Source organism: Streptomyces sp. TSRI0281, assembly GCF_001905125.1.
Lineage (GTDB): Bacteria > Actinomycetota > Actinomycetes > Streptomycetales > Streptomycetaceae > Streptomyces.
Genome location: NZ_LWLE01000036.1, coordinates 289,891 through 480,808 on the forward strand (window position 1 = coordinate 289,891; position 190,918 = coordinate 480,808).

At 70.4% G+C, this 190,918-nt stretch carries 157 protein-coding genes, 1 tRNA gene and 5 pseudogenes (1 of these 163 cut by a window edge); 76 read left to right on the forward strand and 87 right to left on the reverse strand.

The window, feature by feature from the left end:
* The 4 genes from A6A29_RS38165 to A6A29_RS38180 all read left to right on the forward strand — a co-directional run.
* A protein-coding gene (locus A6A29_RS38165; RefSeq protein WP_241838795.1) for a hypothetical protein crosses the window boundary here: on the forward strand, nt 1-268 show its end. The gene continues 983 nt to the left of window position 1, outside the view; only the last 268 of its 1,251 coding nucleotides appear in the window; the start codon falls outside the window, past its left edge; the stop codon is at nt 266-268.
* A 177-nt stretch (nt 269-445) separates the two neighbouring features.
* A complete protein-coding gene (locus A6A29_RS38170; RefSeq protein WP_107468397.1) occupies nt 446-1,837 on the forward strand; it encodes a DUF2252 domain-containing protein in 1,392 nt (463 codons plus the stop codon).
* Nucleotides 1,838-1,895: 58 nt separating this feature from the next.
* Entirely contained in the window at nt 1,896-2,861 is a 966-nt protein-coding gene (locus A6A29_RS38175; RefSeq protein ID WP_073727816.1) for a hypothetical protein, read from the forward strand.
* Between the two features lie 46 nt (nt 2,862-2,907).
* On the forward strand, nt 2,908-3,252 hold the full coding sequence (locus A6A29_RS38180) for a rhodanese-like domain-containing protein (protein ID WP_073727818.1): 345 nt from the start codon (nt 2,908-2,910) through the stop codon (nt 3,250-3,252).
* A gap of 10 nt (nt 3,253-3,262) precedes the next feature.
* Here A6A29_RS38180 and A6A29_RS38185 read toward each other — a convergent pair whose 3' ends face one another.
* The 6 genes from A6A29_RS38185 to paaA all read right to left on the reverse strand — a co-directional run bounded on the left by A6A29_RS38185 (nt 3,263) and on the right by paaA (nt 8,276).
* Entirely contained in the window at nt 3,263-4,456 is a 1,194-nt protein-coding gene (locus A6A29_RS38185) for an acyl-CoA dehydrogenase family protein (RefSeq protein ID WP_073727820.1), read from the reverse strand.
* Between the two features lie 220 nt (nt 4,457-4,676).
* Complete coding sequence (locus A6A29_RS38190; protein ID WP_073727822.1) at nt 4,677-5,735, reverse strand: 2Fe-2S iron-sulfur cluster-binding protein; 1,059 nt, start codon at nt 5,733-5,735, stop codon at nt 4,677-4,679.
* Nucleotides 5,736-6,233: a 1,2-phenylacetyl-CoA epoxidase subunit PaaD gene (paaD, locus tag A6A29_RS38195; protein WP_073727824.1), complete on the reverse strand. Its 498-nt coding sequence runs from the start codon at nt 6,231-6,233 to the stop codon at nt 5,736-5,738.
* Nucleotides 6,227-6,928 carry a 1,2-phenylacetyl-CoA epoxidase subunit PaaC gene (paaC, locus tag A6A29_RS38200; RefSeq protein WP_073727826.1) on the reverse strand — a complete coding sequence of 234 codons (702 nt, stop codon included), beginning with the start codon at nt 6,926-6,928 and terminating at the stop codon, nt 6,227-6,229. The genes paaD and paaC overlap by 7 nt, the downstream gene beginning before the upstream one ends.
* Complete coding sequence (gene paaB / locus A6A29_RS38205; RefSeq protein ID WP_073727828.1) at nt 6,925-7,215, reverse strand: 1,2-phenylacetyl-CoA epoxidase subunit PaaB; 291 nt, start codon at nt 7,213-7,215, stop codon at nt 6,925-6,927. The genes paaC and paaB overlap by 4 nt, the downstream gene beginning before the upstream one ends.
* Nucleotides 7,212-8,276 (reverse strand): 1,2-phenylacetyl-CoA epoxidase subunit PaaA, encoded by a 1,065-nt coding sequence (gene paaA / locus A6A29_RS38210; protein WP_073727830.1) that lies wholly within the window; start codon nt 8,274-8,276, stop codon nt 7,212-7,214. Before paaA ends, paaB begins: the two co-directional genes overlap by 4 nt.
* Nucleotides 8,277-8,391: 115 nt before the next feature.
* On the opposite strand from paaA, the gene A6A29_RS38215 reads away from it, so the two are divergent.
* From A6A29_RS38215 to A6A29_RS38225, 3 genes are read left to right on the forward strand one after another with little or no spacing between them, the layout of a single operon-like run.
* Nucleotides 8,392-9,357, forward strand: a complete 966-nt coding sequence (locus tag A6A29_RS38215; RefSeq protein WP_073728130.1) for a DUF5819 family protein — start codon at nt 8,392-8,394, stop codon at nt 9,355-9,357.
* Nucleotides 9,354-10,781: an HTTM domain-containing protein gene (locus tag A6A29_RS38220; protein ID WP_385731823.1), complete on the forward strand. Its 1,428-nt coding sequence runs from the start codon at nt 9,354-9,356 to the stop codon at nt 10,779-10,781. Before A6A29_RS38215 ends, A6A29_RS38220 begins: the two co-directional genes overlap by 4 nt.
* Nucleotides 10,778-11,491 carry a TrmH family RNA methyltransferase gene (locus A6A29_RS38225; protein WP_073727832.1) on the forward strand — a complete coding sequence of 238 codons (714 nt, stop codon included), beginning with the start codon at nt 10,778-10,780 and terminating at the stop codon, nt 11,489-11,491. The genes A6A29_RS38220 and A6A29_RS38225 overlap by 4 nt, the downstream gene beginning before the upstream one ends.
* A 21-nt stretch (nt 11,492-11,512) precedes the next feature.
* Here the strand turns inward: A6A29_RS38225 and paaN are convergent, their stop codons facing one another.
* Nucleotides 11,513-13,213, reverse strand: a complete 1,701-nt coding sequence (paaN, locus tag A6A29_RS38230; RefSeq protein ID WP_073727834.1) for a phenylacetic acid degradation protein PaaN — start codon at nt 13,211-13,213, stop codon at nt 11,513-11,515.
* Between the two features lie 123 nt (nt 13,214-13,336).
* On the opposite strand from paaN, the gene A6A29_RS38235 reads away from it, so the two are divergent.
* Complete coding sequence (locus A6A29_RS38235; RefSeq protein ID WP_073727836.1) at nt 13,337-13,927, forward strand: TetR/AcrR family transcriptional regulator; 591 nt, start codon at nt 13,337-13,339, stop codon at nt 13,925-13,927.
* A 195-nt stretch (nt 13,928-14,122) separates the two neighbouring features.
* Here the strand turns inward: A6A29_RS38235 and A6A29_RS38240 are convergent, their stop codons facing one another.
* Complete coding sequence (locus tag A6A29_RS38240) at nt 14,123-14,644, reverse strand: Lrp/AsnC family transcriptional regulator (protein WP_073727838.1); 522 nt, start codon at nt 14,642-14,644, stop codon at nt 14,123-14,125.
* Nucleotides 14,645-14,854: 210 nt separating this feature from the next.
* Here A6A29_RS38240 and pdhA (A6A29_RS38245) point away from each other — a divergent pair, with 210 nt between their 5' ends.
* The 7 genes from pdhA (A6A29_RS38245) to A6A29_RS38275 all read left to right on the forward strand — a co-directional run bounded on the left by pdhA (A6A29_RS38245) (nt 14,855) and on the right by A6A29_RS38275 (nt 23,515).
* Complete coding sequence (pdhA, locus tag A6A29_RS38245; RefSeq protein WP_073727840.1) at nt 14,855-16,018, forward strand: pyruvate dehydrogenase (acetyl-transferring) E1 component subunit alpha; 1,164 nt, start codon at nt 14,855-14,857, stop codon at nt 16,016-16,018.
* Complete coding sequence (locus A6A29_RS38250; protein WP_073727843.1) at nt 16,015-17,046, forward strand: alpha-ketoacid dehydrogenase subunit beta; 1,032 nt, start codon at nt 16,015-16,017, stop codon at nt 17,044-17,046. The genes pdhA (A6A29_RS38245) and A6A29_RS38250 overlap by 4 nt, the downstream gene beginning before the upstream one ends.
* Nucleotides 17,046-18,551, forward strand: a complete 1,506-nt coding sequence (locus A6A29_RS38255) for a dihydrolipoamide acetyltransferase family protein (protein WP_073727845.1) — start codon at nt 17,046-17,048, stop codon at nt 18,549-18,551. Before A6A29_RS38250 ends, A6A29_RS38255 begins: the two co-directional genes overlap by 1 nt.
* Nucleotides 18,552-18,791: 240 nt before the next feature.
* Complete coding sequence (locus A6A29_RS38260) at nt 18,792-19,667, forward strand: NTP transferase domain-containing protein (protein WP_073727847.1); 876 nt, start codon at nt 18,792-18,794, stop codon at nt 19,665-19,667.
* Nucleotides 19,664-21,142 carry a molybdopterin molybdotransferase MoeA gene (locus A6A29_RS38265; RefSeq protein WP_073727849.1) on the forward strand — a complete coding sequence of 493 codons (1,479 nt, stop codon included), beginning with the start codon at nt 19,664-19,666 and terminating at the stop codon, nt 21,140-21,142. Before A6A29_RS38260 ends, A6A29_RS38265 begins: the two co-directional genes overlap by 4 nt.
* Entirely contained in the window at nt 21,100-22,242 is a 1,143-nt protein-coding gene (locus A6A29_RS38270) for a potassium channel family protein (RefSeq protein ID WP_073727851.1), read from the forward strand. Before A6A29_RS38265 ends, A6A29_RS38270 begins: the two co-directional genes overlap by 43 nt.
* Before the next feature lie 283 nt (nt 22,243-22,525).
* Nucleotides 22,526-23,515, forward strand: coding sequence for an NAD(P)H-quinone oxidoreductase (locus A6A29_RS38275; RefSeq protein WP_073727853.1), 990 nt, complete (start codon nt 22,526-22,528; stop codon nt 23,513-23,515).
* Between the two features lie 187 nt (nt 23,516-23,702).
* Here the strand turns inward: A6A29_RS38275 and A6A29_RS38280 are convergent, their stop codons facing one another.
* The 6 genes from A6A29_RS38280 to A6A29_RS38305 all read right to left on the reverse strand — a co-directional run bounded on the left by A6A29_RS38280 (nt 23,703) and on the right by A6A29_RS38305 (nt 31,707).
* On the reverse strand, nt 23,703-24,251 hold the full coding sequence (locus A6A29_RS38280) for a bacterial proteasome activator family protein (RefSeq protein WP_073727855.1): 549 nt from the start codon (nt 24,249-24,251) through the stop codon (nt 23,703-23,705).
* Nucleotides 24,252-24,489: 238 nt separating this feature from the next.
* Nucleotides 24,490-27,336 (reverse strand): FtsX-like permease family protein, encoded by a 2,847-nt coding sequence (locus A6A29_RS38285; protein WP_073727857.1) that lies wholly within the window; start codon nt 27,334-27,336, stop codon nt 24,490-24,492.
* Nucleotides 27,333-28,097, reverse strand: coding sequence for an ABC transporter ATP-binding protein (locus A6A29_RS38290; protein WP_073727859.1), 765 nt, complete (start codon nt 28,095-28,097; stop codon nt 27,333-27,335). The genes A6A29_RS38285 and A6A29_RS38290 overlap by 4 nt, the downstream gene beginning before the upstream one ends.
* Nucleotides 28,098-28,368: 271 nt before the next feature.
* Nucleotides 28,369-28,992 carry a PadR family transcriptional regulator gene (locus tag A6A29_RS38295; protein ID WP_073727861.1) on the reverse strand — a complete coding sequence of 208 codons (624 nt, stop codon included), beginning with the start codon at nt 28,990-28,992 and terminating at the stop codon, nt 28,369-28,371.
* A gap of 94 nt (nt 28,993-29,086) precedes the next feature.
* A complete protein-coding gene (locus A6A29_RS38300) occupies nt 29,087-29,818 on the reverse strand; it encodes a hypothetical protein (RefSeq protein WP_073727863.1) in 732 nt (243 codons plus the stop codon).
* Between the two features lie 254 nt (nt 29,819-30,072).
* Nucleotides 30,073-31,707 (reverse strand): protein kinase domain-containing protein, encoded by a 1,635-nt coding sequence (locus tag A6A29_RS38305; RefSeq protein WP_073727865.1) that lies wholly within the window; start codon nt 31,705-31,707, stop codon nt 30,073-30,075.
* Between the two features lie 294 nt (nt 31,708-32,001).
* Here A6A29_RS38305 and A6A29_RS38310 point away from each other — a divergent pair, with 294 nt between their 5' ends.
* Nucleotides 32,002-33,579, forward strand: a complete 1,578-nt coding sequence (locus A6A29_RS38310) for a protein kinase domain-containing protein (RefSeq protein WP_073727867.1) — start codon at nt 32,002-32,004, stop codon at nt 33,577-33,579.
* A 48-nt stretch (nt 33,580-33,627) separates the two neighbouring features.
* Here the strand turns inward: A6A29_RS38310 and A6A29_RS38315 are convergent, their stop codons facing one another.
* From A6A29_RS38315 to A6A29_RS38325, 3 genes are all read right to left on the reverse strand, one after another.
* Complete coding sequence (locus tag A6A29_RS38315; protein WP_073727869.1) at nt 33,628-34,671, reverse strand: phosphotransferase enzyme family protein; 1,044 nt, start codon at nt 34,669-34,671, stop codon at nt 33,628-33,630.
* A 63-nt stretch (nt 34,672-34,734) separates the two neighbouring features.
* Entirely contained in the window at nt 34,735-35,163 is a 429-nt protein-coding gene (locus tag A6A29_RS38320) for a pyridoxamine 5'-phosphate oxidase family protein (RefSeq protein ID WP_073727871.1), read from the reverse strand.
* Nucleotides 35,164-35,376: 213 nt separating this feature from the next.
* Entirely contained in the window at nt 35,377-36,036 is a 660-nt protein-coding gene (locus A6A29_RS38325) for a response regulator (protein WP_073727873.1), read from the reverse strand.
* A 378-nt stretch (nt 36,037-36,414) separates the two neighbouring features.
* Here A6A29_RS38325 and pdhA (A6A29_RS38330) point away from each other — a divergent pair, with 378 nt between their 5' ends.
* The 3 genes from pdhA (A6A29_RS38330) to A6A29_RS38340 are packed head-to-tail and all read left to right on the forward strand — an operon-like array spanning nt 36,415 to nt 40,009.
* Complete coding sequence (pdhA, locus tag A6A29_RS38330; RefSeq protein ID WP_073727875.1) at nt 36,415-37,572, forward strand: pyruvate dehydrogenase (acetyl-transferring) E1 component subunit alpha; 1,158 nt, start codon at nt 36,415-36,417, stop codon at nt 37,570-37,572.
* Between the two features lie 2 nt (nt 37,573-37,574).
* Nucleotides 37,575-38,555: an alpha-ketoacid dehydrogenase subunit beta gene (locus A6A29_RS38335; RefSeq protein ID WP_073727877.1), complete on the forward strand. Its 981-nt coding sequence runs from the start codon at nt 37,575-37,577 to the stop codon at nt 38,553-38,555.
* An 11-nt stretch (nt 38,556-38,566) separates the two neighbouring features.
* Nucleotides 38,567-40,009 carry a dihydrolipoamide acetyltransferase family protein gene (locus A6A29_RS38340; RefSeq protein WP_073727879.1) on the forward strand — a complete coding sequence of 481 codons (1,443 nt, stop codon included), beginning with the start codon at nt 38,567-38,569 and terminating at the stop codon, nt 40,007-40,009.
* A 206-nt stretch (nt 40,010-40,215) separates the two neighbouring features.
* Here the strand turns inward: A6A29_RS38340 and A6A29_RS38345 are convergent, their stop codons facing one another.
* Nucleotides 40,216-41,115 carry a D-alanyl-D-alanine carboxypeptidase family protein gene (locus A6A29_RS38345; protein WP_073727881.1) on the reverse strand — a complete coding sequence of 300 codons (900 nt, stop codon included), beginning with the start codon at nt 41,113-41,115 and terminating at the stop codon, nt 40,216-40,218.
* Between the two features lie 217 nt (nt 41,116-41,332).
* On the opposite strand from A6A29_RS38345, the gene A6A29_RS38350 reads away from it, so the two are divergent.
* Both A6A29_RS38350 and A6A29_RS38355 read left to right on the forward strand, forming a co-directional pair.
* Nucleotides 41,333-42,016: a GntR family transcriptional regulator gene (locus A6A29_RS38350; protein WP_073728134.1), complete on the forward strand. Its 684-nt coding sequence runs from the start codon at nt 41,333-41,335 to the stop codon at nt 42,014-42,016.
* The gene (locus tag A6A29_RS38355; RefSeq protein ID WP_073727883.1) at nt 42,013-43,323 is read left to right on the forward strand and encodes an MFS transporter; all 1,311 of its coding nucleotides are present in this window, start codon (nt 42,013-42,015) and stop codon (nt 43,321-43,323) included. The genes A6A29_RS38350 and A6A29_RS38355 overlap by 4 nt, the downstream gene beginning before the upstream one ends.
* A gap of 53 nt (nt 43,324-43,376) precedes the next feature.
* On the opposite strand, the gene A6A29_RS38360 is transcribed toward A6A29_RS38355, so the two are convergent.
* Nucleotides 43,377-44,201 (reverse strand): maleylpyruvate isomerase family mycothiol-dependent enzyme, encoded by an 825-nt coding sequence (locus A6A29_RS38360; protein WP_073727885.1) that lies wholly within the window; start codon nt 44,199-44,201, stop codon nt 43,377-43,379.
* Between the two features lie 199 nt (nt 44,202-44,400).
* Between A6A29_RS38360 and A6A29_RS38365 the strand changes: the two genes are divergently transcribed.
* Nucleotides 44,401-45,192 carry a carbon-nitrogen family hydrolase gene (locus tag A6A29_RS38365; protein WP_073727887.1) on the forward strand — a complete coding sequence of 264 codons (792 nt, stop codon included), beginning with the start codon at nt 44,401-44,403 and terminating at the stop codon, nt 45,190-45,192.
* A 136-nt stretch (nt 45,193-45,328) separates the two neighbouring features.
* Here A6A29_RS38365 and A6A29_RS38370 read toward each other — a convergent pair whose 3' ends face one another.
* Nucleotides 45,329-45,820 (reverse strand): LURP-one-related/scramblase family protein, encoded by a 492-nt coding sequence (locus A6A29_RS38370; RefSeq protein ID WP_073727889.1) that lies wholly within the window; start codon nt 45,818-45,820, stop codon nt 45,329-45,331.
* A 64-nt stretch (nt 45,821-45,884) separates the two neighbouring features.
* Between A6A29_RS38370 and A6A29_RS38375 the strand changes: the two genes are divergently transcribed.
* The gene (locus A6A29_RS38375; RefSeq protein WP_073727891.1) at nt 45,885-47,702 is read left to right on the forward strand and encodes an NHL domain-containing thioredoxin family protein; all 1,818 of its coding nucleotides are present in this window, start codon (nt 45,885-45,887) and stop codon (nt 47,700-47,702) included.
* Between the two features lie 139 nt (nt 47,703-47,841).
* On the opposite strand, the gene A6A29_RS38380 is transcribed toward A6A29_RS38375, so the two are convergent.
* The 6 genes from A6A29_RS38380 to A6A29_RS38405 form a co-directional block, all read right to left on the reverse strand.
* Nucleotides 47,842-50,748: an AfsR/SARP family transcriptional regulator gene (locus A6A29_RS38380; protein WP_073727893.1), complete on the reverse strand. Its 2,907-nt coding sequence runs from the start codon at nt 50,746-50,748 to the stop codon at nt 47,842-47,844.
* A gap of 128 nt (nt 50,749-50,876) precedes the next feature.
* Entirely contained in the window at nt 50,877-51,098 is a 222-nt protein-coding gene (locus A6A29_RS38385) for a DUF6458 family protein (protein ID WP_073727895.1), read from the reverse strand.
* Between the two features lie 149 nt (nt 51,099-51,247).
* A complete protein-coding gene (locus tag A6A29_RS38390; RefSeq protein WP_073727897.1) occupies nt 51,248-52,546 on the reverse strand; it encodes a M18 family aminopeptidase in 1,299 nt (432 codons plus the stop codon).
* A gap of 105 nt (nt 52,547-52,651) precedes the next feature.
* Nucleotides 52,652-53,311 carry a hypothetical protein gene (locus tag A6A29_RS38395; protein ID WP_073727899.1) on the reverse strand — a complete coding sequence of 220 codons (660 nt, stop codon included), beginning with the start codon at nt 53,309-53,311 and terminating at the stop codon, nt 52,652-52,654.
* 52 nt (nt 53,312-53,363) lie between these two features.
* Nucleotides 53,364-54,032, reverse strand: a complete 669-nt coding sequence (locus tag A6A29_RS38400; RefSeq protein WP_143197144.1) for a hypothetical protein — start codon at nt 54,030-54,032, stop codon at nt 53,364-53,366.
* 213 nt (nt 54,033-54,245) lie between these two features.
* A complete protein-coding gene (locus A6A29_RS38405) occupies nt 54,246-56,072 on the reverse strand; it encodes an acyl-CoA dehydrogenase (RefSeq protein ID WP_073727903.1) in 1,827 nt (608 codons plus the stop codon).
* 167 nt (nt 56,073-56,239) lie between these two features.
* Here A6A29_RS38405 and A6A29_RS38410 point away from each other — a divergent pair, with 167 nt between their 5' ends.
* From A6A29_RS38410 to A6A29_RS38420, 3 genes are all read left to right on the forward strand, one after another.
* On the forward strand, nt 56,240-56,680 hold the full coding sequence (locus A6A29_RS38410) for an SseB family protein (RefSeq protein WP_073727905.1): 441 nt from the start codon (nt 56,240-56,242) through the stop codon (nt 56,678-56,680).
* 254 nt (nt 56,681-56,934) lie between these two features.
* A complete protein-coding gene (locus A6A29_RS38415; protein WP_073727907.1) occupies nt 56,935-57,891 on the forward strand; it encodes a pirin family protein in 957 nt (318 codons plus the stop codon).
* A gap of 64 nt (nt 57,892-57,955) precedes the next feature.
* Nucleotides 57,956-59,059 carry an AI-2E family transporter gene (locus A6A29_RS38420; RefSeq protein ID WP_073727909.1) on the forward strand — a complete coding sequence of 368 codons (1,104 nt, stop codon included), beginning with the start codon at nt 57,956-57,958 and terminating at the stop codon, nt 59,057-59,059.
* 124 nt (nt 59,060-59,183) lie between these two features.
* Here the strand turns inward: A6A29_RS38420 and A6A29_RS38425 are convergent, their stop codons facing one another.
* Nucleotides 59,184-61,379 carry an ATP-binding SpoIIE family protein phosphatase gene (locus tag A6A29_RS38425; protein ID WP_079183193.1) on the reverse strand — a complete coding sequence of 732 codons (2,196 nt, stop codon included), beginning with the start codon at nt 61,377-61,379 and terminating at the stop codon, nt 59,184-59,186.
* A gap of 245 nt (nt 61,380-61,624) precedes the next feature.
* On the opposite strand from A6A29_RS38425, the gene aspS reads away from it, so the two are divergent.
* Together aspS and A6A29_RS38435 are read left to right on the forward strand one after the other, a co-directional pair.
* Nucleotides 61,625-63,409, forward strand: coding sequence for an aspartate--tRNA ligase (aspS, locus tag A6A29_RS38430; RefSeq protein ID WP_073727911.1), 1,785 nt, complete (start codon nt 61,625-61,627; stop codon nt 63,407-63,409).
* A gap of 401 nt (nt 63,410-63,810) precedes the next feature.
* A complete protein-coding gene (locus A6A29_RS38435; RefSeq protein WP_073727913.1) occupies nt 63,811-64,596 on the forward strand; it encodes a L,D-transpeptidase family protein in 786 nt (261 codons plus the stop codon).
* Between the two features lie 151 nt (nt 64,597-64,747).
* Here A6A29_RS38435 and metG read toward each other — a convergent pair whose 3' ends face one another.
* The gene (gene metG / locus A6A29_RS38440) at nt 64,748-66,364 is read right to left on the reverse strand and encodes a methionine--tRNA ligase (RefSeq protein WP_073727915.1); all 1,617 of its coding nucleotides are present in this window, start codon (nt 66,362-66,364) and stop codon (nt 64,748-64,750) included.
* A gap of 225 nt (nt 66,365-66,589) precedes the next feature.
* Between metG and A6A29_RS38445 the strand changes: the two genes are divergently transcribed.
* Nucleotides 66,590-67,243 (forward strand): response regulator transcription factor, encoded by a 654-nt coding sequence (locus A6A29_RS38445; protein WP_198953557.1) that lies wholly within the window; start codon nt 66,590-66,592, stop codon nt 67,241-67,243.
* Nucleotides 67,240-68,526: a sensor histidine kinase gene (locus tag A6A29_RS38450; protein WP_073727919.1), complete on the forward strand. Its 1,287-nt coding sequence runs from the start codon at nt 67,240-67,242 to the stop codon at nt 68,524-68,526. Before A6A29_RS38445 ends, A6A29_RS38450 begins: the two co-directional genes overlap by 4 nt.
* Here the strand turns inward: A6A29_RS38450 and A6A29_RS38455 are convergent.
* Nucleotides 68,460-70,085 carry a VWA domain-containing protein gene (locus tag A6A29_RS38455; protein ID WP_073727921.1) on the reverse strand — a complete coding sequence of 542 codons (1,626 nt, stop codon included), beginning with the start codon at nt 70,083-70,085 and terminating at the stop codon, nt 68,460-68,462. The genes A6A29_RS38450 and A6A29_RS38455 overlap by 67 nt on opposite strands.
* A gap of 281 nt (nt 70,086-70,366) precedes the next feature.
* Here A6A29_RS38455 and A6A29_RS38460 point away from each other — a divergent pair, with 281 nt between their 5' ends.
* The 3 genes from A6A29_RS38460 to A6A29_RS38470 all read left to right on the forward strand — a co-directional run bounded on the left by A6A29_RS38460 (nt 70,367) and on the right by A6A29_RS38470 (nt 74,927).
* Nucleotides 70,367-72,436, forward strand: a complete 2,070-nt coding sequence (locus A6A29_RS38460) for a PhoX family protein (RefSeq protein ID WP_073727923.1) — start codon at nt 70,367-70,369, stop codon at nt 72,434-72,436.
* Nucleotides 72,437-72,674: 238 nt separating this feature from the next.
* Nucleotides 72,675-74,354: a hypothetical protein gene (locus A6A29_RS47280; RefSeq protein WP_143197145.1), complete on the forward strand. Its 1,680-nt coding sequence runs from the start codon at nt 72,675-72,677 to the stop codon at nt 74,352-74,354.
* Nucleotides 74,355-74,507: 153 nt separating this feature from the next.
* On the forward strand, nt 74,508-74,927 hold the full coding sequence (locus A6A29_RS38470) for an RNA-binding S4 domain-containing protein (RefSeq protein WP_073727927.1): 420 nt from the start codon (nt 74,508-74,510) through the stop codon (nt 74,925-74,927).
* A gap of 139 nt (nt 74,928-75,066) precedes the next feature.
* On the opposite strand, the gene A6A29_RS38475 is transcribed toward A6A29_RS38470, so the two are convergent.
* From A6A29_RS38475 to A6A29_RS38485, 3 genes are all read right to left on the reverse strand, one after another.
* Entirely contained in the window at nt 75,067-76,932 is a 1,866-nt protein-coding gene (locus A6A29_RS38475) for an FUSC family protein (RefSeq protein WP_079183213.1), read from the reverse strand.
* Nucleotides 76,933-77,074: 142 nt separating this feature from the next.
* Nucleotides 77,075-77,320 (reverse strand): DUF2630 family protein, encoded by a 246-nt coding sequence (locus tag A6A29_RS38480; RefSeq protein ID WP_073727930.1) that lies wholly within the window; start codon nt 77,318-77,320, stop codon nt 77,075-77,077.
* 208 nt (nt 77,321-77,528) lie between these two features.
* On the reverse strand, nt 77,529-78,419 hold the full coding sequence (locus A6A29_RS38485) for a hypothetical protein (protein WP_073727932.1): 891 nt from the start codon (nt 78,417-78,419) through the stop codon (nt 77,529-77,531).
* A gap of 131 nt (nt 78,420-78,550) precedes the next feature.
* Between A6A29_RS38485 and A6A29_RS38490 the strand changes: the two genes are divergently transcribed.
* From A6A29_RS38490 to A6A29_RS38510, 5 genes are all read left to right on the forward strand, one after another.
* Entirely contained in the window at nt 78,551-78,958 is a 408-nt protein-coding gene (locus tag A6A29_RS38490; protein WP_073727934.1) for a hypothetical protein, read from the forward strand.
* Between the two features lie 141 nt (nt 78,959-79,099).
* Nucleotides 79,100-79,669: an NADPH-dependent FMN reductase gene (locus A6A29_RS38495; protein ID WP_073727936.1), complete on the forward strand. Its 570-nt coding sequence runs from the start codon at nt 79,100-79,102 to the stop codon at nt 79,667-79,669.
* Nucleotides 79,670-79,794: 125 nt separating this feature from the next.
* A complete protein-coding gene (locus tag A6A29_RS38500; protein ID WP_073727938.1) occupies nt 79,795-80,766 on the forward strand; it encodes an ATP-binding cassette domain-containing protein in 972 nt (323 codons plus the stop codon).
* Entirely contained in the window at nt 80,763-81,620 is an 858-nt protein-coding gene (locus A6A29_RS38505; protein WP_073727940.1) for an ABC transporter permease, read from the forward strand. The genes A6A29_RS38500 and A6A29_RS38505 overlap by 4 nt, the downstream gene beginning before the upstream one ends.
* Before the next feature lie 250 nt (nt 81,621-81,870).
* Nucleotides 81,871-83,106, forward strand: a complete 1,236-nt coding sequence (locus A6A29_RS38510; RefSeq protein ID WP_073728160.1) for a protein phosphatase 2C domain-containing protein — start codon at nt 81,871-81,873, stop codon at nt 83,104-83,106.
* A 143-nt stretch (nt 83,107-83,249) separates the two neighbouring features.
* Here A6A29_RS38510 and A6A29_RS38515 read toward each other — a convergent pair whose 3' ends face one another.
* From A6A29_RS38515 to A6A29_RS38530, 4 genes are all read right to left on the reverse strand, one after another.
* A complete protein-coding gene (locus tag A6A29_RS38515; RefSeq protein ID WP_073727942.1) occupies nt 83,250-86,954 on the reverse strand; it encodes an ATP-binding protein in 3,705 nt (1,234 codons plus the stop codon).
* Nucleotides 86,955-87,091: 137 nt separating this feature from the next.
* On the reverse strand, nt 87,092-87,514 hold the full coding sequence (locus A6A29_RS38520) for a universal stress protein (RefSeq protein ID WP_073727944.1): 423 nt from the start codon (nt 87,512-87,514) through the stop codon (nt 87,092-87,094).
* 174 nt (nt 87,515-87,688) lie between these two features.
* On the reverse strand, nt 87,689-88,357 hold the full coding sequence (locus tag A6A29_RS38525) for an FMN reductase (protein WP_073727946.1): 669 nt from the start codon (nt 88,355-88,357) through the stop codon (nt 87,689-87,691).
* A gap of 4 nt (nt 88,358-88,361) precedes the next feature.
* Complete coding sequence (locus A6A29_RS38530) at nt 88,362-89,507, reverse strand: LLM class flavin-dependent oxidoreductase (protein ID WP_073728162.1); 1,146 nt, start codon at nt 89,505-89,507, stop codon at nt 88,362-88,364.
* A 347-nt stretch (nt 89,508-89,854) separates the two neighbouring features.
* Here A6A29_RS38530 and A6A29_RS47285 point away from each other — a divergent pair, with 347 nt between their 5' ends.
* From A6A29_RS47285 to trpS, 3 genes are all read left to right on the forward strand, one after another.
* Nucleotides 89,855-89,983 (forward strand): DUF6126 family protein, encoded by a 129-nt coding sequence (locus tag A6A29_RS47285; protein WP_241838796.1) that lies wholly within the window; start codon nt 89,855-89,857, stop codon nt 89,981-89,983.
* A 173-nt stretch (nt 89,984-90,156) separates the two neighbouring features.
* Complete coding sequence (locus A6A29_RS38540; RefSeq protein WP_073727950.1) at nt 90,157-91,317, forward strand: GH25 family lysozyme; 1,161 nt, start codon at nt 90,157-90,159, stop codon at nt 91,315-91,317.
* Between the two features lie 322 nt (nt 91,318-91,639).
* Nucleotides 91,640-92,785 (forward strand): tryptophan--tRNA ligase, encoded by a 1,146-nt coding sequence (gene trpS, locus A6A29_RS38545; RefSeq protein ID WP_079183195.1) that lies wholly within the window; start codon nt 91,640-91,642, stop codon nt 92,783-92,785.
* A gap of 125 nt (nt 92,786-92,910) precedes the next feature.
* Here the strand turns inward: trpS and A6A29_RS38550 are convergent, their stop codons facing one another.
* Complete coding sequence (locus A6A29_RS38550) at nt 92,911-94,935, reverse strand: NAD-binding protein (protein WP_073727952.1); 2,025 nt, start codon at nt 94,933-94,935, stop codon at nt 92,911-92,913.
* Nucleotides 94,936-95,383: 448 nt separating this feature from the next.
* On the opposite strand from A6A29_RS38550, the gene A6A29_RS38555 reads away from it, so the two are divergent.
* Together A6A29_RS38555 and A6A29_RS38560 are read left to right on the forward strand one after the other, a co-directional pair.
* Nucleotides 95,384-96,457, forward strand: a complete 1,074-nt coding sequence (locus tag A6A29_RS38555) for a PucR family transcriptional regulator (RefSeq protein WP_073727954.1) — start codon at nt 95,384-95,386, stop codon at nt 96,455-96,457.
* A gap of 495 nt (nt 96,458-96,952) precedes the next feature.
* Nucleotides 96,953-98,374, forward strand: coding sequence for an MFS transporter (locus A6A29_RS38560; RefSeq protein ID WP_385728999.1), 1,422 nt, complete (start codon nt 96,953-96,955; stop codon nt 98,372-98,374).
* A gap of 112 nt (nt 98,375-98,486) precedes the next feature.
* Here A6A29_RS38560 and lysA read toward each other — a convergent pair whose 3' ends face one another.
* The 3 genes from lysA to A6A29_RS38575 form a co-directional block, all read right to left on the reverse strand.
* Nucleotides 98,487-99,929 (reverse strand): diaminopimelate decarboxylase, encoded by a 1,443-nt coding sequence (gene lysA, locus A6A29_RS38565; RefSeq protein ID WP_079183197.1) that lies wholly within the window; start codon nt 99,927-99,929, stop codon nt 98,487-98,489.
* A 12-nt stretch (nt 99,930-99,941) separates the two neighbouring features.
* Nucleotides 99,942-100,298 carry an SAV_915 family protein gene (locus A6A29_RS38570; RefSeq protein WP_073727958.1) on the reverse strand — a complete coding sequence of 119 codons (357 nt, stop codon included), beginning with the start codon at nt 100,296-100,298 and terminating at the stop codon, nt 99,942-99,944.
* 342 nt (nt 100,299-100,640) lie between these two features.
* A complete protein-coding gene (locus tag A6A29_RS38575) occupies nt 100,641-101,096 on the reverse strand; it encodes a tellurite resistance TerB family protein (protein WP_073727960.1) in 456 nt (151 codons plus the stop codon).
* Between the two features lie 185 nt (nt 101,097-101,281).
* Between A6A29_RS38575 and A6A29_RS38580 the strand changes: the two genes are divergently transcribed.
* Nucleotides 101,282-101,833 (forward strand): MarR family winged helix-turn-helix transcriptional regulator, encoded by a 552-nt coding sequence (locus A6A29_RS38580; protein ID WP_079183198.1) that lies wholly within the window; start codon nt 101,282-101,284, stop codon nt 101,831-101,833.
* Between the two features lie 99 nt (nt 101,834-101,932).
* Here A6A29_RS38580 and A6A29_RS38585 read toward each other — a convergent pair whose 3' ends face one another.
* From A6A29_RS38585 to A6A29_RS38605, 5 genes are all read right to left on the reverse strand, one after another.
* Nucleotides 101,933-103,246, reverse strand: a complete 1,314-nt coding sequence (locus tag A6A29_RS38585; protein WP_073727964.1) for a cation:proton antiporter — start codon at nt 103,244-103,246, stop codon at nt 101,933-101,935.
* Nucleotides 103,247-103,248: 2 nt separating this feature from the next.
* Nucleotides 103,249-103,719 carry a cation:proton antiporter regulatory subunit gene (locus A6A29_RS38590; protein WP_073727966.1) on the reverse strand — a complete coding sequence of 157 codons (471 nt, stop codon included), beginning with the start codon at nt 103,717-103,719 and terminating at the stop codon, nt 103,249-103,251.
* Between the two features lie 310 nt (nt 103,720-104,029).
* Nucleotides 104,030-105,496 carry a flotillin family protein gene (locus tag A6A29_RS38595; protein ID WP_073727968.1) on the reverse strand — a complete coding sequence of 489 codons (1,467 nt, stop codon included), beginning with the start codon at nt 105,494-105,496 and terminating at the stop codon, nt 104,030-104,032.
* Nucleotides 105,497-105,715: 219 nt separating this feature from the next.
* Nucleotides 105,716-106,225 (reverse strand): hypothetical protein, encoded by a 510-nt coding sequence (locus A6A29_RS38600; protein WP_073727970.1) that lies wholly within the window; start codon nt 106,223-106,225, stop codon nt 105,716-105,718.
* Between the two features lie 104 nt (nt 106,226-106,329).
* Nucleotides 106,330-106,815, reverse strand: a complete 486-nt coding sequence (locus tag A6A29_RS38605; protein ID WP_073727973.1) for a peroxiredoxin — start codon at nt 106,813-106,815, stop codon at nt 106,330-106,332.
* A gap of 156 nt (nt 106,816-106,971) precedes the next feature.
* Between A6A29_RS38605 and A6A29_RS47290 the strand changes: the two genes are divergently transcribed.
* The 3 genes from A6A29_RS47290 (at nt 106,972) to A6A29_RS38620 (ending at nt 110,236) form a co-directional block, all read left to right on the forward strand.
* On the forward strand, nt 106,972-107,892 hold the full coding sequence (locus A6A29_RS47290; RefSeq protein ID WP_241838797.1) for an alpha/beta fold hydrolase: 921 nt from the start codon (nt 106,972-106,974) through the stop codon (nt 107,890-107,892).
* Nucleotides 107,893-107,994: 102 nt separating this feature from the next.
* Nucleotides 107,995-109,719 carry a SpoIIE family protein phosphatase gene (locus tag A6A29_RS38615; RefSeq protein WP_073727975.1) on the forward strand — a complete coding sequence of 575 codons (1,725 nt, stop codon included), beginning with the start codon at nt 107,995-107,997 and terminating at the stop codon, nt 109,717-109,719.
* 37 nt (nt 109,720-109,756) lie between these two features.
* A complete protein-coding gene (locus tag A6A29_RS38620; RefSeq protein ID WP_241838798.1) occupies nt 109,757-110,236 on the forward strand; it encodes a YunG family protein in 480 nt (159 codons plus the stop codon).
* Between the two features lie 53 nt (nt 110,237-110,289).
* On the opposite strand, the gene A6A29_RS38625 is transcribed toward A6A29_RS38620, so the two are convergent.
* The 5 genes from A6A29_RS38625 to A6A29_RS38645 form a co-directional block, all read right to left on the reverse strand.
* Entirely contained in the window at nt 110,290-111,138 is an 849-nt protein-coding gene (locus tag A6A29_RS38625) for a GNAT family N-acetyltransferase (protein ID WP_073727978.1), read from the reverse strand.
* A 109-nt stretch (nt 111,139-111,247) separates the two neighbouring features.
* Nucleotides 111,248-111,766, reverse strand: a complete 519-nt coding sequence (locus tag A6A29_RS38630) for a hypothetical protein (RefSeq protein WP_241838810.1) — start codon at nt 111,764-111,766, stop codon at nt 111,248-111,250.
* A gap of 194 nt (nt 111,767-111,960) precedes the next feature.
* A complete protein-coding gene (locus A6A29_RS38635; RefSeq protein ID WP_073727982.1) occupies nt 111,961-113,274 on the reverse strand; it encodes an MAB_1171c family putative transporter in 1,314 nt (437 codons plus the stop codon).
* A gap of 41 nt (nt 113,275-113,315) precedes the next feature.
* Complete coding sequence (locus A6A29_RS38640; protein ID WP_073727984.1) at nt 113,316-113,897, reverse strand: toxin; 582 nt, start codon at nt 113,895-113,897, stop codon at nt 113,316-113,318.
* A gap of 14 nt (nt 113,898-113,911) precedes the next feature.
* On the reverse strand, nt 113,912-114,415 hold the full coding sequence (locus tag A6A29_RS38645; RefSeq protein ID WP_073728172.1) for a hypothetical protein: 504 nt from the start codon (nt 114,413-114,415) through the stop codon (nt 113,912-113,914).
* 702 nt (nt 114,416-115,117) lie between these two features.
* On the opposite strand from A6A29_RS38645, the gene A6A29_RS38650 reads away from it, so the two are divergent.
* From A6A29_RS38650 to A6A29_RS38670, 5 genes are all read left to right on the forward strand, one after another.
* Complete coding sequence (locus A6A29_RS38650) at nt 115,118-115,444, forward strand: MerR family transcriptional regulator (RefSeq protein ID WP_073727986.1); 327 nt, start codon at nt 115,118-115,120, stop codon at nt 115,442-115,444.
* Between the two features lie 284 nt (nt 115,445-115,728).
* A complete protein-coding gene (locus A6A29_RS38655; protein ID WP_073727988.1) occupies nt 115,729-115,932 on the forward strand; it encodes a cold-shock protein in 204 nt (67 codons plus the stop codon).
* A 247-nt stretch (nt 115,933-116,179) separates the two neighbouring features.
* Complete coding sequence (locus tag A6A29_RS38660) at nt 116,180-117,754, forward strand: DEAD/DEAH box helicase (protein WP_073727990.1); 1,575 nt, start codon at nt 116,180-116,182, stop codon at nt 117,752-117,754.
* 268 nt (nt 117,755-118,022) lie between these two features.
* Nucleotides 118,023-118,388 carry an SCO5918 family protein gene (locus tag A6A29_RS38665; protein WP_073727992.1) on the forward strand — a complete coding sequence of 122 codons (366 nt, stop codon included), beginning with the start codon at nt 118,023-118,025 and terminating at the stop codon, nt 118,386-118,388.
* A gap of 268 nt (nt 118,389-118,656) precedes the next feature.
* Nucleotides 118,657-118,860 carry a hypothetical protein gene (locus A6A29_RS38670; protein ID WP_073727994.1) on the forward strand — a complete coding sequence of 68 codons (204 nt, stop codon included), beginning with the start codon at nt 118,657-118,659 and terminating at the stop codon, nt 118,858-118,860.
* A 75-nt stretch (nt 118,861-118,935) separates the two neighbouring features.
* Here A6A29_RS38670 and A6A29_RS38675 read toward each other — a convergent pair whose 3' ends face one another.
* Together A6A29_RS38675 and A6A29_RS38680 are read right to left on the reverse strand one after the other, a co-directional pair.
* Entirely contained in the window at nt 118,936-120,060 is a 1,125-nt protein-coding gene (locus A6A29_RS38675) for an acyltransferase family protein (RefSeq protein ID WP_241838799.1), read from the reverse strand.
* Nucleotides 120,061-120,069: 9 nt separating this feature from the next.
* A complete protein-coding gene (locus tag A6A29_RS38680) occupies nt 120,070-122,349 on the reverse strand; it encodes an MMPL family transporter (protein ID WP_073727996.1) in 2,280 nt (759 codons plus the stop codon).
* A gap of 432 nt (nt 122,350-122,781) precedes the next feature.
* Here A6A29_RS38680 and A6A29_RS38685 point away from each other — a divergent pair, with 432 nt between their 5' ends.
* From A6A29_RS38685 to A6A29_RS38695, 3 genes are all read left to right on the forward strand, one after another.
* Complete coding sequence (locus A6A29_RS38685) at nt 122,782-124,311, forward strand: alpha/beta hydrolase (protein ID WP_079183199.1); 1,530 nt, start codon at nt 122,782-122,784, stop codon at nt 124,309-124,311.
* Nucleotides 124,312-124,482: 171 nt separating this feature from the next.
* Nucleotides 124,483-124,806, forward strand: coding sequence for a hypothetical protein (locus A6A29_RS38690; protein WP_073728000.1), 324 nt, complete (start codon nt 124,483-124,485; stop codon nt 124,804-124,806).
* Nucleotides 124,807-124,949: 143 nt separating this feature from the next.
* A complete protein-coding gene (locus tag A6A29_RS38695; RefSeq protein ID WP_073728002.1) occupies nt 124,950-125,720 on the forward strand; it encodes a peptidoglycan recognition protein family protein in 771 nt (256 codons plus the stop codon).
* Nucleotides 125,721-125,825: 105 nt separating this feature from the next.
* Here the strand turns inward: A6A29_RS38695 and A6A29_RS38700 are convergent, their stop codons facing one another.
* Nucleotides 125,826-126,191, reverse strand: a complete 366-nt coding sequence (locus A6A29_RS38700) for a PH domain-containing protein (protein WP_073728004.1) — start codon at nt 126,189-126,191, stop codon at nt 125,826-125,828.
* Between the two features lie 141 nt (nt 126,192-126,332).
* On the opposite strand from A6A29_RS38700, the gene A6A29_RS38705 reads away from it, so the two are divergent.
* A complete protein-coding gene (locus A6A29_RS38705) occupies nt 126,333-126,611 on the forward strand; it encodes a hypothetical protein (RefSeq protein ID WP_073728005.1) in 279 nt (92 codons plus the stop codon).
* Between the two features lie 63 nt (nt 126,612-126,674).
* On the opposite strand, the gene A6A29_RS38710 is transcribed toward A6A29_RS38705, so the two are convergent.
* The gene (locus A6A29_RS38710; RefSeq protein ID WP_073728006.1) at nt 126,675-127,472 is read right to left on the reverse strand and encodes a VOC family protein; all 798 of its coding nucleotides are present in this window, start codon (nt 127,470-127,472) and stop codon (nt 126,675-126,677) included.
* A 153-nt stretch (nt 127,473-127,625) separates the two neighbouring features.
* Between A6A29_RS38710 and A6A29_RS38715 the strand changes: the two are divergent.
* A pseudogene (locus tag A6A29_RS38715) lies at nt 127,626-128,216 on the forward strand (GNAT family N-acetyltransferase); the annotation flags it as partial.
* Between the two features lie 20 nt (nt 128,217-128,236).
* Here the strand turns inward: A6A29_RS38715 and A6A29_RS38720 are convergent.
* The 13 genes from A6A29_RS38720 to A6A29_RS38785 form a co-directional block, all read right to left on the reverse strand.
* Nucleotides 128,237-129,556, reverse strand: a complete 1,320-nt coding sequence (locus tag A6A29_RS38720; protein ID WP_073728008.1) for an FAD-dependent oxidoreductase — start codon at nt 129,554-129,556, stop codon at nt 128,237-128,239.
* A 407-nt stretch (nt 129,557-129,963) separates the two neighbouring features.
* Nucleotides 129,964-130,899, reverse strand: coding sequence for a TerC family protein (locus A6A29_RS38730; RefSeq protein ID WP_073728012.1), 936 nt, complete (start codon nt 130,897-130,899; stop codon nt 129,964-129,966).
* Between the two features lie 121 nt (nt 130,900-131,020).
* Complete coding sequence (locus A6A29_RS38735; protein WP_073728014.1) at nt 131,021-132,424, reverse strand: phosphoribosyltransferase family protein; 1,404 nt, start codon at nt 132,422-132,424, stop codon at nt 131,021-131,023.
* Nucleotides 132,425-132,525: 101 nt separating this feature from the next.
* Entirely contained in the window at nt 132,526-133,365 is an 840-nt protein-coding gene (locus tag A6A29_RS38740; RefSeq protein ID WP_073728016.1) for an enoyl-CoA hydratase/isomerase family protein, read from the reverse strand.
* Complete coding sequence (locus tag A6A29_RS38745; protein ID WP_073728176.1) at nt 133,362-134,492, reverse strand: cytochrome P450; 1,131 nt, start codon at nt 134,490-134,492, stop codon at nt 133,362-133,364. Before A6A29_RS38745 ends, A6A29_RS38740 begins: the two co-directional genes overlap by 4 nt.
* A 444-nt stretch (nt 134,493-134,936) precedes the next feature.
* Nucleotides 134,937-136,340 carry a cytochrome P450 gene (locus A6A29_RS38750; protein ID WP_079183201.1) on the reverse strand — a complete coding sequence of 468 codons (1,404 nt, stop codon included), beginning with the start codon at nt 136,338-136,340 and terminating at the stop codon, nt 134,937-134,939.
* Between the two features lie 61 nt (nt 136,341-136,401).
* Nucleotides 136,402-136,992, reverse strand: coding sequence for a GTP-binding protein (locus A6A29_RS38755; protein ID WP_073728020.1), 591 nt, complete (start codon nt 136,990-136,992; stop codon nt 136,402-136,404).
* On the reverse strand, nt 136,967-137,341 hold the full coding sequence (locus A6A29_RS38760; RefSeq protein ID WP_073728022.1) for a DUF742 domain-containing protein: 375 nt from the start codon (nt 137,339-137,341) through the stop codon (nt 136,967-136,969). The genes A6A29_RS38755 and A6A29_RS38760 overlap by 26 nt, the downstream gene beginning before the upstream one ends.
* On the reverse strand, nt 137,338-137,742 hold the full coding sequence (locus A6A29_RS38765; protein ID WP_073728024.1) for a roadblock/LC7 domain-containing protein: 405 nt from the start codon (nt 137,740-137,742) through the stop codon (nt 137,338-137,340). The genes A6A29_RS38760 and A6A29_RS38765 overlap by 4 nt, the downstream gene beginning before the upstream one ends.
* Nucleotides 137,739-138,965, reverse strand: a complete 1,227-nt coding sequence (locus A6A29_RS38770) for an ATP-binding protein (RefSeq protein WP_073728026.1) — start codon at nt 138,963-138,965, stop codon at nt 137,739-137,741. Before A6A29_RS38770 ends, A6A29_RS38765 begins: the two co-directional genes overlap by 4 nt.
* A 302-nt stretch (nt 138,966-139,267) precedes the next feature.
* Nucleotides 139,268-144,148, reverse strand: a complete 4,881-nt coding sequence (locus A6A29_RS38775) for a DNA repair ATPase (protein ID WP_073728028.1) — start codon at nt 144,146-144,148, stop codon at nt 139,268-139,270.
* Nucleotides 144,149-144,437: 289 nt separating this feature from the next.
* A complete protein-coding gene (locus tag A6A29_RS38780; RefSeq protein WP_073728030.1) occupies nt 144,438-146,534 on the reverse strand; it encodes a hypothetical protein in 2,097 nt (698 codons plus the stop codon).
* An 80-nt stretch (nt 146,535-146,614) separates the two neighbouring features.
* The gene (locus A6A29_RS38785) at nt 146,615-147,238 is read right to left on the reverse strand and encodes a hypothetical protein (protein WP_073728032.1); all 624 of its coding nucleotides are present in this window, start codon (nt 147,236-147,238) and stop codon (nt 146,615-146,617) included.
* Nucleotides 147,239-147,851: 613 nt separating this feature from the next.
* Between A6A29_RS38785 and A6A29_RS38790 the strand changes: the two genes are divergently transcribed.
* The 6 genes from A6A29_RS38790 (at nt 147,852) to A6A29_RS38815 (ending at nt 154,558) form a co-directional block, all read left to right on the forward strand.
* A complete protein-coding gene (locus A6A29_RS38790) occupies nt 147,852-148,751 on the forward strand; it encodes an endonuclease/exonuclease/phosphatase family protein (RefSeq protein WP_073728178.1) in 900 nt (299 codons plus the stop codon).
* 125 nt (nt 148,752-148,876) lie between these two features.
* Nucleotides 148,877-149,674, forward strand: coding sequence for a two-component system response regulator CseB (gene cseB, locus A6A29_RS38795; RefSeq protein ID WP_073728034.1), 798 nt, complete (start codon nt 148,877-148,879; stop codon nt 149,672-149,674).
* Nucleotides 149,675-149,679: 5 nt separating this feature from the next.
* Nucleotides 149,680-150,930: a sensor histidine kinase gene (locus A6A29_RS38800; protein WP_073728037.1), complete on the forward strand. Its 1,251-nt coding sequence runs from the start codon at nt 149,680-149,682 to the stop codon at nt 150,928-150,930.
* A gap of 115 nt (nt 150,931-151,045) precedes the next feature.
* A complete protein-coding gene (locus A6A29_RS38805; protein WP_073728039.1) occupies nt 151,046-152,044 on the forward strand; it encodes a D-alanyl-D-alanine carboxypeptidase family protein in 999 nt (332 codons plus the stop codon).
* A gap of 341 nt (nt 152,045-152,385) precedes the next feature.
* Nucleotides 152,386-154,029, forward strand: coding sequence for a hypothetical protein (locus A6A29_RS38810; protein WP_143197147.1), 1,644 nt, complete (start codon nt 152,386-152,388; stop codon nt 154,027-154,029).
* 127 nt (nt 154,030-154,156) lie between these two features.
* Nucleotides 154,157-154,558, forward strand: a complete 402-nt coding sequence (locus tag A6A29_RS38815) for a thiol-disulfide oxidoreductase DCC family protein (protein WP_073728043.1) — start codon at nt 154,157-154,159, stop codon at nt 154,556-154,558.
* A 166-nt stretch (nt 154,559-154,724) separates the two neighbouring features.
* On the opposite strand, the gene A6A29_RS38820 is transcribed toward A6A29_RS38815, so the two are convergent.
* Nucleotides 154,725-155,090: a type II toxin-antitoxin system CcdA family antitoxin gene (locus A6A29_RS38820; RefSeq protein ID WP_241838801.1), complete on the reverse strand. Its 366-nt coding sequence runs from the start codon at nt 155,088-155,090 to the stop codon at nt 154,725-154,727.
* A 470-nt stretch (nt 155,091-155,560) separates the two neighbouring features.
* Here A6A29_RS38820 and A6A29_RS38825 point away from each other — a divergent pair, with 470 nt between their 5' ends.
* Entirely contained in the window at nt 155,561-156,160 is a 600-nt protein-coding gene (locus tag A6A29_RS38825) for a hypothetical protein (protein WP_073728045.1), read from the forward strand.
* Between the two features lie 295 nt (nt 156,161-156,455).
* On the forward strand, nt 156,456-157,235 hold the full coding sequence (locus A6A29_RS38830; RefSeq protein WP_073728047.1) for a polysaccharide deacetylase family protein: 780 nt from the start codon (nt 156,456-156,458) through the stop codon (nt 157,233-157,235).
* A gap of 85 nt (nt 157,236-157,320) precedes the next feature.
* Here A6A29_RS38830 and A6A29_RS38835 read toward each other — a convergent pair whose 3' ends face one another.
* Nucleotides 157,321-158,937, reverse strand: a complete 1,617-nt coding sequence (locus tag A6A29_RS38835; protein WP_073728049.1) for an MFS transporter — start codon at nt 158,935-158,937, stop codon at nt 157,321-157,323.
* Nucleotides 158,938-159,534: 597 nt separating this feature from the next.
* On the opposite strand from A6A29_RS38835, the gene A6A29_RS38840 reads away from it, so the two are divergent.
* Nucleotides 159,535-160,953 (forward strand): DUF2252 domain-containing protein, encoded by a 1,419-nt coding sequence (locus A6A29_RS38840; protein ID WP_073728051.1) that lies wholly within the window; start codon nt 159,535-159,537, stop codon nt 160,951-160,953.
* Between the two features lie 113 nt (nt 160,954-161,066).
* Here the strand turns inward: A6A29_RS38840 and A6A29_RS38845 are convergent.
* A pseudogene (locus tag A6A29_RS38845) lies at nt 161,067-162,291 on the reverse strand (serine hydrolase domain-containing protein).
* A gap of 296 nt (nt 162,292-162,587) precedes the next feature.
* On the opposite strand from A6A29_RS38845, the gene A6A29_RS38850 reads away from it, so the two are divergent.
* The 3 genes and pseudogenes from A6A29_RS38850 to A6A29_RS47310 all read left to right on the forward strand — a co-directional run bounded on the left by A6A29_RS38850 (nt 162,588) and on the right by A6A29_RS47310 (nt 166,478).
* Entirely contained in the window at nt 162,588-164,252 is a 1,665-nt protein-coding gene (locus A6A29_RS38850; RefSeq protein WP_073728053.1) for a serine/threonine-protein kinase, read from the forward strand.
* Nucleotides 164,253-164,375: 123 nt separating this feature from the next.
* Nucleotides 164,376-165,558 (forward strand): annotated as a pseudogene (locus A6A29_RS38855) (IS30 family transposase).
* Between the two features lie 629 nt (nt 165,559-166,187).
* Nucleotides 166,188-166,478, forward strand: a complete 291-nt coding sequence (locus A6A29_RS47310; protein ID WP_241838684.1) for a hypothetical protein — start codon at nt 166,188-166,190, stop codon at nt 166,476-166,478.
* Here the strand turns inward: A6A29_RS47310 and A6A29_RS38865 are convergent.
* The 7 genes and pseudogenes from A6A29_RS38865 to A6A29_RS46065 form a co-directional block, all read right to left on the reverse strand.
* Complete coding sequence (locus A6A29_RS38865) at nt 166,444-167,226, reverse strand: IS5 family transposase (protein WP_107468398.1); 783 nt, start codon at nt 167,224-167,226, stop codon at nt 166,444-166,446. The genes A6A29_RS47310 and A6A29_RS38865 overlap by 35 nt on opposite strands.
* A 1,163-nt stretch (nt 167,227-168,389) precedes the next feature.
* Nucleotides 168,390-168,536 carry a hypothetical protein gene (locus tag A6A29_RS46060; RefSeq protein ID WP_198953549.1) on the reverse strand — a complete coding sequence of 49 codons (147 nt, stop codon included), beginning with the start codon at nt 168,534-168,536 and terminating at the stop codon, nt 168,390-168,392.
* 359 nt (nt 168,537-168,895) lie between these two features.
* Nucleotides 168,896-169,417: a transposase gene (locus A6A29_RS47315; RefSeq protein ID WP_241838811.1), complete on the reverse strand. Its 522-nt coding sequence runs from the start codon at nt 169,415-169,417 to the stop codon at nt 168,896-168,898.
* Entirely contained in the window at nt 169,318-170,142 is an 825-nt protein-coding gene (locus A6A29_RS47320; protein WP_241838812.1) for a hypothetical protein, read from the reverse strand. Before A6A29_RS47320 ends, A6A29_RS47315 begins: the two co-directional genes overlap by 100 nt.
* Before the next feature lie 148 nt (nt 170,143-170,290).
* Nucleotides 170,291-170,506, reverse strand: a pseudogene (locus A6A29_RS47325) (transposase); the annotation flags it as partial.
* A gap of 771 nt (nt 170,507-171,277) precedes the next feature.
* Nucleotides 171,278-172,132 (reverse strand): hypothetical protein, encoded by an 855-nt coding sequence (locus A6A29_RS45090; protein WP_073728057.1) that lies wholly within the window; start codon nt 172,130-172,132, stop codon nt 171,278-171,280.
* Nucleotides 172,133-174,506: 2,374 nt separating this feature from the next.
* Nucleotides 174,507-175,868, reverse strand: coding sequence for a YDG/SRA domain-containing protein (locus A6A29_RS46065; RefSeq protein WP_198953550.1), 1,362 nt, complete (start codon nt 175,866-175,868; stop codon nt 174,507-174,509).
* Nucleotides 175,869-175,983: 115 nt separating this feature from the next.
* On the opposite strand from A6A29_RS46065, the pseudogene A6A29_RS38895 reads away from it, so the two are divergent.
* Nucleotides 175,984-176,400: pseudogene (locus A6A29_RS38895) on the forward strand (transposase); the annotation flags it as partial.
* Between the two features lie 49 nt (nt 176,401-176,449).
* Nucleotides 176,450-177,258, forward strand: a protein-coding gene (locus A6A29_RS44600) for an IS5 family transposase (RefSeq protein WP_385732678.1) whose coding sequence is annotated in 2 segments (ribosomal slippage) — nt 176,450-176,798 and nt 176,798-177,258 — 810 coding nt in all. Because the reading frame shifts where the segments join, the coding sequence is not laid out codon by codon here.
* Between the two features lie 131 nt (nt 177,259-177,389).
* Here A6A29_RS44600 and A6A29_RS45605 read toward each other — a convergent pair.
* A tRNA-OTHER gene (locus A6A29_RS45605) sits at nt 177,390-177,466 on the reverse strand.
* A 230-nt stretch (nt 177,467-177,696) separates the two neighbouring features.
* On the reverse strand, nt 177,697-178,275 hold the full coding sequence (locus A6A29_RS38910; protein WP_073728067.1) for a TetR/AcrR family transcriptional regulator: 579 nt from the start codon (nt 178,273-178,275) through the stop codon (nt 177,697-177,699).
* Between the two features lie 163 nt (nt 178,276-178,438).
* Here A6A29_RS38910 and A6A29_RS38915 point away from each other — a divergent pair, with 163 nt between their 5' ends.
* From A6A29_RS38915 to A6A29_RS38925, 3 genes are all read left to right on the forward strand, one after another.
* Nucleotides 178,439-179,953: an MFS transporter gene (locus tag A6A29_RS38915; RefSeq protein WP_073728069.1), complete on the forward strand. Its 1,515-nt coding sequence runs from the start codon at nt 178,439-178,441 to the stop codon at nt 179,951-179,953.
* 106 nt (nt 179,954-180,059) lie between these two features.
* Nucleotides 180,060-180,953 carry an SDR family oxidoreductase gene (locus tag A6A29_RS38920; RefSeq protein ID WP_073728071.1) on the forward strand — a complete coding sequence of 298 codons (894 nt, stop codon included), beginning with the start codon at nt 180,060-180,062 and terminating at the stop codon, nt 180,951-180,953.
* Nucleotides 180,954-181,051: 98 nt separating this feature from the next.
* Nucleotides 181,052-181,717 carry an O-methyltransferase gene (locus A6A29_RS38925; RefSeq protein WP_241838802.1) on the forward strand — a complete coding sequence of 222 codons (666 nt, stop codon included), beginning with the start codon at nt 181,052-181,054 and terminating at the stop codon, nt 181,715-181,717.
* Nucleotides 181,718-181,840: 123 nt separating this feature from the next.
* Here A6A29_RS38925 and A6A29_RS38930 read toward each other — a convergent pair whose 3' ends face one another.
* The 5 genes from A6A29_RS38930 to A6A29_RS38950 form a co-directional block, all read right to left on the reverse strand.
* Nucleotides 181,841-182,674 (reverse strand): PIG-L family deacetylase, encoded by an 834-nt coding sequence (locus A6A29_RS38930; protein WP_073728073.1) that lies wholly within the window; start codon nt 182,672-182,674, stop codon nt 181,841-181,843.
* Nucleotides 182,675-183,420: 746 nt separating this feature from the next.
* Nucleotides 183,421-185,049, reverse strand: a complete 1,629-nt coding sequence (dacB, locus tag A6A29_RS38935) for a D-alanyl-D-alanine carboxypeptidase/D-alanyl-D-alanine endopeptidase (RefSeq protein WP_385732688.1) — start codon at nt 185,047-185,049, stop codon at nt 183,421-183,423.
* Between the two features lie 665 nt (nt 185,050-185,714).
* Nucleotides 185,715-186,380: a response regulator transcription factor gene (locus A6A29_RS38940; RefSeq protein ID WP_073728077.1), complete on the reverse strand. Its 666-nt coding sequence runs from the start codon at nt 186,378-186,380 to the stop codon at nt 185,715-185,717.
* On the reverse strand, nt 186,377-187,483 hold the full coding sequence (locus A6A29_RS38945; protein WP_073728079.1) for a sensor histidine kinase: 1,107 nt from the start codon (nt 187,481-187,483) through the stop codon (nt 186,377-186,379). The genes A6A29_RS38940 and A6A29_RS38945 overlap by 4 nt, the downstream gene beginning before the upstream one ends.
* Nucleotides 187,484-187,608: 125 nt before the next feature.
* A complete protein-coding gene (locus A6A29_RS38950) occupies nt 187,609-188,154 on the reverse strand; it encodes a hypothetical protein (RefSeq protein ID WP_073728081.1) in 546 nt (181 codons plus the stop codon).
* 227 nt (nt 188,155-188,381) lie between these two features.
* Between A6A29_RS38950 and A6A29_RS45610 the strand changes: the two genes are divergently transcribed.
* Together A6A29_RS45610 and A6A29_RS38960 are read left to right on the forward strand one after the other, a co-directional pair.
* Nucleotides 188,382-188,534 carry a hypothetical protein gene (locus A6A29_RS45610; protein ID WP_158074503.1) on the forward strand — a complete coding sequence of 51 codons (153 nt, stop codon included), beginning with the start codon at nt 188,382-188,384 and terminating at the stop codon, nt 188,532-188,534.
* A 75-nt stretch (nt 188,535-188,609) separates the two neighbouring features.
* Nucleotides 188,610-189,338, forward strand: coding sequence for a hypothetical protein (locus A6A29_RS38960; RefSeq protein WP_198953551.1), 729 nt, complete (start codon nt 188,610-188,612; stop codon nt 189,336-189,338).
* A gap of 277 nt (nt 189,339-189,615) precedes the next feature.
* Here the strand turns inward: A6A29_RS38960 and A6A29_RS38965 are convergent, their stop codons facing one another.
* From A6A29_RS38965 to A6A29_RS38975, 3 genes are read right to left on the reverse strand one after another with little or no spacing between them, the layout of a single operon-like run.
* Nucleotides 189,616-189,939, reverse strand: a complete 324-nt coding sequence (locus A6A29_RS38965) for a hypothetical protein (RefSeq protein WP_073728083.1) — start codon at nt 189,937-189,939, stop codon at nt 189,616-189,618.
* Complete coding sequence (locus tag A6A29_RS38970; protein ID WP_073728084.1) at nt 189,936-190,301, reverse strand: hypothetical protein; 366 nt, start codon at nt 190,299-190,301, stop codon at nt 189,936-189,938. The genes A6A29_RS38965 and A6A29_RS38970 overlap by 4 nt, the downstream gene beginning before the upstream one ends.
* A 29-nt stretch (nt 190,302-190,330) precedes the next feature.
* The gene (locus A6A29_RS38975; RefSeq protein WP_073728184.1) at nt 190,331-190,525 is read right to left on the reverse strand and encodes a type II toxin-antitoxin system Phd/YefM family antitoxin; all 195 of its coding nucleotides are present in this window, start codon (nt 190,523-190,525) and stop codon (nt 190,331-190,333) included.
* Nucleotides 190,526-190,918: the final 393 nt, after the last annotated feature.

A 190,918-nucleotide genomic window follows, 5' to 3' on the forward strand; every position in this document is an offset into this window, starting at 1 on the left:
GGCAGCTGCTCAGGCGGAGTCAGGGGTGGGTGCAGGTACGGGGACGCCTACGGGGACGGGGGCGGGGGCGACTACGGAGACGGGGACGGGGACGAGTTCGGGGACGCGGGCGGACGCCGGGCCTGCGGAGTCCGGTTCCGAGTCCGTCTCCGAGTCCGGTTCCAGGAAAGGTTCCGGGAGTGATTCCGGGAGCGTGGCCGGGGTGTCCCGCACGGGGGAGCAGCGCGAGGAGCTGGAGGAAGAGCTGGAGGAGGCGGTCGGCGTCTGACCTGGACAGTGAGTTGTCCACAGGCCGAGTCGCGGGTTGTCCACAGGGGCGGACGGGTTTCGGGGAACGGCGGTACCGTCGTGGTCGATTGATGGTGGGACGACAGCCGGACAAGGGTGGGGGAGGCGGCGCGCCATGGGCGAGGTCGATGCGACAAGGTCGGCACAGCGGGCTGTGATGGCGGACCTGCGTATTCCGGAGGTCCCCGGGTTCGCCCGGCGCTCGGCGCCGAACCCGCCGAAGGCCGCCGGTAAGGCGTTGCGGGACCGGGTGCCGCGCTCCTCGCACGATGCGCTGGTCCTTCCGCCGGGGCGGCCGGACGCGGTGCGGGCGGTCGAGGAGTCGAACCTGGGGCGGGTGCCACACCTGACGCCGATCCGGGTGGGGCGGATGGCGGCCACGCCGTTCGCGTTTCTGCGGGGTTCCGCCGGGCTCATGGCCCACGACCTGATGGGCACGCCGGTCACCGGTGTGGGTGCCCAGCTCTGCGGCGACGCGCATGCCGCCAACTTCGGTCTTTACGGCGATGCCCGGGGCAGCCTGGTCATCGATCTCAACGATTTCGACGAGACCGTCTTCGGCCCCTGGGAATGGGACCTCAAGCGGCTCGCCACCTCTCTGGTGCTCGCGGGCCGTGCGGCGGGGGCCGATGAGGACGTCTGCCGGCAGGGTGCGTACGACACCGTGGGCGCGTACCGCCGGACGATGCGGCTGCTGGCCGGACTTCCCGCCCTGGACGCCTGGAACGCCATCGCGGACGAGGAGCTCGTCTCCCACACGGACGCGCGGGACCTGCTCGGGACGCTGGAGCGGGTCTCGCAGAAGGCCCGCAACAACACGAGCGCCCGGTTCGCCGCCAAGTCCACGGAGGACACCGGGGACGGCGGACGCCGCTTCGTCGAAGCCCTGCCCGTGCTGAGCCGGGTGCCGGACGCGGAGGCGGCGGCGGTCGCGGCGGGGCTCGGCGGCTATCTGGACACGGTTTCCGAGGACCGGGTGCCGCTGCTGGCCCGGTACGCGATCCACGACGTGGCGTTCCGGGTGGTCGGCACCGGCAGTGTGGGAACGCGGTCGTATGTGGTGCTGCTGCTGGACCACCGCGGCGAGCCGCTGGTTCTGCAGGTGAAGGAGGCCCGCCCCTCCGCGCTGGCGCCCTTTCTGCCCGCGGTCGGGTTCGATGTGCCGGAGGCGGCGCACGAGGGACGCAGAGTGGTGCTCGGGCAGAAGCGGATGCAGGTCGTCAGCGACATACTGCTCGGCTGGGCGGAGGTCGACGGCAGACCGTTCCAGGTGAGGCAGTTCCGGAACCGCAAGGGGAGCGTGGATCCGGCGGCGCTGGCGGCCGATCAGGTCGACGACTACGGGCGGATGACCGGTGCCCTGCTGGCGCGGGCCCACGCGCACAGCGCCGACCCCCGGCTGCTCGCGGGCTACTGCGGCAAGAGCGCCGAGCTGGACGAGGCGGTGGCCTCCTTCGCGGTCACGTACGCGGACCGTACGGAGGCGGACCATGCCGAGCTGGTGCGGGCCGTCAAGGCGGGGAGGATAGCCGCCGAGCTCGGTATATGACGTGCCCTGCGGCGACCGCGCGTCCTTGGGGCGCCGGCCGTGGCCATACGCTGGACGGGTGACCGACGAAGCCGCCGGGGTGCCGACCACCCGGAACGACGATGACCGGCAGGACAACGACCGGCAGGACGAGCCGCAGTACGCGCAGGACGCGGCGCAGGACGCGGGGCCGAGCCCGGTGCGGGATTCGGAGGGCGATGTGGGCCAGGACTCGGCGCGGGATTCGGCGCGGGAGGAGCGGCAGGTTCCGCCGCGGCCCGAGGCGCGGCTCGCCAAGGCCGTCCAGGTCGCCGAGCAGGCGCTGATCGAGTTCGAGATCGCGGTGGAGACCTTCCGGGTCGAGGTCGAGAACTTCTCCCGGCTGCACCACCAGAAGCTCGGCCCGATGTACACCCGTCTCGACGAGCTGGACGCGTTGATCGCCGAGGCGCGGGCCGCCAGGACCGGCGACCCCGAAGATGTGCGCAAGGCGCAGGAGGCACGGGCGGTCGTCATGCCGATGCCGGGGGTCGATGAGCTGTTCCACGACTGGATGGACTCCGACGGGCTGTCCCCCGAGGCCGCGTCCATGCTCACCGAGCAGCCGGTCCGGCCGCCGAAGCGGGTCAGGCCGAGCGAGGAGGCACGCAAGCTCTACCGCGAGCTGGCCCGCAAGGCGCATCCGGATCTGGCCCAGGACGAGCGGGAGCGTGAGCGCCGGGACGAGTTCATCACCCGGGTCAATGCCGCCTACGGACGTGGGGACGAGGCGCTGCTGAGGGAACTGGTCGAGGAGTGGGCGGCGGGACCGGTCGCACCGGAGACCCTGCTCAGCGAGAGCGAGGAGCTCTACGCCCGGCTGGAGTGGCTCAGCCGTCGCAAGGAACTGCTCACCGTGCTCGCCAGGGAGCTGGAGGAGGGTGCGATCGGCTCGATGCTGCGGATGGCCCCGGACGACCCGGACAAGCTGCTGGAGGACATCGGCGAGCAGCTCCTGGGCGAAGTGTCCCGGCGTGAGGCCGAGCTCGCGGGGATGGTGCAGTAGCGTTTCCGTTGACGTTGCCGCGTATGTACGAGAGAAGGCATGACCCATGAATTTCGCCCCGCTGCCCTCGGTGGACGTCGCGGCGGTGCCGTCGGACGGCTTCGTCCTGGACGTCCGGGAGAACGACGAATGGGCGGCCGGGCATGTCGAGGGTGCCCTGCACATTCCGATGAGCGACTTCGTGGGCCGATTCGGTGAGCTGACCGAGGCCGCCGAGGACGGTCGCCGCGTGCATGTGATGTGCCGGGTCGGCGGCCGGTCCGCCCAGGTCACCCAGTACCTGGTTCAGCAGGGTCTCGACGCGGTGAACATCGACGGCGGGATGCTCGCCTGGGACGGCGCCGGGCGCCCGATGGTCGCGGACAACGGGAACCCGGCCTTCGTCCTCTGACACCCCCACGTCAGCCGAGGGGGTGTGCGGCCAGCAGGTCGCCCAGTGCCTCCTCGTGGGCCGCCGCCGGGCCCAGGGACAGCTCGATCTGCTTCGCCCAGGCGTGGTAGCGGTGCAGCGGGTAGTCGGTGTCCGCGCCGAAGCCGCCGTGCAGGTGCTGCGCGGTCTGTACGACGCGCCGGACGCCGTCCGAGGCCCAGATCTTCGCCACGGCGATGTCTCCCTCGGCGGGCAGCGCGCCACCGGCCTCGGTGGAGATACGCCAGGCCGCCTGCCAGAGGGTCACCTCCATGGCCCGCAGATCGATGTACCGGTCGGCGGCCTGCACGGCGACCGCCTGGAACGTGGCGACCGGGAAGCCGAACTGCTCGCGCTTGCCGGTGTATTCGCTGGTCATCGAGAGCACCCGCTCGCCCAGGCCCAGCGCCAGCGCACAGGTCCCGGTGGTGAGCAGCGACCGCAGCCAGTCCCAGGCGCCGGGTGCGTCGATCAGCTCGCGGTCATCGATGCGCACGGCGTCGAGCGTCACCTCGGCGAAGCGCTCGCCGCTGGTGGAAACCTGCTCGGCGAGCGTCACTCCGTCGTGGGTGCGGCGCACCAGAGCCAGGACGGACCGGCCCTCGCCCGTGTGGGCGGGGACCGCGATCCAGTCGGCTACCTGGGCCCAGGGCACCCCTGACTGCACCCCGTCGAGCACCCACCCGGATACGTTCCCCGCTCCGGGCCCGGAGTCTTCGCTGCCGGTGCCCTCGCTGCCGGGGTGGGCGGCGACGCGGTGGGCGGTGACGGCCAGTTCGGCCGGGTCGTGTCCGGTGCGCCCGTTGGCCCCGACGGTCAGGATCAGCTCGCCCCGGCCGAACCCGGGCAGCAGCTCCGCCGCCAGCGCGCGGTCGCCGTGGCGCTGGAGGGCCATCGCGACCGCACAGCTCTCCAGCAACGGGACCCTGGCCAGCACCTTGGCCGCTTCGCGCAGTACCAGGCAGAGCGCGACCGGGTCGAGTCCGGCGCCGCCGTATTCCGGTGACAGCGTGAGGCTCAGCAGATCCGTATCGGCGAGCCCGGCCCACAGCGTCCGGTCGATGTCCTCGGCGACGGCACCCGGGGTCAGCGCGGGGCTGGGTACGTGGTCGGGTGCGACGGACGAGAAGACCGCCCTGGCCGCCTCGACGGCTGCCTGCTGTTCCTCGGTGAAGGTGAAGTCCACTGTTCCGGCCTCCCGCGAACCGTAGCGTCCCTGAACCGTGCGGCCCACAAAAGGACCTGACGGATCGTCAAGATAGAACAGGTTCTACAAGATGGGAACACCGCGCACCCGTGCCCCTTCGCACCGGGAGCCTGTCGTGCCGGTGCCCCTTCGCGCCCGAAGCCCGCCGGAACAGTTGCCACCGGCCACCCGCCACCGGTACCGAGCCGGCGGTCACCCGTCACCGGTCGAAGTCGAGCTCCACCTCCGGCGTGAGCGGGTGCGACTGGCAGGCCAGCACGAAGCCCGCCCCGGTCTCCTCCGGTTCCAGCGCGAAGTTGCGGTCCATCCGCACCTCGCCCGAGACGAGGAAGGCCCGGCAGGTCCCGCACACTCCGCCCTTGCAGGCGTACGGCGCGTCCGACCGGCTGCGCAGCACCGTCTCCAGCAGCGATTCGGCGTTCTCCACCGGCCAGCTGCCCGAACGGCCGTGAAGAGTCGCCGTGAGGGTGCTGTCGGCGGGCGAGGCGACCCGGGCCGTGGCGGGCGCCGCAGGCCCGTCGTCGACGTGGAAGATCTCCTGGTGGATCCGGGTCCGGTCGACGCCGAGCGCGCGCAGTGCGCTCTCCGCCCCCCGGACCAGACCGAACGGGCCGCACAGGAACCAGCCGTCCACGTCCGCCACCGGCAGCAGTGCGGGCAACAGCCCGGTGAGCCGCTCACGGTCCAGTCGGCCGGATGGCAGCCCGGCCGACTGTTCTTCCCTGGACAGCGCGGTCACCAGCTGGAAGCGGTCCGGATACCGGTCCTTGAGGTCGGCGACCTCTTCGAGGAACATCGTCGAGGCGGCTGTCCGGTCGCTGCGGATCAGGCAGAACCGGGCCAGGGGTTCCCGTGCCAGCAGCGTCGCCGCTATCGACAGCACCGGAGTGATGCCGCTCCCGCCGACGACCGCCGCGAACAGGCCGGGGCGCGGCTTCAGCACGAAGCGGCCCATCGGAGCCATGGCCTGCACTTCGTCCCCGACGGCCAGTTCCTTCAGGGCGTACGTGGAGAACGCGCCGCCGTCGACCATGCGGATGCCCACCCGCAGGACCGGTTCGGCCGGTGCCTCGGCGGCTGGTGCGCAGATCGAGTACGAGCGCCGGATCTCCTCGCCGTCGACGGTGTAGCGCACATTGAGATGCTGGCCCGGGGTGTGACGGAAGGTCTCGCGCAGCTCGGCCGGCACGGCGAAGGTGACGGCCACCGCATCGTCAGTGATCCGTTCGATCGCGCAGACCCGGAGCGGATGGAACATCTACAACTCCTTGAAGTGGTCGAACGGTTCGCGGCAGGCGACACAGCGGTGAAGCGCTTTGCACGCCGTGGAGGAGAACCGGCTCAGCAGCTCCGTATCGGTGGAGCCGCAGTGCGGGCAGCGCACCGAGAGCGTCAGCGGCACGGGGCCGCCGTCCGCGCCGTGGGAGCGGGGTGGTGCGATGCCGAACTCGGCGAGCTTGCGCCGCCCCTCGGCGCTGATGTCGTCCGTCGACCAGGCGGGTGCGAGCACGGTGACCACGGAGACCTCCGGCACGCCGTGGTCGTGCAGCACCCGTTCGATGTCGGCGCACATGGCCTCGATCGCCGGGCAGCCGGTGTATGTCGGGGTCAGCCGCACGGTCACCCGGCCCGGCCCGTCCACCTGGACGCCCCGCATGACGCCGAGCTCCTCCAGCGTCAGGACCGGCAGCTCCGGGTCGGGTACGGCGCCGGCCAGCTGCCGCAGTTCCTCCTCCAGCCGGGTTCCGGTCACCATGACGCCCCCGGATGGCTGCGGTGCAGATGCTGCATCTCGGCGATCATCCGGCCGAACGGCTCGGTGTGCAGCCCCTGACGGCCTGCCCCCGCCGCCCAGGCGCCGGACTGCGGGCCGGCCGGGACGGTCAGTGTGGCTCGCTCGACCACCTCGGTGATGGCGTCCAGCCAACTGGTCCGCAGCGCCTGCCAGTCGATGTCCACTCCCTCGACGGGCTGGAACATCTCGCCGGTGAACCGCCACAGCGCGTCCAGACCGGTCTGGAGCCGCTCATGGCTCTCGGCCGTGCCGTCCCCGAGGCGCAGGGCCCAGTGCTCGGCGTGGTCGCGGTGGTAGGCGACTTCCTTGACCGCCTTCGCCGCAAGGTCCGCGAACGGGCTCCGGCCCGCCGCCAACTCGCCGTACAGCAGGTGCTGGTAGACGGAGAAGTAGAGCTGGCGGGCGATGGTGTGGGCGAAGTCGCCGTTCGGCTGCTCGACCAGCTGGAGATTGCGGAAGGCCCGCTCCTCGCGGAGGTAGGCGAGCTCGTCCTCGTCGCCGACGAGCGAGAGCAGCACTCTGGCCTGCCCCAGAAGGTCCAGGGCGATGTTGGCGAGGGCCACTTCCTCCTCCAGCACGGGAGCATGGCCGGCCCACTCCCCCAGCCGGTGCGAGAGCACCAGCGCGTCGTCGCCCAGGGCGAGGGCCGCGGTCACAGGTGCTTCACCCCTTCCGGGATCTCGTAGAACGTCGGGTGCCGGTAGGGCTTGTCCCCCGCCGGTTCGAAGAAGGAGTCCTTCTCGTCGGGGGAGGACGCGGTGATCTCGGTGGACGGAACCACCCAGATCGAGATGCCCTCCGATCGACGGGTGTACAGGTCCCGTGCGTTGCGCAGGGCCATCTCGGCGTCCGGCGCGTGCAGGCTGCCGGCGTGGGTGTGGGACAGTCCGCGCCGGGAGCGCACGAACACCTCCCACAGCGGCCAGTCGGTCGAGCTGCTCATGCCGTCTCCTCCTCGGGCTGCGCGCCCTGTGCGGTCTGTGGGCTCGGTGCGGTCTGCGTGGTCTGCCCGGGGTGTGCGGGACGTGCGGGGTGTTTGGCCGCGTACGCCGCTGCCGCGACCCGGACCCAGGCACCCTCCTCATGGGCCGTGCGCCGCTGGGTGAGGCGCTGCTCGTTGCACGGGCCGTTGCCCTTGAGGACTTCCTGGAACTCGGTCCAGTCGATCGCGCCGAAGTCGTGCTGTCCGCGCTCCTCGTTCCACCGGATGTCGGGGTCCGGGAGGGCGAGCCCCAGGGCCTCGGCCTGCGGTACGCAGATGTCCACGAAGCGCTGGCGCAGTTCGTCGTTGGAGTGGCGCTTGATCTTCCAGGCCATCGACTGCGCGGAGTGGGCCGACGCGTCGTCGGGCGGGCCGAACATCATCAGGGACGGCCACCACCAGCGGTTCACCGCGTCCTGCGCCATCTCGTGCTGGTCCCGGGTGCCTCGGCTCAGGGCGAGCAGCAGCTCGTAACCCTGTCGCTGGTGGAAGGACTCCTCCTTGCAGATCCGGACCATCGCCCGTGCGTACGGGCCGTACGAGCAGCGGCAGAGCGGCACCTGGTTGGTGATCGCCGCGCCGTCCACCAGCCAGCCGATCGCTCCGACGTCCGCCCAGGTCAGCGTCGGGTAGTTGAAGATCGATGAATAGCGCTGACGTCCGGCGTGGAGCTTGTCGAGCAGCTCCTCGCGGCTGGTGCCCAACGTCTCGGCGGCACTGTAGAGATACAGCCCGTGCCCGGCCTCGTCCTGCACCTTGGCCATCAGGATCGCCTTGCGCCGCAGGGAGGGCGCGCGGGTGATCCAGTTGGCCTCGGGCTGCATGCCGATGATTTCCGAGTGGGCGTGCTGGGCCATCTGACGCACGAGCGAGGCCCGGTACGCCTCCGGCATCCAGTCGCGCGGCTCGATCCGGTCGTCGGCGGCCACCGCCGCGTCGAACGCCGCAGTGCGGGCCGCGTCCGCCGTATCCACCGCGTCTGCCGTCCTCTGCGTCTTCTGGTCCGCAGTCACTGCCGCCATCCCGGACTCCCTACCGACCGATCGTTCGGTTCAATGACTTCAATGGTGAGTCGGCGGCCCGTAGGGTGTCAACCCTGTGGATAACTCGGTGGTGATCGACGGTGAGCGGGGCGGGATGGATTCGGACCACGGTGGGCGCTCCGACAGCGAGGAAAAGGACGCCTGGCCGCAGGTGGTGAGCCACTCGGAGCCCGAGCCGCACACCTCTGCGCCCGCCTCGCCCCCGGCCTCTGCGGACGCCTCGCCCCCGGCCTCTGCGTATGCCGGGCAGCACCCTTCCGCACACGCGGAGCAGCGCTCTTCGACGGCCGGCCGGCCGCACATAGCCTCGGGCACGTCGACGGACGCCCAGCCGCACGCCGGGCCGGGCGCGGCGGGCGGCGCTGCCGGCTCCGGTGACCGCGCCACCGGCGGGGGCATAGCCGCGCTCTCGTTCGGGTACCAGGCCGTCGCCGCCGTCGCGCTGTCCGTCATCGGGATGATCGCCTGCGCCCAGGTGGCCATGGTCTTCCTGCACGTCGCTCCGTCCAACACGCTCACCAAGCAGCATGGTGAGGCGGTCGACAACTGGGTCTACCCGGAGTTCGAACAGAACTGGAAGCTGTTCGCCCCCAATCCGCTCCAGCAGAACATCGCCGTCCATGTGCGGGCCGAAGTGGTCGGCGCCGACGGCCGCCGCACCACCCCCTGGATGAGCCTCTCCGGCGAGGACGGCAAGGAGATACGCGGCAATCTCTTCCCCAGCCATGTGCATCAGAACGAGCTCCGCCGGGGCTGGGACTTCTTCGTCAACTCCCACGACAGCGAGAACCGCCCCAACGGTCTGCGCGGTGATCTCTCCGAGCGTTACATCCGGCGCATCGTGATGCTGCGCCTCGGCGCCCACGACTACGGCGGCACCGTCGAGCGCATCCAGGTGCGTTCCGAGACCCGCTCCGTCACGCCGCCCCCGTGGAGCGAGGAGAAGATCAGCACCCGGCCGAACTACCGGGTGCTCCCGTGGTGGACCGTGGCCCCGGAAGATCTCCCCGAAAATGCCGGAGCGCCGCAGGCGTCGCGCGGCGAGGAGGCGGACAAGTGACGACAACCTCCCCGGCCGGTGTTCCCGGCCCGGTGCCCGGCTCCCTCCCCGACGGCACCCCCGGCCCGAACGCCGGGCCCGTTGCCCGCCCGAAGCCTCGCCGGAACCCCGGAAGCGGTCTCGCCCGAGGTATCCAGCGCATCACCGCCTCGGCCCTCGGCCCGTACCAGAGCGCTGTCATCCGGATCGGGTTCTCCGCCACGTATCTGTTCTTCCTGCTGCGTGAACTGCCGCACCGCCAGGAGCTCTACGGGCCCGACAGCCCGTGGCGCTGGGACATGGCCCGCCGGCTCATAGCGAACAACGACGCCTTCTCCGTACTCATGTGGTCGGACAGCGCCGTCTGGTTCGAGGCCGTGTACGCCCTCACTCTGCTGTCGGCCGCGGCACTGCTGCTCGGGTGGCGCACCCGGACCATGTCCGTCCTGTTCATGGTCGGCGTGCTCTCCGTGCAGAACCGCAGCATCTTCATGGGCGACGGCGGTGACAACGTCATCCACCTGATGGCGATCTATCTCGTCCTGACGCGCTGCGCCCAGGTCTGGTCGCTGGATGCCAGGCGCGCCGAGCGGAACGCCGCACGCGCCGCACGGGGCCTCGCACCGGCACGGGACGTGGTGGGTCCGGTTCTGTGGACGGTGCTCGGGCCGGTCCTGCTGATCGCCACGCTGATGGACGGTCTCGGCGGGACCTGGTGGCTGCCGACCCTCCTGTGGGTGCTGTGGCTGGGGAGCGCCGCGTGGTGGGCCGCCCATCGCTACGCGCCGCACGGTGAGCAGCGCACCCTGCTCGACGTCCTGGCCAATCTCGCGCACAACGCCACCCTCGCCGTGATCATGGCCGAGGTCTGTCTGATCTACGCGACCGCCGGCTGGTACAAGATCCAGGGGTCGCGCTGGCAGGACGGCACCGCGCTCTACTACCCCCTCAAGCTCGACTACTTCACGCCCTGGCCCGCCCTGTCGGACATCCTGGCTTCCAGCGGTGTGATGGTGATGGTGCTGACGTACGGCACGGTCATCGTCCAGGTCGCCTTCCCGTTCACGCTGTTCAACCGGCGCGTCAAGAACATCCTGCTGGTCGCGATGATCGGCGAGCACGCGGGAATCGCCCTGCTGCTCGGGCTGCCGTTCTTCTCGATGGCGATGATCGCCGCGGACGCCGTCTTCCTGCCGACGGTCTTCCTGGTGTGGCTGGGCGGCCGAGTGACGCTCGGCCGCGAGCGGCTGTTCTCGCGCTTCCCCCGTGTCCCGGGCAACTCGGGCGCGACGGGTTCGCCCCGTGCTTCGGGCGAACCGGGCGATCCGGGTGCTCACGGTGTTCCGGGCAAGGGGCGGGTGCCCGGTCAGCAGGGGTCCGGCCGCGACGGTACGGAGGAGTCCCCGCAGCAGGGCGCCGGTGGGGGCCATACGCTCGTCGGGTGAGCAGTGAGACCGGCAGAACAGAAGAGCCCCCCGCAGCGGCGGCACCCGATCCGTCCGCGGAACCGGAACCGATTCAGTACGACGACGGGTACGGGACGGAGATCGGCGTCGGGCCGCATCCGCTGCCCTGGCCCGAGGGCGAGCGATACGACCCCGAGCTGCTCGCCCACGGTGACCGGCGCAATGTCGGTGATGAGTACCGGTACTGGACGCGGGAGGCGATCGTCGCCGATCTGGACCTGCGGCGGCACGACTTTCACGTGGCCGTGGAGAACTGGGGTCACGACTTCAACATCGGATCGGTCGTACGGACCGCGAACGCCTTCCTCGCCAAGGAGATCCACATCGTGGGGCGGCGCCGCTGGAACCGGCGCGGGGCCATGGTCACCGACCGCTACCAGCATGTGCGACATCACCCCGACACGGCGGATCTGACCGCGTGGGCGGCCTCCGAGGGGCTGCCGATCATCGGGATCGACAACCTCCCCGGGGCCGTACCGCTGGAGCGGACCGAGCTGCCGCGGCGCTGCGTGCTGCTGTTCGGCCAGGAGGGGCCGGGGCTCACCCAGGAGGCGCGGGACCACGCGACGATGGTGTGCTCGATCGCGCAGTTCGGCTCCACCCGGTCGATCAACGCGGGGGCCGCCGCGGCCATCGCGATGCATGCGTGGGTACAGCGGTACGCGGACGTTCCGGATCCACGCGGCTGAGAGGTCCCGGCCCCCGACGGGTCACGCCTGGCGGCGGACCTCCAGGACACGGAAGCGGTTGGACACGAACGCCCCGTCGCACAGGGCGGCGTTCGCCGCCGGGTTGCCGCCCGAGCCGTGGAAGTCGGAGAAGGCCGCGGTCTGGTTGACGTACACCCCGCCGGTCAGGTTCAGCGAGAGCTGGGCCGACTCGTCGAAGCAGACGTCCTCCACCGCACGCTCCACCTCCGGGGACGTGGTGTAGGCGCCGACCGTCATGGCCCCCTTCTCGCGGACGGTGCGGCGCAGCAGGTCCAGGGCGTCCGCCGTCGAGGCGACCGCCACGGCGAAGGACACCGGGCCGAAGCACTCCGACAGATAGGCCGCGTCGTCGTCGGGCTTGCTTCCGTCGAGCTTGACGATGACCGGCGTACGGACGGTCGCGTCGGGGAAGTCGGGGTTGGCGAGGTTCCGGGAGGACAGGGCCACCTCGCCCAGGTCCGAGGCAGCCTCGACGCGGGCTTTGACGTCCGGGTTGACCAGGGCGCCGAGGAGCGCGTTGGCGCGGGCGTCGTCGCCGAGGAGTCCGTCGACAGCGGCCGCGACATCGGCGACGACGTCGTCGTACGACTTGGCTCCGGCGTCCGTCGTGATGCCGTCACGGGGGATCAGCAGATTCTGCGGGGTGGTGCACATCTGGCCGCTGTACAGGGAGAGCGAGAAGGCCAGGTTGGAGAGCATGCCGCTGTAGTCGTCGGTGGAGTCGACGACGATCGTGTTGACCCCGGCCTTCTCCGTGTAGACCTGGGCCTGCCGGGCGTTGGCCTCCAGCCAGTCGCCGAAGGCGGTGGACCCGGTGTAGTCGATGATCTTGATCTCCGGGCGGACCGCCAGGCTCTTGGCGATGCCCTCGCCGGGTCGCTCGGCGGCCAGCGCGACCAGATTGGGGTCGAAGCCCGCCTCGGTCAGCACCTCGCGAGCCAGCCGCACCGTGAGGGCCAGCGGGAGCACCGCACGTGGGTGCGGTTTGACCAGGACCGGGTTGCCCGTGGCGAGGGAGGCGAAGAGGCCCGGATAGCCGTTCCACGTGGGGAAGGTGTTGCAGCCGATCAGCAGCGCGATGCCGCGCCCCGCCGCGGTGAACGACTTGTGCAGCCGGAGCGGGTCGCGCTTGCCCTGCGGCTTGGCCCAGTCAGCTGTCCGCGGGGTGCGGATCTGCTCCTCGTAGGCATACGCCACCGCTTCCAGCCCGCGGTCCTGGGCGTGCGGGCCGCCCGCCTGGAACGCCATCATGAACGCCTGCCCGCTCGTGTGCATCACGGCGTGGGCCAGCTCATGGGTGCGGGCGCTGATCCGGGACAGGATCTCCAGACAGACCAGGGCCCTGGTCTCCGGCCCCGCCGCCCGCCAGGCGCCCATGCCCGCCTTCATCGCCGGGAGCAGGACGTCCGGGTCGGCGTGCGGATACTCGACGCCCAGCTCCGGCCCGTACGGCGAGACCTCCCCGCCGGTCCAGCCGTCGGTGCCCGGCTGGCCGAGATCGAGCCGGGTGTGCAGCAGTGCGTCGAACGCGGCCTTGCCCTCCGCCGCTCCCAGACTGCCGGGGGCGCCGCCCTCGCCGTACGCCTTGGGGTGCTCGGGGTGCGGGGACCAGTAGGCGCGGGTACGGATCGCGTCGAGGGCCTGGTCGAGCGTGGGCCGGTGGGTCTCGGACAGCTGCTGGGGGGTGAGCTCGGCGGCCATGACGGACCAACTCCTCATCGAGCCGGGCAGGGACGTACGGACGGAGTTAGAGTAACCGAACGATCGGTCGGGACAAGGGGCCCCGGCGAACCTGTGGACAACTCATGGGGGAGGATCGCGTTCATGACCACGGCCAAGCGGGACACGTACACCCCGGAGACTCTGCTCACCGTCGCCGTCCGTGTCTTCAACGAGCGCGGCTACGACGGCACGTCCATGGAGCACCTCTCCAAGGCGGCGGGCATCTCCAAATCGTCCATCTACCACCATGTGGCGGGCAAGGAGGAGCTGCTGCGGCGCGCCGTCAGCCGGGCGCTCGACGGGCTCTTCGGGATTCTCGACGAGCCCGGAGCCACCCGGGGGCGCGCGATCGAACGGGTCGAGTACGTCACGCGCCGCACCATCGGGGTGCTGATGGCCGAGCTCCCCTACGTCACGCTGCTGCTGCGCGTGCGGGGCAACACCAGGACGGAGCGCTGGGCCCTGGAACGGCGGCGTGAGTTCGACCAGCGGGTGGCCGAGCTGCTCAAGGCGGCGGTGGCCGACGGTGATCTGCGCGCCGACGTCGACATACGGCTGGCGACCAGGCTGCTGTTCGGCATGGTGAACTCCCTGGTCGAGTGGTACCGGCCGCAACCGGGCGGCTTCCCCGGGGAGGACCAGCTCGCGGACACGGTCGTCCAGCTGGCCTTCGAGGGGATGCGGGCGGCCTGAGAGCCGGTCGCCGAGAGCCGGGGCGGGCCGTTCGGGCGGCCGGCCGGCCTCCGAGGCTGGGGTCGACCGCTCCGGGAGGCCGCCTTGCCGGATCAGGGCAGTTCCGCCGGGCGCCGGATCATGACAGTTCCGCGGGGCGTCGGATTCAGGACAGGTTCCGCCGGGTGCCTGGGTGCCTGGTGCCTGGGTGCCGGGTCAGGACAGTTCTGCGGGGCAGTCCGGGTGCGGGCCCAGATCCGTCTCCTCGAACACCAGTAGCGTGCGGGTGGAGAGCACTTCGGGGATGGCCTGGATCCGGGTGAGGACCAGTTCGCGCAGGGCGCGGTTGTCCGGGGTGTGCACCAGGAGAAGTACGTCGAAGTCGCCGCTGACCAGAGCGATGTGGGTGGCGCCGGGCAGCGCCTGGAGCTGTTCACGGACCGTGCGCCAGGAGTTCTGGACGATCTTGAGCGTGATGTAGGCGGACGCGCCCTGCCCCGCCCGTTCGTGGTCGATCCGTGCGCCGAAACCGCGGATCACGCCGTCCTCGATCAACCGGTTGATCCGCGTGTACGCGTTGGCGCGCGAGACATGCACGCGTTCGGCCACCGAGCGTATCGAGGCACGGCCGTCCGTCCGTAGGATGCGGAGGATGTCCCGGTCGATGGCGTCCAGCGGTCGCGCGGGCGGAACCTGGCCGGGATCGTCGCCCCTGTCGGCCATTTGTTCAGCTGCCATCTGCCCGCGCCTCCCTGTTGTGGACGACCTGTCCCTATCCCAGGCTGTGGAGAACCGTTTGTCCACAGGCTGGCGGTGCCTGTAGCCAAAATGCCCTCACGACCGAACAATCGGTAGGTGAGACACACCACACCCGTGCCTCGCCACCCTTCGACATCTCGACACATTTCGACACCCCTCGATCTCCCTCGATGCCAGGAGGTGCTTCTCATGACGGTCCAAGAGCTGCCCGGCGCAGCCGCCTACCGGCCCACGCCGCCCCCGGCCTGGAAGCCGCTCACCGACCCCGCGCCGCTGCTCCCGGACCCCGAGCCGTACCGGGTGCTGGGTACGGACGCCGCAGCCGACGCGGACCCCGAGCTGCTGCTGCGGCTCTACGCCGAGCTGGTCCGAGGCCGCCGGTACAACGTGCAGGCCACGGCCCTGACCAAGCAGGGCCGGCTCGCCGTCTACCCGTCCAGCACGGGGCAGGAGGCATGCGAGATCGCGGCCGCGCTGGTGCTGGAGGAGCGGGACTGGCTCTTCCCCAGCTACCGCGACACCCTCGCGGCCGTGGCGCGCGGCCTCGACCCCGTCGAGGCGCTGACCCTGCTGCGCGGCGACCGGCACACCGGTTACGACCCGCGTGAGCACCGCATCGCCCCGCTCTGCACCCCGCTCGCCACCCAATTGCCGCACGCCGTGGGTCTGGCTCACGCGGCGCGGCTCAAGGGGGACGATGTGGTCGCGCTCGCCATGGTGGGTGACGGCGGCACCAGTGAGGGCGATTTCCATGAGGCGTTGAACTTCGCGGCCGTCTGGCGGGCCCCGGTCGTCTTCCTCGTGCAGAACAACGGCTTCGCCATCTCCGTCCCGCTGGCCAAGCAGACCGCGGCCCCCTCCCTCGCCCACAAGGCCGTCGGGTACGGGATGCCGGGCCGGCTCGTCGACGGCAACGACGCGGTCGCCGTGCACCAGGTGCTCGGCGAGGCGGTCGCGCGGGCCAGGCGCGGCGAGGGGCCGACGCTGGTCGAGGCTGTCACCTATCGCATGGACGCCCATACGAACGCCGACGACGCCACCCGCTACCGGGTCGACAGCGAGGTCGAGACCTGGCGGGCGCACGACCCGGTCAAGCTCCTGGAGCGGGAGCTGACCGGGCGCGGGCTGCTCGGCGAGGACGGCATCGAGGAAGCGCGTGAGACGGCGGAGCGGATGGCGGCCGCGCTGCGGGAGCGGATGAACGCCGACCCGGTGCTCGACCCGATGGACCTGTTCTCCCATGTCTACACGGAGCAGACCGGCCAACTGCGGGAGCAGGCCGCCCGGTTGCGGGCCGAGCTGGAGGCCGAGAGGGACCGGCACGACGATCACGGTGCGGAGGCGGGACGATGACCACCGCGGCGACGACGACCGGTGCGCGGACGGCGAAGACCAAGCCGGCCACCATGGCGCAGGCCCTCGGACGGGCGCTGCGCGACTCGATGGCCGAGGACCCGGCCGTGCACGTCCTCGGTGAGGACGTCGGCACACTCGGCGGGGTCTTCCGGATCACCGACGGCCTGGCCAAGGAGTTCGGCGACGACCGTTGTACGGACACTCCGCTGGCCGAGGCGGGCATCCTCGGGGCTGCCGTGGGCATGGCGATGTACGGGCTGCGGCCCGTAGTGGAGATGCAGTTCGACGCGTTCGCCTACCCGGCCTTCGAGCAGTTGATCAGCCATGTCGCCAAGATGCGTAACCGCACCGGGGGCGCCATGCCGCTGCCCATCACCGTGCGCGTTCCGTACGGCGGCGGGATCGGCGGGGTCGAGCACCACAGCGACTCCTCGGAGGCGTACTACATGGCGACGCCCGGCCTCCATGTCGTCACACCGGCCACGGTCGACGACGCTTACGGGCTGCTGCGCGCCTCGATCGCCTCCGACGATCCAGTGGTCTTCCTGGAGCCGAAGCGGCTCTACTGGTCCAAGGCGGACTGGTCGCCCGATGCTCCGGCCGACGTCGAACCGATCGGCCGGGCCGTGGTCCGCCGCCCCGGGCGCAGCGCGACGCTGATCACCTACGGGCCTTCCCTGCCGGTCTGTCTGGAGGCCGCGGAAGCGGCTGTGGCCGAGGGCTGGGACCTCGAAGTCGTCGACCTGCGCTCACTGGTGCCGTTCGACGACGAGACGGTGGCCGCCTCGGTGCGGCGGACCGGACGAGCGGTGGTCGTCCACGAGTCCACCGGATTCGGTGGTCCCGGCGGGGAGATCGCGGCCCGCATCACCGAGCGCTGCTTCCACCATCTGGAAGCTCCGGTACTGAGGGTGGCCGGGTTCGACATTCCGTATCCGCCACCGATGCTGGAACGGCATCACCTGCCGGGCGTGGACCGGGTGCTCGACGCGGTGGCCCGGTTGCAGTGGGAGGCGGAGGGCTGATGCCTCAGGTACTCGAATTCAAGCTGCCGGACCTCGGCGAGGGCCTGACCGAGGCGGAGATCGTGCGCTGGCTGGTGGAGGTCGGCGATGTCGTCGCCATCGATCAGCCGGTCGTCGAGGTCGAGACGGCCAAGGCGATGGTGGAGGTGCCGTGTCCCTACGGGGGTGTGGTGACGGCGCGGTTCGGCGAGGAGGGTACGGAACTTCCGGTCGGGGCTCCACTGCTGACCGTCGCGGTCGGATCGGCGGGGACGGAGACGGCGGGGGCTGCCGGGGCGCCGTCGTCGGTGCGGTCGGCGGAGTCCGCCGGGTCCGCTGCGCGGCAGGGGAGCGTGGCCGGGGCGGGTTCCGGGCAGGGTTCCGGTTCCGGTGCGGTGGAGTCGTCCGGCAATGTGCTGGTGGGGTACGGGACGGGTGCTCCGGCGGCGCGGCGTCGCCGGATCCGGCCCGAGCGGCTGTCGGTCACGGCGTCCGAAGCCGCGCCGGTCGCTGTCGCCGCTGTTCCGGTTGCTGTGTCCCCTGCCGGTCCCGCACCGGTCGCGGCCGCTGCGCGGGGCCCGGTGGCGGTGGTATCGCCCCTGGTACGGAAGCTGGCGCGGCAGCATGATCTCGATCTCCGGGAGCTGACGGGGTCGGGTCCGGACGGGCTGATCCTGCGTGCCGATGTCGAATCCGCGATCAGGACGGCGGAGACGGCCACTGCCACGGCCGGGATTGCGACGGCCGGGGTTGCGACGGCCGGGGTTGCGGAGGCGGTGCCGTCCGAGGCTGTGGGGTCCCGAGCACGGGTCGCGGCGGACCGGGCCGGTGAACGGATTCCGTTGCGCGGGGTCCGGGGTGCGGTCGCCGACAAGCTGTCGCGCAGCCGGAGCGAGATTCCCGACGCCACGTGCTGGGTGGACGCGGATGCCACTGAGCTGATGGCCGCCAGAGCCGCGATGAACGCCGCGGGGGGTCCCTCCGCCGGGCCCAAGGTGTCGGTCCTCGCCCTGCTGGCCCGGATCTGTACGGCTGCTCTGGCCCGGTTCCCCGAGCTCAACTCCACGGTGGACCTGGCGGCGCGGGAGATCGTGCGGCTGCCCGGCGTGCACCTCGGCTTCGCGGCCCAGACGGAGCGCGGCCTCGTCGTCCCGGTCGTCCGGGACGCGCACGCGCGGAACGTGGAGTCGATCGGCGGCGAGATCGCCCGGCTGACCGAGGCGGCCCGGACCGGGGCGCTCACCCCGGCTCAGCTCACCGGCGGCACGTTCACGCTGAACAACTACGGCGTGTTCGGGGTCGACGGGTCGACGCCGATCATCAACCACCCGGAGGCGGCGATGCTCGGCGTCGGCCGGATCATGGCCAAACCGTGGGTGCACAACGGTGAACTGGCCGTGCGCCAGGTCGTCCAGCTCTCGCTCACCTTCGACCACCGGGTCTGTGACGGAGGCACGGCGGGCGGGTTCCTGCGGTACGTGGCCGACTGCGTGGAACAACCGGCGGTGCTGTTGCGCACGCTGTAGCTGGGGCCGTAGCGGTAGCCGGGGCCGGGGCCGGGGCCGGGGCCGACGTGTCACGTCGACGCCGGAGCCGGGGCCGGCCTGCCGGGCCTGCCGCGCCTGCCGGGGTGTCACGTCGACGCCCGGGCCGGGCTGGGCCGGGGCGGGTCGGGTCTGGGTCGGGGCCGGGGCCGAACCGGGTTCGGCCGGTCACGGTCCGCCCCGGCGGGATCAGGGGTGGTGGGCGGCGCCCATACTCGACGCATGACCGCGTATGACGTGATCGTTCTTGCCGGAGGAGCCGCCAAGCGGCTCGGCGGCGCCGACAAGCCAGGGGTCCGGGTCGGTGGCCGCGCGCTGCTCGACCGGGTTCTCGCGGCCTGCGCCGGGGCCGCCACCACCGTTGTGGTGGGCAGCCGCAGGCCCACCGGGAGGCCCGTGACCTGGGCGCGCGAAGTCCCGGCGGGCGGTGGCCCCTTGGCGGCGCTCGGGGCCGGGGTGCGTCACACGTCGGCGGAGCGTGTTCTCGTACTCTCCGCCGACCTGCCGTTTCTGGGAGCGGGCACCGTCGAAGCCCTGCTGGCAGCCGCGGGGGAGGACGGCAGGGAAGGCGCCCTGTGCACCGACCCGGACGGGCGTGACCAGCCCCTGGTGGCCGCCTATCGCGGCGAGCCGCTGCGCCGCGAGCTGGCGCTCCTGGCCACCGAGTACGGCAGCCTCGCCGGGCTTCCGCTGCGGTTGCTGACGGCCGAGCTGGATCTTGCCCGGGTCGACGCAGGACCTCTCGCCTCGTTCGACTGCGACACTTGGGAAGACGTCGCGGAAGCCAGGGGCCGTATCAGGGAGCATGGGACTGTGCTGGACGAATGGATCACCGCAGTCAAGAACGAACTGGGCATCGACCTCGACGTCGACACCGACGTCCTGCTCGACCTCGCCCGTGACGCCGCACACGGTGTCGCCCGGCCCGCCGCACCGCTCACGACCTTCCTGGTCGGGTACGCGGCAGCGAAGGCGAGCGAGGGAGCGGGTCCGCAAGGCGCTCCCGAGGCGGTGGCGGAGGCAGCCCGCAGGGCCGCCGCGCTGGCGCTGCGGTGGGAGGACGAGACGGCAGGCGGCGACGGGGCCGGGTCCCCATGACCGCACGTGGCCCCGGGACCGGTGGCGCCTCCCCCGACGCGCCTTCGGAGGACGAGGAGCGCGCCGTCGAGCAGGCCCTGGCGCTGGTCGCTCACCTGCCCCATGACGCGCACCGCCCGCCGGACCCTGTCCCCGAAAGGGCCGGGGGCACCACACGCAGCGCCCCGCCCCCCTCCACCACACCTTTCTCCCCCTCCACATCCCCCACGGTCGCACCCGGCCGCCGCGTCCACGCGCACCGCACCCGCGCCATGCCCTGGGACCGTGCCCGCGACCTTGCCTCTCGTGCGGGGCGGGCCTCGCCCGTCGCCGCCCTCCGGCTCCCCCTCGACCGGGCCCTGGGCCACGTCCTCGCCGAGCCGCTCGGCGCACTCACCGATCTGCCGTCCTTCGACACCTCGGCCATGGACGGCTGGGCCGTCGCAGGCCCGGGGCCGTGGGCCTACGAGGCGGGCGAGGGGATTCTGGCCGGACGCCGTGCGCCCGATCCGCTACCCGACGGCGGGGCGGTACGGATCGCGACCGGCGCCCGTGTCCCGGCGGACGCCACGGCCGTCATCCGCAGCGAGCACGCCCATGCCGACGAGGCCAAGGGGCTGCTGTACGCACAGCGCGAGGTCGTTCCCGGGCAGGACATCAGGCCCCGGGGCCAGGAGTGCCGCTCCGGCGATCAACTGCTGCCCGTGGGAACACTGGTGACCCCCGCCGTGCTCGGCCTGGCCGCCGCGGCCGGGTACGACGCGTTGGCCGCCGTGGGCCGGCCTGTTGTCGAGGTCTTCGTACTCGGCGACGAGCTGCTCACCTCAGGACTTCCGCACGACGGGCTGATCCGCGACGCACTCGGCCCCATGCTCGGCCCCTGGCTCCGGGCGATGGGAGCCGAGGTGTCCGGGCCCCGCCGGCTGGGGGACGACGCGGAGGCGCTGCGCCACGCCCTCACCACCTCACGGGCCGACCTGATCATCACGACCGGCGGGACCGCGGCGGGGCCGGTCGACCACGTTCACCCGGTTCTCGCCGAGGTCGGCGCAGAGCTGCTGGTCGACGGGGTCGCCGTGCGGCCCGGCCATCCGATGCTGCTGGCCGAACTGCCTTCGGACGGGCCCTATCTGGTCGGCCTTCCCGGCAATCCGCTCGCTGCCGTGTCGGGCCTGCTCACGCTCGCGGAACCGCTGCTCGGCGGGATCGCGGGACGCCCTTCCCAGGAGCCGTACCAGGCACTCGTCCATGCCGAGGTGCACGGGCACCCGCACGACACCCGGCTCGTCCCCGTGATCCACCGGGCAGGCCGTGCGGGCGGCCGGGACCACGTCGCACCCCTGCATTACAACGGTCCGGCGATGCTGCGCGGGGTTGCCGCGGCGGACGGGCTGGCCGTTGTGCCGCCGGGCGGGGTACGGTCCGGCACCGAGGTGGAGATCCTCGATCTACCGTGGGCCCCGGCGACGCCGTGGACGGAAGGGTGTTTCACGTGAAACTTCCCGGCCATGACGCGATGGCCAGGCGCGCGGAGGAGCATGTCGTCACCACTCGGGTGATGCTGCCGCGCAGAGTCGTCGACGGACCGGCGCGGCAGGTCGCCAAGCGGCTGATGATGGCGCTGATGGTGCTGGCCGCCACCGTTCTCATCGTCTGGGTCGACCGTGGCGGCTACAACGACAACGCCGACGGCAAGGTCGATCTGCTGGACGCGGTGTACTACGCGACGGTCACCCTCTCCACCACCGGCTACGGCGACATCACCCCGTACGGAGACGGCGCCCGGCTGACCAACGTGGTGCTCGTGACACCGCTGCGCGTGCTCTTCCTCATCATCCTGGTCGGCACCACTCTTGAGGTCCTTACGGAACGGACCCGGGAGGACTTCCGGCTGAAGCGTTGGAGATCCAACTTGCGTGACCACACCGTCGTCGTCGGCTTCGGCACGAAGGGCCGATCGGCGATCCAGACCCTCTGTACCACCGGCCTGAAGAAGGAGCAGATCGTCATCGTCGACCCGGCGTCGAAGGTGATCGAGGCGGCCAACGCCGAGGGCTTCACGGGGGTGCTCGGGGACGCGACCCGGAGCGATGTGCTGCTGCGGGCCGAGCTCCAGAAGGCCCGTCAGATCATCATCGCCACACAGCGGGACGACACGGCGGTACTGGTCGCGCTGACCGCGCGCCAGCTCAACCGCGGAGCGAAGATCGTGGCTGCGGTGCGCGAGGAGGAGAACGCGCCGTTGCTGCGGCAGTCCGGCGCCGATGCCGTGATCACCAGTGCCAGCGCGGCCGGCCGACTGCTCGGCCTCTCCGTACTCAGCCCGAGCGCGGGCACCGTGATGGAGGACCTGATCCAGCAGGGCAGCGGTCTCGATCTCGTCGAGCGGCCGGTGATAAAGGCCGAGGTGGGCAAGAGCGTCCGGGAGACGGAGGACCTGGTGGTCAGCGTGCTGCGCGGGCACCGGCTGCTCGGTTACGACGATCCGGCGGCCAGTCCCCTGCAGCTGACGGACCGGCTGATCACGATCGTGCGGGCGAGTCCGTCCCACACTTCGCCGACGAACAATCTGCCTCAGGCGCCGCAGCGCCCGTGACCCGGAGCTGACGGGGCCGGCCTCGCCGCCCGCACCGGCCCCACCGGCTCCACCGCACGCAACGCACGCACCGACCGCATCGGGCAGACCGACAGCGCCGGACACGTACCCGGCCCCACCGCGCGCACCTGCCCCATCGCGCGCATCCGGACGGGTGCGCGGACAGGACGGGTGCGCGGACAGGACGGGCGCGCGGACAGGACGGGCGCGCGGACCGGACGGGTGCGCCCGGTTCCGCCTGCCGTCGCGGGTCTCGTGGGCCGCACGGAGTAGCCTCGCGGCCATGTATGCGATCACGATCCCCGAACCCGGTGGCCCCGAGGCGCTCGTGTGGGCCGAGGTGTCCGATCCCGTACCCGGCGAGGGCGAGGTGCTCGTCGAGGTCGTGTCCAGCGCGGTCAACCGCGCCGATGTACTGCAACGGCAGGGCTTCTACAACCCGCCGCCCGGCGCCTCCCCCTACCCCGGTCTGGAGTGCGCGGGGCGCGTCGCGGCGCTCGGCCCGGGGGTGACCGGATGGTCGGTGGGCGACGAGGTGTGCGGGCTGCTGGCGGGCGGCGGGTACGCGGAGAAGGTCGCCGTACCGGCCGGTCAGCTGCTGCCCGTACCGGACGGCGTGGACCTGGCGATGGCCGCGGCGCTGCCCGAGGTGACCGCGACGGTGTGGTCCAACGTCTTCATGGTGGCCCACCTGCGCCCCGGCGAGACACTGCTCGTCCACGGCGGATCCAGCGGCATCGGCACGATGGCCATCCAGCTCGCCAAGGCGGTCGGCGCGCGGGTCGCGGTGACCGCGGGCGGACCGGAGAAGCTGGCGCGCTGCGCGGAGCTGGGAGCGGACATCCTCATCGACTACCGCGAACAGGACTTCGTCGATGAGCTCCGCAAGGCGACCGACGGCGCGGGCGCGGACGTCATCCTGGACATCGTCGGTGCGAAGTATCTGGACCGGAACGTGCAGGCGCTCGCCGTGAACGGCCGGCTCGCGATCATCGGCCTCCAAGGCGGCGTCAAGGGTGAGCTGAACCTGAGCGCCCTGCTGAGCAAGCGGGCCGCCATCACCGCCACGTCCTTGCGGGGCCGCCCGCTCGCCGAGAAGGCCTCGATCGTCGCGGCCGTGCGCGAACATGTGTGGCCGCTGATCGGCGGGGGCGTCGTCCGGCCGGTCGTGGACCGCACGGTGCCGATGGAGGACGCCGCTCAGGCGCACCGGGTGCTGGAATCCAGTGCGCACATCGGCAAGGTGCTCCTGCTCGCGCCCGCTTCCGCGTGAGGCCTACCTCCCGCCTCCGTCCGAGGCGTACGGGAGGCGTACCTCCCGCTTCCGCGTGAGGCGTACCCGATGGACGCCCGCCTGATCCGTACGCGACGGGCGTACGCGGCGCCGTTGACGCGGTCGGGCCCGGCACACACCTCGCTGTGTGCCGGGCCCGTTCGGTCCGTCAGTGCTGTTCGGCGGGTTACAGGTAGGGGCCGGAGCGGATCGCTCCGTGCGGGTCACCGCCGCCGTCCTCGTCCTCGTGGCCCGTGCCGGGCGGCAGGGCGCGACGCATCTGTTCCAGCTGGGCGCGGGCCGCCATCTGCTGGGCGAACAGAGCGGTCTGGATGCCGTGGAAAAGGCCCTCCAGCCAGCCCACCAGCTGGGCCTGCGCGATCCTCAGTTCCGCTTCCGAGGGGATGGACTCCTCGGTGAACGGCAGCGAGAGCCGCTCCAGCTCCTCCACCAGCTCCGGGGCCAGCCCGTCCTCCAGTTCCTTCACGGAACTGGCGTGGATCTCCTTGAGCCTGACCCGGCTCGCCTCGTCGAGGGGAGCCGCTCTGACCTCCTCCAGGAGTTGCTTGATCATGCTGCCGATGCGCATGACCTTTGCGGGCTGTTCGACCATTTCCGTCACCGGGACCTCGCGCGACTCGTCGTCACTGGTACCGCCGCCGATAGCCATTCCGTCCTGTCCCACTACGAGGACCTGGGGGTGCTCCTGCGACCGGTCATTCCTCGGCATTTCCATGCGCCCATTCTCTCGCACACATGCCGTACACGACTGTGGTGCCCCCGGGAACGGATGATCCACCGTCCCTGGGGGCGCCGGAAGCAGCCGGGTCGGCCGTGTCGGACCAGGGTCGAGGGGGTGCGGTCGCACCTCCTCGCGGCCCTGATCAGCCCTCGCGGCACTGACCGGCTCTCGCGGCCCCGGTCGGCTCACGCGGCCAAGGTCAGCTCGCGCGACCCCGGTCGGCGGGGCGTGCTCACCCCGCCCGCCGGGTCAGCGTCAGGCGTGAGCGGGTGAGGCCGGCGGCCAGCAGTCCGGCCAGCACCGGCACCACCACGGCCAGCAGCCCGATCGTCTCCCAGGGCAGCACGATCGGGGTGTAGGCGGAGTCCATCGGCTGCTCGCGCATCGCCCGCATCGCCTCGCGCAGATCGATGAGCCGCAGGGCGACCGCGGGCACGACGCCCGCCACCGTACCGAGCAGCACCCCGGTGAGCGCGACGACCAGGCACTGGAATCCGGAGAGGGAGCGTCGCACTCCCGGAGGCGCGCCCACCGCGCTGAGCGTGGTCAGGTCGGCCTCCGCGTCGGCCTTGGCCAGACCGGTGGTGATGGCGGCCGCGCCCAGGGTCACCACGCCCGCGAACAGGGCGAGGATCAGCAGGATCGTGTCCTCCCCGCCGGACGGACCGTTGTCCGACGTGACGTAGGCGCCGCCGCCGCCCTGATCGATCGCCGCCGAGGTCGCCTGCCGCTCGGCCTCGGTCGGGGGGTGCGAGAGCGTGTACAGGCTTCCGTGGTCCTGCGTGTGCAGACCCAACCGGTCCGCGGCCTTCTGCGGCATGAGCAGGCGGATGCCGGGCGTCGCGGCGTACTTCGCGGGCGCGACGTAGACCTTCAGCCGGTCCGTGGTGGTGCGGGCCTTGCCGGGGTGCAGCTCGCGGTTCTTTTCGTCGCGGTCGCTGTACGTGTGGACGGCCTTGAGGGTGACCTCGCCGTTCTTCGCGTAGGCCGGGTTCAGCAGGACGGGAGTGCCCGCCTTCAGTGCTTCGGCCGCCGCGGGGTCGTCGAGCTTCACGTACGAGGTGAGCAGCGAGGCGTCAGCGATGACGATCTTGTTGATGTCGGTGCCGAAGGACGTCATGTTCATGTACTCGTCCATGCAGGCGGGGGAGTTCGTCAGCCGCTTGTGCTCATCGGCGGAGAGCCGGGCGGCGAGTTCCTTGGCACCCCGGCCGTTCAGCGGGCAGTTGTGCCCCTTGCCGGTGGGCTTCACCAGATCGAGGGAACCGCAGCCGTTCTCCTCCTCGTGGAAGGTGTAGCAGTCGCTGCCCGCCCAGACCCGTCCGATGTCGGAGCGTTCACCGCTGACGGGCATGTTCCGCTCGACGGCCGCCCGCGCGCCCGGCAGCCGTCCGGTCTCGGAGGGCTCCGAGAGGAGGGCGGCGGTGCCCGCGGTGAGGGCCGGTGTGTAGTCGTAGTCCTGCTCGGCCGAGGAACTGGCGGCGTACGTGGCGACGGCGATGGTGCCGGCCACGGCGGCCATCACCGCGGCGACGGCCGGCGCTGTACGTCCCCGGTTGCGGGCCGCGTCGCGGAGCGCGATGCGTGGGGTGAGCGGCAGCCTGCGGCCGAGCCGGCCGAGGAAGCCGACGATGACCGGGATACAGGCGAGCACGCCCAGTTCCGCGACGACCGAGCCCCCGGCGACCATGGTCGTGTCACCGTTGATCCCTCCGTAGACGGCGACGGCGGCACCGGCAGCCATCGCGACGCACCCGAGAACGGGCATCACGCGGGAGCCGCGGCGGGTACCGCGGCGGCCGGTGAGCGACTCCAGCACGGACTGGCGGCCCGCCACGACGGCCGGTGCGAGCGCCGCGAGCACGCCGGTGACCAGGCCGAGTACGGCGATCGCCAGCAGCTCCCCGGGGCGGATGGTCAGGCTGCCGAAGCGGTGCCCGGCGTAGTTCTCGATCATCGGACGGCACAGCGCGGTCAGGCCGAGTCCGAGCACCACGCCGAGGACGGCGCCGATCCCGCCGAGCACCACACCACCGGCGAGCACCACGGCCCGGACCTGACTCCGGCTGCCGCCGCACGAACCGACGAGACCGAGCTGCCTGCGTGAGCGACGCGCGCCGACGGCGAACGCCGGTCCTGCCAGCAGCACGATCTCCAGGACCGCCATGGCCACCACGGTGAGCAGGGCCGCGCTCCGGGGCTGACTGCCGGTGCCGCCCCCGCTCATCCGGGCGGCCATCGGGATCTCGGAGTCCGGCGGCGGGTCGAGGACGGCCTGGCGGGACAGCACCAGTGCGCCCTTCTCATTGGCGGCGAGTACGTCGGGCCAGGTCACTCCGGCGCCGGCCGGGCCCTGGACCAGCCACTTCGTCCTGCCGGGGTTGGGCGGGAGGATCTTGCCGTCACGGTCGACGGCGGCCTTCCAGGGGGCGATGACCGTGCCGGGATCGGCGTAGAGGGACTTCTTGTCCAGCGCCTGGGGCAATTCCACGGTGCCGGTGAGGGTGTACGTCAGCTCGGGGCCGCGCACGGTCATACGGGAGCCGATGTGGAGGCCGGACGACTTCATGAAGGCTTCGGTGGCGGCGATCTCGCCCTTGCCGTGCGGGAACGTGCCGTCGAGCAGGGTGATCCTGCCGCGGACCAGCCGGTCCGCGGTGCGCAGCTCGGTGATCTCGGTGTTTGTGATGCCGTGGCCGGTCGTGACGGAGGCGGGCACGGACTGTTCGGTCAGGAACCGTGAGCCCTTCGGGAACGTGGCCGGTACGTCGACCGGCTTCCGCTTCTCCTCCGGCACCTGGGCGTCGTCGGGGGTGCCCCAGCCGCTCTGGTCGGGCATCTGCTGGATCGGTGTCCGGCCCAGGCCCGCATCGGTGAACTGGGCGTCCGCCGCACCCATCTTGGCCGTCAGCTCCTTGGCCTCGGTCATGGCGGAGCTGCGGTACGTCACATCGGCGGCCGTCACCCCGAGGACCGGCAGGGCGATCATCGCGACCACCAGGGCGCTGCGGCCCTTGGCCCGCATCGCGTCGCGGCGGGCTATGCGGAAGGTGGCGCGCCACCCCGGGAAGACGCTCACTCGGCGGCCTCGGCGGCGAGCAGGGAGTCGGCCCCGGTGGTCAGTGTCTGGTCGATGATCGAACCGTCCCGCAGGAACACGACCCGGTCGGCCCAGGCGGCGTACCGCGGCTCATGGGTCACCATCACTCCGGCCGCGCCCTGGTCGCAGCGATTGCGCAACAGGGCGAGGACGGCCTCACCCGTCTCGGAGTCGAGCGCTCCGGTCGGCTCGTCGGCGAGCACCAGGCGCCGGTCCCCCACGAGCGCGCGGGCGATGGCGACGCGTTGCTGCTGGCCGCCGGACATCTCGTCCGGGAAGCGGTCGGCGATCTCGGCCAGGTTCATCTCGGCCAGGGCCGCGAGGGCTTCCCTGCGGGCCTTGCGGACGGAGACGCCGTCGAGTTCGCGGGGCAGGGCGATGTTCTCGGCGGCGGTGAGGGCCGGGATCAGGTTGTAGTCCTGGAAGACGTATCCGACGCTGCGGCGGCGCAGGGCGGCCATGCCCTTGCGGCCGAGGGCGGCGATGTCCTGGCCCTCGATGACGACCTGGCCACTGGTGGCCGTGTCGAGCCCCCCGGCCAGGGTCAGCAGCGTGGACTTGCCGGAACCGGACGGACCCATCACGGCGACCAGTTCGCCCGTGCGCACGGAGAGGTCGACGCCGCGCAGGGCGTGCACTTCGGCGATGCCGGATCCATGGGTACGGGTCAGTGCCCGCAGTTCGAGAACGGCCTGGCCGACGGGCTGGCCGACGGGCGGGGCGGGTACGGGCGAGGACATGGTGGTGGTTCCCCCTAGGAACGGTCGGAGCAGGTCGGGCGGGGAGGGGCGGGGATAGTGGAGGGCGGCGAGGCGCGGACAGGGCCGCGGGCCTGCCCGCGTACGGCTGTGGAGCTGCGGGAACGGCAGCGGGGGCGGTCGGAAGGGCGGGCCTGTCCGCTTGCAGCCCCTCGTAGGCCGCTCGGAACGCCCTTCGAAACGCCCCTCGAAACGCCCCTCGTACGCCGCTGGACAGGGCGGCTGTCGCCGGGTGGGCGGCCGGGGCGCCGGGTCAGCGCCGGGCGCGCGGGCGGGCGGCGAGGAGGCGGGCGGGGCCGCGGGTGGCGGCCGGACCGGAGCCGGCCGTCGGCTCGGTGGCGGCGGCCTCGGCGAGGCGGACGAGCCGGGCCTCGCAGTGATCCAGCCACCGGGCCTCTGCCTCGGCCTGGAAGATCAGCTGTTCCACCACGAGGAGCCAGGCGACCTCGTCACGGTTGGCCGGCACATCGGCGAGGGCCTGGGCCTTGAGCCGGGTGTAGTCCTGCATGGCCTTCAGGGTGTGGTGGCGCTGGGCCTGGATGACGTTGCGGATGTCGACGCCCGGGGCGCCCACCGCCATCGCCAGCTTGATCGCCAGTTCGTCGCGGGGCGGGTTGGCGCGATCCACGGGCGTCTCGAACCAGTTGCGCAGTTCGGCACGGCCGTCGTCGGTGATCGCGTACAGGTCGTGGCCCGCGTCGTCCGCGCCGTCCTGCGCGACCATGCCGTCGCGCTCCAGGCGGCTGAGCGTCGTATAGACCTGGCCGACGTTCAGCGGCCAGGTGGAGCCGGTGCGCGACTCGAATTCGGTGCGGAGCTGGGAGCCGTACCGCGGCCCGCGCTCCAGGAGGGCGAGTAGCCCGTGACGGATCGACATACTGAGTATGTATACCGAGTATGTTGCTCGTGGCAAGTCCCTCAGGAGACTCGTGGCAAGTCCCTCAGGAGACCGGACGGAGGTCCGGACCGGCTCAGTGCCCGCGACGCATACGGAACGCGAGGAAGCCCAGCCCCAGCCCGACCAGGGCGATCCCGGCGCCGAGCGAGATCTGCTGCACCTGTCGCACGGCGCGCGCGTCCAGCGCCTGCGCGGACGCCTGCCGGGACTCGGGGAACGCGCTGGGCGGCGGGGTGTAGACGGGCACGTCAGTGGCGTCGGGCTCCGGTACGTCCTCGTCGAGGGGGGCCTCGGCCCGCGCGAGCTCCAGCGGTGACAGCGACCGCCCGGGACGCGCCCGCCCCTCACCGGCCACCTGGCCGGCCAGCGGTGGCTCCGAAGCGGACGCGGAAGCGGAAGCGGAAACGGAAGCGGACGGGGGCGGGGCGGCAGGGTCGGAGGCGCTTGTCGGCGGACTGCCGGGGGGCTTCGCGGGGGCATCGTCCGAGGCGCCCGAGGGGGTGGCCGCCTCCGAGGACGCGAGCGGACCGCTGCCCGCAGGGCGGAGCGTCGCCGGGCCCGACGGAAGGGCGGAGGGCGGAGCGGAGGGAAGCGCGGACGGCCCGGCGGAGGCCGGCGGGGACGAGGGCGCGGAAGGAGCATCGGAAGCGTTCGTCGAGGGACGGAGTGAGACGGCGCCGGCCGCACTGCCGGCCTGCCCTCCCGCGTACGCCTCCCCGCCCACCGTCCCCAGCGCCGCCCCCGCCACCATCACCAGACAGGCCACGCACTTCGACGACCGCGCGGGGAGGAGTCCTGGAGCCATGAGATCAGCGTCACACGCGCCGATATATCCGGCATCCCGGATGAGAAGGCGCCACCCGTAGGCGCGACGGCCCGGCCCGCACCACGCGCATCGGCATGCATCACACGTATTGGCCCGCATCACGTGCAACGGTGGGCATCACGCGTATCGCCGCGCACCATGAGCAACGCCGCGCACCACGTACAACGGCGGCACCATGCGTAACGGCGCCGACGCGAGGGGACCGGAGCGATCCGGACCGGGGTGCTGCCCAGCTAAGCCGGGTCGCCGGTGGAGATCCGCAGTTCGAAGTGGGCGCCCCGCTCCGCGACCGCCGTACCGGAGGCGGGGAACTGGTTGACGACCTGGTCCTCGGCGTAGGCGTTGCCCGGCTCCTTGATCTCCTTGATCGTCCACCCCGCCGCCAGGGCACAGGCCTTCGCCGAGTTGATGTCCTTGTAGATGAAGTTCGGCGCCATGACCTTCTGCGGGTCGTTCGTGTCCTCCATCGCGTCCGTGCAGGCCTCGGTCTTCATCGTCCGGTTGCGCTCCGGCGGCTTGTGCTCGCCCGCCACCGTCGAGTCGCCGTCCTTGCCGGGTTCGTCCTTGTTCTGGAGGGACAGCGCCGTGATCAGGCCGCCGACCGCGAGCAGCGCGACAACGATCGAGCCGACGATGACCGGCATGTTCCGCTTGGAGCCACCGCCGCCGCCTGCTCCGCCACCGCCGGTGTTCTGCGGGGAGGTCATGTACGGCGGCGGGGTCTGGTGGGCCAGCGGGCCCGCGGCCTGGTACGCCGGGGCTGCCTGCGGGTAGCCGTAGCCCGACGCGGGCGTCGGGGCGGAGGTCTGCTGGTACGGGCCCGGCTGGTGCGTCTGCGGCTGCGGCTGGTACGGCATCTGGATGCTCTGCGGCGACGTGGACGACTGGTCGACGGGCGGGAAGACCGCCGATCCGACGCCGGAGCCGCTGTTGGTGGGAGCCCCGCCGCTGACGATCACCGGAGCGCCCGTCATACCGCCCGAGGCGTTCAGCACGCGCGCGATCTCGTCCCGCATCGCGGCGGCGCTGGGGAAGCGCTCGTTCGGGTTCTTCTTCAGCGCGCGGGCGACGAGTGCGTCCATGGCCGGGGTGATCGAACGGTTGATGCTGGACGGAGCGACGGGCTCCTCCTGCACATGCGCGTACGCGATGGCGAGCGGCGAATCCGCGTCGAACGGGATCCGGCCGGTGAAGAGCTGGAAGAGCATGATGCCGACCGAGTACAGGTCGGACCGGGCGTCCACCCCGCGTCCGAGGGCCTGCTCGGGGGAGAGGTACTGCGGCGTGCCGACGACCATGCCGGTCTGCGTCATCGACGTGACGCCCGACTGCATGGCGCGGGCGATGCCGAAGTCCATGACCTTCACGACGCCGCGCTTGGTCATCATCACGTTGCCGGGCTTGATGTCCCGGTGGACCAGCCCCATCTCGTGGCTGGTCTCCAGCGCGGCCAGCACATCGGCCGTCACCTTGAGCGCCTTGTCGGCGGGCATCGCGCCGTAACTGCGGATGTCCGCCTGGAGTACGGAGCCGAGCGGCTGCCCCTCGACGTACTCCATGACGATGTACGGCATCAGCGCGCCGCCGAGCTCGTCCTCGCCGGTGTCGAAGACCGACACGATGTTGGTGTGCTGGAGCTTGGCGACGGCCTGCGCCTCGCGCCGGAACCGCTCGCGGAAGGACTGCTCGCGCCCCAGCTCCGTGTGCAGGGTCTTGATCGCGACCTGGCGGTCGAGCGCCGCGTCGTAGGCCAGATATACGGAGGCCATCCCGCCTTCGCCGAGCAGGTCGCGAAGCTGGTACCGGCCGCCCGCGACGGCACCGCCCGCATAGCGACCCTGTGCGCCGTGTGCGCCGTCCTGGCTCATGACTTGCTTCCCCCTCGGCGCGCGACTGACGCGATGATCCGTAGTACGGGCCAAGTCTGCCCGAGGGGTACGACACGTCAAGCCAGGTGCCCGTTCCGTGACCCTAAGCACAGGAAGCGTCTCGGAAGCGTTACAGGATCCGCATGGAATTTGCTTGTGCGGCACGCCAGCCGGTTGGATGACCCGTCCCTCTCGGAACAGGTGTGTCCGACAGAGGCTGTAGCGTGACGTGGCAATGCAGCTAGGCACCGTGAGAACCCGCGGACGCGCGGACAGATACGACGGCGAGGACTGATGGCACCCGATTCCGAAGCAAACGGCGGCGGAGTTTCGGATGGCACCGACTCCTGGGGGATCGGCGGTGTCGTCGGCGACGGACGTTACCGGATGACTCACCGGCTCGGCCGGGGCGGCATGGCCGAGGTCTATGCCGCGGAGGACGTCCGTCTGGGACGTACGGTCGCGGTGAAGCTGCTCCGTTCCGATCTCGCCGAGGACCCGGTCTCCAAGGCCCGTTTCACGCGCGAGGCGCAGTCGGTCGCGGGCCTCAACCACCATGCGATCGTCGCCGTGTACGACTCCGGCGAGGACATCGTGGGCGGCCAGACCGTCCCGTACATCGTGATGGAGCTGGTCGAGGGCCGCACCATCCGTGATCTGCTCCTCAACGCCGAGGCCCCGCCGCCGGAGCAGGCGCTGATCATCGTCTCGGGGGTGCTGGAAGCCCTCGCGTACTCGCATCAGCACGGCATCGTGCACCGCGACATCAAGCCCGCCAACGTGATCATCACGGACTCCGGCGCGGTGAAGGTGATGGACTTCGGCATCGCCCGCGCGCTGCACGGCGCGCAGTCGACGATGACCCAGACCGGCATGGTCATGGGAACACCTCAGTACCTCTCCCCCGAACAGGCGCTCGGCAAGGCGGTCGACCACCGCTCCGACCTGTACGCCACCGGCTGCCTGCTCTACGAACTCCTCGCCCTGCGGCCCCCGTTCACCGGTGAGACCCCGCTCTCCGTGGTGTACCAGCACGTCCAGGACATTCCGGTGCCGCCCTCCGAGGTGTCGGACGTGGTGCCCCCGGAGCTGGACGGGATGGTGATGCGCTCGCTCGCGAAGGACCCGGACGACCGGTTCCAGAGCGCCGAGGAGATGCGCGGCCTGGTCCAGTACAGCCTGCAGATGCTCCAGGTGCAGGGCGGCCACACCGGTACGTGGAACACCGGCCCGGTCGCGATGCACGAGGCCGGCCACACCCCCGCCATGGGCATGACGGGCGGGACGACGGCGATGGGTCACCCGATGCACGGGGAGACCTCGCAGGGGCCGATCCTGCCGCCGATGAACCCGGACGACGGGGCGTACGACGGCGGGCACCGGTCCGGTGGCGGTCGCGGCAAGATGTGGCTGTTCGTCGTGCTCGCGCTGATCGCGATCGGCGCGGGCGTCGCGTTCGCCGTCCAGGCGGCGAACGACAACGGCAAGAAGAAGGATCCGGTCGACCCTCCGCCCTCCGTCTCGCAGTCCGAGAAGGAGACCTCACCGGATCCGACCGACGAGGAGACCGAGCCCTCCGAGGAGCCGGACAACTCCTCGGGCAATCAGACGCAGCCCAACGAGCGGCCGTGGACCCCGTCCGAGACTCCGAGCAAGCCGTCGTTCACCCCGTCCGGCACCCCGAGCCCGCCGGACTCGGGCGGCAACTCCGACGGCAACACGAACGACGGCAGTACGGGCGAGCCGACCGACGAGCCGACCAACCCGACCACCGATCCGGGATCCCCGGGCGGCAACGGGGACGACGGAGGCGCGGAGGACGGCGGAACGGGGACCACCCTCGGCACATCGGTGGGCCAGACCACCCCGTAACCCCGGACCACCCCGGAGCACCGGACCGTCTGCGGCTTCGCCCGGCCCTCACCCCGTGAAGGCCTCGCACACCGCCTCGTACTCGCGCGTCCACCACACCGCCAGGGCCGACACCGCAGGGAACTGCGGGTCGGCCCTGCGGTCGTGCAGGCGGTAGCGCCAGCGCAGTATCCAGAAGTCGTTGAGCCGCTCCCACCACACCCGGTGCACCGCTGCGGCCAGTTCCGCCGCCCCCGCCCCGGCCGCGTGCCGGTACGCGCGGGCGTACGCCCGTACCTTGTCCAGCTCCAGCTCTCCGGCCGGCTGGACGAAGAAGATCGCCGCGGCGCGGACCGCTTCCTCGGCGCGCGGCTGGACCCCCAGCCGGTCCCAGTCGACGATCGCGACCGGGTCCGCACCCCGGTAGAGCAGGTTGAGGGGGTGGAAGTCACCGTGGACCCACCCCGTGGCGGGCCCCTCCGGGGTGGGCGGGCGGCGGTGGGCGTGCCGTTCCAGCAGGGTGCGCCGCTCCACCAGCCGGTGTACGGCGAGTTCGTCGAAGGCGTCCCTGGCGGTGTTCCGGGGGTGCTCTCCGCGGGCCGCCGCCAGCAGGTCGTCGATCAGCGCGAACGTGTCGGCGGGATCGGGGCTCCCGTATCCGGGCCGGGTCGGCTGCCCGGCGGCCGTACAACCGTCGGTATCGCTGCTGCCGGGCGCCATGACCTGTTCCAGACCGGTGTGTACGGCTCCGAGGAGCGTCCCGAGCCGTTGCGACTCGGCGCGGGTCAGCTGGGCGCCGACCCGGTGCATGCCGTCCACCCAGGGGTGCAGGGCGTAGCAGCGGTCGTCGATGACCGTGACCGTGTCACCCTCTGTGTCCGTGAGCGGCGGGACGACGGGCACGCCGAGCGACTGGAGGCGCTGGGTCGCGCGGTGCTGTCGCACGATCGTCGCGCGCTCGCCGGTGGCGTCGTCCAGATGCTGTTTGTCGAGGTGGTGCTTGAGGAAATAGGAGCCGCGGGTGGTGGATACGCGGTAACCGTGGTTCAGGAGCCCCTTGTTGAGCGGTTCGCAGGCGAGCGGTTCACCGGCGTCCGGGTAGCGGCGCAGCACCTCGCCGACCGGAGGAACAGGCGGGTGGGTTGCATATGAGCGCGGCACTTACCAAATGGTAGATCACGCTGCGTTGCGGATCGCCTGACTTGCGTCGAAGTCCAGAGTGTGCTCTGTGACGAAGTGGGGGGCCAGGCGGAGAAAGGCCGGTTCGAAGGGCTCACCGTTGACCATGACGGGGCCGGCGCCGAACATTTCCCGCTGTTCGGGGCCGGGGTGCACGATCTCGGCGGGGCCGGTGAACTGCACCGACCAGAGGTTCTCGCCGTTCTCGGAGGCCGAGGCGTTGAAGTTGTCCGCACCGTAGGCGACGACGCTTCCGTTGCACGCCTCGTGATAGCCGAAGCCGCTGTGCATCCGCAGGAGGATGCGGTCGCCGACCACGATGTGGCGGGCCACCGCCAGGAAGGGGAGGGCCCGCATGCTCGTCGCCAGCCGGCCGTAGGGGACGCGGCCCAGCAGCTCGATCGCGTGGAGTTCCTCAGAGGACATAGGAACCACTGTCCGATACCGGTAGGGGCCCGGTAAGAGTCGGCGGCCCCGGGTGCTGCGGGACCAAAGTCCCAAGATCACCCGGAGTCGCCCGACGCGACTTCCCGCGACTTCCCGCGGCCGTCCGCGACTTCCCCTGCGGCGGTCCGCGACTCCCTGCCGCGGTCCGTGACTCCCCGCGGCTCGGTGCGCCTCAGTGCGTCCCGGTGCCGCTCATCGGCGCTCGGCCTGCCGCCGGGCCACATAGGCGGCGGCCTGCGACCGGCGCTCCATGCCCAGCTTGGACAGCAGACTGGAGACGTAATTCTTGATCGTCTTCTCGGCGAGGTGGAGGCGCTCGCCGATGACCCGGTTGGTCAGGCCCTCGCCGATCAGGTCCAGGATCTTGCGTTCCTGCTCGGTGAGGTTGTCGAGCTTGTCGTTGCTCTTGCCGTTCTTGCCCTCGCGCAGCCGTTCCAGCACCCGGGCGGTCGCCGCGGGGTCCAGCAGGGACTTCCCGGCCGCCACGTCCCGTACCGCGTTCAGCAGCTCGTTCCCGCGGATCGCCTTCAGGACGTAGCCGGACGCGCCCGCCATGATGGCGTCGAAGAGGGCCTCGTCATCGGCGTACGACGTCAGCATCAGGCATTTGATGTTCTCGTCCCGGGAGCGGACCTCCCGGCACACCTCCACCCCGCTGCCGTCCGGCAGCCGTACGTCGAGCACCGCGACATCGGGACGCGTCGCCGGGATCCGCACCAGCGCGTCCGCCGCCGTGCCGGCTTCACCGACGACCTCGATGTCTTCCTCGACGGAGAGAAGCTCATGGACTCCGCGTCGGACGACCTCATGGTCGTCGAGCAGAAATACAGTGATTTTTCCATCGTTCCGCACGAACGCAGTCTCACACACTCGCTTCGGCTCCGCTCCTGTCAGCTCCGGTTCGGCTCCTCACCGCCCTTCCCTGGCGCCTTTCTCCGGGATAACGTGCCGTTGTTCCGGCGGCCTGCAAGGCTGTTACCAGTGCTGTGACCAGCAAGACTTCGCGATTTTTTCGATTTACTTGGAAATCCAAGCAAAATCGCAGGTCAGATAGGGTTTCGCAGTTATGCGAAGCACTGGGTAACGTGCCTATGACAGGGCGCTCGCCGGGGCACCTGTCACGCCTGATCCCGGCCGAGCTGCACCCACCCCGTGCACGGGTCCGGAAACAGGCGAGCCGCACTGGTTCCCGGCAGACCCCGGGGGCCGGACCGACGGAGGAGCACGCACGTGACCGTGGAGAGCACTGCCGCGCGCAAACCGCGACGCAGCAGCAAGCGGACCAGCGCCGCGAAGACGCCACAGAGTTCCGAGCCCCAGCTCGTACAGCTGCTGACGCCCGAGGGCGAGCGCGTCGAGCACCCGGACTACCAGATCGATCTGACCGCGGACGAGCTGCGTGGTCTGTACCGGGACATGGTTCTGACCCGCCGCTTCGATGCGGAGGCGACCGCCCTTCAGCGCCAGGGCGAGCTGGGCCTGTGGGCCTCGCTGCTGGGCCAGGAGGCCGCGCAGATCGGCTCCGGCCGGGCGCTGCACGACGACGACTACGTCTTCCCGACCTATCGCGAGCACGGCGTCGCCTGGTGCCGCGGGGTCGACCCGACCAATCTGCTCGGGATGTTCCGCGGCGTGAACCACGGCGGCTGGGACCCGAACACCAACAACTTCCACCTGTACACGATCGTCATCGGCTCGCAGACCCTGCACGCCACGGGCTACGCCATGGGCGTCGCCAAGGACGGCGCGGACTCGGCCGTGATCGCGTACTTCGGTGACGGCGCCTCCAGCCAGGGCGACGTCGCCGAGTCGTTCACGTTCTCCGCGGTCTACAACGCCCCCGTGGTGTTCTTCTGCCAGAACAACCAGTGGGCCATCTCCGAGCCGACCGAACGGCAGACCCGCGTCCCGCTCTACCAGCGCGCCCAGGGATACGGCTTCCCCGGCGTCCGGGTCGACGGCAACGACGTGCTCGCCTGTCTGGCGGTCACCAGGTCGGCACTGGACCGGGCCCGCCGGGGGGAGGGGCCGACCCTCGTCGAGGCGTTCACGTACCGGATGGGTGCCCACACCACCTCCGACGACCCGACGAAGTACCGGGCCGACGAGGAGCGGGCGGCCTGGGAGGCCAAGGACCCGATCCTGCGGCTGCGCACATACCTGGAGAAGCAGAAGCTCGCGGACAGCGCGTTCTTCACCGCGCTGGACGAGGAGAGCGAGACCCTCGGCAAGCGGGTGCGCGAAGCGGTACGGGCCATGCCCGACCCCGACCCGATGGCGATCTTCGAGCACGGCTACGCGGACGGCAGCTCCCTCGTCGACGAGGAACGCGCCCAGTTCGCCGCCTACCAGGCATCGTTCGCAGACTCTGCCGAGGAGGGCAACTAGCCATGGCCGTGGAAAAGATGTCCATCGCGAAGGCGCTCAACGAGTCGCTGCGCCTCGCCCTCGACACGGACCCCAAGGTCCTCATCATGGGCGAGGACGTCGGCAAGCTCGGCGGTGTCTTCCGCATCACCGACGGACTGCAGAAGGACTTCGGCGAGGGCCGGGTGATCGACACCCCGCTCGCCGAGTCCGGCATCGTCGGTACGGCGATCGGACTGGCCCTGCGCGGCTACCGTCCCATCGTCGAGATCCAGTTCGACGGCTTCGTCTTCCCCGCGTACGACCAGATCGTCACGCAGCTCGCGAAGATGCACGCCCGTGCGCTCGGCAAGATCAAGATGCCGGTCGTCGTCCGGATTCCGTACGGCGGCGGCATCGGCGCCGTCGAGCACCACAGCGAGTCGCCCGAGGCCCTCTTCGCGCACGTCGCGGGCCTGAAGGTGGTCTCGCCGTCCAACGCGAGCGATGCCTACTGGATGATGCAGCAGGCCGTCCAGAGCGACGACCCGATCATCTTCTTCGAGCCGAAGCGCCGCTACTGGGACAAGGGCGAGGTCGACACCGAGTCCATCCCGGGGCCGCTGCACAAGGCGTCCGTGGCCCGTACGGGCTCCGATCTCACCCTCGTCGCCTACGGCCCGATGGTGAAGGTCTGCCTGGAAGCGGCCGCGGCCGCCCAGGAGGAGGGCAAGTCGGTCGAGGTCCTGGACCTGCGGTCGATGTCCCCGATCGACTTCGACACCATCCAGACGTCGGTCGAGAAGACCGGCCGGCTCGTCGTGGTCCATGAGGCGCCCGTGTTCTACGGTTCCGGGGCCGAGATCGCCGCCCGGATCACCGAGCGCTGCTTCTACCATCTGGAAGCACCGGTGCTGCGGGTCGGCGGCTATCACGTCCCCTACCCGCCGGCCCGCCTTGAGGACGAGTACCTGCCGGGCCTCGACCGGGTGCTCGACGCCGTCGACCGCTCGCTGGCGTACTGAGGAGAGGGGTCGTGACGACGATGACCGAAACGTCTGCTCGTTTCCGTGAGTTCAAGATGCCCGATGTGGGCGAGGGACTGACCGAGGCGGAAATCCTCAAGTGGTACGTCCAGCCCGGTGACACGGTCACCGACGGGCAGGTCGTGTGCGAGGTCGAGACGGCCAAGGCGGCCGTGGAGCTGCCGATCCCGTTCGACGGGGTGGTGCACGAACTGCGCTTCCCCGAGGGCACGACCGTCGATGTCGGCCAGGTGATCATCACGGTGGACGTGGCGCCGGGCAGCGGTGACGCCGCTCCGGTGGCCGCCGCCGCGGTCCCGGCGCCGGCTCAGGCTCCGACGGCCGCCGAACCGGAGGCCGAGGCGCCGAAGGGCCGTCAGCCGGTCCTGGTCGGCTACGGCGTGGCCGAGTCCTCCACCAAGCGCCGCCCGCGCAAGGGTGCCGCGACGCCGGAGCCCGCGGTCGCCGCCGTGCAGGCCGAGTTCAACGGTCACAACGGCCATGCCACGGTGACCGTCGTGCCGGCCGTGCCGGGGAGCCGCCCGCTCGCCAAGCCGCCGGTCCGCAAGCTCGCCAAGGACCTGGGCATCGACCTGGCGTCGGTCAGCCCGACCGGCAAGGACGGCATCATCACCCGCGAGGACGTCCACGCGGCGGCCGCGCCCGCCCCGGCCCCCGCGGCCGTGTCCGTCGCCGCGGAGCCCACCGCGGGCGCCGAGCCCGAGGCACCGGCCGCGCAGGCATCGGCGACCGCCCGGGAGACCCGTATCCCGGTCAAGGGTGTCCGCAAGGCCATCGCCCAGGCGATGGTCGGCAGCGCCTTCACGGCGCCGCACGTCACCGAGTTCGTCACGGTCGACGTCACGCGCACGATGAAGCTCGTGGCCGAGCTCAAGGAAGACAAGGACATGGCGGGAGTCCGGGTCAACCCGCTCCTGATCATCGCCAAGGCGCTTCTGGTCGCGATCAAGCGGAACCCGGACGTCAACGCCGCCTGGGACGAGGCCAACCAGGAGATCGTTCAGAAGCACTACGTGAACCTGGGCATCGCGGCCGCCACGCCGCGCGGTCTGATCGTGCCGAACATCAAGGACGCGCACGACAAGACCCTGCCCCAGCTCGCCGCGGCACTGGGCGAGCTGGTCACCACGGCCCGGGAGGGCAGGACGTCGCCCGCGGCCATGGCGGGCGGCACGGTGACGATCACCAACGTCGGCGTCTTCGGCGTCGACACGGGCACGCCGATCCTCAACCCCGGCGAGTCCGCGATCCTCGCGGTCGGCTCCATCAAGCCCCAGCCGTGGGTCCACAAGGGCAAGGTGAAGCCGCGCCAGGTCACCACCCTGGCGCTCTCCTTCGACCACCGTCTGGTCGACGGCGAGCTGGGCTCCAAGGTGCTGGCGGATGTCGCCGCGATCCTGGAACAGCCGAAGCGGCTGATCACCTGGGCCTGACGGCCCGGACACTCCGGCAACCGGTGGGCCCGCGCGGCTGAACGCGCGGGCCCACCGGCCTGTTTCACGTGAAACAGGACGAAGTGCGGCGTCCCCCGGGCCGAATCCGCGGCCACCCACCGCGTGCCGCTCCGTCGTACGCGAACGGGGGTGCGGCCACCATGATGGTGGCCGCACCCCCGCAGGGCTTCCAGGAGACGGACGGGTTACTTCTTGAAGCCGTAGTCCATGAGCTTCTTCGCGTCCGCGGTGCGGTTGGCCTCGGAGGACGAGGTGAGCACCGTGCCGATGACGGTCTTGCCCTTACGGGTCGCGGCGAAGACCAGGCAGTACTTGGCCGTCGGGCCGGAGCCGGTCTTCACACCGATCGCGCCGCTGTAGCTACTGAGCATCTTGTTGGTGTTGCTCCACGACATGTTGCGGAAGCCGCCGCTCTTCGTGGTCACCTTCTGCTTCGTCGACTTCGTCTTGACGATGGAGCGGAACGTGGAGTTCTTCATCGCCTTACTGGCGATCTTCGTCAGGTCGCGGGGGGTCGAGTAGTTCTTCGTACCCCCTATGCCGTCGAACGAGTCGAAGTGGGTGTTCTTCAGCTTGAGGCTCTTCGCCGTGGAGTTCATCTTGCCGATGAAGGACTTCACGCGGGCCGCACGGGTCTTGCCGGAGCCGAACTTGTCGGCCAGCGCGTAGGCGGCGTCGCAGCCGGACGGGAGCATCAGGCCGTAGAGCAACTGGCCCACCGTGACCTTGTCGCCGACGATCAGCCGGGCGGACGAGGCGTTCTTGGAGACGATGTAGTCGCTGTACGCCTTCTGGATCGTGACCTTGGATTTCAGGTTCACGTTCTTCTGCGACAGCACCACGAGCGCCGTCATGATCTTGGTGGTCGAGCCGGTGGAGCGGCGGGTGTCCGCGGACTTGGTGAAGAGGGTCTTGCCGCTGCCGTTGTTCATCACGAAGCCGCCCTTGGCGACGATCTTCGGCTTCGGCGGCGCTGCTGCCTGCGCCTGGGTGGCGAAGGCGCTGCCCGCGAGCACGGCACCCGCGGTGAGGGCCACGGTGGCGGTGGCGGATGCGCGATTGATGCGCTTGATCCCGATTTTCAACTGAACGCTCCAAATGCCCCTGAATTGCGGCCACATAAGGGTGCCGCTCGGTGGTGAGACTCCTGGGGCGGGGTAATGGATGTGTTCCCGAGGGGGTGAATCTGTGCCTGCTCGGTCACGTTTTCCTCAAGTCCGGGGGGAGCCGGCCGACGCGCCCGGGGCGTCCAGAATCCGGACCGGATCCCTCATGCGTACATGTTGTATCTATGCTGTGTGCATGCCTGCCGCGCCCCCCGCCCCCGTACAGCCGCCCAAGACCTCGCTCAAGCGGCCGCCCGCCGCCGAACGCGTCTACACCCATATCAAGGAGGCCGTCCTCGGCCGCCGCTACGAGGGTGGGACGCTCCTCACCGAAGGTGATCTCGCGGAGGCCGTGGGGGTCTCCCGGACGCCCGTGCGCGAGGCGCTGCTGCGGCTGGAGGTGGAAGGGCTGATCAAGCTCTATCCGAAGAAGGGCGCTCTGGTGCTCGCCGTCTCCGCGCAGGAGATCGCGGACGTGGTGGAGACCCGGCTGCTCGTCGAGGAGTTCGCCGCGCGCAAGGCCGTGCCCGCTTCGGCGCGGTTCATCGCCCGGCTCGAACAACTCCTCGGTGAGCAGCGTCAGCTGGCGGAGGACGGGGACCTGGCGGCCGTGTCGGTGAAGGACCGCTGCTTCCACGCCGAGATCGTGCGGAACGCCGGGAACGAGATCCTCTCGCGCCTCTACGACCAGCTGCGCGACCGTCAGCTGCGGATGGGCGTCGCCGTGATGGAGGCCCACCCCGGCAGGATCGCCGCCAACATCACCGAACACGGTGAGCTCCTGGACGCCATCAGGGCCGGTGACGCGGAGGGCGCCGCGCAGGTCGTGCGACGCCATGTCAGCAGGGTCAAGGTGCTGGTCAGGGGTGAGGACCGGTGAGCTCTGCCGCCGCCCCCACGCTGTCCCTGCCCGGAGATCCGCCCGGCGGCCGGCGCGCCGCCCGGATCTGGGGCATCGGGGTCGCCGTCTACTTCGTCGCCATCATCTTCCGTACGAGCCTGGGGGTCGCCGGGCTCGACGCCGCCGACCGGTTCGACGTCAACGCCTCGGCGCTGTCGACGTTCTCCATCCTTCAGCTGCTCGTCTACGCGGGCATGCAGATACCCGTCGGCCTGATGGTCGACCGGCTCGGCACCAAGAAGGTCCTCACCATCGGGGCCGTCCTGTTCACCGTCGGGCAGCTGGGTTTCGCGCTCTCCCCCTCCTACGGCACGGCGCTCGCCTCCCGGGCACTGCTCGGCTGCGGTGACGCGATGACCTTCATCAGCGTGCTGCGGCTCGGCAGCCGCTGGTTCCCGGCCCGGCGCGGGCCGTTGATCGGCCAGGTCGCGGCACTCTTCGGGATGGCGGGCAACCTCGTCTCGACGCTCTTCATCGCCCGCGCGCTGCACGGCCTCGGCTGGACCACGACCTTCGCGGGGAGCGCGATCGCGGGTGTGGTGGTGCTGGTGTTGCTGCTGCTGTTCCTCAAGGACCACCCCGAGGGCCACGAGCCGCCACCCGCCGAACACGCGGGCGCCGCGTACGTACGCCGGCAGATCGCCGCCGCATGGCGGGAGCCCGGTACCCGGCTCGGTATGTGGGTGCACTTCACCACGCAGTTCCCCGCCATGGTGTTCCTGCTGCTGTGGGGGATGCCGTTCCTCGTGGAGGCGCAGGGGCTGAGCCGGGGGACCGCCGGTGAACTGCTCACCCTGGTGGTGCTCTCCAACATGGCGGTCGGGCTCGTCTACGGGCAGATCATCGCCCGTCACCATGCGGCGCGCGCCCCGCTCGCCCTGGGCACGGTGGGGGTGACGGCTCTGCTCTGGGCCGCCACGATCCTCCACCCGGGCGACCATGCGCCGATGTGGCTGCTGATCGTTCTGTGCACGGTGCTGGGCGCCTGCGGGCCCGCTTCGATGATCGGCTTCGACTTCGCCCGGCCGGCCAATCCGCCGGAACGTCAGGGCACCGCGTCGGGAATCGTGAACATGGGCGGTTTCGTCGCCTCGATGACCACGCTGTTCGCGGTCGGCGTGCTGCTGGACGCGACCGGCGACAACTACCGCATCGCGTTCGCCTCGGTCTTCGTCCTGGAAGCGCTCGGGGTCGTACAGATCCTGCGGCTGCACACCAGGGCCACGCTCAGGGAACGCGACCACCACGTGGTCAGCCGCGTCGAAGCGGTGCACGTACCCGTGTAGTACGGCGGCGCGCCCGTCTCTCGTCCTCAGGACGGGCGCCGCCGATCGGGGAACTACGGCGTGACGGCGAAGTGGTGCAGGATCGCGGCTGCCAGATCCTGGTCGCCCTCGATCTTGATCCGGTCCGCGACCGCCGCCGCCCGGACCCGGCCGCAGGCCAGGCGGTAGTACGTCTCCCAGTCCATCGCCAGCGTCACCGCGGGGCCCAGCGACGGCGCGCCGTCGATCGAACCGCGGCCCTCCGCGTCGACCCGGACCGTCCGCAGGAACTCCAGCGGACCGTGCACATCGAGCACGACCGCCGAACTGGCCGGTGCGCCCGCGAGCTTGGCGACCACCTTGGGCAGCGCTTCGAGCAGGGTGTCCCGGACGATGTGGGCGCCGGGGGAGTCCAGATTGCCCGGGACGCCCAGCGTGGCGCGCAGGTCCTGCTCGTGCACCCAGACATCGACGACCCGCATGTGCATGGCCAGTTCGAGGGTCTGCTGCGCACCGAGGGGCGCCCGCACCATCGTGTCCGGGGCGCGTGTCTCGTTGCGCAGCTGCCGGGCGCGGCGGATGAGCGTGTACTCCAGCTCGGAGGTCATCTCGGGCGCGGTGTGGTGGCGCCGTACGTCGACCTGCATCTCCATGTAGCGGGCGAAGTCGCTCTGTACGTGGTAGAGGTCGCGCGGCAGGGTGTGGATGGGGCGCGGGTCGCCGAGCATCTCGCACTCCATGCCGATGATGTGCGACACGACATCACGCACCGACCAGGCGGGGCAGGGCGTACGGCGGTTCCACTCCCCCTCGACGAGTGGCTTGACCAGCTCGGCTATCGACTCGATGGAGTGGGTCCAGGCGTCGGCGTAGGTCTGGAGGCTGGGATGGACGGTCACGGGACCCCTCGTGCGGTTCTGCGGTGCATGGGCTGGAGAGCAGGGAGTGCTGGCGGGCGGGCTGGCACTGACGGCGCTGTCGGCGAGCTGCGTGGGAGGTTCGTTGGCTAAGTTACGCTGCGAGCAGGCACCCCGGCAGTGCTTTCGTGTGACGATCGTAGGCCCGTGTTGACGGCTCGAATGCCAGGACGGTGGTAGTGTGCGCGCCTCCCTCATCCAGATCGCAGTAGACCAGGACGAATCCGTCAATTCCCGTCGAGAACGGGCTGCTTCGCTGGTCGTGGCTCAGCGCGGTGCGGATCTGGTGGTCCTTCCCGAGCTCTGGCCGGTCGGTGCCTTCGCGTACACGGAGTTCGCCGCGGAGGCCGAACCCCTCCAGGGTCCCACCCATGACGTGATGGCGAGGGCCGCCGCCGAGGCGGGGGTCTGGCTGCACGCGGGTTCGTTCGTCGAGCGGGCCGCGGACGGCACCCTCTACAACACCTCGCTCGTCTTCTCGCCCGAGGGCGAACGCCGCGCCGCGTACCGCAAGATCCACCGGTTCGGCTTCGACAAGGGGGAGGCGGTCATGATGGGCGCGGGCGAGGACCTGGTCACGGTCGCTCTCCCGGGGACCACGCTCGGCCTCACCACGTGCTACGACCTCCGCTTCCCGGAGCTGTTCCGCGGCCTCGTCGACGCGGGCGCCGAGACGCTGATCGTCGCGGCGGGCTGGCCGGAGCGCCGCCGGTCCCACTGGACGCTGCTCGCGCAGGCCCGCGCCGTCGAGAACCAGTCGTACGTCCTGGCCGTGGGTACCGCGGGCACGCACGGTGGGATCGAGCAGGCCGGGCACAGCATCGCCGTCGATCCGTGGGGCGAGGTGCTGGCCGAGGCGGGCGCGGGCGAGGAGGTGCTGAGCGTGGAGTTCGACCCGGCGAAGGTCGCCACCACGCGGGAGCAGTTCCCCGCACTGAAGGACCGCAGGCTGGGACTGGCCGCGCCGCACTGAGCCGCGCCGCATTGAGCCGCGCCGCATTGAGCCGCGTCGCATTGAGACGCGGGCGACCCGGTCGGTTTCACGTGAAACCGACGTACCGCGCGATGCCACGCGCGACGCCGCAGGCGCGAAGAAGCTCAGCGAGGGCTCATCCCTCGCGCTCCTTGTCCGCGAGCACGATCACGCACATCGACACGGCGATGAGCAGCGCGGCATCGGCGTCCTCCCGCACGATGTCGATGCCGTACGTGTCGCGGATCGTCAGCCAACGGCGGGAGATCTGCGCGAGCAGTTCGCCGTCGTAGTCGACGGCGAACTCGCGGTCCAGGATCCTGCCGCTGACATCCAGCTCCGTGCCGTCCACCAGCGTCACCCGGTAGTGGTTGCGCAGCAGCGAGAGCCGCTTGCGCCGGACGGTGGCCAGTTCCTCGCCGCCGCGCTCGATGATCATCGTGTCGCGCAGGCTGATCAGCTTCTGCCGCAGTTCGACGACAACCCGTCCGTCCCGGTCCTTCAGCTCGAAGGTGTCGCGCACCCGCATGGCCTTGCCGTCGACGAGGAAGACCTTGTGCCCCTCGGTGTCCTCGATCCAGTAGTCGTCACCGACAGCGAACAGCCGCTCACGTACAAGAAGTCTCATGGGCCACAGGTTCCCCCGAGCCCCGGCGGAATGCGCGCAGGTTGGCGTGATGTTGACTTGTGGCATGGCTACACGTGCACGCGTCCGCGCCCCCGAACTCATCGGCAAGGGCGGCTGGCTCAATACAGGCGACCAGCAGTACACCCTCGCTGATCTGCGAGGACGCATCGTCATCCTGGATTTCTGGACGTTCTGCTGTGTGAACTGTCTGCATGTTCTCGATGAGCTGCGCGAGCTGGAGGAGAAGCACCGCGACACCGTGGTGATCATCGGTGTCCACTCGCCCAAGTTCGTGCACGAGGCCGAGCACCAGGCCGTCGTCGACGCCGTCGAGCGCTACGAGGTCCACCACCCGGTTCTTGACGACCCCGAGCTGGCCACCTGGAAGCAGTACGCCGTACGCGCCTGGCCGACCCTCGTCGTCATCGACCCCGAGGGCTATGTGGTCGCCCAGCACGCCGGCGAGGGGCACGCCCACGCCATCGAGAAGCTCGTGGAGGAGCTGGAGGCCGAGCACGCCGGGAAGGGCACGCTCCGCCGCGGCGACGGCCCGTACGTCGCGCCCGAGCCCGTTGCCACGTACCTGCGCTTCCCCGGCAAGGCACTGCTGCTCCCGGACGGCGGCTTCCTGGTCTCCGACACCACCCGGCACCGGCTGGTCGAGCTGGACGCGGACGGCGAGAGCGTGCGCCGGTACTTCGCAAGCGGTGACCGGGGCCTGGCGGACGGCGGTCCGGGAGAGGCGCGGTTCAGCGAACCGCAGGGCCTTGCCGTGCTGCCCGACGGGCGGATCGCCGTCGCGGACACCGTCAACCACGCGATCCGCGCCCTCGACCTGACGACCGGGACGACGAGCACCCTCGCCGGTACCGGCCGCCAGTGGTGGCAGTCCATGCCCACCAGCGGTCCGGCGCGCGAGGTGGGCCTGTCCTCGCCGTGGGACGTCGCATGGTTCGCGGACCGGCTGTGGATCGCCATGGCGGGCGTGCACCAGCTGTGGACGTACGACCCGGCGAGCGGGACCGTACGGGTCGCGGCCGGGACGACCAATGAGGGACTGGTGGACGGACCGGTCGCCGAGGCGTGGTTCGCCCAGCCGTCCGGGCTCGCGGCCTCGGCCGACGGGCAGCGGCTGTGGGTGGCCGACTCGGAGACCTCGTCGCTGCGGTACGTCGACCGCGACGACATGGTTCACACGGCCGTCGGCACCGGCCTCTTCGACTTCGGGCACCGTGACGGAGCCGCGGACCAGGCACTGTTCCAGCACCCGCTCGGTGTGACCGCGCTGCCCGACGGGTCCGTCGCCGTCTGCGACACGTACAACCACGCCCTGCGGCGTTTCGACCCGCGCAGCGGCGAGGTCACCACCCTGGCCACGGATCTGCGCGAGCCGAGCGACGCCGTGCTCGTCGACGGAGACCTCGTCGTCGTCGAGTCCGCCCGCCACCGGCTGACCCGGCTGCGGCTGCCCGAGGAGGCCGTACGCGTCCCGGACCAGGCGCACCGCACACAGCGCGCGGCCACCGAGATCGCGCCCGGCACGCTCCGGCTCGACGTGGTCTTCCAGGCGCCCGCCGGACAGAAGCTGGACACCCGCTACGGGCCCTCGACCCGGCTGCTGGTCTCCGCGACCCCGCCGGAACTCCTGGCGGCCGGCTCCGGAGCCGGTAGCGACCTGGGGCGGGACCTGGTCCTGGCGGACGGGGTCACCGAAGGCGTCCTGCACGTCTCGGCGATGGCGGCGTCCTGCGACGACGACCCGGCCAACGAGTACCCGGCCTGCCATGTGCACCAACAGGACTGGGGTGTCCCCGTCCGGGTGACCGCGGAGGGAACGTCCCGGCTGCCGCTGGTACTGGCGGGGATGGACGACAGGGGCTGACGTCCCGGAAGCCGTCGGCGCCGCTCCGCGGCTCGGGCATCCAGCGGACGGTCGCCCGCTCCGCGGGGCCGGCGGTCTTCGTGCCCGAGCCGCTTCCACCGAGCCGTCGGCCTTCTCCGGCATGGTGTACGGCGCGCGTTCAGACCTCGTCGGCCAGCCGCCGCAACGCCTCTTCGTGCCGCCTGCGGTACTCCGCCACCGCCGTCACCCGCAGCAGTGCCTCCAGCGCCCGGGCCGCGCCCTCGTCGTATCCGGCGGCTTCCGCCTCCGCCGCCGCCCGGTCGAGCAGCCGGATTCCGTCCTGCTCCTCGCCGAGCGCCAGCCGGGCCTCGCCGCTGACGGTCAGCAGCAGAACCCGCCGGGCCGCTTCCTCGCCCTCAAGTCCCCGATCGAGCGCGGTGCGTGCCGATGCGAGGGCATCGGCGGGCCGGTTCGCGCGGAGCTGCATCCGGGCGAGATGGTGCAGGGCGAGCGTCTCGGTGTGCCGGTTGCGCTCCTCGCGGGCCAGCTCGACGGCCCGACCGCACCCCTCCATCGCGATGTCGAGCCCGCCCTGTTCGGCCTGGACGACGGACAGGTTGATCAACGCGGTCGCCTCGCCGAGCCGGTCACCGGCCTGCCGGGCGAGTCCGGGTGAGCGCTCCAGCAGGGCGACGGCCTCGGCGGTCCTGCCCTCCTCCGTCAGCACCCACCCCAGCAGAGTGATCACCCTCGACTCCGCGTAGGGGTCCTTCCGGGCGCGGGCGGCGTCCAGCGCCAGCTCCAGCATCGGGGTCCAGCTGTCCCGCACCCGCCACACGATCTGCGGCCACTGGAGCAGGATGATCCGCCAGGCCCGGTCGTCGAGTCCGGCGGCGCGGGCAGCCACGGCAGCCAGGGCCAGGTCGTCCCGCTCGGCGGCCAGCCAGCGCATCGCCGCCGCCCGGTCGGGGAAGTCCCGTACGGCGGCGGGGTGGTGGTAGGCGTCCGGCAGGACGAAGCAGGGCTCACCGCCCGGCTCGGCCATGTCGGCGGCGGCGAGCGCGGTGGCGATGTAGTGGTCGAGGACGGCGGAGAGGGCGCGGGGCCCGGAAACGGGGTCGAGACCGCGGGCGTAGAGGCGTACCAGATCGTGCAGCACCCACCGTCCCGGCCCCCTCTCGGTGACGAGATGGGCCGCGGCGAGCCGCTCCAGTGCCGCCGCGGCGGTGACCGGGTCCGTCTCCGCGAGCGCGGCGGCCGTGTACGGGTCGAAGTGGCTGCCGGGATGGTGGCCGAGCCGGGCCAGCTGGTGCACGGAGTCCGATGACAGGTGCTGCACGGTCAGCCGCAGGGCGGCCGAGACACCGGTGTCGTCCACGTCGAGATACGTCAGCCTGCTGCGTTCGTCGGCCAGTTCGTCGGCCAGCACGGCGAGCGTCCACTGCGGGCGTCCGGCCAGCCGGGCCGCCGTGACGCGCAGGGCGAGCGGCAGGCCACCGCAGAGTTCGGCGAGCCGACGGGCCGCGACCGGTTCGGCCAGGACCCGTTCCTCCCCGAGCACCCCGGCGAGCAGCGCCGTGCCGTCCTGGGGTTCGAGCGTGTCGAGCGGGACGGGACGGGCCGCGTCCGAGGCGATGAGGCCCTCCAGCCGATGGCGGCTGGTGACCAGCGTGACGCAGTCGGTGCCGCCCGGGAGCAGGAGCCTGACCGTGGCGGAGTCACGGGCGTTGTCGAGGATCACGAGCAGCCGCCGCCGGTCGGTCAGCGAGCGGAAGAGCGCCGCCGCGGAGGGGGCGGTCTCGGGGACGCGGCGCGGTGCGACGCCGAGTGCCAGCAGGAACTCGCGCAGGACATCGATCAGCGCGGGCTCACCCGAGTCGCTGAATCCGCGCAGATCGGCGAAGAGCCGTCCGTCCGGGAAGGCCGCGGGGCTGCGGTGCGCCCAGTGGAGGGCCAGCGCGGTCTTGCCCACGCCCGCCGGTCCGGTGACCAGACAGACAGGTGCCTCGCCGGCCGCCGCCCGGGTGAGGTCGGCCAGCTCGGCGACGCGGCCGTGGAAGCCGCGGGGTGCGCGGGGCAGCAGATCGGTGGGGTGCGGCTCTCCGGCGGACAGCAGGGGGAGCGGGCGCGGTGAGGCGAGGACAGGGGCGCCGTCGTTGGTTGCTGCGGTCGCTGCGGGGGCGGGGGCGGGGGCGGCGGGGGCGGCGGAGGACGAGGAGCACGAGGACGAGAGTGAGGAGTGCGAGGGTGAGGAGGTCCCGGAACCGGTTCGGGCCGGATCGCGCGGTGCCGTTCCCGGTGAGGCGCCCGGCTGCCGCGCCCCGTCCGGGCCGTCGTCGGGTCCGGGGTCGCCGCGCAGGATCAGCGCGTACGCGTCGGCGAGTTCGTGTCCCGGATCGATCCCCAGCTCATCGGCGAGCAGCCGTCTTGTGCGGTGGAACCATTCCAGCGCCTCCGACTGACGTCCCGCCCGGTACAGCGCCATCATCAGCGCAGCCGCCAGCGACTCCCGCAGCGGATGGGCGCCCGCTTCCGTCCCCAGTACGGCTGCGGCGCGGTTGTGCTCCCCGAGCGCCGAGTAGGCCCGCGCAAGCTGCTCGACCGTCGCCAGCCGGGACTCCTCCAGCGTGTGCGCGGCCGCCCGGAGCGGCGGGCCGGTGAAGGCACCGCTGAGCGCCGGGCCCTGCCACAGGGACAGCGCCTCCTTGAGCATCAGTACGGAGTCGGCGGGGCTGCGCTGCTCCCTCGCCAGCATCAGCAGTTCCTCGAACCGCTGGGAGTCCAGCAGGGTCTCCGGCACCCGCAGCACATACCCGTCGCCGAGTGTGACCAGTTCCACCCCGTACGCCTCCGCGTCGGCGCCGATCAGAAGGGCGCGCAGCCGGGACACATGGCCCTGGATGACGCTGCGGGCGTGCAGTGGAGGGGCGTCGTCCCACAGGGAGTCCGTCAGCCGTCCGACGGAGACGGGAGTGTTGGCGGACAGCAGCAGCGCGGCGAGCAGGCTGCGTCGTTTGGCCGGTCCGAGCGGCAGCGGCCCGGCGAGCGTGTCGACGGAGACGGTGCCGAGCAGCCGGAACTCCACGAACGGCTTCCTTCCGGGCTGACGCACCCGTGGTGGGGCGCGGGACGGGTCTCAGAATATCGGGGGAGCCCGGGGTGCCGGCGAAGGGTCACGCCCGGCCGGTGCGTTCCTCCGGCCGGACGCGCGGGTCACTGGTACCGGCGGTCGTCCTCGGACACGACGGTGGTGGTGGGCGGTACGACCATGCGGCGGCGGCGCGCGATGCTCATGTAGACGAAGACCCCGACGAGGCCGACGACCATCATGATCCAGCCGACCAGACCGACGTTGACGCTGTCCATTTCCCAGTCGGTCGCGAAGGCGAGTATCGCCCCGGCACCGATGAGAAGAATGCATCCTCCGAGTCCCATGAAAACTGCCCTCCTGGACGACCCGGTGGTTCCGGGCCGGTAGCGACCGGGTACCCGCCCCGGCAACGACCATGTCCCGGGGAGGCGTTGGGCGGACATGGGAAGGCCCCGGGGGCGGAGGACACCCCGGGGCCGTCGAAGGCGTCGGGTCAGCCCGCCAGGAACGCCGCCAGGGCGTTCGCCAGCAGATACGGATCGTCGGCACCGCACAGCTCGCGGGCGCTGTGCATGGAGAGGATGGCGACACCGACATCGACGGTCTGGATGCCGTGCCGGGCCGCGGTGATCGGACCGATCGTGGTGCCGCACGGCATCGAGTTGTTGGAGACGAACGTCTGCCACGGCACGCCCGCCTTCTCGCAGGCTGCCGCGAACACGGCCCGGCCGCTGCCGTCGGTCGCGTACCGCATATTGACGTTGACCTTGAGGATCGGCCCGCCGTTGGCCACCGGGTGGTGCGTCGGGTCGTGGCGCTCGCCGTAGTTGGGGTGCACGGAGTGGCCGGTGTCGGAGGAGAGGCAGACGGTCCCGGCGAAGGACCTGGCGCGGTCCTCGTACGAACCGCCGCGGGCGAACACGGAGCGCTCCAGGACCGTACCGAGCAGCGGGCCGTCGGCGCCGGTGTCGGACTGCGAACCGTTCTCCTCGTGGTCGAAGGCCGCCAGCACCGGGATGTACGGAATCTCCGCGTCCGGCTGCCCGGCGACGGCGGCCAGAGCGGCGGTCGCGGCGTGCACGGAGAGCAGGTTGTCCATCCGCGGCCCGGCCACCAGCTCCCGGTCCCGGCCCAGGTAGGACGGCGGCTCGATGGCGTGCGGCATCAGGTCCCAGCCGGTCACGTCCGCGGCGTCGACGCCCGCCTCCTCGGCGACGAAGCCGATCAGGTCGCCCTCCGCGACATCGCCGAGTCCCCAGATCGGCTGCATGTGCTTCTGGCGGTCGAGCTTGAGGCCCTCGGTGTTCACGGAGCGGTCCAGGTGCACGGCCAGCTGCGGGACCCGCAGCAGCGCCCGGTCGATGTTGACCAGCCGGTGGGTGCCGTCCTTGAGCGAGATCCTTCCCGCGAGGCCCAGGTCGCGGTCCAGCCAGGTGTTGAGCAGCGGGCCCCCGTAGACCTCCACCGCGACCTGCCGCCAGCCGTACGCGCCCGTGTCGGGCAGCGGCTTCACCCGCAGGTTCGGCGAGTCGGTGTGCGCGCCGGCGATCCGGTACGGGGTGTGCGGACTCGCCCCCTCCGGTACATACCAGGCGACGATCGCCCCGCCGCGCAGGACGTACTTCCCCCCGGTGGAGGCGTCCCAGGCCGCGGTCTCCTCGACCTGGCGGAAGCCGGCCTTCTCCAGCCGGGCCGCCGCGCTCGCCACGGCGTGGTACGGGGACGGACTGGCCGCCAGGAAGGACATCAGGTCGTCGGTGTGCGCACGGTCGAAGCGGAGGGGAGAACTCATGTTCTTCACTGTAACGAGGACCGCCCCGGAGAACCGACGGTTGGCCGACGGTGGCACATGCCGATCGTGCGCCCCGCGTGTGGGGTACGTGCGCCCCGCGTGTGTCTACGGTGAGGGAAGCCCCGCCGAGGGCTTCTCACCGTCCTGCGCCTGCTGCGCGCGCTCGGCGAACATGGTGCTGAACGCCTTGACGTCCCGGTCCGGGGTGACGTTCTCGCCCTCGGTTCCGGTGCTCACCCCGAGCACGGTCGTACCGACGCGGAGCTGCGCGATCGTCGACGGACCGCCCATCGTGCCGGCGTCGGCGCGGTTCGCCTCGCGCCGGTCGCCGAGGCCGCCCAGGTCCACCTTGCGCGCGCCCACGCCCACCCGGTCGCCGCCGTACCACTGCGCCATGGCGTCGTACGCGGTCTCGGCGGCCTTCTCGTCCTTGTACGCGAGGACCCAGAAGTTCAGCGCGGTCCTGTCGGACGTCCGCGCGAAGGCGGAGTACCCCCAGGCGGTGGCGCCCAGGCAGACCTCGTCCCTCTTCTTCTCGTCGGTGACCTGGCACACCGAGGGCGGGAACTCCGGGTTCGGCTTCAGGGCCTCCGGCTTCAGATGGGTACGCCAGCCCGGTACGGCCCGCGCGTCCGGCAGCAGGGACACGACCTGCTTCCTGTCGAGGGAGGCGGCGTGCGCCCCGTCCCCGCCGCCGCATCCGGTGAGCAGCAGCGCCGCCGCCCCGGCCGCCGCGCCCCGTATGTACCACCGCTGATCCGTCATCGTGCCCCCCGTAGGACGAGTGATCTGAACGAGCCCGGCCGGATGGGCCGTCCTATGAGCCGAGCTTCGCCGACGGCTTCTCGCCGTTCTGCGCCTGCTGCGAACGCTCCGCGAACAGTGCCGCGAGGTCCTTGGCGAGGTCCTTGTCGAACGTGTCCTCGGAGGGGGCGTCCGTGGCCGCCCACAGCACGGTCGTGCCGACCCGTAGCTGTCCGGTGAGGCTGTGGGCGCCGCCGTACCCCTCGGGTCCGGAGCGGGCGTCGCGTTCGTCGCCCAGGGTGCCGAGGTCCGCCTTCTCGCGGCCGTTCGTGCGCGCGGTGTGCTTCCAGAGCACCTCGTACGCGGCGTCGGCGGCCTTCTCGTCCTTGTACGCGACCAGCCAGAAGCGGACCGCGGCGTCCCGGTCCTCGCGTTCGAAGGAGACGGAGCCCATGTAACTGGAGTTCTCGCACCCTGCGTTGCCCTTGACCGGGCAGAGGGTGCGCTTGGCGAGAGCGTTCATCGGCGAGGTCGACGCGTTCTCCCTCCGCTTCCAGCCCGGCATCGCGGCCTTGTCCGGCAGCAACGCCGCGACCTGCGCCTTGTCGAGTGCCGTCGCCTCGCCGTCGCTGCCACTGCCACCACCGCCACCGCTGCTGCCGCAGCCGACGAGCAGTGCGGCGGCCGCCGCCGCCGCACACCGTACGGACCACGTGCGCGTGGCCGAACCCATGGAACTCACGACTGACACTCCCCCTCCGAACCCGGATGCCGATCATAGAGACGGTCCGCCCCTCAGGGAGGGGCGGACCGTAGCGATGTTGTGCACAGTGTTCCCGCGGTGCCGGAGCGGCGGACGAGAACGCGGGGCGGCGGACCCGAACGCGGAAGGGTGGTCGAGAGCGCGGGGTGGTGGACCCCAACGCGGAGGGCGGTCGAGAGCAGGGAGGGCGGACTAGAAAGCGGCCTCGTCCAGCTCCATCAGAGAGTTGTCGACGGACTCGGCGAGCGCGCGCTCGGCCGAGACGCCCGGCAGGATGTTCGCGGCGAAGAACTTCGCGGCGGCGATCTTGCCCCGGTAGAAGGCGACGTCCTTGGCGGAGGCGGTCGGCAGCTTCTCGGCCGCCACGGCCGCGCCCTTGAGCAGCAGGTAACCGACGACGACATCGCCGGAGGCCAGCAGCAGGCGGGTGGTGTTGAGACCCACCTTGTAGATGTTCTTGACGTCCTCGCCGGTCGCGGTGAGGTCGGTGATCATCGCGCCGACGATCGCCTCCAGGTCCACGGCGGCCTTGGCGAGGGAGTCCAGCGCGCCGGCCAGTTCCTCGTTGCCCTGGGCGCCCGAGAGGAACTTCTTGATCTCCTCGGAGAGCGCGTTCAGCGAGGCGCCCTGGTCACGGACGATCTTCCGGAAGAAGAAGTCCTGGCCCTGGATCGCCGTCGTGCCCTCGTACAGGGTGTCGATCTTGGCGTCACGGATGTACTGCTCGATCGGGTACTCCTGGAGGTACCCGGAGCCGCCGAACGTCTGGAGCGACTGCGCCAGCTGCTCGTACGACTTCTCGGAGCCGTAGCCCTTCACGATGGGGAGCAGCAGGTCGTTGAGGCCGTGCAGCGCCTTGGCGTCCTCGCCCGCGGCCTCCTTTTCCTGGATCGCGTCCTGGACGGAGGCGGTGTACAGCACGAGGGAGCGCATGCCCTCGGCGTACGCCTTCTGGGTCATGAGCGACCGGCGCACGTCGGGGTGGTGCGTGATGGTGACCTTGGGCGCGCTCTTGTCCATGAACTGCGACAGGTCCGTGCCCTGGACGCGTTCCTTGGCGTACTCCAGCGCGTTCAGGTAGCCCGTGGAGAGGGTCGCGATGGCCTTCGTGCCGACCATCATGCGAGCGAACTCGATGATGCGGAACATCTGGCGGATGCCGTCGTGCTTGTCGCCGATCAGCCAGCCCTTGGCGGGGTGCCTGTCGCCGAACGTCATCTCGCAGGTGTTGGACGCCTTGAGGCCCATCTTGTGCTCGACGTTCGTCGCGTACACACCGTTGCGCTCGCCCAGCTCGCCGGTGGTCCAGTCGAAGTGGAACTTCGGGACCATGAAGAGCGAGAGGCCCTTCGTGCCGGGTCCGGCGCCCTCGGGGCGGGCCAGCACATAGTGAATGATGTTCTCGGACATGTCGTGCTCGCCCGACGTGATGAAGCGCTTCACCCCGTCGATGTGCCAGGAGCCGTCCTCCTGCTCCACGGCCTTGGTGCGCCCGGCACCGACGTCCGAACCGGCGTCCGGCTCGGTCAGCACCATCGTCGAGCCCCACTGCTTCTCGACGGCGATCTCCGCGATCTTCTTCTGCGCCTCGTTGCCCTCTTCGAAGAGGATGCCGGCGAACGCCGGGCCGGAGGAGTACATCCAGACCGCCGGGTTCGCACCGAGCAGCAGCTCCGCGTAGCCCCAGATCAGGGAGCGCGGGGAGGTGGTGCCACCGATCTCCTCGGGCAGGCCCAGGCGCCAGTACTCGGAGTCCATGAAGGCCTGGTACGACTTCCTGAAGCTGTCCGGGACCGGCGCGGTGCTGGTCTCCGGGTCGAAGACCGGCGGGTTGCGGTCGGCGTCGGCGAAGGAGTCGGCGAGCTCGTTCTCGGCGAGGCGGTTGACCTCGTCGAGGATGCTCTTCGCGGTCTCGACGTCCATCTCCGCGAACGGGCCGGTGCCGTACAGCTTGTCGCGCCCGAGGACCTCGAAGAGGTTGAACTCGATGTCGCGGAGATTCGACTTGTAGTGCCCCATGGGAAGGCTCCGTAATCAATAGCAGTGGCGCACAGCGCCCCGGGGAGTGATGCGGGTCGGGCGGCAGGCCGGCGTGGATATATCAGCTGACCTCTCCGATGATGCTACCCGTCAGTAATAAGGCGCAACCCCTCAAGCCGTAGATGTGTCCGATTACTCTTTGCAGCATGTACGGCTACGACCAGAACCAGGGTGCACAGCAGCAGATGGCCGGCGCCTACGGCGAGCAGCCGCTGTACCCCGAGCCCTCGCCGCCCTCCCTGGCCGATGCGGTACGGGCCTTCACCACCGGCTCGATGTCCGCCGAGGACTTCCAGCAGATCTTCGCCACGTCGAAGGTCTACTGCCCGCGCGGCGACAATCCCGGCTTTCTCGCCCTCCACAACACCCAGCAGCCGGTGATCCCGATGTTCACCACGCTCAAGGAGCTGCGGCTGTACGCGGGCAAGGAGTCCAAGTACTTCGTGATCACCGGTGCCGAGGTGATCGACCTGCTGCCGACGGGCTACGGCTTTGTCCTGGACATGGAGGGCGATCACCGCATGGTCTTCGATGCCAAGGCCGTCGAGCAGATGGTCGACTTCGCTATGCGTCGCATGTACGGCTGAACCCCGGCTTCCGCTCTCCGGGAAGGGCCCGCGCCACCGATGGATGGCACGGGCCCTTTCCGCTGCCCGGGGGCGGGCCGGATCGCGCCCGTCCGGGACCGGCCGCGTCTGTCCGGGGGCGGATCGTGCCTGTCCGGGTGGGCATCGTGCCTGTCCGGGAGGGTGTGAGGCGCGCCCGGGAATGGATGGCACCTTGCAGGATGTTCACTGTTCAACTAAATTGAACGCAGAACACTCGCCCGGAGGTGGCTCCCATGCCCGCAGTGACCGTCGAAAACCCGCTGACCCTGCCCAAGGTCGCCGCCTCGGGCGACGCCGCGGCCCGTCCCGTGCTCGCCGTCACGACCGCGCCGAGCGGTTTCGAGGGCGAGGGCTTCCCGGTGCGCCGTGCGTTCGCCGGGATCAACTACAAGTACCTCGACCCGTTCATCATGATGGACCAGATGGGTGAGGTGGAGTACGAGGCCGGGGAGCCGAAGGGCACCCCCTGGCACCCGCACCGCGGCTTCGAGACCGTCACGTACCTCATCGACGGCACCTTCGTCCACCAGGACTCCAACGGTGGCGGCGGCACCATCCGCAACGGCGACACCCAGTGGATGACGGCCGGCTCCGGCCTGCTGCACATCGAGGCCCCGCCGGAGTCCCTCGTCATGTCCGGCGGCCTCTTCCACGGCCTCCAGCTGTGGGTGAACCTGCCCAAGGCCGACAAGATGATGGCCCCCCGCTACCAGGACATCCGCGGCGGTGAGGTCCAGCTCCTCGCCTCCCCGGACGGCGGCGCGCTGCTCCGTGTCATCGCCGGTGAGCTCGACGGGCACGACGGTCCCGGCGTCACCCACACCCCGATCACGATGATCCACGCCACCGTGCGGCCCGGTGCCGAGGTGACCCTGCCGTGGCGTGAGGACTTCAACGGTCTCGCCTACGTGCTGGCCGGACGCGGCGCCGCCGGTGCGGAGCGCCGCCCCGTCCACATGGGGCAGACCGCGGTGTTCGGCAGCGGTTCCTCGCTGACCGTCCGCGCGGACGAGCAGCAGGACGCCCACGCTCCGGACCTGGAGGTCGTCCTGCTCGGCGGCCGTCCGATCCGTGAGCCGATGGCGCACTACGGACCGTTCGTGATGAACAGTCAGGCCGAGCTGAAGCAGGCTTTCGAGGACTTCCAGGCCGGCCGCCTCGGCACCGTGCCCGCGGTCCACGGCATGTGACGTTCGCTCACTCGTACGGGGGTGCGGGTGGGAAAGAGGCCCCGTGCTGTGATCGGGTGGGAGGGTGCATACCCAAAAACCCCTCCTGCCCGACACCGCGCGGCGCACGGCCGCCTGGTGCGGTGTTGTTCTGCTGGTCACCGGTGTCGTCGCGGTCGCCGTCTGGCTGTGCATCGTCTTCAAGACCGCGGTCACTCCGGTGCTGCTGGCGCTGCTCGGTACCGCGCTGCTCGGTCCCGTCCACCGCTGGCTGACCGCCCGTAAGGTAAATCGTTCCCTCGCCGCCGGACTGACCTGCGCCGCGCTCGTCGCGGTGGTCGGCGGTGCCGGGTACATCGTCGTCACGGCGCTCATCGACACCGGCGATCAGATCGTCGCCTCGCTGAAGGACGCCGGGCAGTGGGTGGTCGACCACTTCGGCGTCGCCGACGACACGAATGTGAACGACCTCGCCGACAACGCCAAGAGCCTCGTCGAGAAGTTCGGCGCGAGTGCGGCGGGCGGCCTGCTCAGCGGGATCAGCCTGATCGGCTCGCTGGTGGCGACCAGTGTCCTCGCCCTGCTGCTGACCTTCTTCTTCCTGCGCGACTCCGACCGCGCGGTGAACCTCGCCCACTCCGTCGCCCCGCGCGGTACCGGCGACCTCGTGGAGGCCATGGGGCGGCGGGCCTTCGAGGCCGTCGAGGGCTTCATGCGCGGCACCACGTTCATCGCGCTGATCGACGCCCTGTGCATCACGGTCGGCCTACTGATCCTGGACGTGCCCGGTGCGGTGGGGCTGGGTGCGCTGGTCTTCGTCGGCGCGTACATCCCGTATCTCGGGGCCTTCCTCTCCGGCGCCGTCGCCGTGCTCGTCGCGCTCGCGGACCGGGGCCTCGTGATCGCCCTCTGGGTCCTGGGGGTGGTGCTCGCGGTCCAGGTGCTGGAGGGCCACATCCTCCAGCCGATGATCCAGAGCCGTACGGTCCAGATGCACCCCGCGATGATCATGATCGCCCTGACCGCGGGCGCCAGCGTCGCGGGGCTGCTGGGGATGCTGCTGGCGGTACCACTGTGCGCGGCGGCCTTCGGTGTGATCGGCGAACTGAGGAAGGGTTACGGCGAGACCTCCCCGGCAACTCCGGCGGACCCGCCCCCCGACGTCTCCCCGGGCCCGTCGGGCGCCTGAGGACGGCTCCGGCCGCCCGGGAGACCCGCGCGGCTCCTGCCGCCCGGTACGCCCGCGTCGTCTGAGGCGCCTGAGGCGCCTGAGACGCGTGGGAGGCATTCCGGGGCCGGGGGCCGGGGCCCGCTCACGCGGCAGGGGGTTCCGCTCCCTCCACCGCCTCCGGGCCTTCCCCCGGCTTCGGGCCTTCCCCCGCCTCCGTGGAATTTCCCGCCTCCGCCGGCCCGGCCGACTCGTACAGCTCGAACCAGATCGACTTCCCCTCGCCCCGGGGATCGACCCCCCACGAGTCCGCCAGCATCTCCATCAGCACCAGCCCACGTCCGCTCGACGCCATCTCGCCGGGGCGCCGCTTGTGCGGCAGTTCGTCGCTGCCGTCGGCCACCTCGACCCGCAGCCGCCGCTCCCCGCGGTCACCGGCCGCCTCGGCGACCATCAGCGCGTCCCCGTCCGTGTGGACCAGCACATTGGTGGCCATCTCGGAGATCATCAGCACGGCCGCGTCGACCTGTTCCGCGTCCGCCCAGTCGTGCAGCATCTCGCGCAGCTGCTGCCGGGCGACGGCGATCCGCTCGGGCTCGGCCTGGGCGATCGTCAGCGCGGTGCGCCGCGGCGGTGCCAGTCGCGTCGCGGAGCTCTCGCGACGGAGCACCAGCACGGCGATGTCGTCCTCGCGGCGGTCCGCCAGCGGCCCCGTCGTGTAGTGCGAGGTCGGTCCGTGCACGGCCTGCACCAGCGCGTCGGCGAGCTTCTCCAGGTCCTCGACGGGCTGCTCCAGGACCGGCCTGAGCCGGGCCCAGCCGGTGGCCATGTCGTGCCCGCCGGTCTCGATGAGCCCGTCCGTGCACAGCATGATCGTTTCTCCTGGTTCCAGGACCACCCGGGTCGTCGGATAGTCCGAGTCCGCCTCGATGCCCAGGGGCAGCCCGCCCGCGGTCTGCCGGATCACCGCGGTGCCGTCGGCGCTGATCACCACCGGGTCCGGATGGCCCGCGCGGGCGATGTCGAGGGTCCCCTCGGCCGGGTCCACCTCCGCGTACAGACAGGTCGCGAAGCGCGGCGCCGTGGGCTCTTCCCCGTCCCCGTCGCCCAGGTCCTCGTACGCCTCGGTGAGCCCGGAGAGGAAGCGCGAGGCACGGGAGAGCACGGCGTCGGGGCGGTGGCCCTCGGAGGCGTAGGCGCGCAGCGCGATGCGGAGCTGGCCCATCAGGCCGGCCGCCCGCACGTCATGGCCCTGGACGTCGCCGATGACGAGCGCGATGCGGCCGGTGGGGAGCGGGATCATGTCGTACCAGTCGCCGCCGACCTGGAGGCCGCCGCCGGTCGGGATGTAGCGCGCCGCCACGCTCATGCCGGGGATGTCCGGCCCGAGGGACGGCATCATCGAGCGCTGGAGCCCCAGTGACAGCTCCCGCTCGGTCTCGGCGACCCCGGCACGGGCCAGCGCCTGGGCGAGCATCCGCGCGACCGTCGTGAGCACGGCACGCTCGTCGGGCGAGAACGCCACGGGGTGCCGGAACCCCGCCATCCAGGCCCCCATCGTGCGGCCTGCGGAGATCAGGGGCAGGAAGGCCCAGGACCGGCGCCCGAAGCGGCTGGCGAGCGGCCAGGTGGCCGGGTAGCGGCGCCGGTAGTCGTCGGGGGAGGGGAGATAGATGGCCCGCCCCGTGCGGACGACCTCGGCGGCCGGATAGTCGGTCTCCAGCGGCATGTCGGTGAACGGTTCCTCGTCCCCCGCGTTGTGCCCGTGGTGCCCGATGATGGTCAGCCGCTCCCCGGCGGCGCCGAACACGGCGAGCCCGTCCGGCGAGAACCCGGGCATGGAGAGCGAGGCGGCGACCCGAAGCACCTCCTGGGTGGACCGGGCCTCCGCCAGCGCCCGCCCGGCGTCCAGCAGGAACGCCTCCCGGGACCGGCGCCAGTCCCCGGTGATGGAGGTGTGCGCCGCGGTGGCGCCCGGGTGCGGCTCGGCGACCTCCTGGAGTGTGCCGATCAGCACATAGCTCTCGAACCTGTGGTCGGCCGGGTAGGTCGGCTTGGACCTGCTGCGTACGGTGCGCAGGACCCGGCCCCGCTCGTCCACGATCCGCAGCCGCGCCTCGGCCAGGGTGCCTTCGGCGACGGCCAGGTTCACGACCCCGTAGATCTCGTTCCAGTCGACGGGGTGAAAACGGGAGCGCACCGCGGCCTCCCGGTAGACGCCGGGCTCGGGGGGCAGGCCGAGCAACCGGGCCGCCTCCGCATCGAGCGTGACCGTGCCGGCTGCGTTGTCCCAGCGCCACAGACCTGTCGCGATCGCGGCCAGGATTTCCTCGGTGCGCATTGCCCCACTTTAGGAAGATGTCCGCGATCGACGCCACCGAGGGGTCGCTGAGTGCGGGTGTCCGTGCCCGGTGCCCGTCGCCGCGGCCCGTCCCCGTACCGGCCGGGCCGCGGACGCGTGCCGGGCGCGCCCCGCACCGCCCCTGGATGATCTTGAACTGGCAAAGGCAATGAAGTGGTGCGGGCGTGGGCGGTAGCCTGGGGTGGCTCAATCCACCCCGAACCGCGAAGACTGGATGAACGACGATGCATCGGTACAGGTCCCACACCTGCGGCGAGCTCCGCGCCTCTGACGTCGGTACCGACGTCCGGCTGAGCGGCTGGCTGCACAATCGCCGAGACCTGGGTGGCATCCTCTTCATCGATCTGCGCGACCACTACGGTCTGGTGCAGCTCGTCGCCCGCCCCGGCACCCCCGGCAACGACGCCCTGGCGAAGCTGACCAAGGAGACCGTCGTCCGTATCGACGGCAAGGTCTCCGCCCGCGGCGCCGACAATGTCAACCCGGAACTGCCGACCGGTGACATCGAGATCGAGGTCACCGAGGTCGAGGTACTGGGCGAGGCCGCCCCGCTGCCCTTCACGATCAACGCCGAGGACGGGGTCAACGAGGAGCGGCGCCTGGAGTACCGCTTCCTCGACCTGCGCCGCGAGCGTATGCACCGCAACATCATGCTGCGCACCGCCGTCATCTCCGCGATCCGGCACAAGATGACCGCCCTCGGCTTCAACGAGATGGCGACCCCGATCCTCACCGCGACCTCTCCCGAGGGCGCCCGCGACTTCGTGGTTCCGTCCCGGCTGAACCCCGGCAAGTTCTACGCGCTGCCGCAGGCCCCGCAGCAGTTCAAGCAGCTGCTGATGATCTCGGGCTTCGACCGCTACTTCCAGATCGCGCCGTGCTTCCGCGACGAGGACGCCCGCGCCGACCGTTCGCCGGGCGAGTTCTACCAGCTCGACGTCGAGATGTCGTTCGTCGAGCAGGAGGACATCTTCCGGCCGATCGAGAAGCTGATGACCGAGCTCTTCGAGGAGTTCGGCAACGGCCGTCACGTCACCTCCCCGTTCCCGCGCATTCCGTTCCGTGAGTCGATGCTGAAGTACGGCAACGACAAGCCGGACCTGCGGGCCCAGCTGGAACTCGTCGACATCTCCGACGTCTTCGCGGACTCCGAGTTCAAGGCGTTCGCCGGGAAGCACGTCCGCGCCCTCCCGGTGCCGGACACCGCGGGTCAGTCCCGGAAGTTCTTCGACGGCCTCGGCGCCTACGCGGTCGAGCACGGCGCCAAGGGCCTCGCCTGGGTGCGCGTCGGCGAGGACGGCACCCTGGCCGGTCCGATCGCCAAGTTCCTCACCGAGGCGGACGTCAAGACCCTCACCGAGCGGCTCGCGCTGGTCCCGGGCCACGCGATCTTCTTCGGCGCGGGCGAGTTCGACGAGGTCTCCAAGATCATGTCGGCCGTCCGGGTCGAGGCCGCCAAGCGGTCCGGCCACTTCGAGGAGGGCGTCTTCCGGTTCTGCTGGATCGTCGACTTCCCGATGTACGAGAAGGACGAGGAGACGGGCAAGATCGACTTCTCGCACAACCCCTTCTCGATGCCCCAGGGCGGCCTGGACGACCTGGAGACGAAGGACCCGCTGGACATCCTCGCCTGGCAGTACGACATCGTCTGCAACGGCATCGAGCTGTCCTCGGGCGCCATCCGGAACCACGAGCCCGAGCTGATGCTCAAGGCGTTCGAGATCGCCGGTTACGACCGCGAGACCGTCGAGCACGAGTTCGCGGGCATGCTCCGCGCGTTCCGCCTCGGCGCCCCGCCGCACGGCGGCATCGCTCCGGGCGTCGACCGCATCGTGATGCTGCTCGCCGATGAGCCGAACATCCGCGAGACGATCGCCTTCCCGCTCAACGGCAACGCCCAGGACCTGATGATGGGCGCTCCCACCGAGCTGGACGAGACCCGCCTGCGCGAGCTGAACATCCAGCTGCGCAAGCCGGTCGCCCCGGCGAAGGACAAGACCGAGAAGTAGGCCCGCGAAGCAGGGCCGAGACGCAGCGCCGCGAAGCAGGAGCGAGACGCCGCGCCGCGAGGCAGGCCCGGGAAAAGAATCAGAAGCAGGCCCGCGAAGCAGGGCCTGCGCCTGTTTCACGTGAAACAGTCCCCGATCACCTGATCGGGGACTGTTTCGCTGTGTGGGGCCCTTGGTGTGACGAACCGCGTCGACCCGGCCCCCCACGAGCCGTACCTGCGGGGCACCCAACTCACCGGCGGGTACGGGTACGTGGAGTTGCGGCCGTTCCCGCCCCGGCCACCGGTACAGCCGGATGGCCCCGGTCCGGATTCGCGCGGGCCGCGGTCGGCAAAGACTGGCACCTGAGACCACCGTGCCGTCTCGTGCCGACAGCCGGAACCACCGAGGAGCCTGCCATCGTGCCCGTCCCCCGTCGCCCGTACGTTCTCTTCGCCGCCCCGTTCGTCCTTCTGGCCCTGCTCCTCACCGGCTGCTCCAGGGAAGCCGCGGACTCCACGGCCGCCGCGCTCGCCGGACCCCCGGGCGGTGCGGCGGGGCCGGAGTCCGCCGCCATGGCCGGGGGGGCCACTCCGACGCCGCCTGCCCGCCCCCAGGAGATCCCGTACCTGGGTCCGGGGACGAGGGGGCTGATCCCGTCCAACGCCCGGCAGGCGTTCGTCGTCACCGGCGAGGCCGCGGACTCCAACCGGTCCACCGCCGTGCTCTACACCCGCGACGGCCCGACGAAGAGCTGGAGACCGGCGGCCGGCCCATGGCCCGCCCACAACGGGATGCGGGGGTGGACGGATCTCCATATGGCGGACGACCTCAAGTCCCCCAACGGCGTCTACACCCTCACCGACGCGGGCGGCAGGCTGCCCGACCCCGGCTCCCTGCTGCCGTACGACGAGCAGCCGCACTTCGCGGTGAGCGGTGACGGGTTCTTCGGCGAACCCCTGGAAGGCTCCTTCGACTACGTCGTCGCGATCAACTACAACCGCACGGCAGGCGTCACCCCGCTCGACCGCACCCGCCCGCTCGGCATGGACCGGGGCGGCGGCATCTGGATCCACGTGGACCACGGCGGCCCGACCCAGGGCTGCGTCTCGCTCCCGGAGGAGCGGATGGAGGAACTCCTGCGCACCCTGGACCCGGCGAAGAACCCGGTGATCGTGATGGGTGACGCCGCCGCCCTGGAACGATGAATCAGCGACCGCGTACATCTTCCGCGACCGCGTACGTGCTCCGCGACCGCGTAGATGCCTCGTGTCCCGAAGGCCCACGCACAAGGGCCCGGAACCGCGCGCGGCGATTCCGGGCCCTTCGCCGGCTGTCTGCGTACCCGGCTGCCGACCGCTACGCGGCCGGCTTCTCCTCCAGGCGCGGGAACAGCACCGCACCCTTGGTGACGGTCGATCCCGCGGGCAGCAGGCCCCAGGTGCCCGCGTCCTGGACCCGCTGGTCGGCCAGGGCGCCCAGGGACTCCTCGGCACCCAGGGACTCCCACAGCTTCTGCGAGGTGTCCGGCATCACGGAGTTCAGCAGGACCGCGACCCCGCGCAGCGCCTCGGCGGCGGTGTACAGGATCGTCGCGAGGCGGGCCTGGCCCTCCGGCGAGGTGTCCTTGGCCACCTTCCACGGCTCCTGCTCCGTGATGTAGCCGTTGACCTGCTTCACGAAGTCGAAGACCGCCAGGATGCCGGCCTGGAAGTCCAGCTCCTCGCCGATCTTCCGGTCGGCCGTCGCGACGGCCTGCGCGAGGCCCTCCCGTACGGCCTGCTCGGCGTCACCGGCGGCCGTGGCCTCCGGCAGCGCCCCGCCGAAGTACTTGCCGACCATGGCGGCCACGCGCGAGGCGAGGTTGCCGTAGTCGTTGGCGAGCTCGGAGGTGTAGCGGGCGGAGAAGTCCTCCCAGGAGAACGAACCGTCGCTGCCGAACGCGATGGCGCGCAGGAAGTACCAGCGGTAGGCGTCCACGCCGAAGTGCGCGGTCAGCTGCTGCGGCTTGATGCCGGTCAGGTTCGACTTCGACATCTTCTCGCCGCCGACCATCAGCCAGCCGTTGGCCGCGATCCGGCCCGGCAGCGGCAGCCCCTGAGCCATCAGCATCGCGGGCCAGATGACCGCGTGGAAGCGGAGGATGTCCTTACCGACCAGGTGGACGTCGGCCGGGAACGTCGCGTCGAACTTCTCCTGGTTGGCGCCGTAGCCGACCGCCGTCGCGTAGTTGAGCAGCGCGTCGACCCACACGTAGATGATGTGCTTCTCGTCCCACGGCACCGGGACGCCCCAGTCGAAGGTCGAGCGGGAGATCGACAGGTCCTGAAGCCCCTGCTTGACGAAGTTCACGACCTCGTTGCGGGCGGACTCGGGCTGGATGAAGCCGGGATTGGCCGCGTAGAACTCCAGCAGCTTCGGGCCATACTCGCTCAGCTTGAAGAAGTAGTTCTCCTCCTTGAGGATCTCCACCGGCTTCTTGTGGACCGCGCACAGCTTGGTGCCGTCCGCGTCCTCGATCAGATCGCCGGGGAGCTTGTACTCCTCGCAGCCCACGCAGTACGGGCCTTCGTACCCGCCCTTGTAGATCTCGTCCTTGTTGTACAGGTCCTGCACGAACTCCCGCACACGGTCGGTGTGCCGCTTCTCCGTCGTCCGGATGAAGTCGTCGTTCGCGATGTTCAGATGCTCCCAGAGGGGCTTCCACGCCTCCTCGACCAGCTTGTCGCACCAAGCCTGCGGGGTGACGTTGTTCGCCTCGGCCGTGCGCATGATCTTCTGACCGTGCTCGTCCGTGCCGGTGAGGTACCACACCTTCTCGCCCCGCTGGCGGTGCCAGCGGGTGAGCACGTCGCCTGCGACGGTCGTGTAGGCGTGGCCCAGGTGAGGAGCGTCGTTGACGTAGTAAATGGGGGTCGATACGTAGAAGGACTTCACGTCTTCGCCCCCTGCTTCTCGGGATCCAGTGGCCGCCATGGTCGAAATCCTAACGGTCCGTGGGAGATCCCCTCACCTCGATAAACGCGGCCCGCGCAGCCCAGAGCCCACGCAGAGCGCGAGCAGAGGCCACGCCGACCCCATGCCGAGCCCGAGCAGAGCCCACGCGACGCCCACGGAGAGCTTTGCGAAACATGCCTTCCGGTAGTTAAGACGCATCCTGGGAGGGAGTGGACACGCATGCACGAGGCAGGGGACATCACGATGCGGGTACTTGTCGCCGAGGACGAGGAGATCCTGGCGGAGCTGGTCGCCACCGGGCTGCGCCGGGCCGGGTTCGCGGTCGACACGGTGTACAGCGGTGACGCGGCGCTCGCCTATCTCGGACTGCACGACTACGACGTGGTCGTCCTCGACCGCGACCTGCCCCGTGTGCACGGCGACGATGTGGCCCGCAAGCTGGTCGCCTCCGGCTCGCGGACCAGGATTCTGATGCTCACCGCCTCCGGAACGATGGAGGACCGTGTCGCCGGGCTCGATCTCGGAGCCGACGACTACGTGGCCAAGCCGTTCGAGTTCCCCGAGCTGGTGTCGCGGGTACGCGCGCTGCGGCGGCGCAGCGCCAGGCCCGTACCGCCGCAGCTGGAGCGGTACGGCATCCGGCTCGACACCGTGCGGCGGGCCGCGTCCCGGGACGGCCGGGACCTGGATCTGTCGCCGAAGGAGTTCACGGTGCTTCAGCTGCTCCTGGAGGCCGACGGCGGGACCGTCAGCGCGGAGGAGCTGCTGGAACGGGCCTGGGACGCCAACGCCGACCCGTTCACCGGGGCCGTGCGCGTGTGCATGAGCAAGCTGCGCGGCAAGCTCGGCGAGCCCGGCCTGATCCGTACCGTGCAGGGCGTCGGGTACGCCCTGTGAAGCGGCGGACCCGGCTCCTGCGGATGGTGGGCGCGGCGAACGTGCCGCACTCCACGATCCGGACGCGCATCGCTCTTGTGTACGGCGGGGTGTTCCTGGTCCTCGGGACCGCCCTGCTCGCCACCGTCAACCTGGCGTCCCGCGCCGGTACGGACTCCGAGGCGCGCGCCATCGCCTCGTCGGCCGCTGTCGTGCAGCCCGGCTACGCGGTGAACGGCCCGCTGATCAGCCGCAGCCGTCTCGGGCCGCCCACCGTCTACGACCTCACCGACCATGTCAGCGACGCGGCGGGCCGGCAGCTCATGTACTGGTCGATCGCCGCGCTGCTCGTGATGACGGCGTGCGCGGTCGCGGTGGGGTGGTGGACCGCCGGGCGGGTGCTGCGGCCCGTCCACGCGATGACCGCGAAGGCCCGTCGGCTCTCCGAGCACACCCTGCACGAACGGATAGCGTCCAGCGGTCCCGACGACGAGCTGAGGGAACTGGGCGAGACGCTCGACGCGCTGCTGGCGCGGCTGGAGAAGGCGTTCGACAGCCAGCGGCGGTTCATCGCGAACGCCTCGCACGAGCTGCGGACCCCGCTGGCCACGCAACGGGCCGCGATCCAGGTGGGTCTCGACGACCCGACGCCGGAGGATCTCGTCCGGACCCGGCAGACGCTTCTGGACGCCAACCGGCGCAGCGAGCGGCTCATCGAGGGGCTGCTGGTGCTGGCACGGAGCGAGCGGGGGCTGGCGACGAGCGAGCGGGAGAAGGTCGGCTTCGCCCGGGTGGTGGAGGAGGAGGCCGTGCGGCAGCAGGCCCGGCAGCGCGCGGCGCGCGGCGTCCCCGGCGGGCCGGAGGTGCCGGTGATGGACGTGAGGACCGTGGTGAGCGGGCCCTGCACCGTACGCGGAAACCGGCTGCTGCTCGCCCAACTGGTGGCGAACCTGCTGGCCAACGCCGTGACGTACAACGTGCCCGGCGGGTCCGTGGAGATGTCGCTCACGGCGGCGGGGGTTCTGGTGGTGCGCAACACCGGTCCGGTGGTGGCCGACGCGGACATCGCAGGGTTCTTCGAGCCGTTCCGGCGGGGCGAGGGCCGTGACCGGATGGGGCCGGGGTCGGGGCTCGGGCTTTCGATCGTACGTTCTATTGCGGTGGCTCACGGCGGTACGGTCACGGCGGTGCCCGGCCCCGAGGGCGGTCTCGCCGTGACCGTACAGCTGCCCGTGGATCAGCCTTCGGTGACCGTCTCGCGGGCCGCGATCCAGGCCGGCAGCCCGGCCAGGATCTCCCGGTAGAGCTCGGCGTCGGTGATCTCGCGCGGGGCCGGTCCCGCGTGGAAGAAGGCGGCGTTGTCGACGTCCAGCTTCCGCAGGAAGTCGAAGCCCTTCGCGTCCTGCTCGCCGAACGCGACGAACTGGAAGAACAGCGGCAGCCGTTCCGCATCGGCCAGTGCCTGCTTGGCGGCCTGCTTGGCGTCCGGCGGTCCGTCCGTCTGGAAGATCACCAGGGCGGGGCCGGTGGCCTCCGACTTCTCGTAGTGGGCGACGACCTCCTCGACGGCGCGGTGGTAGTTGGTACGGCCCAGGCGGCCGAGGCCCGCGTGCAGTTCGTCGATCCGGCCCTCGTGTGCGGTGAGCTCGATCGCCCCGGTGCCGTCGATGTCGGTCGAGAAGAAGACGACGGGCACGGTGGCGCTCTCGTCGAGGTGTGCGGCGAGAGCCAGCGCACGATCGCCCAGGTGCTGGGCGCTGCCGTCCTTGTAGAACGGCCGCATGGAGCCCGACCGGTCCAGGACCAGATAGACGGAGGCGCGGAGCCCCGTCAGACCGTGCGCCTTGAGTCCGGCCTGCGCCGCCTTGTACGGGGCGACGAGCTGGGGCGCGCGTGACTTGACCCGGGCGGCGGTCACGGCGGGCTTGCCGGGAGCGGGGGCGGGGGAGGAGACGGGGGTTTCGACGGCCTTGGAGGTCCCGGGGACCTCGGCTGCCTCGGGTGTTTCGACGGGCTTGACGACCTCGGGAGCCTTGGCGGGCTCGGGGGCTTCGACGGCCGCGACGGGCTCGGGAGCTGCCTCGGGGGCGGGCTCCGGCTCGGCATCCGGCTCGACGATGGCGGACGGCTCGGCTTCGGTGACCGGCGCGGCCTCAGTGACCGGCGCGGCCTCAGTGATCGGCTCGGCCGCGGTGACCGGCGCCGCCTCGGCGACCGGTGTGGATTCGGCGAGCGGCTCGGTCTCGGCGAGCGGCGTGGGTGCCGGTTCCGGGTCCAGGTCGATGGTGATCGGTTCCGGCGTGGCGTCCGACGTGGCCTCCGGCTCGACGGCCGGCGCGGCCTCGACCGGCTTGGCCTCCTCGGCGGCGGCTGCCACCTCGGCGGTCCCGACGGGCTCCACGACCTTCACCGGTTCGGGGGCCGGCTTCGGCTTCGCTTTCGGGGCTGAGCCCTGGGCCGGGACGGTCGGCGTGGCCGCCTTGTCGAACGCCGCCGCGACCAGGTCCGACGCCAGTCCGCTCTCGCGCCCGGCAGAACCGGAACCCGAACCGGAACCCGAACCGGAACCCGAACCGGAACCCGAACCGGAACCCGAACCGGAACCGGAAGAAGGCGCGGGTACGGAAGAGACGGAAGAAGAAGAGGAGGCCGAAGAAACCGAGGAACCCGAGGAAACCGAAGAAGGAGAGGCCGGGGCAGGAACCGAGACCTTCGGTTCCGGTACGGACGCGGCCGCAGGAGAGGTCTCCGGCTCCGACTCCGTGGGCTGGGTGCGCTCGGCCTGGGGCGGGACGGTGGCCGTGGTCGGCTCGTCCCGCTCCGTGCGGCCGAACACCTTGCGCAGCAAGCTCCGAATGCCCATGGGCGAGGCCTTTCGCATGAGTTGAGTGCGGTAAATGCCCGACCTGCGGAATTTGCTCCCTGGCCAGGGCGGATACGTAAGGTTAGCGGCCGGATCCGGCCGTTCGGCGGTGCGGCCCGCCCCTGGGACAGCTGAGCCGCAACCGATCCCTGTCCGAGTCCGGACCGAGCCTCAAGAGAGCAGCGGTGGCCCGGACTTCACTGTCCGTTCACCGGGAGTCCGTCATACCGCGTGGATGCACACCTACCGTCACACAAGACACATAGACGGAGGGAAACCACGTGCGCAATCTGCTGCCGCTCATCAGCTCGCACCCGGGCGGGCGCTCTGCGCTGACCTGCCGCTACCGCTGCGGTGACGCCTGCTTCAAGGAGATACCGAACACCAGCGACAACGAGTACGCCGGCGATGTCATCGCCGGCGCCCTGTCGCGTCGCTCGATGATGCGTGCCGCCGCCGTGGTGACCGTCGCGGCTGCCGCGGGTACCGCCGCGCTGACCGGCCCGGCCGCTCCGCAGGCCGAGGCCGCGGCGCTCGTCGGCCACGGTCACAAGCCCGGTCACCCGCACCGGCCCGCCCCCTCCGGCGCCCGTGGCCTGCGGTTCTCGCCCGTCGCCCCCAACAAGAACGACAAGGTCACCGTCCCGGACGGGTACGGCCAGAACGTGGTGATCCGCTGGGGCGAGCCGATCCTGCGCGGGGCCCCCGCCTTCAACCCGGACAAGCAGTCCGCGAAGGCGCAGGCGGGCCAGTTCGGCTACAACAACGACTTCCTCTCCCTGCTCCCGCTCCGCGGTGAGCGCGGTCGTCAGGTCCTGGTCGCCAACCACGAGTACACGGACGAGATCCTGATGTTCCGTGGGTACGATCCGGCCAACCCGACCCGCGAGCAGGTCGAGATCGCCTGGGCCGCGCACGGACTCTCCGTGGTCGTCGTCCAGGAGGAGCACCGCACCGGCAAGCTCGGCCCGGTCAACCGGCACCCGCTGAACCGCCGCCTCACCGCGACCAGCGAGTTCCGGGTCACCGGCCCGGCCGCCGGCAGCCCTCTGCTGCGTACGTCCGCCGACCGCACCGGGCGCAAGGTGTACGGCACGCTCAACAACTGCGCGGGTGGCACCACGCCGTGGGGCACGACCCTGCACGGCGAGGAGAACTTCAACCAGTACTTCGCCAACGGCTCCACCGACATGCACAAGCGGTACGGCATCGCGGCGGGCGCCACGGAGCGCAAGTGGGAGCGCTTCGACAAGCGTTTCGACCTGGCCAAGGAGCCCAACGAGGCCAACCGGTTCGGATGGGTCGTCGAGCTCGACCCGTACGACGCGGACTCCACCCCGCGCAAGCGGACCGCGCTGGGCCGGTTCAAGCACGAGGCCGCGCAGCCGCGACTGACCTCCGACGGACGTCCGGTCGTCTACATGGGCGACGACGAGAAGTTCGACTACTTCTACAAGTTCGTCTCCAGCAAGCGGATGAAGAAGGGGAATTCGCGGGCGGCCCACGCGCACAACCTCACCCTGCTGGACGAGGGCACGCTGTACGTCGCCAAGCTGACCGGTGACTCGCCGGTCAACGAGTTCGACGGCACCGGCAAGCTGCCCTCGGACGGCGAGTTCGACGGCAGTGGCGTCTGGATTCCGCTGGCCACGGGCAACACCTCGCACGTGCCCGGAATGACGGCCGAGGAGGTGTACGTCTACACGCGCCTGGCCGGTGACAAGGTCGGTGCCACGAAGATGGACCGCCCCGAGGACGTCGAGCCCTCGCCGCGCACCGGCCGTGTGTACATCGCGCTCACCAACAACTCCGACCGCGGCAAGGCGGGCAAGGCCGGTGCGGACGAGGCGAACCCGCGCAACGCCAACAAGCACGGTCAGATCCTGGAACTCGCCGAGAACTGGGACGACCCGGCGGGCGACGGCTTCGCCTGGCGGCTCTTCCTCGTCGCGGGCGACCCGAACGACCCGGCGACGTACTTCTCCGGCTTCCCCAAGGAGAAGGTCAGCCCGATCTCCTGCCCGGACAATGTGGCCTTCGACGCCCACGGCAACCTGTGGATCTCCACGGACGGCAACCAGCTCGGTTCGCACGACGGGCTGTTCGGAGTCGCGACCCAGGGCGAACGCCGGGGCGAGCTGAAGCAGTTCCTGACCGTCCCGACCGGCGCCGAGACCTGCGGCCCGCTCATCCAGGACCGCCGGGTCCTGGTCGCCGTGCAGCACCCGGGCGAGATCGACGGCGCGTCCGTCGAGAAGCCGGCGAGCAACTGGCCGGACGGACCCGGGAAGATCGTCCGTCCGTCGGTCGTCGCCGTGTGGCGCAAGGACGGCCGCGACATCGGCGTGTGATGCCCCTGAGGGCGAACGTCCTTCCTGCGGTGCAGTGAGGAAACATCAGGCCCGCGCCCCATGGGCGCGGGCCTGATGTGCGTCGCTCAAATATGTGTGCCCGGATCGGAGTTGCCCTGTCGGCGCGACCGGCCGACGTGAACCGCCATACGGTCGGTGACGTCGTGGTCGGTGATCTTTGATCTGTGCTGATCAGCGACCTGTGCTGACCGTACGCGCTCTCAAGAAGGGCTCCTCCATGGGACATTCATCCCGCAGAACACGTCTGGTGGCCCGCGCCGTGGCGGCCGGGGCGATGCTGACCGGCCTCGTGCCGGCGGCCGGTGCCGTCGCCGCACCGCTCACCGCCGCTCCCGCCCCCGCCGAGGTTCCGGCGGCCGGCGGTCCCGTACCGGGCGACGCCGGCATGCCTGATGACGGATTCGCCAGCGAACACGAGGGTGAGCAGGACGACCTGGTGGGCCCCGGTGGGACACCCACCGTCCCCGGCCTGGCGGCCGCCCCGGTTCCCGGACGGGTGGCCGACTTCAAGCTGGCGGCGGGCACCGGCCTCTCCGGCCTGGTCGGAAAGCTGGACGCCGCGCTGCCCGCACAGGGCCTCACCGAGCTGATGAAGCAGGCCAACCGGCCCGCCGGCTGGAATGCCGACTGTGGCACCACCGCCATCTACGGCTCCGATCTGTCGACCAGCCACCGTGTCTGCTGGCAGAGCGACGACCTCTCCTCCACCGAGTGGATTCCGCAGGCCATCACCGGGGTTTCGGACGCCCAGGAGGACGAGGACTGGGGCACGTCGAACGCCGAGCCGATCGCGGTGGCCTCGTACGACGACAGGAATCCGGACCGCAGCGACTACGCGGCGGGCCGTGACGACTGCCTCAAGAGCTCCGCTTCCGATGCCTGCAACGAGAAGGGCGTCCGGGTCAGCTTCTTCCATCAGGCCACGAAGCAGTACCGCCATGTCCTGCTGGCCTGGCCGTACATGAACTCCCAGGACCACATCTCCTTCGACGCGCTGCACGCACGCGAGGGCCTGTGCGATTCCGCGGTGACCACCAGCTGTGCCGCGCAGAACGGCATTCACGCGGGTGGCATGGTCTGGTACGGCAACTATCTGTACGTGGCCGACACCGCCAACGGCATGCGGGTCTTCGACCTCCGCAAGATCATGGACCTCAACCCCGACAACGATGCCGAGAAGAACGACCCGACGCCGGACGGTCTGGTCAGCGACGTCACGGACAAGAAGCGGATCGGGCGGCAGAACAACGTCTGGTACTCCTACGGCTACCGGTACGTGATGCCCCAGGTCGCCTCGTTGAAGTTCACGACGGCGAAGAACGGCGGAACCACCTCGGGGAACCAGTGCTACGCCACCGGGCGCCCCAAGGCTTCGTACATCTCGCTGGACCGGACGGGCACCGATCATCTGGTCCTGGGCGAGTACTGCAACCGCAACAACGGCGGCGACAGCACCGGCCGGGTCGGTACGTACCCGATGACCGCGCTCACCGCGGCGGTCGAGGGCGCCACCGGCACCACCGCGAGCGCGGATCTCGCCTACGGTCTGCCGACCGAGGGGATGTTCAACGGCGAGCGGCTGTGGCACAAGATCCAGGGTGTGTTGCGCTACGAGGGCACGTGGTACTTCCACCGCAGCAACGCCTACAGCAAGGGCCGGCTGCTCCAGGCCACCCCGGGCGCGGTCGGCGGGGCCACTCAGCTCGTAGGGAATCCGAAGATCCTGGAATCGGCGGTCGGCCCCGAGGACCTGTACCTGGCCCATGGGCGCGGGGACGGCTTCGCTCCGCAGCTGTGGTCGCTCAGCGAGCATGCCCCGAGCGCCGAGTGCTCGGGCTGCAAGCGCGAGCTGTACAGCTACAACATGAGTGAAGTGATCGGCGACTTCGGCTCCTGACGCCATCGGTCGGAGGTGGGCCCCGGTCGGACGTGGGCGCCGGTCGGGTGGGGCGGGGCAGGCGGGCCGGGGCAGGTGGGCGCGGCGGACGGGTGGGGTCGGAATCCCGCTCGTCCGGCGCCCGCGTGCGTTCGGCGCACTAGAGTCGGAGCCATGGTTTCCGGTGACGCACCGCAGGCGGAGGGAAGCGTCCGGGTCGACGTCTGGATCTGGTCGGTCCGGCTGACAAAGACCCGTTCGCAGGCCGCTGCCGCCTGCCGGGCAGGACATGTGAAGGTCGCGGGGGAGCGGGCCAAGCCCGCCCAGCCCCTGCGCGTCGGCGATGAGGTACGGCTCCGGCACGCGGGGCGGGACCGGATCGTCGTCGTATCGAAGATCGTGAAGAAGCGGGTCGGTCCGCCCGTTGCGGCGGAATGCTTCGTCGACAACAGTCCGCCCCCGCCGCCCCGTGACGTGGCGATCCAGGTCCCGGTCCGTGACCGGGGTGCGGGCCGCCCGACCAAGCGCGACCGGCGGGAGATGGAGCGCCTTCAGGGCCGGGCTCCGGAACGGGCGCCGGGTCCGGAGCAGTGACCGGTACGCGCCCGGTGCGGCGTTTCACGTGAAACGTCGCACCACGCTCCTTACCGGTGAGCCGAGTTACCCCTGAGCCTCGCCGAGCTGAGCCTCGCCGAGCTGTCTCCGTGTCGGGTCAGGGACGGCTCGTGCCCGGTCAGGGCTGGGGCGAGGCGATCGCACGCGCCGCGGCCACCTCCTGGCGCAGTGGCTCAAGGACGCTGTCCTCGTCGCCCGGCAGCTCGGCCCGTACCTCCACCAGGACCTCGCTGCTGCGTATGCCCTCGGCCAGCTCCCGCAACTGCTGCTCGATCCCCGCCACCTCGTGGGGCGAGGGCTCCGTGGCGCCGTGGTTCACCCGGACCCGGGCGGCCGTCGTCGCGTCCACGATCCGTTCGACGGCGACGACCAGCGGCCACCACGCGGTGGCCCGGGTGCCGACCGGCGGCGGTTCGGTCAGGGCCCGCTGGAACTCGGAGCGCACGGAGGACAGGTCGCGGTAGAGGCGACGCCGGGCCCGCACCCGCTCCGCCTGGTCGGTCCCGCGGCCGTCGAAACCGCACGCCACGTAGTCGGCGATGTCCGTCACGGCATCCGCGAGCCGGGAGCCGATCCGGGTGTGCCAGCTCTCCGGCCACAGCAGATAGCCCGCGATCAGCACGATGCCGCAGCCGATGAGACTGTCCAGGAACCGTGGCCAGACCAGCCCCACGCCCTGGTGGTTCAGCAGGTCGGACAGCAGCAGGATGACCGGTGTGATGGCCGCCGTCTGGAACGCGTACCCCTTGGCCGTGAGCGCCGGGATCAAGGCCGCGAGCACCACCATCGCGGGCACGTCCCACCATCCGATGGGCACCTCGGACAGCACGGGGGCGGCGACGACCAGCCCCGCCGCCGTGCCCACCGCACGCAGCACGGCACGCGAGAACACCGAACCGAAGTCGGGCTTCAGGACGAAGGTGACGGTCAGCGCGACCCAGTACGAGCGGGGCACCGGGATCAGCGAGGTGAGCGCCTGCGCCAGGCCGATGCAGAGGGCCAGCCGCAGCCCGTAACGCCAGGACGTCCCCGAGAGCAGCACGCTGCGGGTTGCCCGCCGGATGCGCACACCGAGCGCGGCGGGCCGTCCGAGCCGGTCGTCGACGTTGTACGGGTCGGGGTCGGCCTTGTGCACGACGGTCGCCGCGTGCCGCAGGGCGCTGTCCACCGCTCGGGTCGCGGGGGAGTCCGGGGTGGGCAGCCGCAGTTCGGGCTCGCCGGTACGGCTCAGCCCGACGTCGTCCGCGAGCTCACGTACCGCCGCGGGGATCTCGGCGGACAGCGAGATGTGCCGCACATGTACGGCGGGCGCCGCCTCGATGAGCGGGATGACGACGTTGAGCTGGGACAGCAGCCGCACCATGCGGGCGCTGCGTCCGTGGTAGCGGGCACGCCGGGCGAGGATCAGGTCGTAGGAGGTGTTGAGCGACTGGGTGACCGCCTGGCGCTGCTGCTCGTACTCCGGTGTCCCGGCGGCGGCCAGCAGGTCGGCGCAGGCACGGTAGGTGTCGGCGACCGCGGCGCGTTCGGGGAGCTGTCGGCGGAACGGCCAGGACAGCAGGGTCAGGACCAGCACCACCAGGCCGCCGAGCGTGAGCAGGAGCGGGGCCACCCACCACGGGTCGGGCATCGGCAGGCCGGCCCCGACCACCGAGTTGAGCAGGAGGAGCAGGCCGGAGACGGAGGCGACGGCGCCGATCGTCGACATCATGCCGGAGACCAGGCCGACGAAGGTCAGCACGGCGACGGCCGCCCAGCCGGTTCCGAACACGAACGTGCCCAGCATGATGCCGAGGGCGCCGAACAGCTGCGGTACGGCGATGTTGAAGATCCGCATCCGGTAGGCGTCGGCGGTGTCGCCGATGACACCGGACAGCGCGCCCATCGAGACCAGTGCGCCGTACGCCGGCCGGTCGACGGCGAAGCCGACGGCGAGCGGGGCGGCCAGGGCGATGGAGGCGCGCAGAACCGCGGCCCAGGGGATGGGCGCGGACTGCGGACGCAGCCCGTTCAGTAGCCACGGTGGTGGCGCGGCCCGCTTCCGTTCGGCATCGGCATCGGAGTCTGCATCGGCGGCGTCGGCCGTGGCCACTGCGTACCCCCTGTTTGTTCCGCGCGGTCCTCGGTCAGCTCTGGTACCCCTCCACCTCGTCGGCGGGGCGGACCTTCGCCACCGATGGGTCCTCGCCGTATTCGCTGAGCGCACGCCGCTGCCGCAACAGGTCCCAGCACTGATCGAGTTGGACCTCCACCGTACGCAGGCGCGCTTTCTCCTCGGCGGACAGGCCCAGGTTCCGGGTGGACCGGTCGCGCAGGGTCCGTTCCTCGGAGACCAGCCCGTCGATGTGTTCAAGGATGTCGTGGTCGGCCATGAGTGGCTCCTTCAGTGGGTCCGCCGGGTACGCGCCGACCGCGGCGGCTCGCATGTCGACCGCGACGGCACCACGACGGCAGCGCGACGGCTTGTACAGGGAAGACCTCTCAGTCGCCTCCCCGGCAGTCATGATTCCTACTGTCGCCCGGCCCCTGCCCGGCCGCACGTCGGGTCGGCGGCGGCCGCCTTGGGGCACCCGGTGCTGTTCACAAGGGGGCCTGTCCGGCGATCCGGGGTGTCCGCGCCCTGCGGCGCATCAGCAGCCGCGCCACCACCGCCCCCACCAGAAGGACCGCTCCCACCGCCAGAGCCACCCATACCGTCGTCCGCAGCGACGCGGTCAACGCGTCGACGACCGCCGCGGCCGCGTCCCGGTCACTGTCCGGTACCTCGTCCAGCACCCGGCGCCGGCCGACCGCGACCAGGACCCGCAGCACGATCGCGCCGAGTACGAACCCCGCCCCGACGACCGCCGTGGCCGTCAGCGCGGCCCGTCGGCCACCCCGCACCGTCGCGATGCCCACCACCAGCACCAGGAACACCAGCGTCCCCACGGCCGGCCAGACGCTGCAGTACCGCAGCCACCGGAACGAGCCGCGCAGCCGGTCGGCCTGGTCGGCGGTGAGCACCGTGATGTCCGTGTGCTGGACCGGGATCTGTTCCGCGAACGGCACCCCCTTACCCACCAGCTCCTGTTTGACCTGTTCGATCACCGGAGCCAGATCGATGTTCACGGCCTCCCCGCTGTTACCGTCCAGCGCCGACGTCACCGCCTTGTGCGCCGTGCGGTTCGCGGTGTCCCAGGCCGTGCGGAAGGCATCGGTATCGGTGAACGACCGCACGCTCTCGTGGAGAAAGTTCCGGACGGTGTCCTGGAGCGGGCCGAGGTCGATCTGCTTCATGGCCTCGTCGGTGATCAGATCGCTCACGGTGTTCTGCACGGCGGGATCGGAGGCGAGCGGGGAGACTGCGGCCACGTACCGGTCGGTGTCGTCGATCTCCAGGTCGACCCAGGCGGAGAGCGCGCTCAGCGGCACCAGGACCGCGAGCAGGAGGAGCAGTACTGCCGACAGGGTGGCTGAGAGGGAGGTCCGCACACCCCCAGGGAATCCCGCGGGGAGGCCGTGCGCCCCGGGCCGTACGCCATTCGAGTTGCCGTACGGCGCGGTCGGGTGTGCTCTGGAGGGACGGGGGCGTGCGACGGGGGCGACGGAAGGAGCTGTCCGCCATGGCCACACACGCAGCCATGCCGACCCGTGGGGGTTCCCGGGCTCGCGCACGGGCACGCCACCACAGCCCGCTCGCCTGGGCGCTGCCGCTCACGCTGGGCGTGATCTTCGGTTTCTACGCGGCTTTCATCCGCCGGGACGGTGGCCCGAGCACCGGCGGGCAGGTCCTTCTCGGGCTGGTCTCCGGAGTCGCGCTGGCCGCGCTCTGCTTCGCGCTGGGCCGGATCCAGCATGCGCTGCCGCGCGAGCTGAGGGCGGCGGCGTACGGGGCGCTGACCGCGTGCGCGATCGGGTTCCTGGTCAGCCTCACCGATACCAGCGTGCTGCGGTCCACCGGGCTGGGGGTGCTGGTCGGGGCCGTGATGCTCTGCGTTTCGTTCTACATCTTCTACACGAGGGAGGACTGAGCGCGAAGGCTGGTTTCTCTCCAGGGCGCGACCGCCAGATCGAATCTGGCGGTCGCGCCTCGCCGTCTGGCGCCCATGGGGTGAGGGAGCGGGCTGCGGGACCTGCGGGGCCCGGCACCCGGACGGGAGAGGAGGAGAGGGATGACGGGAAGCGCACGGCCGCTGCGCGTCGCGGTGATCATCGGCAGTACGCGCGAGGGGCGTATCGGTGACACCGTCGGCCGTTGGTTCCTGGCGCGGGCCCGGCTCCGCGACGAGCTGGAACTGGCCGTGCTGGACCTCGCCGACTTCGACTTCCCGGTGCACTATCCGGAGCGGGCGACCGACCAGATGACGGAGTTCGCCGGATCCATCGGGCGGGCCGAGGCTTTCGTGGTGGTGACCCCGGAGTACAACCGCTCGTTCCCGGCCTCCCTGAAACAGGCCGTCGACTTCGCGTACGAGGAGTGGCAGGCGAAGCCGGTCGCTTTCGTGAGCTACGGGCATGGCTCCGCAGGTCTGTACGCGGTCGAGCAGCTGAGATCGGTCTTCACGGAACTCCACACGGTGACCATGCGCAACGGGGTGGCCTTCGACTTTCTGACCGAGCGGCTGGACGACAAGGCGGAGGACTACGGGCGGGACCGGGCCGTGGGGCTGATGCTCGACCAGCTCGGATGGTGGGGCACCGCGTTGAGAGACGCGCGGGCGGCCCGCCCCTATGTCTCATGACGCAGCCCGGCCCGGCCCCGCCCCGAACCAACAGCTCCCCAACCCCCAGCCCCCAGGCCCCAGGCCCTCAGAAACAGCTCCTCCGGATCATCAGAACCCACCCGTCGACGTACAAGGAATGGAACATGAGCATTGAACTGGCCATCGAGACCACGGGGCTGGTGAAGGTCTTCGGCGACAACCGCGCGGTGGACGGCGTCGACCTCGCCGTCCCGGCCGGCACGGTCTACGGCGTCCTCGGACCCAACGGCGCCGGGAAGACCACCACCGTACGGATGCTCGCGACGCTGCTGCGACCGGACGACGGCGAGGCACGGGTGTTCGGCAAGGACGTGGTGAAGGACGCCGACGCGGTCCGCAGCAGGGTCTCCCTCACCGGGCAGTACGCCTCGGTCGACGAAGACCTGACCGGCGCCGAGAATCTGGTGCTGCTCGCACGTCTCCTCGGGCACGGCAAACCGGCCGCCCGGACCCGGGCGGAGCAGCTGTTGGAGGGCTTCGGGCTGAGTGCGGCGGCCGGAAAGCAGGTGAAGAACTACTCGGGAGGCATGCGGCGCCGCATCGACATCGCCGCCTCCATCCTGAACACCCCGGACCTGCTCTTCCTCGACGAGCCGACGACCGGGCTGGACCCGCGCAGCCGTAACCAGGTGTGGGACATCGTGCGAGCCGTCGTCGCCCAGGGCACCACGGTCATGCTGACCACCCAGTATCTGGACGAGGCGGACCATCTGGCGTCCCGGATAGCCGTCATCGACCACGGCAGGGTGATCGCGGAGGGGACGAAGGGCGAGCTGAAGGCGTCGGTCGGCTCCGGCTCCGTCCATCTGCGCCTGCGGGACCCCGAACAGCGCCCCGAGGCCGAGCGGGTGCTGGCGATCGCTCTGAACGCGACGGTGCAACTGGACCCGGACCCCGTGGCGCTCACGGCCAGGGTCAACGGGCACGGCACCGAGCGGGGCGCGGCGGAACAGGCCGCGCGGGCACTGGCCGAACTGGCCCGGTCCGGTATCACCGTCGACAACTTCTCGCTGGGGCAGCCCAGCCTCGACGAGGTCTTCCTCGCACTCACGGACAAGAAGGGAGTGGCGGCATGAGCACCGCGACCGCCAAGACAGAGCTCGGCGAGGTCGCGCTCGCAGCCCCCGACGCGGAGCGTCTCGCATCCCTTCTGGTCGGTCAGGAACGGCCGCCGAGGCCCAGCGCGCTGTCGGCCTCCCTCACCTTCGGGTGGCGGGCCATGCTGAAGATCAAGCATGTGCCGGACCAGTTGTTCGACGTGACGGCGTTCCCGATCATGCTGGTCCTGATGTACACGTATCTCTTCGGCGGGGCGCTGGCCGGTTCCACCGAGGAGTACATCCAGTTCCTGCTGCCCGGCATCCTGGTGATGAGCGTCGTGATGATCACGATGTACACGGGTGTCTCGGTCAACACCGACATCGCCAAGGGCGTCTTCGACCGTTTCCGTACGCTGCCGATCTGGCGGCCCGCGCCGATGGTCGGTTATCTGCTCGGCGATGTTCTGCGCTATGTGATGGCCTCGGTGGTGATGCTCGCTGTCGGCATGATCATCGGCTTCAGACCGGACGGCGGAGTGGTCGGGGTGCTGGCGGGCATTGCCCTGCTGCTGGTCTTCGCCTTCGCGTTCTCCTGGATCTGGACGATGTTCGGTCTGCTGCTGCGCTCCGAGAAGTCGGTGATGGGCGTCAGCATGATGGTGATCTTCCCCCTGACGTTCCTCAGCAATGTGTTCGTCGACCCGAAGACGATGCCGGGCTGGCTGCAGGCATTCGTGAACAACAGCCCGGTCACCCATCTGGCCTCGGCGGTACGTGAGTTGATGGCCGGGAACTGGCCGATGGCGGACATCGCCTGGTCGCTCGGCTGGGCCGCCCTGTTCGTGGTGGTGTTCGGCCCGGTGACGATGCGGCTCTACAACCGCAAGTGACGGGGGTGGGCGGGGCGGTTCTGCCGGCCCCGGTGCCTCGCTGACCCGGATCCTTGACCTTCCCCGCAGGGGAAGCCCCAGCATCGGTGGGGCCGGGCGGAAGTCGCCCGGTACGAGGAGGTATGCGGTGAAACGCGAGGGCCGTGCGGTGGGCTCCGAGGGTGCTGGTGGCGCCGGGGACGCCGGGGACGCCGGGGACGCCAAAGGTGTCAGTGGTGCCAGCGGTGCTGGTGGCGCTGGTGGTGCTGGGCTGGTGTCGATCGGGGAGTTCGCCCGGTTGTCCCGGCTCTCCGCGAAGGCGCTGCGCCGCTACGACGAGCTGGGCCTGCTCCGGCCCGCCCTGGTCGATCCGGTGAACGGCTACCGGTACTACGACCAGGGGCAGGTGGAGACGGCCCGGCTGGTGGCGTGGCTGCGCAGGATCGGGATGCCGCTCACCCGGATCACCGGGGTGGTGGCACTCGACGCGGGCGCCGCCGCGGCGGAGATCCGCGCCTACTGGGCGCGGGTGGAGGCCGAGACGGCGGCCCGGCGCGATCTGGCGACCTTCCTCGTCGACCATCTGTCAGCGGAGGACATCACGATGTCGAAGATGCCGAACGGTGCACGGGGCGGCCAGGAATCAGGGCCCGGTAATGGGCTGCGGGACAGCAACGGCCGTCCGGGCAGCGCAGGTTCGCGGGGTGGCAGCGGATCAGGGGGCGGGGGCGGTTCACGGGGTCAGGGCGGTTCGGGAGGCGGGGCCGGTGCCGGTCTGGGCACGCTCGGGATTCGGTACGCGGCGCTGTCGGACGCGGGGGCGGCGCGGGAGTCCAACCAGGACGCGGTCCACGCGGGGGCCCGGTTGCTGGCCGTCGCCGACGGTTTCGGGGCGAGCGGCGCCGAGGCGAGTGCGGCGGCGATCGGTGCGCTGAGGCCGGCCGCGCAGGCGGCGGTGAGCGCGGCGGATCTGCTCAACGCGCTGGAGGACGCGGCGGACCTCGCGTCGCGGGCGGTCCGGGACGTGGTCGCGGGGCGCGCCGTCCCGGAGGAGTCGGGGACCACGCTCACCGCGATGGTGTGGACCGGCTCCGGGCTGGGGCTGGTGCACATCGGGGACTCGCGCGCCTATCTGCTGCGGGGCGGCGAGCTGTTCCGGATCACGCACGACCACAGCCTCGTCCAGTCGATGATCGACGACGGCTCGCTGACGGCGGAGGAGGCACGCTCGCATCCTCAGCGCGCGTTGCTGCTCAAGGCGCTGGTGGGCGGGGCATCCACGACCCCGCCCCGGCCGGATGTCCGGCTGTATGAGGCCCGTCCGGGGGACCGGTACCTCCTGTGCTCGGACGGACTGTCGGCGGTGGTGGAAGAGACGGACCTGACCCGTGCGCTCGTCGCGGCGGACGGTCCCGACACGGCCGTACGCGAGCTGGTCGCCCTGGCCGGTGACGCGGGCGGACCCGACAACGTGGCGTGTGTCGTCGCCGATGTCGTGGCCCTGTGAGGTGGGGCATGCGGAGGCCCACCTGATCCTGCATCGGCGGGACTGTGGAGGTCCACCTGATCCTGCACCGGCTGCGGGCTGCGGGCAGCTGAGGACCCAGGGACGGGGGAGAGCTGCGAGGGGAGGGCGGATGTCGCGGGCGTTCACAGGCGCCAGTCGGGGGTGTGGCCGGGGCGGTAGGCACAGGTGGTGCCTGTGGTCACGGACTCCCGCAGGTGAGCGGCCAGTTGGGGGTGGAGCCCGTCGAGCTTGCGGAGGGTGTCGCGGATGCGGGCGGTGACGGTCTTGCGGGCCCGCTCGGTCTCGTCGCCCAGACGGCGGGTCCTGCCACCGAGACCGGCCGCGCTGCGGAGTTCGTCGAGCAGCGCCTGACGCTCCCGGTCGTACTCCTCGACCCGCTGCATGTCGTCCCGTGCCGCCGCGCGGTCTATCTCCATGTCGAGCCGGTCCAGGCGTTCCTTGTAACGGTGCTTGGCCTCGTCGTCGAGCACCGGGTCGCCGCCGAGCTGCCGGGCGGCGACGACGAGTTCGCCGCCCTCGGGGGCGAGCAGGTGCACGGCAGGAATGTCCGCACCGGGCAGACCCAGCAGGGTGTGCAGGTCCCGGAGCCCCTTGGCGTCGGGTACGTGCACGGTCACTCCGTGCCAACGGAGCATCCACACGGGCCCGTTCCGCCGGAACTCCCCCGCGGGTGCGGTGGTGTCGCCGGGCGGAACCTGCCGGGCGGCCCCGGCCTGTGGGGAGACGTGCTCATCGGACGGGGTGCGGGACGTGGGCGTGGCGGTGCCGGAGGCGGGTGCGGGCAGGGACGCGGTGCTGGTCCCCGCCCGGTGCGAGCGCATGGACGCGGCACGGGACGCCAGGTGGTGCAGGCCCAATTCGGTGGCCTCTCCGCTGACTTCGGCGAGCAGCCGGCCGGCCCGCGCGACATCTCGTGCGACATCCCCCGCGACATCCCCTGCGGCGTCGACCGCCGTAGCGCCCGTAGCCGCCGTACCGTGCGTACCCTCCGTACCGCCTGTGCCCTCCGTCCGGTGCGTGCCCTCCGCGTCCGGCGGTCCCGCTGTCGTGTCGGCCGTCGCGTCCCCGGCCCGGGCGAGGAGGGATTCCGCCAGGTGGAGGCGGGCGCGTACGGACCAGGGGCGGGCGCCCAGGCGGTCCGAGGAGGCGATGGCCTCGGTGAGCGAGGTCACCGCCGCGTCCCGGTCCCCGCGGGCCGCGGCGAGCAGGCCGAGCCAGAGGTCGACGGGCCCGCTGATGTCGCATCCGTACAGGGAGACGACCCACTGCCCGGCGTACGGCGCGAGGGCGTCCTCCGCTCGGGCGATGAGCTGCGGGTCACCGGTCACCGCGGCCGTCTGGGCCATCAGCCGGAGCCACAGCGGGGTGAAGGCGCGCGGATAGGGGGCTGCCGGTTCGGACCGCTCGGCGATGTGGCGCAGTGCGGGTGCCGCGTCGCCCTGTTCCACCGCCGTGATCGCCTCCAGCAGCCGGGGGTAGGGATATCCGGCGGCGGGCAGCTGGGCGAGGACCTCCTCGGCGTTCTCGTACCGCCCCCGGAGCAGGTGGAGGGCCCAGTGCAGATGGCCCGCCATGAAGCCGAACGGCGCGTGCTCGGACGCCTGTTCGTTCATCGCCTCGTCCGCGAGGGCGGCTTCCGCTTCGGCGAACCGCCCGTGCAGGGAGGCGATCAGGCTGGTGTCGACGGCGATGCCCAGGTCGAACCGGGGCAGGTCGGCCCGCTCGGCGAGCGTGACGAACGTCCGGAACTGGTCCACGAACCCCGGATCGCCCAGCTCCAGCAGGGCCACCCACCGCATCGACGTGGCATGGAGCTCCATTTCGCGGTGGTGGGTGCGGCGGGCGACGTCGATCATCTCGTCGGTCAGCTCAAGGCGTTCCACCGAGGAGCCGAGACCCCATACGGAGTCGTGCCGCGCCCAGAGGGAGAAGGCGAGCGCCTCGTCGTCCGTGCCGCGCCGGGCCAGCGCCACGATGTTGATGGCCAGCTCCTGGGCGAGCCGGTCGGGGGAGAGCTTCTCCTGACCGTCCTTGCCGGTGACCTTGCGGTGCGCGTCGCGCAGCAGGGCCACGGTGGACGCCTCCCGGGAACCCAGGGAACCCTCGCGATGCAGCGTCATCGCGACCCGGGCGAGCAGCTCGGGCTCGTCCAGTTCCTGCGCGAGGGTGACGGCCCGGTCCAGATAGCGTTGCCCCTCCGCCGGGTCGGCGCCGTGCCGCAGCTGCCCGGCGAGGTCGAGGCAGATCAGTGCCGTCCGGCGGCGGTCCGGTGCCTCCCCCTCCGCCGAGTCCCCGGTCGCCGCGTCCAGGGCGCGCCGGTAGTGGCCGACGGCCTCCTCGTCGGCCAGCCGTCCCGAGGCGTCCTGGGCGGCCGCCGTCATCAGCTCGATCCGGCGTTCGCGCTCCAGCGCGCCGCCCGCGAGGTGGGCGTGCCGGGCGAGATCGCCGGGAAGGACGGACTCGCCGAGCCCGCCGTGCGCGTCCAGGGTCCGTACGACCTGCGCGTGCCGCCCGCGGACCGCCGTCCCGTCCAGCGAGGCGTACAGCGTCTCGCGCACCAGGTCGTGGGCGAAGGCGTACTGCCCGGTCGGGTGGGCGACGACGACACGGGCTGCGACCGCCCGTTCCAGGAGCCGTTCCACATGGGGGACCGGCTCCCCGTGCACCACGGCGAGGACCTGGCGGCGGAAGTCGCGGCCGAGGACGGCGGCGGTCGTCAGCAGGGCGACCACGGGTTCGGGCAGCAGGGCCAGCCGCTGTCCGACCGCCTCCCGTACACCCGGCGGAATGGTGGAAACCGGGCTTCCGCTGTGCCAGAGCCGGGCGGTCTGCTCGACGAAGAACGGATTGCCGCCCGTACGCCGGTGGACCTCGTCGACCAGCTTCGGTACCGGTTCCCGGCCCGCGGTGACGGCCATCAGCGCACCCACCTCGTCGCGGCCCAGCCCGGTCAGGGTGAGGGTGGCCGAGGCCCGTGAGACGAGCGGCAGGATCAGTGGCTGGAGCGGGTGTCCCGGGGCCTCCACCTCCACGTCCCGGTAGGTGCCGACGAGCAGCAGGCGCTCGAACCAGGCGTGCTGGGCGGCGAATCCCAGGAGCCGCAGCGACGCGGGGTCGGCGCTGTGGAGATCGTCGAGGACGACTAACAGCGGGCGGCTCTGGGAGACCGTGACGAGGGCGGTGGTCACCGCGTCGTACAGCCCGAACGCCTCTGCGGCGTCGGAAGGACCCGTGCCGGAGTCCGCCGTGCCCCCGCCCGTGCCCCCGCCCGTGCCCGTGCCCGTTCCCCCGCCCGGACCTGTACCCGCGCCTGGACCCGTGCCCCCGCCCGGACCTGTACCCGCGCTCGGCCCCGTACCCCCGCTGGACGCCCCGCCCGGTCCTGTACCCGAGCCCGGATTCGTACCCGCGCCCGGTGCTGTGGCCGCGGCGGATTTCGGGCCCGGTCCCGGGCCCTCGCGGTCCGTCCCGGTCAGGAGTCCGGCCACGGAGCCCCCGCCCGGCTCGCCGAGGAGTATCCCCAGCCGTCCGTCCGACGCTTCCTGGGCCGCCGCCCACTCCGCCGCCGTGGCGGAGCGGCGCACGCCGCGCAGCACCTGCACCCACGGCCAGTAACCGGGGGCGCTGTCGGAGTCCCAGCAGGAACCGCCGACCACGAGCGCGCCGCGCCGCCGTGCCTCGTGGGCGGCGTCCGTGACGAGCGTGGTCTTGCCGATGCCGGCCTCGCCCGTGACGAGCACAAGACCGCCGTGGCTGTCCGTCGCCCGGCCGATCTCCGCACGGAGGACGCCTGCGGGATGGTCGCGCCCGAACAGAGCAGGGGTCATGACCACACGATAGGAGGCCCCACTGACAACGGGCGGGCCCGCGCGACATCGCGCAGGTCCGCCCGCCCGTCCGGTAACCCGGACCACTCAGCGATCACTCACCGGTCGCTTTCGCACCGTGCCCCGGAAGCGGTCCGTCAGTTGCGCACCACGGTCACCGGGCAGGGCGCGTGCTGGGTGACATGGAGGCTGACCGAGCCGAGGAGCGTCGCCTTGAAGCCGCTGTAGCCGCGGGCGCCCACCACCAGCAGGTTCGCACCCTTGGCCCGGTCGAGCAGGGCCTGGGCCGGGTTGCCGATCACCACGATCTTGCTGACCGCGGCCGCTCCCTCGGCGCCGAGGGACTCCTCAAGCGCCTCGGTGAGGGACACGGTCGCCAGCGCCTGCGGATCGAAGTCCTCCGGCATGCCCGGCATCATGGACGCCCAGCTGGTCGCGGGGTACTCCCAGCTGTTCACGGCCTCCACGGAGTCACCGGTCAGTTCGGCCTGACGTACGGCCCAGCGCAGTGCCTTGATCGACGAATCGGAGCCGTCCACGCCCACGACGATCCTGCCCATATCTGCCTCCAGCTCGGTCACAGCTCGGTTCGCTTACGGTCGGTCGGCCGAGGTCGGTCGAGTTTCGCCAAGTCCGGTCAAGTGCGGCCTTTTCTTGGCTTTGCTGTTCTTTGCTCGGCTTTCCATCCAACTGTAATCAAACAGGACAACCTGTCACACGGCGGGTCGGTCCGGTCAGTCCAGTCGCAGGTCCGCGAGCTGCTGCTCGAACGGCACGACCGCGTCCTCGCCGTCGTCCACACCGGGTGTCCTGGCAGCTCCGGAGACCGTCCGGCCCATGACCGCCGAGGCCAGTTCGCCGCCCGCGCGCCTGATGCGGGACGGCAGGCCCTCGGTGTACTCGTCACCGGACGAGCCCCAGTCCTCCGACGCCGCGTACACGGACGTCGGTACGGTGACCGCCCGCAGGTAGGCGAAGAGCGGGCGCAGCGCGTGCTCCAGGACCAGCGAGTGCCGGGCCGTGCCGCCCGTCGCCGCGATCACTACGGGCTTTCCGGTCAGGGCCGTGTTGTCGATCAGGTCGAAGAACGACTTGAACAGTCCGCTGTAGGACGCCGTGAAGACCGGCGTCACCGCTATCAGCCCGTCGGCCTCCGTTACCGCCTCGATCGCCTCCTTCAGGGCGCGCGGCGGGAAGCCGGTGACCAGGTGGTTGGCGATGTCGACGGCCAGGTCGCGCAGCTCGACGACCTGGACCTCGACGGTACGGTCCTGCTCCGCCGCCAGCCGCTCGCGGGCGGCCGCGGCCAGCCGGTCGGCCAGCAGCCGGGTGGAGGAGGGCTGACTCAGCCCGGCCGAGACGGCCACGATCCTCAGCGGCTCGTTCGTGAACGTGGTGAGCACGGGGTCAGACCTCCTTCTGGGCGGTACGGGCGGCGCCGCCGGTGCCGTCGGTGCCGCCGGCGTCGGCGATGCGGGCGGCGCGGGCGGCGGTGACCGCCGGGTGGATGGGGGCGGAGTCCGGGACTCCGGCGGGGCGCAGGTTGGCGAACTCCTTGCGCAGTACGGGCACGACTTCCTCGCCGAGGATGTCGAGCTGCTCCAGGACCGTCTTCAGCGGCAGTCCCGCGTGGTCCATCAGGAACAGCTGGCGCTGGTAGTCGCCGACGGACTCACGGAAGGACAGGGTCCGCTCGATGACCTCCTGCGGGGAACCGACGGTCAGCGGCGTCTGCTCGGTGAACTCCTCCAGGGACGGCCCGTGTCCGTAGACCGGTGCGTTGTCGAAGTACGGGCGGAACTCCCGTACCGCGTCCTGCGAGTTCTTCCGCATGAACACCTGGCCGCCGAGACCCACGATGGCCTGGTCGGCGGTGCCGTGGCCGTAGTGGGCGTAGCGCTTGCGGTAGAGGTCGACCATCTTCCTGGTGTGCTCCATGGGCCAGAAGATGTTGTTGTGGAAGAAGCCGTCGCCGTAGTAGGCGGCCTGTTCCGCGATCTCCGGGGAACGGATGGAGCCGTGCCAGACGAAGGGCGGGATGCCGTCCAGCGGGCGCGGGGTCGCGGTGAACGACTGGAGCGGCGTACGGAACTTGCCCTCCCAGTCGACGACGTCCTCGCGCCACAGTTTGTGGAGCAGGGCGTAGTTCTCGATGGCCATCGGGATGCCCTGGCGGATGTCCTTGCCGAACCAGGGGTAGACCGGTCCGGTGTTGCCGCGGCCCATCATCAGGTCGACGCGGCCGTCCGCGAGGTGCTGGAGGGTGGCGTAGTCCTCGGCGATCTTCACCGGGTCATTGGTGGTGATCAGCGTGGTCGAGGTGGACAGGATCAGGTTCTCGGTGCGGGCGGCGATGTAGCCGAGCGTCGTCGTCGGTGAGGACGGGACGAACGGCGGGTTGTGGTGCTCACCCGTCGCGAAGACGTCCAGACCGACTTCCTCGGCCTTGAGCGCGATGGCGAGGGTCGCCTTGATCCGCTCGTGCTCGCTCGGTGTCGTGCCGGTCGTGGGGTCGGTGGTGACATCCCCGACGGTGAAGATCCCGAACTGCATGGCGCCCGCCTCCAAAGACGTGGAATCCGCTGTGCGGATAGTTGAACGTTGAACTATGTGAACACACCCTACAACGGGTCACCCCATGGTCCTATTCCGCTCCCGCCCCGAGGCCGCCCTGACCGGCGTAATCTCGCCGACCGCCCCGACCGCCCCGACCGCCCCGACCGCCCCGACCGCCCCGACCGCCCCGACCGCCCCGACCGCCCCGACCGCCCCGACCGCCCCGACCGCCCCGACCGCCCCGATCTCCCGGACCTTTGTCCGGCCGGGGCGGTCGCAGGACCCCCGGCCGTACGCTGGAGGCCGGGCCGGAGCGGCCGTAGCCCGGCGACAGGGGCAGCGGCATGAGCGAGAGCGAGCGCTGGAAGGAACGGGGCGTCGCCCTGCGCGTCTTCGTCTACGTCTTCGCGACGCACATCTTCGCGGGCTTCATCTGGATCCTCTTCTACGTGGGTGAGCACGCCAAGAAGTAGCGGCGGGGCCGAGGCGGCCGATTCGGGGCCGAGGGCATCCAGGCGATCGCGCGCCGTAGTTTCTCCGAACTCCCTTTGACAGAAGCCATGTTCGGCTGCTCGCGAGGGTAGAGGAACGGCTGTTCCCGCTTTCCCGCTCCCGTACCTTCATCCCCCACATCCGGAGGAAGCTCATGCGCAGAAGGACATGGTTGCGCGGCCTCGCCGTCGCGGCGCTGGCCCCCGCGGGCGGCGCTCCGGTCGCCACCCCCACGGCGTCGGCCGCTCCCCTTCCCGCTCCCGCCCCCGTTCCCGTTCCCGCTTCCGCTTCCGATCCCGTTCCCCTTCCCGGTCGCCGGACCGCCGCGTCGGCCGCCGTGGCCGATCTGCGGGGCATCGACGTCGGCACCACCCAGGCCGGAATCGATTTCGCACGGGCTCGCTCCGAGGGCCAGGAGTTCGCGATCGTCAAAGCGGGCGGCAGCCAGCTCGCCGAGGGGCCCTACGTCAGCCCGCACTACGCCGAGCAGGTCGACGGCGCCCGTGCGGCGGGCCAGCGCGTCGGCCACTACTGGCTGTCCGGCGACTTCCAGACCCCGGCGGACGCGGCCGGATACTTCGTGGACCATCTGCACGACTACCGCCCCGGCGATGTCCTGGCCCTGGACGACGAGGTGCTGGACGACTCCACCCGGCTCTGGGACGACGCCCAGGTGGCGGAGTGGTTCCGGACGGTTCAGGCCCGGCTGGGCGAGATCGTGCCGTGGTTCTACATCGGCGCCGCCAACCTCCGCGCGGGCACCTGGGACCGCACCATCACCACCGGCGCCCGGCTGTGGGTGGCGGTCTACGGCCCGAACGACGGCACCCGCCACGACGAACCCGACCTCGGCGGCCGGTACCCCGACTGGGCCGTCCACCAGTACACCTCGGTCGGCTCGGCCGGTGGTGCCCCCGCCGTGGACCTCAACCTGGCGCGCGGCTGGGCCTTCGACCCGGTGGACGGGGGCGGTGACCCGCCCGGCGGCACGCTGCCGAAGACACCGACGGAGCAGAGTGGTGTCCCGGACACGGCGTTCTGGAAGCGGGCGCAGCACTGGCTGTCGATCGAGTCGGGCTACACCGGCCCGGTGGACGGGGTGCCGGGCCCGAACACGTACGCCGCGTTGCAGCGCAATCTGCGCGACCACTACGCGTACACCGGCCCGGTCGACGGCGTACCGGGCACGAACACCTACACGGCGCTCCAGCGCCTGGCGGCCGGGCACGGCTATACGGGGCCGGTCGACGGGGTGATGGGCCCCCAGTCGTGGCGGGGAGTGGCGCGCTTCCTGAACGAGGACCGCTGGGACTGACGGGCGTCGGGACTGACGGGCGTCGGGGCTGACGAGGACCACCGGGGCCGCGTCGCCAGGTCCTCCGGCGGGGCCGGGTCGGTGAAGGGCCGTGACCCGGTGACAGGTGCGCGATACACTCGGGCCATGACCTCCGTACTGTGCCGGAACTGGTGGCGCTCCTCCTAGGAGCGGCCACAGCACCTGCACGGGACAAGGGCCGTTCGACAAGGACGGCCCTTTTCGCTGCCCTCGTACGGCACCTCCCGTACGGCAGGGACACGGACAGACACCGGAACCGGCGGGCCGTCCTCCACGCACTCCACCAGCGAGGAGAGACCTCATGACCACCACGCCCACCCCCACTGATGCCACCACCACGCCCGGCGCCACTGCCGCCACCGCCGATTCAGCCGTCTCCGCCGCCTCGGACACCCGCACCGACCCGCTGTCCATCGCCCCCGCCCTGCGCCGCAGCGCCGAGCTGGAGCGGCAGCTCCGGCAGACGCCCGGCCGCTTCCGGGTCCTGACCGGCGACCGTCCCACCGGCGCCCTGCACCTCGGGCACTACTTCGGCACCCTGCACAACCGGGTCCGGCTCCAGGACCTCGGCGTCGACATCTTCGTCCTCATCGCCGACTACCAGGTCCTGACCGACCGGGACGTGGCCGAGCGGCTCGGCGCGTACACGGACGGGCTGCTGCTCGACTACCTGGCCGTCGGCATCGACCCGGCCCGCTCCACGGTCTTCAACCACAGTGCGGTCCCGGCCCTCAACCAGCTCCTGCTGCCCTTCCTCAGCCTCGTCTCCGTCGCCGAACTGGGCCGCAACCCCACCGTCAAGGACGAGATCGCGCACTCCCGGCAGTCCACGGTCAGCGGGCTGATGTTCACCTACCCGGTGCATCAGGCCGCCGACATCCTCTTCTGCAAGGGCAACGTGGTGCCGGTCGGCCAGGACCAGCTGCCGCACCTCCAGATCACCCGTACCGTCGCCCGGCGCTTCAACGAGCGGTACGGGGCCGTCTTCCCGGAGCCGGACGCGCTGCTCTCCGACGCACCGCTGCTCCTCGGTACGGACGGGACCAAGATGAGCAAGAGCCGCGCCAACTCCATCCCCCTCGGGGCCACCGCCGACGAGACGGCGCGCCTCATCAAGGGGGCGAAGACCGACACCGACCGGCACATCACCTACGACCCCGAAGGCCGGCCCGGGGTGTCGAGCCTGGTGCTGCTCGCCGCGCTGTGCCTCGGCCGGGACCCGCACGACGTCGCGGAGGAGATCGGGGACGGCGGCGGCTCCGTGCTCAAGCGGACCGTGACCGACGCGGTCAACACCCACCTGGCACCGATCCGCGCCCGCCGGGCGGAGTACGCGCGGGACATGGCGTACGTACGGTCGGTGCTCCGCGCGGGCAACGAACGGGCCAACGCCGTCGCGGAGGCCACCCTGGACGAGGTACGCGGGGCGATGGGCGCGCTCCGGTAGGGGCTCGCCCCCTCAAGACCCTGCCCCCGCCCCGGCCCCCTCAAAGCCTGGCGCCCCGCCTCCGGCCCTCGAAGCCCGGCGCCGGCCTCCGGCGTCCGGGTGTCAGCGGTGCGGTGACACGGGTGTCAGCGGTGCGGTGACACGGAGCTTCGGCGGCGCAGCAGTTCGGCCAGGCCCCGGCGGGTCGCGGCGATGACCACCCGGTCCTCGGCGCGCAGGACGTAGCCGGGGTGCAGGTCCCAGATCAGGCCCGAGCGCTGATCGGTGCCTTCGGGGTTGTACGGGGGGACGGTGGCCAGGTCCGGGTTGCGGTCGGCGGGCGGGGTGGCGTCCAGGGCGAGGACCCGCCAGGCGCCCGCGCGGAACGCCTGTTCCACGGTGTGGTCCTCCAGTTGGGGGTGCCCGGCGACCTCCAGCGCGGCGAAGAGCATGACCTTGCGTTCCACCGGGACCGCGCCGAGGATCTGGCGGCCCATCATGGCGACCGCGAAGGACGGGGCGGCCAGGTGGGACACGGAACGGGAGCGGGTCAGGGCCTGGGGGTGCGCGGTGCGCAGGGTGCGGTAAACGGCGGTGGCGAACTCGTCGTCGTACAGCCGCAGAGCCACCCTGAGGTCCGGCTTGACCGAGCGGGCGTACAGCGCGGCCTCCAGGTTGGTGGTGTCGATGCTGGTGAGGGCCAGCAGGGCGCGGGCGCGGCGGATCTTGGCCGCTTCCAGGACCCCTTCCTGGGTGACGTCGCCCAGCACCGTCGGGACGTGCAGGCTCCGCGCCAGCGGGATGCCGCGCGCCTCGGGGTCCTCCTCCACCACCACCACGGGGATGTCGAGTTCGCGGAGGTGGACGAGGACCCTCGTACCGATCTTGCCGAGGCCCAGGAGGACGACATGGCCGGAGAGGCCGCGTGGCGGGCGGCGCAGTGAGGACGCGGTGCGCAGTGAGCCGAACGCCTCCAGGACCGCGGCGACCAGGAGCGGCAGCAGCATCAGGCCGGCGAGGCCGGAGAGGAGCTGGATGATCTGGCGGGCGGGCCGGTCGCCCTCGGCCGGGTCGCCCATCGCGAACAGGTCCAGCAGGGTGAGGTAGGCGGCGTGCAGCGCATCGTCCCCGGTCGTCAGTACGGAGGCGACGGCCAGGGCGACCACGGCCGTCCCCACCCCCAGCGCCGACCAGCGCAGCCGCCGGGAGAAGACCTGGGCGAGCGGTGCGCCCCTGCCGCCCATCCGTCCGGCGGGCCGGTCCGGATCCGCCCGGCTGATCGCTTCCAGGACGACGGTGCCCCGTCCCGTCGCGGCGGCCACCGAAGCCTCGTCGGGCAGCAGTTGGGGGCCTTCGTCCCCGCTGCTGTCGGAGCCCTCGGCGCCCGCCGGGTCGTGGGTGGTGGAGGAGAGCAGGGCGAGCGTGCACAGGCCGGGGTCGGCCGTCTCGCCCGGCCGGGGCGGTGTGCGTTCGGCGGCGCGCAGGAGCAGGCCCTCGGCCTGTATGACCTTGCTGCTGCCGGTGAGCGCCGTGGCGGCCAGGGCGGGGGCGGCGGTGTCCGCGTCGGACAGGACGGTGGTGGAGGCATCCAGCGCGGTGGGGTCCAGGCCCGGCACGGAGACGGCCGCGGCCTGGTCGAGCAGGGTTTCCAGATGCTGGCCGAGCTTGCGGTTGTAGAGCCGGATGACCAGGCGCAGACGCGGGTTGAGACGACGGGCGGTCAGGGCGGCGCGGATGTTGCGTTCGTCGTCGTCGTACACGAGCGCGAGCGCCGCCGCCCGGTCGACGCCCGCCTCTTCGAGTACGTCGTCGGAGGGCTCCGGCGCCTCCATGATGCGGACCGCCTCGACCCCGGCGTTGGTGTCGTTGTCGGCGGTCATGGCGCCGGGTCCGGTACCGGTGCCGGTGGCGGTGCTGCCGTTGCGGTTCATCGCCGACGACATCCGGCCGAACAGGGCGGCGGCTCGGCCCCGTTGGGTCAGCGGCAGCTCCGGGCGGTTGGCGTCGCGGCCCGGCGGCAGCAGGAGGGTGACCCGTTCCCCGTACACATACCGCAGCTCCACGGCGAGCCGGCGGGCCAGCGCGTCGTCGCCGCAGATGACCATGTGTCCGCTGGACGGGGGGCGTTGAGGCTGCGGAGGAAGGGGGAGTGGGGGCACGAAACCCAGCATGCCTTGCTCCGTCCCGATCGGTAAGGAGTGTTGGTGATCATTGCGTGACGGGGCGGGTGGGGCCGCGGCGCTTGCCGGGGCAAGGCGGGCAGGCAGGGGCAGGCAGGGTCAGGCAGCACGGAGCAGTCAGGGCGGGGCGGCGGTTACGGCGGTGGTTACGTCGGTGGTTACGGCGGTCGGGGCCCGGTGCTGCGGCGCTGAGGACAGCGCCGCAACAGCCGGGTCCGTTCCCCTTCGCTCCCCCGTGTTTCCCCCGTGCGTTCCCCCGTACTTCCCCCGTGGGTTCCCCCGGTTTCCCGCTGTGTTGCTGACCGGATCGTGTCACCGGCGAGCGGACCGACGCACTGCCGGAATCCGGCAATCTTTATGTCCTCCTGATGCCGGGCACCGGCACCGGCCCGTGCGCGTTAAGGAAGTGACAGGGAACTTTGGGACTGGAGGGACGTGCGTGGCCGAGCCGGAGATATCCGAGGCGCTTCTGGGGGACTATGCCCGCATTCTGGGGGAAGTCGCCGACACCGGCCGTCGGCTCACGCGTGAGGAACTGGAGACCCGCCGTGCCCTGGGCCGCCAGGCCGCCGAGGCGGGGCACCAGCTGCGCGCCCTGGTGACGTTGCATCTGTCGGTGACCCGCACCGACTGGCCCCGCATCGCCCTCGCGGGCGCCGAAACGGTCACGGATTCCGTGCTGGCCGCGGTGGAGCAGGCCGTCGACGCCTTCGCCGAGGGCTTCGAGCGGGCCCAGCGGCTCACGGTGCGGCGCGAGGAGGCGGCCCGCCGTGAGTTCATCGACGACCTGCTCTACGGGCGCAGCGACCTGGGGCGGCTCGCCGAGCGGGCCACCCGCTTCGGGCTGCGCCTGTCCCGGGCCCACGCGGTCGCGGTGGCCGCGGGCCCCGAGGCGTACACCGAGACCGATGCCGTGCCGCGCCGGGTCGAGGCGGCCCTGCTGGCCCGTTTCAGCGGCCGGAAGATCCTGCTGACGACGAAGGACGGGCGGTTGGTCTGTATCGCCCCCGGCAGTCAGCCGGACGTCCTGAGGTACTTCGCCAAACAGGCCCACGCGGCGACGGACGGCGGCCAGGTCGCCGTCGGCCGCCCGCACCGGGGTCCGGGGGGCGTCGTCCACTCGTACGACGAAGCGCTCGACGCCCTCGACCTCGCCGGCCGGATGGGGCTGGACGACCCCGTGCTGTACTCCGCCGACCTGCTGATCTACCCGGTGCTGACCCGGGACCGGCAGGCGATGGCCGATCTCGTACGCAGCGAACTGGGGCCGCTCCAGGAAGCCAGGGGCGGTGCCGAGCCCCTGCTGAAGACCCTCTCCGTCTACTTCGACGCGGGCTGTGTCGCGGCCGAGACCGCCCGGCGGCTGACACTGAGTGTGCGCGCGCTGACGTATCGGCTGGAGCGCATCCATCAGCTGACCGGGTCCGACCCGTCCGACCCCGCGCACCGCTACACGCTCCAGACCGCGGTGATCGGCGCCCGGTTGCTGGACTGGCCGGCCAAGGAACTCTGAGACCCGGGACCGGGCGTCCCGGGGCCGGGCGTCCCGGGGCCGGGCGTCCGAGGTCACGCGCCCCAGGGCCGGGCGTCCCGAGGTCACGCGCCCCGACGCCTGGCCACGCGAGCGGCGGCATCACGCGCCACGCGCCACGCGGCGCGCACCCGGCCGCGTCGTTGCCGTTGCCGTAACCCGGCAGCCTCCGCCGTCCGCCGCCCCCGTCCGCTGCCTGCCGTCCCTCCCCGCATGCGGGGAAGCCGACCCGCACCTAGCGTGTGATCCGGGGGTTTTCGGGGTGGGCGTGCGCGCACCGAGGGAGATCCACACATGGCTCGTCGTCCCAGGCAGTCCAGGCAGTCCGGGCAGGCCCGCCAGGCGCGGGACGTCGACACGGACACCGCTGCGGGAGGCGGCTCGGCCGTCCCGGCCGCGGGCCCGGCCCCCGGAACTCCGCAGGAGCAACCCTCCCACCGCTGGTGGGTGCTCGGAGTCATCGGCCTGGCGCAGCTCATGGTGGTGCTCGATGCCACGATCGTGAACATCGCCCTGCCGTCGGCCCAGAAGGATCTCGGCTTCGACAACGGCAATCGGCAGTGGGTCGTCACCGCCTACGCCCTGGCCTTCGGCTCACTGCTGCTGCTCGGCGGTCGCATCGCCGACCTGGTGGGACGCAAGATCGTCTTCCTGGTGGGGCTGGTCGGATTCGCGGGGGCCTCCGCGATCGGCGGCGCCGCGCCCAGCTTCGAGGTCCTGGTGATGGCGCGGACCCTCCAGGGACTCTTCGGCGCGCTCCTGGCTCCCGCCGCGCTCTCCCTCCTGACCACGACGTTCACGGTCCCGAGGGAACGGGCGAAGGCGTTCGGGATCTACGGTGCCATCGCGGGCACGGGCGGCGCCGTCGGGCTGCTGCTCGGTGGTCTGCTCACCGAGTACCTGGACTGGCGCTGGTGCCTGTACGTGAACATGATCTTCGCCGTCATCGCCTTCGTCGGAGGCTCCCGGCTGCTGAGGGCCGGAGCGCCCAGCGACCGTCCGAAGCTCGACGTCCCGGGCGCCGTTCTCGCCTCGTCGGGGCTCTTCTGCATCGTGTACGGATTCTCCAACGCGGAGAAACACGCGTGGGGTTCCGTCGACACCTGGGGCTTCCTGCTGGCGGGCGTCGTCCTCCTGGCGGCGTTCGCCCGGTGGCAGACGCGGGCCGCCCATCCGCTGCTGCCGCTGCGGGTGATCCTCGACCGGAACCGCGGTGCCTCGTTCCTGGCCATCTTCGTCTCCGGCGCCGGGATGTTCGGCGTGTTCCTCTTCGTCACGTACTACCTCCAGCAGAGCCTGCTGTTCTCCCCGGTCCGCACCGGTCTCGCCTTCCTGCCGATGGTGGCGGTGATGGTGATGACCTCGGTCGTGACGACGAACTTCTTCGTGCCCCGGTACGGTGCGAAACCGATCGTGCCGCTCGGTATGGGGCTGGCCTCCGCCGCCATGATCTGGATGACGACCTTCGACCTGAGCAGCGGATACGCCACCCACGTACTGCCACCGCTGCTCGTCCTGGGCCTCGGTCTCGGACTGATCTTCGCGCCCGCGATGAACCTGGCCACCTCGGGGGTCGCCCCGCGCGACGCGGGGGTGGCGTCCGCGATGGTCAGCACGATGCAGCAGGTGGGCGGCTCCATCGGCACGGCGCTGCTGAACACCCTCGCGACCAGCGCCGCCGCGAGCTACATGGTGGGCCGCAGTCCGACCCCGGCCGCCATCGCCCAGTCGCAGCTGCGGAGTTACTCCACCGCTTACTGGTGGTCGGCGGGCTTCTTCGCCGTCGGCCTGCTGATCACGGTGCTGCTGTACCGCAGGGGAGCGCCCCGCGCGTACACGGCGGGCGCGACGGGCGCGACGGGCGCGAAGGACGCGACGGGCGGCCCCGCCATCACGTGACAGGGCCGCCCGTTACGCACTACGCACTCATGTGACAGGGCTGCCCGCTACCGCCTTCACGTGACAGCGCCACACGCTACGCCCCCACGCGACAGGCCCGCCCGCCCGTCAGCTACGCCCCCACGTCGCGTCGTTGCATGTCGTCCAGCGACTCCCGGCGCACCAGCAGCCGCGCCGTCCCGTCGTCGACGGAGACGACGGGCGGTCTGCCGATCAGGTTGTAGCCGGACGCCATCGACAGGTGGTACGCCCCGGCGGCCGGCACCGCCAGCAGGTCCCCGGGCCGTACGTCACCGGGCAGTTCGACGCCGTCGGCCAGTACGTCACCCGCCTCGCAGTGCCGTCCCACGACGGTCACCACCCGGTCCGGGGCGGTGGCGGCGCGGCCGACGAGGCGGGGCGCGTACCGCACCCCGTACAGCGCGGGCCGCGGGTTGTCGCTCATCCCGCCGTCGACGGCGACGAAGGTGCGCGCGCCGGTCCGCTTGACCGTGAGGACGCGGTAGACGGCCACCCCGGCGGGCCCGATCAGCGCCCGCCCCGGTTCGACGGTCAGCCGCGGGACGGGAAGCCCCGCCCGCGTACAGCCGTCGTGGAGTTCGGCACGGACCCGGGCCGCGAGGGCGGGGACGTCGAGGACCGGTTCGCCCGGCCGGTAGGCGATGCCGTGGCCGCCGCCGATGTCGAGCTGGGGCAGGGCGATGCCGTGCTGTTCGCGGACGCGGGCGAGCAGCCCCACCATGCGGCGTACGGCGGCGACGTACGGCTTCACGGCGGTGATCTGCGACCCGATGTGGCAGTGCAGACCGACGAGTTCGAGGCGTGGCTGGCCGAGTACCCGGTCGATGGCGTGCTGTGCGGAACCGTCGGTGAGGGACAGCCCGAACTTCTGGTCGTCGGTGCCGGTACGGACGGCCGCGTGCCCGCCCGCCGAGATCCCCGGCACCACCCGCACCATGATGGGCTGCCGGCTGCCCTGCGGCACGAGGGCCGCCAGCCGGGCGATCTCCGAGGTGCTGTCGACGACGATCCGGCCGACACCGAGCCGTACGGCGGTCCGCAGGTCCTCCGGGCTCTTCGCGTTGCCGTGCAGGACGATCCGCTCGGCGGGGAAGCCCGCTCCTACGGCGAGCAGCAGCTCACCGGCGGAGCAGACGTCGAGCCCCAGCCCTTCCTCGCGGACCCAGCGGACGACGGCCCGGCACAGGAACGCCTTGGCGGCGTAGACGACATCGGCCTCGGCCGGGGGAAACGCGGCGCGGTAGGTGCGACAGCGTCGGCGCACCTCTCCCTCGTCGAGTACGTAGAGCGGCGTCCCGAACCGGTCGGCGGCCTCGGTGAGCGACACCCCGCCGACGGCGACATCCCCCTCGGGGCCGGGTTGTGCGGAGGCGGGCCAGAGGCCGGAAAGGGAGTCGTCGGCAGCGCCGCCGGACAGGACCTCGGCGGGAACACCGGGCAGGACCCCGGCCGGGGCGCCGGGCAGGAACGTCGCAGGGGCGCCCGGGACAGCGTCGGCCGGGGCGGAGGTGCGGACAACAGGCGTGGTGGTCATGGCGCGTGCCTCTCAGCAGCCGTGGCGGACGAGAGCGGCCTGTTCGGACACCGGTGTCCGGGGGCCGACACAGGGCGGCCAGGTCGCGGCCCGGGGCGCGGAGAGCTGCGGATCGACGGTGAGGGCGCTGACCCCCAGCGGTGCCGCGAGCGCGCGCAGAGCCGGTTCGGAGAGCAGGATCCACGGCTGCCCGGCGCCCAGGGTGGCCACGAGCTGCGATACGGAGGTGAAGGCGACGGCCGTGCGGTCGCCGAGGGGGGTACGGAAGAACCGTGCCGTGAAGGAGGGCGAACAGCGGGGGAGGCCCGGCCGGACGGGGACGAAGAGAGGTCCGGCCGGGACGAGTTCGAGAGGGTCGGGGTCCGACATGGTGTTCCTCCTGGCGTTTGCGGGCCGCTGCTGTCGCGGCCCGTCTGCCGAAGCTATGCCCAGCGGGGAGGGGGCCGGATACGGCCTTGACGCGCACTTGACGCAAAACCCCGCCCCAGTGACGCGATGCTGACGCGCGTACGGGGGCGGGGTGCGGGCGCGCGGCGCGAGCCGGGCCGGATATGCGGGCGGTGCGAGCCGTGCGGGTTGTGCGGGGGAGGAGGGTGGCCGGGGGTGTGAAGGGGGGTGACACACCCCCGGCCGTGCCGGGCGCGGACCGGTGGTCAGCCGGTCCGCGGTCTTCCGGCAGTACGGGGGTCCTCCGCCCGCACGGAGGAGTGCCTACAGGTCGAACTCGTGCGGCGGGAGGTCGAGCGCGAAGCACGCCTCCCGCACGACGGCCTGCTCCGACTTGTCGAAGTCGCCGTCGGCGCCGCCGATGATGATGCCGATCTGGATCACGGCACGCGCCTCGGCGGGCTTCTTCTTCGCCTTGGCGATCTCCTGGAGCACGCTGACCTTGCCGAACGCGAAGTCGGCGGTCAGCTTGTTCACGTAGTCGTTGAAGCGGCGCTGCAGGTCGTCCGCGGGGAAGTTCTGCAGGACGTCGTTGCTCGCGATCAGCGACGCGACGCGCTGCCGCTCGGACGGGTCGATGGAACCGTCGGCGGCGGAGACCAGGGCGCACATGGCCATGCTGGCATCACGGAACGCCCCGCTCTTCAGGTCGTTCTTCTTCGCCTCGAGCTGCGTCTGCATCGTCGACGCGGATTCCTTGATCCGATCCCACAGGGCCATGACATCTCCATACGTTGCGTTGCGTTGCGGGGCTGTGCATTGCTGTGCATGCCGGAACCAAGGGAAACTCTACAGTTGTGTAGAAGCAGGCGGGCGAGGTGCCCCCCGTGCCCGGAATCGGGCGTTCATGGAATCGGGCGTTACGGGACGATCGCCATCCCGAAGGCGGCGGGGTAGAAAGAGGCATGGCCGATCACCGAGAGGCGGGCGGGAGCGATCGCGGCGCTCCCGATGCCGCGCATACGCCGCACGGCGATGTGGAAGCGGTGACCCGGGCGGTGCTGACCGCGTCGCGGTTGCTCGTCGCCGTCGCCGCGCGCTCGCTCGCGGAGGTGGAGGAGCGGGTGACGCTGCCCCAGTTCCGTCTGCTGGTGGTGCTCTCCACCCACGGCGACGCCAAGCTCGTGGCGCTGGCCGAGCGGCTCGGCGTGAACCCGTCCACCGCGATGCGGATGCTGGACCGGCTGATCACCGCGGGTCTCGCGGAGCGCCGGGCCAACCCGGCCGACCGGCGCGAGACCGTGCTGAGCGTGACCCCGGCGGGAGACCGGCTGGTCGCGGACGTGACGGCGGGCCGCCGCCGGGAGATCGGCGCGATCGTCGAACGGCTCGCCCCCGCGCAGCGCACGGCCCTGGTCGACGCGCTGACGGCGTTCACCGAAGCGGGCGGAGAGGCGAGCGGCGGGGCGGCCGTGCCGACGGACGGCACGGACGCGTACCCGCTGGGCTGGACGTAGACAGGACGCAGACACGTAGACACGTACCTGTTGGGTGACGGTCCGGCCGTGGCACCGCGCCGCTGGGGCCGGTCGTGGACGTCCGGCACGCCCCGGCCCCTAGTCGCGGGGGTCGCCCACGGGTTCGGGCGTGAGGTCGTCGTGCGAGGGCATCAGGGCCTTGGCTTCGGCTCCTGTGCCGGTTCCGGTTCCGGGTGCGACCGTGACCCCGGCCGTCCCGGCTTCGCCCGCGGTGCCGCCGGTCTTCCCTTCCGCACGCCCGCGCATGCCCTGGATCTTGGCCACGACGGGCTGGGTCCAGCGGGCGGTGAGCGGTCCGACGATGACGAGAATCAGGACGTACGCCGTGGCGATCGGCCCGATCCGCGGCTCGGTGGCCACGGCCAGGCCCGCGATGACGATGGAGAACTCGCCGCGCGCCACGAGCGTGCCGCCCGCCCGCCAGCGCCCGCGCGAACCGATCCCGGCCCGCCGTGCCGCGTACCAACCGGTGAAGATCTTGGTCAGGACGGTGACGACGGCCAGCAGAGCGGCCGGGAGCAGCACGGGCGGGATCTCGGCGGGGTTCGTGGAGAGGCCGAAGAAGACGAAGAACACCGCGGCGAACAGGTCGCGCAGCGGCATCAGCAGCTTGCGCGCGCCTTCCGCGACCTCGCCCGAGAGCGCGATACCGACGAGGAACGCACCGACAGCGGCCGACACCTGCAACTGCTGGGCCACACCGGCCACCAGGACGGTGAGACCGAGGACGACGAGGAGCAGCATCTCCGGGTTGTCGGAGGACACCGCCCGGCTGATGAGCCGCCCGTGGCGCAGCGCCAGGTACAGCACGAAGCCGACCGTTCCGAGGGCGATCAGCAGGGCGATGCTGCCACCGGCGAGGCCGACCCCGGCCAGCATGGCGGTGAGCAGCGGCAGGTAGACGGCCATCGAGAGGTCCTCGATGACGAGGACGCCCAGGATGACGGGGGTCTCACGGTTGCCGAGCCGCCCCAGGTCGGTCATCACCTTGGCGATCACGCCGGACGAGGAGATCCAGGTGACTCCGGCGAGCGCGACGGCCCCGACCGGTCCCCACCCGAGCAGCAGAGCGGCGATGGCACCGGGTGTCGCGTTGAGGAAGAAGTCGACGGCCCCGGACGGATACTGCGTCTTGAGGCTGGTGACGAGCTCGGAGGCGCTGTATTCGAGCCCCAGCAGGAGCAGCAGCAGGATGACGCCGATCTCGGCGCCGACGGCGGTGAACTCCTCACTGGCGCCGAGCGGCAGCAGACCACCCTCACCGAAGGCCAGCCCGGCGAGCAGATAGAGCGGAATCGGCGAGAGACCTATCCGGCCGGCGAACCGGCCGATGATCCCCAGCCCGAGAATGACGGAGCCCAGCTCCACCAGCAGTGCTGTGGTGTCGTGCACGGTCAGCCCTCCGCAATGATCTCGGAGAGCGTGTCGACGCCCTCACGCGTACCGACGACGACGAGTGTGTCCCCGATGGCCAGGCGGAAGTCCGGTCCGGGCGACGGGTGCGCGCTGTGCGTCCGCAGTACGGCGACGATGGACGCCCCGGTCCGGGTCCGCGCCCGGGTGTCGCCCAGCAACCGCCCGCCGTAGGGGGAGCGGGAGCCGAGCGGGATGTGTTCGGTGACGAGGTCGATGCCCTCGGTCCGTACGGCGTCGATGGGCGCGGGATCGATGAGGTGGGCGAGTGCGGTGGCTTCCGATGTCGTCAGGGGGACCGACAGCCGGCATGAATCGGGGTCGTCCTGTTCGTAGAACCCGATGAACCGCCGTCCGTCGTGGTGGACGACGACGGAGATGTGCTGTCCCGAATCGGTCGTGAAGTCGTACTGAGCTCCGACTCCGGGCAGCGACGTGTGACGGGTTCCCATGACTTCCTCCCGAGGCGTGCGGCTGTACGGCGGCGCACTTGATGATCTCTTTATCTGTTCATGACCCTATCTGGAGGGTTCCGCCGCCTTCGATCGAGACGGCCCGCCCTCTCGTGGCCCCTCATGGCGATGAACGTGCCGCTTCGGCCGGATGAAGAAAATTTCCGGAGGTCGCGGAAGAGGGCGCGGAAAACGTCGCGGAAAAGGTCGCGGAAGAGGCCGCTGGAGTGGCCGCCGGGGGCGCGGGACGCACCCGTGCCCGGCGGTGATGCTCCACTGCCGGGCACGGGTACGGGGGACGGGGATCGGTTCAGTCAGTGATCTCGATCTTGCCGTTGGCGGTGTTCGACGGCGCGGTGGCGGCCGTCTCCTCGCCCTGGGCGGGCACGTTCGCCGCGGCGGAACCGGGCGTGCGGCCCTTCAGGTTCTGGAGGAGGGCGGCGAAGTCGACACCGGTGGTGGAGTTGAGGAGCTCCATGCCCTGGGCCACGTTGTCGGTCACCGTCCGGGCCAGCTGGCTGGCGCCGTCCGTGGAGATCACGGTCAGCTTGTCGATGGCGCTCAGGGGCTCGGACGCCTTGGCGACGACCTGGGGCAGGACCTCGACCAGCATCTGGAGCACGGCCGCGTCGCCGTACTGCGCGAAGGCGTCGGCCTTCTTCTGCATGGCCTCGGCCTCTGCGGAGCCCTTGGCCGCGATGGCGGCGGCCTCCGCCTCACCCTCGATGCGCACGGCGTCGGCGAGGGCCGAGCGGTGGAGCTTCTCGCCCTGGCCGGTCAGGCGGGAGCGCTCCGCGTCGGCCTCGGCCTCCTTGACCTGGGCGATGCGACGGGCCTCCGCCTCCTGCTCCGCCCGGTAGCGGGCGGCGTCGGCGGGCTTGCGGACCTTGGTGTCGAGTTCGCGGTCGGTCAGAGCGGCCTGGCGCTCGGCGACCTTCTCCTGCTCCTGGAGGACTTCCTGCTGACGGGCGGCCTCGGCGAGCGGGCCGGCCGCGTTGGCCTTGGCGGCCGCCGCTTCCGTCTCGGCCTTGATCTCGGCCTGCTTCAGGTAGAAGGTCCGCTCGGCGATGGCGATCTCCTCGGCCGCCTTCAGCCGGGCCTGCTCCGACGCTCGCCGTGCGATCGCCTCGGCGATGTCGGCCTCCTGCTTGGCACGGGCGGCCTCGGGGCGGCCGAGGTCCTCCAGGTAGGAGCCCTCGGTGGTGATGTCCTGGATCTGGAAGGCGTCCAGGATCAGGCCCTGGCCGGAGAGGCTGGCCTCGGCCTCCTCGGCGACCTGCCCGGCGAACGCGGCCCGGTCGCGGATGATGTCCTCGACCGACATCCGGCCGACGATGGCGCGCAGCGCACCCGAGAGCACTTCCTGGGTGAAGCCGACGATGCCGTCCTGCTGCTGGAGGAAGCGCTGGGCGGCGGCCCGGATCGCGTCCTCGCTGCCGCCGACCTTGACGATCGCGACGCCTTCGAGGTTGGACTTCACGCCGCGCAGGGTGACGGCCCCGCGGACGGCGATCGGGATGTGGCGGCTGGAGAGGTCCAGGGTGAACTTCTGCTGCACGAACGGCACGACGAAGACGCCGCCGCCGACGACGACCTTCTGACCGCTGTTGTCGATGCTGGTGCGGCCGGTCACCGGGTCGGTCGACTTCTTGCCGCGGCGGCCGGTGATGATGAACGCCTCGCTGGGCCCGGCGACCTTGTAGCGCGTGACGACAGCGAGGGCGAGGAGTACGAGAAGTACGACGATGCCGATGACGGAGATCAGAACTGGACTCATAAGAGGTGTCCCCCCTGCCTCCCGAAGTGGGGACGGCAGATCGTTTTCAGAACAAGTGCGAAACAGTGCGAAACGGTGCGGACAGTGGGCGGCCGGGTAGATCCGGTCGGTCCCGGCGGTCCGGGTGGGCCGTAGCGGTCGGGTGGGCCGTAGCGGTCCGGGCCGGCCCTCAGGTCGGCCGGAGTGCCCGGGTGGTCGGCCGGTTCCGGTCGGGCGTGGTCAGCGCTCGACCGGGCGTACCGCGACCGAGGTGGTGGACAGTGTCGCCTCCACCCAGATCTCGGCGCCGCGTTCGACGGGCGCCGTGCTCTTCGCCGCGTACTTCACGGTCTGACCCGCGAGCCGCAGCAGCACCTCGCCGTACCCGTCGGCCGGAATGGACGTCACGACGGACCCCGAGGTGCCGACGAGATCCTCGCCGCGAGGCGTCGCCGTGGTCTGGTCCCGCATCAGGGCCCGGCTGAGCTTCCAGGTCAGCCAGGCGGCGACGATCCCGGCCAGGGCTCCGGCGGCCGTGGCCACGACCGTTCCGGCGCCGGTGGTGCCGAGCACGATCGCGCCGCCGAAGCCGAGCATCGACATGAAGCCCGCGATCACCGGCAGCGAGAGGAGGCCGTCGAAGAGGCCGCCCAGTACGCCACCGAAGAGCCCTTCGAGGATTCCGTCGAAGATCAGGGAGAGGGCGAGAAGAGCGATTCCCGCAATGCCGAGACCCAGGAACAAGGTCACGTGATCACTCCCCCGGCTTTCGATTCCCCCGACTGTTTTCCGTCGAACTGGCTGGATGATCCCATACACCACCACATCGGGACACTGCCGGGATCCGGCAGTCTTTACGCCGCTTTGATGCCGGACAGGCGGTCGGCGAGGGTGTCGAGCGACTGGAACGTGGCCCCGAGCAGCGCGACGTGCTTCCAGCGCAGGACCCCGTCGGGGCCGATGAGGAAGACAGCGCGCCGTACTCCGATGCCGGGCGCCGCGACTCCGTACGTCCTGGCGATCTCCCGGCCCTCGTCGGCCAGCAGCGGCATGCGCAGTCCGTGGGTGCGGGCGAACGACTCATGGCTGTCCACTCCCTGTGGACTGATTCCCCACACCTCGGCGTCGAGCCCGTCGAAGGTCTCCAGACCTGACGAGTACGAGCAGAGCTGCTTGGTGCACACAGGAGTGTTGTCACCCGGGTAGAAGGCCAGGACGACGGCCCGGCCCAGGGAGGCGGAGAGGCGGTAGTCGCCGCGTTCGAAGTCCTCGCCCGACAGAATCCCTCCGGGAAGGGTGAAGTCGGGTGCGGGACTGCCCGGTTGTGGTCCTGATGCCATGACGGCTCCCTTGTCGGCACTACGCGGATGGGTACGGGACTCGTACAGTGAACGGCACTTCTCGCTCACTGACACGTTTGACCCATCCGTAGTCTGCCCCGCACCGAATATGGGGTGAGCGGGTGCGGTGGCCCGCGCCCGGAACTGGAGGTACGTGTGGCGCAACGACCGCCGTCGGCAGCGGTGCTCATCCTTCACGGCGGCCACGAGACGGGGATCGAACCGCCTCCGCCCGGACTCCTGAACCTGGCCGGCCTGCGCATGAGGCCGTTCGCGCGGGCCGTCGCGCGGGCCACTCGCCGCGAAGGAACCCACGAGGCCCACGACCCCCACGAGGCTGGTGACCACCCCGACTCCCACGAGGCCGGTGACCACCACGACTCCCACGAGGTCCGTGACCACCACGAGGTCCGTGACCACCACGAGGCTCGTGGCCACCGCGAGGCTCGTGGCCACCGCGAGGCCCACGACGACGAGCGCGAGGGCGGCGGGCGCGGTCCGGTCCTGGTGCGGAGTGTCCGCTACACCCACCGAGGCTGGAACGGCGCCCGTGAGGATCCGCTCCATGACGCCGTACGCGCCCTCGACGAGCTGAGGGAGGAGGCGGGCGACATCCCGGTGGTCCTCCTCGGCCACTCGATGGGCGCCCGTGCGGCCCTCCGCGCCGCGGATCACCCCTCGGTCCGTGCGGTGGTCGGTCTCGCTCCGTGGTGCCCGCCGGGCGACCCGGTCACCCAGCTCTCGGGCCGCGACGTCGTACTGCTGCACAGCACCCGCGACCGCGTCACGAGTCCCCAGGCGACCCAGTCCCTCACGGCGCGGGCCCGTCGCGCGGGTGCCCGTACATGCATGATCACCGTCCGGGGCGGCGATCACGCGATGATCCGTCGCGCCCCGGCCTGGCACCATCTGACGGCGGCGCTGGTCACCGGACTGCTGGGTCTCACCTCACTGCCGGACCCGGTGACGACGGCCCTCGGCCTTCCGCTGCACGCGGAGGCGACCGACGGCACCCTGGACCTCGACCGGCTGCGCGCCGACCGGGCGGGCCCGGCACCCGCCGAGCCGCAGCGGTGACGTACGACGTGGGGCCGGGGCCGGGGCCTGGGCTGCGGATGCGGGGCAGGGGGCGGCGGCCGACGATGGAAGACCGGTGGCCGACGACGGCAGGAGGTCCTCTTGCAGGACGAACCGCACGACGACGACGTGCCGGTGCCGTTCGATCCCGCGCCGGTGGCCGCACTGCTCGGCGGTACGACGGTCGGGGTGGCCGTCTTCGACACCGGGCTGAACTACCTCTACGTCAACCCGGCACTCGAACGGATCAACGGCATCCCGGCCGCTGCCCACCTCGGCCGGACCCCCGCCGAGATCCTGCCGGAACTCGACGAGCACAAGGACCTGATGCTCCTGGTGCTGGCCGACGGGAAGCCGCGCGAGACCACGGTCAGGGGGCGGACCTGGGTGGCATCGCCACTGGATCAGCGGTACTGGCACTCCGCGTACCACCGCCTGGAGACGGACGGCCGGGTCCGGGGGCTCGTCGCGATCGTCCTGGACATCACCGACCATGTGCGCCAGCAGCAGGAGCTGGAACGGGCCCGGAGCCATCTGGCCCTCCTGGACACCGCCGCCGTCCGCATCGGTACGACGCTCGACATGGACACCACCTGCCGCGAACTCGCGGACTTCGTCGTGCCCGCGCTGGCCGACATCGCCGCCGTGGAGATCTTCCCGCCGGACATCGGGCACGAGGTGCGGCGCGCGGCGCCCGGGGTGCTGCGGCTGCGCCGGGCCGCCTTGTCCGCGGTTCCCGAACTCGCTGAACCAGTACAGCAGTTCGGGCACCCGGGGGAGTACATCGACTATCAGGAGGACGCGGGCGTCGCCCGTTGCCTGGCGGCCAATCAGGCGGTGGTGGAGAACCGGGACGACGATGCGGAGAGTGCGGACGAGCTCGACGGACCGCTGCTCACGGCCGGATTCCGCGCCGCTTCCCGTGCCTTCGGCCTGCGCGGGGTCGCCTTCGTGCCGCTCGTGGCGCGCGGTCGTGCGCTGGGCGCGTTGAACCTCGTACGGGCCGGGAAATCGCCCGCGTTCACCGACGAGGACATGTTCGTCGCCCGCGAGCTCGCGGGCCGGGCCGCCGTCGACCTCGACCACGCCCGCCGTTACGCCCACGAACACAACGTCGCCCTGGAACTCCAGCGCTCCCTGCTCTCCGAACCCTGGGGCCCGCACCCGCACGTGGAGATCGCGACCCGCTATCTGCCCGCCGAGCACGGCGTTCTGGTGGGCGGCGACTGGTTCGACGTCGTACCGCTGCGGGACGGGCGCCATCTGAAGGCGATGGGCGACGTCATGGGCCACGGCGTGGAGGCGGCCGTCGCCATGAGCCACTACCGCTCGCTGCTGCGCCTGCTGGCCGGTGACGATCTGCCGCCGCACCTCATTCTGGAGCGGCTGGACACCATGGTCGAACGGTCCGGTCTGGACCGGGCGGCGACCTGTCTGCTCGCGGTCGTCGACCGGTTCGGCGGGAACTGCGAGGTGGCCAGCGCGGGCCATCTGCCGCCGGTGTTCATCGACCCGGGGAAGGCCGGGGCACGGGTGGTCCGGGTTCCGGTGGGACCGCCGCTCGGCACCGGATTCGGCGGGTACCGGACCGCGTCGGTGCCGTGCGGTCCGGGGACGGTGCTGTTCATGTACACCGACGGTCTGGTGGAGCGCCGGGGCGAGGACATCGATGTGTCCGTGGGGCGGCTGGCCGAGCTGACCCTGCCGGTGGGCGGGCGGCTCGAAGACCTGCTGGACGCCGTGCTCGACCGGTTCGGCGACGGGGCGGAGGACGACATCGCGGTTCTCGCCTCACGCATCCGGGAGGGAGCGCTGCCGGGCCGCTGAAAGGGCGTTGTCAGTGCCCGGTGCGAGGATACGGGGCATGGAAGCTGGCACCGCACCGTCCTCGCAGCCCCCTACCGCCACCCGGACCGATTCGCGTACCGACACCTGTACCGCCACCCGGACCGATTCGCGTTCCGCTCCTTGGCTCCTCGGTGACATCGAGGCCGCGGTCCGCGGCAGTTGGGACGCCTCCACGACCACACCGGAGCACCGGCCGTCGTGGAGCGCGGACAACCCGGCCCGTGACCAGTGCGGGGTCACCGCACTGGTGATCAACGACCTGCTGGGCGGCGATCTGATCCGCGGCGAGGTGCATACCGACGGCGAGTGGACGGACTACCACTGGTGGAACCGGCTGGGAGCGGGTGTCGAGATCGACCTCACCCGTGAGCAGTTCGGGCCGCACGAGCGCGTCTCGGGCGGGACGGTGATAGCGAGGCCCGACGAGATCGTCCGGCTCCGTGAGGAGTACGAGCTGTTGCGCGACCGGGTTCTGGAGCGCCTCCGGCGGGAGTAGGGCGGCGGATCACGGGAGCGGTGGCCGATGTGCCGCCCGGTCCGTCCGGCGGGTCAGCCCAGTTCGAGGCTGGTGATGCCGTACAGGCCCGTCCGGTCGAAGACCGGCTCCGGCCCGGTGTACATGCGCGCCGTGTCGAACGACGGTGTCAGACCGAGCTGTTCCGCGAGACGTACCGCCGACGGGTTGATGTCGGGGACATCGATCGCCACGGGGGTGTACGGCGCGGTGGCCGCGAGGGCGCTCACGAGCGCGGCGGCCACCTCCGGCGAAGCGGCGTACAGCGGACCGATACGGGAAGCGGCCCGGCAGGCGCGCAGGACGCCGAGGCCCTGGAGTTCGCCGTCGCGGACCGCGGCCACCGAGACATGCCCGGCGGTCGTGATCCAGGGCGCCAGGAAGCTGTCCCGGGCGGCCGGGAAGAACCGCCGGTCGTACGCGGCGAGTCGGCCGAACGGGAGCGTGCGGGCATCGACCAGGGTGACGCCCGGCGGCGCGGCGATGCCCGTGTCCGGCATTCCTTCGTACCGGGCGTTGCTCCAGCACGAACGGAAGCCGGACCTGCGGTAGTTGTCCTGCTGGGCGGGTACGCCGTCGAGGCCGACGGTGCGCCCGGAGAGCCGGGCCATCCCGGCACGCCAGACCTGGATCCCGTATCCCCGGCCCCGCAGCGGGGGGCGGGTCAGGTAGAAGCCCAGGAAGCCGAAGCCGTCGCCGTAGCGGACGACCGAGACGGAGGAGACGGGCTCGCCGTCCAGGCGTCCGATCAGGAAGCCGCACGGATCGGTGGCGAAGAAGGGCCGGGTGTCGGCGAGTCCGGGGTTCCAGCCCTCGTCATGGGCCCACCCGGCCAGGGTCGTCATGTCGGCGGCGCTCGCGGTGGTGATCTCGAAAGTCGGCACGGACGAGTCGTACCCCGTCCGGGAGACGTTCAGCGGTCGTGCCGACAGCCTGGCCGGAAGGGGTACGGCGGGTGGGCGGACGACGGGGCCGGCCGGTGCGTCCGGTGCGTCAGCCGAAGGCGTACGCCACCGTCGTGGCCGCGCCCAGCGCCGCCCCGGCCACGGTCTGCGCGACCGAGTGGTACCGCAGCGCCACCCGGGACCAGCACACGGCCACGGTCAGGGCGCCGGCCGGCAGCCACCACGGGGAGTGCACCACGGCGAGCAGCGCGACCACCGCCGAGGCGACCGCCGAGTCCACCGAGATCTTCCAGACGGTGTTGACCGTCAGCAGGACGATCGTCATCGCCCAGAGGGCGAGCATCGCGACGAGGATGCCCGTGGGGGCGTTCCCGACGACCATGACCACCGAGCCGACGCCGATGGAACCGAGGATGACGAGGAAGATCGGGGCCCGTTTGGTGCGGTCGACGACGTGGCGGTCGCCCCAGGTGCCGCGCTTGCGCTCCCACTCGATGTAGCCCGCGGGGATGAGCCCGGCGCACAGCGCGCCGAGGAAGCCCCAGAGGAGACCGGTCCAGTCGCCCGCGGCGGCCAGCCCGACGCCGAGCATCCCGGCCAGCAGCATGTTGCGGGGCTGGAGCACATCGGTGACGGCGCGGGCCACGGACGCCGTAGCGGTCGGAGGTGCTTCGGGTGCTGCCGGTGGTGCTGGTGCTTCGGGTGCTGCCGGTGCTTCGAGTGCTGCTGGTGCTGCCGGTGCTTCAGGTGTCACGGCTGTTGCCGGTGCTTCGGAACCGGGATCGTTCTCGGTGGTGCTGTTCATGCCGTCTTCGCTGCCCTTCCCGGCTCTTGTGCGGATTCCGCCGCCGGTGCCCCCACGGACGCGAGGAGCCGGCGGGTACGTGCTTCGGTGACCGTCCGGTACGCGTCGGCGACCCGCACCAGCCGGGCCACCTCGCCGTCCTGGTCGGTGGCGTGGTCGTCGTCATGGTCGGCGCTCTGCTGGGCCGCCACCACCGCCGCGCCCCCTGCGGGCGCGCCCGCGGCTCTGGCGGCGAGCGCGGCCTTGATCCAGTACGCGTCGGTGAGCGGGCCGGTCCGCCGCGGGTCCCGGGTGTCCTCGGCCGCCGCGTGTTCGGCGGCGGCGAGCAGATCGTCGGGCACGTAGTGCCGCAACTTCTCGACCGCGTCCGCGATATCGGCGGCCCACCGGTCGACCCGGAGGTCCGACGGGGTGTCGAACCGGGTCAGCTCCCGGGCCAGCGACGCGGGCGGGTCGAAGGGCTGGTCGGGGAAGGCGGTCATCAACTCGTACCAGAGCGCGTGCAGTTTCACCTGGGCCCGCCACAGCTTCGCCCGGTGCGCGCCCTTGCTGAAGGCCGGGATCGAGGCGCCCAGCGCGAAGAACGCGAACAGCACCAGCTGTGCCGCCTCGGTGATCTCGTCGAACCGGAGGGCGAAGCTGTCGCTGGGCGTGTCGATCACGCTGATCCACAGGAACAGGGTCCGGCTGACCGTGTAGCCGACCCCGATGAACATCGCGAAGGTCATCATCCCGAGGCCGACGCGGAGATGGCGCAGCCGTGCGTCGGCGGTGGCCAGGGCCCACTGGTACGCGCACACGGCGGAGGCGGCGCCGAGGTAGAGGTAGAAGACGCTCATGTAGAGCGTGGCGCCCCACTGCCCCGCGTGGTCGGAGACGAACCGGTCCGAGGGGACCGAGCGGTCGACCACGGTGAAGAAGAGCACGGTCAGCAGGATCAGCGTCGCCACGGACGCCTTGGCCGCCACCTGCTGGACGAGACGGGCGAAGCGGACGTGCCGGGGGACGCCGCCCCCCTCGGGGTAGCGGCCGTAGATGGCGACGATGTAGCTGAGGATGGCCAGGATCGCGATGGTCGCCGTGTAGTGCTTGATCAGTACGGCGAGGTCGGTCACGGCGCTGTTGTTGAGGCCGATGCGTACGGCGCTGGTCTTGGTCCACAGGGCGATGGCGAATCCGGCGTAGCAGCCCCACAGGGCCCGCCGTCGTTTGTCTTCCTCGCCGCCCCACAGGGCTGCGGGCATGCGCCACAGGGCTACGGCCGTCATCAGGCCGGCTATCAGGTAGCCGGCGAGATCGAGGGGGGTCACGGCGGTCCTTGTTCCTTCGGGGGAGGGGGAGCGGAAGGGGGTCAGACGTCGTCCCGCCGGCGGAACAGGCCGCGGCGGCGGTGGGCGACGGGGCGGGACAGCGAATTGGCGAGCCGCCCCACCATGTCATCGGTGGTCATGTCCCTGGCCATCCGGGGAATCAGCGACGCACCGAATTCGGCCATCCGCTCGTCGTGGGTGTCGTACTGGGCGCGGGCCTGGACCGTGCTGCCGTCGGCCTCGAACGCCTCGGCGACCGTGGGGGAGACCATCCGGGAGATCAGCGAGGTGTCGAAGACCGGGAGGAGCGTGCGGAGTTGGTCCGCCGAGAGGGTGGTTCCGTGGTCGAACCACTCGTGGCACAGCTCATGCAGGATGACGTGCTGGGTCTGGTACGCGGTCGGGCGTCGGCGGTAGAGCACGAAACTGGTGGTGCCCGCCTTCAGACGCAGTCCGCAGGCGGCGTTGACGCGCGCCAGCCGGTCCGGCAGCTCGTGCAGACGGATGGTGCGGCCGCGTGCCGCTTCCATGTTCGCCACCAGGCCCGGCAGCGAGAAAGGGGTCGGCAGGGGCAGGTCGGCCAGACCCGCCTCGCACTCTTTCCGCAGCTTGCGCAGAGACATGGCGCTGACGCCGCCTACGCTGCCGGGCCGCTGGAGCTTCCGGAGCTCCCACGGCTGTCGGGCCCGGAGCTTGCGGAACCGCCCGGTTCCGGGTCCTTGTCCCGGCCTCTGGAGGCGTCCTCCAGCAGCGACATCGCGAACTGCAGCAGTTCTGGAGAGAGCCCGTCGTCGCCGATGCCCCGGCCCGCCAGCCCGCTGATCTCCCCCGTGCGCCGCTTGGCGAGGAACTGGAGTCCGGCCACGACATCGTCGACGACCTCGGACTCCTCCTTGAAGAAGTGCCAGTCCACGCCGAACCCCAGCCCGAGCGCCTTGAGGATCTCCTCGGACGGCTGGGTGACCTTTCCGGCGAGGATGTTGGAGAAGTAGCTGTGCGAGAGCGAACCGCCGCGCTCCCTGACCAGCTCCGCGAAGACCCGGCCCGAGATCTTCTGGCCGGGGAAGGTCTTCTCGACCATGTACTCGACCTTCTGCCGCAGCGAATTCAGCTCCGGCGCGCGCTCTTCACCGTTGTCCATTGCCATCCGGCCCCCCACGATCACGTCCACCACGGGGCGCTCGGTCGTGCGCTGCGCGATGTTCGATTCGGTCAACGGGCTCGTACTGTAACGAACCCCGACAGGGTTCCGGCAGCGTGGGTGACGAAGCGGACCAATCGGCTTCAGAGCCGGAATGAGCTTGCGCAAACACTCTACGTCACTGTTAACTCAAAAAAACATGGGCAGGGGACCACGAGGGGAGTCCCTTGCCCATGTTTCGTGAAGCCCGGATGTGAGGCCCGCGCGGGAAACGAGGCCCACGGGAAACGGGGCCCGCACGGGATACGGGCCCGCACGAGAAACCGGGCCCGCGCCATGCGGCGGGGCGCGTGCGGTAAAACGGGATATCCGGAATCGTGAAGTCCGTTTGCTGTCACCGGACATGGGTGTAGCCCTTCACGACGGGGGATGCGTGAAGGGCTACGCGTGCATTATGGCCCTTACTCCATCCGGCGACAACTGACCGGTCGGTCAGCTGTGTCGCGCGCCCCGTCCGGCACCCCGCCCCCGGTACCGGGAATCTGTCCTGGTCGCGATAGACATGACGTTCTCGTACGATTAGGGTTTCTTGTGCGGGAGAGCTAAACAGCGGTACGCGAGCAGAGGGACACCCTGGGGGCGTACGGCGCCGAGGGTCCTCAGGCATGCGTGGCGGAACATGTGTGACACGAAGAGGTGCAGATGCCCCCGGAAACCCCCTCGCACACGGGCGATCGGCTCGATGACGACGACTACCCCGCTTACACCATGGGGCGCGCCGCGGAGATGATCGGTGCGACACCGGGTTTCCTGCGGGCGATCGGCAAGGCGCGCCTGATCACCCCACTGCGCTCCGAGGGCGGCCATCGCCGCTACTCCCGCTACCAGCTCCGTATCGCGGCTCGCGCGCGCGAGCTGGTCGACGCCGGTACACCGATCGATGCCGCCTGCCGCATCGTGATCCTGGAGGACCAGCTCGAAGAGGCGCTGCGCCTCAACGCGGAGATGCGACGGCCGGCGGACTCCTGAACATATCTGTATTCGCCAGCACAGAATTTTGTGCAATGTGCGATGAGGGTTTATGGCGCGCCAGACGGAGTGATATTACGTACAGCCCTCCGCCGCTCGCATCGTGCTACGGTTGATCTCAGTTGCAGTTGTGGTTCCCAAAACTTCAAGTGCTCTCGCCGGTTCTGTACCGGTGGGCGCGCTTTTGTATTTCCGGTTGTTTTTCCGGACGGGGTAATCATCGCGGCGACGTAGGGCTCGCACAGTGTGAGCCCACGTGGGCACTGCCCCGAAGGAGATATGACATGGCTACTGGCACCGTGAAGTGGTTCAACGCCGAAAAGGGTTTCGGCTTCATCGAGCAGGACGGCGGCGGCGCTGACGTCTTCGCCCACTACTCGAACATCGCCTCCAGCGGCTTCCGCGAGCTGCAGGAAGGCCAGAAGGTGAACTTCGACGTCACGCAGGGCCAGAAGGGCCCGCAGGCCGAGAACATCACCCCCGCCTGATCACTCAGGTTGTACTGCGCAGCTGGGGCCCGCACCTTGGGGTGCGGGCCCCAGCTCGTTGTCGTTTCCGGGGCCGGTATTCCGCGCCCCCTCCCGAAGCCGTGTTCGGTGCAGTGATTCCCGGCGGCCGGGCTTCGATTTCTTTTGTCATTTCATCGGCTCGTTCTTGCGATTCTGGGCGCCGTTCCAAGGCTCCTGTCCAAAAAGAATCCCTCGATACGTGCCCCACATCGAGGAAAGGTTCTGCATGAACCGCGAACGAGCATCTCGCACGAACGACCGATTTTCCCGGACCCGCTCGGGCGGTTCCAGCGGCGGCCGCACCGGCGGCGCGCCGAAGTACTCCGGCGGCGGATCCTATTCCGGTGGCGGGTCGCAGCGCTCCGGCGGTGGACCGAAGCGGTCGGGCGGCTTCGGCCGTCGGCCCGCCGCGAAGCAGGGTGAGTTCGCCCTGCCGGTCACCATCACTCCGGCGTTGCCCGCCGCGGACGCCTTCGACGAGCTCGACATGCCGGCCCCGCTGAAGGCGGCTCTCGTCGCCGAGGGCATGACGGTGCCGTTCCCCATCCAGGCGGCGACCCTGCCGAACAGCCTCGCGGGCCGTGACGTCCTGGGCCGCGGCCGGACCGGATCGGGCAAGACGCTCGCCTTCGGCCTGGCACTGCTGGCCCGTACCGAGGGCCGGCGCGCCGACGCCCGCCGTCCGCTGGCCCTGGTCCTCGTCCCCACCCGGGAACTGGCCCAGCAGGTCACCGACGCGCTCACCCCGTACGCCCGGTCGCTCAAGCTGCGCATCGCCACCGTCGTCGGCGGCATGTCGATCGGCAGGCAGGCCAGTGCGCTGCGTGGCGGTGCCGAAGTCGTCGTCGCCACCCCGGGCCGGCTCAAGGACCTCATCGAGCGCGGTGACTGCAAGCTGGACCGGGTCACCATCACGGTTCTCGACGAGGCCGACCAGATGGCCGACATGGGCTTCATGCCCCAGGTCACGGAGCTGCTCGACCAGGTGAACCCGGAGGGGCAGCGGATGCTCTTCTCGGCCACCCTGGACCGCAATGTCGACCTGCTGGTCCGTCGCTACCTGCACGACCCGGTCGTCCACTCCGTGGACCCCGCGGCCGGTGCGGTGACGACGATGGAGCACCACGTGCTCTACGTCCAGGGCGCCGACAAGTACGCCACGACCACGGAGATCGCGGCCCGCGACGGCCGCGTCATCATGTTCCTGGACACCAAGCACGCCGTGGACAAGCTGACCGACCACCTGCTGCACAGCGGTGTCCGGGCGGCCGCGCTGCACGGCGGCAAGTCGCAGCCGCAGCGCACCCGCACCCTGGAGCGGTTCAAGACCGGGCACGTCACGGTCCTGGTCGCCACGAACGTCGCCGCCCGCGGCATCCACGTCGACAACCTCGACCTCGTCGTGAACGTCGACCCGCCCAGCGACCACAAGGACTACCTGCACCGCGGCGGCCGTACCGCCCGTGCCGGTGAGTCCGGCAGCGTCGTCACGCTGGTGCTGCCGGGGCAGCGTCGCGAGATGACGCGTCTGATGGCGGATGCCGGGATCAGCCCGCAGATCGCCCAGGTCCGTTCCGGCGAGGCCGAGCTGAGCCGGATCACCGGGGCGCAGACGCCCTCGGGCGTCCCCGTCGTCATCAGCGCGGCGCCCAAGGAGCGGTCCAGGAGCACCGGCGGAGCGTTCATGGGCCGTGGCAGCAAGCGCGGCGGCGGAGCGCCCTCGCGCGGACGCCGTCCGGGCCTGCCCACGCCGGAGGCGCGCGCCGCCGCCTCGCAGCGCCGGAACAACCGCGCCGCGTAGCCTTCCCGGTAGGAGACGGCCGGTACTGGTCTGTTCCGTACCGGCCGTCTCGCATTGGCCGTTCGCTCCTGGCAATCTCGTACCGGCAGTTCCGTGCCGGTAGTTCTCGTACCAGCAGTTCCGTGCCGGCAGTTCCGTGCCGGTAGTTCTCGTACCGGCAATTCCGGGCCGGTGGTTTCGTACCGCCGTCCCGTGCCCGTCCCGTACCGCCAGTTCCTACCGGCAGTCCCCGTCCGGTTTCTCTTCGACTCGACCTTGCTGAGGCACCATGCGCTGTGTCATCGCCCGCTTCCCCTTCGATCTGTTCAAGAACGAAGTGGAGGATTCGATGAAGGGCATCAAGCCCGAACCCGTCACCGGAGACGCCGTGGTCATCAGCCGCCGCGTCTACCCCGTCAAGCAGGTCGGGGAAGTGATCACCCGGCAGGACCGCCGCGACTTCTCCTCCGCCGAGGTCACCAGGGCGCTGACCCGCCTCGGCTTCACCTGCCGTACGGCCCAGGCGGCCGTGCCCGCTCCCGCGCTGACCCCGCTGGAGACGGCGTCCGCACTGCTCGGGACGCCGGAACCGCGGCCGGAGCCGGTGCTCCCGGCAGCGGAGCCGCTGCCCGCGCCGGGCGTCGGCCAGGTCTGAGCCGGGGGCCGGGTCGTCCCGGCCACCGTACGAACGGGCCCTGTCGGCCGGCGACTTCACCCTCGCCCGGCCGGCAGGGCCCGTTCGGCTGCCCGGGTGCGCGGCCGGTTCCGCCGGTTCTGCCGGGACGTGCTCAGGGGCCGCCCAGCCGTGACGGCGACGATGTGACAAGCCGACTGTGCCCAGGTGTGATCGTGTGTAACAAAGACTCCGCCAAACGGATGTGATGCGCAGGTTCCGCTTCCCCGGCAGGGGGAGGATCGCTGCCATGAAGAGCAAGCTGACCGCGCTCGGCCTGACGGTTTTCGCGTCCGTGCTGCCCGCCGCAGGGACCGCGTACGCCGACGAGACACACACGAACGCGCACAACGGCCCTCAAGTGGCTCTGATCTCCACGGGCCAGATCGACGATCCGCTGGAGGACGTGCTGGAGCACGCCACGGTGCTCGGTAGGACGTACGTCATCGGCTGAGGACCCCGGCCGGGCGGCGCGCCACGCCTGTCAGCTGTGTGACGCCAGGTGTGTGCCGTCCGGCCCCGGGGGCTTTCAGACCCGGCGGGGCGCTTCGGACCCCGCGCCTCCCTGCCTCGCCCAGTTCATCCGCGGCTCCACCACATGGCGCAGCACCCGCCGGACGGGCGGTGTGCACAGCAGGGTCACCGAGACCGCGCCGCCCACGGTCACCGCGACCGTGCCCAGCGGGGTGGAGAGGAACGGCTCGTCGTAGACGCCCCGGTACAGCGCGGTACGGATGACGAAGCCGTGCAGCAGGTAGCCGTAGAGGGTGCACGTTCCCAGCGCGCTCATCCAGGTCCGGCGGTTCGGCACCCAGGCGAGGAAGCACGCGCCGAGCAGTACGGCGCAGCCGAACAGGAGAAGCGTCGCCGGCGGCCCCGCCCTCGCGGGTGAGCCGAGTTCCTGCGCGCTGTACTGCCGGTAGAACCAGAGGGTCGTCGTCCGCGGCACCGCCCAGTACGCCGCGAGCAGGGCCAGGGCGAACACGGGGAGGGACACGACGCGCACCCAGGTGCGGCGTACGAGGTCGAAGTGGTGGGGGCCCAGCCGCAGGCCCAGCACGTAGAACGGCAGGAACTGGAGCATCCGCTGGACCTGCATTCCCTGGTCGATGCCCAGGGACATCGACGCCAGTGCCGCGACGCCCAGAGCCACGGCCACCGGGGCGCGGACCGCCTGCCAGAGCGGTGTGGACAGGCGCCAGAAGAACAGGGCGGGCAGGAACCACAGCAGCCAGTACGGGGCGAACAGCGACGGGAACACCGAAACGGTGGGGTCTCCCACGGCGCGGTGGAAGTACGCGAAGACGATGTCGAAGACGACGTACGGGACGAGAATCCCGGTGACCAGCTTCCACACCCGGTCGGGCCGCAGCTCGAAGCCGCGCGAGAAGTAGCCCGCGATCATGATGAACACCGGCATATGGAAGGTGTAGACGAAGGTGTACACCGTCTCGACCAGTCGGCCGCTGTCCGGCAGCGGCTCCCAGGCGTGGCCCATCGCCACCAGCACGATCGCCAGGTATTTGGCGTTGTCGAAGAAGTGGTCCCGCCCGCCGGGGCGTTCGCCGGTGGCCGCGGCCGTCGCCCCCGTGCCGGAGGCGGTGGGCCGTGGCAGCCTGGCGGCCAGTGAGGTCAGCGAAGTCAGCGAGGGCACGCCGACACCCTAAGGGCTGCCTGGGGCCTCGCCCCCTTTCCCCTCCGCCTCCAGATGCGGCAGGATGCGGTCCAGCCAGCGGGGTGTCCACCAGGCGGACCTGTCCAGCAGGGTCATCACGGCGGGCACCAGCAGCAGCCGTACGACGGTGGCGTCGATCAGCACGCTGGCGGCGAGGCCCAGGCCCAGCATCTTCACCACGATGTTGTCGCTGATGACGAAGGCCGCGAACACGCTGACCATGATGAGCGCCGCGCAGGTGATGACCCGGGCGGTGATCTCCAGCGCGTGCGCCACGCTCGCCTTCGGGTCGCCGGTGCGCAGCCAGGCCTCATGGATGCGGGAGAGCAGGAAGATCTCGTAGTCCATGCTGAGCCCGAAGACGATGGCGAACATCATCATCGGCACATAGCTCTCGATCGGGACGTCTCCCGACACCCCCAGCGCCGGGCCGCCCCAGCCCCACTGGAAGACGGCCACCACGACACCGTACGAGGCCGCGATCGACAGGACGTTCAGCACGGCGGCCTTGACGGCGACGAGCAGGCCGCGGAACACGGTGAGGATGACGAGGAAGGCGAGTGCGACGACGACCGCGATGATCAGCGGCAGCCGGCTGGAGACGATGTCCAGGAAGTCGACCTGGGCGGCGGTCGTGCCGGTCACATAGGTGCTCGCCCCGGTGCCGGAGACGGCCTGCGGGAGGACGTCGTCGGTCAGCCGGTTCACCAGGGCGGTGCTGCGCTCGTCCTGCGGGGCGGCCACCGAGTACGCGGTGCCGGTCAGGACGTCGCCGTCCGAGGTGGCGGTGAGCGGGGTGATCACAGCGGCGTCGGGCACCCCGGTCAGTGCCTTCCGCGCCTGGTCCGCCAGTGCGGAGCGGTCGGACTGCGGGACCTGGCTCTGGTCGATCACGAGCGTCAGCGGGCCGTTCGAGCCGGGTCCGAAGGCGGTGGACATCAGGTCGAAGGCGCGGCGGTCGGTGAACGACTTCGGGTCGGCGCCGTCCCCGATGTGGCCGAGCTGGATGAAGAAGAGGGGAAAGGCGAGGACGGCCAGGGTGACCACCCCGCCGGCCAGGAACCACCAGGGGCGCCGCTCCACCCGCTGCGCGTACCGGTGCCAGCCGCCGTGCGCCACCTCGCCGGGCGCCGCGTCGGTCTCCGCGACGGGGGTCCGCACCCGGAGCCGGTCGATGCGCCGTCCGATCAGGCCCAGGATGGCCGGTACGAGGGTGAGGGCCCCGATCACGGCGGTGACCACGGTGACCGCCGCGGCCAGGCCGAGCTTGCCGATGAAGCCGATGCCGGAGACCCACAGCCCGGACAGGGCGATGATCACGGTGCAGCCGGAGAGCAGGACGGCCCGCCCGCTGGTGGCCGCCGCGTTCCCGGCGGCCGTCACCGGGTCCTCGCCGTCGACGAGGTTCTGGCGGTGCCGGGTGACGAGGAACAGCGCGTAGTCGATGCCGACGCCGATGCCGATCATCGTGGCGAGCGTCGGTGACACGGTGGCGAACGTGGCGGCGGCGGCCAGCAGCCCCAGCAGGGCCAGCCCGCACAGGGCGCAGATCAGCGCGGTCACCAGGGGCAGTACGGCGGCCAGGAGGCTGCCGAAGCCGATCAGCAGGACGAGGATCGCGACGCCGAAGCCGATGGCCTCGCTGGTGCGGTCGTCGGCCTCGGGCCGGGCCAGTTCGCCGAGCGGTCCCCCGTACTCCACCTCGACGCCCGCGGCCCGCAGGGGCTGGACGGCGGCGTCGACTCCGTCCAGGTACGACGGGTCGAGCGTGGACGGCTGGACGCTGAACCGGACGGTGATGTACGCCGTCCTCCCGTCGGTGGAGAGCGGCCCGGTGTTCGGCGTGCCGGTGGGCGGCGGCGGGGGCGGTGTCGAGCCGGGCGGCGGCAGCGGATTCTGGACCGAGAGCACGTCGGGGAGCTTCTGGAGGTCGGTGACGGCCGTGGAGACCTGGCCGCTGACCTCGCTGAGTGCCGTGGACCCGTCGTGCAGCACCACCTGGCTGCTGTAGCCGCCGGCGGTGGGCGCGTGGGCCCGCAGGACGTCGAGGCCCTCCTGCGACTGGGTGCCGGGGAGCGAGAAGTCGTCGGAGTAGTCGCCGCCGTACGCGTGCTGAAGGACCTGGAGCCCGGCGAGGGCGGCCAGCCACAGCACGAGGACGATCACGAAGTGCCGGGCGCACCACGCGCCGGTCCGGCGCAGCACACCGGTACGGCGGTCGGCGGCGGGTCCCGGCTCCCGGCGCCCGCGGGCCTGTGTCGACGGCATGGGGGCTCCCGCTCCCGGAGAGGGGCGCCCCGCGAGGCGCCTCGGACACTCCGTATTCAAGGTCGGTTACCGGGCCGCGGCACGCCGGTGCGGGGGAACGGGTGACGGGCACCCCGACGAGGCACCCGGCATGTTGCCCGGGCAGGCACCCCGGGCAGGCACCCCGGGCAGGCACCCCGGGCAGGCACCCCGGGCAGGCACCCCGGGCAGGCACCCCGGGCAGGCACCCCGGGCAGGCACCCCGGGCAGGCACCCCGGGCAGGCACCCCGGGCAGGCACCCCGGGCAGGCACCCCGGGCAGGCACCCCGGGCAGGCACCCCGGGCAGGAACCCCCGGCAGGAACCCCGACGGGCACCCTGACGGGTTAGCCCCACCCCGGGTCTCGGGCCTGCCGCATGGGCAACGGACGCCACGTCAACAACCCTTGCCCCATGACGACTTGTACGCGAAAGACTCTTCTGCTGGCCCTTTCCGCCACCGCCGTCGCCTCGGCGCTGACCGCCTCCGTCACTCCGGTGGCCCACGCCGGGCCCCGGGCGTCCCCGGTTTCTTCTCCGCCCTCCCTCACCTGGCACGGCTGCGAGCTGCCCGACGGTTCGACCGGTGCCGACGGGCAGCAGTGCGCGGAGCTGCCCGTACCGCTGGACTACCGGAATCCGGGCGGCCGCACCCTCACCGTCGCCGTGACCCGGCTGCGCTCCGACCGGCCCGCGGCACGGCGCGGGACGCTGGTCGTGATCCCCGGCGGGCCGGGCTCGTCGGGCGTGGAGCGACTCGCGCAGAAGGGGGAGGCGTTGCGGACGGCGACCCGGGGCGCGTACGACCTGGTCAGCCTGGACCCGCGCGGCGTCGGGGGCAGTACCCGGGCCGGCTGCGGAATCGCCGACGAGGACCGGCAGTTGGTGACCCTGCGGGCCTGGCCGGGGGTGGACGGGGGCATCGCGGAGAACGTCGACCGGTCCCGGCGCACCGCCGAGGCGTGTGCCCGTAACGGGGGTGAGGTCCTGCGCTCCTTCTCCACCCAGAACGAGGTCCGCGACATCGACCTGTTCCGGCAGTCGCTGGGCGAGGAGAAACTGTCGGCCTGGGCCAGCTCGTACGGGACCTACGTCGGCGCGGTCTACGCCCAGAAGTACCCGCAGCACACCGACCGTTGGGTCCTGGACGCCAACGGCGACCCGGACCCGGCGCGGGTCGGGCGCGGCTGGATGGAGAACATGGCGGTGGGCGCCGCCGACCGCTTCCCGGACTTCGCGGCCTGGGCGGCGGACCCGGCCCGCGAGGAACAGGGCCTGCGGCTGGCCGAACGGGCCGAGGACGTAAGGCCGTTGTTCCTCGCGCTGGCCCGGAAGCTGGACCGGGAGCCGAGGGAGTCGGACGTCCCCGGCCTGCCGCTGACCGGCAACCGGCTGCGGCAGGCGCTCCAGAGCGCTCTGTTCAGCGACAGTGCCTACGCCCCGCTGGCCGGGATGATCCAAGCGGCGCTCGATCCGCAGGGGAGCCCGGTCCTGACGCCGGACCTCGCCCAGGTGATCCCGGACGAGGACGCGGCGGTGATGGTCGCGGTGATCTGCAACGACGTGCGCTGGCCGGGGTCCGTCGCCGGGTACCGGCGGGCGGTGGCCGTCGACCGGGAGCGGAACCCGCTGACGGCCGGGATGCCCGCGAACATCACTCCGTGCGCGTTCTGGAAGGACGCTCCGGCCGACAGGCCCACCCGGATCACCGACGAGGGGCCGTCCAACGTCCTGATGATCCAGAGCCTGCGCGACCCCGCCACCCCGTACAGCGGCGCCCTGAAGATGCGTGCCGCGTTCGGGGAGCGGGCCAGGATGGTCACGGTCGGCCGGGGCGGGCACGGCATGTATCTGGGCGGGGGGAACGCGTGCGGTGACCGCACGGTCAGCGAATTCCTCGTCACCGGGCGGCGGCCCGCACAGGACACGCACTGCGCGAACTGAACCGGTGGGGGCGGGTGCCGGAGGCCGGTGGGGCGGGCGAGGCGCCGGAGACCGGCGAGGACGAGGTGCTGGAGGCCGGTGGGGGCGAGTGCGGGAGACCGGTGGGGACGGGGCGTCGCCCTGGTGGGCTATATCGGATGATTCGATGCGGTCTATTGCTATACACAAGCGATGGAGCAGCCCGGGACCCTCATCCTGATCATGGCCATGGCGGTCCTCGCGCCGCTGCTCGCCCCGCGCGATCTGACGGCCGGGGCGGAGCGGCCGGCGCCGGCGCTGTTCGCGTCCACCTGTCTGCCGCTCGTCGTCGCGATCACCACCATCGGCCTGGACGAGAAGGTGCTCGGGGCGGGCGAGGGCGCCGCGCTCGTGGCGGCCGCCACGGTGTCCGTGCTGACGTTCCCGCTGCCGGCCTTCCGGCTGCTGCGCCGGGGGGTGGGCGCGGCGGGGCCCGGTGCGCCGTTCCTGTCCGCGGAGAGCACGGACCCGTGGTGAGCGGCAGGGGCCCGTGGTGCGCGGGGCGGGCCCGTGGTGCGCGGGGCGGAGTCACGGTTCGCCGGGCCCCACCGGCGCCGTCGCTCTCACCCGGTTGGCCCGCTCCTCTGCGAAGCAGGGGGCCGGAGCGCAGTCTGGAACCCATGTGGTCCCGCCGACTCGCCCCGGGCGTCCTGCTCCTGCCGCTGGCCTTCCTGGTGTTCCGGGATGCCCCGGCCGGGATCGCGCCGCCCGCTCCGGCCGCGATCGGCCCGGTGGCGCCGCGCGGGCTGCCGCAGCCGGTGATCGTGGGCCGGGCGTCCTGGCACGCGGACGAGGGGCTGGTCAAGGAGGGGCCGCGCTACACGGGGGCGGCGAAGGCGGTGTTCGTCCACCACACGGGTCACTCGAACGGGTACGACTGCGCCGATGCCCCCGACCTGATCCGCGGCGTGCAGGCCGACCACGTCAGGAGCGAGGGCTGGGACGACATCGGCTACAACTTCGTCGTCGACCGGTGCGGAACCATCTACGAGGGCCGCGCGGGCGGCGTCGCCCGTCCGGTGCGCGGGGCGCACACCAAGGGGTTCAACGCCGACACCGTGGGCATCGCGGCCCTCGGCAGCTTCGGCGCCGGTACGACGGTGCCGAAGGCGCTCGTGGACGGGATCGCGAAGGTCGCCGCCTGGAAACTGCGCCCCGGCGCCGATCCGCGCGGCACGGTGGAGCTGGTCTCGACGAACGACGAGAGTCTGTACGACAAGGGCGAGACGGCCAGGCTCCACGTCATCTCGGGGCACCGCGACAGCTACGGGACCAGTTGCCCCGGCGAGGTGCTGTACGCACTGCTGCCCGTGCTGCGGGACAAGGTGGCCGCGCTGCGGGCGAAGACCGGACGCCAGATCGCCACGGCCCGGCTCCGCCCGACGCTCTGACACCCGACGCTCTGACACCGGGCGCGGCACATCCGGCGCCGCACATTCGGCGCCGCACACCGGGGACCCGGCGGTCCCGGGGCCGGGTCACGGGGCCTCCGGGCCCTACCGGGCCACGAACTGGGTCAGGATCGCCTGCACTTCGTAGATGTCGACGCCCTTGGTGAACGTCTTCTCGATCGGGGTGGCGCTCCCCGAGATCCAGATCTTCAGCTCCGCGTCCAGGTCGAACGTCCCGGCCGTCTCCACCGCGAAGTGCGTGATGCTGCGGTACGGGACGGAGTGGTACTCCACCTTCTTGCCGGTGATGCCCTGCTTGTCGATGAGGAGGAGCCGACGGTCGGTGAAGAGCATGGTGTCGCGGATCAGCTGGTACGCGGCGTGCACCTGCTCGCCCTGGCCCAGCAGCCGCGCGTAATCCTGCTGCGCCTTGGCCGGGTTGACCGTGTGCGCGTTGCCGAACAGTGCCATGGGGGTCCCCGTCTTTCCTGCGTGTTCACCGTGGATCAAACGTCCCGAGTCGGACGATCTTCGTACGGTATTACGCACCGGACAGGGTCTCCGGTTCCCGGAACGGGCCCCCACCGGGTGCGGCGTCCCTAGGATTCCGTTGTGCATCCTGACGACGAGCCGATATTCACGCGCAGCAAGTGGGGCTCCAGCCGGTACGTGTACAACCCCCGGAACCCCGTGGGCCTGGCGCTGATCATGATCAGTCTGCTCATAGGGGGTGTGCTGATGCTCCTCATGGAGACGCGGTCGGGCCCCTACGCACCCCCGGAACCCACCCCGACGCCGACGACCTCGCCGTACGGCGCACCCTGGCCGGTCCACTCGGGCGGGGCGGGGAGCGGCGGGACGCCCGGGACGGCGGATCCCTCGGGGTCCTGAGCCGCCTCGGGCCTCCGAGCAGCAAAAGCACGCCGCCGTGGAGCCCTCGGAACACGGCGGTGGTCAGGACGCAGGGGTGAGCGTGGGCATCTCGCCCTGGACCGTGCCGGTGTCGATCACGGCGAACGTCGCACCCTGCGGGTCGCTGAGCGCGGCGAACCGGCCGAAGGGGCTGTCCATCGGCCCGAACCGCAGCACGCCGCCGTGCTCGGTCGCCTTCGCCACCGCCGCGTCGCAGTTCGCGACGGAGAAGTACACGCTGATGTACGGCGGTACCTCGGGCGGGAACTCGTCGCCCATCTTCATCCGCCCCAGGATCGGGTCGCCGCCGACGTCGAACACCCGGTAGTCGACCTCGCCGCCCGCCATCTGCCGCATGCGGTACGGGAATACGGCCGAGAAGAACGCGTCCGACTTCGCGGGCTCCCGGGTGAAGACCTCGGCCCAGCAGTACGCGCCGGGCCCGGACGTGGCCTCGAACCCTTCGTGGGTACCGGCCTGCCATACGCCGAAGACGACCCCGCTCGGGTCGCGCGCCAGCACCATCGTGCCGAACTCGCCGACCGTCATCGGCTCCATCAGCACCTCGCCCCCGTGCTCACGGATCTTCGCGGCGGTCGCGGCGGCGTCCGGTGAGGCGAGGTAGAGGCACCAGGCGGAGTGCCCTTCCGCTCCGGGCATCGGTGGGACGACGGCCGCTGCCGCTCTGCCGTCGGCGTACGCCTGCGTGTAGTTGCCGTACTCCGACGACGACTCGCCGAACGTCCAGCCCAGCACGTCACCGTAGAAGCTCTTCGCGCCCTCGACATCGGCGAACATCGCGTCCGCCCAGCACGGTGTGCCCTCAGGTTGTACAGCCATGGCTCCGACTCTTTTCCGTTCGCTCGCGTGGTCCCGCCCCGCACTGTCACGCTAGTCAGCCACCGGCCTCCTCGCGCGTCGAGAACGCACAGCGGCTCTTTGCGCTAGTGCATAAAATTATCTGGCTAGTTCAAAGTGGCCTAGACTCCCGCCATGCCTGCGACCACCCCACGGCCCGTGACTCTGACCGGGCGCCACATCAGCCTCGTGCCGTTGACGACGGACCACCTCGACGACCTCTTCGTGGCCGGTGGCCTGGACGACGAGGTCTGGCGCTGGCAGGGCGGCCCGACCCCGCGGACGCGCGACGAGCTCGCGGCCAAGCTCACCGGCCTGCTCGATGCCGCGCGGGAGGGCACGTACGTCCCGTTCGCCGTCATCCACCGGGCGAGCGGCCGGGCGATCGGCTGGACGACGTTCATGGACGTCGACGAGCAGCACGAGCGCCTGGAGATCGGCTGGACCTGGTACGGCCGCGCGTACTGGCGGTCGGCGGTCAACACCGAGGCGAAGCTGCTCCTGATGACCCATGCCTTCGAGGAGCTGGGCATGGGCCGCGTGCAGCTGAAGACCGACCACCTCAACGAGCGTTCGCAGGCCGCGATCGCCCGCCTCGGCGCCCGCCGCGAAGGAGTCCTGCGCCGTCACCGGCTCCGCCACGACGGCACCTGGCGGGACACCATCTACTTCTCGCTGCTCGCCGGGGAATGGCCCGCCGCCAGGGCCCGCCTCGCCGCCCGCCTGGACGCCGGCTCCGAGCGGGGTCAGACCCCGTCGGCCCCGGCGGACCTGGTGGCCCCGGCCGACTCCGCGGGCGTGGGGAGCGGGGGCACGATCGCCCCGTAACGTACGAGCACCTGACGCAGTTCGGGCATCGGTACGGAGACGAGATCGCCACCCCGGTCCGCCGCCAGGGCCGCGAGCGCGCCGGCCGCCTGCCCGGTCGCCATGGCCGTGGCCTGGACGCGGAGCGCGGAGTTGGCCACCTGGTCGGAGCCGATGCAGCGTCCCGCGACCACCGCGTACGGGTTGCCCGCCGGGATCATCGCGTCGCGCGGCACGGACGGGACCACGCCGCGGCGGAGGTAGGTCTTGTCGATCCCGTCGCCGTCCGGGCGGTGGATGTCGATCGGGTAGAAGCTGTGGCACACCGCGTCGGGCCGGACGATCCCGCTCAGGTAGTCCTCGCCGGTCACGTTCCTCCGGGCGTCGATCGTCAGACTCTCGCGGACGCCGACCTCCGCCGCGCGGAAGTCGAGCCGGACGCCGTCGAGCCCCGGCAGGGTGCGCAGGAAACGGTAGATGCGCAGGATCGCCGCCCCGCCCGCGAGCTCCGCCGCCGTACGGCCCTCGCTCGTCGCGCCCTCGATGCCGACGAGATGGATCGCGTTCTCGCCCTTCTTGTCCAGGAACGGCAGCAGCGGCCGACCCCTGCTGCCCAGGTCCGCGGGGTGCAGCGCCCCCGACCCGACCGCCTCCGTGTACCGGCGGTCCAGTTCGTCCCGGTCGAGGGACGCGACGTCGTAGCCGGACAGCCGGATGTCGATGGTGCCGGGCTGCCGGGCCGGGTTGCGCCTGCGCGGCAGCCCCGCGAGGCCGATCGCGTCGGCGTCGCCGGAGCAGTCGACGAGCCGCCGGGCGGTGACCGGCCGGAGGCCGTCCTTGCCGCAGAGCTGGAGTTCCCACGCCTCGCCGGTCCAGCGTGCCGACGCGGGCATCGTGTGGAGGCGCAGGTCGATGCCGCGGCTGTGCACCTCCTCCATGAGGAGCGCGCCGTACAGCGGTGCGTTCAGCCGCACCTGGCGCTGCCAGTGGGGCCGTACGTCGTCGTCGGAGAAGTCCGGCAGCTCCGCACCGCTCAACTCGACGGCCCGGCACACCAGATCCCAGCCGATCCCGGCGATGACCTGCTTGCCCCAGGCGTGGAAGAGCCCGGGAAAGGCGATGTTGGCGTACGTGGTGGTGCCGCCGAGGCCCGCGTTCTTCTCCACGAGCAGGGTGCGGGCACCGAGGCGGGCGGCCTGCACGGCGGCCGGGACCCCCGAAGGGCCACCACCTATGACAACGATGTCGTACGAACTCATGGATCTCTCACGCCTCTGCCGGTCGGATTGATTCGTTTCAATCGTAGCGACGAAGGTGTCCTGTGGACAGTGGTGCGTCGTGCTTCACGCGGAACGCGGGCGGCCGGGCCGGACCGTCGAAGGGGCCCTCACGGGTGGGCTCGATGCCCCGTGGGCTCCGCATTTGCCCGGTGATCGGCGCAGTCGGGGTTCTCGCACGGGCCGGGGCCCCAGACGGGAACGAAGATCCCGAGGGTCTTGTGTCGTTTCAGTTCGGTCGTCACGGGGTGTTTGCAGGTCGGACACATGAATGCGGCCTGCCGCTTGGTCTCACGCTCGGTGCTGGCCATTACCCCACGATAAGCCCGTCCGGGGAATGTGGAAAGTTTTTCCATTTCCTTTGTTGGCGCATGGTCCGCAGGGTCGCGCTATTTCTGGGGGTGACGCAGACTCGCCACGACCGACACCGTCAGGACCACGACGATGACCGCCAGGCTCAGCGGCGAGGGGATTTCCGGGATGGAATCATCGATCAGCTTGTGGGACGCCTGGAGGATGAGCTTGACGCCGATGAGGGCGAGGATGACGCCGAGGCCGTGGCTCAGGTAGTGGAACCGGTTCAGCAGGCCCGCGAGCAGGAAGTACAGGGCCCGAAGCCCCAGGATGGCGAAGGCGTTGCTGGTGTACACGATGAAGGTGTCGTGGCTGACCGCGAGCACCGCCGGCACGCTGTCGACGGCGAAGACCAGGTCGGCCGCCTCGATCGCGGCGACGACCGCGAGCAGCGGGGTGCCGACGCGTCTGCCGGCCTCCTTGAGGGTGAATCTCGCACCGGCGTAGTCGTCCCGGACGGGAATCACTTTGCGCAGCAGGCGCACGGCGAAACTCCTGCCCGGGTCGAAGGTCTCTTCTTCGCCCCTGAGGATTTTATAGGCGCTGTAGAAAAGGACGGCGGCGAAGACGAACAGCACGGCGGTGAATCGGCCGACGACCGCGACGCCGAGGGACAGGAATATCCCGCGAAAAACGAGTGCACCGAACACGCCGAAGAAAAGGACGCGGTGCTGGTAGGCGCGGGGCACCTTGAAATAGGCGAAGATCAGGGCGAAGACGAAAAGGTTGTCGACCGACAGGCTCTTCTCCAGCAGCCAGGCGGTGGTGTACTCCGTTCCGGCCGTCGGTCCGAGGACGAGGAAGACGACCGCGCCGAACGCGAGCGCGAGGCTCACCCACATCCCGCTCCAGAGGGCTGCTTCCTTGAAGCCGATGACATGAGCTGTCCGGTGCGCCAGGAGGTCGATCACCAGCGACACGATCACGGTCGCCGCGAACGCCCCCCACAGCCACCACGGCACGTCGAGCACGTGGGTGACCTCGCAATGATCGCGAGAGGCGGATGGGGCCTCGTTCTACGAGTGTGCACCGGGGGTCCGTGCGTCGCGCGACGGTGGGGATCGCGGCCGATACCCGCCCGCACTGTCCACGTCAGTCCCCGGTACCGCTCCCGGGCCGCGCCGACAGATGTGTGGTGAACCAGTCCCGTGCCAGCTCCGCGACCGTGTCCAGCGCACCCGGTTCCTCGAAGAGATGGGTCGCGCCGGGGACGATCTCCAGCCGGTTCTCGCACGTCAGCTCCGCTGCGGCCCGCCGGTTGAGGGCCAGCACCGTCGTGTCGTGGCCGCCCACGATCAGGAGTGTGGGCGCGCGTACGTCGCCGAGCCGCGGCCCGGCCAGGTCGGGCCGGCCGCCGCGCGAGACCACCGCGCCGATGTCCGCGTCGGCGGTCGCGGCGGCCCGCAGCGCCGCCGCGGCCCCGGTGCTCGCCCCGAAGTAGCCGATCGGGAGCGGTACGCGGTCGCGCAGCAGGCGGGTGGCCGCGGCCAGGCGCCCGGCGAGGGTCCCGATGTCGAAGACGTGTCCGCGGTCGGCCTCCTCCGCGGGGGTGAGCAGGTCGAAGAGGAGGGTGCCCAGGCCCGCCTCGTTCAGGGCCGCCGCGACGGACCGGTTGCGAGGGCTGTGGCGGCTGCTGCCCGAGCCGTGGGCGAACAGCACGACCGCCTCGGCGCCCTCCGGCAGGACGAGATCCCCGACCACCTCCAGGCCGCCCGCACCGCCTGTACCTTCCGTATCGCCCGCACCGCCTGTACCTCCCGCACCTCCCGCACCTCCCGTATCGCCCGTATCGCCCGCACCGCCCGCACCGCTCAAGTCCAGCCGGAGTTCTCCGTTCCGGGCGGGCCGGAGGCGTACGGGGTCGTCCGCCGCCCGTGCCAGCAGGGCGACGACCTCCTCGTCGGAGGTCTGGGAGAAGTCCCGGTACCACTCGCCGACCGAGGAGAACGGGTGCGGCGTGGCGAGACACACCACCTCGTCGGCCCCGGTGCGCAGCCGGGCCACCGCGTCCGGCGGTGCCACGGGGACGGCCAGCACGACGCGGGCCGCGCCCTGCGCCCGTACGACCGCGCACGCGGCCTCGGCGGTGGCACCGGTCGCGATCCCGTCGTCCACCACCACGACCGTCCGGCCGTCCAGGTCCTGCCGCGGCCGGTGTGCGCGGAACCTGCGCGCCCGCCGTACGAGCTCCGCCTCCTCGGCGCGCTCGACCGCCGCGGCGTCCTCCTCCGTGACGCCGCCGCGGCGCACGATCTCCTCGCTGATGACCCGGACGCCGCCTTCGCCGATGGCGCCGAACCCCAGCTCCCGGTGGTACGGGACACCGAGCTTGCGGACGACGATCACATCGAGCGGCGCACGCAGTGCCCGCGCCACCTCGAAGGCCACCGGGACCCCGCCGCGGGGCAGGCCCAGGACGACGGGGTGTTCGCCTTCCAGCTGCCGCAGCGCCCGAGCGAGCCGGAGCCCGGCATCCGTGCGGTCGGTGAACAGCACGGCGGTCTCACCTCCAGCGGGGAGCACGGGAGACCACGTACGTACGGCGTACGACCGTGTCCCCACCCCCGACGCAACCCCGTCAGCGGCCGTTGCGCAAGTCAGGCCCCACCGGCAGCACGCTTCAGGGTTGCCCGCACCGCCCCGGACTCCCCGCTGTCGCGGGTCCGCCGGGTCGCGGCGGCCACGGAGGCCATGAGTTCCGCGTCGAGGAAGGACGGGTCGGCCAGGCGGGTCGCGGAGGCGTAGGAGCTGAGCAGGGCCTTGGTGACGCGCAGGGCGGCCTCGGGGCGGCGGACGACGGGTTTGGCCCAGGCGGAGACGGCTTCGTCCAGGGCGTCCTCGGGCACGACGCGCTGCAGGATCGACAGGCCGTACGCCTCGGCGGCGTCGAAGGCCCGCCCGGTGAGGATGAGTTCGCGTGCGCGGGCGGCGCCGACCTCGTGGATCAGGCGCGGCAGCACCCCGCCCCAGGCGGTGGGCAGCCCGAGTGCCAGCTCCGGCAGCCGGAATCCGGCGGTGTCGGCCCCGACCCGCAGGTCGCAGGCGAGGGCGAGCGCCAGCCCGGCGCCGATGGCCTTGCCCTGTACCCGGGCGATGGTGACGGCCCGGTTGCCGGAGATCGCCTCGCAGACCCGGCGGGCCTTGTCCCCGGCGAGCCGGATGCCCCGCCCGGTCGGGTCCTCCTCCAGCCAGTCGGCGAACTCGTTCCGGTCCCCGCCGAGGCAGAAGTCGTCCCCGGCACCGCTCAGCACCAGCACCCGGACATCGGGGTCCGGTACAGCCAGGACGTCCAGCAGATCGTCCAGCAGCGCCTCGGTGACCGCGTTGCCCGTGGCGGGGCTGTTCAGCTCCACGCGCAGGACGGGGCCCTCGCGAACGGTGCGTACCGTGCCGGGCCGGCCGTAGGGGGTCAGGAAGTCGGGCAGGGAGAGCTTCATATCGCCACGCCCATCGAGGTCACGCGCCGGAAGACCATCCGGGACGCGTAACTGGGCGGCGCGCAGACGCGCAGGGCCGGGAAGCGCTCCAGGAGAGCGGTCAGGAGCGTACGGGCTTCCAGGCGGGCGAGGGCCGCGCCCAGGCAGTAGTGCACGCCGCCGCCGAAGGTGAGGTGGCTGCCGCCCCGCAGGACGTCGAAGTCGTCCGGGTTCGCGTTGCGCCGGGGGTCGTGGTTGGCGGCCCCGTACATGACGTGGACCATGCTGTCCTTCGCGATCGGGACCCCGGCCAGGACGGTGTCCTCGGCGGCGATGCGGCTGTTGATGTGTATGGGCGGGTCGTACCGCAGGACCTCGTCCACCGCGGAGTCGATGTGTTCGGGGTGCTCCCCGAGCCAGGCCCAGCGGCCGGGTTCGCCGAGCAGCAGGTTCACCATGGCGGACAGCAGCGTCGCGGTGGTCTCCAGCGAGGCGATGGTGACGAACATGGTGAGGCGGTAGAGGATCTCGTCCGCCGCCTCCCGGTCGGGTTCGAGCCCGTCCCAGGTGTGGATCCAGCCGGTCAGCACGTCATCGGCGGGAGCGGCGCGGCGTCGCGCGACCAGGCCGGTGAAGTACGCCCGCAGCCGCACGGTCGCCTCGGCGGACACGGCGAGCTGGCTCTTGGTGGGCAGCAGTTCCTGGGCGTGCACCTGGTTGTGGGTGATCTCCAGGATGTGGGGGTGGTCCTCGGGCGGGATGCCCAGCCAGGAGCCGATGGTGCTGATCGGGAGCTGTTCGCTGACGGTGCTGACGAGGTCGGCCTCGCCCCACTGGAGCTTGTCCGCCAGTTCGTCCAGGAGGCGGTCGACGTGCTCCTGAACGACCGGGGCCAGCCGGTCGATGGTCGAACGGTCGAAGAGGTTGCCGAGGGTGCGGCGCTGGCAGGTGTGCGCGGGGGCGTTGAGGCGGGAGAGGGTCTTGGTCATCTCCCGCGTGGCGATCGCGTCCCAGCGCCCGGTGCCGTCCTGGCGTTCCTGCCACGCGAAGTCGGGCGTCAGCCAGTTCCGGCCGCGCAGCACCTCGCTGCACGCGTCGAAACCGGTGACGAAGTAGCCGTTCCACGGAGCGCGTACGACATCCCCCATGGCCCTCAGTTCACCCAGGAGCGGGTAGGGGTCCGCCTGTCCTTCCGGGGAGTTCAGGCGGCGGAGGAGCGAGATCAGGGCGCGACGGTCGACAGGCGGCGTGGCTATGCCACTCACAGTGCTCACGCAGAGTTCCTTGACCTAGGCTCCGGGTTACGGCCAGAACCTACCCCTCCGCATATCGCCGCCAAGCATCGATCCTTGTTGCCCCCGTCACATGCAAAAGTCGTGAATGCCCTTTGTCATAGGCGAATTGCCCTATGCGGAATCACCTGGGGAGTGGCGCCCGCACTCATTCGCGTACACCCGGACTCATCTGCGCACTCGCCGGGCCGCCCCCACGGGCTTTCGCCGGTACGTGGACTCCGCGTACGTATACGCGGAGTCACCATCCGTATTCCTCCGGAACGCTCCGGCGGGCATCCGCCGGTCCTTTCCGCACACTCACACGCGGAAGACGTCGAGGAAGGAACTCCACCATCCCTTCGACTTCTTCTGCGCGTGCGCGGCGTGGTGGTGCGGGGCGGCGGCGGGGGAAGCCGGCCCGGCCGGCTGCGCCGTCGGCGCGGCCGGCGTGCGAACCGCCGTGCCGCTGCCGCGCGCGGGAGTCGGGCTGAATCGCACCGGCAGGGCGACCAGGGCCCGGTGGAACGGTCCCGGCCGCCATTCGACGCCCGAGGGGTGCACGGCCAGGGCGAGGTCCGGCACGGTGTTGAGGATCTTCTCGATGGCGGTGAGGGCGATCAGCTGGGCGGGCGACTTGGCCGGGCAGACGTGGGGACCCGCGCCCCAGGCCAGGTGGGCGCCCTTGCTCAGGGTCTGGCGCGCGTCGGTGAGCGCGGGGTCGCTGTTCGCGGCGGCGAAACTGATCAGGACGGGGGTGCCCGCCCTCAGCGTCACGCCGTCCAGCTCGATGTCCTGGACCGGGTAGTGCGTCGCGTAGTTGGCGATCGGCGGGTTGTTCCACAGCACATCGTCCAGCGCGTCCTCGACCAGCATCCCGGAACCCCGCCGCTCCGAGCCGGGGCCGGCGGTGTCACCGGCCAGCAGGAGCAGCAGCGCGTTGGCGATCAGATTGCGCTCCGGCTCGACGCCCGCGCCCATCAGCATGACGAGCTGGTCCTTCAGCTCCTCGTCGCGCAGGCCCGCCGGGTGCTGGATGAGCCAGGAGGTGATGTCCTCGCCGGGCTGGCGGCGCTTGAGCGCGACGAGTTCCATCAGGCATTCCGTCAGCTCGTCGTTGGCGCGCAGGACGTCCTCGCCGTCGAAGATGGCGGACATGCTGCGGGTCAGCCGGTCGCCGATGTCGCCGGGGCAGCCGAAGAGCTGGTTGAACAGCAGCAGCGGCAGCAGCTTGGCGTACTCGCCCAGCAGGTCGGCGCTGCCGCGCTCGATGAACTGGTCGATGAGGTAGTCACCGATGCGCTCGACATCCCGGCTCAGCCGGCTGAAGTTGAGACGCCCCAGGCTCTCGGTCACCGCCTTGCGCAGCCGCAGATGCTCGGCGCCGTCCGTGAACAGGCAGTTGGGCCGGTACGCCATCATCGGCAGCACCGGCGAGTCGAGCGGTACGCGGCCCTCCCGCAACGCGGTCCACCGGCGCGAGTCGCGGGCGAAGAGGGCCGGGTTCTGCAGGACCCGGAGCGCGGCCTCGTGCTGCACGACGAGCGTGGCCTCCACCCCGGGGGCCAGCTCGATCGGCGAGGCGGGCCCGTTCGCCCGGAACGCGTCGTACACACGGTGCGGATCGGACGCGAACTCCGGCCCGTAGAGGGAGGTCTGGCGCTCCTCGTGCATCGGGCACCCAGCGGGGGCGCTGTACGGGGTGGCTCCCGGCTGAGAGTCCATGTGTGATTCCTCGGTGTGATCGCGGGGCTCCGAGAGCCCCGGGCTTCGGGGGGAACGGGGGTCAGGCCACGTGCGCGAGAAGGTGCTGTACGAGGGTGATCAGTGCCTGGGCCGACGATCTCTGGTCCCGGGCGTCGCAGTACACGACCGGGGTGTCGGGCAGCAGATCGAGAGCCTCGCGCAGCTCCTCCTCGGCGTGCTGGGATTGCGCGTCGAAGCTGTTGACCGCGACCGCGTACTCCAGCCCGTACGTCTCGACCAGGTCGATGACGGGGAAGGTGTCGGCGAGCCGGGCCGGGTCGACGAGGAGCAGTGCGCCGAGCGAGCCCCGCGCCATGTCCTCCCACAGTTCGACGAAGCGCTGCTGGCCGGGCGTGCCGAACAGGTACAGCACCAGCTCGTCGCTCAGCGTCAGCCGGCCGAAGTCCAGCGCGACCGTGGTGGTCTTCTTGTCGGGTGCGCCCCGGAGATCGTCGATGTGCGCCCCGGCCTGCGTCATCCGCTCCTCGGTGCGCAGCGGGGTGATCTCGGAGAGGGTGCCGATGAGCGTCGTCTTGCCCACGGCGAAGTGCCCGACGACGAGGATCTTCGCCGCACGCTGCACCGCGTCCGGCACATAGATGCTCTCAGCCGAACCGGACCTGGAGTCCATGCAACACCTCTTCGAGGATCTTCCTGTCAACGAGTTGGGCCGGCGGCGGGGCTTTGCGGCGGAGGAGATGCCCCTGTTCCGCTAAATCCTTCAGCAGCAGGCGCGCCACTCCGACGGGCAGTTCCAGGTGCCCCGCCACCTCGGCCACCGACAGATAGCCGCCGGAACAGAGCTCCCAGATCGCCCGGACCTCGGGGCTCGGGCTCGGCGGGGGCTGCCGGTCGGGGGCGAGCGTGACCAGGGTGACGAGGGAGAGATCGTCCGCGGCGGGCAGCCCCCGCCCGCCGGTGATGACATAGGACCGGACGAACCCGCTGCTGACCTGCTGCTCCTCGCCCGGCGCCGTCATACGTCGCTTCCCGCGTTCTGGCGGGGAGGAGTGGTCATCGCCTTCCCCAGCGCGGTGACCTGCTGCTGCATGCGGAAGGACATGGCCTCCATGTCCACATCGGCCGCGGCGGTCGCCGCGAGGTAGGCGCCGGTGCCCGCGGCGATCAGGAAGATCCAGCCGTCCTCGTACTCCAGGAGCGTCTGCCGCCACCGGCCGGGGGAACGGGTGCCGATGAAGGGGGCGACGGCCCGGCTGAGCGACTGCATGGAGCTCATGGCCGCGGCGACGGTCTCCGCGTCGTCCCGGCCGATCTCACTGGAGTTGGCCAGCAACAGGCCGTCGGCGGAGACGAGGATCGCGTGGCGTGCACCGGGTACCTGGAGCACATCGTTCAGTACCCACGACAGATCGGGGTTCACTGGATCTCGGGTCCTTCCATCGTCGTCATGTCACGCCCGGACCGTGTTCCGCGCTGGAACGCACCCAGACGCGAAGCGGTCTCCTCGTTGCTGCGTGCCGGCCCGGCGTCGGCCGACGGCACCGCTGACACGGGGCTCTTGCGGCGGCGCTTGGGCAGCCCACCGGCGGTGGTGACCGGAGCCGCGGACTGCGCGGCGTGGTCCGGCAGGGCCGTGGCCGGCGGGAACAATGGCGTGGGCGGCGGTGTGGGAGCCTCGCGCCGCGAGAACTCCGAGGGGGCCGCGTCGTAGCGGTCGGCGGCCACGGGGGCCGGGGGTACTTCGCTGGTGAGAAGCTCGTCGGGCAGAAGAACCACCGCGCGTACGCCTCCATAGGGGGAAACGGAGTCCACCGAGATCCGGAACCCGTAGCGGGCGGCCAGCAGGCCGGAGACGGCGAATCCGAACTGCGGCGGGATACCCAGGCTGGAGACGCTGATCGCCGCACGGGGTGAGAGGAGAGCCGCCGCGCGGTCCTTCTCCTCCTGGCCCATGCCGAGTCCGGCGTCGTCCACGATCAGGCAGACGCCCGTCGGCACGGCCTGGATGTTGATCTCCACCGGGGTACCGGGGGCGGAGTAGTTGGTGGCGTTGGCCAGCAGCTCGGCGAGGACCACGGCCACCGGCTCCACGGCCTTGCTGACGACCGAGAAGTTCACCTGCCCGTTGATCCGCACCCGGTCGAACTGCCGGATGCGCCCCTGCGCGCTGCGGGCCACGTCGAAGACGGAGGCGACGGTCTCGCGGCGTCCGAGCCAGCCGCCGCAGAGCACGGCGATGCCCTGGGCGCGGCGGCCGAACTGGCTGTTGGCGTGGTCGATGGCCATCAGGTCGGCGAGGATCCCGGGATCGTCGCCGTACTTGTGCTGGGCCTTCTCAAGGACCACCTGCTGCTCGTCCGCGAGCCCCTGCAGGGTGCGTACCGCCGCCTTGAGGACGGCCTTGGTCTCCTCCTCGGCGTCCTTGCGGACCTCGGAGAGCTCCGAGGCGTGCCGGTGGAGCAGACCGTTGTGCGAGACATGGAGCTCGTCGCGCTGCCGCAGCAGCGTGTCGCGTTCTCCTTGGAGTTCGGAGTGGTGTCTGCGCAGTCTGATGTTGGTCGTGCGAGCCCGCAGCACGGCACCCACAGCGACCAGTGCGACGACAGCAAGTGCCCAGATGACGGGGCCCTGCGGAAAGGTCATGAGACTCACTTCAAGTGCCATGGCTGGAAGACGGTGTGACGCTCCCTCATGTGAGGCACCGTCAGGACTTGGTCGAGTCCCGGGTGCTCCCGCTTCGGGAGGCCCCTCCGAACGTGGGGCCGAGGAATTCATCCCTCCCGGAATGCCCCCATACGCCATCAGCCCACTGGAAGTAAGATGATCTTACCATCGGGGTGTCGGCTAATTGTCAAGAAGCCCACGCCAGTTGATTTCCATGCGGAATGTTCACACGGGGCCCGACAAGGCCGACAACGCGGACAGAGCCGATTTCCTATGGGGAATCACGGGGAATCGGGGCCATCGGCGCCGCCGTATCCACGGGGACCGCCGGACCGGACGATGGCCGACTCGACGGCGGCGATCCGGTCGGCCAGCAGTCCGAGCGCGGCGACGGCGCGGGTGACCGGCTCGTCCTCGGGGCCGCCGAGCGCGCGGGCGCGTACCTGTGCGGCCTTGACGGCGGCCCAGCGCGCGGACTGCTCCGGCGTGAGGGCGGACCGCAGCTCGGCGAGCTTGAGGAGATTGGCCTCGGCGCCGGTGGTGAGGGTCTGGGCCTCGCCGGTGTAGTGGTCCTCGATGACCGCGGCGAGTTCGGCGTCGTTCATCACGGGGTCGATGCGTGCGGCGATCCTGTTCATGTTGCGGTAGGAGCCCTGGAGCTGGAACGGCGGCTCGGTGCGCGCGGCGTCGGGCTGCCCGGCGGAGGCGATATAGGCCGCGTTGACCGCCAGGACGGCCGACCGTGCGGTGAGCAGGTGCCGCAGCACGGCGAGGACGCGCTCCCGCTCGGCGGGGGCGTAGGGGTGGACGAGCCGGTCGGCGCGGGCGGTGGGGTCGCCCTCCGCGAGGCGTACGAGCAGGTCGAGATCGGCGCGCTCCCGCCCGGCGAGCGGGGCGAGGACGGGGTGGGAGGTGAGGGCGTTCTCGATGAAGCTGAACGCGAAGGCGTCCTCCTTCCCGGTGAGGACATCGCCGAGATTCCAGACATCGGCCCGGTTGGCGAGCATGTCGGGAATGCGGAAACGCCGGCCCGCCTCGGTGTAGGGATTGCCCGCCATGCAGACGGCGAAGCGCTTGCCGCGCAGGTCGTACGTGCGGCTCCCACCGTCGCGGACACCTTCCATCCGGCGGGTGGTGTCGCACAACGAGACGAACTTCTGGAGGAGTTCGGGCGAGGTGTGCTGGATGTCGTCCAGATGGAGCAGGGTGTTGCTGCCGGTCTCCAGCGCGAAGTTGATCTTCTCGACCTCCCGGCGGGCGGTGGCGTTGGGCGCCTCGGCGGGGTCGAGCGAGGTCACGGCGTGCCCGAGAGCCGGGCCGCTGACCGTGACCAGGACCAGGCCCAGCCGGTCGGCGACGTACTCCATGAGCGTCGTCTTGCCGTAGCCGGGCGGCGAGATGAGCAGCAGCAGGCCGTGCGTGTCGGTCCTGCGGGTGTCGCCGGTGGTGCCGAGCTGCTTGGCGAGACTGTCGCCGATGAGGGGGAGGAAGACCTCGTCCAGGAGGCGGTTGCGGACGAAGGAGGACATGACCCGGGGGCGGTACGCGTCGAGGCGCAGCCGGGCCCGCTCGGCGGCGACGAGCGCGGTGCGCCGCCGCTGGTAGTCGCGGAACCCTTCCGCCACCCGGGTGCTGAAGTCCCGCCCCCGTGCGAGCACTTCGTCGATACGGAGGGTGAGCCGGCGGCCGGTGACGCGGGGGTGGGTGCCGAGGAGCCCCTCGACCGTCTCGGACAGCGGGGCGTGGACCTCGTACCGGTCGAGAGCGGGGCAGAGTTCTACGGCCACGGCCTCCGCGAGTTCGCCGGGTCCGGAGGGTTCGCCGGGTCCGTTGGCCTCGCCCGTCGTGGCGGTGAACGAGGTCAGCCAGGCCTCGACCAGCTGGCGGCGGTCGGCCAGGGAGTCCAGCCGCACCAGATCCTCGTCATAGGCGGCGGTGCCCGCCGCGCGGCGGAACGCGGCGAGCAGGGTGCGGGTGGCCGGACTCGTGACGAAGCCCTCCGGACCGCTGGTCAGCTCCTCGAAGAGGTACTCGGCGGCGAGCTCCCTGCCGGGACCGCCCATGGCGGTGGCCAGCTCGGCCCGCAGACCGGCGATCGCCGGGGCGGCGCCGAAGACGGCCCGTGCGCGGGCCAGCGACGTCATGCGGCGCACCCATGTCGAGCGGTCCTGCCCGGTCGTTCCGTGCGCCCAGAACAGCTGGGCCTCGGCGCGCACCGAGGGCGGGTAGCGCAGCAGCCCCGCACCGTCGTGCAGGCGCAGCAGGGCACGGAGGAGGGCGGTCGCGTCATGGTCGTGGACACCCCGCTCGTACCCCTCGTCGTAGGCGGCCTCGGCGGCGCTCCGTACGAGGGCGGGAAGGTCGGCGTCGGCCAGGGCCGCGGCACCGTGTGCGGTGAGCAGGCGTACGGCGAGGTGTTCGGCGCGGTAGACGTCGGCGTTCTCCGACGGCAGCGACTGCTCCCAGTACGGGCGGGTGGCCGCGAAGTCCGGGTCGGTGACGGGGGAGCGGTAGTCGGTACCGGTGAGGGCGAAGGCGAGGCCGTCGTCCTGCGGGACCAGGGTGAGTTCCAGAGGCTGGGTGTTCACCGCGAACCGGTGCCGGCCCAGCCGGACGGTCCGGCCGCCGTCCGCGTACAGCTCGGTGCGGTCGCGCAGCGCGCGGGCGGCCTCCTGCCGGGCCGCCTTGAGCCGGCCGTCGAGCTCTTCGGCCCGCACGTCCTCGCCGAGTCCGCGCAGCTCGTCGGCGGTGCGGCGGATCCGGGCGGCCATGGGGTCGGAGGCGAAGTAGGTGCTGACCGCGTCGGGGTCGGCCAGGGTCGCCGCCCGGCGGGCGATGGTCTCCAGGACGCGGGTGGCCGAGTCCGCCAGACGTTCGGCGCGGCGGGCGCGGGCGTCCTGGAGCGTCTGCTTGCGGGCCGAGAACGCCTCGTACACCTCGGTCCGCCTGGTGCCCAGTTCGGCGAGGAAGGCATCGGAGTCCGCGAACCGGGACTCCAGGTTCTCCAGCTGGAGGAGGAGGCCTGCCAGCTGTTCGTCGCACGACTCCGGAGTGTCCGCGGCGGCGAGTGCGCCGGTGACGGCCTGACCGAGCAGGGCGAACTCGGCGGCGAACTCGGCCCGGCCCTCGTGGACGCGGAGCTCGCGGCGGCGGGCGTCGAGGATGGCGCGGGACCGGTTGACGCCCGCGAGTACCTCGGCGATCCGCTCCAGGACGGACGTACGCAGGGTGGCGTCCCCGATGTCGAGTCCGGCCACGACCTCGGTGACGGTCCGGAGCCCCTCGGTCCGCTCGTCCAGCCGGGCGGCGATCGGCTCGGCCTCGGCGACGGTACGTATGATCCCGGCGGCCTCGGTGAGCTGCTCGACGTCGTCGTGGTAATCGCTGAAGGCGTCCTTCCGCTCCAGGAACGCGATGGCGCGCCGGGCGAAGGACACGATGTCCGTGTCGATACCGGCGGCCAGCGCGTCGATGCGCCCGGTGTCCGCGTGACGCATCTCCTTGAGCGTGAGCAAGTGCCCCTGCGCACGGCGCAGTTCGGTCAGCCGGTCCACCCATTCACCGGCCCCGCCGGGTACCTCCCCGCGGGCGCGGCGTACCAGCGAGGCGATCCGGTCGGCGGATTCCCCCAGCGCGTCGGCGGCCCGGCGGGTCAGGGTCCGCACGGTCTCGAACTCCGACAGCACCTGCTCGGCCGTGGCCCGCACCTCGTCCAGCGGCGTTCCCAGGTCACCGGCCTCCGGGTCGCCGAGCCAGTGGTAGCGGTCCCCGGCCCGGACGCAGGCGGCGACGAGTGTCTCGTACACGCCGCTGGTGGGCTCGGTCTCGAACACGCCGCGGGCGATCGAGAGGCAGTCGGAGATGCCGCGCACCAGGTCCGCGTTTCCGATGCGGGACAACGCCCCGGAGCCGGTGGCCCGCCCGGCGGCATAGGTGTCGGAGACGTACGAGGAGTGCCACCGCTGGAGGGGGTGCACCCGGGACGGTTCGTCGGAACCGGTGCGCAGCACCATGAGCGTGCCGTCGTCGAAGAGCGCGTGGCCGTGGCAGGAGATCGGGGTGGCGACCGCCTTGCGGATGACGTTGTACGGGAGGAGGAGACCGCGCCCGGTCACCGGGGCGTGGAACGCGTACAGCACGTCCTCGCCGTTCGGTGAGCGCACCACCCGCTCGAACTCCATGCCCTCGGTTCCGGTGCCGGTGTCGAAGGTCTTCGCCTCGCCGGAGGTGAGGTAGTAGCCGCCGGGGAAGACGATTCCCTGGTCCTCGGGGAGCCGTCGGCACGCCCGGCCGATGCCGTCGAGGCGCGTGACGGTCCCGGTGACGCCGTTGAAGACGAGGTGGCGCCGTGTCTCCTCCTTGTACGGGCGGACGCGCAGCAGGACCAGCGGTCCCACCCTCGCGTACGCGATCTCGGCGTCGGCGAGCGACTGCAGGGGTTCGTCGACCGGCTCGGAGTGGATCCCCTCGCCGGTCTCGGTGTCGTCCTCGGTCTTCACGGTGAGGGTGCCGCCGACAGCGGCGACGAACACCTCGCCGTCGATGGACACGTGGGGGTGACGGCCCAGGACGTGATCCTCGCGGGTGGTGGCGGTCCACTCGACGTCGTGCGACGGGGGGAAGACATGGTCGCGCTCTCCCCGGGCGTCCAGGAAGGCGGTTCCGCCGTCCGCGTCCAGGGCCCAGCGCAGGACGCGGATGTCGTCGCTCTTCTCCCCCGTCCGGAAGACGGCAAGGAGTCTGCCGTCGACCCGCCGGAGCCGGAGGAGCCGGGCCTCGCGGTAGTAGCGGTACAGGTCGGCGAATTCCCGCAGGAAGGCGGGATCGTCGAGAAGGCCGGGGACGGCGTCCTCGGGGAGCGGTTCCAGATCACGGTCGTGCAGGGCGAGGACATCGCCCACGGCCGTTCCGGGCCTGAGGCCGGGCAGGGTGTTGTAGCCGAACAGCAGCCGGTCCCCGACGGCCACGATGTCGCGGGGTACGCCGAGCTGTTCGGTGCGCAGGTGCTCGGTGCCCGCCAGGGTCAGCTCGGTGGAGCCGAACTCCTCGGTGCGGCGGGCGTTGAGCGCCTCGGCCCGGCGGGCCAGTTCGCCGGCCTGTGCGCCGAGCCGGTCCCGCAGCACCTCGTAGGTGCCCGCGTCCATGGGGGACGTGCTGGTCATGGTGATGGCTCCCTGCGGATACGTACGGTGTCGGCGGTGCTCGGCGGTGCTCGGCGGTGCTCGGCGGTGCTCGGCGGTGCGTGGTGGTGCGTGGTGGTGCGTGGTGGTGCTTGGCGGTGCGTGGTGGTGCTTGGCGGTGCTTGGCGGTGCTTGGCGGTGCGGTTTCCTGGCCGGGGGGTGTGGGTGCCGGCCGGAGCGGTGCGGGTGTCGTCCTGAGCGGCGTGGGTGCCGGCCGGAGCGGTCGCACGGATCGCTCTTCGCGCGACCGCTCCGGCCGTGGTCGTGGTGGTCAGACCTTGGTCGTCCCGGCCCCGTCGAGGCCGGCCCCCAGCTCCGCCAACGGAATGTCCGCGAGGCCCAACTGACCCGCCTTGTCGAGGAGTTCGCGCAACTGCCCGGACTGGGCGCCGCCCGACTTCATCAGCTTCATCAGCAGGGCCGACACCGTCAGGTTCCGTACATCCGCGGTGGACACGGAGCCCAGGACGCGGGTCACGTCCTCGGTGAAGTCGGACGTACCGTCCAGCCAGTTCCTTCCCAGCGCCTGCGCGGTGTCGGAGTGCTGGACGAAGGCGTCGACCCCCTTGCCGAGCGAGATGGAGGAGACCAGCCGGTCGAAGAAGACGGACTCGCCGCCGACGATGTTGATGTCGGCGCTCTCCAGACCGGTGGCGATCATCGTGGCCTGCGCCTCGGCGACATGGCGCTGCGTGTCGAGCCCGGCCAGCCGGATCTCCTTCTCCGCCGCCAGCCGCAGCCGGTACTCCTCGTGACCGCGCGAAGCCTCGTCCAGCGCCGCCATCGCCGCGGCCTTCTCGGTCAGCCCCGCCGCCTCGGCCTTCAGCTTCTCGCCGATCACCGCCGCGTCCGCCGTCGCCTGCGCCAAGGTGCCCTCCGCGACCGCCAGGGCCTTGAGCCTGGCCCCTTCCGCCTCCGCCCGCAGCCGGGCGGACGTGGCCTCGGCCTCCGCGCGGCCCGCCTTCTCGATCACGTCGGCCTCCTTCTCCCGCACCTGCACCGCGGCGAGACCGGCCGCCGCCGCCTCGGCCTGGTTGCCCTCGGCCAGCCGCAGCTTGGCCCGGGAGTCGAGCTCGGCCGCCTTGACCCGCGCCTCGGCGAGGGTGATCTCCTCGGCGGCCCGGTGCACGGCCGCGGCCTCCGCGGCCTCCGCCGCCTTGATGTCCTTGACCAGCAGCTCCTGGGCCTCGGCCTCGGCGGCGATGACGATCGCCTGACGGTTGCGCTCGGCCTCCTCCACGGCCCGCAGCCGCTTGATCGACTCCTCCTGCTCGGCGACCGTACGGTCCACCGCGACCCGCTCCCGGATCACCTCGGCGATGTCCCGGCGCTCCGCCTCGACCTCCTTCTCGGCGGAGATGCGGCTGAGCTGCGTCTCCCGCTCCCGGGCGATGACCTCCAGGAGGCGGTCCTTCTCGATGCGCTCGCTCTCGATCGCGATGACCCGCTCACGGTTCTTCTCGGCGACCGCGACCTCACGGGCCTGGTTCTCGCGCTGGATGCCGAGCTGCTCCTCGGTCTTGAGGAAGGCGGCCTGCGAACGGAGCCGCTGCTCCTCCTGGACCTGTGCGGTCTCGGCCTCCTCGCGAGCACGGACGGTCTCGATCTCACGGTGCTGCTTGATCTCGGCATCGGCCTGACGCCGCTCCAGCTCCAGGATGGCCTCGCGGGCATCGACGTTCTGCCGCGTGATCTCCTTCTCCTCCGTGCGCTGGAACTCGTTGGTGCGCACATGCTCGATCGCCGTCAGTTCGGTGATCTTGCGGATGCCCTGGGCGTCGAGGATGTTGGTGGCGTCCAACTGCTGGAGCGGAGTCTGCTCCAGGTAGTCGATGGCCGCGTCCTCCAGGCTGTACCCGTTCAGGTCGGTGCCGATGACCTGGATGATCCGGTCCCTGAACTCGTCGCGCTTGGTGTAGAGATCGGTGAAGTCGAGCTGCTTGCCGACGGTCTTGAGCGCCTCGGAGAACTTGGCGTTGAACAGCTCCTGCAGCGTCTCCTTGTCGCTCGCCCGTGCCGTGCCGATGGCCTGGGCGACCTTGATGACGTCCTCGACGGTCTTGTTGACGCGCACGAAGAACGAGATCCGGATGTCGGCACGGATGTTGTCCCGGCAGATCAGCCCGTCCCGCCCGGTCCGGCTGATGTCGATGGCCTTGACCGAGATGTCCATGATCTCGGCCTTGTGCAGAACGGGCAGCACGACCTGCCCGGTGAAGGTGACGTCGACCTTCCGCATCTTCGAGACGATCAGCGCCTTGCCCTGCTCGACCTTCCGGAAGAGCCGGCTGACGACGAAGAGCAGAGCGACCGCGATGAGCAGGACAACGGCGATGAGCACGCCGATGCCCAAGGAGATGGCATCCATGGTGAAGTCCTTGCGATGAAGGTACGGCGAAGGCCGCCGAAAGTGGGATGAAGTGCGGACCGGGCGTGAGCTCGTGCGGCTCAGGTGGCGGTGCGTGGATCGAGCGCCGCGTCGAAGGGCGCGACCCAGAAGAACTCGCCGTCGTCGTCGTACGCGTACAACAGCCCGGTACTGCCGCGCGTCAGTGCGGCCGCGAGGTCCTTGTCGAGGCGGCGGACCTGGACGACGGCGGTGGAACCGTCCGCCGCGGCGACCTCGGCCTGACCGAATCCGGCGTCCACCCGCCCCGTGCGGATGGTGCAGGTCAACCCGATGAAGTCGGACCGGGACGGCCCGGGTTCCTCGGGGAAGAGCGAGGCCAGGGGGCGTACGAGCAGCCGGGTGACCCACCACGGGAGAAGCAGCGAGGCGGCCAGGACTCCTACGGCGAGTGCGGCACGGGCCGGCCCCTCGGCTCCGGCGCGATGCAGCGCCAGGGTCCCGGCCAGGGCGGTGAACCAGGCGGTTCCGGTCAGCAGCGACACCCCGACCGTGACCGGCACACCGTCGGCGATGCCCAGCGCGCCGCCCGGCACGTCCCCGTCGAAGCTGTCGTGCTCGGCGGCACCGAACAGGACCAGCAGCCAGAAGGCGACGACCACGACGAGAGCCGCGCTGAACAGCGAAGCGGGAAATCCGAACGCGGCATCAAGGAATTCCCCCACTGTTCCGCCCCCCAGTCCGTGATCACCCGACGTCGGGGGCGCGGTGTCCCCGACGGGACGCGGGGTCGTCCCCGCCCGGAAGCCGTTTCCGAGTTCCGGCAGCGGGGCGGTGCCTCGCGCTCCCCGCCGCCATCCTGGCAAAGGGGCGCGAGCGTTCGCATTGCCGGAAAGCGGCAATCTTTACGCGTTCTTGATGCCGGATCCTGTCGGCGGCGGAATGGCCGCGTTCCTCCCGTTCCGGCGCCGTGGCGCAGGGGCGCGGGACGGGGGACCACGGGGGGCTTCCGAGCGCGGGGCCCGGAGCCGGGGGCGTGGGGCGTGGCGCCGATACCCACCTGATACACAGCCGTGCGGTGCCCGAAGCGCGGCCCTGACCGTCCGGAAGTGCGCCTGGCGGAGGCTGTGCGGGTACCCGACCTTCGGTGTACGAGAAGGCTGGGAGGCACATGCCGTGCTGAGTTCTCCGGAGGTTTCCCCACCCAACACCGATGCGGCGCCCACCACCCGCGCGGAGCCCACCACCGACGCCGAACCCGTCCCCGGTGCCGAGCCCACCACCGATGCGGAGCCCGGCGCGCCGCGCCGTTCCCTCACCGGCGGCCGTCGCGACGGTCTGCTGCTCGCCGCCGCCGCCCTGCTCTGCGCGGCGCTGATGGCGGCGCACGCCCGGATCCCGAACGGGATCGGCAACCTCGGCAGCCTCTTCCAGACGCTGCTGCCCTGGACGGTCCTGAGTGTGCCGGTCCTGCTCGTGCTGGCGGCCCTGTGCCGCTCCCGGCTCGCCGCCGCGGCGGCACTCGTACCCGCCGTGGTGTGGGTGACGCTCTTCGGCGGTGCCCTCACCGACAAGCGCTCCGGGGGCGGCGACCTGACGGTGGTCAGCCACAACGTGGACGAGGGGAACACCGACCCGGTGGGGACCGCCCGGACACTCGCCGACGCGGACGCGGACGTGGTGGCGCTGGAAGAACTGTCGGAGGAGGCCGCGCGGGTCTATGAGCGCGAGCTGGCCACCGCCTACCCGCACCACGCGGTGATCGGCGGTGTCGGCCTGTGGAGCAAGCACCCGCTCAAGGATGTGGAGGCGGTGCCGATCATGCCGTGGACCCGCGCGATACGGGCCACCGCGCAGACGCCGAAGGGGCCCGTCGCCGTCTACGCGGCCCACCTCGCATCGGTACGCGTCCAGCCGGCCGCCGGTTTCACCACGGCCCGCCGCAACGAGGCGGCCCGGGAGCTGGCCGCCGCGATACGGGCGGAGCCCTCGCCCCGCACCGTGGTGGTGGGCGACTTCAACGGCACGTACCAGGACAGCGCGCTGGCCCCGGTGACCTTGCAGCTGCGTTCGGCGCAGCGGGAGTCCGGGGACGGCTTCGGCTTCACCTGGCCGGCGGCGTTCCCGGTGGTCCGTATCGACGACATCCTGGTGAAGGGGATGACGCCGCTCTCCTCCTGGAACCTGCCCGCCACCGGCAGCGACCACCTCCCCGTAGCGGCGTCCCTGCGGCTGTGACCGGCCCGGCCCCGGCTCTCCCCCCGGGCCCGGCACCACCCCGCGCCGCGCCTGGTGCCGGCCCTGCCCCGGGCCCGGCACCACCCCGCGCCCGGACTGCCGACTGACTACGATGCGAGCGACGAATGTCCCAGAACGGCCAGGTAGGTGGAGTGTCGGAAGCCCGGGTCCCGGACCCAGTCAGCGTGCTCGTCGTCGAGGACGACGCGACCATCCGCCGTGCCGTCCAACTCGCCCTGCGGCGTTACGGCTACGAGGTCGCGGTGGCCGCCGACGGCCTCAGCGGCCTGGAGGCGTTCCGCGCGGGCGGACACGACCTGCTGATCCTCGATGTGATGCTGCCCGAGCTCGACGGGATCGGCCTGTGCTACCGGATCCGCGAGTCGAGCCTGGTCCCGGTCCTGATGATGTCCGCACGCGGTGACGCCCTCGACGTGGTCGCGGGCCTGGAGGCGGGCGCCGACGACTATGTGATCAAGCCCGTCGACACCGGCGTCCTGGTCGCCCGTATCCGCGCCCTGCTGCGCCGCGCCACCTTCGAGCAGCCCGCCGGAGGACCGGCCCAGTCCACCACCGGGACCGCCTCCACGGCCTCGCCCGCCGCCGGAAGCGCCGGCCGAGCCCCTGACAGCGACGGACTGCTGGTCTTCGGAGACCTGAGCGTGGACACCCTCGGCATGGAGGTGCGCCGGGCCGGGCGGATCGTCCCGCTGACCCCCACCGAACTGCGTCTGCTGCTGGAGTTCGCCGCCGCCCCCGGCGCGGTACTCGACCGTCGCCGCCTGCTGCGCGAGGTATGGGACTACGGCTGGGAGGGCGACACCCGCGTCGTGGACCTGTGTGTGCTGCGCCTGCGCAAGAAGATCGGCAGCGCCCGGATCGAGACCGTCCGCGGCTTCGGCTACAAACTCGTCCGCGGCTGAGCGCCGTGCGCTTCGTGAACCCCCTCGCCCTGCGCTGGAAGATCGCCGCGCTGACCGCCGCCGCCTGCTGCGCGGTCGCGGCCGTGATCGGCTTCCTCGTCCACGACGCGACCCGCGACCGGGGGATGAAGGTGGGGCAGGAGCGGGTCACCGCAGCCCTGTCCGCGGCGGAACGGGAGTACGCGCGGACGGGAAAGAGGCCGCCCAGCGCCGACATCATGCTCCCGGACCAACTGCCCGAGCCGCTGGCGCGGGCCCTGGCCGAGGACACGAGGAGGGGCGGGGCCTACGGCATCTGGTACGACGTCAAGAGCCCCAACTGGTACTGGATGTGGGGGGTCGTGGCCGTCGGGGACCAGATGCTGGTCGTACGGACGGACATGAGCTCCGAGGTTCGCGGCCTCCAGCTCCTGGACCGCAGCATTTTTACGTCCGTACTCGCCGCACTCGCCGTCGTCGTCCCGCTCGCCGCCCTGGCCACCGAGCCGATCAACCGCCGTCTGCGCCACGGCGCCCGCACTGCCCGCGTGATCGCCGACGGCGACCTCGACGCCCGCATCGGCCGCACCGGACGGGCCCGCGACGAGATCACCGAGATGTCGGCGGCCGTCGACGGGATGGCCGAGGCCCTGCAACGCAGACTGGAGAACGAGCAGCGCTTCACCGCCGACGTCGCGCACGAACTGCGCACCCCGCTGATGGGACTGGTCACCGCGGCCGGACTGCTCCCGGAGGACGACGAGGCGACCGAGCTGGTACGGGACCGGGTGCGGGCGCTGCACGCGCTGATCGAGGACCTGTTGGAGATCTCCCGCCTCGACGCGGGTGCCGAACGGGCCCGTCCCGACGCGGTGCCGCTGGGCGAACTGGTCGTCGACGTGGTGCGGCGCACGGGGACGGACACCCACGTCACCGCCGGGGATGCCACGGTGGTGGAGACCGACCCGCGCCGGGTGGAGCGGGTCGTGGTCAACCTCGTCACCAACGCCCACCGCCACGGAGCCGGTCCCGTCGAGGTCACCGTCACCGGCGCGCGGATCGTGGTGCGCGACCACGGGCCGGGCTTCCCCGCCGCACTCCTCGACCAGGGCCCGCAGCGTTTCCGTACCGGAGCGAGCGAGCGGGGATACGGGCACGGGCTCGGGCTGACCGTCGCGCAGGGGCAGGCAGGCGTCCTCGGGGCCCGGCTGACCTTCGCGAACTCCCCGGACGGAGGCGCGGTCGCGACCCTCGACCTGGCCCCCGGAACGGCCTGAAACGGAACCGATACGCAGTCTCGCGGCGGCGGAAACGGCGTCGCACCGGTCCGGAAGAACAGCTCCTCGAAGGTGATGAGTGTGTGCAAACCGCACACGTCCCCTGGAGGTGCCCATGCTCGCCGCCCGCTCCGGCTTCCGCTGCTCCGTCCTCGTACCGCTGTCCGCCGCCGTCGTCCTCGCGACCGGCGCGGGCACCTGGTACGCACTGGCCGGTGACGTCCTGTCCCACCCCGCCGGGTCCACCACTGCCGCCGCGGCCGCTGTTCCGCCGGTCGCTCCCGCGGCGAAGGCCATGGACCTGCCCTGGCCGGCCGAGGGCCAGTCGAGCGTGGAGGTCGAGGGGATCGGCAGCCTCGGTACGAGGGGTGGGCGGACGCCGGTCCCGATAGCCAGCGTCACCAAGGTCATGACCGCCTACGTGATCCTGAAGAACCACCCGATGCGGGCCGACGCCCCCGGCGCGAAGCTGGTCGCCGACCAACGGTCCGCGGACGAGTCGTACTCGTCCGTGGAGACGACGGCCCCGGTGCTGGCCGGGCGCGCGTACACCCAACGCCAGCTGCTGGAACTGATGATGGTGCCCTCCGGCAACAACGTCGCCCGCCTGCTGGCCCGTTGGGACGCGCGGGACGAGGAGGCATTCGTCAGGAAGATGAACAAGGCCGCCGCCGCGCTGGGCATGAACCGCACCACCTACACGGGGGTGACCGGCATGGAGGCCAGTACGAAGAGCACGGCGACCGACCAACTGAAGCTGGCCCGGGCCGCCATGAAGGACCCGGCCTTCCGCCAGATCGTGGCCACCCCCACGGTCACGGCCCCCGGCATCGGCGTAGAGATCCCCAACACCAACAAACTCCTCGGCGAGGACGGGGTCATCGGCCTGAAGACAGGCTCCTCCACCCCGGCGGGCGGCAACCTCATGTGGGCCACCACCCAGGAGATCGACGGCACCCCCCGCCTGATCCTCGGCGTGGTCCTGCACCAGCGCGCCAACACGACCCCCACCGAGGGCAGCACCGCGGCCCAGGAAGCCAGCCGCACCCTGATCACCGCGATCCGGTCCAAGCTCCCGGCAGCCCTCGCCGGGACGGCCGTGTCTCCCTCCTGACTCCGACCACGCAAGGGGGCGCCGCACCGAGGGCCTGACGACGGCCGGCACCGGGGCCGGACAACGAACCGGGCCTCTCCGAACGCGGTCGACCGCATTGCCTTCCGGATACCTTCGCGCGACGGTGGTTTTGCTGTGAACCTGTTGGACGGCCGAATTGCCCAAGCAGCGTGCGCGCCTCACGCGCTCGCGCCGCCGCCCATGCCAGCCTCGTCCTACCGCGGTGGTTTCACCTGCGCGCCGATCTCGTCAGCAACCGAAGTCCCAGGGCCGTCCCGTCATTGGCGCCGGTCAGGAGATTACGGGACAGCCCATGGCCCCAATGATCTGTGGTGGTTCGTATGATTGACCTTTACGCGATTGGTTCTCGGAATCCAGGCACCGATCCCACCTGGGCCACTATTGATATCCAGGGCGCTGTGAGCCAACAGTCCATCGGGACGGCGAAGGACCTGGCGGGACTGACCTACAATCCGGCGACGCGGCTTTACTACACGGTGGCACCGACCGATCCGGAAGGTCCGCGCCTTTGCAGCCTGAGCACAGGGGGAACACTGCAGAGCGTGGCTGCGGTCGGTCCGGGATTGAACGGCGGGATCGCCTACCGCGGCCCGGAGAACTGCTTCTACGCGGTCTCGAACGACTCCGACGGAATCGCCAGACTTCATCGGATGACGATGAGCGGCGAGGACACCGTACTGTTCGTGCTCGCCGTCGGTGTGGTCCATGGACTGACCTACGTTCAGGGGAGCGACACCTTCTACGCATTGGTCACGCTCGACAACTTCACCTGGTTCTACTCCATCAAGCTGAACGGAGTCGTGACCCGGCTCTTCGGTGCTGGACTGCGCGTCTTCGGCGGTCTGTGCCATTCGCCGTCGGAAGACCTCTTCTATTTCGCGGCAAACCAGACCGACGGCTTTTCCCGACTGTGGACACTCGCGCTCAACGGCAGCGTCGTCGACCGGATGGGTCTCGGATACAGGTTCAACCACGCCGGGATCAGTATGTCCCCGTGGTTCGGCGGGTCGATGAACATCAAGAGTCCACTTGAGGGAGAGCGTTTCGTCAGCGGAGAGAAAACTCCGCTCGATGCGAACATCCTCAACACGACCGGGCCGTCCTGGAACAGCGACGGCATCACATGGGAGTCGAATCGTGACGGCCCGCTCGGCACGGGCAGCCCGACCGCCACGCTGTCACCGGGAACCCATGTGATCACCGCTTCGAAGGAGCGCCTGAAACGGAGCGTCAACGTCCGTGTATTCGCCGATCTATGGGCGCTGTACCGGGCGGCACCGGCGCAGGCGGAGATCGATCGGGTGCTCGGCGACTTCGCGTTCGAATGGGTGGACGGCGCAGCCGGTGATCCGACCCGGCAGTGGGCGTCGTACCCCGGCTATCCGTTCGACCAGACCTCCGCGAACCCGTCGCGGACCGCCGTCATCTGCAAGCTCGACGCGCTCCGGCATCAGCGGTTCCTCCAGCCACTCCCCTTCGGGACGGCCGAGTCCGCCTACGAACACGTACGGCTGAATACCCACACCGTGCGCGTCTCGCTGGGTGACGCGGTCAACATGGCAGGCGGTGGCGTGATCAACCTCAATCGCACGTTTGCGTTGTGGTCGAACAATCCGTCGCAGCCGACCGTGGTCACTCCGTACGTCCACTCGTTGTACCTGTTCAACCACGAGAGCCGTCACAACGAGCCGGGCGATCCCCTTCATGCCTCGTGCGCCACCGCGTGGACGGGCGCCCCCGGCATTCCGAACGGCATGGACGCGCAGTTCGACCCCGGCAGCGGCTATGCGCGCGCCGCGCTCTACCTCATGTGGGTCTACAAGTACGGCCGCTACGACCCCGCGTCGATCCGCACGGAGGCGAAGGACGTCGCGGTGTCCCTCAAGGACCGTTTCTGCGCGCACCCCACGAGCACGAACCCACTCGTACGGGCGCTGCTCACCGAACTGTGGAACGCCACGTAAGTACGTGGTGCGACGGCGCCCTCACCATGGCCGGCGCGGGCCCTGGACGGCTACGGCCGTCGGCCGACGTCGATGAGCTCGACAGGGGGCCTCGGTGCGGGGGAGCCCGTTCAGGCAGGATGGGCCCATGCCGAATCGATCTGTTCTGGTCTACGACGGTGACTGTGCCTTCTGTACGACCTCGGTGAACTACCTCATGCGGCGGCTGCGTCCGAACTGCACCGTCACACCGTGGCAGTTCGCGAACCTGGAAGCTCTTGGCGTCACCCAGGAGCGAGCCGAACACGAGCTGCTGTACATCGTCCCTTCCGGCAGGGTGTACGGCGGCGCGCAGGCCGTCGCCAAGCTCTTGCTGAGCGCCGGCGGTGTCTGGGCCTGGCCGGGCGGCCTGCTCACCCTGCCCCCGGTGCGCTGGATCGCCCACGGTGTCTACCGGCTCATCGCCACCAACCGCGACCGTCTGCCCGGCGGCTCACCGGCCTGCGCCTTGCCGGCGGACCGCAGGCCCGGCGCAGAGCCCAGGGGCTGAGGACAACCGCGCACGAGGGACAGCGGGACCGCTCCGCTTCGCCGCCGTCCCTGTCCCGGACCCGGCGGTACGTATCACGCGGCATGAGAAAGGTCGTGGTGGTCGAATGCGCTCTGAGCTGGTGATGCGTAGCGGTGGATGCGCTCTGGCGCAGGGGGCTTGTGGGTCAGAGAGGGATGATCCGGACCTGGCCGCCGCAGAGTTTTGCCATGTCGTCGCTGTCTGATGTCAGCAGTGCGACCGGTTTCGGCTGAGTCCAGGACGATGGTCTCGATGCGCCCACTCGTGCGGCGTTCGCGTCCTTGGAGGGGGCGGCGGTACCGAAGATCTTCGAGCGGGCCTCGGCCAGTTCCTCGTCGCTGAACCGGCCGTGCTCTTCTTCAGGACGTCGCAGATCGTCGCCGAGCAGCTGGTGCCGGATCTGGCGGGCCACCGCTTCCGCGACGTAGCCGGACACGTTGTCCGTGAGCTTACGGAGCTCCGCCACCTGGTCGCTGGGCAGCGTGACGGTAATGCGAGTCGTTGAGGACATGCATCGAGCATGCCGGAGTATGCGTGGATGTTCATATGCGCGCTCCTGGGCGTCACCCCTGGGGGGTGACGCCGGGAGGTCCGGCTCATCTGCCTTCCGGAATGTGCGGCGGGGTGAGCTTCGGCAGCAGTGGCGGAGGGCCGGCGTGAATCGCCCGGTCATCATCGCTGAACTCTGCACCGGTGGTTCGCTGCCGCCGTCATGTTGCTGAAAACAGAAATCCCACTCGATTTTGATTCGGTGTGAACCTGGGGCACGGTGAATGTGCACTTTCCCTTGCGTCGCCCCTGGCTCGCTCGGGTTTATCCGGTGATGCGCGAGGTATTGTCCGATGCGCTCCGGGTGGTGATTTCCCGCCGGGTTGACCGGTGTCATGGCGGGCGCCAAGTCATGCGTAATGAGAAGTGGTTGACCCTTTTCGTGGTAGAGTATTAATGAATTCACAGGACGCCGCGATAAAGGGGAATGGCGTGAATACCGAGAAGGTTACGGCTCGACGTCTTACGGCCGAAGAGGTTTCAGGCTTGGGCCTCCAGGACGGCATCTTCGTCTCGGCAGGGATGGATGGCCTTCCTCTCGACTGCTACGCACCGGCCTTCCTTACGGAGCCGGGCAAGAATTTTGAGGGAGGGTCCTTCGCTGCGAGGACGGTCTTCGGCGAGGAGATTCACGTCCTCCCGGACAATGCTGAAGAGGGCGGGATCTGGATCGCCGACAAGGCGGGGGAGGAAATCGAGGTTCTCCAGACCGCCGGCGTCCTCCTGAACCTCGCGCTCTTCGTGCCCAGCGGGAACATGGAATCCCTGGAGTCGCTCTACTCCGCCGCGCGGGACGCGTTCGGTGCGGGGGTCGTTCAGCGCTGGAGCGAGGAAGTCGTCGCGGTGCCGGACGTCAAGGTCGACCTGTACGAGGAGCCGGCCCGGGGGCGGAAGAACACGAACAACCAGAACCGCGACCGCCGCGCCCTGGACATCTACCCGACCCGAGTGCGGTTCCTGGAGCCCAGCGAGGGCTGGAAGTTCGTTGTCGAACCGCACAAGGAGATCGTCGACGAGACACCGACGATCTGACCTGACCTGACCCGACCTGATGGCAGGTTAGCTCGATCCTTCGCCGGGAGCCCGTCAGCTTGCTGACGGGCTCTTCTCCGTCTGCGGGGTGTGTGACCCCGAGTGGCTGAGCAAGGGACCCTGCTTCGCGGCGCCTTCCGGGGCCGTTGCGCCCCTCGTCCGTCCCGGGGCCTCTGCGTTTGTCGCCGGTCCCCTGCGGGTTCGTCCGCGATCGGTAACAGGGGATCTTGTGGGGGCGTTCATGTGTCTTCATAGGGGCACGGCATCGGCGGAGACGGCAAAGGGGTGGGCGGACATGGCGAAGCACAAGGGAAGGGGATGGCACGGTCGGCTCCTCGCCGCGGCGCTCGGGGTGACGGCGGTGGCCGCTGCCACCTCGGTGTGGTCCGCGCAGGCCGACACCGTCGGAGGGCGTCAGCCGGAAGCGGGCGTCTCGGCGCCGGACTCCCGGCAGGACGGGCCCGTGGCCAAGGTGAAGGCGGACATCGCGCATGCCTCGGACCGCGGTGACCGGGGAGTCAACATCACCATCGACGACGGACCGGACCCGGTCTGGACGCCGCAGGTGCTGCGACTGCTGAAGGACAGTGGCGTGAAGGCCACGTTCTGCATGGTGGGCACGCAGGCCCAGGCACACCCGGACCTCGTCAAGGATGTCGTGGCGGCCGGGCACCGGCTGTGCAACCACACGGTCTCGCACGACACCGCCATGGACACCAAGTCCGAGGCCTACCAGTCCCAGCAGATCCTGGATGCCGAACGGATGATCACCAAGGCCTCCGGAGGCGTCCGGCCGCAGTACTACCGGGCCCCGGGCGGCGCCTTCACCCCGTTCAGCCGGCAGCTCGCCGCGTCCCGCGGGATGCGGCCGCTGGGCTGGAACGTCGACTCCAAAGACTTCGAGCGTCCCGGCGTGGACACCATGGTCGCCACCGTCAAGAGGGAGATCTCCGACGGGCCGACCGTCCTCTTCCACGACGCCGGAGGGGACCGCTCCCAGACCTTGGCCGCTCTGCGCGAGGTCCTGCCCTGGCTGAGGGAGCAGGGGTACTCCTACGGCTTCCCCGTGCGCTGAGCGAGGATCGCCCGCACCGGCATCAAGACCCGGACCTCCGCCACCGGCAGACCAGGGGCGCGGACCGCCAACATCGCCGTCCCCGTTACGTCGTGGTCGAGCCGGGCTGCGTCGTCGGGATCCGGTGGGTGAAGAACAGGGCGAGGAGAGCGCTGAGCGCAAGGATGGCGAGTGCGGCGCGCAGACCGTCGAGTCGTGCCTCCGCGTTCGCGTCGAGCGCGGCGTCGGTCACTGCCGCGCTCGCGTCGGCGTCGTCGAGGGCGGTCTTGAGCTGAGTGTCCGACAGGAAGGGCACACCGCTCTGCAACTGGGTGCTCGCCCGGTCCTTGACCGCGGACGGGACCGCCGGGTTCTGCTCGACGCTGGTCAGGAACGACGTACTGAGCGTGGCGATCAGGATCGACCCGGCGAGTGCCGTGCCGATCGAGGCTCCGAGGTTGGTGACGGAGTTCTGTACGCCGCCGACCTCCGCGCTCTGCTCGTCCGGCACCGCGGACACGGTGACCGAGCCGAGCTGGGAGGCCAGCGCGCCCATGCCCAGCCCGATCAGCAGCAGCGGGACCGTGACGACCTCCGCGCCCGCGTCCGCGTCGAGCGCGGCCATCAGGACCACCGCCCCCGCGAGCATCGCGAGGATGCCGAGCCGTACGACCCGCCGCGGTGAGACGTCCGGGAGGAGACGCGGGATCAGAATCGCGGCGGCCAGCAGGGTCAGCGAGAGCGGCAGGATGTTCACCCCGGTCTTGAGCGCCGACAGGCCGAGCGCGACCGACAGATAGAGCGGTACGACGAAGAACACGCCCATCTGTACGAGGTACTGGAAGAAGAACATCGTCAGGCCGCCGGTGAGCTGCTTGTTCTCCAGCAGAGCCGGATTCACCAGCGGCTCCCTGCCCCGTTCGACGAGCCGGGCCTCCCAGCGGAGGAAGAACCAGATCAGGAAGAGGCCCGCGAGCATCAGCCACACGACCGGTGAGACACCCAGCCATGAGGGCGCTTCGGGCTTCGGCCGGAACCAGCCCCACTGGTCGGAGCGCAGGACGCCGAACACGAAGATGCCGAGGCCCAGGGCGGAGAGCACGGCTCCGACGGCATCGATACGCGGACGCCTGTCGGGCGCCGCGTCGGCGACCCGCCGGGCGAGCACCAGGATGCCGAGCACCAGCACCACCTCCCCGGCGAATACCCAGCGCCAGGAGAAGTACGTCGTGGCCACACCCCCGATGAGCGGCCCCACCGCGATGGCCGCGGCCCCGGCCGCGGCGACGAGTCCGTAGGCGGCGGGGCGTCGTTCCACGGCGAAGTTGCCGGCGACGAGCGCCACGATCGCGGGCAGGATCAACGCCGCCCCGATTCCCTCCAGCAGCGCCCAGCCGATCAGCAGCACCGGCAGGTTCGGGGCGAGCGCCGTGGTCAGTGACCCGCATCCGTAGATGACACAACCGATCATGAACGCCCGCTTGCGCCCGATCAGGGCGCCGACCTTGCCACCGGGGATCATGAGCATCGCCATCACGAGGGTGTACGCCGTGATCGCGCCCTGGATACCGGTGACGGTCGAGTCCACGTCCTCGGCCACCGTGGCGATCGACACGTTCATGACGGAGCTGTCGAGTGCCATCAGGAACTGGCCCGCCGCGAGTGTCAGCAGGACGATCCGCGCTGTTGACGAGCTTCCGTGTGAGTCCACTTTGGGGGGCATTGTCCGATGGTCGCAACGTACATCGACTGTCGGTCCGCGACCCGCCGTGGCGATCGGCCGGTTGGCGGGTGGTCCCTTCCGGAGCCCGGTCGACGCGCCCGTGCCGGGCACGGACGGGCGCGTGGTGCTGATCGCGCACCGGGTGGAGAAGGTCGCCGAACTCGTCCGAGCCCGCGGCGGCCCCGGCCGCACCCGCCACGCCCGGGTGCTGGAGGCCCTCGCTCGCCCGGGTTCGCATCGCTCCGATTTGACTCTCGTGTCGTTTCTGTCAGCGTTGTCAGTGCCGTATCCCGTCCACCCTGTGCGTTCCCCGGCGAAGGCAACACCCGACCATCAGGGACCGTTCCGCTTCACTTGCGGCACCGGCGACGAGGTCGTGAACGACGCGAAACGGAGCAGTCGGCACGACTCTCCGATGTCCGCTTCAGGGTGACATCGGAGACGGGGCGTTCCGGCGCGGCAAGGAAAAGATCCTGCACTGACCTCGGCCCGGCACAGGGATTCCACCATGCTCCGAGAAGTGTTCCCCGTGTCGTCCGGCAGCCATCGCCACCGCCCCGGGCGGCGTCGGCGAGACCACCTCACGGAGCCGCAGCCATGACCGACAACCACCTCGACGGACGCGACGTGCGGCACCGCACCCCGCAGGAGCGGGCCGCGGCGGGCAAGGCGGTGCGGACCGACGTGCCCCGCTCCAGCCACGCCGAGTTCGCACCCGGATCAGGCCGGCCGGACCCATTGAAGATCATCGAGAAGCAGTCGGCGTCCCGGCTGCCCGACCTCGTGCCGGTCCGCTACGGCAGGATGTCCGAGTCGCCGTTCCGCTTCTACCGGGGTGCGGCCGCCATCATGGCGTCCGATCTCGCGGACACCCCGACGACGGGCCTGCGCACCCAACTGTGCGGTGACGCACACATGTTGAACTTCCGGCTGCTGGCCTCACCCGAGCGCCGCCTGATGTTCGACATCAACGACTTCGACGAGACGTTGCCGGGCCCCTGGGAGTGGGACGTCAAGCGGCTGGCCGCCAGTCTCGTCATCGCGGGCCGGGCGAACGGCTTCAGCACCAAGGAGCGGGCCGCGATCGTACGGGCCACGGTGCGGTCGTACCGCGAGGGCATGAGGTCCTTCGCCGGACTCGGCAACCTGGCTGTCTGGTACGCCCAGTTCGACATCGACCGGGTGCAGGACCGCTTCGTGACCGACCTGTCCGCGCGAGGCCGCAAGCGCTGGGCGCGGGCCGTGACCGAAGCACGTTCGCGCGACACCCTCCAGGTCTTCGGCAAACTCACCCATGTCGTCGACGGCCGGCGCCGCATCGTTTCCGACCCTCCGCTCGTCACCCGTCTCGAAGATGTGCTGCCGGACGACCGGCGTGGTGCCGTGGAACAGGAGATCCGCACACTGATCGAGCGGTACGGCAAGACTCTGCAGTCCGACCGTCGGTTCCTGCTGGATCAGTACCGGGTGGCCGACATGGCCCGCAAGGTCGTGGGGGTCGGCAGCGTGGGCACCCGCTGCTGGATCGTGCTCCTGCTCGGCAAGGACGAAGGAGATCCGCTGTTCCTTCAGGCCAAGGAGGCCGACGAGTCGGTGCTGGCGCGCCACGTGGGGGACAGCGCGTACCGAACGCAGGGCGAGCGGGTGGTCGCCGGACAGCGGCTGATGCAGGCCACCAGCGACATCTTCCTGGGATGGGAGCGCGTCGAGGGTATCGACGGCCGACGCAGGGACTTCTACGTACGGCAGTTGCGGGACTGGAAGTGGGTTGCCGCCGCGGAGGACATGGTGCCCCGAGGGATGCGTACCTTCGGCGCACTGTGCGGTGCGACGCTGGCCCGTGCCCACGCGAGATCCGGCGATCGCATCGCCATCGCCGCCTATCTGGGCGGTGGAGACGCCTTCGACCGCGCGCTGGTGGCCTTCGCCGAGCGCTACGCCGACCAGAACGAGCGCGACCATCAGAGACTCGTCGACGCCGTCCACACCGGGCGGCTGTCCGCCACGGCGGTCTGAGGACCTCTGGGCCTTTCGGGGGCGGCGCGCCCCCTCTCTCCTCTCAAGCCCGCCGCCTCGCTCCCTGGCAGAGGCGTAGGCAGAGGCAGAGGCCGAGACAGGTGCTGAGGCGGCTATGCGCGCGGGCTGATCGCGCTGTCCTTGTCGTAGATGTTGTCCGGTGTGGCGACCGTGGTGATCGCTCGGGCGAGAAGGGTGGACGGCTCCTGGCCCTCGTACTGGATGTCCGTGTTGATCATGATGACGAGGGTGGCCTTCTTCGGGGGCAGATAGACCGTCACGGTCTCGTAGCCGGGGATCGAGCCGTTGTGCCCGGTCCATCCGTTGGTCTTGAAGATCCCGAGGCCGTAGCTGGTACCCGGGAACCCGGTGGGCAGCGTCTTGAGCCGCTGCCGCTGGGTTTCGGGGCTGAGCAGCTTTCCGGTGGCGACGATCGGGGCCCAGCGGCGCAGGTCGTGCAGGTTGGAGATCATCGCTCCGGCCGCCCAGGCCCAGCTGGGGTTCCCGTACGTGGCGTCCGCGGTCTCGCCGCTCAGCGTCTGGTCGGTGTAGCCGTGCGGGTGCGGCGCGGGGAACTCTGACCCCGTCGGGAACAGTGTGTGGTGCAGGTGGGCCGGGTCGAGCACGCGCTCGCGGATGAAGTCGGCGAGCCGGTGACCGCTGACCTTCTCGATCACCAGGCCGAGCAGGACGAGGTTGGAGTTGCCGTACTGGAACCGCGCCCCCGGCGCGAAGGTGTTCCGGTGCTTGAAGCCGTACGCGAGCGTTTCCCGGGGGGTGAAGGTGCGCTCCGGGTCGCTCAGCAGGTCGTGCGTGAAGTCGGGGTCCGAGGTGTACGGGAACAGGCCGCTGCGCATCTCGGCGAGGTGGCGCAGCGTGATCCGGTGACCGTTGGGCACGCCGCGGACGTAATCGGAGATGGGGTCGTCCAGTTCGATCCGGCCGTCGTCCACGAGTTCCAGCAGCGCGGTGACGGTGAACGTCTTGGTCTCGCTGCCGATCCGCACGGAGGAGTCGGCGGACATCGGCCTGCCGGTGGCGGTGTCGGCCACGCCGGTCGCGCGGACATAGCTTCCCTCACCCCGGCATCCACAGTCCGACGACGACGCCGGGGATGCCCGCTTGCTCGCGGACCTCCTCGATGGTCCTGTCCAGCCGGGCGGTGAGCTCAGGACCAAGACCGTCCGGCGTGGGACCGGCCTTGTCGTGCCGGGCCATCCCCATGGAGGGGACGGCCGTGGCGGGAACTGCCGTGGCGGGAATCGCGGTCATCGGCGCCAGTACGGAGGCCGCGAGCAGCACTGCGGCGACCGGACGGCGGGAGGGAGTACGTCGCATGGGGGGCGCCTCTTCCAGAAGGGGGCGGACGGCCCGCCTCTGTGAGAGAGCACGGACGGCAGAACATCACCATCCGGACCCGTGGCTCAGGCCCCCTTGATGTCCGCGTGCCAAGGAGTCCACTCATTCGGAGCCACCCGGGCCACCTACGCGCCCGTCCGCCGGCGAGGGTCGCCTCGGGGACGTACTCCAGGATCACCACCACTCCTGGCCGCCGCTCCGAAACCACCACGTCATGGACCTGCCCCTTAGGCTGCTGCCGTTGGCCGATGCAGCACATGTGGGGGAGCAGGCCGATGGATGAGGTGACGGATGTCTTCCAGCCGCTTCAGGCGGCCGACCCGCCCGTGGTGGCGGGCTACCGGCTCGCCGCCCGGCTGGGGGCGGGTGGCATGGGACGGGTCTACCTCTCGCACACCCGGGGTGGCCGGCCCGTGGCGATCAAGGTCGTGCGGCCGGAGCTGGCGGACGACCCGGACTTCCGGCGGCGGTTCGGCCGGGAGATCAGGGCGGCCCAGCGGGTCCGGGGGGCGTACACCGCCGAGTTGATCGACGCCGACGCGGATGGCGTACCCCCCTGGCTGGCCACGTTGTACGTTCCCGGGCCGTCCCTGACGGAGGCCGTGGCCCGCCGGGGTCCGCTGTCGGTGACCGCCGTGCTGTGGCTGATGGCGGGGATGGCCGAGGCGTTGCAGGCCATCCATGCCGAGGGCATCGTGCACCGGGACCTCAAGCCGTCGAACGTGCTGCTGGCCGCCGACGGGCCGCGCGTGATCGACTTCGGCATCGCCCTGGCAGCCGACGGCACTTCGTACACGGCGACGGGACAAATGATCGGCACGCCCACGTACATGGCCCCGGAGCAGGCGTCCGGGGAAGAGGTCACAGCGGCGACCGATGTCTTCGCCCTTGCCCAGACAGCGGCGTTCGCGGCGCTGGGCAGGCCGCTCTACGGCGATGGCCAAGGTGTCAACGTGCTGTACAGGATTGTGCACTCCAGGCCCGAACTGTCCCTGCTGCCCGAACCGTTGCGCCCTCTGTTCGCCCTTTGCCTGGCCGCCGACCCGGCTGAGCGGGCCACTCCGGCAGAGGTCGTGGAGTGGTGTCGGCAGCGGCTGGGACCGGACGCCGACGCGGGCGGGGCACCGGCCGTGTGGCGGGAGATCGGCGGGCCGGACGTCGTGGTTCCGCCACCGGTGCCCGCCCCCACCCCGGTGCAGCCGCAGCCGCTGATCGGGTACCCGCAGCCCCCTGCCGGGTTGCGGCGGCCGACGCAGGCGGAGGGGAAGGGGCGCAGGCGGCGCACCGCGCGGATCGTGGTGGTCGGTGCGGTGGGGGGCGTGCTGCTGCTCACGGCCCTGGCCTGGCGGGTCATGGACGCGGAGAGCCGGGGCGATCACCGGGACTCCGCCGGCCCGTCGGCGTCCGCCACGGGACCGGCGGCCGCTCGGTCGTCGGATTCCGCGCGGGGATCCTCCTCGGACTCCTCGGACTCGGCCGACTCCTCGGACTCGGCGGCTTCGGGTGCCGGTGAACCTGGAGCGGGGACGACGTCATCTTCCTCGGCCTCGCCCCGGGAGCCGCGACCCGAGCCGTACCCCCTGGTCATGCTGGAAGCGAAGAACTCGGTGAACCTCAAGAACCCGGAAGCGGAGGCGAAGGGCCGCACGGGAGACATCCGTTTCGGCTGCCAGACGGCCGGTTGCCAACTGGAGAGCGACACCAGCGTGTTCCTCCAGCTGTACGGCAAGCCGGGCGGCACCCTCGACGAGTGCCGTCGGATGCTCAAGCACGGAAAGAGCCACCGCCTCCCCCTCGCCGGCGCGGCGAACGGCAGCGAGATCTGCATCAAGGGCCCCTCGGGGGACATCGCACTGTTCGTGATCACGACGAAGTCGACCGCGATGCCGGACATCGCCTTCCTCCAGGGCGCCCTGACGATCTGGCGGGGAGCGGCCTAGCCGCTCGACCGACGCTGTCCGCCGGCCGGCACGGAGAGCTGAGAGGTGCCTGGACAACGATGAAGCCCCGGGCCATTGCTTCGTTTCTAGTGGGCGTTGCAACATCCCAGCTCAAGGGGTGCGATGGACTTCGAGATCCGCGGGGAGCGGAAGCCGCAGGGGCCCAGGAAGCTCCGTGCCGAGCGGGAGGGATACTTCCGGCTCGTGCAGATGGGGCTGAGCAGCCAAGAGGCATGCCGCCGCGTCGGCGTCCATGAGCGGACCAGCCGTGAGTGGCGAAAAGGCCGGTCCGACCCGAAGCGGCGGCGGGCTCCTGTTCTGGCAGAGCAGGAGCCCGTGCTGTCGACGACGAGGTACCTGCGGGAGGACGAGCGCATCCATATAGCAGACCGGCTGCGCGAGAAGGCATCCGTCCGCACGATCGCCGCCGAACTGGGCCGCAGCCCGTCGACCGTCAGCCGGGAGATCCGCCGCAACGGCACGGCCCTGCGCGGGAACCACACCTGGTGGGCTTACCGTCCCAATGCCGCCCAGCGCCGCGCAGATGCCCGCCGGCCCCGTCCCCGGGCAAGATCGGCCAGAACTCCGAGCGGCGGGACTTCATCCAGACTCACCTGGCGATGCGGTGGAGCCCGGAACAGATCTGTCACGCTCTTCGCAGACGGTTCCCCGACCGGCCGGAGATGCACGTGGTCCACGAGATGATCTATCAGGCCCTCTACGTCCAGGGCCGCGGGGAACTACGCCGACCAGAACGAGCCCGGCGCAGACCGCACCGCCAGGCCGCTGCCCGGCAGTCACGCTTCACTCATCCCATGGTCGTGATCAGCGAACGTCCTTCCGAAGTGGACGACCGCGCCGTGCCCGGTCACTGGGAGGGCGACCTGATCATCGGCAAGGACGGCGCTTCCGCCATCGGGACCCTGGTCGAGCGGGCCACCCGCTACGTCAGGGACGTGGCGCCGAAGACGTCAACGCAGCCCTGCGGACTACCATCCAGACCCTGCCGCGACACCTGGCCAAGTCTCTGACCTGGGATGAGGGCTCCGAGATGGCCGCCCACCACACCTTCACCGTCGCCACGGACATCCCGGTCCACTTCTGCGATCCGGCCAGCCCCTGGCAGCGCGGATCCAACGAGAACACGAACGGCCTGCTGCGGCAGTACTTCCCCAAGAGCACCGACCTGTCCGTCCACGCCCACGATCAGCTGGCCGCCGTCGCCGCCGAACTCAACAGCCGACCACGCACAACGCTCGACTGGGAAGCCCCAGCCGAGCGCCTGCATAAACTCCTCGCGGCCTGATCAATCAACCACGTGTTGCAATGATTCCCAGAATCCACCGTGGCCCTGGGCTTTGTCGTGGAGCGGGTGACGAGAATCGAACTTGCGCTCCGAGCGCGGGAATCACGGATGCCTGGAAGCCAAGAGTAGCTCTGACTTGTGTGTTTGGCCGGGGCGGGCGAGGTTGGCGTGGCCTCGGGGTGCCGTGCCTGACCGCTGTTGTCCGCTCTGAAGGGTCGGATGGGGGCACGAGTGTGGTCGGCTCGACCCTGCTTGCCCTCCCACGTGGGCACAAGGAGATTGCTTAAGAATCTGTTGTCTTTCCGGATGTGATCGCCGGGTTTCCGCTGGTCAGGCGTGAAGTTGCTTTCGCTGCAGTAGAGATGACACGTCGTGTTCTCTCTTTGGTGGAGGTGCCGGATGCCGTCGGTGATGGGGTTGATCGAGGAGCGGTAGGTCGCTGCCCGGCAGCGGGTGGAGTCGCTGCGGGACGAGCTGGACCGGCTGGTTGCCGAGTTGGAGGAGGCGGAGGCCGTGCGGGATCGCCTGGTGATCGCGAAGGAGACGGTGAGTGAGGTGCTGTCCGGGCCGGCGATCCCGAGGATATGCAAGTTTTCCGGGATGCCCGGCCGGTTGAGCCGGAACCGGCGGTGGCCCGGGTGGTGCCCGGCTCGGTGGTGCCGGTGCGGCGGGAAGGGCTGGACGTGACGGTGCTGCCGCCGGACTACCAGCGGATCATGCACGTCCTGGCCGATCGTGAGCGGTCCGGCGAAGGGTCGGCGATCTGCCGGCAACTCGCCGACCTATTGGGCCTCGGACTGGTTCCGGCGAAGATCGAAGGGGTGCGGTCCAAGGCGAAGCGTCCGGCCGCGCGGGGCCGGCTTGTCGAGGACACTCCGGGCTCCTTCAGCGTCGCTGTTTCGCAAGGCGGCGACTCATGATCATGGTCATCGACCACAGCACCATGGCCTCGGACGTGTTGGTCCGCCTTTCGTAGTCGCGTGCCAGGCGGCGCGAGCGCATCAGCCACCCGGACGTCCGCTCCACCACCCACCTGCGGGGCAGCACCTCGAAGCCCGAGGTGTCCGCATTGCGTTTGGCGACCGTGAGCGCGAGACGCAGTGCCTTCGCGGCGTAGTCGACCAGGGGTCCGGTGTAGCCGCCGTCGGCCCAGACCAGCCTGAGCAGGAAGAACCGCCTGATCAGCCGGGCGAGTAGATCCTGGGCCGCCTCCCGGTCGGTCACGTTCGCCGCGGTGACCATGACCGTCAGCAGCAGCCCTGTCGTGTCGACCACGATGTGCCGCTTACGGCCGTTGATTTTCTTCCCGCCGTCGAAGCCGCGGGAGGACGCGGGCACGGACGCGGCCGCCTTGACCGACTGGGAGTCGATGATGCCCGCGGTCGGCTCCGGGGCCCGGCAGGCCGCGGCACGGGTCTTCCCACGCAGCCGGTCGTGGAACTCTTTGACCAGGCCCTTGTCCCGCCAGCGGCGGAAGAACGCATAGACCCGGTGCCAGACGGGGAAGTCCACGGGCATCGCCCACCACTTGATTCCGTTGTCCACGAGGAAGCGGATCGCGTCGACCATCTGCCGGCGACAGTAGCTTTCCGGCTGCCCGCCACGGCCCTCCAGCCAGCCGGGCACCGGCATCGCGGCACGGACCTCGGCCCACTCCTCGTCCGCCATGTCCGAGGGGTAATGACGCCGTCGCTCACCATGGTCGGCCGCATTCCCGTACACATGGGCGAGACAGTCACACGACGGGGTATCAGGGTTGGACTCCACGGACACCGGCACGGAAGACTGAGGCACAGGGCCTCCTGACGCTCGAATGGACTTCAACACCCATGAGCTGTTCGGGAGGCCCCGCTTCCATTCACCGGCCACGAGCCGATCACCCAACCGGGCACCCAAGTTCGACCCGCAACCGAACCACTCGGTACGACAACGGCTTCTAAGACGCCCATAGCAGGTTTGGAGACGGGTGTTGCATAGGCAAGCGCATCGGCGCTCTGCCGTGCCTAGCACACCTCTGAGACACACTCACTCGCCCTGGTCGCGTGCTATTCGCGCAGATGACCTGTGAGGGCGACGGTAACTCCTGTCGGATCATCGCGCGGAAAGCCTGTCGACATGAGCCTGCCGAAACCGACCGACCTCGACTTCCCGGCCCAGATCGTAAATCTGCGCCAGCCTGCTTGGCGCCCGGTTACAGAGGACGGCCAGTTCGACCTGCAGGACGACATCCAAGGCACAGTGCTTCGCTGCATCCTGAGAATCTCGACCCGGCCGTCGAGTACCGCGTCGCCGACGAGGGCACGCCCACTGCCGCCCAGGCCGCCCCGACATTCAGCTGCCACCCCGTGCGCACCCTCCACGCAGTCCAGCGCTTGGCCGATGACCTCGCAGCCCGAAGCTAAGAACGCCGGGCACACCGAGGCTGGCTACTCGCAGCCCGCGGACGCCTGGGGCGTCACTCGCCAGTCCGCCCGCCCCAAATGACCCGAGGCTGTCCCTGCCCGCGGCCGCCAGATGCATGAGCCCCTCCCGCCCGCCTATGCGGGCGGGATCGCCACTTTCCGCCACGATCATGAGAGCGACGCCTGGTGATACACCGCCACCGGACCAGACGCGTTCTGAGGAGACCGAGCCCGCCTACGACTGCTCGATCGCTGGAATCGCCGAGGCGACCGCCCAGCTCGTCGTCCACGCAGCTCTCGCGGCCACACTGAGAGGCCGAGGGCCCGGGTTCCGCCGAGGAACTGCCCCGAAGTCGTCTTGGGGATGGAGGGATGAGGATGCCCTCAGCGCCTTCGCCTTCGCCTTCGCCTGCGGCGCCCCGGCTCCGTTCACCGCATCTGGGTGTGCAGCAAGATGACCACGCCCATGCCTACCAGGAGCGCGGTGCCGAGGGTTGGGTGCAGCAGGGCTACGTACGCACTGGAGGCGCCCGCCAGCAGCCGCACGGTGCTGCGGGTGCCGAGCTGACCGTTCATACTGAACTCCCATGTATGAGGGGCGAACATGGTGCTCCGTGTACGGGACGGCAGCCTGCAACGCGGACGGGCTAGCCCCGCAAACCCCCACGAAAGTCCGTCCCTCCTCGACCCGTCCGCGCAGTCAGCTGCCGTACAGCCGAAAGCGTTTGGGTCGCAAAGGGCTATCCCGTCATCCCTGGCGGGCGCGCGACGACAGCTACGGCACCTCGCGGCGTTGTCGGAACGCCCGAATACATCCAGTATGCGGACGTCCCTCCGCCTTGCGACGCACCGCATCTGACGCCGCGCGCCCATCCCCCAGGGATGACGGGACAGCCCTTAGCTTGCCTCTGTCGGGGATCTTCAAGTCGCCGAGGTCAGCTGCCCAAGTTTCGCCAGGACTTCAACCGGGGAATCTCGCGCTGGTCGAGGTAGTCCTGGAAGGCGGTCGGCCGGCGGGGTGCGGGGGTTTCCTCGTCTGGTGGCAGTCCGCTGAGACGCTCGATGTTGACGGCGATGGCCGTCAGGACGTGCTGGATGTGGGCCTTTCCCTGCCCTCGGTAGCGGCAGCGCCGCATGCCGCGGCCGTGGGCGAACTCGTTGACCGTTCCCTCCACTCCGGAGCGGACCGCGTAGCGGGCCTTCCACTCGGGCGTCTGCTGCTCGGTACGGACGCGAAGTTGCAGGTCGCGGAGTCCTCGCGGGGGAAAGCCCGCAGTGCGCGCACTGTCTGCGGTGCTGGTGCACTGCGCGCGGGCCGGGCAGGGGCGGCACTGGCTCTTGGTGAACCTGGCCACGATCAGCGGGGCGGCGGTGGGCGAGGAGGTTGGGTAGGAGCCGTGCCAGCTCGCACTGACCTGTCCCTGGGGGCAGGTGACCTGCTGGCGGTCGTAGTCGATGTGAAGCCGTCCCGGGCGAAGCCCTCCTTCAGACGGTGCTGGAGGGTGGGGTTGCTCCGGAGCGGCCCGGAGACGGCGACCTGGTGTTCACGGGTGGCTTGTGCCAGGTGAGGCAGGGAGGTGTAGCCGCCGTCGACCAGGTGCTCGGCGGGTAGCAGCCCGCGACGCGCCAGGCGGGCGTGAATGCCGCGCAGGACCTGTCTGTCATGGGTGGTGGCCGCGGCGGTGACCACATCCGTGATCACATTCGGGCCGTCGGGAGCACAGGTCTCGGTCAGGTGAGCGGAGAACCCCTTCCAGCTGATGATGTGCCCGTGGCGTGCGTAGCGGGCCGAAGTGTCGTAAGGAGAGACGATCGCCCGGGACGAGGGAGGCAGTCCAGGCCCTTCTTCCTTCTCGGCGGTGCGCCAGCGCTGGTGTCCTGCGGCGTCACGGTGGTAGTTCTGCACCACGATCTGGCGCAGGGCCTGGACGCGCGGGCCGGTCGTGTGGTCTGTTCCGTGCCGGTAGAGGTGTTCCAGGAGCCGGACGGCGTCGTTTCCGGTGGCGAGGATTCTGGTCCTGGGCTTGGTGGGGTTCTTGCCCAGGCGGACCGGTCGGCCGTAGCGGAGCCCACAGTCCTCGTCGACCAGCTCGTCGAGCAGGTGAGGGGTGGTGCCGGCGACTTCTTCGAGTGCGGCAAGGACCGCCTCGGTGATCAACTCTAGGCGGGTCAGGTCGCGCACGGCGGCCAGGACGTGGGTGGAGTCGGTGCGCCGTGGTGCGCTCGCGCACCAGTCCGGCCTCCTTGAGGCGGGCCAGCGCGAGGTCGAGAAGATGGTCGGCGCGGTCGTCTTCGACCGGGCGATCGCGGAAGTCGGCCAGCACGCTGTGGTGGAACCCGGAGTCGTCCAACTCCTTGGCCATGGAGTATTCAAAGTCGATGCGGCAGCGAGCCGCCTCGGCGGCCTGCCGGCCCGACAGGCCGGGCAGGAACTGCAGTACGCAGACAGTGGCCAGCTGAGCAGGCGAAAGACCCGGACGCCCTGCCCTCGGGTACCAGTCGGCGAAGTCCTCGTCGCACCACAGACCGTCCAGCCGGTCACGCACCCATATCGCTGCCGTGCCACCCGGGTTGCTCGTCCGCGCAACCTGCGGTCAGAGGCGGAACTTGCTCACCTGAACGGGGGCGAAGGGACAACGGGCACCTCGACAGCTTCGTCGGTCGGCGGAACTACCCGAGCATGCCCGTTGACCATGCTGTCGCACCGGGAAACTCCAAGATCCCCGACAGAGTCAAGCTGGTCTCAATCTGTCAGGAACTTTCCGTCGCTCTTTTCGCTGGACATTGAGCGTGCAGGTAAGAGCTGCGGATAGAGGCGTCCGGATCCTGGCGTGGGTTGCCAGGGCGTCTCGGTACAGCGGCCTACCGGTCCAGGAGACGTCGTGCTGGCTTCGTGAGCCAGCTGCACATCGACCGGGGAAGTCGGTTCGGGCGTAGTCGCAGGCTGCCCGGCCGGTGGGCATCCTGCGACTAGGTATGCAAGTAAGGACGTCCCACTGGTCTTCCTCTGAAACCCACTCACCTCGGAACCCGCATAGCGGGACATTCCTTGGTCCGAGAGCGTCAGAGCATCGGCTCAGGACGCCGTAGGTCACATGCCTCAGATCCGCATCACTGCTATGACCGCAGGCAGTACCGGGTCGCCGGACAGGCACGCTGACCATGCAGCCGCTCGCGCGTCGAGGCAATCAGTTTGGACTGCGGGGGGAGGGCTGCGGTGTGCGTGAATTTACAGCACACCGCGTATACGGGCATACACCTCTTCCTTTTCGCGGCTGTCCGATACCTTCGGCGCCGTCGAGTCTCTTTTCAGAGGGTCAGTCAGCGATCAGCATCTGGATAGGCTGCGGCATTTTCTCTCCCTTCTGGAGGCGCAGTGATTTGACTGGCCTGCCGGACACCCAAGCGTTCCAAGCTTTAATGTAGAGGCCGATCTGGCTGCGCGTATCAGTCCGACGCCGCTGAGTGCCGCCCCCTCGCAGCTGCCTCATTACCTTGATCAGAGCAAGCCTGGGGTCATCTGAGTCAAGGTTGGCTTGTGTCGTAAGCCCGCGCATCCATTCGCCAGCCTGGGCCACTGGAGCGGATTCAACTGTCAGGAAGTAGGCGCATGCCGCTGCCGTAGGGATCAGTCCCAATTCTTTACCAAGGATCCTGCCTTGCTTCACCGCCGTGCGGAACTCCTCCGGCTGGACTCGGAAGATGGCAAGGATCTCGTTATTGGTGACACGTGAACTACTTCCCACCCAACTGCCGGATGGCGAGGTTCGAAAGAGATGAACGTGGCGAATAGTAGAGGAGAGTAGGGTGGTATCTCGCTCCCCAGTAAGGGCAAGTACGTCGCCACCGGACCTACGCTTTCCAGTGTCAAGGACTGAAAATGTCGCCGGAGGCACATTTTGGAAAACCAAGGTTGGGGTTGTCATGCCAGACTGCACGATAGCGTGCAACCGGTGTTGGCCATCCACGATATTTCCAGTGGCCAGGGGGCCATCTAGAGCGATCCCTTGGTGAGTTACCTGCCAACTTCCGTTGTGGATCTCTTTAACCAGTTGAGCTACTACCGATTTGTCGAGCGGTCGGTTTCCTGTGTTCCGCTGCAGAATTTCCCTTGCCGTATCCGGGGTGATGGTCACAACGGTAGGGATTGGAAATTCCGAATTCTGGATCATTCTCGCACTGTCCATGAAGAGACGATGGCATATGGCACACGGGAAGGTCAATGGGTGCATAAATCCTAACGGTTCTGCATTCTTTTGGCCGAAACTTATCTAAGTTGAACGAATGTGTCCATCTTTTGCCTCTGTGGGGGCGAGGCGATGCGAAGAGATGCCGATCATGGTCGCCTTGCCCAGGCTCGTGAAGTTGCGAGCGCTGGACTTGGCGTACTTGACGGTGACAGCTTGTTGAATTGGTGGTGCCCGCAAGATTCCGTGGACGTGATGCGAGGTCATGGCACACACAACTGACATGGGCTCCCGGGGCACCGGATGGGCCCACAGCGTGAGCTGGCTGGCAGGAGGGGGGAGCACGTGACTGACCTCTAGTAGAGGCAGAAGTCGTGGGGGTGTTGAATAGCGATATCAGCTCGGTGCTTTGCCGATGGGCCCATGTCGGTGCTCCCAAGCCCCGGGGGCAGACGGGAGATCGTGCTGTCCCCCTTGCACAAGGACCTCTGTCGGCAGCGTGAGTGGTTCGCGCAGTGGGGCCGGCCGGGCTGGCCTTCGTTGGCGAGAGGGGTCAGCACTATGCGAAACTCACATTCGGGTGTGAGTGGCGTGGCGTCTGCGACAAGGCCGGGCTGCCTGAGTGCGGCATGCAGCACAGAGGCAACCCGGCTCGTGCCCAGCAGTGTGCCAAGTTCAAGGACCTCATGGTCTGAGCTGGCCAGCCATTCGAGCGCGCGGCTGACCTCTTGGTGCTTCGCCAAGAAGCACCCGCGTAGGCCCGCCGCCACCAAACCAGCTAAGTGGCTAACGCTGTGGAGCAGACCAATCCAACCACGGCAACTTTTTCTCACCGCGTTATTAGTCCAGCCGTGCGAGCTGCCTTGATGAAGTGGCGAAAGTTCCGCGAAGTCTTGCCGTCGCGGCTTTGCCAGTGGGTACCGACCGTGCCCAGGATATCCAGAAGGTAGATTGTATAATTCTGGACATTCGGTCGATCATCTATTACGAGGTGCTCGTATCTGCGCTCTCCATCGAGCCACAACTCCGTGCCGCACTCGGTGACGCCCGAGCGTACAAACGGCTGGCTGGTTCTACCACCTGAGGGACGTGCCGGTTCACAGTCACTCCAACCCTTACCGAGCACCGTGTCGTCTTCCTCGAGATCGGTAGCCACGTGCGCATCAAAGAGAGTGGCCTCATGACCTATATCGAAGGCAACCCGGTCCAGCCCGTTCGGTGTTTGCGCTACGGGAAGGCCACCTGATGGGAACGCGAAGGGAGGCCGCCGGTGCTTCGATGCCTTGGGGCAGTTCTGATTCGGGCGCGGGCCGCGAGATACCGATGAACGGATGGGTAGGGGCTGCGTGCGCCCGAGAGCATCGGAGAGCGGGAGCGGCACAAGGCCCGGTTGCTCGTCGGCACGCCGGATGGCTGCCACTTCTTCGACCTTCGCCACACCAGGCACACCCTGGCTACCCGATCCGGAGCCACTCCCAAGGACACGATGGTTCGGACCTGCCAATCGTCGGAGAAGGCCGCGCTGATCGACCAGCACTGGGATCTTGAGCGACAGCAGGAGGCGTGCGCAGGCTAGATGATCTAGTGCGCGTCACCCTCGAGAAGTCCAAGGTGGACCCTTCTGTTGGGATCTGGTGCGGGACGCCTGACCTGGTGCAGACAACAGAGAAGCCCCCGGCTGTTGGCCTGGGGCTCTGTCATGGGGCGGGTGACGAGAATTGAACTCGCGCTCCGAGATTGGTAATCAGCGGCTTTTGGCAGGTTGAAGTGCCTCTGGCCGGCACGTTTTCTTAGAGCGGGCTGGTTGACTGTGGCGCTCGGATGCCGATCCCGACCGCCGTTGTCCGCTCCGAAGGGCACGGACGGGGCACGGCGAACATCTTCGAGGTAGCCGCCATTGCAGCAGTCGCTGCCCCCTGTACGCGTATAAGAACCTCGTCGTCTCGTGCGACATCCAGGGCTACAGTCCTCCATTGCCTTGGGGAAATCGCGTATGCACTCCGGCAGTCAATGGTTCCGTCGTCTTTGAGGCTACCCATGTACTAGCCTCTGTCGTCGATAAGATCCAGCGAGCAGAGTCTGTGGAGCCCGATCACGATCTCCGGCCGTACTTCCTCGCTGTTGGCTGGGCCGCCAAGCCACACTGTCGAACGACCTGCGTCGCGCAGGACTGCCTCTTGGTCTCCAGAGATATCGCGGTCCTTGCAAGGTTCCAGCTTATGTAAGGTCGTGACCCCGAGTGGTATCAGGTGTATGGCGACAGATCGGTGTGCTCGGACGAAGGCGCCGGGTGCTGTTGTGTAGGACCTGCACCTACTCAACGCGAAGCGAGGGATCTTTCCTTCGGGCCCCGGGCGGTTCACTCGGGCAATCCGTGGAGAACTCGGTGGCGCGCGAAGTGTTGCCTGTCTAGACGATGATCCGGAGTCTCGCGGAGACGGCCGAGCACCGTGCTGTCAGCGCGGGCCATGACTGTGAGGTCGTCGTTAATGATCAACATTCCTTGATCGAAGAGTACGTGGTGGTTGGGACACAGACAGAGCACGTTCCCGAGCACATCAGGACCGTTATGTGGCGACCCTAGTGGGCGAATGTGCGCCGCCTCCGCGTAGCCACCGTCCCGACCCAGTATGCGGATTCCGCAGACCTGGCACGTGTAGTCATGCATCTGCTTCACCAGGTTCGCGGTTGCGGTGCTGCGCACGATTCGCTGAATCGAGGAGGCGGAGCCGGGGCGGTCGCCGTCGTGCCGATCCTCCTGTCTCACTGCCGAAACGGGCGTTGACAGATTACTTTCGCTTTGTTCTGCCGTTGTGAGCTGAACTAGGCGGAATCGCCATACCCTGTAGCCGTGCGAGCTTTGCTCGGACCAGTAGTCCTCCACCTTGAATAGGCCGACGTACTGGTAGAGCCAGGAATGAGAGCCTGTAGTGATCCGCCGGATCACTCGGACGGGAGCGCCGATGGCAGCGCTTGTTGCGAGGGCCGCGTTTCCCCGCGTCAGTTGCTGATCACGTGCCAGGCGGCCGGTCTCTGGGTTCAGCCCGCCCTCACCGGTGTAGACGATCACATCCCCGTAGTCATCGTCTCCGGGGTAGTTGTCAGACACGATGACTGATTCTGCGCCGAGACCTTGCCGGCCAGTGATGCCGGCCATCAATTGCCGGTGCACACCGGCCCGGGCCAACGCTCCTCGACTGTCGAACTTCTGGCCAGGTAGCACTCCAGCTACCATGCCGAATCCGTTGGAATGCGTGGTATCTGAGGGGGCCGGCTGCCCTCCGGGAAGCGCTTTTGCCAGTTGCCTGACCTTGGCCCGTTCTTCCTTGCGGGCAGTTCGTGCCCGCAAGAGAGTCTCGCCGACCAGTGACTCACGGACGGAGGACACCGGCGAAGCCTGGTCAGCCTCACACAGGACGGACAGTCCGTCGAGGAGTTCACTGAGGCGTTCGGCCGTCGGGAGTGTCCTTCCTTCGAGGTACGAATCGATTGTGCGCGCGCTCAAGTTGCAGTGGCGTGCCGCTCGTTCAGTCGCAGGAGTGCCGCACTCCTGCCACAACTCAAGCAACTGTTGCGTGAAGTCCACTTCTTCAGGTGTGCGACGTGTCGTAGCGATTCCTCTTAGCCGCGCAGACTCCGCCATGGACTCTTCGGTCTGGCGACGCCGTTCCAGCCACAATCGCCGATCTGTCTCGCCACCACCGATCCAGGCGTCGATCATGGCACCCAGGGTCTGAACGCTTGGCAAGCGAGTACCGCTCAGTGCCGCGTAGACAGCAGTCCGGGACGCGCCGCGGAGGACCGCCATTTCGACCGTGCCCTGCGTTCTGTCTTTCATATCGGAACTCCACCGACGCCACCGGGCCATCGAGTTCAAGAAGTTCCTGATCCGAATCGACAAGGCCGTTCCCACCGGCCTGGACGTGCACTTGGTGTGTGACAACTACGCCACCCACCACACCGCCGAGATCAGGACCTGGCTCGGTAAGCACCCCCGCTTCCACATCCACTTCACTCCCACCGGTTCCTCCTGGATGAACCAGGTCGAGCGGTGGTTCGGCCTGCTGACCGACAAACTCATCCGCCGCGGCGTCCACACCTCCGTCAAAGCCCTGGAGGACGACATCCGCGCATGGATCAAGCAGTGGAACCAGGACCCGAAACCCTTCATCTGGACCAAAACAGCCGACGAGGCCCTCAACTCGCTCGCCGACTACCTCACCAAGATCGACCCACCAACCATCAATACCTGAGAGCTACTTAGAAGTCATCTCATTTGGGTGACTCGGTATTCTGTGAGTCATGGTGGGGATCGTTGAGCGGCTGGTGCCGGACGAGTTGTGGGAGTTGTTCCAGCGGGTGGTGCCGGAGGCGCCGTCGCGGCCGCAGGGCGGTGGTCGGCGTCGGCACGGCGACCGGGAAGTGCTGGCCGCGATCGTCTTCGTGGCCACGTCGGGTTGTACCTGGCTGCAGCTGCCTTCGGCGTCGTTCGGCCCGTCCGGAGCGACCGCCCACCGGCGGTTCTCGGAGTGGTCGAAGGCCAGGGTGTGGGCCAAGCTCCACCGCCTGGTCCTCGATGAACTCGGTGCCCGCGGCGAGCTGGACTGGTCGCGTTGCGCGATCGACTCGGTGAACATGCGGGCCCTGAAAAAGGGGACCTGACAGGTCCGAATCCTGTCGACAGGGGCAAGTACGGCTCGAAGATCCACCTGATCACGGAACGGTCCGGTCTGCCCATATCCGTCGGCATCTCCGGGGCCAACCTGCACGACAGCCAGGCCCTGATCCCGCTCGTGAAGGGCATCCCGCCGATCCGCTCACGCCGCGGCCGGCGACGGCGCAAGCCCGGCAAACTCCACGCCGACAAGGGCTACGACTACGCCCACCTGCGGCGATGGTTACGCGAGCGCGGCATCACCCACCGCATCGCCCGCAAGGGAGTCGAGTCCTCGCAACGGCTGGGCCGCCACCGCTGGACCGTGGAACGCACCATGGCCTGGCTCGCCGGCTGCCGCCGCCTCCACCGACGCTACGAACGCAAAGCCGACCACTTCCTCGCCTTCACCAGCATCGCCTGCACCCTCATCTGCTACCGCAGGCTCGCCAAATGAGATGACTTCTTAGAGCTCCCATTTGCGGCGCAGGACACTAGCGGCCTAACACCTTGGGGAGAAGTCTCTTGTGGGAAGCCCGTGGTACAGGGACACGAAAAGCCCCGGGCCATTGGCCCGGGGCTTTGCCGTGGAGCGGGTGACAAGAGTCGAACTCGTGCTCCGAGTACGGGAATCACTCGCCGCTCACGCGCGCACATACGCCCGCCGACCTGTGGGAGTGGGCTGGTGCCGCCCGGGTCCACGTGACGTATCGGCACTCGCTCCGACCGCTCTTCACCAGTTGCCGCCGGCGCGTTGTGGCACGGCCACAGCCGGTGCGGTCCGCGGATCGCCGCCTGGCGGGTGACGTGGAAACCAGGCTCCGTACCGGCCTCGTCCGCTTCGGGCGTGCTGCGTGTGGCGGGCTGCGTGCTGCGTGCTGCGTGCTGGGGAGCCTCACGTCCCCGGATGGCTGAGGGTGCGCACGAACTGCTCCGCGAGCTGTTCGGTGTCGAGGCCATCCGCGCTGCGCCCGGACAGGATGTGGAAGAAGGGCGGCCCGATCAGGAGGGCGGTCGCCTGTTCGAGCGAGAGGGCGGTGCCGCTCGACTTCCGCGCCGCCTCCACGACCTGTGCGGCGCTTTCCCCGAGGATGTCGCGGGAGGCGAGCAGCGCGGCGACGTCCGCGTCGTGCTGGGCTTCCCCGATCAGGGCGCGGTAGGCCGCACCTGCGTGGGAGCGGGACAAGAAGGTGACGAGGGCGTCGAGATACGCCTTGAGGTCCTTGCGGGGGTCGTCGCTGCCGGACACGGACAGTTCGTGCTGGGCATCGATGGCGCTGGCCTCATAGAGGACTTCCGCCTTGTTCGACCACCAGCGGTACACGGTCTGACGGCCCACGCCCGCCCGCTCGGCGATGCCCTTCATGGTCAGGGCCGCGTACCCGACTTCGACCAGAAGGTCGTCGACGGCGTGCAGCACGGCGGCGCGTGCGCTTTCACTGCGGGGCCGTCCGCGACCACTTCCATCCACCATGTCGCCACTGTATACGAGGCGCAGTGTCTCGTATGTGTTACCTTAACGGAGCACGGTGACTCGTAAATGGATGTCCGGCCTTCCTCGCCCTGTCCCGGGAGGGCATGCCGGGCGGTGCCCCACCGTGCTTCGTGTACGGCAATCCCAGAAGGAATCGAGAGCAATGGCTCCCCTACCGGAGGGCGCTCCGCGCCCGGCGCAGCGGTCCGGCCCGGTGCTCGCCTGCGTGAGTGTGTGCACTGCCCTGGTCGTCGGATTCGTCGCGGCGATCAACCTGGCAGTGCCGCAGCTGGCCGCGAGTTCACTTCGGCCGACCTCGTCGAACCTGCTGTGGATCGTCGACGCCTATGTCGTGATCTTCGCCTGCCTGGTCATCCCCGCCGGTGCGGCCGGCGACAAGCTCGGCCGCAAGGGCGTCCTCATGGCGGGGCTCGGCATATTCGCGTGCGGCGCCGTTGTGTCGGCCATGGCGCCGAACGTGGCGATCATGCTGATCGGGCGCGCCATCACGGGCCTCGGCGCCGCGTGCGTCCTGCCCAACTGCGTCGGCGTCCTGCTGCACGCCACTGCTCCCGAGCGGCGCCCTCATGTGCTGGCAGTCTGGGCGGCGGCCACCGGTATCGGCGGCGTCGTCGGCAACGTCGGAGGCGGCGCGGTGCTCGGCGCGGGCTCCTGGCGCGCGTTGTTTGCGACGGTCGCCCTCATCGCGGCCTGCTGCCTGGCGTGGGTGGCACGGTCCGTGCCGCGCAGTGCTCGGATCGACCGCACCCTCGACCTGCCGGGCACGCTGCTGTTCGTGGCAGCCTTCGTGACACTGCTGACGGGAATCATCGAAGGGCCCGAACAGGGCTGGGGCAGCCCGGTCGTCCTCATCGCCTTCGCCTGCAGCGTGCTGCTGAGCCTGTGCTGGGTGCGTGTCGAGCTGCGCGTCCCCCATCCCCTGCTCGACCCGCGGCTGTTCCGCAGCCCGGTACTCAGCAGCGCCGCCCTCGGCATGACCATCACCTTCTTCGGAAGCTTCGGGCTCTTCTACGTCAACGCCTCGCTCCTGCAGTACGGGCGCGGCTTCTCCGTACTGGAGGCAGGGCTCGGGATCATCCCGCTGACCGTCCCGCTCCTGGTGGGCACCCGCTACGTTCCCGGGCTCATCCGCCGCTTCGGGATCCCCGCGACGCTCTCCGCGGCCTTCGCGCTCACCAGCGGCGGCCTGCTCGGACTCTCGTACGCCTCGACCATGGCCTACCCCGTGTACGCGGCCGGTCTGTTCGTCATCGGGCTCGGCATCATGCTGGCCGCGCCCTGTCTGACCGCGCAGATCGCTTCTGCCCTGCCCGTGGAGAGGGCGGGCATCGCCGGAGGTCTGCAGTCCGCGACCCGCGAACTGGGCAGCGCTCTGGGTGTGGCTGTCGTCGGCACCATCCTCACAGCCGGGTTCACACACCACCTGGCCGCCGACCCGATCCGGCCCACGCCGCTCCCGCGAACGGTGCAGGAAGCGCTCACGCCGGCACCGGCCGACCACACCGCCGTCACCGAAGCGTTCACCCACTCCGCCGTCACCGAAGCGTTCACCCACGGCGCCAACACCGCGCTGCGCGCCGCGGCCCTCGTCGTGCTCCTGGCCGGAGCCCTGGTCGTCGTCGGCGCCCGCCGCGCCCACCGGACCGCCCCGCGGTAGCAGAGGGGCCTCACGCCACCTGACTCGGCGTCGGCGCCGTGATCAGGGCACTCCCACCCATCTCCGCCATTCCCATGCCCTTTTCAGGGCGAAGGAGGACACGCTCATGCGTGCATTTGTCACTGGAGCGACCGGCTGGATCGGATCTGCCGTTGTCGACGAGCTCATCTCGTCGGGCCACCAGGTCATCGGCCTGGCCCGATCCGACCGGGCCGAGCAGGCTCTCGCGGCCAAGGGCGCGGGCGTCGTCCGCGGTGACCTGGATGATCCCGCCTCGCTGCGGCGGGGCGCCGCCCGTGCGGACGCGGTCATCCACCTGGCCAACAAGCACGACTGGGGCAACCCTGCCGAGTCCGACCGCTCCGAACGCGCTGCGGTCCGGACCCTGGGCGACACCCTGGCCGGAACCGACCGCCCGTTCGTTGTCGCCGCGCCTCTCTCCGGCCTCGTCGAGGGCAGGCCCGCCACGGAGGCCGATGTCTCTCCGGCCATCGGCCCGGACTCCAATCGGGGCGGCAGCGAGAACCTTGCCCTGGACTACGTGGCCCAGGGTGTGAGGACCGTGATCACACGGTTCGCACCGAGCGTTCACGGCGGCGGCGACTGGGGGTTCGTCGACTTTCTCACCGCGGCCGCCCGCAGGCAAGGAGTCTCCGGCTACATCGGTGACGGCTCCGCTGCCTGGTCGGCGGTGCACCGCGACGATGCCGCCCGCATCGTCCGCCTCGGCATGGAGCAGGCACCCGCGGGGACGCGCCTGCATGCCGTCGCCGAGGAGGCCGTCACCACCAAGGCGATCGCCGAAGCGATCGGCCGCAGCCTCGGCCTGCCGGTCGAATCCGTCGCCCCGGAGGACGCCGGAGCCCATTTCGGCTTCGTCGGCAGTTTCTTCGCCTCCGCCATGACCGCGTCCAACAACGCGACCAGGCAGCTTCTCGCCTGGGAGCCCACCGGGCCGTCCCTGCTCGCGGACATTGACGCAGGTGCCTACACGGCCTGACGAGACGGCCCGGCGCAGACACGGGAGGACGGCCTGTCAGCTCCGCCCTCCCGTGACACCCACCCACCCATCGCACCGCCCCAAGGAGCCCAGCAACCGTGCCCACGCATCCCTGCACCCTCGCAGAACCACGTGTCTCCGCCGCCCTGACCCGCATGTTCGAAGCCGCCGCCCGTGACGATGACACCGCGGCACGTCTGTGGGGCGCCCAGCCCCACGACCGAGAGTCGCTCACGGCGCAGGAACTCGCCGACACAGCACAGGAGATCTACATGCCGGTCTCCGCCGACGGAGGCAAACTCCTCTACAACCTCATCCGCGCCGTCAAACCGGCCGTCGTCGTCGAGTTCGGCACCTCGTACGGCATCTCCACCCTGCACCTGGCCGCTGCCGTTCGCGACAACGGCACAGGCCGGGTCATCACCACGGAGATGAGCCGGGCCAAGGCGGCCTCCGCCCGCGACACCTTCGCCGCCACCGGCCTCGACGACGTGATCACCGTGCTGGAGGGGAACGCCCTGCAGACGCTCGCCGCACTGCGGCAGCCGGTCGACTTCTTGTTCCTGGACGGGTGGAAGGACCTCTGCCTGCCCGTCCTGCGACTCCTTGAGCCACACATCGCCCCCGGCACCCTTGTCGTTGCCGACGACGTGGACCTCCCCGACCTCGGTCCCTACCTCGACCACGTCCGCGACACCGTCAACGGCTACCACAGCGTCACCTTCCCCGTTGAGGACGGCCTCGAAATCAGCTGCCGCCTCTGATCAAGCCCCTCCGGACAACCTCGGCGGCCGGCTTCCACCGGCCTCCACCGTCATCCACCGGCTTCCACCGTCGTCCGCCCGTTCAGGCCGATGCGCTCTCGGGCCCCGGCAGGGACGGGCGGATCAGCGCAGTCCGGCGAAAAGATCGGTCTCGGGTACGGCCGAGCCGGTGGTGCCCTTGACACGGGTGAAGGTCTCCATGCCCATCAATGCGCCGAACCTCTCCTTGCCCATCTTGAGGAAGAAGATGTTCTCGCCCTGACTGGCGTGCGCGGCCAGCGCATCGAACTTCTGACCGCTGAATGCGGTGGTGTCCACCCATGTGCTGATCTCGTCGTCGGGGAGGCCGATCTCGGCCATCGCGGCGACTTCGGCAGGATCCGGCTCCGGCATGTCCTCCTGAAACTCGCGCATGACCTCCCCGAACCGCCGCATCGTCGAGTGGGGCATCGTCGTCCAGTACACCTTCGGTGTCAGCGCGGTCATCTCCAGGGCCGCCATCGTGATGCGGTGGGCCTGGATGTGGTCGGGGTGACCGTAGAAGCCGTTCTCGTCGTAGGTGACGACCACATCGGGTCGGTAGTGCCGCATGAGTTCCGCAAGCCGGGCGGCGCCTTCCGCCACGGGGGTCTGCCAGAAGGATCCGGGGGCGTCGTTGCTCGGCCAGCCGGTCATCCCGGAGTCGGCATAGTCCAGCATCTCCAGATCGCTGACCTTCAGGACGTCGCAGCTCGCCTTGAGCTCTTGACGGCGCATCGAGGCGACGGCCGCCGGATCGTGCCCGGGATCGCCCGGCTTGGCACCCCCCGTTCCATCGCCGCACCCGCCGTCGGTACAGGTCACGAGCACCGTGCGGATGCCTTCCGCCGCGTACCGCGCGAGGACCCCTCCGGTACTGGTCGCCTCGTCATCGGGGTGGGCGTGTACTGCCATGAGCGTCAAGGGCCGGTCAGTCATGAAACAGTCCTTCTGTAGAAATACGTCGTGGTCCGAGTACGCGGCGGAGCCGCCGCGATCCTGGGGCCCGGATCCTGGCGGGGCGGACGACCGTGTGGTCTCCGTGTTCTCCGCCCGTGCGGCGCCGGGTCCTCCGGTCGATGCAACCGTCCCGACCGGACCGGCTGTTCCCGGCGCGGCCCCCCCGGCCTTCCGGGCGCCGGCGTTATCGACGCGAACGAGGAACAGACGTGACCTTCACGTCTCGGCGCCACGCCGGATCCGACTGCCATCCGGCACCAGTCGTGAGACCCCGACACGAAAGGCGAAACCTTACAGCGGTCCTGGTGCCCGTTCGCCGGAGGCGGCGAGGAAGGGTCCCCGGGCGCAGCTGACCTGCCGACACTCCGCCGAGGAGCACCAGCGCGGGCGCCGACGCCGACGCCAACGACGCGGTCGTCCGCCGCCGACGCATGTCAGCGGACCCGGGATCCGGCATCGGCCCGGTCAGATCCGCCCACCGGCCCGAGTCCCCGCTCCCGAGGCACTGCCTCGTGGTCAACATGACGTCCCGGTAGGGCACATGTGGCATGCGGCATGACGCGCGGGAAGCCCCAGCCCGTTGGCCTGGGGCTTCTGCGTGGAGCGGGTGACGAGCATCGAACTCGCGCTCCGAGCTCGGGAATCACCGGCAACTCATGCGGGTGTTGCAGCCGCTCGTACCGCGTGGTGTGCGGATCCCCTCAGCCGGCCGCGACGCAGTGCTCTCAGTCTTCTCGCCGCACTGCCTCCTCCTGTAGGTACGCGGAGATCACGGCGAGGTCATCGGCGATATCCAGTACACCGTTGACGTCGGTTGTCGGGGTGGAGGCGCCGTTCACGCCGGCGAAGAAGACGTCGAAGCGGCCGTTGCCCTTGTCCAGGTAGCCGGCGATCGTGATGGCGCCGACGGCCAGGCGGTTGTTGAGTGCGTCCAGCCCGACGGCGGCACCGGTCTTGGCGAACACTTTTCCGCGCGCGGGGCAGTCGGTGCAGTTGTCGGCCAGCAGGCCGTCGACGCCGAGGATGGGCAGCGCGTTCCGGAAGAGCTCCGCCTCGGGGGTGCGATGCCAGTACGTCAGCAACTGCACCACGGCCTTGGGCGTGGTCCGGTCGACGGGGTTTCCGCCGCGGCCGTCCAGGAGTTGGACCTGCTTGCGGTCGACGCCCGCGCGTTCCAGGAAGTCGGCCAGCACCGGGAAGCCGTCCATGCAGTCCTTGCTGCCGGCCGCGACCGCCATCAGACAGATGGCGAGGTTGCCGCCCAGGTTGTGGCTGACCTTGAAGATGAGCTTGGCGTACTGGGAGTACGGCGGGGAGGTGTACAGCGCCACGCGCGGTCGGCCCTCGTACGAGCCGGGGAGTTGGCCGATCGGGTTGGCACCGGTCGGATCGGCGGTCACCTCCACACCGGCCCGCCCCAGCGCCTCGATCAGCGCGGTGCGTCCGAAGGCCGCCGGATCGGCGATGGGTGACACCTTCAAGGCCGGTTCGGAGTCGGCCGCGATCGTGCCGGACAGATGGATCCGCGTGCCGTTGTCGGAGGTCGTCACCTCGATGTCGGTCGGCTCACCCGCCCCCACCGTCCGCACGGTCGACGTGACGCGGTACGGGGCGACTTTCGGCCGCCAGTCCAGTTGCGCGGGCGCGCCGGTGCGGGCGCCGGGGGTGGTCAGCAGGTCGATGAGATTGTCGTTGATGATCAGCGGGGTGGGGACGGGGACGAAGACCGGCTCGGGCTGGAAGAGCCGGTTGTCGACGATCACGTTCCCTTCGACGCGGGTGATGCCGGAACGCCGCACCTGCTGCGCGATCCGGTTGATCCCGGCGAGCGGGTTCTGCGGCGTGAGCGTGGCGCCGGGGAAGTCATTGGCGTACGTGTGGTCGAGGTCTGTGTAGTCCACCGTGCCGTCGGGACGGGTCCTGCCGCCCATGGTGAGGTCACCCTGGGCGACCAGGCCGAGATCGCCGTCCAGTGTGCTTCCGCGTCGCTCGCCGAGCGCGTAGACCGGCGTCTTGAAGCGGTGGTCGCCGCCGAGGGTGTTCCACGCCCCGGAGGTGCCGAACAGCTTGGCCACCGACCCGGGGATGAAGAACTGCTCGGCGAACCGGCTGTGGACGACCCGCCCGCTGTCCGGGTCCTGCTGGAGCAGGCCCCACTGGGCGTTGGCGTAGTCCGGCTTCCGCATGATCTCCGTGATCCGCGGGTCGAGCCGGTCGGAACCGCCGTTCCGGGGCGCCGAGGCCGCGTGGGCTGCCCCGCCCGAAGTCAGGGCCAGAAGCAGCAGGGCACAGCATCCGGCGACAAGGCGATGCCGAAGGGATCCGAAATTCTCTCCTCGCACTGCGATACGCACCGTTCGTCTCGGCAGTTTCCTGTCCATGGGCTCAGGTATGGACCCCGATGGGCGCCGGATACGGGCGGCGCGAACGGTTGTCACCCGAACGGCACGGCGTATTCGTCGAAATGCTCAGCCGAACGCCTGGGTCGGGACAGTCGGTCAGCGACCGCGGCCGAGAGCTCAGCCTTCAGGCTCTTGTCCTCGGCGGGCTCGGACAGCGTGCCCGGACCGCGTGACCGCACAGCTTCCGCGGATGATGGCGAGGGCGCGCCGGGCGAGGGCTTCGATGGTGTCGCGGACGAGGGTGACGCCGGGCGGCGCCGATGGTGACAACGGTGCCGGTGCCTATAGCGCCACCGGGTGAGGTTCTCCGCGTCGGCCACGCGTACTCGCGACCCCTCTACGTACAGCACCCCGTCGAAGACGTCGTCTCCCATGACAGGCCGGATCGATACCCGAGTGAGCGCGGTCGGCCCGAGTCTGGACGACGATGTGTCTGCCGTCGCTACAAGCCGACGCGCTGTCCCAGCCCAGCTCCGGAGGACCGGTGGATCCGATGAGGAGCACCGGATGATGTGTGGAGGAGTCCACGGCCCCAGCCGGCATGACGCCCCTCCTGATCTGCTGAGATGCGCAGGGAGTATCGCCGCGCGAGGTGGAGGCCGAAGAGTTTCGACGACTCAGGCCAGGCCCGCCCCCAGGGCGCGGCGCACGGCGTCGGCGCGGTCCTTGATGTCCGCCTTGGCGAAGAGGTTGTTGATGTGCGTCTTCACCGTGGCCTCGCTGATGAAGAGCTTCTCGGCGATGGCACGGTTCGGCAGGCCCTGGCCGATCAGGGTGAGGACCTCGCGCTCGCGCGGGGTGATGTCGTCGGGCAGCGGCTGTCCGGGGGCCGGGGGCTTGGTGCGGACCGTCTCCAGGAGGCGGTTCTGGACTTCGCGGTCGAGGACGGACTGCCCGGCGGCGGCGGCGCGGATGGCGCGGGTGATGTCCTGGCGCCCCGCGTTCTTGGTGAGGTAGCCGCTGGCGCCCGCGCTCAGCGCGGCCAGGATGGAGTCGTCGTCGGCGAACGTGGTCAGGATGACCACGGCGACCTCGGGGTGCTCCTCGGTGAGCCGCCGGGTCGCCTCGGTGCCGTCCATCACCGGCATCCGCAGGTCCATCAGGACCACGTCGACCGGGCCTGCGGCGACTGCGGCGAGTACTTCGGTGCCGTCGGCGGCCGAGGCGACGACGTCGATGTCCTCGGCCAGACCGAGGACCGCGGCCAGCGGCTCCCGTACGGCAGCCTGGTCGTCGGCGACAATCACACGCAGCCGCTGGGGATTCCGCGTCGGTTCACTCATCCCGGTATCACTGCCTCCACTTGCCAGCCGCCTTCGTCCGGTCCTTCGGTGACCGGGCCCGCAGTGATCGTGCCACCCAGCAGGGCGACCCGTTCCCGCATGCCGATCAGTCCCATTCCGCTGCCGACGCCCGCGCGCACCGCACGGGTCGCCGCGCTGTTGCGGATTCTCAGTGTCGTCGATGCGGCATCGAACGTCAGCTCCACGTGGACCTCGCCGCCGGGTGCGTGCCGGACGGCGTTGGTCAGCGACTCCTGCGCGATCCGCAGCAGGTTCTGCGTGACCTGGGACGGTACGTCGCGCGCGGTGCCGGTGAGGGTGAGGGCGTCGCGGTGGCCGGACGAGTCGAGCATCGCGGTCAGGCTGCCCACCAGCGGCAGGGAGTCCTCACGGAGCGCGTGCACGGTCCACTGGGCCTGCTTCAGGCTCTCCTTGACCATGCTGTGCGCCTTCTGGTTCGCCTGGCGGACCTTCTCCAGGTCACCGGTTTCGATCAGGGCGTCCGCCAGTTCCAGCTGCATGTTGATGCCCGCGAGGGAGTGGGCCAGGACGTCGTGCACGTCGCGGGCGATCCGTCCCCGCTCGGTGAGGACGGCGGCCTGGGCCTCGGCGCGGGCAGCCCGCTCGGCGGACTCCGCGGCCTCGATCACCGCCTGGACGGCGCGCCGGCGGCTGCGGTTGATGATGCCGAGGACGACCGGGGTGCCGGCGGCCAGACCGACCACCCAGGGCAGCAGGTGGTGGCCGGGGCCGATGCGGAAGTACAGGACTCCGCCGCACAGCAGGCCGCAGAACGCCGCGAGGGCCAAGGCCGGCTTGGGCTGCAGCCGGTATCCGGCGTGGCCGACGAGGAAGAACGCGAAGAGGTAGCTCGATCCGCTGCGGCTGACGGCGATCAGGGCGGCCGCGGCGACGATGCCGAGGGTCAGCCAGACCAGGGCGACGCGGGGCGGGACCCTGTGCTCGGGCAGGTGCCGGGCGAGGAGGGCGAGGGAGTTGACGACGATGAGCGCGGCGACCACGAGGCCCCGGCCGCTGAGACCGATCGGCCGCACCGTGATGAACGCGGAGCCGATGACGCAGAGGGTCAGGACCCAGCCCACGCGAGGATCGTGACCTGTGAAGGGCAGGGGGCCGGACGCCCGGTACGGGGCCGAGCCCGTACCGGGCGTGCTCTGCTTTTCCGGGACGCTCTGTGCTTCGGGCACGGCGTGACCATAGTCCACGGTCAGGCCGTACGGTCGAGAGAGGGCGCCGGGGGCGTCGCCGCGGTCGTCCGCGCCTGCCCGCCGTTCACCATCCGGCTCCGGACAAAGATCGTCGCGAGTCGCGTGACGACCTCGGTGAGTGCCATCAGGACGAAGGCCGCGACCCAGGCCTGGTCGGTGGTGATGTGGTGGGCGATGCTGAACCGCGCGACGTTGTCGGCGCCGCCGTGCGAGACCCAGAACTGGAAGCCCATGCGGGCGCCCATGCCGAGCACCCAAAGGATCGCGGAGACCGCGCCGGCCTTGATCAGCAGGTGCTCGCCCGCAACCCGGATGCGGGTGCAGACGCCGCCCGCGATGCCGAGCGCCGCGCCGACGGCCATGAGCACGCCGATCAGCACCAGGTCGTTGCCCGCGGTGGGCACGCTGTCGAGGTACGTGTGGGCCACGAAGGCCACGATCCCCAGCGGGATCAGGAAGGTCTTGAGGTCGAGACGGCCTTCCCGCAGCTGCCGGAAGACGATCAGGACGAGGGCGATGTCGGTGATCCACTCGGTCGTTGTCATGCCCTCAAGCGTGCTCGCGCAGGGCCTCGCGCACCTGGACCCATGGGTGGAACGACGGGTGGAGATCGCCGTCCCGCACTCATCCACCCGGCTCGTGGAATCGCATCAGACCGTAGTCCGGCAGCAGTGCGAAGAAGCGGCTGAACACGCTCAGGTGGAGAAGCCGGAGTACTCGGGCTGAGGCGGCGGCGGCCTCGCCTGCGGGGCACGCAGCGGTCGCGGAGGCGGTGCGGGCTTACCTGGACCAGCGGCGTGAGGATGTGCGCGAGGGCATGGTGGAAGCGCTCAGCGTCCTGGACGGCTCCCTGAAGTCGGACGTCATGCTCCTGACCGGTCTGACATCGGAGGAGATCGACGCGGTCGGCGGGATCGACGAATGACCGTTCACTGCGATGCGTCCCGCCAGGCCCACCCTGCGATGCCTACGCGATGACCTCGGACTCCCCTTACCGGCGGTGACCGACTCCCTGGACGAGATCGAGCACCCGATCCTGGCGAAGACCGCCGAGCAGTTCGCGGCGGACGATGCCAAGCATGAGCGCATCCGCGCTGTCGATGACCAGATGTTGTTCAAGGTGAAGGTCCAGCGCTGGCGCGGGGCGGTCTGGGTGGACGCCGATCTTCCGTGGCTGGTTGCGGCCGGCCACCGTGAGGACGGCTCCACCGACGACTTCTACGCCGCTCGAAGCCGACGGCAAGACCGCCCGAACCCGCTCTACAACGCCGACAACGCCGACGCGCTCAAGTCCGCCACGTACACCGCCCACTTACTCCCCGCTCGCGAGGACCACGTGCGCTATCGCGCCGAAGCGGGAGTCCGTTTCGTCCGGCGGCTCCGGACTGCAGTTCTGACCCTGAGTCGTGCCACCCTCCGGGACGGTCAGGAGCACACGGTGGATTTCGACACCTTCACCGTCGGCCTCCAGGTCCGCGCCGACGACGGCCACGAAACTTACCTCGCGGTGCGGATTACGGGTTCGGTCCCGCCGAACCTCACCACTTTGATCCTGCGCAACGTCCCCGGCTGTGAGGCCAACGGATGGCACCCCGAATACGCCCTGCCGGAGCGGGACCTGCTTCCCGCCGAACAAGCCTGGTCCAACCTGATGGACCTCGTGCGGCCGCCCGACTCCTCGATACGGAGCCGTAGTAGTTGGAACAATAAACAAGGCCCGGGTCGATGACCTGGGCCTTAGTCGTGGAGCGGGTGACGAGAATCGAACTCGCGCTCTGAGCTTGGGAATCAACGGTGCTTGAGTGGAGGGGATGGCTCTGACCTGCACGGTTGCTGGAAATGGGGTAATTTTCTGTAACCCCTGGGAGCCGTACGTGACCGCTGTTCTCCGCTCCGAAGGGCACGGAGGGGGCACGCCGACGGCAGGTCATCAACCTGAGGTGATTTGCCGGAGCGGCGGCAGGAAGCGGAAGCTTCCCGTGGTGCAGACGCTGCTGGCGCAGACGTCAGGCCCAGAAGGCATCGGTGACGACGATCTGTGGGTCGGCGTGGCGGCGCATGAAGGTGTAGATGAGCCAGCCGCGTCCGCCGGCCAGGTCCACGATGTGGGGGCCGCCGGGGTTCGTGGAAGCCAGTGGCCGGACGGTCATCCAGTGCGGGAGCGAGACATCGGCGTCGATTCCCCGGAAGTACGGGTCTTCGGCGGTGATCAGTTCCGCACGAGCACTCATGACCAGGTCACTGCCTTCGGCAGGCATGTTCTGGAAGTCGTGCTGTGCCTGCTTCGTCCAGTCCATCTGCCAAGGCGGCCGGAGTGGTTCGTCGATCACTCTCCGGGCTTCCTCTCGGCGGCTTCGTGCCGGAGGCGGCTGTACTCCTCCAGGAGCCGGATGGATTCCTCGGGGTCATCGGACTCGGCTGCGCGGGCTTCGAGATCGCGAAGGTGCGAGTCGAGAACGGGATTTCGCGCGATGGCGTACTGCGTCCACCACAGGCGCATGAAGGCTGGCACGGGGGTGATGCTGAAGGCGTCGCCAATGACGCGCTTCCAGTGGGCCTCGAAGTCCGGGAGGAGGTGTGGGGTGTGTTCCTGAATGGCCAACCGGAGTGCTTGAGGCGTGCGTTCGGGCATGGGTGGCAACCGCAGGGGTTCCCCCCCGTACCCATCGAAGTGGAGTGCGTGGGCGGGCATGGTTCGGGCTCCTTGATGGGAAGGGTGGGTCAGGCCGCCTCGTGCCGGTCCTCGTGCGACTGGTGCCGACGAGCCATCTCCTCGAACCACTCGGCCGGCACCAAGTAGGCGACCGTCTTCCCCTTGCGGGTGATGGCGGCGGCCTCACCGGCGATCCGGGTCCGGTCCAGGATCTCGCCCATCCCCTTGCGCAGGTCAATGGTTGTGTATGTCTTTGTCTCCATGCACTGAAGCATATAACAACTATCATAGTTGACATATGTGCTCGCGAGGTGCTGGCGACCTGAAGAAGCCGACGGACGCGTTGGGTGCAGAACGGGTACACAGGGCGCTCGATCGGGCTTGAGCAACAACAAAGCCCCCGGCCACTGGCCTGGGGCTTTTTCATGGAGCGGGTGACGAGAATCGAACTCGCGCTCTGAGCTTGGGAAGCACCCGGTACTTGCGCATGTGGATGGCACCTGACCTGCGAAACTGACTGCCGTAGAGGGAATACTGGGATCCCATCCGAACCCGTATTGACCGCTGTGTACCGCCCCTACTGGGCGGTGCCGGGCACGCTGTCGGCGACGGGTGAATCGTGACCCTCTGACAGCGGATCAAAACTGACCCACCTC

Excerpts from the sequence above, each read along its gene's own strand:
- A6A29_RS38300 (WP_073727863.1), bottom strand. The coding sequence starts at position 29,818 with ATGGCTCCAGGACTCCTCCCCGCGCGGTCGTCGAAGTGCGTGGCCTGT.
- A6A29_RS38495 (WP_073727936.1), top strand. The coding sequence starts at position 79,100 with ATGACGGGAAGCGCACGGCCGCTGCGCGTCGCGGTGATCATCGGCAGT.
- A6A29_RS38915 (WP_073728069.1), top strand. The coding sequence starts at position 178,439 with ATGGCTCCCCTACCGGAGGGCGCTCCGCGCCCGGCGCAGCGGTCCGGC.
- A6A29_RS38865 (WP_107468398.1), bottom strand. The coding sequence starts at position 167,226 with ATGGCGGACGAGGAGTGGGCCGAGGTCCGTGCCGCGATGCCGGTGCCC.
- A6A29_RS38305 (WP_073727865.1), bottom strand. The coding sequence starts at position 31,707 with ATGAGCCAGGACGGCGCACACGGCGCACAGGGTCGCTATGCGGGCGGT.
- lysA (WP_079183197.1), bottom strand. The coding sequence starts at position 99,929 with ATGACCACCACGCCTGTTGTCCGCACCTCCGCCCCGGCCGACGCTGTC.
- A6A29_RS38630 (WP_241838810.1), bottom strand. The coding sequence starts at position 111,766 with ATGCTGCTGGCCGGGATGCTCGGCGTCGGGCTGGCCGCCGCGGGCGAC.
- A6A29_RS38390 (WP_073727897.1), bottom strand. The coding sequence starts at position 52,546 with ATGAGTTCTCCCCTCCGCTTCGACCGTGCGCACACCGACGACCTGATG.
- A6A29_RS38375 (WP_073727891.1), top strand. The coding sequence starts at position 45,885 with ATGGCTACACGTGCACGCGTCCGCGCCCCCGAACTCATCGGCAAGGGC.
- A6A29_RS38770 (WP_073728026.1), bottom strand. The coding sequence starts at position 138,965 with ATGACCTTTCCGCAGGGCCCCGTCATCTGGGCACTTGCTGTCGTCGCA.
- A6A29_RS38550 (WP_073727952.1), bottom strand. The coding sequence starts at position 94,935 with ATGCTGGGTTTCGTGCCCCCACTCCCCCTTCCTCCGCAGCCTCAACGC.
- A6A29_RS46060 (WP_198953549.1), bottom strand. The coding sequence starts at position 168,536 with ATGAACGGTCAGCTCGGCACCCGCAGCACCGTGCGGCTGCTGGCGGGC.
- A6A29_RS38665 (WP_073727992.1), top strand. The coding sequence starts at position 118,023 with ATGCGCTGTGTCATCGCCCGCTTCCCCTTCGATCTGTTCAAGAACGAA.
- A6A29_RS38235 (WP_073727836.1), top strand. The coding sequence starts at position 13,337 with ATGACCACGGCCAAGCGGGACACGTACACCCCGGAGACTCTGCTCACC.
- A6A29_RS38560 (WP_385728999.1), top strand. The coding sequence starts at position 96,953 with ATGGTGGTGCTCGATGCCACGATCGTGAACATCGCCCTGCCGTCGGCC.
- A6A29_RS38405 (WP_073727903.1), bottom strand. The coding sequence starts at position 56,072 with ATGGGGCACTACAAGTCGAATCTCCGCGACATCGAGTTCAACCTCTTC.
- A6A29_RS38820 (WP_241838801.1), bottom strand. The coding sequence starts at position 155,090 with ATGTCCTCAACGACTCGCATTACCGTCACGCTGCCCAGCGACCAGGTG.
- A6A29_RS38470 (WP_073727927.1), top strand. The coding sequence starts at position 74,508 with ATGGTTTCCGGTGACGCACCGCAGGCGGAGGGAAGCGTCCGGGTCGAC.
- A6A29_RS38260 (WP_073727847.1), top strand. The coding sequence starts at position 18,792 with ATGACCGCGTATGACGTGATCGTTCTTGCCGGAGGAGCCGCCAAGCGG.
- A6A29_RS38710 (WP_073728006.1), bottom strand. The coding sequence starts at position 127,472 with ATGGCTGTACAACCTGAGGGCACACCGTGCTGGGCGGACGCGATGTTC.
- A6A29_RS38255 (WP_073727845.1), top strand. The coding sequence starts at position 17,046 with ATGCCTCAGGTACTCGAATTCAAGCTGCCGGACCTCGGCGAGGGCCTG.
- A6A29_RS38780 (WP_073728030.1), bottom strand. The coding sequence starts at position 146,534 with ATGGATGCCATCTCCTTGGGCATCGGCGTGCTCATCGCCGTTGTCCTG.
- A6A29_RS38580 (WP_079183198.1), top strand. The coding sequence starts at position 101,282 with ATGGCCGATCACCGAGAGGCGGGCGGGAGCGATCGCGGCGCTCCCGAT.
- A6A29_RS46065 (WP_198953550.1), bottom strand. The coding sequence starts at position 175,868 with ATGATCGACGCCTGGATCGGTGGTGGCGAGACAGATCGGCGATTGTGG.
- A6A29_RS38275 (WP_073727853.1), top strand. The coding sequence starts at position 22,526 with ATGTATGCGATCACGATCCCCGAACCCGGTGGCCCCGAGGCGCTCGTG.
- A6A29_RS38835 (WP_073728049.1), bottom strand. The coding sequence starts at position 158,937 with ATGCCCCCCAAAGTGGACTCACACGGAAGCTCGTCAACAGCGCGGATC.
- A6A29_RS38410 (WP_073727905.1), top strand. The coding sequence starts at position 56,240 with ATGTACGGCTACGACCAGAACCAGGGTGCACAGCAGCAGATGGCCGGC.
- A6A29_RS38540 (WP_073727950.1), top strand. The coding sequence starts at position 90,157 with ATGCGCAGAAGGACATGGTTGCGCGGCCTCGCCGTCGCGGCGCTGGCC.
- A6A29_RS38455 (WP_073727921.1), bottom strand. The coding sequence starts at position 70,085 with ATGGGCATTCGGAGCTTGCTGCGCAAGGTGTTCGGCCGCACGGAGCGG.
- A6A29_RS38745 (WP_073728176.1), bottom strand. The coding sequence starts at position 134,492 with ATGGGGGATGTCGTACGCGCTCCGTGGAACGGCTACTTCGTCACCGGT.
- A6A29_RS38490 (WP_073727934.1), top strand. The coding sequence starts at position 78,551 with ATGGCCACACACGCAGCCATGCCGACCCGTGGGGGTTCCCGGGCTCGC.
- A6A29_RS38775 (WP_073728028.1), bottom strand. The coding sequence starts at position 144,148 with ATGACCAGCACGTCCCCCATGGACGCGGGCACCTACGAGGTGCTGCGG.
- A6A29_RS38645 (WP_073728172.1), bottom strand. The coding sequence starts at position 114,415 with ATGGACAACGGTGAAGAGCGCGCGCCGGAGCTGAATTCGCTGCGGCAG.
- trpS (WP_079183195.1), top strand. The coding sequence starts at position 91,640 with ATGACCACCACGCCCACCCCCACTGATGCCACCACCACGCCCGGCGCC.
- A6A29_RS38500 (WP_073727938.1), top strand. The coding sequence starts at position 79,795 with ATGAGCATTGAACTGGCCATCGAGACCACGGGGCTGGTGAAGGTCTTC.
- A6A29_RS38620 (WP_241838798.1), top strand. The coding sequence starts at position 109,757 with ATGGAAGCTGGCACCGCACCGTCCTCGCAGCCCCCTACCGCCACCCGG.
- A6A29_RS38170 (WP_107468397.1), top strand. The coding sequence starts at position 446 with ATGGCGGACCTGCGTATTCCGGAGGTCCCCGGGTTCGCCCGGCGCTCG.
- pdhA (WP_073727840.1), top strand. The coding sequence starts at position 14,855 with ATGACGGTCCAAGAGCTGCCCGGCGCAGCCGCCTACCGGCCCACGCCG.
- aspS (WP_073727911.1), top strand. The coding sequence starts at position 61,625 with ATGCATCGGTACAGGTCCCACACCTGCGGCGAGCTCCGCGCCTCTGAC.
- A6A29_RS38655 (WP_073727988.1), top strand. The coding sequence starts at position 115,729 with ATGGCTACTGGCACCGTGAAGTGGTTCAACGCCGAAAAGGGTTTCGGC.
- A6A29_RS38680 (WP_073727996.1), bottom strand. The coding sequence starts at position 122,349 with ATGCCGTCGACACAGGCCCGCGGGCGCCGGGAGCCGGGACCCGCCGCC.
- A6A29_RS38840 (WP_073728051.1), top strand. The coding sequence starts at position 159,535 with ATGACCGACAACCACCTCGACGGACGCGACGTGCGGCACCGCACCCCG.
- A6A29_RS38740 (WP_073728016.1), bottom strand. The coding sequence starts at position 133,365 with ATGAAGCTCTCCCTGCCCGACTTCCTGACCCCCTACGGCCGGCCCGGC.
- A6A29_RS38920 (WP_073728071.1), top strand. The coding sequence starts at position 180,060 with ATGCGTGCATTTGTCACTGGAGCGACCGGCTGGATCGGATCTGCCGTT.
- A6A29_RS38370 (WP_073727889.1), bottom strand. The coding sequence starts at position 45,820 with ATGAGACTTCTTGTACGTGAGCGGCTGTTCGCTGTCGGTGACGACTAC.
- A6A29_RS38720 (WP_073728008.1), bottom strand. The coding sequence starts at position 129,556 with ATGAGTTCGTACGACATCGTTGTCATAGGTGGTGGCCCTTCGGGGGTC.
- A6A29_RS38295 (WP_073727861.1), bottom strand. The coding sequence starts at position 28,992 with ATGTCGATCCGTCACGGGCTACTCGCCCTCCTGGAGCGCGGGCCGCGG.
- A6A29_RS38750 (WP_079183201.1), bottom strand. The coding sequence starts at position 136,340 with ATGGACTCTCAGCCGGGAGCCACCCCGTACAGCGCCCCCGCTGGGTGC.
- A6A29_RS38530 (WP_073728162.1), bottom strand. The coding sequence starts at position 89,507 with ATGCAGTTCGGGATCTTCACCGTCGGGGATGTCACCACCGACCCCACG.
- A6A29_RS38395 (WP_073727899.1), bottom strand. The coding sequence starts at position 53,311 with ATGACGGATCAGCGGTGGTACATACGGGGCGCGGCGGCCGGGGCGGCG.
- paaB (WP_073727828.1), bottom strand. The coding sequence starts at position 7,215 with ATGAGCAGCTCGACCGACTGGCCGCTGTGGGAGGTGTTCGTGCGCTCC.
- A6A29_RS45090 (WP_073728057.1), bottom strand. The coding sequence starts at position 172,132 with ATGATCCAGAATTCGGAATTTCCAATCCCTACCGTTGTGACCATCACC.
- A6A29_RS38805 (WP_073728039.1), top strand. The coding sequence starts at position 151,046 with ATGCTCGCCGCCCGCTCCGGCTTCCGCTGCTCCGTCCTCGTACCGCTG.
- A6A29_RS38505 (WP_073727940.1), top strand. The coding sequence starts at position 80,763 with ATGAGCACCGCGACCGCCAAGACAGAGCTCGGCGAGGTCGCGCTCGCA.
- A6A29_RS38685 (WP_079183199.1), top strand. The coding sequence starts at position 122,782 with ATGACGACTTGTACGCGAAAGACTCTTCTGCTGGCCCTTTCCGCCACC.
- A6A29_RS38850 (WP_073728053.1), top strand. The coding sequence starts at position 162,588 with ATGGATGAGGTGACGGATGTCTTCCAGCCGCTTCAGGCGGCCGACCCG.
- A6A29_RS38250 (WP_073727843.1), top strand. The coding sequence starts at position 16,015 with ATGACCACCGCGGCGACGACGACCGGTGCGCGGACGGCGAAGACCAAG.
- A6A29_RS38590 (WP_073727966.1), bottom strand. The coding sequence starts at position 103,719 with ATGGGAACCCGTCACACGTCGCTGCCCGGAGTCGGAGCTCAGTACGAC.
- A6A29_RS38975 (WP_073728184.1), bottom strand. The coding sequence starts at position 190,525 with ATGGAGACAAAGACATACACAACCATTGACCTGCGCAAGGGGATGGGC.
- A6A29_RS38595 (WP_073727968.1), bottom strand. The coding sequence starts at position 105,496 with ATGAGTCCAGTTCTGATCTCCGTCATCGGCATCGTCGTACTTCTCGTA.
- A6A29_RS38690 (WP_073728000.1), top strand. The coding sequence starts at position 124,483 with ATGGAGCAGCCCGGGACCCTCATCCTGATCATGGCCATGGCGGTCCTC.
- A6A29_RS38280 (WP_073727855.1), bottom strand. The coding sequence starts at position 24,251 with ATGGAAATGCCGAGGAATGACCGGTCGCAGGAGCACCCCCAGGTCCTC.
- A6A29_RS38310 (WP_073727867.1), top strand. The coding sequence starts at position 32,002 with ATGGCACCCGATTCCGAAGCAAACGGCGGCGGAGTTTCGGATGGCACC.
- A6A29_RS38570 (WP_073727958.1), bottom strand. The coding sequence starts at position 100,298 with ATGTCGGACCCCGACCCTCTCGAACTCGTCCCGGCCGGACCTCTCTTC.
- paaA (WP_073727830.1), bottom strand. The coding sequence starts at position 8,276 with ATGGCGGCAGTGACTGCGGACCAGAAGACGCAGAGGACGGCAGACGCG.
- A6A29_RS38670 (WP_073727994.1), top strand. The coding sequence starts at position 118,657 with ATGAAGAGCAAGCTGACCGCGCTCGGCCTGACGGTTTTCGCGTCCGTG.
- A6A29_RS38520 (WP_073727944.1), bottom strand. The coding sequence starts at position 87,514 with ATGGGCAGGATCGTCGTGGGCGTGGACGGCTCCGATTCGTCGATCAAG.
- A6A29_RS38265 (WP_073727849.1), top strand. The coding sequence starts at position 19,664 with ATGACCGCACGTGGCCCCGGGACCGGTGGCGCCTCCCCCGACGCGCCT.
- A6A29_RS38760 (WP_073728022.1), bottom strand. The coding sequence starts at position 137,341 with ATGACGGCGCCGGGCGAGGAGCAGCAGGTCAGCAGCGGGTTCGTCCGG.
- A6A29_RS38320 (WP_073727871.1), bottom strand. The coding sequence starts at position 35,163 with ATGTCCTCTGAGGAACTCCACGCGATCGAGCTGCTGGGCCGCGTCCCC.
- A6A29_RS38830 (WP_073728047.1), top strand. The coding sequence starts at position 156,456 with ATGGCGAAGCACAAGGGAAGGGGATGGCACGGTCGGCTCCTCGCCGCG.
- A6A29_RS38415 (WP_073727907.1), top strand. The coding sequence starts at position 56,935 with ATGCCCGCAGTGACCGTCGAAAACCCGCTGACCCTGCCCAAGGTCGCC.
- A6A29_RS38350 (WP_073728134.1), top strand. The coding sequence starts at position 41,333 with ATGCCTGCCGCGCCCCCCGCCCCCGTACAGCCGCCCAAGACCTCGCTC.
- A6A29_RS38930 (WP_073728073.1), bottom strand. The coding sequence starts at position 182,674 with ATGACTGACCGGCCCTTGACGCTCATGGCAGTACACGCCCACCCCGAT.
- A6A29_RS38970 (WP_073728084.1), bottom strand. The coding sequence starts at position 190,301 with ATGCCCGCCCACGCACTCCACTTCGATGGGTACGGGGGGGAACCCCTG.
- A6A29_RS38700 (WP_073728004.1), bottom strand. The coding sequence starts at position 126,191 with ATGGCACTGTTCGGCAACGCGCACACGGTCAACCCGGCCAAGGCGCAG.
- A6A29_RS38940 (WP_073728077.1), bottom strand. The coding sequence starts at position 186,380 with ATGAGTGAACCGACGCGGAATCCCCAGCGGCTGCGTGTGATTGTCGCC.
- paaD (WP_073727824.1), bottom strand. The coding sequence starts at position 6,233 with ATGGTGACCGGAACCCGGCTGGAGGAGGAACTGCGGCAGCTGGCCGGC.
- A6A29_RS38215 (WP_073728130.1), top strand. The coding sequence starts at position 8,392 with ATGGATTCGGACCACGGTGGGCGCTCCGACAGCGAGGAAAAGGACGCC.
- A6A29_RS38515 (WP_073727942.1), bottom strand. The coding sequence starts at position 86,954 with ATGACCCCTGCTCTGTTCGGGCGCGACCATCCCGCAGGCGTCCTCCGT.
- A6A29_RS47280 (WP_143197145.1), top strand. The coding sequence starts at position 72,675 with ATGGGACATTCATCCCGCAGAACACGTCTGGTGGCCCGCGCCGTGGCG.
- A6A29_RS38650 (WP_073727986.1), top strand. The coding sequence starts at position 115,118 with ATGCCCCCGGAAACCCCCTCGCACACGGGCGATCGGCTCGATGACGAC.
- A6A29_RS38695 (WP_073728002.1), top strand. The coding sequence starts at position 124,950 with ATGTGGTCCCGCCGACTCGCCCCGGGCGTCCTGCTCCTGCCGCTGGCC.
- A6A29_RS38190 (WP_073727822.1), bottom strand. The coding sequence starts at position 5,735 with ATGTTCCATCCGCTCCGGGTCTGCGCGATCGAACGGATCACTGACGAT.
- A6A29_RS38605 (WP_073727973.1), bottom strand. The coding sequence starts at position 106,815 with ATGGCATCAGGACCACAACCGGGCAGTCCCGCACCCGACTTCACCCTT.
- metG (WP_073727915.1), bottom strand. The coding sequence starts at position 66,364 with ATGGCGGCCACTGGATCCCGAGAAGCAGGGGGCGAAGACGTGAAGTCC.
- A6A29_RS38385 (WP_073727895.1), bottom strand. The coding sequence starts at position 51,098 with ATGGGACTCGGAGGATGCATTCTTCTCATCGGTGCCGGGGCGATACTC.
- A6A29_RS38335 (WP_073727877.1), top strand. The coding sequence starts at position 37,575 with ATGGCCGTGGAAAAGATGTCCATCGCGAAGGCGCTCAACGAGTCGCTG.
- A6A29_RS38755 (WP_073728020.1), bottom strand. The coding sequence starts at position 136,992 with ATGGACTCCAGGTCCGGTTCGGCTGAGAGCATCTATGTGCCGGACGCG.
- A6A29_RS38640 (WP_073727984.1), bottom strand. The coding sequence starts at position 113,897 with ATGTCTCTGCGCAAGCTGCGGAAAGAGTGCGAGGCGGGTCTGGCCGAC.
- A6A29_RS38425 (WP_079183193.1), bottom strand. The coding sequence starts at position 61,379 with ATGCGCACCGAGGAAATCCTGGCCGCGATCGCGACAGGTCTGTGGCGC.
- A6A29_RS38180 (WP_073727818.1), top strand. The coding sequence starts at position 2,908 with ATGAATTTCGCCCCGCTGCCCTCGGTGGACGTCGCGGCGGTGCCGTCG.
- A6A29_RS38575 (WP_073727960.1), bottom strand. The coding sequence starts at position 101,096 with ATGGCCCTGTGGGATCGGATCAAGGAATCCGCGTCGACGATGCAGACG.
- A6A29_RS38240 (WP_073727838.1), bottom strand. The coding sequence starts at position 14,644 with ATGGCAGCTGAACAAATGGCCGACAGGGGCGACGATCCCGGCCAGGTT.
- A6A29_RS38480 (WP_073727930.1), bottom strand. The coding sequence starts at position 77,320 with ATGGCCGACCACGACATCCTTGAACACATCGACGGGCTGGTCTCCGAG.
- A6A29_RS38810 (WP_143197147.1), top strand. The coding sequence starts at position 152,386 with ATGATTGACCTTTACGCGATTGGTTCTCGGAATCCAGGCACCGATCCC.
- paaN (WP_073727834.1), bottom strand. The coding sequence starts at position 13,213 with ATGGCCGCCGAGCTCACCCCCCAGCAGCTGTCCGAGACCCACCGGCCC.
- A6A29_RS38660 (WP_073727990.1), top strand. The coding sequence starts at position 116,180 with ATGAACCGCGAACGAGCATCTCGCACGAACGACCGATTTTCCCGGACC.
- A6A29_RS47285 (WP_241838796.1), top strand. The coding sequence starts at position 89,855 with ATGAGCGAGAGCGAGCGCTGGAAGGAACGGGGCGTCGCCCTGCGCGTC.
- A6A29_RS38950 (WP_073728081.1), bottom strand. The coding sequence starts at position 188,154 with ATGACAACGACCGAGTGGATCACCGACATCGCCCTCGTCCTGATCGTC.
- cseB (WP_073728034.1), top strand. The coding sequence starts at position 148,877 with ATGTCCCAGAACGGCCAGGTAGGTGGAGTGTCGGAAGCCCGGGTCCCG.
- A6A29_RS38910 (WP_073728067.1), bottom strand. The coding sequence starts at position 178,275 with ATGGTGGATGGAAGTGGTCGCGGACGGCCCCGCAGTGAAAGCGCACGC.
- A6A29_RS38290 (WP_073727859.1), bottom strand. The coding sequence starts at position 28,097 with ATGTCCTCGCCCGTACCCGCCCCGCCCGTCGGCCAGCCCGTCGGCCAG.
- A6A29_RS38815 (WP_073728043.1), top strand. The coding sequence starts at position 154,157 with ATGCCGAATCGATCTGTTCTGGTCTACGACGGTGACTGTGCCTTCTGT.
- A6A29_RS38445 (WP_198953557.1), top strand. The coding sequence starts at position 66,590 with ATGCGGGTACTTGTCGCCGAGGACGAGGAGATCCTGGCGGAGCTGGTC.